Source organism: Paraburkholderia sp. DD10 (assembly GCF_049177125.1).
Classification (GTDB): Bacteria; Pseudomonadota; Gammaproteobacteria; order Burkholderiales; family Burkholderiaceae; genus Paraburkholderia; species Paraburkholderia terricola.
The window spans coordinates 2,064,254-2,294,939 of the sequence record NZ_CP185393.1; the positions used below are offsets into that span (position 1 = coordinate 2,064,254).

Annotated in this window: 201 protein-coding genes, 4 tRNA genes, 5 pseudogenes and 1 riboswitch (1 of these 211 only partly in view); of the genes and pseudogenes, 85 read left to right on the plus strand and 125 right to left on the minus strand. The window is 63.4% G+C overall.

All coding sequences use genetic code 11. The annotated features are described in order from the left end of the window. Positions 1-7: 7 nt before the first annotated feature. A pseudogene (locus tag ACOCG7_RS24470) lies at positions 8-319 on the plus strand (VOC family protein); the annotation flags it as partial. A 92-nt stretch (positions 320-411) separates the two neighbouring features. On the opposite strand, the gene ACOCG7_RS24475 reads toward ACOCG7_RS24470, so the two are convergent. After that, the gene (locus tag ACOCG7_RS24475) at positions 412-1,323 is read right to left on the minus strand and encodes a LysR family transcriptional regulator (protein ID WP_244744883.1); all 912 of its coding nucleotides are present in this window, start codon (positions 1,321-1,323) and stop codon (positions 412-414) included. A gap of 140 nt (positions 1,324-1,463) precedes the next feature. On the opposite strand from ACOCG7_RS24475, the gene ACOCG7_RS24480 reads away from it, so the two are divergent. Continuing rightward, on the plus strand, positions 1,464-2,207 hold the full coding sequence (locus ACOCG7_RS24480) for an SDR family oxidoreductase (RefSeq protein ID WP_244744882.1): 744 nt from the start codon (positions 1,464-1,466) through the stop codon (positions 2,205-2,207). 111 nt (positions 2,208-2,318) lie between these two features. On the opposite strand, the gene ACOCG7_RS24485 is transcribed toward ACOCG7_RS24480, so the two are convergent. Beyond that, positions 2,319-3,344, minus strand: a complete 1,026-nt coding sequence (locus ACOCG7_RS24485) for an aldo/keto reductase (protein ID WP_154874139.1) — start codon at positions 3,342-3,344, stop codon at positions 2,319-2,321. Between the two features lie 185 nt (positions 3,345-3,529). Further along, a complete protein-coding gene (locus tag ACOCG7_RS24490) occupies positions 3,530-4,120 on the minus strand; it encodes a DUF4142 domain-containing protein (RefSeq protein WP_244744881.1) in 591 nt (196 codons plus the stop codon). Positions 4,121-4,518: 398 nt separating this feature from the next. Between ACOCG7_RS24490 and ACOCG7_RS24495 the strand changes: the two genes are divergently transcribed. Then, positions 4,519-5,499 carry a chemotaxis protein CheV gene (locus tag ACOCG7_RS24495; protein WP_421377714.1) on the plus strand — a complete coding sequence of 327 codons (981 nt, stop codon included), beginning with the start codon at positions 4,519-4,521 and terminating at the stop codon, positions 5,497-5,499. Between the two features lie 57 nt (positions 5,500-5,556). Here ACOCG7_RS24495 and ACOCG7_RS24500 read toward each other — a convergent pair whose 3' ends face one another. From ACOCG7_RS24500 to ACOCG7_RS24520, 5 genes are all read right to left on the minus strand, one after another. Beyond that, positions 5,557-5,982, minus strand: coding sequence for a response regulator (locus ACOCG7_RS24500; RefSeq protein ID WP_083084073.1), 426 nt, complete (start codon positions 5,980-5,982; stop codon positions 5,557-5,559). Between the two features lie 20 nt (positions 5,983-6,002). Further along, positions 6,003-6,635: a response regulator gene (locus ACOCG7_RS24505; RefSeq protein ID WP_083084075.1), complete on the minus strand. Its 633-nt coding sequence runs from the start codon at positions 6,633-6,635 to the stop codon at positions 6,003-6,005. Positions 6,636-6,777: 142 nt separating this feature from the next. Further along, positions 6,778-7,350: a ferritin-like domain-containing protein gene (locus ACOCG7_RS24510; RefSeq protein WP_073430500.1), complete on the minus strand. Its 573-nt coding sequence runs from the start codon at positions 7,348-7,350 to the stop codon at positions 6,778-6,780. Between the two features lie 120 nt (positions 7,351-7,470). Next, positions 7,471-7,632, minus strand: a complete 162-nt coding sequence (locus ACOCG7_RS24515; protein WP_073430501.1) for a DUF1328 domain-containing protein — start codon at positions 7,630-7,632, stop codon at positions 7,471-7,473. Positions 7,633-7,721: 89 nt separating this feature from the next. Next, positions 7,722-7,898: a DUF1328 domain-containing protein gene (locus ACOCG7_RS24520; RefSeq protein ID WP_073430502.1), complete on the minus strand. Its 177-nt coding sequence runs from the start codon at positions 7,896-7,898 to the stop codon at positions 7,722-7,724. 192 nt (positions 7,899-8,090) lie between these two features. Between ACOCG7_RS24520 and ACOCG7_RS24525 the strand changes: the two genes are divergently transcribed. Together ACOCG7_RS24525 and ACOCG7_RS24530 are read left to right on the plus strand one after the other, a co-directional pair. Further along, on the plus strand, positions 8,091-9,524 hold the full coding sequence (locus ACOCG7_RS24525; RefSeq protein WP_244744991.1) for a sensor histidine kinase: 1,434 nt from the start codon (positions 8,091-8,093) through the stop codon (positions 9,522-9,524). A 199-nt stretch (positions 9,525-9,723) separates the two neighbouring features. Next, positions 9,724-9,858, plus strand: a complete 135-nt coding sequence (locus ACOCG7_RS24530) for an entericidin A/B family lipoprotein (protein ID WP_073430504.1) — start codon at positions 9,724-9,726, stop codon at positions 9,856-9,858. Positions 9,859-10,127: 269 nt separating this feature from the next. On the opposite strand, the gene ACOCG7_RS24535 is transcribed toward ACOCG7_RS24530, so the two are convergent. Beyond that, on the minus strand, positions 10,128-10,922 hold the full coding sequence (locus tag ACOCG7_RS24535; RefSeq protein ID WP_083084078.1) for a DUF4397 domain-containing protein: 795 nt from the start codon (positions 10,920-10,922) through the stop codon (positions 10,128-10,130). A gap of 362 nt (positions 10,923-11,284) precedes the next feature. Between ACOCG7_RS24535 and ACOCG7_RS24540 the strand changes: the two genes are divergently transcribed. Next, on the plus strand, positions 11,285-13,345 hold the full coding sequence (locus tag ACOCG7_RS24540; protein WP_244744880.1) for an NADPH-dependent 2,4-dienoyl-CoA reductase: 2,061 nt from the start codon (positions 11,285-11,287) through the stop codon (positions 13,343-13,345). A 111-nt stretch (positions 13,346-13,456) separates the two neighbouring features. Here ACOCG7_RS24540 and ACOCG7_RS24545 read toward each other — a convergent pair whose 3' ends face one another. The 4 genes from ACOCG7_RS24545 to ACOCG7_RS24560 all read right to left on the minus strand — a co-directional run bounded on the left by ACOCG7_RS24545 (position 13,457) and on the right by ACOCG7_RS24560 (position 16,584). Beyond that, entirely contained in the window at positions 13,457-14,398 is a 942-nt protein-coding gene (locus tag ACOCG7_RS24545) for an EamA family transporter (RefSeq protein ID WP_244744879.1), read from the minus strand. Positions 14,399-14,762: 364 nt separating this feature from the next. Further along, positions 14,763-15,002: a pentapeptide MXKDX repeat protein gene (locus tag ACOCG7_RS24550; protein WP_073430508.1), complete on the minus strand. Its 240-nt coding sequence runs from the start codon at positions 15,000-15,002 to the stop codon at positions 14,763-14,765. A 119-nt stretch (positions 15,003-15,121) separates the two neighbouring features. Further along, complete coding sequence (locus tag ACOCG7_RS24555; RefSeq protein ID WP_083084082.1) at positions 15,122-15,913, minus strand: molybdopterin-dependent oxidoreductase; 792 nt, start codon at positions 15,911-15,913, stop codon at positions 15,122-15,124. A 32-nt stretch (positions 15,914-15,945) separates the two neighbouring features. Next, the gene (locus tag ACOCG7_RS24560; RefSeq protein WP_244744878.1) at positions 15,946-16,584 is read right to left on the minus strand and encodes a cytochrome b/b6 domain-containing protein; all 639 of its coding nucleotides are present in this window, start codon (positions 16,582-16,584) and stop codon (positions 15,946-15,948) included. 544 nt (positions 16,585-17,128) lie between these two features. On the opposite strand from ACOCG7_RS24560, the gene ACOCG7_RS24565 reads away from it, so the two are divergent. From ACOCG7_RS24565 to ACOCG7_RS24585, 5 genes are all read left to right on the plus strand, one after another. Further along, positions 17,129-17,539 carry a GreA/GreB family elongation factor gene (locus tag ACOCG7_RS24565; RefSeq protein WP_073430510.1) on the plus strand — a complete coding sequence of 137 codons (411 nt, stop codon included), beginning with the start codon at positions 17,129-17,131 and terminating at the stop codon, positions 17,537-17,539. A gap of 153 nt (positions 17,540-17,692) precedes the next feature. Next, a riboswitch (TPP riboswitch) is annotated at positions 17,693-17,811 on the plus strand. A 116-nt stretch (positions 17,812-17,927) separates the two neighbouring features. Beyond that, the gene (thiC, locus tag ACOCG7_RS24570; RefSeq protein ID WP_244744877.1) at positions 17,928-19,859 is read left to right on the plus strand and encodes a phosphomethylpyrimidine synthase ThiC; all 1,932 of its coding nucleotides are present in this window, start codon (positions 17,928-17,930) and stop codon (positions 19,857-19,859) included. 289 nt (positions 19,860-20,148) lie between these two features. After that, complete coding sequence (locus ACOCG7_RS24575) at positions 20,149-20,361, plus strand: glycine zipper 2TM domain-containing protein (RefSeq protein WP_073430512.1); 213 nt, start codon at positions 20,149-20,151, stop codon at positions 20,359-20,361. 252 nt (positions 20,362-20,613) lie between these two features. Continuing rightward, the gene (locus ACOCG7_RS24580; RefSeq protein ID WP_073430513.1) at positions 20,614-21,096 is read left to right on the plus strand and encodes a hypothetical protein; all 483 of its coding nucleotides are present in this window, start codon (positions 20,614-20,616) and stop codon (positions 21,094-21,096) included. 238 nt (positions 21,097-21,334) lie between these two features. Further along, positions 21,335-22,261, plus strand: coding sequence for a DMT family transporter (locus tag ACOCG7_RS24585; RefSeq protein WP_244744876.1), 927 nt, complete (start codon positions 21,335-21,337; stop codon positions 22,259-22,261). A gap of 385 nt (positions 22,262-22,646) precedes the next feature. Here the strand turns inward: ACOCG7_RS24585 and bamC are convergent, their stop codons facing one another. Continuing rightward, entirely contained in the window at positions 22,647-23,879 is a 1,233-nt protein-coding gene (gene bamC, locus ACOCG7_RS24590; RefSeq protein WP_073430515.1) for an outer membrane protein assembly factor BamC, read from the minus strand. A gap of 457 nt (positions 23,880-24,336) precedes the next feature. Between bamC and ACOCG7_RS24595 the strand changes: the two genes are divergently transcribed. The 3 genes from ACOCG7_RS24595 (at position 24,337) to ACOCG7_RS24605 (ending at position 28,137) form a co-directional block, all read left to right on the plus strand. Beyond that, on the plus strand, positions 24,337-24,801 hold the full coding sequence (locus ACOCG7_RS24595) for a DUF2844 domain-containing protein (protein WP_244744875.1): 465 nt from the start codon (positions 24,337-24,339) through the stop codon (positions 24,799-24,801). 50 nt (positions 24,802-24,851) lie between these two features. Continuing rightward, entirely contained in the window at positions 24,852-26,117 is a 1,266-nt protein-coding gene (locus tag ACOCG7_RS24600; RefSeq protein ID WP_244744874.1) for a DUF3443 domain-containing protein, read from the plus strand. A 139-nt stretch (positions 26,118-26,256) separates the two neighbouring features. After that, positions 26,257-28,137: a glycosyl transferase family 1 gene (locus tag ACOCG7_RS24605; protein ID WP_244744872.1), complete on the plus strand. Its 1,881-nt coding sequence runs from the start codon at positions 26,257-26,259 to the stop codon at positions 28,135-28,137. 110 nt (positions 28,138-28,247) lie between these two features. Here ACOCG7_RS24605 and ACOCG7_RS24610 read toward each other — a convergent pair whose 3' ends face one another. Then, complete coding sequence (locus ACOCG7_RS24610) at positions 28,248-28,718, minus strand: hypothetical protein (protein ID WP_244744871.1); 471 nt, start codon at positions 28,716-28,718, stop codon at positions 28,248-28,250. Positions 28,719-29,049: 331 nt separating this feature from the next. Between ACOCG7_RS24610 and leuA the strand changes: the two genes are divergently transcribed. Then, positions 29,050-30,765: a 2-isopropylmalate synthase gene (gene leuA, locus ACOCG7_RS24615; RefSeq protein ID WP_244744870.1), complete on the plus strand. Its 1,716-nt coding sequence runs from the start codon at positions 29,050-29,052 to the stop codon at positions 30,763-30,765. A gap of 107 nt (positions 30,766-30,872) precedes the next feature. Here the strand turns inward: leuA and ACOCG7_RS24620 are convergent, their stop codons facing one another. From ACOCG7_RS24620 to ACOCG7_RS24655, 8 genes are all read right to left on the minus strand, one after another. After that, on the minus strand, positions 30,873-31,640 hold the full coding sequence (locus tag ACOCG7_RS24620) for an amino acid ABC transporter ATP-binding protein (RefSeq protein ID WP_244744869.1): 768 nt from the start codon (positions 31,638-31,640) through the stop codon (positions 30,873-30,875). After that, positions 31,640-32,317 (minus strand): amino acid ABC transporter permease, encoded by a 678-nt coding sequence (locus tag ACOCG7_RS24625; RefSeq protein WP_083084094.1) that lies wholly within the window; start codon positions 32,315-32,317, stop codon positions 31,640-31,642. Before ACOCG7_RS24625 ends, ACOCG7_RS24620 begins: the two co-directional genes overlap by 1 nt. Positions 32,318-32,339: 22 nt before the next feature. Continuing rightward, positions 32,340-33,122: an amino acid ABC transporter substrate-binding protein gene (locus tag ACOCG7_RS24630; protein WP_073430522.1), complete on the minus strand. Its 783-nt coding sequence runs from the start codon at positions 33,120-33,122 to the stop codon at positions 32,340-32,342. Between the two features lie 347 nt (positions 33,123-33,469). Further along, positions 33,470-34,921, minus strand: coding sequence for a dihydropyrimidinase (hydA, locus tag ACOCG7_RS24635; RefSeq protein WP_073430523.1), 1,452 nt, complete (start codon positions 34,919-34,921; stop codon positions 33,470-33,472). 58 nt (positions 34,922-34,979) lie between these two features. Beyond that, positions 34,980-36,491, minus strand: coding sequence for an NCS1 family nucleobase:cation symporter-1 (locus tag ACOCG7_RS24640; protein ID WP_073430524.1), 1,512 nt, complete (start codon positions 36,489-36,491; stop codon positions 34,980-34,982). 110 nt (positions 36,492-36,601) lie between these two features. Then, positions 36,602-37,936, minus strand: coding sequence for an NAD-dependent dihydropyrimidine dehydrogenase subunit PreA (gene preA / locus ACOCG7_RS24645; protein WP_421377725.1), 1,335 nt, complete (start codon positions 37,934-37,936; stop codon positions 36,602-36,604). Between the two features lie 60 nt (positions 37,937-37,996). Continuing rightward, positions 37,997-39,352 carry an NAD(P)-dependent oxidoreductase gene (locus ACOCG7_RS24650; RefSeq protein WP_244744867.1) on the minus strand — a complete coding sequence of 452 codons (1,356 nt, stop codon included), beginning with the start codon at positions 39,350-39,352 and terminating at the stop codon, positions 37,997-37,999. A 106-nt stretch (positions 39,353-39,458) separates the two neighbouring features. Further along, positions 39,459-40,745, minus strand: coding sequence for a Zn-dependent hydrolase (locus tag ACOCG7_RS24655; protein ID WP_244744866.1), 1,287 nt, complete (start codon positions 40,743-40,745; stop codon positions 39,459-39,461). Positions 40,746-41,047: 302 nt separating this feature from the next. Here ACOCG7_RS24655 and ACOCG7_RS24660 point away from each other — a divergent pair, with 302 nt between their 5' ends. After that, a complete protein-coding gene (locus ACOCG7_RS24660) occupies positions 41,048-41,788 on the plus strand; it encodes a TetR/AcrR family transcriptional regulator (RefSeq protein ID WP_244744865.1) in 741 nt (246 codons plus the stop codon). Positions 41,789-41,857: 69 nt separating this feature from the next. Then, entirely contained in the window at positions 41,858-42,094 is a 237-nt protein-coding gene (locus tag ACOCG7_RS24665) for a type II toxin-antitoxin system Phd/YefM family antitoxin (protein WP_083084105.1), read from the plus strand. Between the two features lie 64 nt (positions 42,095-42,158). Here the strand turns inward: ACOCG7_RS24665 and boxA are convergent, their stop codons facing one another. The 4 genes from boxA to ACOCG7_RS24685 form a co-directional block, all read right to left on the minus strand. After that, the gene (gene boxA, locus ACOCG7_RS24670; RefSeq protein ID WP_083084107.1) at positions 42,159-43,385 is read right to left on the minus strand and encodes a benzoyl-CoA 2,3-epoxidase subunit BoxA; all 1,227 of its coding nucleotides are present in this window, start codon (positions 43,383-43,385) and stop codon (positions 42,159-42,161) included. A 61-nt stretch (positions 43,386-43,446) separates the two neighbouring features. Continuing rightward, a complete protein-coding gene (gene boxB, locus ACOCG7_RS24675; RefSeq protein ID WP_244744863.1) occupies positions 43,447-44,874 on the minus strand; it encodes a benzoyl-CoA 2,3-epoxidase subunit BoxB in 1,428 nt (475 codons plus the stop codon). Positions 44,875-44,993: 119 nt separating this feature from the next. Further along, a complete protein-coding gene (boxC, locus tag ACOCG7_RS24680; protein WP_244744862.1) occupies positions 44,994-46,664 on the minus strand; it encodes a 2,3-epoxybenzoyl-CoA dihydrolase in 1,671 nt (556 codons plus the stop codon). 114 nt (positions 46,665-46,778) lie between these two features. Continuing rightward, positions 46,779-47,771 (minus strand): helix-turn-helix transcriptional regulator, encoded by a 993-nt coding sequence (locus ACOCG7_RS24685; protein WP_244744861.1) that lies wholly within the window; start codon positions 47,769-47,771, stop codon positions 46,779-46,781. A gap of 185 nt (positions 47,772-47,956) precedes the next feature. Between ACOCG7_RS24685 and ACOCG7_RS24690 the strand changes: the two genes are divergently transcribed. From ACOCG7_RS24690 to ACOCG7_RS24720, 7 genes are all read left to right on the plus strand, one after another. Further along, a complete protein-coding gene (locus ACOCG7_RS24690; protein ID WP_244744860.1) occupies positions 47,957-48,454 on the plus strand; it encodes a DUF4863 family protein in 498 nt (165 codons plus the stop codon). Then, positions 48,451-48,822 (plus strand): aldehyde dehydrogenase family protein, encoded by a 372-nt coding sequence (locus ACOCG7_RS24695; RefSeq protein WP_280519511.1) that lies wholly within the window; start codon positions 48,451-48,453, stop codon positions 48,820-48,822. Before ACOCG7_RS24690 ends, ACOCG7_RS24695 begins: the two co-directional genes overlap by 4 nt. A 166-nt stretch (positions 48,823-48,988) precedes the next feature. Next, the gene (locus tag ACOCG7_RS24700; protein WP_244744859.1) at positions 48,989-50,581 is read left to right on the plus strand and encodes a benzoate-CoA ligase family protein; all 1,593 of its coding nucleotides are present in this window, start codon (positions 48,989-48,991) and stop codon (positions 50,579-50,581) included. 8 nt (positions 50,582-50,589) lie between these two features. Next, complete coding sequence (locus ACOCG7_RS24705; RefSeq protein WP_244744858.1) at positions 50,590-51,423, plus strand: alpha/beta fold hydrolase; 834 nt, start codon at positions 50,590-50,592, stop codon at positions 51,421-51,423. A gap of 374 nt (positions 51,424-51,797) precedes the next feature. Further along, positions 51,798-52,676, plus strand: a complete 879-nt coding sequence (locus ACOCG7_RS24710) for a prohibitin family protein (protein ID WP_084561449.1) — start codon at positions 51,798-51,800, stop codon at positions 52,674-52,676. A 176-nt stretch (positions 52,677-52,852) separates the two neighbouring features. Next, entirely contained in the window at positions 52,853-53,182 is a 330-nt protein-coding gene (locus tag ACOCG7_RS24715; RefSeq protein WP_083084123.1) for a hypothetical protein, read from the plus strand. Positions 53,183-53,262: 80 nt separating this feature from the next. Continuing rightward, on the plus strand, positions 53,263-55,374 hold the full coding sequence (locus tag ACOCG7_RS24720) for a phosphocholine-specific phospholipase C (protein WP_421377732.1): 2,112 nt from the start codon (positions 53,263-53,265) through the stop codon (positions 55,372-55,374). A gap of 140 nt (positions 55,375-55,514) precedes the next feature. Here the strand turns inward: ACOCG7_RS24720 and ACOCG7_RS24725 are convergent, their stop codons facing one another. Continuing rightward, positions 55,515-55,895 carry a DUF5594 family protein gene (locus ACOCG7_RS24725; RefSeq protein WP_073430538.1) on the minus strand — a complete coding sequence of 127 codons (381 nt, stop codon included), beginning with the start codon at positions 55,893-55,895 and terminating at the stop codon, positions 55,515-55,517. 51 nt (positions 55,896-55,946) lie between these two features. On the opposite strand from ACOCG7_RS24725, the pseudogene ACOCG7_RS24730 reads away from it, so the two are divergent. Further along, a pseudogene (locus ACOCG7_RS24730) lies at positions 55,947-56,210 on the plus strand (DUF2000 family protein); the annotation flags it as partial. A gap of 37 nt (positions 56,211-56,247) precedes the next feature. Here the strand turns inward: ACOCG7_RS24730 and ACOCG7_RS24735 are convergent. Next, the gene (locus ACOCG7_RS24735; RefSeq protein WP_114162869.1) at positions 56,248-56,436 is read right to left on the minus strand and encodes a hypothetical protein; all 189 of its coding nucleotides are present in this window, start codon (positions 56,434-56,436) and stop codon (positions 56,248-56,250) included. Between the two features lie 448 nt (positions 56,437-56,884). Here ACOCG7_RS24735 and ACOCG7_RS24740 point away from each other — a divergent pair, with 448 nt between their 5' ends. Beyond that, entirely contained in the window at positions 56,885-58,093 is a 1,209-nt protein-coding gene (locus tag ACOCG7_RS24740) for an acyl-CoA dehydrogenase family protein (RefSeq protein WP_421377735.1), read from the plus strand. Positions 58,094-58,105: 12 nt separating this feature from the next. Then, positions 58,106-59,245 carry an acyl-CoA dehydrogenase family protein gene (locus tag ACOCG7_RS24745; RefSeq protein WP_244744855.1) on the plus strand — a complete coding sequence of 380 codons (1,140 nt, stop codon included), beginning with the start codon at positions 58,106-58,108 and terminating at the stop codon, positions 59,243-59,245. On the opposite strand, the gene ACOCG7_RS24750 is transcribed toward ACOCG7_RS24745, so the two are convergent. From ACOCG7_RS24750 to ACOCG7_RS24765, 4 genes are all read right to left on the minus strand, one after another. After that, positions 59,238-60,785: a UxaA family hydrolase gene (locus ACOCG7_RS24750; protein ID WP_421377737.1), complete on the minus strand. Its 1,548-nt coding sequence runs from the start codon at positions 60,783-60,785 to the stop codon at positions 59,238-59,240. The two genes, ACOCG7_RS24745 and ACOCG7_RS24750, sit on opposite strands and share 8 nt — an antisense overlap. A gap of 5 nt (positions 60,786-60,790) precedes the next feature. Then, a complete protein-coding gene (locus ACOCG7_RS24755; RefSeq protein WP_244744854.1) occupies positions 60,791-62,074 on the minus strand; it encodes an MFS transporter in 1,284 nt (427 codons plus the stop codon). A 130-nt stretch (positions 62,075-62,204) separates the two neighbouring features. Next, positions 62,205-63,341 (minus strand): mannitol dehydrogenase family protein, encoded by a 1,137-nt coding sequence (locus ACOCG7_RS24760; protein ID WP_244744853.1) that lies wholly within the window; start codon positions 63,339-63,341, stop codon positions 62,205-62,207. Positions 63,342-63,357: 16 nt separating this feature from the next. Continuing rightward, the gene (locus ACOCG7_RS24765) at positions 63,358-64,368 is read right to left on the minus strand and encodes a zinc-binding alcohol dehydrogenase family protein (RefSeq protein ID WP_244744852.1); all 1,011 of its coding nucleotides are present in this window, start codon (positions 64,366-64,368) and stop codon (positions 63,358-63,360) included. Positions 64,369-64,699: 331 nt separating this feature from the next. On the opposite strand from ACOCG7_RS24765, the gene ACOCG7_RS24770 reads away from it, so the two are divergent. The 4 genes from ACOCG7_RS24770 (at position 64,700) to ACOCG7_RS24785 (ending at position 70,437) form a co-directional block, all read left to right on the plus strand. Next, positions 64,700-65,416, plus strand: coding sequence for a FadR/GntR family transcriptional regulator (locus ACOCG7_RS24770; protein ID WP_235004905.1), 717 nt, complete (start codon positions 64,700-64,702; stop codon positions 65,414-65,416). 173 nt (positions 65,417-65,589) lie between these two features. Beyond that, positions 65,590-66,216, plus strand: coding sequence for a dihydrofolate reductase family protein (locus ACOCG7_RS24775; RefSeq protein WP_244744851.1), 627 nt, complete (start codon positions 65,590-65,592; stop codon positions 66,214-66,216). Between the two features lie 253 nt (positions 66,217-66,469). After that, on the plus strand, positions 66,470-67,606 hold the full coding sequence (locus tag ACOCG7_RS24780; protein WP_114162878.1) for a substrate-binding domain-containing protein: 1,137 nt from the start codon (positions 66,470-66,472) through the stop codon (positions 67,604-67,606). Continuing rightward, positions 67,603-70,437: an ATP-binding protein gene (locus ACOCG7_RS24785; protein ID WP_244744850.1), complete on the plus strand. Its 2,835-nt coding sequence runs from the start codon at positions 67,603-67,605 to the stop codon at positions 70,435-70,437. The genes ACOCG7_RS24780 and ACOCG7_RS24785 overlap by 4 nt, the downstream gene beginning before the upstream one ends. Positions 70,438-70,737: 300 nt before the next feature. On the opposite strand, the gene ACOCG7_RS24790 is transcribed toward ACOCG7_RS24785, so the two are convergent. The 8 genes from ACOCG7_RS24790 to ACOCG7_RS24825 form a co-directional block, all read right to left on the minus strand. Continuing rightward, entirely contained in the window at positions 70,738-72,045 is a 1,308-nt protein-coding gene (locus ACOCG7_RS24790; RefSeq protein WP_421377742.1) for a hypothetical protein, read from the minus strand. A gap of 185 nt (positions 72,046-72,230) precedes the next feature. Continuing rightward, entirely contained in the window at positions 72,231-72,731 is a 501-nt protein-coding gene (locus tag ACOCG7_RS24795) for a hypothetical protein (RefSeq protein WP_421377744.1), read from the minus strand. A gap of 335 nt (positions 72,732-73,066) precedes the next feature. Beyond that, entirely contained in the window at positions 73,067-73,273 is a 207-nt protein-coding gene (locus ACOCG7_RS24800; RefSeq protein WP_421377746.1) for a hypothetical protein, read from the minus strand. A gap of 30 nt (positions 73,274-73,303) precedes the next feature. After that, entirely contained in the window at positions 73,304-73,624 is a 321-nt protein-coding gene (locus ACOCG7_RS24805) for a hypothetical protein (protein WP_421377748.1), read from the minus strand. A gap of 239 nt (positions 73,625-73,863) precedes the next feature. Continuing rightward, positions 73,864-74,544 carry a hypothetical protein gene (locus ACOCG7_RS24810; protein ID WP_421377750.1) on the minus strand — a complete coding sequence of 227 codons (681 nt, stop codon included), beginning with the start codon at positions 74,542-74,544 and terminating at the stop codon, positions 73,864-73,866. A 335-nt stretch (positions 74,545-74,879) separates the two neighbouring features. After that, on the minus strand, positions 74,880-75,200 hold the full coding sequence (locus tag ACOCG7_RS24815; protein WP_421377752.1) for a hypothetical protein: 321 nt from the start codon (positions 75,198-75,200) through the stop codon (positions 74,880-74,882). Further along, complete coding sequence (locus tag ACOCG7_RS24820) at positions 75,197-75,484, minus strand: hypothetical protein (protein WP_421377754.1); 288 nt, start codon at positions 75,482-75,484, stop codon at positions 75,197-75,199. The genes ACOCG7_RS24815 and ACOCG7_RS24820 overlap by 4 nt, the downstream gene beginning before the upstream one ends. A 29-nt stretch (positions 75,485-75,513) precedes the next feature. Continuing rightward, complete coding sequence (locus ACOCG7_RS24825) at positions 75,514-75,978, minus strand: hypothetical protein (protein WP_421377756.1); 465 nt, start codon at positions 75,976-75,978, stop codon at positions 75,514-75,516. A 165-nt stretch (positions 75,979-76,143) separates the two neighbouring features. Here ACOCG7_RS24825 and ACOCG7_RS24830 point away from each other — a divergent pair, with 165 nt between their 5' ends. Next, on the plus strand, positions 76,144-76,716 hold the full coding sequence (locus tag ACOCG7_RS24830; protein WP_421377758.1) for a hypothetical protein: 573 nt from the start codon (positions 76,144-76,146) through the stop codon (positions 76,714-76,716). A 354-nt stretch (positions 76,717-77,070) separates the two neighbouring features. On the opposite strand, the gene ACOCG7_RS24835 is transcribed toward ACOCG7_RS24830, so the two are convergent. After that, positions 77,071-77,589 (minus strand): hypothetical protein, encoded by a 519-nt coding sequence (locus ACOCG7_RS24835; RefSeq protein ID WP_421377760.1) that lies wholly within the window; start codon positions 77,587-77,589, stop codon positions 77,071-77,073. Positions 77,590-78,014: 425 nt separating this feature from the next. On the opposite strand from ACOCG7_RS24835, the gene ACOCG7_RS24840 reads away from it, so the two are divergent. From ACOCG7_RS24840 to ACOCG7_RS24855, 4 genes are all read left to right on the plus strand, one after another. Then, a complete protein-coding gene (locus ACOCG7_RS24840; RefSeq protein ID WP_421377762.1) occupies positions 78,015-78,611 on the plus strand; it encodes a recombinase family protein in 597 nt (198 codons plus the stop codon). A 17-nt stretch (positions 78,612-78,628) separates the two neighbouring features. Beyond that, complete coding sequence (locus ACOCG7_RS24845) at positions 78,629-78,955, plus strand: hypothetical protein (RefSeq protein WP_421377764.1); 327 nt, start codon at positions 78,629-78,631, stop codon at positions 78,953-78,955. Positions 78,956-79,165: 210 nt separating this feature from the next. Next, positions 79,166-79,354, plus strand: coding sequence for a hypothetical protein (locus ACOCG7_RS24850; protein WP_421377766.1), 189 nt, complete (start codon positions 79,166-79,168; stop codon positions 79,352-79,354). A gap of 304 nt (positions 79,355-79,658) precedes the next feature. Then, positions 79,659-79,844 (plus strand): hypothetical protein, encoded by a 186-nt coding sequence (locus ACOCG7_RS24855; protein ID WP_421377768.1) that lies wholly within the window; start codon positions 79,659-79,661, stop codon positions 79,842-79,844. A gap of 367 nt (positions 79,845-80,211) precedes the next feature. On the opposite strand, the gene ACOCG7_RS24860 is transcribed toward ACOCG7_RS24855, so the two are convergent. From ACOCG7_RS24860 to ACOCG7_RS24955, 20 genes and pseudogenes are all read right to left on the minus strand, one after another. Beyond that, positions 80,212-82,197 (minus strand): hypothetical protein, encoded by a 1,986-nt coding sequence (locus ACOCG7_RS24860; RefSeq protein WP_421377770.1) that lies wholly within the window; start codon positions 82,195-82,197, stop codon positions 80,212-80,214. 76 nt (positions 82,198-82,273) lie between these two features. After that, a complete protein-coding gene (locus tag ACOCG7_RS24865) occupies positions 82,274-82,858 on the minus strand; it encodes a hypothetical protein (protein WP_421377772.1) in 585 nt (194 codons plus the stop codon). Positions 82,859-83,097: 239 nt separating this feature from the next. Next, positions 83,098-84,432, minus strand: a complete 1,335-nt coding sequence (locus ACOCG7_RS24870; RefSeq protein WP_421377774.1) for a KAP family P-loop NTPase fold protein — start codon at positions 84,430-84,432, stop codon at positions 83,098-83,100. Between the two features lie 128 nt (positions 84,433-84,560). Next, on the minus strand, positions 84,561-86,027 hold the full coding sequence (locus ACOCG7_RS24875; RefSeq protein ID WP_421380555.1) for a tyrosine-type recombinase/integrase: 1,467 nt from the start codon (positions 86,025-86,027) through the stop codon (positions 84,561-84,563). A 30-nt stretch (positions 86,028-86,057) separates the two neighbouring features. Further along, positions 86,058-86,309: pseudogene (locus tag ACOCG7_RS24880) on the minus strand (DUF6538 domain-containing protein); the annotation flags it as partial. Positions 86,310-86,395: 86 nt separating this feature from the next. Further along, positions 86,396-86,472, minus strand: a tRNA-Pro gene (locus tag ACOCG7_RS24885). A gap of 63 nt (positions 86,473-86,535) precedes the next feature. Further along, complete coding sequence (locus tag ACOCG7_RS24890) at positions 86,536-86,949, minus strand: MerR family transcriptional regulator (RefSeq protein ID WP_073430548.1); 414 nt, start codon at positions 86,947-86,949, stop codon at positions 86,536-86,538. Between the two features lie 46 nt (positions 86,950-86,995). Then, on the minus strand, positions 86,996-87,406 hold the full coding sequence (locus ACOCG7_RS24895; protein WP_028200202.1) for an integration host factor subunit alpha: 411 nt from the start codon (positions 87,404-87,406) through the stop codon (positions 86,996-86,998). Between the two features lie 69 nt (positions 87,407-87,475). After that, on the minus strand, positions 87,476-89,911 hold the full coding sequence (pheT, locus tag ACOCG7_RS24900; protein ID WP_244744849.1) for a phenylalanine--tRNA ligase subunit beta: 2,436 nt from the start codon (positions 89,909-89,911) through the stop codon (positions 87,476-87,478). 143 nt (positions 89,912-90,054) lie between these two features. After that, positions 90,055-91,068: a phenylalanine--tRNA ligase subunit alpha gene (pheS, locus tag ACOCG7_RS24905; protein WP_244744847.1), complete on the minus strand. Its 1,014-nt coding sequence runs from the start codon at positions 91,066-91,068 to the stop codon at positions 90,055-90,057. A gap of 158 nt (positions 91,069-91,226) precedes the next feature. Further along, positions 91,227-91,586 carry a 50S ribosomal protein L20 gene (gene rplT / locus ACOCG7_RS24910; RefSeq protein ID WP_006052502.1) on the minus strand — a complete coding sequence of 120 codons (360 nt, stop codon included), beginning with the start codon at positions 91,584-91,586 and terminating at the stop codon, positions 91,227-91,229. Between the two features lie 29 nt (positions 91,587-91,615). After that, positions 91,616-91,813, minus strand: coding sequence for a 50S ribosomal protein L35 (gene rpmI, locus ACOCG7_RS24915; protein WP_006052501.1), 198 nt, complete (start codon positions 91,811-91,813; stop codon positions 91,616-91,618). 247 nt (positions 91,814-92,060) lie between these two features. Then, positions 92,061-92,585 carry a translation initiation factor IF-3 gene (infC, locus tag ACOCG7_RS24920; RefSeq protein WP_073430551.1) on the minus strand — a complete coding sequence of 175 codons (525 nt, stop codon included), beginning with the start codon at positions 92,583-92,585 and terminating at the stop codon, positions 92,061-92,063. Between the two features lie 49 nt (positions 92,586-92,634). After that, positions 92,635-94,542: a threonine--tRNA ligase gene (gene thrS, locus ACOCG7_RS24925; protein ID WP_244744845.1), complete on the minus strand. Its 1,908-nt coding sequence runs from the start codon at positions 94,540-94,542 to the stop codon at positions 92,635-92,637. Between the two features lie 250 nt (positions 94,543-94,792). After that, positions 94,793-94,869: transfer RNA gene (locus ACOCG7_RS24930), tRNA-Val, on the minus strand. A gap of 131 nt (positions 94,870-95,000) precedes the next feature. Continuing rightward, positions 95,001-97,244, minus strand: a complete 2,244-nt coding sequence (locus ACOCG7_RS24935) for a RelA/SpoT family protein (RefSeq protein ID WP_083084147.1) — start codon at positions 97,242-97,244, stop codon at positions 95,001-95,003. Positions 97,245-97,306: 62 nt separating this feature from the next. Then, positions 97,307-97,660: a RidA family protein gene (locus ACOCG7_RS24940; RefSeq protein ID WP_154874076.1), complete on the minus strand. Its 354-nt coding sequence runs from the start codon at positions 97,658-97,660 to the stop codon at positions 97,307-97,309. Between the two features lie 95 nt (positions 97,661-97,755). Then, positions 97,756-98,667, minus strand: coding sequence for an alpha/beta fold hydrolase (locus ACOCG7_RS24945; protein ID WP_114162883.1), 912 nt, complete (start codon positions 98,665-98,667; stop codon positions 97,756-97,758). A gap of 256 nt (positions 98,668-98,923) precedes the next feature. Continuing rightward, the gene (locus ACOCG7_RS24950; RefSeq protein WP_073430556.1) at positions 98,924-99,565 is read right to left on the minus strand and encodes a CoA transferase subunit B; all 642 of its coding nucleotides are present in this window, start codon (positions 99,563-99,565) and stop codon (positions 98,924-98,926) included. Between the two features lie 2 nt (positions 99,566-99,567). After that, on the minus strand, positions 99,568-100,272 hold the full coding sequence (locus ACOCG7_RS24955; RefSeq protein WP_073430557.1) for a CoA transferase subunit A: 705 nt from the start codon (positions 100,270-100,272) through the stop codon (positions 99,568-99,570). A gap of 241 nt (positions 100,273-100,513) precedes the next feature. Between ACOCG7_RS24955 and ACOCG7_RS24960 the strand changes: the two genes are divergently transcribed. Continuing rightward, the gene (locus ACOCG7_RS24960; protein ID WP_073430558.1) at positions 100,514-101,059 is read left to right on the plus strand and encodes a LuxR C-terminal-related transcriptional regulator; all 546 of its coding nucleotides are present in this window, start codon (positions 100,514-100,516) and stop codon (positions 101,057-101,059) included. 28 nt (positions 101,060-101,087) lie between these two features. On the opposite strand, the gene ACOCG7_RS24965 is transcribed toward ACOCG7_RS24960, so the two are convergent. Next, a complete protein-coding gene (locus tag ACOCG7_RS24965) occupies positions 101,088-101,519 on the minus strand; it encodes an acyl-CoA thioesterase (RefSeq protein ID WP_073430559.1) in 432 nt (143 codons plus the stop codon). Between the two features lie 62 nt (positions 101,520-101,581). Beyond that, complete coding sequence (locus ACOCG7_RS24970) at positions 101,582-102,358, minus strand: SDR family oxidoreductase (protein ID WP_073430560.1); 777 nt, start codon at positions 102,356-102,358, stop codon at positions 101,582-101,584. Between the two features lie 188 nt (positions 102,359-102,546). Here ACOCG7_RS24970 and ACOCG7_RS24975 point away from each other — a divergent pair, with 188 nt between their 5' ends. Together ACOCG7_RS24975 and ACOCG7_RS24980 are read left to right on the plus strand one after the other, a co-directional pair. Further along, on the plus strand, positions 102,547-104,220 hold the full coding sequence (locus ACOCG7_RS24975) for an electron transfer flavoprotein-ubiquinone oxidoreductase (protein WP_154874074.1): 1,674 nt from the start codon (positions 102,547-102,549) through the stop codon (positions 104,218-104,220). A 157-nt stretch (positions 104,221-104,377) separates the two neighbouring features. Continuing rightward, positions 104,378-105,373 carry an LLM class flavin-dependent oxidoreductase gene (locus ACOCG7_RS24980; protein ID WP_421377784.1) on the plus strand — a complete coding sequence of 332 codons (996 nt, stop codon included), beginning with the start codon at positions 104,378-104,380 and terminating at the stop codon, positions 105,371-105,373. Positions 105,374-105,546: 173 nt separating this feature from the next. Here ACOCG7_RS24980 and ACOCG7_RS24985 read toward each other — a convergent pair whose 3' ends face one another. Then, the gene (locus ACOCG7_RS24985; RefSeq protein WP_244744841.1) at positions 105,547-106,656 is read right to left on the minus strand and encodes an alpha/beta fold hydrolase; all 1,110 of its coding nucleotides are present in this window, start codon (positions 106,654-106,656) and stop codon (positions 105,547-105,549) included. A 713-nt stretch (positions 106,657-107,369) separates the two neighbouring features. On the opposite strand from ACOCG7_RS24985, the gene glgC reads away from it, so the two are divergent. The 5 genes from glgC to ACOCG7_RS25010 all read left to right on the plus strand — a co-directional run bounded on the left by glgC (position 107,370) and on the right by ACOCG7_RS25010 (position 113,675). Continuing rightward, complete coding sequence (glgC, locus tag ACOCG7_RS24990) at positions 107,370-108,635, plus strand: glucose-1-phosphate adenylyltransferase (protein ID WP_114162889.1); 1,266 nt, start codon at positions 107,370-107,372, stop codon at positions 108,633-108,635. Positions 108,636-108,702: 67 nt separating this feature from the next. Continuing rightward, positions 108,703-110,163 (plus strand): glycogen synthase GlgA, encoded by a 1,461-nt coding sequence (gene glgA, locus ACOCG7_RS24995; RefSeq protein WP_244744839.1) that lies wholly within the window; start codon positions 108,703-108,705, stop codon positions 110,161-110,163. 401 nt (positions 110,164-110,564) lie between these two features. Further along, positions 110,565-111,431, plus strand: a complete 867-nt coding sequence (gene pdxY, locus ACOCG7_RS25000; protein WP_073432465.1) for a pyridoxal kinase PdxY — start codon at positions 110,565-110,567, stop codon at positions 111,429-111,431. A 108-nt stretch (positions 111,432-111,539) separates the two neighbouring features. Next, positions 111,540-112,001, plus strand: a complete 462-nt coding sequence (locus ACOCG7_RS25005) for a hypothetical protein (protein WP_073432464.1) — start codon at positions 111,540-111,542, stop codon at positions 111,999-112,001. Between the two features lie 522 nt (positions 112,002-112,523). Further along, positions 112,524-113,675, plus strand: coding sequence for a branched-chain amino acid ABC transporter substrate-binding protein (locus ACOCG7_RS25010; protein ID WP_073432472.1), 1,152 nt, complete (start codon positions 112,524-112,526; stop codon positions 113,673-113,675). 28 nt (positions 113,676-113,703) lie between these two features. Here the strand turns inward: ACOCG7_RS25010 and ACOCG7_RS25015 are convergent, their stop codons facing one another. Together ACOCG7_RS25015 and ACOCG7_RS25020 are read right to left on the minus strand one after the other, a co-directional pair. Continuing rightward, complete coding sequence (locus ACOCG7_RS25015) at positions 113,704-115,848, minus strand: DUF3857 domain-containing protein (RefSeq protein WP_421377788.1); 2,145 nt, start codon at positions 115,846-115,848, stop codon at positions 113,704-113,706. Then, positions 115,845-116,768, minus strand: a complete 924-nt coding sequence (locus ACOCG7_RS25020; RefSeq protein ID WP_244744836.1) for a helix-turn-helix domain-containing protein — start codon at positions 116,766-116,768, stop codon at positions 115,845-115,847. The genes ACOCG7_RS25015 and ACOCG7_RS25020 overlap by 4 nt, the downstream gene beginning before the upstream one ends. A gap of 118 nt (positions 116,769-116,886) precedes the next feature. On the opposite strand from ACOCG7_RS25020, the gene ACOCG7_RS25025 reads away from it, so the two are divergent. Then, entirely contained in the window at positions 116,887-117,459 is a 573-nt protein-coding gene (locus ACOCG7_RS25025) for a hypothetical protein (protein WP_244744835.1), read from the plus strand. Positions 117,460-117,503: 44 nt separating this feature from the next. Here ACOCG7_RS25025 and ACOCG7_RS25030 read toward each other — a convergent pair whose 3' ends face one another. Next, the gene (locus ACOCG7_RS25030; protein WP_073432461.1) at positions 117,504-118,169 is read right to left on the minus strand and encodes a hypothetical protein; all 666 of its coding nucleotides are present in this window, start codon (positions 118,167-118,169) and stop codon (positions 117,504-117,506) included. Positions 118,170-118,368: 199 nt separating this feature from the next. Here ACOCG7_RS25030 and ACOCG7_RS25035 point away from each other — a divergent pair, with 199 nt between their 5' ends. Further along, positions 118,369-118,506 carry a hypothetical protein gene (locus ACOCG7_RS25035; protein ID WP_167363319.1) on the plus strand — a complete coding sequence of 46 codons (138 nt, stop codon included), beginning with the start codon at positions 118,369-118,371 and terminating at the stop codon, positions 118,504-118,506. A 283-nt stretch (positions 118,507-118,789) separates the two neighbouring features. Here ACOCG7_RS25035 and hutG read toward each other — a convergent pair whose 3' ends face one another. From hutG to ACOCG7_RS25075, 8 genes are all read right to left on the minus strand, one after another. Next, a complete protein-coding gene (gene hutG / locus ACOCG7_RS25040; RefSeq protein ID WP_244744834.1) occupies positions 118,790-119,602 on the minus strand; it encodes an N-formylglutamate deformylase in 813 nt (270 codons plus the stop codon). Positions 119,603-119,654: 52 nt separating this feature from the next. After that, entirely contained in the window at positions 119,655-121,076 is a 1,422-nt protein-coding gene (locus tag ACOCG7_RS25045; RefSeq protein WP_244744833.1) for a formimidoylglutamate deiminase, read from the minus strand. Positions 121,077-121,086: 10 nt separating this feature from the next. Next, on the minus strand, positions 121,087-122,310 hold the full coding sequence (hutI, locus tag ACOCG7_RS25050) for an imidazolonepropionase (protein ID WP_244744832.1): 1,224 nt from the start codon (positions 122,308-122,310) through the stop codon (positions 121,087-121,089). An 85-nt stretch (positions 122,311-122,395) separates the two neighbouring features. Continuing rightward, positions 122,396-123,022, minus strand: a complete 627-nt coding sequence (locus ACOCG7_RS25055) for a HutD family protein (protein ID WP_083084371.1) — start codon at positions 123,020-123,022, stop codon at positions 122,396-122,398. 32 nt (positions 123,023-123,054) lie between these two features. Then, complete coding sequence (gene hutU, locus ACOCG7_RS25060) at positions 123,055-124,743, minus strand: urocanate hydratase (protein ID WP_083084166.1); 1,689 nt, start codon at positions 124,741-124,743, stop codon at positions 123,055-123,057. Positions 124,744-124,798: 55 nt separating this feature from the next. Next, on the minus strand, positions 124,799-125,494 hold the full coding sequence (gene hutC, locus ACOCG7_RS25065) for a histidine utilization repressor (RefSeq protein WP_244744831.1): 696 nt from the start codon (positions 125,492-125,494) through the stop codon (positions 124,799-124,801). 54 nt (positions 125,495-125,548) lie between these two features. Continuing rightward, positions 125,549-127,072 carry a histidine ammonia-lyase gene (hutH, locus tag ACOCG7_RS25070; RefSeq protein WP_176035801.1) on the minus strand — a complete coding sequence of 508 codons (1,524 nt, stop codon included), beginning with the start codon at positions 127,070-127,072 and terminating at the stop codon, positions 125,549-125,551. 363 nt (positions 127,073-127,435) lie between these two features. After that, entirely contained in the window at positions 127,436-128,332 is an 897-nt protein-coding gene (locus tag ACOCG7_RS25075; protein ID WP_244744830.1) for a LysR family transcriptional regulator, read from the minus strand. A 114-nt stretch (positions 128,333-128,446) separates the two neighbouring features. Here ACOCG7_RS25075 and ACOCG7_RS25080 point away from each other — a divergent pair, with 114 nt between their 5' ends. Together ACOCG7_RS25080 and ACOCG7_RS25085 are read left to right on the plus strand one after the other, a co-directional pair. Then, on the plus strand, positions 128,447-129,379 hold the full coding sequence (locus ACOCG7_RS25080) for an NAD-dependent epimerase/dehydratase family protein (RefSeq protein ID WP_244744829.1): 933 nt from the start codon (positions 128,447-128,449) through the stop codon (positions 129,377-129,379). A 118-nt stretch (positions 129,380-129,497) separates the two neighbouring features. After that, positions 129,498-129,680, plus strand: a complete 183-nt coding sequence (locus ACOCG7_RS25085; protein WP_083084172.1) for a hypothetical protein — start codon at positions 129,498-129,500, stop codon at positions 129,678-129,680. A gap of 115 nt (positions 129,681-129,795) precedes the next feature. Here the strand turns inward: ACOCG7_RS25085 and ACOCG7_RS25090 are convergent, their stop codons facing one another. From ACOCG7_RS25090 to ACOCG7_RS25100, 3 genes are all read right to left on the minus strand, one after another. Beyond that, positions 129,796-130,530: a DUF899 domain-containing protein gene (locus tag ACOCG7_RS25090; RefSeq protein ID WP_083084174.1), complete on the minus strand. Its 735-nt coding sequence runs from the start codon at positions 130,528-130,530 to the stop codon at positions 129,796-129,798. Between the two features lie 142 nt (positions 130,531-130,672). Next, positions 130,673-131,098 carry an ArsR/SmtB family transcription factor gene (locus ACOCG7_RS25095; protein WP_244744828.1) on the minus strand — a complete coding sequence of 142 codons (426 nt, stop codon included), beginning with the start codon at positions 131,096-131,098 and terminating at the stop codon, positions 130,673-130,675. Between the two features lie 244 nt (positions 131,099-131,342). Continuing rightward, on the minus strand, positions 131,343-132,725 hold the full coding sequence (locus tag ACOCG7_RS25100; protein ID WP_083084178.1) for an NCS2 family permease: 1,383 nt from the start codon (positions 132,723-132,725) through the stop codon (positions 131,343-131,345). A gap of 383 nt (positions 132,726-133,108) precedes the next feature. Here ACOCG7_RS25100 and ACOCG7_RS25105 point away from each other — a divergent pair, with 383 nt between their 5' ends. Beyond that, positions 133,109-134,080 (plus strand): PRC-barrel domain-containing protein, encoded by a 972-nt coding sequence (locus ACOCG7_RS25105; protein ID WP_244744827.1) that lies wholly within the window; start codon positions 133,109-133,111, stop codon positions 134,078-134,080. Beyond that, positions 134,077-135,330 (plus strand): MFS transporter, encoded by a 1,254-nt coding sequence (locus ACOCG7_RS25110; protein WP_073432447.1) that lies wholly within the window; start codon positions 134,077-134,079, stop codon positions 135,328-135,330. Before ACOCG7_RS25105 ends, ACOCG7_RS25110 begins: the two co-directional genes overlap by 4 nt. Positions 135,331-135,520: 190 nt before the next feature. Here ACOCG7_RS25110 and ACOCG7_RS25115 read toward each other — a convergent pair whose 3' ends face one another. After that, complete coding sequence (locus ACOCG7_RS25115) at positions 135,521-136,651, minus strand: IS481 family transposase (protein WP_421377795.1); 1,131 nt, start codon at positions 136,649-136,651, stop codon at positions 135,521-135,523. Positions 136,652-137,531: 880 nt separating this feature from the next. Between ACOCG7_RS25115 and ACOCG7_RS25120 the strand changes: the two genes are divergently transcribed. After that, entirely contained in the window at positions 137,532-138,662 is a 1,131-nt protein-coding gene (locus ACOCG7_RS25120) for an IS481 family transposase (protein ID WP_421377795.1), read from the plus strand. A 190-nt stretch (positions 138,663-138,852) separates the two neighbouring features. On the opposite strand, the gene ACOCG7_RS25125 is transcribed toward ACOCG7_RS25120, so the two are convergent. Further along, on the minus strand, positions 138,853-140,529 hold the full coding sequence (locus tag ACOCG7_RS25125) for a methyl-accepting chemotaxis protein (protein ID WP_244744826.1): 1,677 nt from the start codon (positions 140,527-140,529) through the stop codon (positions 138,853-138,855). Positions 140,530-141,041: 512 nt separating this feature from the next. Here ACOCG7_RS25125 and ACOCG7_RS25130 point away from each other — a divergent pair. Continuing rightward, on the plus strand, positions 141,042-142,268 hold the full coding sequence (locus ACOCG7_RS25130; protein ID WP_244744825.1) for an MFS transporter: 1,227 nt from the start codon (positions 141,042-141,044) through the stop codon (positions 142,266-142,268). A gap of 369 nt (positions 142,269-142,637) precedes the next feature. Then, positions 142,638-144,542, plus strand: a complete 1,905-nt coding sequence (locus ACOCG7_RS25135; RefSeq protein ID WP_244744824.1) for a propionate--CoA ligase — start codon at positions 142,638-142,640, stop codon at positions 144,540-144,542. A gap of 23 nt (positions 144,543-144,565) precedes the next feature. Here the strand turns inward: ACOCG7_RS25135 and ACOCG7_RS25140 are convergent, their stop codons facing one another. The 4 genes and pseudogenes from ACOCG7_RS25140 to ACOCG7_RS25155 all read right to left on the minus strand — a co-directional run bounded on the left by ACOCG7_RS25140 (position 144,566) and on the right by ACOCG7_RS25155 (position 149,636). Then, positions 144,566-145,393, minus strand: a complete 828-nt coding sequence (locus ACOCG7_RS25140) for a 5'-methylthioadenosine/adenosylhomocysteine nucleosidase (protein WP_421377799.1) — start codon at positions 145,391-145,393, stop codon at positions 144,566-144,568. Further along, the gene (locus tag ACOCG7_RS25145; RefSeq protein ID WP_244744822.1) at positions 145,390-147,741 is read right to left on the minus strand and encodes a UvrD-helicase domain-containing protein; all 2,352 of its coding nucleotides are present in this window, start codon (positions 147,739-147,741) and stop codon (positions 145,390-145,392) included. Before ACOCG7_RS25145 ends, ACOCG7_RS25140 begins: the two co-directional genes overlap by 4 nt. A 431-nt stretch (positions 147,742-148,172) precedes the next feature. Beyond that, a pseudogene (locus ACOCG7_RS25150) lies at positions 148,173-148,307 on the minus strand (IS481 family transposase); the annotation flags it as partial. Between the two features lie 58 nt (positions 148,308-148,365). Next, positions 148,366-149,636 (minus strand): annotated as a pseudogene (locus ACOCG7_RS25155) (IS256 family transposase). Positions 149,637-149,940: 304 nt separating this feature from the next. On the opposite strand from ACOCG7_RS25155, the gene ACOCG7_RS25160 reads away from it, so the two are divergent. Continuing rightward, entirely contained in the window at positions 149,941-150,168 is a 228-nt protein-coding gene (locus tag ACOCG7_RS25160) for a sulfurtransferase TusA family protein (protein ID WP_027776570.1), read from the plus strand. A gap of 128 nt (positions 150,169-150,296) precedes the next feature. Here ACOCG7_RS25160 and galU read toward each other — a convergent pair whose 3' ends face one another. From galU to ACOCG7_RS25175, 3 genes are all read right to left on the minus strand, one after another. Next, positions 150,297-151,178: a UTP--glucose-1-phosphate uridylyltransferase GalU gene (gene galU / locus ACOCG7_RS25165; protein ID WP_073432963.1), complete on the minus strand. Its 882-nt coding sequence runs from the start codon at positions 151,176-151,178 to the stop codon at positions 150,297-150,299. Between the two features lie 70 nt (positions 151,179-151,248). Further along, positions 151,249-154,128 (minus strand): valine--tRNA ligase, encoded by a 2,880-nt coding sequence (locus tag ACOCG7_RS25170; protein WP_244744820.1) that lies wholly within the window; start codon positions 154,126-154,128, stop codon positions 151,249-151,251. Positions 154,129-154,336: 208 nt separating this feature from the next. Continuing rightward, positions 154,337-155,575, minus strand: a complete 1,239-nt coding sequence (locus ACOCG7_RS25175; protein WP_421380560.1) for an IS4 family transposase — start codon at positions 155,573-155,575, stop codon at positions 154,337-154,339. 215 nt (positions 155,576-155,790) lie between these two features. Between ACOCG7_RS25175 and ACOCG7_RS25180 the strand changes: the two genes are divergently transcribed. After that, complete coding sequence (locus tag ACOCG7_RS25180) at positions 155,791-156,921, plus strand: IS481 family transposase (RefSeq protein ID WP_114161853.1); 1,131 nt, start codon at positions 155,791-155,793, stop codon at positions 156,919-156,921. Between the two features lie 202 nt (positions 156,922-157,123). On the opposite strand, the gene ACOCG7_RS25185 is transcribed toward ACOCG7_RS25180, so the two are convergent. From ACOCG7_RS25185 to ACOCG7_RS25195, 3 genes are read right to left on the minus strand one after another with little or no spacing between them, the layout of a single operon-like run. After that, the gene (locus tag ACOCG7_RS25185; protein ID WP_244744819.1) at positions 157,124-158,164 is read right to left on the minus strand and encodes a Gfo/Idh/MocA family oxidoreductase; all 1,041 of its coding nucleotides are present in this window, start codon (positions 158,162-158,164) and stop codon (positions 157,124-157,126) included. Continuing rightward, positions 158,164-159,180, minus strand: a complete 1,017-nt coding sequence (gene iolG, locus ACOCG7_RS25190; RefSeq protein WP_154875293.1) for an inositol 2-dehydrogenase — start codon at positions 159,178-159,180, stop codon at positions 158,164-158,166. The genes ACOCG7_RS25185 and iolG overlap by 1 nt, the downstream gene beginning before the upstream one ends. Continuing rightward, entirely contained in the window at positions 159,173-160,054 is an 882-nt protein-coding gene (locus ACOCG7_RS25195; protein WP_073432687.1) for a MurR/RpiR family transcriptional regulator, read from the minus strand. The genes iolG and ACOCG7_RS25195 overlap by 8 nt, the downstream gene beginning before the upstream one ends. Before the next feature lie 278 nt (positions 160,055-160,332). Here ACOCG7_RS25195 and ACOCG7_RS25200 point away from each other — a divergent pair, with 278 nt between their 5' ends. The 6 genes from ACOCG7_RS25200 (at position 160,333) to iolE (ending at position 168,530) form a co-directional block, all read left to right on the plus strand. Then, positions 160,333-161,379: a sugar ABC transporter substrate-binding protein gene (locus ACOCG7_RS25200; protein WP_073432685.1), complete on the plus strand. Its 1,047-nt coding sequence runs from the start codon at positions 160,333-160,335 to the stop codon at positions 161,377-161,379. Positions 161,380-161,525: 146 nt separating this feature from the next. Continuing rightward, positions 161,526-162,683, plus strand: coding sequence for an ABC transporter permease (locus tag ACOCG7_RS25205; RefSeq protein WP_114162920.1), 1,158 nt, complete (start codon positions 161,526-161,528; stop codon positions 162,681-162,683). 13 nt (positions 162,684-162,696) lie between these two features. Then, on the plus strand, positions 162,697-163,524 hold the full coding sequence (locus tag ACOCG7_RS25210; protein ID WP_073432681.1) for an ATP-binding cassette domain-containing protein: 828 nt from the start codon (positions 162,697-162,699) through the stop codon (positions 163,522-163,524). 65 nt (positions 163,525-163,589) lie between these two features. After that, positions 163,590-165,629 (plus strand): bifunctional 5-dehydro-2-deoxygluconokinase/5-dehydro-2-deoxyphosphogluconate aldolase, encoded by a 2,040-nt coding sequence (locus ACOCG7_RS25215; RefSeq protein WP_244744818.1) that lies wholly within the window; start codon positions 163,590-163,592, stop codon positions 165,627-165,629. Then, a complete protein-coding gene (gene iolD, locus ACOCG7_RS25220; protein ID WP_244744817.1) occupies positions 165,626-167,593 on the plus strand; it encodes a 3D-(3,5/4)-trihydroxycyclohexane-1,2-dione acylhydrolase (decyclizing) in 1,968 nt (655 codons plus the stop codon). The genes ACOCG7_RS25215 and iolD overlap by 4 nt, the downstream gene beginning before the upstream one ends. A gap of 10 nt (positions 167,594-167,603) precedes the next feature. Continuing rightward, positions 167,604-168,530 carry a myo-inosose-2 dehydratase gene (gene iolE / locus ACOCG7_RS25225; RefSeq protein ID WP_244744816.1) on the plus strand — a complete coding sequence of 309 codons (927 nt, stop codon included), beginning with the start codon at positions 167,604-167,606 and terminating at the stop codon, positions 168,528-168,530. Between the two features lie 8 nt (positions 168,531-168,538). Here the strand turns inward: iolE and ACOCG7_RS25230 are convergent, their stop codons facing one another. After that, positions 168,539-169,714: an IS110 family transposase gene (locus ACOCG7_RS25230; RefSeq protein ID WP_073432973.1), complete on the minus strand. Its 1,176-nt coding sequence runs from the start codon at positions 169,712-169,714 to the stop codon at positions 168,539-168,541. Between the two features lie 242 nt (positions 169,715-169,956). On the opposite strand from ACOCG7_RS25230, the gene iolB reads away from it, so the two are divergent. The 5 genes from iolB to ACOCG7_RS25255 all read left to right on the plus strand — a co-directional run bounded on the left by iolB (position 169,957) and on the right by ACOCG7_RS25255 (position 174,677). Next, the gene (gene iolB, locus ACOCG7_RS25235) at positions 169,957-170,757 is read left to right on the plus strand and encodes a 5-deoxy-glucuronate isomerase (RefSeq protein WP_244744815.1); all 801 of its coding nucleotides are present in this window, start codon (positions 169,957-169,959) and stop codon (positions 170,755-170,757) included. Positions 170,758-171,458: 701 nt separating this feature from the next. Next, on the plus strand, positions 171,459-172,115 hold the full coding sequence (locus ACOCG7_RS25240) for a response regulator transcription factor (RefSeq protein WP_244744814.1): 657 nt from the start codon (positions 171,459-171,461) through the stop codon (positions 172,113-172,115). A gap of 52 nt (positions 172,116-172,167) precedes the next feature. Further along, positions 172,168-172,800 carry a hypothetical protein gene (locus tag ACOCG7_RS25245; protein WP_244744813.1) on the plus strand — a complete coding sequence of 211 codons (633 nt, stop codon included), beginning with the start codon at positions 172,168-172,170 and terminating at the stop codon, positions 172,798-172,800. Positions 172,801-172,865: 65 nt separating this feature from the next. After that, the gene (locus ACOCG7_RS25250; protein ID WP_244744812.1) at positions 172,866-173,945 is read left to right on the plus strand and encodes a DUF535 family protein; all 1,080 of its coding nucleotides are present in this window, start codon (positions 172,866-172,868) and stop codon (positions 173,943-173,945) included. A gap of 78 nt (positions 173,946-174,023) precedes the next feature. Beyond that, entirely contained in the window at positions 174,024-174,677 is a 654-nt protein-coding gene (locus ACOCG7_RS25255; protein ID WP_244744811.1) for a hypothetical protein, read from the plus strand. Between the two features lie 366 nt (positions 174,678-175,043). On the opposite strand, the gene ACOCG7_RS25260 is transcribed toward ACOCG7_RS25255, so the two are convergent. The 8 genes from ACOCG7_RS25260 to ACOCG7_RS25295 form a co-directional block, all read right to left on the minus strand. Continuing rightward, the gene (locus ACOCG7_RS25260; RefSeq protein WP_244744810.1) at positions 175,044-175,757 is read right to left on the minus strand and encodes an ABC transporter ATP-binding protein; all 714 of its coding nucleotides are present in this window, start codon (positions 175,755-175,757) and stop codon (positions 175,044-175,046) included. Continuing rightward, a complete protein-coding gene (locus ACOCG7_RS25265) occupies positions 175,754-176,506 on the minus strand; it encodes an ABC transporter ATP-binding protein (protein ID WP_154874529.1) in 753 nt (250 codons plus the stop codon). Before ACOCG7_RS25265 ends, ACOCG7_RS25260 begins: the two co-directional genes overlap by 4 nt. Beyond that, positions 176,503-177,801 (minus strand): branched-chain amino acid ABC transporter permease, encoded by a 1,299-nt coding sequence (locus ACOCG7_RS25270; RefSeq protein WP_416448065.1) that lies wholly within the window; start codon positions 177,799-177,801, stop codon positions 176,503-176,505. The genes ACOCG7_RS25265 and ACOCG7_RS25270 overlap by 4 nt, the downstream gene beginning before the upstream one ends. Beyond that, entirely contained in the window at positions 177,794-178,732 is a 939-nt protein-coding gene (locus ACOCG7_RS25275; protein ID WP_347142887.1) for a branched-chain amino acid ABC transporter permease, read from the minus strand. The genes ACOCG7_RS25270 and ACOCG7_RS25275 overlap by 8 nt, the downstream gene beginning before the upstream one ends. A 4-nt stretch (positions 178,733-178,736) precedes the next feature. Beyond that, positions 178,737-179,186 carry an acyl-CoA thioesterase gene (locus ACOCG7_RS25280; protein WP_083086636.1) on the minus strand — a complete coding sequence of 150 codons (450 nt, stop codon included), beginning with the start codon at positions 179,184-179,186 and terminating at the stop codon, positions 178,737-178,739. A 118-nt stretch (positions 179,187-179,304) separates the two neighbouring features. Continuing rightward, on the minus strand, positions 179,305-179,835 hold the full coding sequence (locus tag ACOCG7_RS25285) for an NUDIX hydrolase (protein WP_244744808.1): 531 nt from the start codon (positions 179,833-179,835) through the stop codon (positions 179,305-179,307). Positions 179,836-180,139: 304 nt separating this feature from the next. Next, a complete protein-coding gene (locus tag ACOCG7_RS25290; RefSeq protein WP_244744807.1) occupies positions 180,140-181,171 on the minus strand; it encodes a threonine aldolase family protein in 1,032 nt (343 codons plus the stop codon). Between the two features lie 613 nt (positions 181,172-181,784). Continuing rightward, complete coding sequence (locus tag ACOCG7_RS25295; RefSeq protein WP_244744806.1) at positions 181,785-183,377, minus strand: YbfB/YjiJ family MFS transporter; 1,593 nt, start codon at positions 183,375-183,377, stop codon at positions 181,785-181,787. Between the two features lie 116 nt (positions 183,378-183,493). Between ACOCG7_RS25295 and ACOCG7_RS25300 the strand changes: the two genes are divergently transcribed. After that, positions 183,494-184,414: a LysR family transcriptional regulator gene (locus ACOCG7_RS25300; RefSeq protein ID WP_244744804.1), complete on the plus strand. Its 921-nt coding sequence runs from the start codon at positions 183,494-183,496 to the stop codon at positions 184,412-184,414. A gap of 59 nt (positions 184,415-184,473) precedes the next feature. Here ACOCG7_RS25300 and alaS read toward each other — a convergent pair whose 3' ends face one another. Continuing rightward, positions 184,474-187,098, minus strand: coding sequence for an alanine--tRNA ligase (gene alaS / locus ACOCG7_RS25305; protein WP_073431219.1), 2,625 nt, complete (start codon positions 187,096-187,098; stop codon positions 184,474-184,476). 294 nt (positions 187,099-187,392) lie between these two features. Between alaS and ACOCG7_RS25310 the strand changes: the two genes are divergently transcribed. After that, complete coding sequence (locus ACOCG7_RS25310; protein WP_244744803.1) at positions 187,393-188,613, plus strand: CaiB/BaiF CoA transferase family protein; 1,221 nt, start codon at positions 187,393-187,395, stop codon at positions 188,611-188,613. A gap of 34 nt (positions 188,614-188,647) precedes the next feature. On the opposite strand, the gene ACOCG7_RS25315 is transcribed toward ACOCG7_RS25310, so the two are convergent. Together ACOCG7_RS25315 and ggt are read right to left on the minus strand one after the other, a co-directional pair. Next, positions 188,648-189,193 carry an RBBP9/YdeN family alpha/beta hydrolase gene (locus ACOCG7_RS25315; protein WP_227470954.1) on the minus strand — a complete coding sequence of 182 codons (546 nt, stop codon included), beginning with the start codon at positions 189,191-189,193 and terminating at the stop codon, positions 188,648-188,650. A 124-nt stretch (positions 189,194-189,317) separates the two neighbouring features. After that, the gene (gene ggt, locus ACOCG7_RS25320) at positions 189,318-191,087 is read right to left on the minus strand and encodes a gamma-glutamyltransferase (RefSeq protein ID WP_244744802.1); all 1,770 of its coding nucleotides are present in this window, start codon (positions 191,085-191,087) and stop codon (positions 189,318-189,320) included. A gap of 388 nt (positions 191,088-191,475) precedes the next feature. On the opposite strand from ggt, the gene ACOCG7_RS25325 reads away from it, so the two are divergent. Continuing rightward, positions 191,476-193,185, plus strand: coding sequence for a glutamine--tRNA ligase/YqeY domain fusion protein (locus tag ACOCG7_RS25325; protein WP_244744801.1), 1,710 nt, complete (start codon positions 191,476-191,478; stop codon positions 193,183-193,185). A 140-nt stretch (positions 193,186-193,325) separates the two neighbouring features. Next, the gene (locus tag ACOCG7_RS25330) at positions 193,326-194,345 is read left to right on the plus strand and encodes a transporter substrate-binding domain-containing protein (protein ID WP_244744800.1); all 1,020 of its coding nucleotides are present in this window, start codon (positions 193,326-193,328) and stop codon (positions 194,343-194,345) included. Between the two features lie 79 nt (positions 194,346-194,424). Here the strand turns inward: ACOCG7_RS25330 and ACOCG7_RS25335 are convergent, their stop codons facing one another. After that, entirely contained in the window at positions 194,425-194,874 is a 450-nt protein-coding gene (locus tag ACOCG7_RS25335) for an NUDIX hydrolase (RefSeq protein ID WP_244744988.1), read from the minus strand. 85 nt (positions 194,875-194,959) lie between these two features. Beyond that, complete coding sequence (locus ACOCG7_RS25340) at positions 194,960-195,349, minus strand: RT0821/Lpp0805 family surface protein (protein ID WP_073431215.1); 390 nt, start codon at positions 195,347-195,349, stop codon at positions 194,960-194,962. Positions 195,350-195,429: 80 nt separating this feature from the next. Between ACOCG7_RS25340 and ACOCG7_RS25345 the strand changes: the two genes are divergently transcribed. Further along, positions 195,430-195,885, plus strand: a complete 456-nt coding sequence (locus tag ACOCG7_RS25345; RefSeq protein ID WP_244744799.1) for a hypothetical protein — start codon at positions 195,430-195,432, stop codon at positions 195,883-195,885. 35 nt (positions 195,886-195,920) lie between these two features. Here the strand turns inward: ACOCG7_RS25345 and ACOCG7_RS25350 are convergent, their stop codons facing one another. Continuing rightward, positions 195,921-197,315 (minus strand): cytochrome-c peroxidase, encoded by a 1,395-nt coding sequence (locus tag ACOCG7_RS25350; RefSeq protein WP_244744798.1) that lies wholly within the window; start codon positions 197,313-197,315, stop codon positions 195,921-195,923. 284 nt (positions 197,316-197,599) lie between these two features. Here ACOCG7_RS25350 and ACOCG7_RS25355 point away from each other — a divergent pair, with 284 nt between their 5' ends. Together ACOCG7_RS25355 and ACOCG7_RS25360 are read left to right on the plus strand one after the other, a co-directional pair. Then, a complete protein-coding gene (locus ACOCG7_RS25355) occupies positions 197,600-199,177 on the plus strand; it encodes an acid phosphatase (RefSeq protein ID WP_244744797.1) in 1,578 nt (525 codons plus the stop codon). A 371-nt stretch (positions 199,178-199,548) separates the two neighbouring features. Continuing rightward, complete coding sequence (locus ACOCG7_RS25360) at positions 199,549-199,932, plus strand: DUF427 domain-containing protein (RefSeq protein WP_244744796.1); 384 nt, start codon at positions 199,549-199,551, stop codon at positions 199,930-199,932. Between the two features lie 35 nt (positions 199,933-199,967). Here ACOCG7_RS25360 and ACOCG7_RS25365 read toward each other — a convergent pair. Both ACOCG7_RS25365 and ACOCG7_RS25370 read right to left on the minus strand, forming a co-directional pair. After that, positions 199,968-200,041: transfer RNA gene (locus ACOCG7_RS25365), tRNA-Arg, on the minus strand. Between the two features lie 297 nt (positions 200,042-200,338). Next, positions 200,339-201,169: an undecaprenyl-diphosphate phosphatase gene (locus ACOCG7_RS25370; protein ID WP_073431210.1), complete on the minus strand. Its 831-nt coding sequence runs from the start codon at positions 201,167-201,169 to the stop codon at positions 200,339-200,341. A 627-nt stretch (positions 201,170-201,796) separates the two neighbouring features. Here ACOCG7_RS25370 and ACOCG7_RS25375 point away from each other — a divergent pair. The 3 genes from ACOCG7_RS25375 (at position 201,797) to ACOCG7_RS25385 (ending at position 204,058) form a co-directional block, all read left to right on the plus strand. Further along, the gene (locus ACOCG7_RS25375) at positions 201,797-202,705 is read left to right on the plus strand and encodes an aldose epimerase (protein ID WP_073431209.1); all 909 of its coding nucleotides are present in this window, start codon (positions 201,797-201,799) and stop codon (positions 202,703-202,705) included. A gap of 184 nt (positions 202,706-202,889) precedes the next feature. Continuing rightward, complete coding sequence (locus ACOCG7_RS25380; RefSeq protein WP_073431208.1) at positions 202,890-203,603, plus strand: peptidoglycan DD-metalloendopeptidase family protein; 714 nt, start codon at positions 202,890-202,892, stop codon at positions 203,601-203,603. 128 nt (positions 203,604-203,731) lie between these two features. Next, positions 203,732-204,058, plus strand: coding sequence for a hypothetical protein (locus ACOCG7_RS25385; RefSeq protein WP_073431207.1), 327 nt, complete (start codon positions 203,732-203,734; stop codon positions 204,056-204,058). Between the two features lie 840 nt (positions 204,059-204,898). On the opposite strand, the gene ACOCG7_RS25390 is transcribed toward ACOCG7_RS25385, so the two are convergent. Next, the gene (locus ACOCG7_RS25390) at positions 204,899-205,639 is read right to left on the minus strand and encodes a pentapeptide repeat-containing protein (RefSeq protein WP_083086625.1); all 741 of its coding nucleotides are present in this window, start codon (positions 205,637-205,639) and stop codon (positions 204,899-204,901) included. A gap of 110 nt (positions 205,640-205,749) precedes the next feature. On the opposite strand from ACOCG7_RS25390, the gene ACOCG7_RS25395 reads away from it, so the two are divergent. After that, entirely contained in the window at positions 205,750-206,058 is a 309-nt protein-coding gene (locus ACOCG7_RS25395) for a DUF2288 domain-containing protein (protein ID WP_073431205.1), read from the plus strand. 65 nt (positions 206,059-206,123) lie between these two features. Next, a complete protein-coding gene (locus ACOCG7_RS25400) occupies positions 206,124-207,443 on the plus strand; it encodes an MATE family efflux transporter (protein ID WP_227470958.1) in 1,320 nt (439 codons plus the stop codon). Positions 207,444-207,706: 263 nt separating this feature from the next. Here ACOCG7_RS25400 and ACOCG7_RS25405 read toward each other — a convergent pair whose 3' ends face one another. Continuing rightward, positions 207,707-207,874: a hypothetical protein gene (locus tag ACOCG7_RS25405; protein ID WP_208645219.1), complete on the minus strand. Its 168-nt coding sequence runs from the start codon at positions 207,872-207,874 to the stop codon at positions 207,707-207,709. A gap of 256 nt (positions 207,875-208,130) precedes the next feature. Here ACOCG7_RS25405 and ACOCG7_RS25410 point away from each other — a divergent pair, with 256 nt between their 5' ends. From ACOCG7_RS25410 to ACOCG7_RS25430, 5 genes are all read left to right on the plus strand, one after another. Further along, positions 208,131-208,310 carry a hypothetical protein gene (locus tag ACOCG7_RS25410; RefSeq protein WP_073431204.1) on the plus strand — a complete coding sequence of 60 codons (180 nt, stop codon included), beginning with the start codon at positions 208,131-208,133 and terminating at the stop codon, positions 208,308-208,310. Positions 208,311-208,780: 470 nt separating this feature from the next. Next, entirely contained in the window at positions 208,781-208,939 is a 159-nt protein-coding gene (locus tag ACOCG7_RS25415) for a DUF3309 family protein (protein WP_073431203.1), read from the plus strand. An 85-nt stretch (positions 208,940-209,024) separates the two neighbouring features. Beyond that, a tRNA-Pro gene (locus tag ACOCG7_RS25420) sits at positions 209,025-209,101 on the plus strand. A gap of 243 nt (positions 209,102-209,344) precedes the next feature. Continuing rightward, on the plus strand, positions 209,345-209,803 hold the full coding sequence (gene sixA / locus ACOCG7_RS25425; RefSeq protein ID WP_083086622.1) for a phosphohistidine phosphatase SixA: 459 nt from the start codon (positions 209,345-209,347) through the stop codon (positions 209,801-209,803). A gap of 199 nt (positions 209,804-210,002) precedes the next feature. Next, positions 210,003-210,815: a GNAT family N-acetyltransferase gene (locus ACOCG7_RS25430; protein WP_083086620.1), complete on the plus strand. Its 813-nt coding sequence runs from the start codon at positions 210,003-210,005 to the stop codon at positions 210,813-210,815. 73 nt (positions 210,816-210,888) lie between these two features. Here the strand turns inward: ACOCG7_RS25430 and ppx are convergent, their stop codons facing one another. Next, positions 210,889-212,514: an exopolyphosphatase gene (gene ppx, locus ACOCG7_RS25435; RefSeq protein WP_073431200.1), complete on the minus strand. Its 1,626-nt coding sequence runs from the start codon at positions 212,512-212,514 to the stop codon at positions 210,889-210,891. A gap of 202 nt (positions 212,515-212,716) precedes the next feature. Between ppx and ppk1 the strand changes: the two genes are divergently transcribed. After that, positions 212,717-214,780: a polyphosphate kinase 1 gene (ppk1, locus tag ACOCG7_RS25440; RefSeq protein WP_083086618.1), complete on the plus strand. Its 2,064-nt coding sequence runs from the start codon at positions 212,717-212,719 to the stop codon at positions 214,778-214,780. A gap of 123 nt (positions 214,781-214,903) precedes the next feature. Here the strand turns inward: ppk1 and phoR are convergent, their stop codons facing one another. The 11 genes from phoR to ACOCG7_RS25495 form a co-directional block, all read right to left on the minus strand. After that, positions 214,904-216,217 carry a phosphate regulon sensor histidine kinase PhoR gene (gene phoR / locus ACOCG7_RS25445; protein ID WP_083086617.1) on the minus strand — a complete coding sequence of 438 codons (1,314 nt, stop codon included), beginning with the start codon at positions 216,215-216,217 and terminating at the stop codon, positions 214,904-214,906. Positions 216,218-216,262: 45 nt separating this feature from the next. Then, positions 216,263-216,964, minus strand: coding sequence for a phosphate regulon transcriptional regulator PhoB (gene phoB / locus ACOCG7_RS25450; RefSeq protein WP_073431197.1), 702 nt, complete (start codon positions 216,962-216,964; stop codon positions 216,263-216,265). 26 nt (positions 216,965-216,990) lie between these two features. Continuing rightward, positions 216,991-217,695 (minus strand): phosphate signaling complex protein PhoU, encoded by a 705-nt coding sequence (gene phoU, locus ACOCG7_RS25455; RefSeq protein WP_073431196.1) that lies wholly within the window; start codon positions 217,693-217,695, stop codon positions 216,991-216,993. A 28-nt stretch (positions 217,696-217,723) separates the two neighbouring features. Further along, a complete protein-coding gene (gene pstB / locus ACOCG7_RS25460) occupies positions 217,724-218,572 on the minus strand; it encodes a phosphate ABC transporter ATP-binding protein PstB (protein WP_073431195.1) in 849 nt (282 codons plus the stop codon). Between the two features lie 17 nt (positions 218,573-218,589). Continuing rightward, on the minus strand, positions 218,590-219,486 hold the full coding sequence (pstA, locus tag ACOCG7_RS25465) for a phosphate ABC transporter permease PstA (RefSeq protein WP_073431194.1): 897 nt from the start codon (positions 219,484-219,486) through the stop codon (positions 218,590-218,592). Continuing rightward, a complete protein-coding gene (pstC, locus tag ACOCG7_RS25470; protein WP_073431228.1) occupies positions 219,483-220,484 on the minus strand; it encodes a phosphate ABC transporter permease PstC in 1,002 nt (333 codons plus the stop codon). The genes pstA and pstC overlap by 4 nt, the downstream gene beginning before the upstream one ends. Positions 220,485-220,616: 132 nt before the next feature. Then, positions 220,617-221,648, minus strand: coding sequence for a phosphate ABC transporter substrate-binding protein PstS (gene pstS / locus ACOCG7_RS25475; RefSeq protein WP_073431193.1), 1,032 nt, complete (start codon positions 221,646-221,648; stop codon positions 220,617-220,619). A gap of 283 nt (positions 221,649-221,931) precedes the next feature. Continuing rightward, on the minus strand, positions 221,932-223,290 hold the full coding sequence (gene glmM, locus ACOCG7_RS25480; protein ID WP_073431192.1) for a phosphoglucosamine mutase: 1,359 nt from the start codon (positions 223,288-223,290) through the stop codon (positions 221,932-221,934). 25 nt (positions 223,291-223,315) lie between these two features. Continuing rightward, positions 223,316-224,230: a dihydropteroate synthase gene (gene folP / locus ACOCG7_RS25485; RefSeq protein ID WP_416448066.1), complete on the minus strand. Its 915-nt coding sequence runs from the start codon at positions 224,228-224,230 to the stop codon at positions 223,316-223,318. Positions 224,231-224,298: 68 nt separating this feature from the next. Continuing rightward, the gene (ftsH, locus tag ACOCG7_RS25490; protein WP_073431191.1) at positions 224,299-226,188 is read right to left on the minus strand and encodes an ATP-dependent zinc metalloprotease FtsH; all 1,890 of its coding nucleotides are present in this window, start codon (positions 226,186-226,188) and stop codon (positions 224,299-224,301) included. A 189-nt stretch (positions 226,189-226,377) separates the two neighbouring features. After that, positions 226,378-227,040: an RlmE family RNA methyltransferase gene (locus tag ACOCG7_RS25495; protein WP_073431190.1), complete on the minus strand. Its 663-nt coding sequence runs from the start codon at positions 227,038-227,040 to the stop codon at positions 226,378-226,380. A gap of 209 nt (positions 227,041-227,249) precedes the next feature. Between ACOCG7_RS25495 and ACOCG7_RS25500 the strand changes: the two genes are divergently transcribed. Next, the gene (locus tag ACOCG7_RS25500) at positions 227,250-227,777 is read left to right on the plus strand and encodes a YhbY family RNA-binding protein (protein WP_073431189.1); all 528 of its coding nucleotides are present in this window, start codon (positions 227,250-227,252) and stop codon (positions 227,775-227,777) included. 167 nt (positions 227,778-227,944) lie between these two features. Here ACOCG7_RS25500 and ACOCG7_RS25505 read toward each other — a convergent pair whose 3' ends face one another. The 3 genes from ACOCG7_RS25505 to carB form a co-directional block, all read right to left on the minus strand. Further along, a complete protein-coding gene (locus ACOCG7_RS25505) occupies positions 227,945-228,454 on the minus strand; it encodes a DUF4149 domain-containing protein (RefSeq protein ID WP_073431188.1) in 510 nt (169 codons plus the stop codon). Between the two features lie 20 nt (positions 228,455-228,474). Then, on the minus strand, positions 228,475-228,951 hold the full coding sequence (gene greA, locus ACOCG7_RS25510) for a transcription elongation factor GreA (protein ID WP_073431187.1): 477 nt from the start codon (positions 228,949-228,951) through the stop codon (positions 228,475-228,477). A gap of 154 nt (positions 228,952-229,105) precedes the next feature. Further along, positions 229,106-230,686: the 3' end of a carbamoyl-phosphate synthase large subunit gene (gene carB, locus ACOCG7_RS25515; protein WP_083086615.1), read on the minus strand. 1,674 nt of this gene lie beyond the right edge of the window; only the last 1,581 of its 3,255 coding nucleotides appear in the window; its start codon lies beyond the right edge, outside the window; it ends in the stop codon at positions 229,106-229,108.

Sequence of the window (230,686 nt, forward strand, 5' to 3'; positions counted from 1 at the left end):
CAACAACGTGGCGCTCGCCACCGGCGATCTGAACAACGCGATCGCGTGGTATGAAAAAGTATTCGGCTTCGTCGTGACCGAACGCGGGCATTTCGATGCGGTCGGCGCGGACTACGCGATGATCGAGGCGGCGGGGGTGCGCATCGAACTGGTGTCGCGTCCGCATGCCGATCCGCAACGGGTCGATCGCACGCCGCCGCCGAATCATCTGGACGTGCTGGGCTACAAGGCCGTGGTGTTCAAAACCGACGACCTGGCCGCGGCCACCGCCACGCTGACGCAACACGGCGTCGAGTTTCTGTGGGCGAATCAGCCGCTCAACGAAGCGCGCAGTTCGACCATGCTGCGCGATCCCGAAGGCAACCTGATCAACGTCTTCGGACCACGGCGCGCGCGGTTGAACGCGTCCGTTCACAGTGAAGCCCGCGTCGCCGCGCCAGCCGCCTCGAAGATGTCGCGCAACCATTGCGCAAACACCCTCACGCGCGACGACAACTGGCGGTTCTGCGGATACAGCACCGAAACCGGCATCGACGGCGGCGGAAAGTCCGCGAGGATGATCTTCAGCCGCCCGGCGGCCAGTTCCCCCTCCACGCGATACCGCGGCACCTGCACGATGCCGAGCCCCGCCACCGCGGAACCGGTATAGAGATCGGCGCCCGTCACCGATACCGCCGACGGCAGGACCATCGCTGCCTGCCGGCCGTCGATGCTGAATTCGAGCGGCACCGGCTTGCCGGTCGCGCTCGATACGTAATTGACCGCCCTATGCGCAGCGAGCGCCGACGGATCGGCCGGCTCGCCATACGCATCCAGATACGCGGGACTCGCCACCGTCACTTGCGGCAGTTGCGCGACGCGCCGCCCGACCATCGACGAATCCTGCAAATGGCCCGCCCGCAGCACGCAATCGATGCCCTCCCGCACGAGGTCGACCAGGCGATCGTCCTCGCCGATCGTCAGTTCGACGCCCGGAAAGCGCGCGAGAAACGCCGGCAGCGCCGGCACCACGAAGTTCCGCGCCAGCGTGCCTTGCAGGTTCACCCGCAACAGTCCTTTCGGCGCGGCGTTCGAAAACGAGCCCTCCGCTTCCTCCATATCGGCGATCAGCCGCACGCAGCGGCGGTAGTACGCCTCGCCGTCGTGCGTGAGCCGCACCGTGCGCGTGGTGCGTTCGAGCAGCCGCGCGCCGAGCCGCCGCTCCATGCGCTTCATCAGATTGGTGACGGTGGCGCGCGGAATTTGCAGATCGTCCGAAGCGCGCGTGAAGCTTTGCCGCTCGGCGATCCGCACGAACACCCGCATTTCCTCGAAACGATCCATGTTCGACGGCCCTTGGCGCGGGCTAACCCGCCTACTGTTAAAGCAAATGGAATGATGATGCGCAGTCTAGCCCGATTATCTCAGCGACGAAAGCGTCCATGATTCGTTTCACCTACTCATTTCGATCGAGGAAACGGATCATGAACATGCTCAAAAACGCACAAATCGCCATCGTGACCGGCGCATCCCGCGGTATCGGCGCGGCGGTCGCACGACGTCTCGCCAAGGACGGCTTCGCGGTCGCCGTCAACTACGCGTCGAGTTCAAACGAAGCCGACGCGCTCGTCGCCGAACTCACGGCGGCGGGAACCAGGGCGATCGCGATCCAGGCCGACGTGTCGAATGCGGACGACGTGCGCCGCATGTTCGAGGTCACCGAACAACAACTCGGCAAGATCGACGTGCTGGTCAACAACGCGGGCGTGCTCAAGCCCATGCCGCTCGCCGACACCAGCGACGCGCTGTACGACCATAACTTCGACATCAACGTGCGCGGCACCTTCAATACCTTGCGCGAAGCCGCTGCGCGGATGAACGACGGCGGACGCGTCGTCAACTTCTCCAGTACCACGCTCGGGCTGAACATGCCGGGCTATGCGATCTACAACGCAACCAAGGCCGCCGTCGAAGCCTTCACGCATGTATTCGCCAAGGAATTGCGCGGCCGCAAGATCACCGTGAACGCGGTGGCGCCTGGCCCGGTCGCCACGGCGCTGTTCCTCGACGGCAAGACCGACGAACAGATCCAGACCTTCGTCAACATGCCGCCGCTGCAACGCCTCGGCCAGCCCGACGATATCGCCTCGGTCGTGTCGTTCCTCGCCGGTCCCGACGCGGGCTGGGTCAATGGACAGGTCTTGCGTGCGAACGGCGGCGTGGCCTGAAAACCGGTTGCCGGCGTTCGTATCCCGATGCAGTCCGCCGTCACCGCAGCGGACTGTGCGCCGCTGCGGCCGAACTCGCGAAAGGAGACGCGGAGCCGGAGCGCGCGCCGCTTACACCGCCTTCGGATTACGCTCCGCGAATCCTTCCTGATGCCAGTAAGGATAAGCGGGACGCACGGCGCTGGCCGCGTCGAGCTTCGCCATCTGTTCGGGCGTCAGATTCCAGCCCACCGCGCCGAGGTTCTGCCGCAACTGTTCCTCGTTACGTGCGCCGATCAGCACCGTCGACACCGTAGGCCGCTGCAACAGCCAGTTCAGCGCGATCTGCGGCACCGTCTTGCCGGTTTCGGCGGCGACTTCGTCGACCGCATCGAGCACGCGGAACAGATACTCGTCCGGCACCGGCGGTCCCATGTCGGCGGTTTTATGCAAGCGGCTCGTATCCGGCAGCGGCTGGCCGCGTTTGATCTTGCCGGTCAGACGCCCCCAGCCGAGCGGACTCCACACCACCGCGCCCACGCCCTGATCGATGCCGAGCGGCATCAACTCCCATTCGTAATCGCGGCCCACCAGCGAGTAATACGCCTGATTCGCGACATAGCGCGGATAACCGTAGCGGTCCGCGATGTCCTGCGATTTCATCAGATGCCAGCCGGAAAAATTCGACACGCCGGTATAGCGGATCTTGCCGGCGCGCACGAGATCGTCGAGCGTGGACATCACTTCGGCGATCGGCGTTTTCGCATCGAAGCCGTGCAACTGGAACAGATCGATGTAATCGGTTTGCAAGCGCTTGAGCGCCGAATCCACCGCCTGAATCAGATGAAAGCGCGACGAGCCGACGCTGTTCGGCGCGTCGTCGAAACGAAAGGTCGCCTTGGTCGAAATGAGCGCCTTGTCGCGCTTGCCCTTGAGCGCCTCACCGAGTACCGACTCGGAGGCGCCGTTCGAATAGATGTCCGCGGTGTCGAACAGGGTGACGCCCGCGTCGAAACAGATGTCGATCAGACGCCGCGCTTCGGCGACGTCGGTGGCGCCCCACGCCTCGAAAAATTCGCCCTTGCCGCCGAACGTGCCGGTGCCGAAACTCAGCACCGGCACCTTGAAGCCGGACGCACCCAGATGTCTGTATTCCATTGATGAACTCCTTGGCCTGGCCCGTCGATTAACGGGCATTCAGTCTACGCGCGCCGGCGCAATCGCGCCGGCAGGCTGACAAGGATTCTGGCGTTGAGGTGTTGCAAAGACGAGGCGTGACCGTGGATTTTTATCGCGGCTCGACGGTGCACATGCCGATGCCGCGTGGGGTGCCGCGTGTTGCTTTACTGCGCCGCGACGGACAGATGCTTCCGCTTGGCGAGTGCCTGAGCCAGCGCGTAGTGCTCCTGGATGATCGGCAACGACTTCTTCGCGACGGCCTTCAATTGCTCGTCGCGGCCCGCAGCGATTTCCGCCTGGAACGCCGACAACGCCTTCTGTTGGCCGGCGAGCGCGACCTGCTCGATATAGGCCTTGTCGAATTCGGCGCCGCGCAGATTGTTGATGCTCGCGAGCACCGCCGTGTCGGGATCGTTCTTCGGCACGTCGACGCCACGCGGGCTGGCCGCGCGCAACGCGTCCGAAATCTTCGCGTTGTCGGCCGAGATGCGTTCGGCGAATGCCTTGACGTCGCGGTCGGAGGAACGCGCGGTGGCGATGCGTGCCGCGTCGCGTTGGGTCGCGACGGCCTTGGTGCCGTCCGCGATGAAGGTCTGATCGGCGGCATGCAGACGGGTGGCGTCCGCCGCCGCTGTGGCCGGGGCGGCGGTGGTCGGAGCGGGGGCCGGCGCGGTTTGAGCATTGGCCGCGGTGGCGACGACGAGCAGACTGGCGACGCAGGCACTGGTGAGGGTTGCGAGAGGCAAGCGGATCATATTTTCTCCTTGGAGTGAAGCGAAACAACAGCGATGCGTGCGCGCCCCGGATGCCGTGGGCTGCGCTCAACTTACGCAGGCGGCTTGCGAGCCGCTGGCGGCGCCACGCTTTTATCGCTGTGAATTCTAGGAGCCGCCCGGCGCACCATGTGAAACGACGCTGTCGCTTCTGTAACGGCAGGTAACGCTCAGATGAATGACCGCAAGCGGTCGCAGCGACGCTGCCGCTTTGGTCACCAATCAAAGGCATGCGTGTTAACCATGGGAATTCGAGTAAACAAGCACGAATCGCTGAACTTTCCGGACATCGCGCCGATAACAGGGATGTAAGGCGCGCGCCAGGGCCACACGCAACGTATGCATGGCGCACCACACGCACGCAATCCTGGAGAGATTCGATGGCAGTAGATCACCGCGCGAACGACGAACGCAGCAACCTGACCAGTTCCAACAAGTTCGAGTTGTTGCTGTACCGGCTGGGCTCGGTGCCCGGCAGCGACGCACACGAGCTTTACGGCATCAACGTGTTCAAGGTGCGTGAAATCTCGACCATGCCGCCGGTCACGCCGATCGCCGGTTCATCGCCGTTCGTGATGGGCGCGGTGGACATTCGCGGGCAGATCATTCCCGTGATCGACCTGCCGCGGCTGATGGGCTGCGAGCCCACGCGCGGGCTGAACATCCTGCTCGTGACCGAATTCGCGCGTTCGACGCAGGCGTTCGCGGTCGAGGAAGTGGACGACATCGTGCGGCTCGAATGGAATCAGGTGCTGTCCGCCGAGGGCGCGGCCGGCGGCAATCTCGTCACGAGCATCGCCCGCATCGACGGCAACACGGGCGACTCGCGGCTCGCTCAGGTGATCGACGTGGAGCAGGTGTTGCGCGACGTGTTTCCGTCGCAGCATCCGAGCGTGGACCCGACGTCCGTCGGCGAAGCGCTGGGCATTCGGCGCGGCGCGAAAATTCTTGCCGCCGACGACTCCGGTTTCGCCCGCAAGCTGATCGAGCAGGCGTTGACGGCGATCGGCGCCGACTTCGTGATGGCCAAGACCGGTGAAGAGGCCTGGCACACGTTGCAGGAAGTCGCGCGCGAAGCCGAGGCTAACGGGACGCGGGTCAAGGATAGTATCGCCCTCGTGCTGACGGACCTGGAGATGCCGGAGATGGACGGGTTCATGCTGACCCGGCAGATCAAGGCCGATGAGCGCACCCGCGATATTCCGGTGATCATTCATTCGTCGCTGACCGGAGCCGCGAACGAGGCGCACGTGAGGAATGCGGGGGCCAACGGGTATGTGGCGAAGTTTGCCGCCGGGGAGTTGGCGGATGCGATTCGGAATGCCTTGAGCGGGGTGCCGGCGGCGGACGTTGCCGCTTGAGGTTGCTATTTGCCGTGCGGATGCGGCTGCTCGGCCGCGCGGTAGTCTCCCCGACCGCTACCGCTGCCGCGCGGACGCATACTCATGCAGCGCATCGATCACCCGATCGAATTCGAACGACTTGTCATAGAAATGCCGCACCCCGTACTGCTTACATCGTTCCCGATAAGCCGGTAACGCATGATTGGTCAGCACCGCGGCAAACACGGAATCGATCAGCCCTTCGCGCTGCAGGTACGCCAGCACGGGTACGCCCGAACCCCGCTTCAACTGCAAGTCGACGATCACCGCATCGAACGCCTCGCCGTTCAGCAGCGCGATAGCCTCGTCGGCGGAATCGGCGTAGGCGGCCACGCGCAGCAAGCCGGACGCGTCGATCGCTTCCACCAGGCTCCTGCGGATCAGCGGCGAATCCTCGATCAGCAACACCCGCAACGGCGCGCGGCGGGCCGGGTCGTCAACGAGGTTCGATTCGCTGTTCATCGGAGTATCTCGATCGTCCACTATTCGATCAAGCCGTTCTTGATCGCGTAATACGTCAGATCGGCATTGTTCGCCAACCGCATTTTCTCCAGCACGCGAGCGCGGTACGTGCTCACCGTCTTGACCGACAAATGCAGTTCCTCCGCGATCTCGGTCGGAATCCGGCCCGCCGCGAGCTTGCAGAAGATCTGGAATTCGCGCTCGGATAACGCTTCGTGAGGCCTGCCCGCGGCCGGCTTGTCGAGGTTGTCGGCGAGCGTGTCGGCCACCGCCTCGGACAGATAGCGATGCCCGCGCGCCACCGCGCGAATCGCCCGCACGATTTCCTCGGGCTCGCAGTCCTTGTTCAGATAACCGTTCGCACCGGCGCGCAGCAGGTTGATCGCGTATTGACTCTCGGGATAACCCGACAGAATCAGCACGCCCTGCTCGGGACGAATCTGCTTGATCACGCGCAAGGTGTCGATGCCGTTCTTGTCCGGCATCGCGATGTCGAGCAGCACCACGTCGAACGCCTGCTCGCGCACGAGACTGATGGTCTCGTCGCCGGTGGCGGCTTCCGCCGCGACGCACATGTCCGGCTCGTCCGCGACGAACTGCCTGAAACCGCCTCGGACGATCGCATGGTCGTCAGCTATCAGCACTCGAATCATCGTTTTGGTGTCCGTGCCAGGGAGAACGCTCCGAAGCAGACATTGTAATGATCTCCGGCATGCGTCGGCCGCCCTCGGGGGCTTTCGCACACCGGTTATTCGTTGGTTATTCGTCGGTTCTTCGTCGAGTATTCGTTATTCGCTACTCGCGACCCTGAAGCAGGTCCGCCATGTCGTCGGCATGCTCTTCTTCAACGGCGAGGATTTCCTCGAAGAGACGCCGCGTGGTCACGTCCTTCTCGCCGAGATAGCGAACGATCTCGCGATACGTGTCGATCGCGATACGCTCGGCGACCAGATTCTCGCGGATCATATCCGTCAGATTCCCGCCTTCCTTGTATTCCGAATGCGCGCGCGTTCGCAAACCGTCCGGCGCGAAATCCGGCTCGCCGCCCAGTTGCACGATGCGCTCGGCGATGCGGTCGGCGTGTTCCTGCTCTTCTTTCGCATGCTGCGCGAATTCCGCGGCCACGGCCTCGGAGTTGATGCCCTTCGCCATGAAGTAATGCCGCTTGTAACGCAGCGTGCAGACGATCTCGGTCGCCAGTGCGTCGTTGAGCAGCTTGAGCACCGTCTCGCGGTCCGCGCCATAGCTTTGCGTGACTGGTCCGTCAGACATGTGCTTGCGCGCGTCCTCGCGGATTTTCCGGACGTCCATCACGAATGGATCGCGCGATTGGGATGCCGCGCCTTGGGCGCCAGGTGAGTTCGCCATTGAGTCTCTCCTTTATCCGGTACGGTGGGGATGACGCATCGGGTACCAATCGGGCATTAAGTGGGCACGAAGCGGGGCACGAAGCGCACCCGATGCGTCCTTCGAGCAAGTGCATTTCGTCTACGTTCGGAATACGCCGAGCAGCAGCGTGACGACGAACACGACGAGGAAAATGTAGAACAGGATCTTCGCGATTTCGGCCGCGCCCGCCGCGATGCCCGTGAAGCCGAATACGGCGGCAATCAGCGCGATGACGAAAAAGACGATGGCATAGTGAAGCATGGCAACTCTCCTTCCTGTTGGTATTCGTATCGAACGAACCGCGCTTCAATTTCAAAAGACGCGGCGTGCAAAGCGTGCGTCGAGCGTCGCTAATCGATGATTTTTTTCGTCACCACGAAGCCCAGCACGAGGAACACCACACACAGAATCACGAACACCACGAACAGGACTTTCGCAATTGCCGCGGCGCCTGCCGCCACGCCGGTAAATCCGAGAAGGCCGGCGATCACCGCGACGACGGCGAAGAACAACGCCCATTTCAGCATGATGGCTTCCTCCTGCAAAACGGTTGAACGACCACGTTCATCCTATCGGTCGTCGACGGCGCGCGCATTCCGACGCGCTCCGGTTTTCGTGTGAGAATCCGCTGACATTCGATTACGGCAGCGTTACGCCGCCAGCCTTGAGCCGCGCGACGTTACACTGAAGCTCCCAGCCAGGAACCCGACGTGTCAGATATGCGGAACGTGTCGAACGGGCAGCACGCAGGCGCCGCGGCGCGGCTCAGCGCCTGGATGCGCAATCGCAGTTGGGCGATCGCGATGACGGTCGCGATCGTCATCACCGTGGGCGGCCTCGTGATTCTCGAGACGGCGCGCGAGCGCATCGCCGCCGAATACGAAACCGCGCTCGAGGCGCGCGACGTCACCGTGCAGTTGAGCATGCTCGCGAGCCAGGTGGCGCATCTGAGCGCGCAGCAAGACCGGTTTCTTCTGACGAAGCAGGACGCGCCCGCGCGGGATTTTTGCGCGACCGCCGCACGGATTCGCCAGAGCGGGCGGCAGTTGACCGGCTTCTACCACGGCGGCAAGGCGAACAGCGCCGAGTCGGCGAGCTTCGCGCAGGTCGCGGTGCTGATCGAGGCGCGCATCGGCGCGGGCGCTGCCGCGATGCAACAGGCCGCGCCGCATCCCCTCGATCTCAACGCTTGCGGCAGCACGAGCGAGGCCGGCGCCGTCGACGCCTCGCTGATCGACAGCACGCTCACGCTGCTGCGCGATAACGAGGAGCGTCGCGCGCAGCATGCGCTCGCCGCGAGCCGCGCCGATCAGCGCATTTCCACGCTGTGCGCGGCCGGTCTGTCGGCGCTGAACATCGTGCTGTTCATCCTGCTGTTTCGCAATCTCGGCATACAGATCGACCGTCAGGCGCGCGTGCAGCGTCAACTGATCACGCAGCAGGAAGAACTCGATCAGCTCGTCAATGAACGCACCCGTCAGCTCGAAGCGCTGGGCTGGCACTTGCAGGCGGTCAGCGAAAACGAAAAGACCCAGCTCGCGCGCGAGTTGCACGACGAACTCGGCGCGATTCTGACCGCGAGCAAGATGGACGTGGCGTGGGCCAACCGCAAGCTGAAGAACAGCGAGCCGGATGTCTCCGAGAAGCTGAAGCGCGCGCTCGCCAATCTCGACCAGGGCATCGCGCTCAAGCGCCGCATCATCGAAGACATGCGACCCACGGTGCTGGCGAACTTCGGGCTCGTCACCGCGCTGCGCACGCTCGCCGACGAAGCCGCGCAGCGCAACAACTGGATGCTCGATCTGCACCTGCCCGCCGACGATATCCAGCTCGACGAGCAGACGGAGATCGCGCTCTTCCGGGTCGCGCAGGAGTCGCTCACGAACGCCGCCAAGTACGCGCGCGCCTCGAAGGTGTCGATCGCGTTGCAGGTCGGCGACGGTGAAGTGGCGCTGCACATTGCCGACAACGGCGTCGGCATCACGCCCGCCGATCTGAAACGCACGCACACCCACGGGCTGCTCGGCATGCGTCAGCGCGTCGCCGCGCATGGCGGACGCTTCGATATCCGGCGCGGTGTGCCGAACGGCACCGATATCCACGTGGTGATGCCCAACGCCAGCGCGGCGGCGCCGTCGAAAACCGCGGTGTAGCCACGCGCTGCGGGAGACGCGAGAACTTCTGTAGGAGTGCGCCGACGCAAACACCGGAGCACGCCTACAGCAAAATCGCAGCGCAACCGACAGCGCCGTCCCCGCTCATTTTTTAACATGCAATCAGACCGGACCGACTGGCTCACGCCACCGTCGGACGACAACATCAACCGATGCATTCTCGACAAGGAGAACTTTCATGAATCGACTGATCGCTTTGCTTCTCATTGCAGGGACGGCCGCACTCGCCGGTTGCAACACCATTTCGGGAGCCGGCGAGGACATTTCGAAGGGCGGCAGCGCCATTACGAATTCGGCCGAAAAAGCCAAATAAGCAGCTTGCAATGGATCGAGCGCCAGGCGTCTAGCGGCGCCGGGTCATGCAGGATCTCCAGAGTCCGCCGCGGGAAACCGCGGCGGTTTTTTTATGGCAGCGCGCAGTACGCAGCACGCCGTTGCATTCGCTGGCGGCCTTGCAAACAAAACGGCGATCCACTCGCGTGGATCGCCGCCCCGTCCTCCCCTGGCGCTTGTCGCCTGTCGCATGCGTTCGCCGCGTGTGTTAGTTCACATCGGCCGCGGCCATGCGCAGGTTTGGCGCGCTCATTGCCCCGTCAGCGTGTTCGTCAACTCGACGCTCGGCGTGCTCGTGTTGCCGTTCTGCGCCACCAGCAGATGGATCTGCCCCGGCACGAGCTGACTCAGCGTGCCGGCGATCGGCACCGAGGTCACCAGCCAGTCGGCATTGTTCGACAGCGTGAACGACGTCGACTGGAAGATCGGCGTCTTGCTGCCGGCCACCGTCGCGATCAGCACGTAGGTGCCGCCGGACACATAGATCGAATCCTGGCCGGTCGGCGGCACCGCGTTCTTGAATGCCACACCCGCCATCGTCGGCGACATGCCGGCGATGTTGGTGTTGGTGGACTGAACCAGATACAGGTCGAGGTTGGTCGCGTTCGCCGACGCGTTGAACGCGCGCAAACGCGCGCTATTGGACAGCAGGCCCTTGTCGAAAGGATCGTCGATCAGGCCGATATCCGGCGCGCTCGAGCCCGGCAAAGCCAGCACCGTGTATTCGTGACCCTTCGCGACATTGGGGAAGGTGCCGCTCGCGAGCGCGGTGGTCGTGCCCGTCGCCGCGTAGGCGACCGAGGTCGAACCCGTGTTGATGTTGGTGAAATTGGTCACGCCTTTATAGGCGACGTTGGTCTGTCCCGAGGGCGCCGTGCCGTTCACGATGAAGTCCAATGCCGGCCCGCTCGGAATCGCGTGGATGAAATGGATCTGCGGATTGGTCAGTCCGAGTTCCTTGCCGACGTCGTCGGAGCCGCCTCCGCATGCGCTCAGAACTGCTGCGACGGCAACCAGGGCCGTCATGGTTCGGATTAGTTTCATTTGTATTCACCTATATCGATGTTGGGCGCTGGACCCATTGATTTGCGGGCGTGCCACCTCGAATGTCACGCCGTGCGCAACCGTGCTCGTTGATCGTTGGAATGGTTCTCGCCGGCTCTGTCGAAACGAAGCTGCCCCTCCTATCCCTGTCTCACATCGCGCCTGTTTTTCGAACGGCGCGGTCCATGTCGATGGACGCTCGCAACGAGCAATGCGTGTGCCGCAGGGGACGCCATGGCTTACGGCGGCTTGGGAATGTCTTACGGGGCAACGCATTGCGAGGATTAGAAAGTTTCCTCGGAAGGTTGGCCGCGCGAGCGGTGTATTGTTCGTGCGCATCCAATACTTACACGGCGCCCTGCATGTCTTACCAACACTTACTCGCCGAGCTCGACCTGGGCTTCACCCGCTTGCGCAACCGCGTGGTGATGGGCTCGATGCACACCGGCATGGAGGACCGCTTCTGGCATTACCCGAAGCTGGCCGCCTATTTCCGCGAGCGCGCGAAAGGCGGCGTGGGGCTGATCGTCACGGGCGGCATCTCGCCGAATCGGCAAGGCTGGCTGCTGCCGTTCGGCGGCACGTTGAACAGCGTGTTCGATCTGCGCAATCATCGGCTGTTGACCGAGGCCGTGCATGCCGAAGGCGGCAAGATCGCGCTGCAAATCCTGCATGCGGGCCGCTATGGTTATCAGCCATTCGTCGTATCGGCGTCCGCTATCAAATCGCCGATCTCGAGGTTCAAGCCGCGCGCGCTGAGTCTCGCCGGCATCGCGAGCACCGTGCGCGACTATGCGCGCTGCGCCCGTCTCGCGCAGCGCGCCGGTTACGACGGCATCGAGATCATGGGCAGCGAAGGTTATCTGCTCAACCAGTTCCTCTGCCCGCGCACCAATCGTCGTGACGATCGCTATGGCGGCAGCATCGAGAACCGCATGCGCATCGCCCGCGAGATCGTCGAACAGGTGCGCGCGGTGTGCGGCGAGCGCTTCATCGTCGTGTACCGTCTTTCGTTGATCGATCTGGTCGAAGGCGGCAACACGTGGGACGAAACCGTGCAGGTTGCAAAGGCGCTCGAAGCGGCCGGCGTGACGATGTTCAATACGGGCATCGGCTGGCATGAGGCGCGCGTGCCGACCATCGTGACCTCGGTGCCGCGCGCGGCCTTCGCCGCGCTCAGCGCGCGCTTGAAGGCCGCCGTGAAGGTGCCGGTGATCGTGTCGAACCGCATCAATACACCCGAGGTCGCCGAGGAACTGCTCGCGCAGGGAGCCGGCGACCTGGTCTCGATGGCGAGGCCGCTCTTGGCCGATCCCGAGTTCGTCGTGAAGACCGCCGAGGGACGCGCGCACGAAATCAACACCTGTATCGCCTGCAATCAGGCTTGCCTCGATCACACGTTCAGGAACGAGCGCGCGACGTGCCTCGTGAACCCGCGTGCCGGACGCGAGACCGAGCTGGTCTACCGGTCCGTTTCAGGACCGGCGGTGCGCTCGGTGGCGGTGGTCGGCGCGGGTCCGGCGGGACTCTCGGCGGCGACGGTGGCGGCCTCGCGTGGGCATCGCGTGACGCTGTTCGATGCGAGCCCAACCATCGGCGGCCAGTTCAATCTGGCGATGCGCGTGCCGGGCAAGGAGGAATTCAGCGAGACGATCCGCTATTTTCAGAGCCAGTTGCAGCGTCATCGCGTCGACGTGCGGCTCGATACGCGCGTCGATCCCGCGCTGCTCGCCACGGGCGCTTACGACGACGTGATCGTCGCCACCGGCATCGTGCCGCGGCGGCCGGCGATTCCCGGCATCGACGGGCCGAACGTGCTGTCCTACGTCGACGTGCTGCGCGGCGCGCCGGTCGGCGCACGCGTCGCGGTGATCGGCGCGGGCGGCATCGGCTTCGATGTCAGCGAGTACCTGCTACATCGTCCGGGCGAGCCGTTGCCGATGCCGCGCGACGCGTGGCTCGACGAATGGGGCGTCGATCTCGCGGTGCGCGAGCGCGGCGGTCTGAAAGCGCCGGCGCCGCCCAAGCCGGCGCGGCAAATCTGGCTGTTGCAGCGCAAGGCCGGCAAGCTCGGCATGGGGCTCGGCAAGACTTCCGGCTGGGTGCATCGCGCGACGCTCGCCAGGAACGGCGTGAAGACGCTCGGCGGCGTGTCGTATCTGGAGATCGGCGCGCGCGGTTTGAAGATCGCGCGTGAGGGCGTCGAGGCATGGCTGGATGTGGACACGATCGTGGTGTGCGCGGGGCAGGAATCGCTGCGCGATCTGCTGCCGCAGGCCGCGGCGGCGGGCGTGGTTGCGGCGGAGAGGTCGGTGGAGACACAGAGTCCGCGCTATCACGTGATTGGCGGAGCGAAAGTCGCGACGGAACTGGATGCCAAACGCGCGATTCGCGAAGGCGCGGAAGTAGCGGCGGCGCTTTGATGCTGAAGGGAGTGCGCCGCCGTGGTTTGTGCTGTCGTGCTGTCGTGCTGTCGTGCTGTCGTGCTGTCGTGTTCGCGCCGCCGCGCCACTGCGGCGGTGCCTCGCACACGCTCAGGCGAGCGCCTTCTTCCGGTAATCGAACCAGAAAGACAGGCCCACGCTCGCCAGAATCACGATGGTCGCGATCACCGTCGAGCGCGTGACCGGCTCGCCGAGCAGCAGCGCGCCGAGCGCCACCGCCACCACCGGATTCACGTACATGCAACTGCTGGCGATGATCGGGCTCGTGTGCCGGATCAGGAAACCATACGCGACGTACGCGGTCATCGTGCCGATCAGCATCAGGTAGATGAACGCCAGCAGCGGCAGAACGTGCACTTCGAGCATCCGTTCGCCGGAAACCAGCGCGACCAGCGTCGACATCGCGCCGCCCAGGCCGATTTGCAGCGAGGTAGACAGGAACAGGTCCGAGGGCAGCTTCAGCCGCCCGGCCAGATGCGCGCCGCCGGCCCAGAACAGCGCGCCGCACAGAATCGCGAGACTGCCGCCCGCCGAGCCCGGCGTTTCGTCGCCGTGGCTCAGGATCGCGATGCCGACCAGCCCGAGGCCGACCGCGAACCACTCGCCCCGGCCGATCTTGCGCCCCGCCACCGCCGCGATCACCGTCGCGAACAGCGGCACGGTCGCGACCATCACCGCCGCAGTGCCGGTGCCGACCGTGCGCATCCCATAGGCCAGCATGCCGCTCGACAAACCCACCAGCATCGTGCCGACGAGTCCCGCATTGCCGATCTCGGCGGCGCTCGGCCAGACGGGATTGCGGCGCGCCGCGAAGATGAAAAGCCCTACGCCGGCAAACAGGTTGCGCAGACCGGACAGCAGCAGCGGCGGAAACGAACCGAGCGCGACGTGCACGGCGAGATACGTCGAGCCCCACACGAGGTAGACGACGGCGAGCGCGAGCGCGATCTGTCCGTTGCGCGACTGCGGCAAACGGATGGAAAAACCACCCGGGACAAGGCGCGAAAAAAGGCTGGGAAGTTGCGACGACATGCGTTCAACCCGCCCATGCCGCTCGAGGCGCCGCGCCCCCGCTGAAGACCCCGTGGCGGGATGGCGGACACCGCATCGGCGATGCGGTCTGACGGGCGAGGCTGGCGGACATGTTGGTGGAACGAGAAGACGATAGATGGCCAAAGGGGCCACAACGCCGTGGTGGTCGAAGGAAATCGCTCCACGGCTGACACGCGTCCAATGTTGGGCGCGCATCGCATTATGCAGTAAGCGCCCACCGCGCCGTGCGAAAGAATCGTAATTTTTGCGTGCCCGCAACAAAAAAGCCGGGGACGTTTCCCCGGCTTTCAGCGCGCGCGCCCCAAGCCCTTTCGGGCTATGCGGCGGGCATCGAACAGCGCGCTCAGTTCGCCATTGCGCCGGACGCTTCGTGCTTCATGCCCATCGCGTCGCCGTCCTTTTTCATCTTGTCGTGCTTCTTCTTCATGCCGTCCTTCTTCATGCCGTCCTTGGACATGGAATCCTTCGACATCGCGTCGTGCGACATCGAATCGTTGGACATCGCGCCGCTTGCCTGCGCGAACGCCGCGCCGCCGCTGGTCAGGAAAGCGACGGCGATTGCTGCGATTGCAAACTTCTTCATGGGGTGACTCCGTTGTCGTGAATGAATAGAGCCGGCGCCTTGCTCATGCCGGCGTGTTTCCGAAGCTTCTGCCGCCTGGGGTCGCGCATCGGGATGCGGCATGCGGCGACCCGCGCGCGTCAGGAGCCTCCGAACCAGTTGTAGCCCTGGTCGACCCAATAGCCGCCAGGATACGTGTTGGTGACGAACATCTCGACGATGTGCTTCGGATTCTTGTAGCCGAGCTTGGTCGGCATGCGCAGCTTCATCGGGAAGCCGTATTTCGCGGGCAGACGCTCGCCGTCGTATTCGAACGTGAGGAGCGTTTGCGGATGCAGCGCGGTCGGCATGTCGATGCTTTCGTAGTAGTCGTCGGCGCATTTGAAGCCGACGTATTTCGCGCTGGTGTCCGCGCCGATGCGCCGCAGAAAATCGGCGAACGGCGTGCCGCCCCAGCGGCCGATCGCGCTCCACCCTTCCACGCAAATGTGCCGCGTGATCTGCTCCGCATGCGGCAGCGCATACAGCTCGGGCAAGCTCCAGACGCGCTGACCGGTCACGAGTCCGCTGATCTTCAGCTTGTAGCCGGCGCCGTCGACCTCGGGCACTTCGTCGATGCCGTAGTACGCGTTGAACGGAAACGGCCGGGTGATCTGCGCTTCGGTGTAGGTCGGCGCAAGCTGCTTCGGATCGAACAGCGCGGCTTGCGCGCGATCGTTCAGGCGCGATACGGCCGTGAGGAACGTGTTGACCGATTCGTCGTCGGTCAGCGAGCAGCCGGTCAGCATCGACAAACCGCCGAGCGTCAGCAGCCGTTTGCCGAAGAGGCGCCGCGAGGGCATCGCGAGTTCGCGCCGGGCGTCGATCAGGATCGACTCGCGGTCGAGCCGTTGGCCGGTCGGCCGAGCGGATTCTGGATTGGGCTTGTTCATGATTCGGTATCCTCGGGCTTGGCGTAAGCGGCTCAACGTCCGCGCAGCATGGCGACGAGCGAGCGCGGCACGAGCGCCACCATCGCCAGATGCACGACGATGAACGCCGCCATCAGCGACATCGCGAAGAAGTGGACGATGCGTGCGTTGTCGTAGCCGCCCATCAGTTCGCGCAGCAGCGGAAACTGCACCGACTTCCAGATCGCGAGGCCCGACAGCACCAGCACGATCAGGTCGCAAACGACGAACAGGTAGGCGAATTTCTGCACCGCGTTATAGACGCGCAGATCGGCGTGCGAGAGCTTGCCGGTCAGCGCGGCGATGAGGTCGTGCAGCACGGCGCGCGGCGAGATCGGCAGGAACTTGCGCACGAAGCGCCCGCTCGCGAGATTCAGCGCGAGATACAAGAGACCGTTGAAGACCAGCAGCCACATCGCCGCGAAATGCCATTGGAGCGCGCCGCCGAGCCAGCCGCCGAGCGTGATTTCCGGCGCGAAACGAAAGCCCGGAAACATCGGCGAGGCGTTGTAGATGCGCCAGCCGGAGAGCATCATCACGATGGCCGCGAGTGCGTTGAGCCAATGCGTGACGCGCACCCACAGCGGATGAATCGCGCCGCTTTGCGGCTTGGCGGGCGGCGCGCTTTCGCGCAATGCATGAGAAGTTGCCATGAGATTCTCCGTGAACGAAGGCCGCGGCGCGATCAACGGCAAGCGGCGAGTTCCGCGGCTTGCCGCGCGGCGGAAGGTTTGCATGACGTGCGCCAACAGGGTCTGCACGTTTGTCGAACGATGCGGTGGGTTATGACACCCCGTTTTGAATTTTTTTGTCTGACGCCGCGCATCGCCCGACATCGAATTGAGAGACTGAGGGGCGCATGGCCCGTGCTAACATGGGTCTTCCATCGCGCCGGTTCCCTGTCTTGCGGCGCTTGTGCGAACCTCTTTCTTTCGACCTTGCCGGCTACTCTCATGCGCTTTCCGACTTACCGTGCCTTCACCCGTTTGCGCCGCCGCGGCGCGACCGGGTGCGCGCGCGCGGACGTCGCACGGTGCCATGCCGGCGAGCCGTCCCGAACGCTCCCGCTTCCCGCCGCCCGGCGCCCGATCTAACGCTGCTCCCTCCTATACCGGAGCCGCATCGTCGGGCTCCGGGCCGATCTCATCCGCACGCTGTCCCCTCACCTGCAGATTGAATTGAATTGGAGCACCCGTCATGAAAAAGACGAAAACCTGTTACCTCACCGAACTCGACGTCGCCCGTCTCGAGAAGCATGCGGCCGCGCCGGGCGCCGACGCGAAAATGCAGGACATGCTCGACGACGTGCTGGAACGCGCGGTGATCGTCGACGCCCGCGAGATTCCCGCCAACGTGGTCACGATGAATTCGCAAGCCACGCTGATCGACGAAAGCACTGGCGAGCACATGACCTGGACCGTCGTCTATCCGCCCAATGCGGACTTCGCGCAGGGCCGCCTGAACGTGTTCTCGCCGGTCGGACTTGCCTTGCTCGGCGCCAAACGCGGCGAACGCATCAGCTTCACGCCGCCGAGCGGCACGCCGAAGGTGCTGAAGCTCGACAAAATCCTGTTTCAACCGGAAGCCGCCGACGATTTCACGTTGTGATTTCATGTTGTAAGCGGCACGCGTGCGAGGCGCCACTGTTGCGCCGCATCATGTCCGGCCGCGCCGCGGTCTTGATGGAATAGTACGCCGGCGACCGGCGTTCGAATTATCGAGACGGTTGCCAAGCAGCGCTCGCGCAGTGTATTGTGTGCGCTGCTAACGCGGGGGTCCTGCGTCGCACGGAGGTTGGAGGTCCGTGTTGCGTGGGTGAGAAATACCCTTTGAACCTGATCTGGATAATGCCAGCGCAGGGAAGCGTACGGATTTCGCAGCGGGTCTGGTTTCATTTCTCGCGATTTCCGACGACATTCATCTCATCTCCTGCTTAGCGGCCCCACATTGCCTTGCATGGGACCAGCGCCAACTCTGGTCGACACAGGAGATAAGCATGAACGCCAATCCGAAGTTCCTTTCCGCCGACGCCCACGTCGATGCCGCCGCTGTCGCCCCGCTGCCGAATTCGCGCAAGGTCTACGTGACCGGCTCGCGGCCCGACATCCGCGTGCCGATGCGTGAGATCTCCCAGGCCGATACGCCGGACAGTTTCGGCGGCGAGAAAAATCCGCCGGTCTATGTCTACGATACGTCGGGCCCCTACTCCGATCCTGAGGCGAAGATCGACATCCGCGCCGGTCTGCCCGCGCTGCGTCAAGCCTGGATCGAAGAGCGCGGCGACACCGAAGCGCTGACCGGTCTCACGAGCGACTACGGCCGCGAACGCGCCGCCGATCCCGCCACCGCCGAGTTGCGCTTCCAGGGCCTGCACCGCACGCCGCGCCGCGCCAAGGCGGGCGCCAACGTGTCGCAGATGCACTACGCGCGTCGCGGCATCATCACGCCGGAAATGGAATACATCGCGATTCGCGAGAACCAGCAGCGCGCCGCCTATCTGGAAAGCCTGAAGACGAGCGGCCCGAACGGCGAAAAACTCGCCGCGATGATGGGCCGCCAGCATCCGGGCCAGGCGTTCGGCGCGAGCGCGTTCGGCCCCGACGGTCTGAAGGAGATCACGCCTGAATTCGTGCGCGAGGAAGTCGCCCGCGGCCGCGCGATCATTCCGAACAACATCAATCACCCGGAAAGCGAGCCGATGATCATCGGCCGCAACTTCCTCGTGAAGGTGAATGCGAACATCGGCAACTCGGCGGTGACGTCGTCGATCGGCGAGGAAGTCGACAAGATGACGTGGGCGATCCGCTGGGGCGGCGACACGGTGATGGATCTGTCCACCGGCAAGCACATTCACGAAACGCGCGAGTGGATCATCCGCAACTCGCCGGTGCCGATCGGCACGGTGCCGATCTATCAGGCGCTGGAAAAGGTCAACGGCAAGGCCGAGGATCTGACCTGGGAAATCTTCCGCGACACGCTGATCGAGCAGGCCGAGCAAGGCGTCGACTACTTCACGATCCATGCGGGCGTGCGTCTGCAATACGTGCCGCTCACGGCCAAGCGCATGACGGGCATCGTCTCGCGCGGCGGCTCGATCATGGCGAAGTGGTGCCTCGCGCATCACAAGGAAAGCTTCCTGTACGAGCATTTCGAAGACATCTGCGAAATCATGAAGGCGTACGACGTGGCCTTCTCGCTTGGCGACGGCCTGCGTCCCGGCTCGATCTACGACGCGAACGACGAAGCGCAACTGGGCGAACTCAAGACGCTCGGCGAACTCACGCAGATCGCGTGGAAGCACGACGTGCAGACGATGATCGAAGGCCCCGGCCACGTGCCGATGCAGCTGATCAAGGAGAACATGGACCTGCAACTGGAATGGTGCGACGAAGCGCCGTTCTACACGCTCGGACCGTTGACCACCGACATCGCGCCCGGCTACGACCACATCACGTCGGGCATCGGCGCGGCGATGATCGGCTGGTTCGGCACCGCCATGCTTTGCTACGTCACCCCGAAGGAACACCTCGGGTTGCCGAACAAGGACGACGTGAAGACCGGCATCATCACGTACAAGCTCGCCGCGCACGCCGCCGATCTGGCGAAGGGCCATCCGGGCGCGCAGGTGCGCGACAACGCGTTGTCGAAGGCGCGCTTCGAATTCCGCTGGGAAGATCAGTTCAACCTCGGTCTCGATCCGGACAAGGCGCGCGAATTCCACGATGAAACGCTGCCGAAGGACTCGGCCAAGGTCGCGCACTTCTGTTCGATGTGCGGCCCGCACTTCTGTTCGATGAAGATCACGCAGGACGTGCGCGAATTCGCGGCGCAGCAAGGCGTCACCGACGACGAAGCGCTGAAGAAAGGCATGGAAGTGAAGTCGATCGAGTTCATGAAGAAAGGCGCTGAGATTTATCAGCGGCAGTAAGCGTCGAGGAACAGAGGGAGCGGCGCGCGCGTCGTTCCCTGCATCGACGCGCTGCATCGCAGCATCGAAGCCCGCCGCTGGCGGGCTTTTGCATTGGCGCGCGCAGCAGGCACGCGTCATGCTGGACATGGGGAAACATTTGATTACGAAACCGGCAGTCCGCTGACAAGCGCACACATCTGGATACGGGCTGCGGCGATAAGATCAAATGCAAGGACGGGGAGAACCGTTCATTTCCGAATAACGGCTTCGAAATTCGTTTCGGACCTCAGTCAGGGGAGTAGACATCATGAAAACGATTCGTCGGATGGGCACCTTCGCAACCATTGTCGCGGTCGTCGCGAGCCTCACCGCGTGTGAAGGCATGACCACGCGTCAACGGGATACGGCAATCGGCGCGGGCGTGGGCGGCGTCGCGGGCGCGGCGATCGGCGGCAACGCGCTGTCGACACTGGGCGGCGCGGCAGTCGGCGGCGTGATTGGCAACCAGGTTGGCAAGTGAGCGACGCTTGTGCGTCGAGTAAATGGCTTGGGTTGAACGCGGGCGGGGCTGAAGAATCCGCCCGCGTCTGATTTGCGAAGCGCTTTTGAGGAGACGAGCGTCGTCTCCAGTCAAGCCGCTTCGTCACATCGCCTCGCAGCAACGAGGCGAAATACGCCGTTACGGTTTCGCAATCCGGTTATCGCGTGGGCAGCGTAAGCTCATGGCGTTACGCCCCGAACGGGGGCGTCGGATGCAAACCAGGAGCGCGTCATGAAGTCCCGCGTCACTAATCCTCTCGGTGCGATCGGCCAGCGGCCGCCGCGCAGCCTGTTCCGTCTTCCGCGAACGGGACTCGCGCTCGGCGCCGCCGCGTGTGCGCTGGCGTTATCCGGTTGCTATTACCCCTACGGCTACTATCCGGCGTACTACCCGTACTACGCGACAGTGCCGGCCACGATGGCGCAACGCGAAGTGCCGCTCGGCACCGTCGGCGACTCGGCCAGCCAGCCGCAACAGACCGAGCCGGCGCAACAGGGGCAGGCCGGACCGCCCAGTTCGCCGCCCGCCTATGTGGTCGCCCAGCCGCCCGTGTACGTCGCGCCGGCTTATCCCGCTTACTATCCGGCGCCTGTGTATCCTGCGTATCCCGCCTATTACGGATACGGCTACCCAGGCTGGTACGCGCCTTCGCTGTCGATCGGCTTCGGCTGGGGTTGGGGCGGGCATCGCGGCGGACGCGGCTACCATCACTGAACGAATGCGCGGTGCGAGGCGTCGGGTGCCTCCCTGTGCATGGTCGAAGTCGCAATTTTTCTCACATCAGCGTGAAAATTGCTCGCTTGGCGCGCGTCCGCCACGGCGCTTACGATGACGTCCGTCAGACGCCTTTATTCCCGAATCTTGCCGTTTCATTCCAGCATGAAACGTTTCGCGCGATTGCGCTGCTAGGATGCATTGACGTCTCGACTCAACCGCGCCCGGCGCCCTCCCGATGAATACTAAAAACCTGCTGCAGTTGCTTATCCTCGCCGCCCTGTGGGGCGCATCGTTTCTGTTCATTCGCGTCGGCGTGACCGACTTCGGCGTCGCGCCGTTGATGGCGCTGCGCGTCGGCATCGGCGCGGTCTTTCTAGTGCTCGTGCTGATCGCTCGGCGGCCGCTGGCTCAATCGGCGACGATCCTGCGCACCCGCGCCTTTCCGCTGCTGGTGGTCGGGGTTCTGAATTCGGCGGCGCCGTTCTGCCTGTTCGCGTATGCCGAGTTGACGTTGTCGGCGGGCGTCACGTCGGTGATCAACGCGACCACGCCGCTGTGGGGCGCGCTGGTCGCCTTTCTCTGGCTGCGTGATCGCCTGAGCGCGCTGCGCACGCTCGGCCTCGTGATCGGCTTTCTGGGCGTATTGATGCTCGTCTGGGATCAGATCGTCACGCCGAACGGCTCGGCGGCCACGCCGCTCAGCACCGCGCTCGCGGCCGGCGCGGCGCTCGGCGCAACCTTGCTGTATGGCATTGCCGCCAACTACACGAAGCGCCACCTGACCGGCGTCGACGCGCTGACCGTCGCCACCGGCACGATGACCGGCGCGACCATCGTATTGCTGCCCCTTGCCGTCATCTACTGGCCGGCCGCGCCGGTCTCGCTGCAGGCATGGGGCGCGGTGCTTGCGCTCGGGGTCGCGTGTACCGGCGTCGCTTATATGCTGTTCTTTCATTTGATTGCGGTGGCGGGACCGGCGCGCGCGATCACCGTGACCTTCGTGATTCCGATCTTCGGCATTTTGTGGGGCGCGCTGTTTCTCGGCGAAGGCGTGTCGCCGGGCATGCTGGAAGGCTGCGGGGTGATTCTGGTGGGCACCGCCCTCGCCACCGGCGTGATTAAACGCCTGCCGTGGATCGGCACACGACGCGCCGACACCTGAGCGGCGTTTGGCGCGATGCGTTCCGGGGGCGCTGCTTCTCCCTGATCCGTCCGTCCGGCTCCGCACGCGGGGACCGAACTAAAGCATCAACAGTAGCCCGCACTCCACTGAGTGCGGGCGAAACCGTCGCCCTACGAAGATAGACGACGGGGGTCACCGGGGCCGTGCATGCGCAGGCCGTCATCGGGCCGGCATCAACTCTTTGGGCGGTGCGGGGCGAACCCGCCGCCGCGCGCTGGTCCCACCTCTAAACGCCGCGCCGCCGGCATGCCGACCGAATTCGCCGTTACCGCTCGAACGCGACAAAAAGCGCGCATAAAAAAACCCGCCCGGAATGGTTCCGGGCGGGTTTTCATTTAGGCGCGTTTGCCTGCCGCGGCTTCGCTCAGCGCAACTGATCGGCCATCAGACTCATGATCTGATTGGCCTGCGGGCCGTCCTGGATATTGCCCTTGTCGTCGACCACGGCCACGCGGGTCTCGTTGGGCGTGATCGCGCGGACGTTCACCAGATACTGCTTGGCCACCTTTTCCTTCTTGCCGTGGAAGACCTGGCTCCAGAAGCCCTGCTCCGCCGACGTCATATCCTTCGGATCGACGTAGCGCACGAAGTACAGCCCACGCGTCAGATCGCGATCGTCGACGGTGAAGTTGCTGCGATCCAGCGCGAGCCCCACGCGCAACCATGCACGGTCATACGGCTCGCCGAGCGTCAATTCGCTGGAGGCGAGCTGCGACGGCGCGTTCGCCGAATCCGGGTCGCGCACCGGCTGCTGCGCCGACAGCGCGACGTTTTGCGCCGCCGTAGCCGCGGCCGCCGACTTCGCGCCCGCCGTGGCCGCGCCCGGCGCGGTTTGCGCGCCGGCCGGCGAAACCTCGGCGCTTTGCGTACCGCCGCCTTGCGCGCGCGAATCGGCCAGCGCGAGCGCCGCCATCAGCCGCTTCAGATATTCCTGCTCGAGGCCCGGATCGTTCGGCTTGGGTTCCCACTTGCTCGAATCGTTATTCGTGCCGGTAAGCGCCTCGCGCATGCCCTTCTGGCTGACGAACACATAGGTGCCGCCGTTCGGCGCGGCTTCGAGACGCGTGCGGTACTTGTTGCGCTCCGACGTGACGTAGCTGTTGCCCATTGCCTTGGACAGCGTGCTGCGGATCAGGCCGTCGTTGATCTGCGCGTGCGTTTCGTTCCAGTCGGTCTCCATCACGCCCTTGTCGCGTTGGTCGACCACCAGCAGGAAGCCCTGTTCCTGCCAGAAGCGGCGGATCTGCGGCCACGCCTGTGCGGGCGCCTTGTTGTCGATCACGAGCCAGCTTTCGGTGCCGTCGCGCTGGATATGCATGCCCTTGACCGGCGGCACGACAGCCACGGCATTGTCCGCCGGCGCTTGCGCCCGGACCTGCTTGAGCGTGGACAACGAGGTTTCGCCGCCTTGCGGGGGCAAGGAACGCTGATCGGGCGTCTCGTCGATCATGTTCGGCGGTACGGCAAGTGACACTTGCCTGGACTTCGAGTCGCTCTTGTAGTCGATTTTGGTCGGCGACGAGGTGCCGCAGCCGGCGACCAGCCCGCCTGCCATCAGCATTACTGCAAACCGCTTGGTAAGACGAAGATCAGTCATGTTCGGGGAATCCTTCCGCTACGCCACGGCAAGTTTCCGTGGATCAACCCAACATTTTACCGATCCCGGCGAGCCGTGTGCAAAAACCGGGGTTGGCGCGTGAATCGGGCGACCCGCGACGCGCGCCGAAGCCATCGCGGCAAGCCATTTGACGTGCGCGGGATTGCGCCTCGCCGAAATCCCGCCGCGCAAGAAAAGCCGTCGCTCCACGGTCCCGGGAAGCGCTCGTGCACGCCGCGTTTAACAGTTGACAACATTTCCCAATCGCTTGTAGGACGCGCTCCTTCTGTCTGTCAGATCATTGATCTAAAAGACACTTCCCGCTCACATGACTGACCATTTTGGGATTGCGTGAAGCGCGCAACGTCACGCCAGATAACGATCAGGAAACCTGAGTGTTATCTTGAAATGGAGATCTCAATAAAACTCCAACGCACCCATCGCGAGACGGACAGCCATGCGAAATCCCCGTTTTTCCCCGACCTTCACCACTTTGGCGATGGCGTTCATCGTGCTGTGCGCCAGTGCCGATGCGCAGGCCCAACTAGGCGGCGCGATGCCCCTCGCCGCGAATTCGACCGGAGCAGCGCCGAAAACATTGCTGAACGGCGCGCTGCGCCTTCGCACATCGACCGACGCCGGCAATACCACTATCAACGAATACGCGACGAACACCGGCCAGATCATCGCCTACGCGTGGGAAGGTCCAACCATGCCGAATCTGCGCGCGCTGCTCGGCAAGTACGCCGGCTCCTACCTGAACGGCGCCGCCGCGCTGCCGCCCGACGGCAATCTGCACGCTTCGCGGGTGGTGCGGGCGGACGTGGTCGTCGAATCGGGCGGCCCGATGCGCGGCTACGTGGGACGCGCATGGCTGCCGGCGGCCTTGCCGCCCGGCGTCGCCGCCGACGACATCCGCTGAAGCACACAAACCATCCGAAAACCGCCTCGACGATCGATCGCCACCACGCCATGAAGACCTTCTCTCACGTCAGCGCCCTGCTCCTCGTCTGCATCGCACTCGCCGGTTGCGGCGGCGGCGGAGACGGCGGCAGCCCGTCAGCCTCCGCCGCCCCGGCCGGCAGCCCCGGCGCCGCCAGCGCGCCGGGCGGCGCGGCGCCGTCTCCGGCTTCCGATGCGGGCACGTCCGTGCCGCAGTCGAACGTGCCGAATGTCCACCCGATCATGGTCACTACCGCGCCGCTTCTCACGCGCAACATGCTGACGACGAGCGTCACCGTCTGCCAGCCCGGCACCGGCAATTGCGCGACCATCGACAACATTCAGGTCGACACCGGCTCGCATGGCCTGCGGATTCTCGCCTCCGCGTTGCCGGCGACACTGTCGCTCCCGGTGGTGCCTTCGGGCAACGGGATCGCGGGCGAGTGCGCGGTGTTCGGCGGCGGGTACACGTGGGGTGCGGTGCGCAGCGCGGACGTGCGCATGGCCAGCCAACTGGCCGAGTCGATTCCGCTTCAGTTGATCGCCGATCCGGCGCTGCCCACCGTGCCGACCGACTGCACGGGCTCGGGCCGGGCGATGATGACCGTCGACGGCCTGCGCTCCAACGGCATTCTCGGCGTGGGCCTGTTCGCGACCGACTGCGGCGGCGGCTGCGTCAGTAGCGCGTTGCCCCGCTGGTATTACAGTTGCGACGCGAGCGGCGCGTGCCTCGCGAGCGCCCAGGCCCTCGTGCGGCAAGTGACCAATCCGGTCAGCCGCTTCGCGCTCGACAACAACGGCGTGGTGATCGATCTGCCGGCGATACCCGACGCAGGCGCGCCCACCGTATCGGGCTCGATGATCTTCGGCATCGGCACCCAGGCGAACAACACGCTCGGCAGCGCGAGCATCGTCAAGGCGAATTCGCAGACGGGCTACGTGGTCACCACGAGCGGCGGCCAGAGTTACTCGCAAAGCTATATCGACAGCGGCTCCAACGGTCTCTTTTTTCGCAATACGCAGTTGCCGCAGTGCGGCTACTGGTACTGCCCGAGTTCGACGCAAACCGCGAGCGCCTCGATTATCGGCACGAATGGCGCCGCGACTCCCACGTCGTTCTCAATCGGCAACTCGAGCGCATTGTTCGCGTCGTCGAACAACGCCTTCAACAATCTCGCGGGCATCGCCAGCAGCGGCTTCGGCTGGGGCCTGCCGTTCTTTTTCGGACGGCGCGTCTACACCGCGATCGCATCGCGCGCGACATCGGCCGGGCCGGGTCCGTACTACGCCTTCTAAAGCGGGCTTCTTTTTACGCGGAAAATTCCCTAATTCGGACATCGATCAAATGTGGCAATTATCGGCCGGCATAATCCAAACCCGCGACCCGCCATCTTTCCAAGATGATTAGTCATACATATCCTAGAATAGTTAAACGATGGAAGAAGCCACTTTTTCGCTCGATCATTTCGAGCAGCTCGTCTACACACGGCAGCATGTGAAAGCCTCGCTGCAGCTACTTTCCGCGCTCGCGCTCCTTCAGCACAAGCGCGGCAAGCTGGACGAAAGTTTTCTCGCCTCGGGCATCGCCGACCTCTCTCCCGCCGAGCAGCGCGTGCGCTTCTGCACCCGCCTGGCGAGCGCGACGTCGACGTTGTTCGCGGACCCCGGCTTCAAACTGCCGAACGACTGCTTCAGATTGTTTCTCACGCTTCATGAATGGGTCGGCGTCGTGTTCTCGGCCACGGCGTTCGGCACCGCCGACCACGTGACCTGTCACCTGAATCCGCGCGGCCCGGACAACCCGGAATTTTTCGCCGGCGACACGTTCATCGAAAAGCTATGCGTGCTTTATTCGACCGACTCCGAACTGGAACTGAACTTCGGCGCGCTATGGGCGTACGACAAAAAACTCGCCGCGAGTCTCGCCCTTGTCCTGCTGGCGCCAAACTTCAAGGGCTCGTCAAGCGCGCACATCAAGCGTGAAGCATTGATCGAATGGCTGCCCGGCAAGCTGCGGCAGATCGACGACCTCGACGACCTGCCCACGGCCTTGCTGCACAACGCATACATGTTCTGCAGCTACGCGAATACGCCGCGTCGTCATGAACTCAAGCGCGACATCAACGTGCTGGTGCGCCGCAAGCTCGACCAGTTGGGTCTGACCGATCTTCAGGCGCCGAAGCCGTCGCCCGCGAAGAGCGGCGCGCGGCGCGGCAAGAAACCGCTGATGATCGTCGTGCTGGAATGGTTCGGCGGCGCTCATTCGATCTACCGCACGCACTCACGCACGATCGAGGCCGCGCGCGAGCATTTCGAGGTGGTGGGCTTCGGCTTGGGCTACGCTGTCGACGACGTCGGGCGGGCCGTTTTCGACCGCTTCATCGAACTCGAGGACCCGGACTACATCGGCGAATGCCTGCGCACGATCCGCGACTTCGCCGAGGCCGAGAAGCCGGACGTGCTCTACATGCCGAGCGTGGGCATGTTCGTGCTGACCGTGTTCATGTCGAACCTGCGGGTTGCGCCGTTGCAGATCGCCGGACTCGGCCACCCGGCCACCACGCATTCCGACAAGATCGACTACGTCAGCGTCGAGGAAGACTACGTCGGCGACCCGGCCTGCTTCAGCGAACGCCTGATGATGCTGCCGAAAGACGGCCAGCCGTACCGTCCGTCGGTGTCGCTGCCGGACATCGTCGCGCAAATTCCGCCGCGCCGCGAAATGGTGGAGGTGATCATCACGGCAAGCGCGATGAAGCTCAACCCCGTCTTTCTCGATACTTGCCGTGAGATCGGCGAACGCGCCGCCACGCCGGTCGAGTTTCATTTCATGAGCGGCGTGCCGTCCGGCCTGCAGCTCGACCGGATGCGCGACGTGATCGGCCGCGTGCTGCCGCGCGCCGTCGTGCACGGCTTTCATGATTACGCGGACTATCTGACACGCGTCAACCAATCCGATCTGTTTCTCAGCCCCTTTCCGTTCGGCAATACCAACGGCATTGTCGACGCGCTCACGCTCGGTTTGCCCGGCGTGTGCAAACGTGGTCCGGAAGTGTTCGAACGAATCGACGGCGCGCTCTTCGAGCGCACGGGCATGCCGTCGTGGGCCACGACCGCCAGCGTCGAGGATTACATCACCGCGGCGCTGCGGATGATCGACCGGCATGATGAACGCATCGCACTGCGCCAGCGGCTACTCGACACGCACGCCGTGCAGCGTTGCTTCGAAGGACGGCCGCAGGCATTCGGCGAAAGCGTGCTGAAGCTGATGCGCGAAACCAAAAGCAAAAGCCACCGCGCGGAGGCGATGGCTTGAGGTACGGTTCAGGCTAGTCGAGATCATGCCGTGCAAGCGGGCGCGGCTCGATGTGCTCGATGCACTTCCCGGCAGAGCGCTCGCTTGCGCGCCGAGCGCGGCGAAAAACGTTATTGCGCGGCTTCGCCGTGGTTTTCATCGGCCGACGCGGCCAGCCTGGCCGGCGCGAGCCAGTTGAACGCATTCAACGTCGAACCGTGGAACGTGCATTCCGCAGCCGCCGGCTGCACGACCTTTTTCGGCTTGGCGGGTTTGAGCGACAACGCGTCAGCACCTGATACGCCGGATGCGCCGCCAGCGGACACCGCTGAGGCTGCAGAACCCGCACCCACGGATGAAGCAGCCACGGCGGCCACTTCCGAAGCCGTCGGAACGTGCTCGATCGAGCCTTCCACCACCACCCGTGAGCCGTCGATGCCAACGCCCCGATTGGCGATTTTCAGCGTATCCGACGACTTCTCGGCCAGCTTGCTTCGCATCAACCGCTCGCATGCGTCCGAGTTCTTGTAGACGGCAGTGCAGGCCGCCAGCAGCGCGGCAGCGGTCATGACGCAAGCGAGGGAGAGAATCCGAATCTTCATTGATGTTCCGTTTTTCAAACCGTCGGCAATTGTAGCTTACAGATCGGCTGCAAACCGGCGCGTTGATCGAGCAGACGGCGAGCACGCGGCGCTTGACGTCGTCCCAATAATATGTTCCCATTGCGCCCTATGTACCGCGCCCAGACCACCTCCTCGCTACTACTAGCCCGCTCTACCGGGCTAGGTCTGCTGCTGCGCGCTTCCATCTGATACACCGAAGCACCGCTTGATTCCCCAGTAACTGACCCAGCCCCGGTTTCCGACCGGCGGCATGCTTTGTCTTTTCGTCGTCCGGTCGACCACCCGCTTGTCGAACCCACGGATGATGAAAATGTTGAAAAACCCCGCTAGCAAATACCACGCGTTCAAGCCGATCGATTTGACGGACCGTCAGTGGCCGTCGCGCAGCATCACGCGTGCGCCGATCTGGATGAGCACCGACCTGCGCGACGGCAATCAGGCCTTGTTCGAGCCGATGAACGCCGAGCGCAAGATGCGCATGTTCAAGACGTTAGTACAGATCGGCTTCAAGGAAATCGAAGTCGCGTTTCCGTCCGCGTCGCAAACCGATTTCAATTTCGTGCGCGAGCTGATCGAAGGCGGCCACATTCCCGACGACGTCACCATTGAAGTGTTGACGCAAGCCCGCGACGATCTCATCGAGCGCACCTTCGAATCCTTGCGCGGCGCGCCGCGCGCGATCGTCCATCTGTACAACGCCACGGCGCCGGAATTCCGCCGCATCGTATTCGGCCTCGACCAGAGCGGCGTGAAGGAACTCGCGCAAAACGCCGCGCGCACGATGAAGCGTCTCGCCGACGCCGCGCCGGAAACGCACTTCACGCTGCAATACAGCCCGGAAGTGTTCAGCGGCACCGAACTCGAATTCGCGAAGGAAGTATGCGACGCCGTGTTCGAGATCTGGCAACCGACGCCGGAACACAAGGCGATCGTCAATCTCCCCGCCACCGTCGAAATGTCGACGCCGAACGTCTACGCCGATCAGATCGAGTGGATGCATCGCAATCTCGCGCGCCGCGATGCGTTGATCGTATCGGTGCATCCGCACAACGACCGCGGCACCGCGGTGGCGGCCGCCGAACTCGCCGTCATGGCGGGCGCGGATCGAATCGAAGGCTGCTTGTTCGGCAACGGCGAACGCACCGGCAACGTCGACCTCGTCACGCTCGCGTTGAATCTGTACACGCAAGGCGTCGATCCGGGACTCGACTTCTCGAACATCAACGAAGTCGCGCGCACGGCCGAGGAATGCACGCAGTTGCCGGTGCATCCGCGGCATCCGTATGTCGGCGATCTGGTGTTCACCGCTTTCTCGGGCTCGCATCAGGACGCGATCAAGAAGGGCCTTGCCGTGCAGAAACCGGACGCGGTCTGGGAAGTGCCCTATATGCCGATCGATCCGAGCGATCTCGGCCGCACTTACGATTCGGTGATTCGAGTCAATAGCCAGTCGGGCAAGGGCGGCATTGCGTACCTGCTCGAACAGGGTTACGGCGTGGTGTTGCCGCGCCGCTTGCAGGTGGATTTCAGCTCGGCGGTGCAGCGGTTTTCCGACGACAGCGGGCAAGAAGTCACGCCTTCGCAAATCTGGGCCCTGTTCCAGCAGGAGTACGTCGAGAGCCATGCGCCCGTGCGCTATATCGGACATAGCCTGTCCGAACAGGGCAATGGCGCGCGAATCACGCTGACCGTCGACGTGAACGGCCAGCGGCGCGTACTGAACGGCGCGGGCAACGGTCCCCTCGACGCATTGATGCACGCGATGGGCGTGCCGGTGCGAATCCAGCATTACGAAGAGCGCGCGCTGACCCAAGGCGCCGACGCCAGGGCGATTGCGATTGCCGAAATGGCCGGCAACGACATTGCGGGCAGCGCGTTCGGCGTCGGCATCGACGCGAATCTGGTGACCGCGTCCATTCGAGCCGTGATCAGCGGTGTGAATCGTGCCTACGCGCGAGCGAACGGCGCCGCGCAAGCGCAGTTCTTTGAAGCCGCGATGAACGACGAAACCGCAACGGCTGATTGACGCCCTTTCCTCGACGCTAAAAAAATTCGCCCGGCAAGCTTCACGGCTTGCCGGGCGAATTGTTTCTCTCCCAGTTTTCTCTCAGGTCTATCGCTTCACGTCCACTCTTATTCGGTCCATGCGTCCGGCAAGCTGTGCGTCAGCGTCGATACGAAACGCGCGGTTTCCGGCTCGCGCGGTTGCATGAAAATATCGCGCGACGGGCCGGCCTCTACCACCACGCCGTTATTCAGAAACACCACGTCGCGCGCGATCGTCGCGGCGAGCCGCAAGTCGTGCGTCGCCATCAACATCGTCATGCCCTCGGCGGCGAGTTGCTTGAGCACTTCGACGACCTCGGCCGCGAGACCGGGATCGAGCGCCGACGTGGGCTCGTCGCACAACAGCACTTCCGGCGACGGCGCCAACGCCCGCGCAATCGCCACACGCTGCTGTTGCCCGCCCGACAGCGTCGCCGGCCAGACATCCGCCTTGTGCGCGATGCCGACTTTGTCCAGCAACTCGTCCGCGCGTGCATGCGCTTTTTCCTTGTCCCACTTCAGCACGGTCAAGAGCCCTTCCATCACGTTCTGGCGCACCGTCAGATGCGGAAACAGTTGGAAGTTCTGAAACACCATGCCCGTGCGGCGGCGAATCGTCAGCACCGTTTCGCGCGAGGGTTTGCGCTCACGGCTGAATTCGAGCCGTTGATCGCCGAGTTCGAGCGAACCGGCCTCGGGAATTTCGAGCAGGTTCACGCAGCGCAGCAAGGTACTCTTGCCGCTGCCCGACGGGCCGATCAACGCGGTGACGTTACCCGACGCAAGTTGAAGATCCACCGAACTGAGCACGCGATGTTCGGCGAAGTACTTGTCGATTTTCTCCAGTCGGATCATCAGTTGCCCGCCTGAAAAAGTGCATGGCGGCCGAACTTGCGCTCGAGTTTGACTTGCGCCGACGACAGCACCGAACTGAAGACCAGATAAACCAGCGCGGCCTCGGTATAAAGAATCAGCGGCTCGTAAGTCACCGAAGCGATCCGCTGCGCGGCCTGAAACACCTCGGGCACGGTCAGCACCGCGGCCAATGACGTGTCCTTCACCAGCGCGATAAACGAATTGGAGAGCGGCGGCAGCGCCACGCGCGCCGCTTGCGGCAGGATCGCGCGACGCAGCGCCTGCTCGCGCGTCATCCCCATCGAATACGCCGCCTCCCACTGCCCTTTCGGAATCGACTCGATCACCCCGCGTATCACTTCGGAGTTATACGCGCCGACGTTCAGCGAAAAGCCGATGATCGCCGCCGTCAACGGGTCGAGCACGATGCCCACGTTCGGCAAGCCGTAGAAGATCACGAACAGTTGCACGAGCAGCGGCGAGCCCCGAAAGAGCCACACGTAAAAGCGCACGATCGCGATCGCCCACTTCGGCCCGAACAGCCGGACCAGTGCGACGACGAACGCGAGCGCGAGGCCGATGCCGAACGATGCCAGCGTGAGCGGCACGGTAAAGACGAGCCCCGCGTACAGCAGGGGCCTCAGCGAGTGCGCCATCAGTTCCAACCATGCCGGCATGATTCAGACTCGCAGGTGGTGTTTATTGGGAGACGTCCTTGCCGAAATACTTCTGCGAGAGTTTCGCGTAGGTGCCGTCTTTCTTGATCTCGGCGAGCGCCTTGTTGATCGCCGCCTGCAACTCCGGGTTGCCCTTGCGGATCAGCACCGCGGATTTGTCGCTGCTATCCGGCGAGGTATCGAGCGCGGCGATCTTCACCTTCGCATCCGGCTTGTGCTTCTTGAAGTCGAGGAACGACAGCGAATCGTTGACGGTCGCATCCACGCGGCCCGAGGTCAGCAGGTCGATCGATTCGTTGAAGCCCTGCACGGGAATCACTTCCGCGCCATGCGCCGCCGCGATCTTGCCGAAGTTGCTGGTCAGCGTGTTGGCGGATTTCTTGCCCTTCAGGTCGTCGAAATTCTTGATCGCGCTGTTGTCCGAACGCACGATCAGCGCCGCGTGCGACGTGATGTACGGGTCGGAGAAATCGTATTTGGCCTTGCGCGCCTCGGTGACGGCCACTTCGTTGATCACGGCGTCGTAGCGGTTCACATCGAGGCCGGCGATCAGGCCGTCCCATTTGCCTTCGACGAATTGCGGCTTGACGCCGAGGCGCTGCGCGATCGCCGTGCCGATCTCCACGTCGAAGCCGGTCAGGTTGCCCGATTCGTCGTGATACGTGAACGGCGCATAGGTGCCTTCAGTGCCGATCTTGAACACGCCGGCGGATTTGATTCGCGCGAGTTCATCGGCGGCGAACGCGGAGCTCACGGCCACCGCTTGAAACAGCGCGATCAGCAGGATGGAACGAATCGACTTCATCAGGTGGCTCCGTAAAGTTTGCTACGTCGGTTGCATGGTCTTGTTCGACAGATTCCCGCCTGGGTCGCGCCGGGCGGAGTGGGCGGACTGTAGCAAACGGTCCGCCTTTTTACAAAGGATCAGGTTTGCGATCAATATGCGCACGCGTGCTAAGCGGACAGCGGCGGCCTCCGGTGCGACATGGAATTCCACTCTACAGCAGATAGGGCGAACGCGGCATGCATCGCAACATGGAACGCATGCCGCGCGCCATCGGGGAAAACGCGGGCGAGGTGCTGCCGCGGCGAACGCGCGGCATTGAGAAACGGGCTGCGCCGAAGGCCGCCCGTCGTGCGATGGGCAAGAATCTAGCGCTCCACGCGATGCGGTTCCTTCAACTTGTTGGCCACGCGAATCGCCTCGAAATACGCCGGGTTCGGCGGGCGCTTCAGGTAGCGCCCCGCGCCGCGCACCGCGCGTAGTTCGCCGTCGGTCCACGCGAGCGCGCCGCGCGTGAGCGTATGCATCGCCACGCCCTGCACCGTCATGCCTTCGAATACGTTGAAGTCGACGTTCTGATGATGCGTCTTGACCGAGATCGTCTTGCTCGCATTCGGGTCCCACACCACGAGGTCGGCGTCCGCGCCGACCTGGACCGCGCCCTTGCGCGGATACAGGTTGAAAATCTGCGCGGCGTTCGTCGACGTGATGCGCACGAATTCATTCGGCGTGAGACGTCCTGAATTCACACCGTGATGCCACAGCACGGCCATGCGATCCTCCACGCCGCCGCAACCGTTCGGGATCTTCGTGAAGTCCTCGCGGCCCATTGCCTTCTGCGACGCGCAGAACACGCAGTGATCGGTCGCCGTGGTATGCAACTGGCCGGCTTGCAGACCGCGCCACAATGCCTCGCGATGCTCGGCCGAGCGGAACGGCGGGCTCATCACGTGCGCGGCGGCGCGGGTCCAGTCGGGATCGCGATACACGGCCTCGTCGATCACCAGGTGGCCCGGCAGCACTTCACCGAACACGCGCAGGCCCTCGCTGCGCGCGCGGGCAATCGCATCGACCGCGTCTTTCGCGGACACGTGCACGATATACACCGGCACGCCCAGCACCTGCGCGATGCGGATCGCGCGATTGGCCGCCTCGCCCTCCACCTCGGGCGGCCGCGACAAGGGATGCGCCTCCGGTCCCGTCAAGCCTTTCGCCAGCAACTGACGCTGCAACTGAAACACCAGTTCACCGTTTTCCGCATGCACGGTAGGCAGCGCGCCGAGTTCGAGCGAACGCGAGAAGCTGTTCACCAGCACTTCGTCGTCGGCCATGATCGCGTTCTTGTAGGCCATGAAATGCTTGAAGCTCGACACGCCATGGTCATGCACCAGCGTGCCCATGTCGCGATGCACCGACTCGTCCCACCACGTCACCGCGACGTGAAATCCGTAGTCGGCCGAGGCTTTTTCGGCCCAGCCGCGCCACGCGTTGAACGCATCCATCAACGGTTGCTTCGGGCTCGGAATCACGAAGTCGATGATGCTCGTCGTGCCGCCCGACAAACCCGCGGCCGTGCCGGTGTAGAAATCGTCGCTTGCCGTCGTGCCCATGAACGGCAGTTCCATATGGGTGTGCGGATCGATGCCGCCGGGCATCACGTATTGCCCGCCGGCATCGACGATCGTCGCGCCCGCCGGCGCCTCCAGGTCCGCGCCGATTTGCAGGATCGTGCCGCCGTCCTGCGGGTCCGCGCACAACACGTCCGCGCGATACGTGTTCTGCGCGTCGATGATGGTCCCGCCGCGAATCAGGGTCGTCATGTTGCCGCCTCCTCATTGCTGGTTTCATGCCGCGTACTTCGTTCGAGCGCGCGGCTGTTCATGCGCTCGCCACGCGCGCGCTGGTTCCCTTGCTCAGCTTCATCCACGCGCTGTACACGATCGACGCCAGCGCGAGTCCCACAAACCATGCATACGTGTAGAGCGTATTGAAGATCGCCGGCACGTTCGGAAACGCCGCGGGAAACGCGGTGTGCAGGAAGCCCGGCAAATTCGGCAGCACGCCGATGACCAAGGCGACCACCGCACCGATATTCCAACCGCCCGTATAACTGTATTCGCCATGCTCGTCGAACAATTCTCGCGGGTCCAGCCGCGTGCCGCGAATCAGGAAGTAGTCGACCATCAGAATGCCCGCCACCGGACCGAGCAACGCCGAATAGCCGACCAGCCACGTGAAGATATAGCCTTGGGTGGTGGCGAGAATCTTCCACGGCATCATCACGATCGCGATGGTCGCGGTAATCATGCCGCCGACGCGATACGAAATACCCTTGGGCCACAGGCTCGAAAAATCATAAGCCGGACCGACGAGATTCGCCGCCAGATTGCAGCACATCGTGTCGAGCGTCAGGATGATCAGCGCGAGGCCAACGCCGATGCCGGTCATGCGGCTCGTCAGATCGATCGGATCCCAGATCGCCTTGCCATAGATCACCACGGTCGCCGACGTCACCACCACCGAAATCACGGAGAGCAAAGCCATCGGCACCGGCAAGCCGATCGACTGGCCGATGATCTGGTCGCGCTGCGTTTTGGCGAAGCGCGTGAAGTCGGGAATATTCAGCGCGAGCGTGGCCCAGAAGCCCACCATCGCAGTCAGGCCCGGCCAGAACGTCGCCCAGAACAAGCCCTCTTTCTTGCCGCCCGGCACGAACTGCGACGGCGCGGACAACATCGAACCGAGCCCGCCCGCCTTCGAGGTCGCCCACCACACGAGCGCGATGCACATCACGATCTTGATCGGCGCGGACCAGCTTTCGAGCCAGCGGATCGAATCGGTGCCATGCACGATGAAGTAGATTTGCAGCGCCCAGAACACGAGAAAGCACGCGAGTTGCGCCGCCGAGATGTCGAGAAACGGCAATGCCGCGCCGTGCAGCGCGTTGCCGGTGAGAATGTTCAGCAGCGTATAGATCGCGCTGCCGCCGAGCCAGGTCTGAATCCCATACCAGCCGCACGCGACGATCGCCCGCAGCATCGCCGGCAATTTCGCGCCCTGCGTGCCGAACGACGAGCGCACCAGCACCGCGTACGGAATGCCGTGCTTCGCGCCCGCGTGACCGATCAGCAGCATCGGCACCAGTACGATCAGATTGCCGAGCAGCACGGTCAACACCGCCTGCCAGGGCGACATGCCCTCTTCCGTCAAGCCGGCGGCGAGCATGTACGACGCGATGTTCATCACCATGCCGACCCACAGCGCGGCGAAGTGATACCACCTCCACGTGCGTTGCGCGACGCCGGTGGGCGCCAGGTCGTCGTTGTAAAGACTGCTGCCCTGCGCGCCGGCCGCGAACTGCGGATCGACGGGATGCGCTGTCTGCTTCATCGAAAGATCTCCACTGGATCGTTGGGGCCCGCGCGGCTTCTCGTGGCGCGTCGGGTCTTTGGGGACACTCAGGTTCAGTACAGGCGCTTCCTCGATGGGGACTGCGTGTTTCAAGCCGCCTTGGCCGCATGAGCCTGCGCGTGTTCGGCGGTTTCAGCCGCGCTCGATGTGTCGCTCTCTTGCGCCGTCGCCCTCGTGGGATTGTTCGGATGCGTGGTCCAGTTCGCGTACTCGCCGTTGTCCACGCGTTCCATCGTGATGCACTGCTCCACCGGGCATACGTGCATGCACAGATTGCAGCCGACGCACTCGGAGTCCATCACTTCAAAATGCCGGACGCCATCTTTTTCTTTCATGATCGCCTGGTGCGCGGTGTCCTCGCAGGCGATATGGCACAGCCCGCACTGAATGCACTTGTCCTGATCGATGCGCGCCTTGATGTCGTATTTGAGGTTCAGGTATTTCCAGTCGGTGACGTTCGGCACCGCGCGGCCGCGAATCTCGTCGAGCGTCGCGTAGCCTTTTTCGTCCATCCAGTTCGAAAGGCCATCGGCCAGATCGGAGACGATGCGAAACCCGTAGTGCATCGCCGCCGTGCAGACCTGCACGCTTCCCGCGCCCAGCACGATGAATTCGGCGGCGTCGCGCCACGTCGAAATGCCGCCGATGCCGGAGATCGGCAGATTCGGCGTTTCCACGTCGCGGGCGATTTCCGCGACCATGTTCAGTGCGATCGGCTTCACCGCCGGGCCGCAGTAGCCGCCGTGCGTGCCTTTGCCATCGACCATCGGCAACGGCGACATCGCGTCCAGATCGACCGCGACGATCGAGTTGATCGTATTGATCAGCGAGACGCCGTCGGCGCCGCCTTGATACGCCGCGCGCGAACCGAGCCGAATGTCGCTGATATTCGGCGTGAGCTTCACGAGGCAAGGCAGCTTCGTGCCTTCCTTGACCCAGCGCGTGACCATCTCGATGTACTCGGGCACCTGGCCCACCGCCGCGCCCATGCCGCGTTCGCTCATGCCATGCGGACAACCGAAATTCAATTCCACCGCGTCGGCGCCGGTGTCCTCGACGAGCGACAGGATCCATTTCCAGTCGCGTTCGTTGCACGGCACCATCAGCGAGACGATCATCGCGCGCTCGGGCCAGTCGCGTTTGACTTGCGCGATCTCGCGCAGATTGACGTCGAGCGGACGGTCCGTGATCAGTTCGATGTTGTTCAGGCCCGCGATGCGCTGGCCGTTCCATTGCACCGCGCCGTAACGCGAGCTGACGTTCACGACGTGCGGGTCGAGGCCGAGCGTCTTCCACACCACGCCGCCCCAGCCCGCTTCGAACGCGCGGTTCACGTTATAGGCTTTGTCGGTCGGCGGCGCGGAAGCGAGCCAGAAAGGATTCGGCGAGATGATGCCGGCAATCGTACAGCGCAGATCGGCCATGTTCGGCTCCTTGGGGACTGCTGTTTTTGTCTGGTGTGATGCGTGGCTTCGCGGCCGCCGCTAGGCGGCCTTGATCGCCATGCGGGCGAACTGCGCATCGATCGCCGCGGCGGCGAGCTTGCCGTCCTGCACCGCCTGCACCGTGAGATCCACGCCGCCGGTCGCCGCGCAATCGCCGCCCGCCCAGACGCCTGCAAGCGAGGTCTGCCCGTTCGCATCGACGGCGATGCGGCTGCCGTCGAGCGTCAGCAATTCCCGTTCGATACCCACGGCAACCAGCGTTTGACCGATCGCCTTGAGCACCATGTCGGCCTCGACCACGAAGCGCTCCTGCGCCTGATTGCCTTCGTCCGCTGTACGTTCGAATTCGACACCGGTGACGACGCCGCCCTCGCCGATCAACCGCACCGGCCTCGCATGCGTGACGAGCGTGACGCCGTTGGTCTGCGCGAACTCGCGCTCGGCCCACGTCGCGCTCATCGCTTCCACGCCGCGCCGGTACGCCATCGTCACGGCGGTCGCGCCGAGCTTGCGGCTCTGCACGGCGGCGTCCACCGCCGTATTGCCGCCGCCGATCACGACCACGCGGCGGCCCACCGGCACCGTGCCGAGATCGCTCGCGCCGCGCACCTGTTCGATGAAATCCACCGCGTTCATCACGCCGCTCAGGTCCTCGCCTTCCATCGCCAGCGCGCGCACGCCGGTCAGGCCGATCGCGAGAAACACGGCGTCATGGTTCTTGCGCAGCGTGTCGAGCGTGACGTCACGCCCGAGCGCCACGCCGTATTCGATCTCGATGCCGCCGACCGAACACAGCCACGCCACTTCCCGCTGCGCGAAATCGTCGACGGTTTTATACGCGGCAATGCCGTATTCGTTGAGGCCGCCCGCTTTCGCGCGGGCGTCGAAGAGGGTGACGCGATGCCCCGCGAGCGCGAGCCGATGCGCGCACGCGAGCCCCGCCGGCCCCGCGCCGACCACCGCGACGTGCCGCCCTGTTTCCGCCGCGCGCTTGAACAGCACCTCGCCGCGCGCCATCGCCCAATCGGTCGCATGGCGTTGCAGCGCGCCGATCGCCACCGGCTTCGCGTCCTGGTGGTTACGCACGCAAGCCCCCTCGCAAAGAATCTCGGTCGGGCAGACGCGCGCGCACATGCCGCCCATCGGGTTGGCAGACAGGATATCGACAGCCGCGCCCTTCAGATTGCCGTTGCCGATCTTGCGGATGAAGCTGGGAATGTCGATCCGCGTCGGGCACGCATTCACGCATGGCGCGTCGTAGCAGTAGTGGCAGCGGCTCGCCGCCGCGGCTGCGGCGCTTGCGTCGAGCAAGGGCGCGATGTCGGAGAACTCGCACGCCAACTGCTCGGGCGACAGGCGCTGGGCGGCAATGTCGCCGGTTTGCTTGATGGCCATACACGTTCCTTCTTCGTTGTGAGGACGTAGCCGTACCTGCCGGCTGCGTTTCAGCGAAGCCGGGACGGCGTGTTTCATGGGCACTACGGTGAAGCCGCAAAAAGCGTTATGAAACCGGCTCGCACGCCCGTTCGAGCATCGCGTGCAGCAATACGTTGGCGCCCGCCTCGATCCATTCGAAGGTGGCGTCCTCGATTTCGTTATGGCTGATCCCGTCGACGCAAGGCACGAACACCATCGAAGTGGGCGCGACTTGCGACAGATAACAGGCGTCGTGTCCCGCGCCGGACACCATGTTGCGATGCGGATAGCCGAAACGTTCGGCCGCGGCGCGCACGGATGTCACGCAGGCTTCGTCGAACGCGACCGGCGCGTAGTAAAAGATCTGTTCCAGTTCGGTTTCGAGACCGATGCCGCTCGCGATCTTCGCCACGCCTTCACGCAGCGCGGCATCCATCTTCGCGAGCACCGCATCGTCGGGATGACGAAAGTCGACGGTAAAAAACACGCGGCCGGGAATCACGTTGCGCGAGTTCGGATGGACTTGCATCATGCCGACCGTCGCGCAGCCGAACGGCGCGTTATCGAGCCCGATGCGATTGACCAGATCGACCACGCGCGCGGCGCCGAGCAATGCGTCGCGACGGCGCGGCATCGGCGTCGGCCCCGCATGCGCCTCCTGTCCGGTGAGCGTGATCTCGTACCAGCGCTGACCTTGAGCGTCCGTCACCACGCCGATGGTTTTCTGCTCGGCTTCGAGAATCGGCCCCTGTTCGATATGCAGTTCAAAAGCCGCATGCAACGCGCGCCCGCCGCACGGAACATCGCCCGCATAGCCGATGCGTTGCAGTTCCTCGCCGATGGTCTTGCCGTCCACGTCCTTGCGCGAGAGGCCATACTCCAACGTGAACACGCCGGCGAACACGCCCGACGCGACCATCGCCGGCGCGAAGCGCGAGCCTTCCTCGTTGGTCCAGATCACTACTTCGACGGGGTGCTCGGTTTCGATGCCGTGATCGTTCAGGCTGCGAATCACTTCGAGACCGCCGAGCACGCCATAGATGCCGTCGAAGCGGCCGCCGGTCGGCTGCGAGTCCGCGTGCGAGCCAGTCATCACCGGCAGCGCATCCGGGTTGCGCCCGGCGCGGCGCATGAACACATTGCCCATCTGATCGACACTGACCGTGCAGCCCGCTTCCTTCGCCCAGCCGACGATCAGATCGCGCCCCTGCTTGTCGAGGTCGGTGAGCGCGAGACGGCAAACGCCGCCCTTGGGCGTCGCGCCGATCTTCGCCATCGTCATCAGGCTGTCCCACAGCCGCTGGCCGTCGACCTTGATCGACGTAGCGGGTTCTCGGTGGGCCTTCTTCAGCGCTTCGGATACCGCGTTCATTCGTCTCGCTCCTTTCGGTGAACCGACATGAAACTGGTGCATTGACGGCGAATTCCGGGGCGTGGCCGCACGGCGGCGGTGCACATTCGATCGCTTCGCTCGCCCCTTAGGGAAAGGGCAAACCCTGGGGCATCGCCCGCTCTCTCAATCCTGTCCAGTTGGACAGGTTGTAGACGATTAAGACCGCCAAATCAATGCCTTTCGTGCGGTGACAAACAGAGCGAGAAGCGTGCCATTGCATCGCAGCACGCGCTCGATGCGCATGGCGAATCCGCATGTCCACGCGCCGCCAAACGACTAGAATGAAGCGCGACGCGGCACACATGCCGCTGCGGGTGAACATGAGAGACGACCACGTGGCTGCCGACATCACCGAAAACGAAGAAACGCGCGCACCTTTGCGGCGGCGCAAGGCGCACATTCGCGAGTCGAATGAAGCGCATCTTCTGGCGTGCGCCGAGGCGGTTTTCGCCGAGCGCGGGCTGGAGGGCGCCAGCACCGCGATGATCGCCGAACGTGCGGGTTTACCAAAAGCCAACTTGCATTACTACTTCCCGACCAAGCTCGCGTTGTACCGGCGCGTGCTGGAAGATCTGTTCGAGGATTGGTATCGCGCGGCGGATACGTTCGAATGCAGCGACGATCCGGTCGAGGCGATCGGCGGCTATGTACGCGCGAAAATGGAACTGTCGCGGCGCCGGCCGCTCGGCTCGAAGGTGTGGGCGAGCGAGATCATTCACGGCGCCGAACACATGGACGACATACTCACGCAACGCGTGAAGCCGTGGCTCGACAGCCGCGTGAAAGTGATCGACGACTGGATCGCGCGCGGCCTGCTCGCGCCGGTGAATGCGCAAACGCTGATGTACATGATCTGGGCGACCACGCAGCATTACGCCGACTTCGACGCGCAGATTCGCGCGCTCAGGGGCAAGCGCGCGCTGACGCAAAAAACGTTCGAGGCGACGACGGAAGAAGTGGTGCAGTTGGTGATTCGGGCGTGCGGGGCGGTGTCGCCTGGGCAGGCTGGAGGCTCGCGTTAGAACAGGTAGTGGAAATCGCCGAATTTCATTTAGGATGATGCCTTCGGGCAGATGGCTATGGAAAAAGTCATGCAAGACAAGCGGGTATCCAAGTCCGAGTTCAAAGCCAAGGCGCTGGAATTTTTTCGGCAAATCGAATCTTCCGGCGAAAGCATGATCGTCACGGATCACGGCAAACCAGCGCTGGAAGTACGGCCCTACCACGGTGCAGAGCGCAGTCCGCTCGAAGTGCTGCGCGGCTCAGTTGTGCGTTATGACGAGTCAGCTTCGCCTATCGAAGAAGACGACTGGGAGACCGCACAGTGACCATCTGGTAAAAAACGCAGGGCTCGCAAGCGCGCGAGCCGCTTCGCGTGGAAACGTAAGACGCTCAATACGTCTCCAGATGCAACCGCCCTTCCCGCTTCAACTTCGCCCACAGCGCGTCCCAATCCATCCGATGCTGCTCGCCGATTTCCCTGAGCGCCTGCAGTACGCCCTCTTCCATGCCCTTCAACCCGCACACGTAGATATGCGTGTTGTCGTCCTTGAGCAGCTGCGCGACATCGACCGCGCGCTCGCGCATCGCGTCCTGCACGTAGCGCTTCGCCTGCCCCGGCGTGCGTGAAAACGCCAGATTCGTATCGATGAAATCCTTCGGCAGATTCGTGAGCGGCCCAAAATACGGCAACTCTTCTTTCGTGCGCGCGCCGAAGAACAGCATCAGCTTGCCCGTCGCGCCTTTCAGCCGGCGACGCCGCCGATACTCGGTCATCGCGCGCATCGGCGCCGAACCGGTGCCCGTGCAAATCATCAGCAGATGCGAGTTCGGATGGTTCGGCATCAGGAACGTGCCGCCGAACGGGCCGATCACGTTGACCACGTCGCCCTTCTTCAGATCGCACAGATAGTTCGAGCACACGCCGTCGAGCGCATCGCCGTGCTGTTGCGACACACGTTTTACCGTCAGCGACACGTTGTTATAGCCGGGCCGTTCGCCGTCGCGCGGACTCGCGATCGAATACTGGCGCGCGTGATGCGTTCGGCCATCGGCGCTCGCGCCCGGCGGCAGAATGCCGATCGATTGGCCTTCCAGCACCGGAAACGGCATCGAACCGAAATCGAGCACGATGTGATGAATGTCGCTATCGGTCGAAGCGTCCGTGAGCCGGTAGTTGCCGACCACCGTCGCGGTGGTCGGCGCCTTGTGCGTATAGAGATTCACGTAAGGCTTCGCCGCCGACCACGGCGGCACCACCGAGCCGCGCACGGTGTCCACTTCGACGCCGCTCGCGTCCGCCGCCGGATCTCCCGGCGCTTCATCGGCGGCGGGAACCGCCATCGTGTTCTGTTCCGGCAAGACGTCCCACGTGAACTGCTCGTCGACCGGATAGGCATCGGCCTTCGATACCGTGCGCCAGTTATCGATCGCGCCGGTCGGACACGGCGGCACGCATGCCATGCAGCCATTGCACACATCGGCCTTCACGACATAGTTGTTGTCATCGTGCGTGATCGCATCGACCGGGCAAGTCTCTTCGCAGGTATTGCAGCGAATGCAGATTTCCGGATCGATCAGATGCTGCCTGAGAACCTCGATCGACACTGGGCCGTTCATCACTACCTCCACCCTCTATTGCGGCGCATGCGCGCCACGCGCATCCCGGCTTCTCGTGCGCTCAGTTAAAGCGCACGTATTCGAAATCGACCGGCTGGCGATTGACGCCCATCGCCGGCGGCGCAATCCAGTTCGCGAACTTGCCGGGTTCCGTGACGCACCCCATCAGCGACGCGACATACGCGCGGTCTTCCGGCGTGGCGAGCCACTTCGCCTCGTTGGCGGCCCATTCGGTTTCGCTCACCACGCGGCCATCGGGCGACACGCGCGTGCGGGCAAACGTGCCGATCTGGCGATTGAACGCCTTATGCGGCACCGTCATGCGGAAATCGATGCCGGCCTTGTCGAGCACCTTGTTCCAGCGCCCCACGCCCGCCATCGAGTCCTTGATGTAATCGTCGCGCAGCACTTCGTTCATGGCGTTGAGCATCGGCACTTCGCGCTCGACCAGCTTGCCGTCCTGCACGTCGAGCAACTTGTAGCGCTGCCCGTTCAACTGATGATCGTCGTCGCGCTTGTTCTCTTCATAGCGTCCCTTCAAACCCGAGCTATAGAACGTAGCCGCATTCGATGAATGATCGGCGCCGAACAGGTCGATCGTCACCGAGTAATGGAAGTTCAGATAGCGCTGGATAGTCGGCAGATCGATCACGCCGGCCGCGCGAAGTTTCGTGACGTCGTCGGTGCCCAGTTCGTTCATCACTTGCGCGGTACGCTGGATCACGCGCGACACACCCGATTCGCCGACGAACATGTGATGCGCTTCCTCGGTCAGCATGAACCTGGTGGTGCGCGCGAGCGGATCGAAACCCGACTCGGCGAGCGCGGACAACTGGAACTTGCCGTCGCGATCGGTGAAATACGTGAACATGTAGAACGCGAGCCAGTCCGGCGTTTTCTCATTGAATGCACCGAGAATGCGCGGATTGTCGTCGTCGCCCGAGCGGCGGCCGAGCAATGCCTCGGCTTCCTCGCGGCCGTCACGGCCGAAATAACGATGCAGCAGATACACCATCGCCCACAGATGGCGGCCTTCCTCCACGTTCACCTGGAACAGATTGCGCAAGTCGTACAGGGAAGGCGCCGTCAAGCCGAGATGACGTTGCTGCTCGACCGAAGCCGGCTCCGTATCGCCCTGCGTCACGATGATGCGGCGCAGATTCGCGCGATGCTCGCCGGGCACGTCCTGCCACGCCGCTTCGCCCTTGTGCTCGCCGAAGTGAATCTTGCGGTCGTGCTCGCCGGGCGTCAGAAAAATGCCCCAACGGTAGTCCGGCATTTTCACGTGATCGAAATGCGCCCAGCCGCCCGCATCCACGCTCACCGCCGTGCGCAGATACACGTCGTAACCCTGCGAGCCTTCCGGGCCCATATCGCCCCACCACGACAGAAAGTTCGGCTGCCATTGTTCGAGCGCGCGTTGCAGCGTGCGGTCGTCGGCGAGGTTGACGTTGTTCGGAATCTTTTCGCTGTAGTTGATCGTCGACATGGTCGGTTCCTTGAGCGGATGCAGTGCCGCGCGTATCCGGCGGGCCGCGTTGCGTTAAATCGCGTTAATGGCGTGGGTGCTTTTCAGGCGCGCGCATTCACACGCGCATCACACACGCATCACACACGCGAAGCATCGAACTGCGCCTTGCTGCCCTTGCCGTACACCTTGAGCGCGCCTTTCTCGCCCACTGCGTTCGGCCGGTTGAAGATCCAGTTCTGCCATGCGGTGAGACGGCCGAAGATGCGCGTCTCCATCGTCTCGGGCCCGTTGAAGCGCAGATTCGCTTCGAGGCCGGTGAGCGCATCGGGCGACATCGCCGCGCGTTCTTCGAGCGCGATGCGGATTTCGTCGGCCCAGTCGATATCGTCGGGAGAGGCGGTGACGAGTCCGAGGCGCTCGGCGTCGACCGGTTTGATCGGCTGGCCGATTTTCGAGCGCACGGCGTCGAGCGGTTCGGCTTCTTCATAGAACCGGCGAGCGAGCCGCGACTGATGCGTCACCATCGGATAAAGCCCGAAGTTGACCTCCGAAAGCGTGATGGCCGGCTCCTCGTCCTCATTGCTCGGCAGCGCGGCCATATACGCGCGGTCGGCGGCGAACGCGAGTTCCGCGAAGGTGCCGGCAAAGCACGAGCCCGGTTCGATCAGCGCGAACAGCGAGCGCGACGAGACGTCGATGCGCGCGAGCGTGCGGCGCAGCAGGCCGATCGTTTCGCGCACGAACCAGTGATCGCGGTGCTGCATCAGCGTGGCGTCCGTGGCGAGCAGGTTGCGCGCGTCGCCCTCGGTTTTGAACACCCAGGTGCCGACTTCGAGCTCATTGGTACGCATCGAGAGAATCGCGTCGTCGAGCTCGCGCGCGAATTGCAGCGGCCACCAGTGCGCGCCGGCTGCAACGATGGCGTCGATCTGCGTGGGTTGTTCGGCTGGCGGCGCTTTCGCCGTGAACGTCGCGATGCGCCTGGCGCGCTCGATCGTGACGTCGAGCGTCTGGTACGTCAGGCCGTCTTCGCGGTCGGTGCGTTCGACGCGCGTGAGCATCACACCCGGCGCGTCCGCGGGACGATCGCTTTTTGCCGCGAGTTCAAGCGCGCGCGCCTGGATGGCCTGATCGAACTGATTCGGCTTCACGACTTCATCCACGAGACGCCAGGCTTTCGCGCGCTCGCCGCGAATGCCTTCCACCACTGTGCAGAAGATATCCGCGCGATCGTGGCGCACCTTGCGTTTATCGGTCACGCGCGTCAGGCCGCCGGTGCCGGGCAACACGCCGAGCAACGGCACTTCCGGCAGCGACACCGACGACGAGCGGTCATCCACCAGATAGATTTCGTCGCAAGCCAGCGCGAGTTCGTAACCGCCGCCGGCGCATGCGCCGTTCACCGCCGCGAGAAACTTCAAGCCCGAGTAACGCGACGAATCCTCAAGACCGTTGCGCGTCTCGTTGGTGAACTTGCAGAAGTTGACCTTCCACGCATGCGAGGACAAGCCCAGCATGAAGATGTTGGCGCCCGAGCAGAACACGCGGTCTTTCAGGCTGGTGAGCACCACCGTTTTGACTTCGGGATGCTCGAAGCGGATGCGTTGTATCGCGTCGTGCAGTTCGATATCGACGCCGAGGTCGTATGAGTTCAGCTTCAGCTTGTAGCCGTCGCGAATGCCGCCGTCCTCGGCGATATCGATGCCGAGCGTCGCGACCGGACCGTTGAAGCTCAGCTTCCAATGCTTGTACTGCAAGGGATCGGTGCGGTAGTCGACCGGCGCGACCGCGGTTTCTGCTGTGGACATGGGCGTCTCCTGACTTGGACGATGCAACCTGTTTTTGAACAATAGTGCATCATCATACCCATGTAAAGCACTTTACTTCATATTTGTTGGTAAACCCTGGCGTGGAAATGCATGTCAAATCGCGCGCGCGTCGTCCGGCGATTCCGCCGCAAGCCTTGCGGCAAGCCGGTCGCGTAGCTGCAAATAGGCGTCCGCCAAGGTTTTCTCGCTGGTGTCGAAGCTCATGTCGGCGCGGCCGTACAGCTCGCCGCGACCCGCCAGAATGCGCTTCAGGTCGTCCATCGCTTCGCGGTTGCCCGACATCGGCCGCAGGTCGCCTTGCGCGACCACGCGGCGCATGTGCTCTTCCGGCGTGGCTTGCAGCCACACGGTGAAGCAATGCGACAGCAGCGTATTGAACGTGCCCGACTCCGACACCAGGCCGCCCGGCGACGCGATCACCGCGCGCTCGTGCTCCTGAATCACCGCCTCGAGCGCGCGGTGCTCGTAGCGCCGGTAAGCGCTCGCGCCGTACAGCGAATGAATCTCCGAGGGCGGGCAGCCGGCAAGCTGCTCGATCACGCGCGTCAACTCGACGAACGGCACCTTGCGCTCCTGCGCGAGCATGCGCCCGAGCGTCGATTTACCCGCGCCGCGCAACCCGATCAACGCGATCCGGTCCTTGCGATGCGGGTCGCGCGGGGCCTGCGCGAACATCTCGGCGAGCGCCACGCGGGCGCGCTGCAAGGCCGCCTGATCGCGGCCGTGCAGCAGTTCGCGGATCAGCAGCCATTCGGCGGAAGCCGTGGTTTCGTCGCCGATCACCTCCGCGAGCGGACAGTTCAAGGTCGTCGCGATCTGCCGCAACACCAGCACCGACGCGTTGCCCACGCCCGATTCCAGATTCGCCAGATGACGCTCCGACAAACCGGTTTCGGTCGCCAGCGTCTTGCGGGTCATGCCGCGGCGCGCGCGCAAGAGGCGCACGCGCTCGCCCATCGCCGTGAGAAAGGGATCGCGTTCCTCACGCTCGCCGCCGCGCTCGGTCGCGCTGTCGGGCCGATCCGCGCGGCTTGCGTCGTCATTGGCGGCGTCGCCTAATGGCGCTGGAGTGTTATTTTGATTCATGTTTTACTACCTCACGACTGCGATGTATGTACTATAGTGCTTGACACGACCCAAGCGAACGGTTAATTTTCGCCAAATATTGATCCAATCACAAACGCCGTCGAGATATTTCGGCCGCGTCACGGAGACGGCTCGACCACACGCATGAACTAACGTGCGTGCGCGGGTCGATATGGAGGGCTCGCATGTCCCCACATGAATTCCAGCGCCTGATCGCGGGCGTGACCGGGCAACTCGCCGGCCGAGCGCTCGACGGCGAACTCGCCGCGTGGTTGAACAACACCTGGCCCGCGGATGGCGAGACGTTCCGCGCGCTCGCCGACGCATGCCGCACCGGCGTGGCCGAAGGCTGGCTGTGCAATCGCGAGGGCGGCGGCATTCGCTACGGGCGCATCTTCAAGGCGCTGCCCGACACTCACGGCTTTTCCGTCGACGTGGTGGAGATGAAGGACATTGCCGGTCCGCATCACGTTCATCCTCACGGCGAGATCGACCTGATCATGCCGCTCACCGAAGGCGCCACCTTCGACGGTCATCCGGCCGGCTGGTGCGTGTACGGTCCCGGCAGCGCGCATCGTCCGACCGTGGCGAACGGTCAGGCGCTGGTGCTGTATCTGCTGCCGCAAGGCGCGATCGAATTCACCACGCCCCCGCTTCCGCCTGACGCACCGAGACAGCCATGACCGAACTTTTGAAGAACTACGTGGGTGGCCAATGGGTCGCGGGCAGCGGCGACGGCGTGACGCTGACCGATCCGCTAACAGGCGAGGCGCTCGTGCGCGTCTCAAGCGAGAGCCTCGACCTGGCGCGTGCCTTCGGCTTTGCCCGCGAACAGGCAGGCGCCGCGTTGCGCGCGTTGACCTATGCGCAGCGCGCCGCGCGCCTCACCAAAATCGTCAAGCTGCCGCAAGCCAGGCGCGACGACTACTACGCAATCGCCATCGGGAACTCGGGCACCACGCGCAACGATTCGGCGGTCGATATCGCGCGCTCGGCTTCTATCACCGGCGCTCGGCGGTTCAGGCATCGAGCGCGGCAATCGACGCGCTGACGCGAACAACCCACTTGCCCGCGGCATAGCGGAAGCCACCCGCGGAAGTACACGCGCAAGCCGCACGCGGAGCGCACGAGACATACACAGGCAGCAAGCACGCAAGCATCGAGCGGATCAAGAGCAGATAACAGCCGGACCGCCCCTCACCCGTTGGAGGAGACATATGGAAGCCCTGCTGGAACCGGCTGCGAGTCAGCCCGCCGTGACGGTCGAGCCGCCGCCCGCGCTGTTCAATTTCGCGGCTTACCTGTTTGAACTGAACCAGGCGCGCGCCGCCAAAACCGCTTATATCGACGACACCGGCGCGGCCACCTACGGCGAACTGGAGAACCGCGCGCGGCGCTTCGCGAGCGTACTGCGCACGCTCGGCGTGCATCCCGAGGAACGCGTGCTGCTGGTGATGCTCGACACGGTCGAATTGCCGATCGCGTTTCTCGGCGCGCTCCTCGCGGGCGTCGTGCCGGTGGTCGCGAATACGCTGCTCACCGCGCCCGATTACGTGTACATGCTCACGCATAGCCACGCGCGCGCCGTGATCGCATCGGGCGCGCTGCTGGCGAACGTCACGCAGGCGATGGAAGCCACCGAGCACGACGGCTGTCAGTTGATCGTCTCGCAGCCGCGCGAAGGCGACGCGCTATCGACGCCGCTACTCAAGGATCTGCTCGACGCCGCGACGCCGGCAGGCAAATCCGCCGCCACCGGTTGCGACGACATCGCGTTCTGGCTGTACTCGTCCGGCTCGACCGGCAAGCCGAAGGGCACCGTCCACACGCATGCCAATCTCTACTGGACCGCCGAACTGTATGCGAAGCCGATCCTCGGCATTGTGGAGGGCGACGTGGTGTTCTCGGCGGCGAAGCTGTTCTTCGCCTATGGGCTCGGCAATGCGCTGACGTTCCCGCTGTCGGTCGGCGCGACCGCGGTGTTGATGGCGGAGCGCCCCACCGCCGACGCGATCTTCAAGTGTCTCGTGCAGCATCGCCCCACCATCTTTTACGGCGTGCCGACGCTCTACGCGAGCATGCTGGTCTCGCCCAATCTGCCCGCGCGCGCCGATGTCGCGATGCGCGTGTGCGCGTCGGCGGGCGAGGCCTTGCCGCGCGAAATCGGCGAGCGCTTCACCGCGCACTTCGGCTGCGAGATACTCGACGGCATCGGCTCGACGGAAATGCTGCATATCTTCTTGTCGAATCGCGCGGGCGCGGTCGAATACGGCACCACGGGCCGTCCCGTGCCGGGCTATGAAGTCGCGTTGCGCGACGAGTTGGGTCAGCCGGTGCCCGACGGCGAAATCGGCGATCTGTTTATCAAGGGGCCGAGCTCGGCGCTGATGTACTGGAGCAATCGCGAGAAGTCGCGCGCCACGTTTCTCGGCGAATGGATTCGCAGCGGCGACAAGTACTGCCGTCTGCCGAACGGCTGCTATGTGTACGCGGGGCGCAGCGACGACATGCTGAAAGTGAGCGGCCAGTATGTGTCGCCCGTCGAAGTGGAGATGGTGCTCGTGCAGCATGACGCGGTGCTGGAAGCGGCGGTGGTCGGCGTGGATCACGGCGGGCTCGTCAAGACGCGCGCGTTCGTCGTGTTGAAGCGTGAGTTCGCCGCCTCTGAGATACTCGCGGATGAACTGAAAGCCTTCGTCAAGGGACGGCTCGCGCCGCATAAGTACCCGCGCGATATCGTGTTCCTCGACGATTTGCCGAAGACCGCCACCGGCAAGATTCAACGCTTCAAACTGCGCGAACAGTCATGAGGTAATCCATGCAGAACCCCGCCGCCGCAAGCGCCGCCAGCGATTTCGCCGACCTGCCCGCGACGGCGCCGCATGGGCCGTTGCGCATCGAATATCGCTGGGTGAACGAGGCTGCGGGCGACGCGCCGCTCGCCGTGTTCCTGCACGAGGGACTCGGCTCGCTCGCCATGTGGCGCGACTGGCCGCAATCCTTATGCGAGCAACTCGGCATGCGCGGGCTCGTCTATTCACGGCCCGGTTACGGACGCTCCACGCCGCGCGCGCATGACGTGAAATGGCCGGTCGATTTCATGACCGCCCAGGCGCGCGACATTCTGCCCGCCTTGCTCGACGCACTGAATATCGACATGCGTCAGCGCCAACGCATGTGGCTCGTCGGCCATAGCGACGGCGGCTCGATCGCGCTGCTGTACGCGGCGCTCTACCCCGGGGCGTTGGCCGGCGCGGTGGCGATCGCGCCGCACGTATTCGTCGAAGACATTTCGGTGCAAAGCATCGCGCAGACCAAACAGCTTTACGAAACCACCGACCTGCGCGGCAAACTCAGCCGCTATCACGCCGACGTCGATTCGGCGTTTTATGGCTGGAACGACATCTGGCTGAATCCGGCCTTCAGGCAGTGGACCATTGCCGAGGAACTGCCTGCGATCCGCGAGCCGCTGCTCGCGGTGCAAGGTCACGACGACCATTACGGCACGATGGCGCAGATCGAGACGATCGCGCAGCGCGTGCCGCATGCGCGGCTCGTGAAGCTCGACGCTTGCGGACATTCGCCGCATCGCGATGCGCCGCGGGCGTTGAACGAGGCCATTGCCGCGTTCATTGTTCAACAGCGCCAGTAGAACTTCGGCGTTGGGGCATCACATAACTGCGCGATGCCGGCGCGGTTTCCTCATGCGGTTCAAATAAACAACGGCGAGACAACGGCGCAACGTTAAAAACCGCGCCACGCGCATTCGCGTTTCAATTTTCCGCTCTAAAAGATCCCGTTGCGCAAGCGTTCAATATGCTTGTAGACTTCGCGATCATTCGCCGGCGCCTTTAATCGCCGGCGACATTAAAAACACAAATTTGCTTAACGATTTCACACTGCTTCAACGCAAAGGAACACGCTTCCCCGTTTGCTGTTGCAGATTTTCATAAGGCCGGCTGCGCAATGCGGATAATTCAGCCCGCCATTTTCTGTTTGTATGACTTCACCTGATAGAATATCGACATGGGCCAAATCATCTTTATTCTTTTTCTTGCCGTCATTATCGGCGCGGCAGCCGTATTCGCATCGAAATCGCTGCGCAAGGATCATCAGCCGCAAATGCGCTATGGCGTAATCATCTTCGTTCTCGTCGTGGCCGTTGGCGCGTTGTTCTCGAGCTTCGTGCAGGTTTCGCAATCGCACATCGGCGTGGTGACGACCTTCGGACATATCGAGGCGGAAACGCTGCCCGAAGGCCCGCACCTGGTGAGCCCGGTATCGCGCCTGCACGAAGTTTTCATCGGGCTCGACGTCGCCAAGGTGGAAGGCGCGCAGGCGGCGTCCAAGGATCTGCAGTCGGTGCACACCGATCTGACGATGAACTACCGCGTCGATCCGAACAAGGTTCGTGCGCTGTATGCCATGGCGCCGTCGCTCCAGTATGAAGCCTCGTATGTGCAGCCGGCCATGTTCGAGGTGTTCAAGGCGGTTGCGGCGCGCTACACCGCGGAAGAGCTGGTGACCAGGCGCCAGCAGGTCTCCACCGACATCATGAGCGGACTGATTACGAAACTGAAAGGCTATGGCTTCCTGATCCAGGATATCAACATCACCAATTTCAAGTTCAGCGCGGCGTTCGACCAGGCCATTGAAGCCAAGGTCACCGCGAGCCAGCGCGCCGAGCAGGCGGAGCGCGAACTCGCGCGCGTGAAGTTCGAAGCCGATCAGCAGATCGCCAAGGCGCGCGGCGAGGCCGAATCGATCGCGATTCAGGCGCAAGCGGTCAAGACCAACGGCGGCAAGGAGTATCTGCAACTGCAGGCGATCAACCGCTGGGACGGCAAGCTGCCGACCTACCTCGGCGCGGGCGCGCCGCTGCCGTTCCTGAATCTCGACAAGTAAGCACCGCTTTTGCCATGCCGTTGCCGCTGCCCTTTCGTAGTGCAGCGGCATGCCGACAATAAAAACCCCTCACTACCTCTTCACAAAACTTACACAGGTAAGCGATTATGCTTCTGCATCGCTGACCTGGGCACACGGATGCCCTCGCACCCCTTCCCTGTGCCGGAGTCGTTGCCATGTCCGTTGTGCCGAAGCCATCCCTTGCTGTTTATCGCAAACGTTTGGCGGGCGCGCTGGTCACAGCGTCCTTGTGCGCGCTGATCGGCGCATGCGGCGACGAGGGCCGCGACCCGAGCCAGGCCGGCGCTGCCCGACGTTCAGACAACGCTTCGGCAGATAACAGCAACACCCCGGCGGTCCTCTCAGCCGATCCGTCATCCGCATCACCCGCACCCGCAGCAGTCACGATTCAAAGCCCAGCACTGCCCGCATCAAGCGCCGACCCGGCACTGTCCGCCGCCGCGTCGACGCCGCTCGCCCCACCCGTCATTCATACCGTTGATTGAGTTCCGCGTCCACGCAATGCGCGGGTTGATACTCGCGCGTCGCGTGGTTCGTTCCTCTACCGAGATCGAAGGCCAAAACCATGACATCAAAAAATCGCCGTGATTTTCTGCGCTCCGCCGCGCATGCCGCCGGGTCCGTGACCGCGTTGAGCATGTTGCCGCTGGGCATTCGCAACGCCCTCGCCATTCCGGCGAACAACGCAACCGGCACCATCCGCGACGTGGAGCACATCGTCGTGCTGATGCAGGAAAACCGCTCGTTCGACCACTACTTCGGCACGCTCAAGGGCGTGCGCGGTTTCGGCGACACGCGCGCGATCAATCTGCCCAACGGCAAACCGGTGTGGTATCAGCCGCTCGCCGCGGATGCCGGCTACGTGCTGCCGTTTCGTCCCACCGCGTCCAACCTCGGCATGCAGTTTCTGCAGGATCTCCCGCACGACTGGAACAGCTCGCAGGCGGCATGGAACGGCGGCCGCTACGATCAGTGGGTGCCCGCGAAGAGCGCCACGACGATGGCCTACCTCACGCGCGAGGACATTCCGTTTCACTACCAGCTCGCCGACGCCTTCACGATCTGCGACGCGTATCACTGCTCGCTGATCGGCCCGACCGATCCGAACCGCTATTACATGTGGAGCGGCTGGGTGGGCAACGACGGCAGCGGCGGCGGTCCGGTGATCGACAATTCCGAGCTCGGCTATGGCTGGTCCACCTACCCGGAAGTGCTGCAAAACGCGGGCATCTCGTGGAAGATCTATCAGGACGTGGGCGTGGGACTCGACGCGAAGGGCTCATGGGGCTGGACCGAGAATCCGTACATCGGCAATTACGGCGACAACTCGCTGCTGTATTTCAACCAGTACCGCAACGCGCAGCCGGGCAACCCGCTGTACGACAACGCGCGCACCGGCACGAACGCCACGAAGGGCGACGGCTATTTCGACATTCTGAAGCGCGACGTGCAGAACAACACGCTGCCGCAAGTCTCGTGGATCACCGCGCCCGAGGCGTATTCCGAGCATCCGAACTGGCCCGCCAATTACGGCGCGTGGTACATCGATCAGGTCTTGCAGATTCTCACGTCGAACCCCGAGGTGTGGAGCAAGACGGTCCTGCTGATCAATTACGACGAGAACGACGGCTTCTTCGATCACATCTCGCCGCCGTTCGCGCCCGCTTCGAGCGCGAATGGCTTGTCCACCGTCGACACGGTCAACGAGATCTATCCCGGCGATGCGAAAAGACCCGCCGGTCCCTACGGACTGGGCGCGCGCGTGCCGATGCTGGTGGTCTCGCCGTGGTCGAAAGGCGGCTATGTGTGCTCGGAACTGTTCGACCATACGTCGGTGATCCGCTTCATCGAACAGCGCTTCGGCGCGCAGAACAATCTGGGCGAAGCGAACATCTCGCCGTGGCGCCGCGCGGTATGCGGCGACCTGACGTCGGCGTTCAACTTCAGCAACCCCAACGATGCGTTCCCGAAGCTGCCGAGCACGAGCGGCTATGTGCCGCCCGATCAGAATCGCCACCCGGACTACGTGCCGCTGCCGCCGGCCGTGCAGGCGGTGCCGAAGCAGGAGCCCGGCGTGCGGCCGGCTCGCGCGCTGCCATATGAACTCTTCGTGCGCGTTCACGGCGAAGGTTCGCTCAATAAGCTCGTGATGCGTTTCGTCAACACGGGCAGCACCGGCGCGGTGTTCCTGGTCTACACCGCGAACGGTCTCGCCGCGCCGCGCACCTATACGGTGGAAGCGGGCAAGCGTTTGCAGGACGAGTTGCCGCTGAATGCCGACGGCACCTACGACTTCACCGTGCACGGCCCGAACGGTTATCTGCGGCGCTTTGCGGGCCGGCCGGTCGCCCGTAGCTGGTGGGACGGATCGGGCATCGCGCGTCCTGAAGTCGAGGAAGGCTACGATGTCGCGAACGGCAATCTGCAGTTGCGGCTCATCAATGTGGGCGGCGAGCGTTGCCGCTTCCATATCGTCAACGCCTATGACCCGAAACATGAAATCAAGCATTGGGTGCGCGGCGGCGATACGGACCAGATCTACCTCGACCTGCGCAACGCCTACGGCTGGTACGACCTGGCGATCACGGTGGAGAAGGATGCGCTGTTCGCGCGGCGTTTTGCCGGCCACGTGGAAACCGGCAAGAGCAGCATGAGCGATCCGGCGCTGGGCGGTTGACGCTCGTTCAGGATTCGGCCGAAGCAGTCAGACGTCCGCGGGAAAGATAGCGGCCGCTGCGAAGCGAGCAGCGGCCGCTTTTCATTCGTCTTCGCAAGCGCGCCGCGAGCGGCTTCGAGCGGCTTCGAGCCGCACCACCGTCACGACTCGAAGTCGAGCCCGCCGATCAACATCACCGGCTCGCCCTGCGTATGCGAGAGAAAATCCAGTTCGCGCGCATGCCGCCAGGCCGTGAGCTTGCGCGGCAACGCGGCCAGATAGTTGTCGAAGCGCGCCGGCTCTCGCGCGCTCACCAACCTTTCAATCTCGTCGCTGTCCCACGTCAGATACAGATTCAACGGATGCGCGTAGTGGCGGATATCGTCGATCGGCGCGGCATGAATCCGCACGCGCGTCGGATGCCCGTGGCCGCCGTAAGGCAGCACTTCGGTATGCACGGTGGTGGCGAAACACGCGGCGATGGCCTCGGCGATGCGCGGCGCGAACTGTTCATCGAAACGGGCGGCATTCTGTGGACGCATGGGTGTCTCCGACGCTCTGCGCAATGAGCGAAGCATCGTAGCACGCGTGTGCGGCTGCTCGGTCAACCGATGATGGTGTACCAGGCGGACAACGCCGGTTTGTTGCGGGCCTTTCGCCAGCGCATCGAGCGTGAACTGCCGCGCGCGGTCTATGTGCGCGCGATGTTCTCGACCGGCCACGATCAGGCGAACCGCGAGGTGTTCCGCGCCGGACCCGCCGAACCCGCCGATGCGCCCGATCTCGCCGGGCTCGCGGTGCGCGGCGCGAAGAAGGCCGTCGACAAGGCGGTCAAGGGTCTATCGCTGCATGCCTGATTGTCGCGCGCGACGCTTTACACGTCGGCTTGTTGGTTCATCGCGGCGCCTTTCGTTGCTCGCGTTTGGCGGCGCGCCAGCGAAACAGCAAGCTGACCAGCGCGGCAAGGAGCGCGGTGCCCGCATAGCCGGCGAAACGGATGGCCTGCTCGGCAGGCAGGCGCGCGACCAGTACGACGACAATGGCGCTTGCAAGCAGCGCCAGAAAGGCGATGGCCCATTTCATCCGCGTCTCCTCTGGGTTTCACGTGTCGCCCGATGGCGCACGGCTCTTCGTTTTTGTTGAGCATACCCGCGACCGCTCAAGCCGTAATTCTCTTCCGCTTTCCCACGCCTGCTTCAGAACAAGCTCGATGAAAGTCGCCGCCGCCCGCGTGTGATGTGGTTCGGCCTATACAGCATCTACTCCATGTGATTGTCAATAAAGCCTGACCGACCGACAATCGGGCATTCACCGGACTCGGCACACCCGATCAGAATCAGGAGACAAGCCATGAGCCTCAATCTTTCGACCGACGCCGTGACGCGCGAATTGCGCGGCGCGGATTTTGCGAGCCTCGATCAAAAGGTTTGACTTGCCACGTCATCGAGCTTCGTTGCGGTAAGCACATCTCGGCCGGCGGTGGCCTGCCCGCGCACCGCTGCTCTACTCAACCTTCACGGACACCCTCGTCATGGATCTGAACTTCACTGCCGAAGAAGAAGCCTTTCGCGCCGACGTGCTGGCCTTTTTGCGCGACAAGCTCCCGCAACGTCTCGCCAGCAAGGTGCACGGCGGACGCCGCCTCACGCGCGACGACATGGCCGAGTGGCACGCGATTCTCAACGCGCAAGGCTGGCTCGCGAATCACTGGCCGAAGGAATACGGCGGCCCAGGCTGGGATGCAGTGCGGAAATTCATCTTCGAAAACGAATGCGCGTTGGCGGGCGCGCCGCGCGTGGTGCCGTTCGGCGTCAACATGCTCGGCCCGGTGCTGATCAAATACGGCAGCGACGCGCAGAAGCGCCACTGGCTTCCACGCATACTCGACGGCTCCGATTGGTGGTGCCAGGGCTATTCGGAGCCGGGCGCGGGTTCCGATCTGGCCTCGGTGAAAACCACCTCGGTACGCGGCATGGACGCGCAAGGCGAGCACTACATCGTCAACGGCCAGAAGACGTGGACCACGCTCGGCCACTACGCGAACATGATCTTCTGCCTCGTACGCACCGCGACCGACGTGCGCAAGCAGGACGGCATCAGCTTCCTGCTGATCGATATGACTACGCCGGGCGTCGAGGTGCGGCCGATCATCACGCTCGACGGCGAGCACGAAGTCAACGAGGTGTTTTTCACCGACGTGCGCGTGCCGGCCGCGAATCTCGTCGGCGAAGAGAACAAGGGCTGGACCTACGCGAAGTATCTGCTCACGTACGAGCGCACCAATATCGCGGGCGTCGGTTTCTCCGTGGCCGCGTTCAACCGCTTGCGCACGATCGCCGCGAAACAGCGGCGCAACGGCCGGCCGCTGGCGGAAGATCCCTTGTTCGCGGCGCGCATGGCGCGCGTCGAGATCGACCTGGAGAACATGAAGACCACCAACCTGCGCGTGATCGCGGCGGTGGCCGGCGGCGGCGTGCCGGGCGCGGAGAGTTCGATGCTGAAGATTCGCGGCACGGAGATTCGCCAGGAGATCTCGTCGCTCACGCGCCGCGCGATGGGCGCATACGCGCAACCGTTCATCGAAGAAGCCTTGCACGATGGTTTCGCGGGCAAGCCGGTCGGCCCCGACGAAGCCGCGAGCGCGGCGGCTTCGTATTTCAACAACCGCAAGCTGTCGATTTTCGGCGGCTCCAACGAAATCCAGAAGAACATCATTTCCAAAATGATCCTGGGACTGTAAGGGGCGCAACTCATGAACTTCCAGCACACCGAAGACCGCCGCATGCTGGCCGATACGCTCAACCGTTTTATCAGCGAGCAATACGGCTTCCAGACGCGCGACCGGATTGCGGCCTCGGCACAGGGCTTCAGCGCCGAACTGTGGCATCGCTTCGCGGAGCTAGGCATCATCGGCGCGTTGTTCGATGAGGCGAACGGCGGCTTTGGCGGCGACGGGTTCGATATCGCCGTGGTGTTCGAGTGCCTGGGCCGCGGCCTCGTCGTCGAACCGTTTCTCGATACGTTGATCGTCGGCCAGGCGATTGCGAAGAGCGGCAACGAGACGCAGAAAGCGCTGCTCGTCGAATTGATCGACGGTTCGCGAATCGTCGCGCTCGCGCATGGCGAGCCGGACAGCCACTACGAGCTGGCTCGCGTGACGACGCGTGCCGAGCGCCACGGTAACGCATGGCACTTGAGCGGCGCGAAGGCGGTCGTTCAGCACGGCGAGAATGCTTCGCTCTTTCTGGTTTCCGCGCGCACCGCCGGCGCCGACGACGAAGAAGAAGGCGTGACCCTCTTTCTCGTGCCGCGCGATGCAGCGGGTGTCGGCGTGCGCGGCTATCGCAAGATCGACGGCGGGCGCGCGGCCGAAGTGACGTTCGACAACGTGTCGCTCGACGACGGCGCGCTGCTCGGCCTATCCGGCGAGGGTTACGCCACGCTGGAATACGCGATTGCCCGCGGGGTACTGGCGCTGTGCGCCGAAGCGGTCGGCGCAATGGATGTCGCGAAGGAGCACACGCTCGAGTATCTGCGCACGCGCAAGCAGTTCGGCGTGCCCATCGGCAGCTTCCAGGCGTTGCAGCATCGCATGGCCGATTTGCTGCTCGAAATCGAGCAGGCGCGCTCGGCGGTGATCAATGCGGCGGCGGCGTTGGGCGCGGCGCGCACGGTTCGCGAGCGAGCGCTTTCGGCGGCGAAATACAGTATCGGCCGGATCGGCACGCTGGTCGCCGAGGAGTGCATTCAACTGCATGGCGGAATCGGCATGACGTGGGAACTGCCGCTCGCTCACTATGCGAAGCGCCTCGTGATGATCGATCATCAGCTAGGCGATGAGGACCATCATCTGGAGAGATTCGTGGCGCTGGGGCGCGAATCGTTCAGGTGATGACGCCCAATTGCCACGGCACGAACTCATTTTGTCCATAACCGTTCGCTTCGCTTTTCGACGGGGCCCCGGATGCGCATTCGAGCATGCGCTCGAAGATGAGGTCGCCGAGTTCCGCAACCGAGGCGTTGCCGTCCACCACGCCGCCGCAATTGATGTCCATGTCGTCCTCCTGCCTTTCCCACAGCGCTGTATTGGTCGCGAGTTTCAACGAAGGCGATGGCGCGCAGCCGTATGCGGAACCGCGCCCGGTCGTGAAACAGATCAGATTGGCGCCTGACGCGACCTGCCCTGTCGCCGAAACCGGGTCGTAGCCCGGCGAGTCCATGAAGACGAATCCCTTTGCGTCGATGCGTTCAGCGTACTGATACACCTCGACGAGATTGGTCGTGCCGCCCTTGGCCACCGCGCCGAGGGACTTTTCGAGAATCGTCGTCAAACCGCCGACCTTGTTGCCCGCGGACGGATTGTTGTCGAGCGCCGCGCCGTTCCTCGCGCAATAGTTTTCCCACCAGGCAACGCGTGCCAGCAGTTTCTCGCCCACCTCGCGACTGACGGCGCGACGTGTCAGCAAATGCTCGGCGCCGTAGATTTCCGGTGTCTCCGAGAGAATCGCCGTGCCGCCGTTCCGTACCAGCCGGTCGACCGCCGCGCCCAGCGCGGGGTTCGCCGAAATGCCCGAGTAGCCGTCGGACCCGCCGCATTGCAAACCGACGATCAGATGCGAGGCCGGCAACGGTTCGCGCGTGACACGATTGGCATCGGCGAGCATCTCCCTCACCATGTCGATGCCGCGTTCGATGGTCTTTCTCGTTCCGCCGGAGTCTTGAATCGTGAAGCTGCGCAGCCGCTCTCCCGCTTTTAACCCGGCCGATTCCAGTACGCCCGAAATCTGGTTCGTCTCGCAGCCGAGACCGACGAACAAGACCGAGTGGAAGTTCGGATGAATCGCATAGCCGGCCAGCGTGCGCCGCAGCACCGCGAGACCTTCGCCCATCGTGTCGATGCCGCAGCCGAGGCCGTGCGTCAATGCGACCACGCCGTCGACGTTGGGGTAAGGCGCGAGCGCTTGCGGATGCACGTCGCGCCGGAAGTGATCGGCGATGGCGCGCGCGACGGTGGCCGAGCAGTTCACGCTCGTCAAAATGCCGATGAAATTGCGCGTCGCGACTCGTCCGTCGTCGCGGCGGATGCCCATGAAGGTCGCGGGCTCGCGCGCGTATTCAGTCGGATGCAGATCGATACCGAACGCATGCTCTCGTGAAAACTCAGCCATGCCGAGGTTGTGAACGTGGACGTGCTGACCACGAGAGATCGGTTCCTTGGCCACGCCGATGATCTGGTTGTAGCGTTTCACCGGCTCACCGGCGGCCATATCGCGTGTCGCGATCTTGTGGCCGGGCGGAATGAGCCCGGCGACCACGAGATTCTCCGACGCGATGCGCGCGCCGGACATCAATTGCCGGGTTGCGATCACGACATCGTCGTTGTCGTGGAGACGAATGGCTGCAAGATCGGATACGGTCGAGATCGAAGGCATGATGTTTATACCGCTGACTGAACAGGGCTCTCTGCGGGGGAATGTGCGTCGTCCACGGACAACGGTTCGATTTTTTTCACGATCACCAGATAGCTGAACGCGCCAAGCACACAGAAGCCGCCCGCCACGCACAGCGGAATCGTGAACGACCCGTGCGTGAGCGACACCATCAGGCCGGTGAACGTCGTGATCACGATGCCGGCGAGATTCGACGCAAAGTTCTGAATCCCGCCGATGGACGCGACGTGATCGGGCGTGGGAGCGACATCGCCGGGCAGGGACCAGATGCTCGCCCCGGCAAACGACAGGCTGCCATAAGCGATGCCGAAGAATGCCAGCATCAGATAGATATTCGTCGTGAACGCGCAGAGCGTGATGATCGACGAAAGAAGCATGCCGCCCACCATGCAGGTCTTGCGAGCCCTGGTCAGACTCCAGCCGCGGCGATACAGCGCATCGGACACATATCCGCCGAGCCAGCCGCTCGGAATCGCCATGAGCGCGGGAATCATGCCTAGCGTACCCAGCGATTTCAGCGAGAAGCCGCGCGTCTGAACAAGATAGCTAGGGAACCAGGTAATGAAAAAATAGATGACGAAGTTCAGGCAGAAGAAGCCGAGCATCATGCCCCACAGCGTCCGGTGCCTGAAGAGCGAAAGCCACGGAATCTTCTTCTTCGGCGCGGCCTGTTGCCGCGCAACGGCGTCGGCCTCGCCGGTGAGATCCCCGCGCGATGAACTTCTATAGATCAGGAACCAGCCGAGCACCCAAACGAACCCGACGGCGCCGGTGATGATGAACGACGCTTCCCAGCCGAGCGCGTTGATGATCAGTGCGACCAGCGGAATCGAAAGCGCGGAGCCCACGCGCGATCCGCTATCGAAGATACTCGTGGCGAGCGCGCGTTGCGCCGGCTTGAACCATTGGCTCACGAGTTTTGCACAGGACGGATAGGCCCCCGCTTCGCCCACGCCAAGCAGCAGACGGCAGCCGAACATGGCGGTGACGCTCGTCGCCGCGGCGGTGAGCGCCGTAAAAAGCGACCACCAGCCGACCGCCAGCGGCAACGCGATTCGCGCGCCGATGCGATCGACGAACCAACCGAACGGCATTTGCATTAGCGCATAGGTCCAGAAGAATCCGCTCAGGATGAGTCCCATCTGAGCCGGGCCGATATCGAGCGCCTTCTGGATTGCCGGTGCCGCGACGGCCATATTCGCGCGATCGACGTAGTTGATCGCGATGGCGAGAAAGCAGAGAAATATCACTACCCAACGCATACTGCGCATATTCGTCTCCTATGCTTCTGAGTTGACGGTCTCCGGTTTTTCCGCTGGACCGATTGTTTTTGGATTGAGGACAGCGAGGAACTGATTCCGGTCGCTGAGGTGCAACTTAGCTGCGAACTTAGGTGCCGCCTTAAGTGCCGCCCCCAAGCGCCAGCCTCAGCCGCTTCTGCTCGACCCGGACGCCTAGTTCACTCGCGAGATCGACGACCGGCTTCAGTCGGCGCTGCTTTTTTTCCTGATGATTGCCGGCGATGTCGGCGAGACGGTGGGCGAGAAACGGGTTTTCGAAACGATCGCGCACGTCGTCGAGATATTTGCTGGCGATTTCGTACTGGCCCAGTGCTTCGAAAACCGGAAGCACTTCATCCTTCCATGTCGATTCAAGCGCTCCACGCCAGGATTCGTTGCGCATGCCATCCAGTACAGTGGTGCCGGCTTCTCCTCGCGAACCAAGCCAGAACTCCGCAAGCATCGTGTGGCCGAGATTGAGCAGGAAAAGCTTCAAACGTTCGAAATGGGCCAGATCGTCGGTGACGATGATGCTCTCGTGCCGGCACGGCAACACCATGCCCTCCTGACGCTCGATGGCCCACAGCGCGTAGGGCTCGGCCACCGCCCCGACGGGATCGATGGCTTCCGAGACGATCCGGTCGACCAGCGAGTTGACCCAGATGCAGTCATGCGCCAGGTAGTGAAGAAAGCCTGGCTCCATGTGCCAGCCACGCGCGACCGACATCACCAGATCGCGCAGGACATCGCCATTGCGCGAAATCAGTTCGCAGGGCAGCACGGTGATCGCCTTGCCTCCCGCGCGATAACGTTCGTGCAGCAAAGCGGCCAGCTTCGCCGCGAAGCCGCGCGGCGCGGAGCCCGCGGCGAGCGTGGAGGCCGTGTCGTCGGCGAACAGCGCATAGCCGTTGTCCGCCGTGTTCGACACGATCACCTCCACCTGGTCCCGGATGCGCTCGAGCAATGCGGGCCAGTCATCGTCGGCGTGGAGCGCTTGCGCGACGCTATCGCATTCGATGGTCAGGTCGACTGTCTGCTTGCGCTGCAAACCGCGGATGCGAACGGGATATCGGCCGGTTGCGCGAAGCGCCTCGATACGCGCGCGGCTTTGCGGGCTCGTGGTCGTTTGCACGACGGCGATCTTGCCCAACGCGTCGTCTGGATGACGGCGCGCCGCCTCGCACACGAACAGGTCGACATGCGCTTGCAAGAATCGGCTGGTTCCAAACTGAAGAATCGGACAGGTCGTGATTGTCATTCGCAGAGCTCGCCCTTCAGCATTCGACAATCGCTTTGACGACACCCGCGGAGGGCGCCAGCAGCTTCGAGAATTCGGTGGGAAGGGACGACAGTTGCAGACGATGGGTGTTGAGCGCCGCGTCGGGAATCTTCCCCGCGCGCATGGCGTCGAGGACGGTGTCGAAATCTTCCAGCGTCGCATTTCTGCTGCCCAGCAGCGTCGCCTCGCGCTTATGGAACTCCGGGTCGGAGAACGATATGACGTCCTTGACGACAGAGATGAGGACGTATTTCCCGCCGTGCGCAATAAACTCGAAACCGCGCCGCATGGCGTCCGCGTTGCCGGTTGCATCGAATACCACGTCGAAGAATTCGCCGTCCGTGAGTTCGCTCAGGCGCTCGACATCCCCCTCGCCGAGGGCAACCGACGCCGCCACTTCTATCTTCGCGGAACAGAAGGCCAGGCGATCCGCTCGTGAATCGAGGGCGGTCACGGTGGCGCCTCGCAGCTTGGCGAAGATCATGGCCGCCATGCCGATGGGCCCGGCGCCGACAACCAGCACGCGCTGTCCGGCGCTGACGTCCGCGCGCCGTACCGCATGCGCGCCGATCGCGAGAAATTCGACCATGGCGGCCTGGTCGAGCGTCACGCCTTCCGCCTTGCGCACGAACTGGGCCGGCACGCTCAGATACTCGGTCATCGCGCCGTCCCGGTGAACGCCGAGGACCTGGATGTTCACGCAGCAATTGGTCTTGCCGTTACGGCACGCAATACATTTGCCGCACGACAGATACGGCATCACATACACGGCATCGCCAATGTTCAAAGCCGAACTGTCGTCGGCCTCTTCGACCGTGCCCGACAGTTCGTGGCCCATCACGCGGGGATACTGGAGGTAGGGCTGATTCCCCGTGAAGATGTGCATGTCGGTGCCACACACACCCACGCGCCTGACTCTGAGCAGAACCTCGCCCGCCGCGCGTTCGGGAATCGAGCGCATCTCCGAGCGGAGCGTTCCGGGGTTGTCACAAATAACTGTAAGCATGATTAAGTGGCCTTTATTGACGATTCGTCATGGATCGGACAGAGACGTTCTCTGCCTCCACGCTGTCTTTTCGCGGGCTCGTGAATGAGCGGGAAAAGACTCGCTGACTACCCGAAGCCGCCGCACACTGCGCAAATCAGAGCAGCAGCCCGACGCGTTTGTTGGGCGTAGAATAGTTTTCTCAATAAGAATTGGTCAAGCCACTTTGCCGATTCGCGGGTAAATACCGAGATGTTTCGGGCGAATCCACGCGTGTTTTAGGTGTAAACCCGTACATATGTGGCGTTTCGGCGCCCCATTGCGGTCAGGCCAATTTAAACCCAACCGATGCATGAAACCTCAGACCATGGAACTCAAATCGGTACAGCCGCGCCGGCTTTATCATCTGATCGGCGATCAGATTCGCGCGTATATCGCGGCGAATCATCTTTCGACGGGCGACCGTCTCCCTCCGGAACGCGACCTGGCCCAGCAGTTGAATGTCTCGAGGCCCTCCGTGCGCGAGGCGCTGATCGCGCTCGAAATTCAGGGTGTGGTCGAGATCAAAATGGGCGCCGGCGTTTTCGTGTGCTCCGCCGCACCGGTCTCCGAGGCGCTACGCGACAAGATCGGCGATAGTCCAAGCGACATCATGCAGGCGCGCGCGGCAATCGAAGGTTGCGTTGCGTCGCTGGCGTGCGCGCGTCTGACCGACGAGGGCCTGTCACGTCTACAAGAACTCGTTGCGGACATGCGGCGCTCGATCGCGGAAGGCGGTTCGCCCGTCGAGGCTGATCGGCAATTTCATATGTGTATTGCCGAGATGGCGCAGAACGCGGTGCTGACACGTGTGGTCGGCGAACTGTTCGACGAGCGTCACGCACCCATCGCGGAAAAGTTAAGACGTCAGACGGAAAACGCATCGACCTGGAATGCGGCGCTCGTCGAGCACGAAATGATCGTCGCCGCGCTGATCGCGCGCGACGCGCTGGAGGCGCAAACGGCCATGCGGTTGCATCTGAAGGCGTCTGAAGTTCGCTGGATCGGCTCGCTCAACACGGGTCATTAGCCGGCTTCATCAGATCGGCGCGACACCTGGAACCGGTACATCGAGCGACGCTTGTTAAGCGCGGGCGCTCGGAGCGCGGCCGGCACGTGCAGGCGGCTGGGCGGTTGTCGATCCCCATGCGACTCGTTCGTCGTATCTACGAACCGATCGGGTTCGTGGACCAGGAGAGCATCATGCGCAAGCTCATCGTTTCCGCTTTCATCAGTCTGGATGGCGTCATTCAATCGCCTGGCGGGCCGCGAGAAGATCCCAGCGGCGAATTCCGCCTTGGCGGCTGGATCGTTCCCTATGCGGACGAAGCCACCGGCCAACACTTGCACGACCTGCTCTCGCAGCCGTTCGACTTGCTGCTGGGGCGCCGCACCTACGACATATTCGCGTCGTATTGGCCGCGCGTACCGGCCGATTCAAACAGCCGCGCCATCGCCGACCTGTTCAACAGCGTACCCAAGCACGTGGCCACGCATCGATCCGACACCCTCGACTGGCAGAACAGTCATGCGCTTAAGGGCGAGCTTGCCGACGCGATACGCGCGCTCAAAGATCGGCACGGCGCCAATCTGCTGACGTTTGGCAGCGGCGACATGGTGCGCCAACTGCTCGCGGCCGGTTTGGTGGACGAGCTTCGGCTTCTGATTTATCCCGTCATGCTGGGGCGCGGCAAGCGCCTGTTCGGCGACGACGCGGCAGCGTCCGCGTTGACTCTGGCGCACTCGGCCAGCACCCCTCACGGCGTGCTGATCACCCGCTACCTGCGCAACGGCGCGGTGCGCACAGGAACGTTCGAAGAAGTCGATTAACGCTCCGCGCAGCGAGAGCGCGCGTCCCGGCAAGCTGCCCGGAGGCACGAATCGCAGCCGTTTCACAGGCTTTTACCGGCGCTGCGCGCTCTGGCTGTCACCACGGCCAGGCGTCGTTTTGCTCGCCAACGCACGACCGACGCCATGCGGCCCGGGGTATAGTATGTCGTTCGCGGGGTCACGCTGCGGGCTGCATCTGGGTACATCTTCAACGGCGGGTCCAACGACCCCGATAGTGCCCTTGGGGAACAGCATGAGGGGCTTGCTTCTGGCATTGGCATGCGTGTGTATGCCGTGGGTTGCCACGGCGCAGGGTGTGTTGACGGCCCCCGTGTCCGCCGCCTCGGTCGTCGCCACGAGGGACTACCTGGAGGAAGCGAAGCGCGTTGTCGAGGCCGCGACGCAACCCGCCGCGCCCTGGAACGGGCCGCGCAAGGGACCGCGCGCCCAGGCCGGCAAATACATCGCCGTCGTCGCCGAGGATTTGCGCAACGGCGGCATCCTCGGCGTGGTCGACGGGGTGCTGGAGGCGGCCAAGGCGATCGGCTGGAGCGTGAAGATATTCGACAGCGGCGGCACCCCGAATCTGCGGCTCAAGATGCTGGCCAACGGGCTGGCAAGTCGTCCGGACGGGCTGATCATCGTCGGCGGCGACGCACGCGCATTGCTGCCCGGGCTGCAGCCGTTCGCGGAACGGGGCATCCCGATCGTCGGCTGGCATGTGGCGGCCCAGGCCGGGCCCGTACCCGGCACGCCCGTGGCGATGAACGTGTCGACAGATCCGCTCGAGGTCGCGCGCGTCACCGCGCTGGCAGCCATCGCGCAGTCCGGCGGGCATGCGGGAGCCGTCGTGTTCACCGACACCAATTTCGAGGTTGCGCAAGGCAAGGCGGATGCAATGGCTGCCGTCGTGCGCGCGTGCGGCGGCTGCACGTTGCTCGAAGTGCGCGACGTGGCGATCTCGCGCAATCAGGAACTGATGCCGGGCACGACACGCGCATTGCTCGCGCACTATGGCAAGCGCTGGACGCATGCGCTGGCGATCAACGACATCTACTTCGACTACGCCGCCCCTGTGCTGACCCAGGCCGGGCTATCGAACGCCGCCATGGTCATGCTCTCGGCCGGCGACGGCAGCGAGTCCGCCTTTCTGCGCATCCGGACGGGCACGTTCCAGACCGGCACGGTGGCCGAACCGCTGAACCTGCACGGCTGGCAGTTGATCGACGAGATGAACCGGCTCCTGGCCCGGGAAGCCGTCACGGGTTACGTGTTTCCGGTGCATCTCGTGACGGCGGACAACATCGCCGCGGACGGCGGCGACCGTCTGATCTACGATCCCGCCAACGGCTATCGCGACATCTATCGCCGCATCTGGCAACGCCCGTGAAACTACCGCTCCCACAGTCGCTCACCGCGCAATTCGCGCTCGTGGTTTCGTGCCTCGCGGCCCTGGTGGTCGTGGTCGGCGCCACGACCATCTATTCGTTGACCGGTTCGGCCTACGCGATCCGCCAGTTGGCCGAGCAGCGGCTCGCGCGCCTGGAGGATGCGCAGGGCCTCGCACAGCACACCCTGATGATCGAACGCATGGCCTTGCAGTTGTCGAGCGACGATACCGTCGACGCCGTGCGCGAGACGCATCGGCACATCCTCGACGAGTTGTCCTCCTTCGATCGCCTGATGGACCGCGTGGCCTCCGCGACCACGGGCGAGGACGTCGGTATCGACGCGCTCGCGCTGCGCCGATCGAGCCAGCACTTCCGCAACACGGTCAACATCGAGGCGCAGGTGCGCGAGACCGCGTTGAGCGCCAGCGCCACGCCGATGTCCGCCTCGCAGCCCGGCGCGTCGTTGGCCAGCCTGGACGACGATCTGCGCCGCCAGGCCGACACCCTCGCCGTCGCGGCGCGCCGGCAGTCGGACTATTTCACGCACAAGTACCGCGAAGCGGTGCAGGATCTGGCCGAGCACTCGGACCGCACGCGCAGATGGGTCATCGGCGAGGTTGCGATAAGCCTGCTGCTCGCCTGGCTGATAGCCAGCGCATTCCTCGGACGCCACGTCGTGGCGCGACTGCGCCAGGTCAGCCACTCGCTGCGGCACGGTGATGTCGACAGCGCGCAAGCCGGCGTGCCCGTGCACGGCGGCGACGAAATTGCCGACATGGCGCGCGCGGTCGAGCAGTTCCTGGAAGACCGGCGCCAGCGCAGGCAAGCCGAGGACGCGCTGAAGGAACTCAATGCCGAACTGGAGGCGCGCGTCGCGCGACGCACGGCCGAACTCAGCACCGCGCTTGCGGGCCGGACCGCCGAGATCGTCGAACGTCAGCACGCGGAAGAGGCCGCGCGAGCAAGCGAGCACTTCCTGAACAGCATCGTCGAGCACATCCCGGACACGATCTTCGTCAAGGATGCGGCGACCCTGCGCTTCGTGCGCTTCAACAAGGCGGGAGAGCAACTGCTCGGCTACCGGCGCGAGGAACTCATCGGCAAGTCCGTCCACGACCTGTTTCCGGCGCGGGAGGCCAGTTTCTTCGCGCAGAAGGATCGTGCCGTGCTCGAGTCGCGGCAGATGATCGACGTGCCGGAGGAACTGGTTCACACGCGTCACGGAACGCGCCTCGTGCATACGATGAAGATCCCGATCGTCGATGTGCATGGCGAACCGAAGTTCCTGCTCGGCATCTCGCGCGACATCACGGAGCACAAGCGCGCCGAAGAGGAACTGCGGCGCTATCGCGAGCACCTCGAGGACATGATCCGCGAACGAACGGCCGAACTGGCCGTCGCCAAGGAGCGCGCCGACGCGGCCAACCAGGCCAAGAGCGACTTTCTTGCGCACATGAGCCACGAACTGCGCACACCGTTGAACGGGATTCTCGGCTACGCGCAGATCCTCAAGCGCGACAAGAATTTCGATCAACGCCAGATCGACGGGCTCACGGTGATCCAGCGCAGCGGCGAATACCTGCTCGCGCTCATCAACGACATCCTGGATATGGCCAAGATCGACGCCGCGAGGGTGGAGCTCAACATGTCCGACATTCCGCTCGACCGGTTCATCAACTTCGTTGCCGAGACGATCCGGGTGAAGGCAACGGAAAAGGGCCTGGCCTTCGCGCTTGAAATGCCACCTGATCTTCCCGCGGGCGTACGAGTCGACGAAAAACGCTTGCGCCAGGTGCTGCTCAACCTGCTCTCGAATGCAATCCGCTTTACCGACGAGGGAAGCGTGCGTCTATGCGTCGGTTTCTCCCCGCCGGGGCGGTTGCGTTTCGAAGTGCGGGACACGGGCATCGGCATAGACCGGGAACATCTGGAGGCGATCTTCCGGGCTTTCGAGCAAGTGGGCGACGTTTCGCATCGGCATGGCGGCACGGGGCTGGGTCTCGCCATCAGCCGGCAGCTCGTGCGCTTGATGGGCGGCGAGATCCACGTCGAAAGCCGCCGCGGTGCTGGCAGCACTTTCTGGTTCGAACTGGACGTGCCGGTGGTTGCGCCCATCGCGGCTGTCGTCCCGCCCGAGTGGGCGGCAAGCGGCTACAAGGGGCCGCGCAAGACTGTGCTGGTCGTGGATGATGTGGCGGAAAACCGTGCCGTGGCCGTCGATATGCTCGGCCAGTTCGGATTCGACATGGCCGAGGCCGGCAATGGACTGGAAGCCCTGGAGAAAGCCAAAGCGCTGCGGCCGGCGCTCGTCCTGATGGATGTCGTCATGCCGGGGATGGACGGGCTGGAAGTCACGCGCCGCCTGCGCCAGATGCCGGAGTTCCGCGATCTGCCCATCGTCGCGGTTTCCGCCAGCGCATCGAGGACCGATGCGGCGGAAAGCCTGGCAGCGGGTGCGAACGCCTTCCTGCCCAAACCGATCGACTTCAGCGGGCTGTTGTCACAGCTCGCGGCCCTCCTGAAGATCGAGTGGTGTGACGAGGTTCCGAATACGCGGGCCATTGCATCGGGCCGAACGACAGTACCTGCCGCCGACTCCGCCGCCGAGGCGTTGATCGCGCCACTGCCCGAGGAGGTCGAAGCGCTGCACTACCTGGCGCGACTCGGCGACATGCGTGCCATCGCGCAACACGCCGCGCACCTGATTGAACTCGACGAGCGCTATCGCCCTTTCGCCGATCACCTTTGCCAGTTGGCGAAGAATTACCAGTCCAAGGCAATCCTTCGTTTCATCGAGCAATATAGAGCCGCCGTTGGGACGTCTGAGTGAGAATCGTGGAGCGTGCTTGATGGGCCGTGAGGTAATGACGGGCATCGTCTCGCCTGTAGACCGTCATGCTGTGCTTTCAACGCGGTAACGCAACGTGGATATGGAAGCGTCTCATGCGCCTTGAAGGCGGCTCGAATTTCAGGCGCCAATGAAAAAGCCGCAACGCCTTTCGGCGTGCGGCTTTGATCTTTGGTCGGGGCGAGAGGATTTGAACCTCTGTGACCCCACGGTAGAATAAGGCTTTCCCGGAAGTGTGTCGCGTCGATCCGCAGCGCCAATTGACACAGTGCTCGCAGTCTATCACGCGTTGCCTTCAGGTGGCTCCTTGGTAAAAGCATTAGACGCAACTTTTTCGCCCTTAGGTTTGCCTAATCTCGCAAGCGCGTCGTTTGCTAAATCGACTACCTTCCCGGCGAACCCCGGCACAGTCTTGGCCGCATCCTTGACCACGTCCGAAGCCATCAGTTCATGCCACGGACTGCCGTGCGTCGTCGTCTCAACCAATCGTAGTGGCAGTTCATCAAGACGATTCAGCGCAGACGCTAGCAGGCTCGCTTCGAGGTCTGTATCAATGCGGGCAGCCTCACGCCGATAGCCTTCATACGCCCGCGAAATCGAGGCCTTAAATGCATAGTCCTCGGAGAGCCGGAAGCGCTGACCCACTTGCTTCGTCGCTAACCAGGCAAACCACACAGGCGCGCCCACCGACAGGAGCGACAGAACAACGTCAAGTGATAAGAGGCTCCCCTTCGTCGCCGGGTCCTTGATAAGTTCCGATAGCTGGTGAAGCTGCCGCGATCCGAGATATCCCCCTAATATCAAGGCTAGGACCAATCCGAGAACCCACGCCCACATTGACTTGTCGAGCGCCTTTGATCGCTCCGCAAATGCCGCCGCCAAGCCTTGGCTGGTTGCCGCCGAATACGCCGACTCGCATCTAGCGAGGACAGCATCCGCTTCGCCTGCGTTTTGCTTGAGTTCTGTACTGAGTCCGTCCGCTTCCTCGCGAGTCGCCGAGAGATGTGCGCGATCCCGTTCGGCCTCCCTGAGTAACTCCTGCACTTTTTGGCGCGATTCAGCCAGCGTTTCCAGATCGGTCGGTAATTGGTCGGCGGCGTTGTACGCGCTTTCAATTCGCTCGACCATGTTGGCCAGGGCCGCCGACCTTGGCTCAAGCCCCTTGACCCGCACTTCCATTGCCCGTACCTGCGTAGCTACCCGCCTAACCGCCGCCGCATTTTCAAGAGTTGGATCGTTTGTGAGTACGGGCGCAAGCGCACGCTGCAAGCCGTCCAGCGTGAGCATGTATGCTGTGGCGCCTTGTGCGGCATTTCCCCAGATATTTGGGACTGTACTCGCCCTGAGATACTGGAGTCGCCGTACATAGTCGCTTAGTCGCGCTTCGCTATCCCCCAGCGAATCGCCACCACGCTCCAGAATCAAGGTTGCGACAGACTCTGCCGCTTCGACCAGCTCCGGGCGTGTGAGCCCCGGGAAACTCCAGTTCCCCTGTGCGATGGCAAACGGCTCATCATTCGGAATTGAACTCTTAACCTGTGCCGCGAGTTGGTCCAACTCAACGCAAATTGCCTCTAGGGTCGCATGCATTTTGAATCCCCGGTTCTATGTTTTTGGCTGCACGCCGTTTCGGATTGCTAACACGCGCATTTTACAGCGCAGGCGATAGCGAAAGGGCAGACACTGTCCGCATCACATAGAGCGCACGCCTGCTATGCGGTCAGCATGTTTCCAGTTCGGCACAGCGGAGGGGGATCGCCTAGCGCCCCAAGAAGTCACCGAGCCAACCGAATGGTCGTCAGGTCTAACGGGTCGTCTACACGATACTCGTCGCCATCGTTCAATCCGAGCACTAGGGCCCCGACATCAAACCATACGCCGTAATCGGGGTGACTCTTCGCGATGTTGCGGCGGCGACACCGGATACAACCCGACTCATCGTCATACGCCCAGTCAGACCCGCAAAACCCGTCCACCATCAATCGCTGATGGGTTTCAGTGCGGATTCTGACGGAGACCGCGACGTTCCTGAGCGGCACCAAGGTTGTGGAACCTGACCGGCGGAATTGCATGGCCGCGTTGCGGCGTCGGCGGGCGTTGAGGACATCCCGCTTTTGCTGGGCTTCTTGCTGCTGCTCACGCGCCTCCCGTGCTTCTCGTTGAATCTGGCTGTAGACGGGAGCGTCGAGATTGCCTTGGTGGAACGCGTAGGTCGCCAGCATTCCTCGTGGCAATCCGGCAACCGGTACTTTCTCGGGCGCTTTATTGCGCTTCATTTCGATTCTCCTGGCTGCACGTTGCTCCGAGCCTGTGCGAGTCTGAATGCATACGCCGAGGCGTGCGCCTTCGCGTCTCTCAGTTTCGCGCGGGACCGTCGAGCGCGTTCCACGCGGCGTACGCCGTCTGCTTTCTTGCAATAGCGCGTGAGACCATCGGTGCGGCAGCGGTCGGTGTAGAACTCAGTTACGGGATGGGCGCACCCACAGGCGCGACAGAACTTCATTTTGATGTCCAGCGTCGCCGGGGCGTCTGGGTGGATTGTCATGTTAGATGCTCCTTAGGTTTCTTGAATCGGGCGGGAGTTGTCAGGGCCCGCGCGGGAGGCTCAGATTTAGCCCGCGACTGTCTGCCAGCCTGTGATTTGACCGCCTGTGCTCACAATCGGGACCTGTTTGGTCTGGATTTGATCGCGAGTCGCTGTGAGGTTTCCGCCCGCCAGCGCGGCGGATAGCGTCACGGAGTTCGCGATAATCGTGTTGACGCTCGCGTTGTTCAGGGCGGCCAAAGCGGACACAGCTTTCTCGATGTCGATTTGCATAAAAGTGATTTACCAGAGAAAACGAAGCGCCTAGCGGCGCGGGAGATGCTTTGTCATTCCGGTGGTGTCCGGTTCGACCTCAGCGGCAAAATGCTTGAGGCTGGCGCCAACTGTTGCGGGCATCAATTCGGGCTTGTCGGCGGCGGGTAATGAATTCCACAGACGCCATAGGCGGTCACAGAAAGCTCTGGGACTCTTGTCGAACGCCTCTTGGCTCAGCCGATGGGCTTCATGCCTCGCCCGCGCGTCCGGTGCCGTGGCGACGAGGCGAAGCGACAATGCGTGTAGCCCGGAGGGCTCGGTGACCCCGGCGAAGCACAGGCGACGCAATGTGTCGGCGTATTGCTCCATGTGTTTCCATCCGATGACCGTGCTATTCGAGATGCATTGACTCGGGTGAGTCTGAGGCGATCTGGCTGCGTACTTCCTGGATGGATACGCAGTAATCACAGCGGCCCTGTGAGTCAGAATATTGCTCGGGGTACAGCAGAACGCCACAGGATGTACAGAAGCGCGGTGTGCCTTGCTGCGACAGCGCCGAACGCAAATCAAAGGACATGTTTGGGTGTTGATGGTTGATGGTTGGTGGGTCACATGCCAGTCACGTCGAGGACGGTGAATTTGTTTTGAATACCGTTGTCCCACGTTCCTGCGAAGGAAGTCACACTTGGGGACAGCGCCACCTCGTGCAGCGCATAGCTGGTATCGGGACTGGTGTAAACAGTGCCGTCCTGGTTGCACCGGGAAAAGTTGCCCGACACCGACGTGAGCCCTATACCGCCACCGAGAACTTGGCGGAAGATGTTCGTGTGTTGTACCCACGTTACGAGAGCGAGCCTGCGCCCCGTGGGGAACCCCCCGAACGTCCCGGAGCCCTCGACGGTCCCCACGACGCGCATGGGTGGTCGCCCGGTGTCGTAGATGAGCGCCCCGGTCTCGGAGTAGACCTCCAGCCCCACGTTGGTTCCAGACGGCGTGTGCGGCGCAAATACCCAGTAGTCCATCGTTGTTCCGGTTGTGCCGACGATAATGAACTCGGCAGAGCCGTTCCGTATGCCTGTCATGTGAAAGGCGTACCCGCAGTCGGTCGCCAAAATTTCGTTAGGAGAGGTCGGGATACGGACCGCACAGAGCGAACCCGCCGCACTGTTGACCGGGAAGTCCGTCGCCACGCTGCTCATCGCCCCTTTGCGGGCTAACGTAACCATCGGCGTCGAGCCGTCGATCTGGAACGTTAACGCATCGTTCCATACTTGAAGTCCCGCAGCCACTCACCGAACTCCGTAATAGATGCGACATGCCGAGTTAGTCCAGAACCCGGGGTTTTTATTCGCATCGCGGTTCCACGTCATCCGGTTCCCTGAGAAGGAGATTGCTGGGGCTGTCGCCCAGAAGTTGATATCCACCATGCCTGAGGTTGCGCTGGTGTATGTGTTAACGTTTGCCGACATCACGGGGAAGGCCCAAGGGGTTCCCGTCGTGAGGCGCTCATCGGTGATCGACCCTGCGCTTGTAGTAGCGTCTACATAACCGAGTGTTCGCGTCGTGTAGTCGGCGGTGTCCCAGTAGCAGAATCCTGTCTCATCGAAACATTGAAGACCGGCAGTCAATCGGTTGCCTCGGGGTCGATTAGCTTGCGCGTAGCATCGACCAGCGACGCATAAAGCGCTGCGGCATCGCGGAGCCCAACGAGCGTACCTTCGTGCGTCATGATGTCGGCCTGTATCTGGGTCAGCGTGGCCTCATCGGCTTGCAGACGCGCCGTCAGAAGTGCCCGAGCGTCCTTGGGAGACGAGGCGAACGATTCGGCCTCCTGCGAAGGCTCAAAGCCAAGCGAGGTTTCGATGAGGCCGCAAGCGGGACCGTTGCGCATGATGGCCTGGTCGAGCGTCTCGCCAGGCATGAGGTAGCCAGCGGTCACCGTCATACGCCCGGGTATCTCTTTGCCAACTCCGCGCGGATCGCTGCGGTCTCGGCGGCGGCGGGAGCTTGCGTTTGGGTCACGTGCGGGTCTGAGTCGCGCCATACCGCGTGCTTCTCTTCTGGGCTCAGGTCGTCCGGGGAGCCATAGGCGCGACACAGGTTGGCCTTGTCACGTAGCGGTACGCCTTGGTGGTCGCATTCGACGTAATGGGCGTGCCCCGCCATACGGTCAGCTTCGGTTGCGGGTTGACCGGTGTGGGGGTTCAGATAACGAATGATTGTGGACATATGCAAATTTCCGTTTGAATTGGGAACGATTAGCGCAGGCCGTTACGGGACGCAGTGGCGTCGATAGGATGCATAGCGGCCTCTCGGCGTTGAAGGTAGTCCGCGTACTCCTGTTCGTACCGGCGCGTAGAGCGTTCGTAGTCATCCGGGCGGGCCGGGCACGGGGCGGCGACTGCTCCGGGCGTGGACTCAGTGGTATGGTGCACCGAGCCGAGCATCTGTGCGGACTGTACCAGGGCATCCACTACATTGCGGAGCGTCGCCACGGCATTGAAATCGAGCGGGTCTGCCGTGAGCCGCGTAGCAGCCAGCGTCAGGGCTTCGGCCCTGCTGGGTTGGTTCATGGCTTCCAGCTTCTTGGTGACGGCCTGTAGGGCCGAAACCTTCACGCTGACCGCTGCGCGAAGGTCGCTGGCGATCTCGTGGAGGGCCTTGCCGATAGCCTTGTCCTCCGCCTCGCGGCTTGCGAGAGCGTTGAGGTCGGGGAGATTCATAGATGCGCGTTGATAGGGGGTGGTGTTCACAAGTTGGTTTCGAATAGTGAATTGATGAAACAGGACAGCCGTCGCCTAGTGGATGTTCCCCCCCACAAAAAGCGGATCGCCTGGACTACCAGAGACCCGCTCAAAGAGAGGCGCAACATACGAACGACAGACATGATGAACGTGACCATCCAACGACGATGGGAATACGATGGTCACGTGAAACTTGGGTTATCCGCTAGCGGAATTCTGTTAAGGGCCGGTGATATGCTCATTGGCATAACTCTTACAGACCACCTCGGGGATTACATGAAAAGAACGCTTATAGCTGCCGCAGTCGCGGTCCCGGCTCTGGCTGGATGCGTCACGTTCGGGCAAATGGATGCGGGGATGCAGGAACTACAAGGCCGGACAATCGAAACTGCGGTTCGAGTGCTCGGCTACCCTTCCGGCGAGCGGCTGGTAGCTGGTATGCGCATTGTCCACTGGGGCCAACGCACGGGCGGATTGATGCCGTTCACGAGCGTCTCGCAGAATTCCGGGAGTGGCTACGCCGGGACGACCTCGTTCGGATATTCCGGTACGACAACCACGACTCAATACATGCCGGTCCAATATCACTGCAACATAGACTTGCAAATCAGTGACGCGGGCTTGGTCGTGGGTGGAGAGTTCGAGGGCAATCTCGGCGGTTGCTCGCACTACATCAAAGCGATGAACGCGTACCGGAAGTCCATCGGGAAAAGCTAGATACGATCGACTTGGAGCCGTCGGAAATTTGCAGGCCTCACCTTGCAGAAGCCGTCTCACGGGCGGCATCCTGGCAGCCCAATCGACCGCGCTCAGGCTGTTTAGGATATCGGTAGTCGGTGAGGTGTGCAGGACACCGAGAGAGAAGACGCGCAACAATCGGCTCCTTCACGGTTTTCGTGGTGAAGGACCCGCTCTCACCGGCCAACTCTCACAGATCAAACCCTAACGCAAGGGGTTCAAAGGTACCGCATGCTGTATAGGGTCCTCTACCCTGTGCGGAGTTATTCCTCCCCGGCTCGCGAAGGTTTATGGGCACAGCGCGAAATACTCAGTCCTCTATCGTGTGCCGAGTTACTCGTCCTTCCGCCGTTGATTGAATTCGCGGAGCTTCATCAAGCGCTCCATGGGGCTCAACGATTCGTCCCGCAACAGGTCAGCCTGATAATCACGGCTCGGCGGCACATCATCACTGTCATGCCGATCCACTAAACGGGCCACACTGCGCTTGACCTTCTTTCGATACCAGTCCTGGATTTTCCGCTCGACCCAGGTAGGCCCTTCGCGTCTCGGGGCACTCGCGCGGAATGCGCGGATATTGAGGTTGCGCCTCCGGGATTCTTCAGCGCGTGTCTTCTGCCCCTCGCGATGCTTGGCGACGTCAGCAGCGCTCATGCGGAAGTTCTGGAGACAGTAGGTGTCGCTCGCTAGGCTCTTACGTTTCACATAGCCGCGTCGATTGGCGTCCCGTGACTTCTCGGGATTCCGTGCGCGAGCCTCACGGGCCTTGCGCTGGAAACACTCCCGGCAGTCCAGCGAATACGCGGATTTCGTCCACAGCGGGTATTTCACATTGCGGTAGAACGAACTCACGTGTTTCTCGGTGCGGCACGTGCGACATAGGAGTGTCACTGGGGGCTTCCAGTCCGTGGAGATACGGGTCAACATTTCATAATATGGAATGATGGATTAGGTGTAGACGCGTGCGAGTGCACGCGCATTTGGCGTGGCGGTGGCGCTAAGTCCGGTCGCTCGCCCGCAGCGGTGGGGTTTGCCCCGAACATGACCCTCCGCACCGTCCAGGTCGCGGGGAACCCTGCGAATCCCTTGGAATGCGCACCGACAACGGCATGTCGCAGTGGACCGGCGCGTACATCAAGGGCGAGGGGCCGTTCCCCAGGGGTATACCTGTGCGAAACGATCTTAAAGTCCAAAAAATAGTTCCATTAGGGTTGACAGTATTTTCGGAACACCTATAATTCGGAACACCAATTCAACGGAACGGGGTGAAGCGAAACATGAGACGCATCTATTACGGGCGGGTATCCACGCTCGATGGACAGACCGCCGCGAGCCAATACGCGGACGCAGCCGAACGCGGCATAGAGAAAGATGACGTGTTCATTGATGAGGGGGTGAGCGGGTATCACGTCCCGCCACTGGAGCGAAAACAGTGGCAGCACGTAGAGCGTGATTTGCGGAAGGGCGGCGTGCTGGTTGTGCGGTGGCTCGACCGAATCTCGCGCCGCTACGACGAACTGCACGACACGATGCAGCGCCTCATGAAAAAGGGTGTGCGCGTCGAATGCACGCTCAACGCAATGGTGTTCGATGGGCAGGAGACGGACCCGCTACGTAAGGCGGTGCGCGAGGCTCTACTTGCCTTCATGGCAGCACAGGGCGAGGCGGATTATCGGAACCGGCGCGACATGCAGGCGCGAGGCATAGCGATAGCGAAGGACGAGGGGAAGTACAAGGGCCGCAAGCCTGCCGTGGATTACTCAGAGGTACGGGCGTACCACGCGGAACACGGGGGCTCCGTGCGCTCGCTTGCGGAACATTTTGGCGTAGGCGTGGCGACCATTTCCCGCGCACTGAATGCAGCGAACGACTAACCACTAAAGGACGAATCATGAACGCAACCAACACTAATCAACTTCCCGCCCATGTCGTCGCTGCGATCTCCAGCGCCGCCAGTGCCGCTTCACGCATCTTGAAGCGTGATTACGGTGTGTCGGTCACCGCAGGCCGCCTGAAGGTGCAGGGTATCGCGATTGCCAGCCAGGAGAGCGCCTTGACTGGGCGTCACCCGCACCCCGACCGCGCAGCCCAGTTAAAGGAAGCGATGGTCGAAGCACTGACGGAGCACTACGTGGACGCCGCGAAGTCCGCGCCTACTTCAGTGCGCCTACTCACCAGGGCTGAAGAGTGGACTTTGCTTGAGCGCGTAAGGCACTAAGACCGCGCAAAGCTTCACCCGGTTTCGAAGTGACCCAGGCTCGCCGCAAGGCGGGCTTTTTTTGCGCCCAGCAACTGCGGGAGCTTCCTTTGCCCGCCCCCGGAACCGCTCGGGGAGGGGCACGGGGGGAACCTGGCTCGCGCGGCGGCGAACACCCTGTCACGCATTTTTGGGGCAGTTTTTAGTCCGACGCTGACTGGAACTGACACCATGAACGAAATGAAGATGAGTAGTAAAGAGATCGCGAGCCTCACGGGCAAGCGCCACGACAACGTGAAGCGGACCATCGACACGCTGGTAGCCCAAGCCGTCATCGAATCTCCACAAATTGTGGAGATTCCGACGAGAACTAACACAGGAAAGGAATACCTCGTAGGCGAGCGTGACTCTCCTACGTGATCGTCGCCCAGCTATCCCCGCAGTTCACAGCGAAGCTCGTGGATCGCTGGCGGGCTCTCGAATCCGGCGAAGCGAAGCCACTGGGCTACTTGCCGGGGTTCGATGAGCGGGGCACGGCGTGAGGTTCGACGCCCAGCGACAGCATGGAATCCCTTGACCTTCCTCAAGACCGTCGGAGAGGGTGCGGGGGAATTCTGGCTCGGCGGCGACGAACACCCTGTCACGAATTTTCGTGGGTAAAATGAGCCCGACTATCCAGCAACCCAAACAATAAGCAAACGCGCGCGCCTCTCAGGAGTGGCCCATGAACATAAAGCAGCTTGAAGCCGATATCGACAAGATTCACGCTGAAACGATGAGGACGTTTGAACGCAATAAGTCTCCTTGGGGCTTCTTGAGAGACTTCGGGGCATTTATCGCCGGGGCCGTGACATTCGCGGGCATGGTCGCGGTGCTTTCCGTGCTGTATGTTCACCTTCACCCCCACTGATACTTTCTGGTATCGACCATACGTAGCGTCTGCCTTTCTCTATAGGACTATGTGCGCTATCTTCGCGAGCCTTGCTGGGCAAGGGTTCGCGCCCAGATATTGTTGTCTATGGAGTCTCAAAGCCGTCGCTGGTTACACCACCCAGAAGCAAACATTGGGTCGATCCAAGGGGTATGTGGTCGAGACAGCACGGGACGTCTTCCGCTTCTCATGAAGCGTCAGGTCGTCTCCGTGAGGTTCTCTTAGTCACACATAGTGTCTCTCCTGCTCTATAGGGTCGTGTGCGTTATCCATGAAACTCTTACTGGGCAAGGCTTTGCGGGCCATCAAAAGATAACGAACATAGTCCTATAGAGAAAGGTCAACGCTATACGCGGACCATCGAGCGCCCCTCTCTGCGCCAAGTGCCGCACTCGCGCTCCATGGCGTCACGTCCCGTCTCTATGACGCGCCGGGTCAACCGGTCTCCCCAGCGTTGCACCGCGCTCGTCAACGCGTCGTCGTTCAGCTTCTTGAGCGAGACCTTGTTGACGTTGCTCGGCTGGTTCGTCAGATACTGCTCCAGTGCTTCCGCCACATCAATCACGGGATCGGGCGCGGAGACCCACTGGACTCCTGGCATCACTTCGCGCAACCAAGTGCGGACCTTCCGGGTCGAGGTCGCGTTGGGCAGGTGCATGACCATGCGGCACGCCTTGCCGTTGTCCATCGTGCGACTGGACCCTCGGGCGCTCGCCTGGTAGATCGCTGATATGGTCTCCGACAGGTGGACGGCGGAAACCTCGGCGGTGGTCGTCGCGAGCGAGATGTCCCGGGCTTGGCCGCGCATCTGCGCGTGGACCGCTTCCCGAGGCAGAAATTGCAGCCCTGCCAACACCACGGTCGTGCAAAACTTCAGGTCAGAGCGTGACGTCTCCTGTCCCCAAGTGAGGAAGTTGATGCGCGGCCTGAGACTCCCCGCGTTTGCTCGGTCCACTTCTGCCTTCAGCGGAATTCGCTCATCGGGATCAATGCCAGCGCGGCGCAAGCCGTCTCGTAGAATGCCCTCATAATCCATGGCATTCCGGCCTTCCCGCGTCTTGAATGTGAACACCAGCACGTGCTCATCGGGTGGCGCGGACTTCACGGCGTTCACCACGTATTCGATGAAGCGCCCCGGACCCTTCGTGTCTAGGTCGGCGGTCACGGATTCGCGGCCTGCGGCGAGATGCGTGTGACGAATAGTGACGTTCTCAAAGGTCTTGATGCGGGCGTCATAGCCAGCCAAGGCGTCCCTGAGCGTCCGATCGTACTGATACAGCATGCGCACCCGGAACGAAGCGTCCAGGACCGCCACGCCCTGGATACCGTCATCGAGGCACGGGCGGAAAGTCAGGAGCGCATCAGCGTGGCCTATGCCCGTCACAATGGTGTCGGTACCGCACATTTCGATGAAGTCACGCAGGGTTTGGGTGTGCGCCCGTAAGTCCTTTACGGACTTGGACCCGGATGTCCTGCGGAGGGCCTCGGTAACCTCACGGAGATACTGCTCGCGCTCCTCGTCCAATAGCTCAATACGGAACGGCTTCGGCTCGCATGCCTTGCCCGCGTCGGCGGCCTTGGCTTGGCGACCCAATTCCGACTCCACGGTGCGCTCAACGCCGTTTAGGAAGTCACGCGCGGCACCAGCGTCCAAGCGTCGCTTGGCGGCGTCGATGGCATCCGCGAGGTCGAGCCACGTCATGGCCTTCCCTTCCGACCGAAACATGGCCTCGTCGTTAATGAGCAGCGACCGTGGAGCGCCTTGGTAGTGATACCAGTCTAGAGCGTTTCCGTTCTTTACTCGCATGTGCGTGCACAACAAGATGGGCTGGGTATGCGGGTCAGCATCTGGAGCCATGCTGGCTTTACCATCGGGCGGACAATAACCGGGCGAGGGAGCGTGGCAGTCCCAGGTTTCACTTGCCGGGTCCAAAGCGTAGTTATGGAACAGACCAATGCTCTCGCGTGGAATACCGGCCCTCACCATTTCGCGAACCAGATCACAGAGCGATTCAACCTGCTCGCAGGCAATGGCGACGGAGAGCCTCCCGAGACGCCCAAGGCGATGCGCGGCGGCGCACCAGGCGACTATCGCTTGCGACTTGCCGCTACCGGTGGGAGCTCCGAATGCTCGGCGGTCCCGGGAGCCCTCCGCGAGGCGGGTGAAGCCGTCCAGCATCATATTGAGGGCTTTGCGATGGTCCGAGCCCAGCCGGTTCCCATAGGCTTCCAGGCGGGTGCATAGGATGTCCAGGGCAAGACTGGTGAGTTGCATACCAGGCGCGGGGAAGCCCGCTAACTCAGTAGGGGCGAGTTCTTCGGTTGTCGTCATGATTGTCGCGGTCGTAAACGGAAAACAGCCCCCGGAGGGGCCGTTATGTTGGAGTAGGGTTCTACCCTGTGCGGAGTTAGTCGCGCATACCCTCCAACGCTTTGATCAGCGGGTCGATAAGTGCCCGTGCATTTTTGGGTGCCGCCTCTTCCTGCTGGATTCGCCGCGCCACTTCGAGCATGAGTTCTGCGCCGCGCTGAAGGCTCGCAGCGGCTTCCCGCATCAGGTCTGCAATCTGGCGGTTATCCGGAGTGCTCACGGCGGCGCTCGGTGTCTCCGGGACTACAACGACCATACTTGGGATAATTTGCTTTGCGCGTCGCGGGCGCTGTGTGGGTTTTTTGTCGCGATTCCAGTACCACTCGCGAAGTCCTAGCGGAAGTCGCCCGTAGCCACCTGGAGAAAATTTCGTCCGCGCATATTGCTCGGCGGCGTCGCGAGCGGTCGCCCCAATCTCTGAGAAACCATTGGCATCGCACCAGTTTCCGAACTCGTTTTCGCCGATACAACTACGACGCCCGAGACGCAGCGCGGTACCTACGTCGTGCCATGAGCGGCGCTCGACGCTTCGGGATGCCTTGATGGTCGCCCACGCATCGCGGCCCCGCGTTATAGACGGGTGCGGGTCGTATTCAGCGAGGTTTGTAAATGCCCCACTCATGGTCAGTATCGCTCACTGTGACGAATCGCGGAGTATCAACTAGGCGCACAGAACGATCGTGAAAGGCCCCGTGCGCTACTCAAGATATCCGTTGGTCACAGGCCCGCTTCCAGCGTCCCGCTTGGCTAAGCCGCGTCAAGATGATCGACGGTATGGAGTGAAGAAAAAGCGACAGGCGGGGCTCGGCCGAATATCGCCTATCGCAGAGCAAAGATGCGCCAAGTCCCGGCTAAAAACGCTTAGGCGCTGAACGATCCCGCCACCGCCACTAGATCCACATACTCTCGTCTGCTTTTGAGATGCGGAGGGTTTTGCCGTAGTGCTCGCTCTAAATCTCGGAGCGTGGAGTTTTGGTCACTAGCAGCCATGCGCTGGGGATCGTCATTCCGAACGATGTCTATGTAGTTGCCAACGAAATCAAACCATGGAATTTGATTCTCACGAAATGACGGGAACGAAGATATGTCTAACGCCTGCTGGTAGGGAAAATTTATTGAGAAATCGGCTCGCCCCTTCAGTGCATTACGCAGCGCAGTGCTCGATGGCGCTTCTTTAAATGCTGCGTAAGCCTCTGCATGGGCAACATAGATCATCGTGAAGAACCCAATGAGTATTACTTCGAGCCTCTCTGGATAAGTAAGCCTTATTGAATCAATTATATCGATGACGCGCTCAAAGTCCCTAACACTCAATTTCAGAGCCCTTGCCATCTGGGACAACACTTTAGAATGTGCATTCTCTTTTAGCAACAGCATCAATGGATTTACGAAAGCATCGTCACGTGCAAGATCGCGACTATCCAACATGTACTGAGCGATATCCTCGAAGTTCGGTGTTTGCAGCCTCGATTCGTGGTCGAAAAAACGACGCAGATATTTGTCGGATTCGAAGCCTTCGCCGTAAATTGCCTTAATAGAGTGTGCCAGTTGCTTCGAGTCTGTTGCGACTATTGTATAGACGTTTTCAACCCGAAAAATGTGCTTAATGTTCTCCAACAATTCGATAGCGTAAATCGGGCGGCATCTATCTAATTCGTCTATTAGCAAAAAAATAGGCAGTTTGTGTGATTTACTTTCGAAGACGGCTTGGGTGACATCACGAAGGGACTTCTTAAACGCTTCTATCGTCGCGTGGAGGTCCTCGGTTTCTTTGAATAAATCCCGCTTCAATTCATCTAAAACATCACCGGACGCGTCTTTAACCGTCTGAGTAATTTTGTCAGTTTCGACGCCCGTATAATGTTTTACTAGCGATATCGCAATGGCAGGCGCCGCAGCCTTCACCACTGCCTTCCCTCGCGCGACCATCGTGCGAACCCTCGCTTTTACACGTGCGCCGCCGTCCAACTTGCTGGTCAGTTCCTTTTGGATTTGAACCATGAACCCAACGAAAGGGTTTGGTGCGTAGTCATTCGCCCAAGCGTCAAAGTAGACCACCGGGTGGCCCTCCGCTCGGAGCATTTTTGCCCATTCCTTGAGGAAGTAGGTCTTTCCCAGTCCCCATTCAGCATTCAGGTTCAATACGAACGATGCATTCTCTTTGACCGAGCTAGAAACTCTATGACGCCCGACCAAAAATTAGTCAAAAAAATTGCAGCCGGTTTTCGATGCAGCTTATCGTCTGCGAAAGGTTCTTTGTCGATTAGCGGAGTGGTGCCCATTGCAGTCCCGGTCGATTAGACATGGTGGAAATCTAGTGTTAGTCAAGCGTCGCTGAATGTTGCAGGGTACGTCAGACGGTCCAGTGCATCCTTCATAATCTTGAGACTCGCTCGAGCGGTGTAGTCTTTGCGCCCGCTGGAGCCGGTCGCAGAGTGCCCGGTGATTGAATCGGCGGTCTCAGTGCTGACATCAACTTCCGCGAGTGACGTGCGAATCCAATGTCGAAACTTGTGCGCCCCTTCGAGTTCGCCTGGAGGCAAACCAACTGCTGCACGAAACTGTCGAAACCATTGCCCAGCCGTGTCGCCAGGCCCCCGAGCACGACCGCACAGGGTCGGCATAGCATTGCCAGTGCCGACCATGACGCCTTCGAGCCAGTTGGCGAACCATGGATCAGCCAGGAGATGCGCCGCCAGCGGAACGACGCGCTCTGATTCCTGAGTTTTCACCGTGCCGGCCTCGGCGGTGATTCGAATCGAGGTGACGCTGCTGCGCGTCTGGAAGTCCTCACGTCGAAGCTGTGCGATCTCGCCGATACGTGCGCCCGTGTGTTGGAGTAATAGCAGCAACGCGCGGCCATCAGTCGGATCGACGTCTTGCCATCTGGGCGTGTCGCTCATGCGCCCGGTGAATAACGCGTGCGAGTACATTAACCTCAGTTGCTCGTCTGTCCATGGCTCGCGCCTCCTAGCCCCGACGTTCCGGTCGATCCTAATGGTGAACGGGATCTTTTCAATCAATCCCTCATCGACTGCGACATTCAGCAGCGCAGTGATACACGTGCCTTGATGCTTTGCTGTCGTATTGCCGAACCCGCGAGCGTCGGCGTCGAGCAGGAAACGGACGAACTGCGCACCCGTCGCGCGAGTCAATTCTTCCAGTGGCAGCTTGCCTACGGCCTGCTCGAATAGATCGAGGGCGCGATTTGTCCGTTTGATTGCCTCGGCATTCGCAGAACGATGTCGCGCCCATAGCGGAACCACTTCGCGCAGAGTCAAGGAAGGAGCGGCTGGTTCCACAGGCATAGCTGTGACTCTTGCAGGGTTTTCGGGCTCACTGGGGGTCTCGATGGGCTCACCCTTGTTGCGCTCACGAACACCCTTCCATGCCCGCACCATCGCCCGGAGAACCTTCTGCAAAGCATTGCGGCCTTCATCCGTGGTCCAGTCCACACGAAGCGATTGAGCGAGCGCCCCACATGCGAATTCTGCTTGGCGCTGTGCAGCATCGAGGTTGCCTAAGCTTAGATCGGTCTGTAACTCAAGCGTGATTTCGTTGTGAATCCGCTCGACGTCCTCGAACTGCTCGCGCGTAAGCGACGCTCCGGTGTTTTTCCAAGTCGGGTTGACGGTTCGACCAGTGAAATAACCCTTCCATCTCCGCGTACCGAACAACTGCGCGAATTGATCCGGGTTATGGCGCAAAACGTCGTCCATCGCAAGAATGGCCTGCTCGGTCTTTCGCACGATGTACACCACCAACTCATCAGTTATTGGGGTGTATGGCATGGGCTGCTTATCTGCTATGAGCTTCGCGAACCGACGCTGATATTCAGCGATTATCGCGTGTGCCTTAGCGGCGGCTTCGCTGCGGTCCGAGGTCCTGAGGCTTGCGCGGTAGGCATCGACGGCGAGCTTGCCGTTCCGTTGCCGAGGCCAGAGATTCTGGACCTCCGTCGGTACTCCGATGCGCAAGTGGTACACGGAGCCGCGAAGGCTAACTCCAGCCGGAAGGGTAACGGGCATGTCTGTCATCTCCGTAGTTTCGCACAGCGGATTGACACACTCCATAGACACAGCCGTAAACGAGAAAGCCCGGTGAGCCTTGTCAGCATTGGCTTTCCCAATACTGGCTTGACTTACCGGGCTATGTCTCTTGGTCGGGGCGAGAGGATTTGAACCTCCGACCACCTGCACCCCATGCAGGTACGCTACCAGGCTGCGCTACGCCCCGAACAGCAAGAAATTATAACAGACACTTTATTCGATTAGAACCGCCGCACACCAACAAAGCGACCTAGCGACCCAACAGGTCGATCACCTGCAGCAATTCCTTGCGCAACTGCTCGACATCAACCGTGGGGGTGGCTGTTGCCGCTGCCGGCATCGCGACGCCCTCGCCTTCTCCGACCATCTCCGCCGACGCAGCGTGTGCCCCACCACCATGTGAGTCGAGCCGGTTGCGCGCACCGTTGATCGTGAAGCCCTGCTCGTACAACAACTCACGAATCCGCCGGATCAACAGCACCTCATGATGCTGATAGTACCGGCGATTGCCGCGCCGCTTGACCGGCCTCAACTGCGTGAACTCCTGCTCCCAATAGCGCAGCACATGCGGTTTCACGCCGCACAGTTCGCTAACCTCACCGATGGTGAAGTAGCGCTTCGCCGGAATCGGAGGCAAGACGACTTTTTCGATCGTCGCTGTCATCGTCAGTTAGCCGTCGTGGTGGGTTGCGCAGGAACGCGCCAGTCGATCAGCGCGTGAAGCTCGCTTCAGCGCCGTTCTCGACCAGTGCCTTCAGCTTTTGACTTGCATGAAACGTCACAACGCGGCGCGCGGCGATTGGAATCGCCTCGCCGGTCTTCGGGTTTCTGCCGGGACGCTGGGGTTTGTCGCGCAACTGAAAGTTGCCGAACCCGGACAGCTTCACGCTGTCGCCACTCTCCAGCGCGTCGCGAATCACTTCGAAGAACGCCTCGACCATGTCTTTCGCTTCCCGCTTGTTGAGCCCGACATTGTCGAACAGCAACTCGGCAAGTTCCGCCTTGGTGAGCGTGGGCGTTTCGGTGGAAACGGCCGCGGGTGATGTCGGAATATCGCGAATCATGGCGCTGCGTTGCGCCGTAAGAAGGGCTTCGAAATCACTCGAGTTCATTTCATTCATATCTATCAAATGGCGCGCCAAGCAGAAACAGAAGTTGCGGAAAAATGCCGTGCAAATATTAAATGCGGGTTATCCACGCAACCTTGCGCCAAATGCTCGAGCCAGACGTTCCACCAGAGTTTGAATGGCCAGATCGACCGTTTCATCCTGAAGGGTTCCGCCAGTATCTTGCAAGGTCACACGGAACGCAAGGCTTTTCTCGTGCACGGCCAGACCACCGGAAGTGTTTGATTTTGGACGGAATTCGTCGAAAATTGCAACCCTCTGAACGGTCTTGCAGGCCTCTTCCGATTGCGCGTTCCCAAGCTCGTCCAGCAGCGCCTGAACTTCGATTTTCTGGTCGACGACCACCGCGATATCGCGACGCACCGGCGGGAATTTAGACACTTCCACCGGCGTGGGCAATACCCGCTGCATTAATGCGTCCGCTTCGATTTCAAACAGAATCGGCGCATGCGGCAATTCATATTTCTGCATCCAGCGCGGATGCAATTCACCAATCCAGCCGACTGCGCGGCCATTCAGTTCGATACGCGCGCAGCGGCCCGGATGCAATGCCGGATGCTCCGCTTTCACGAAGCGCGCCACTGCTGGCGCGAGCACCGCTTCGAGATCTGCCTTCGCATCGAAGTAATCGACCGTGCGCGTGGACGCGCCCCACTGCTCCTCGAGCGCGGCGCCGTATGCGAGCGCGCCGATCATTTTCGGCTGCGCGAACCCTTCGACCGTCAATTCGCCCGCTTTGATCGACGGATCATGCAGGAACACGCGGCCGGCTTCGAATACGCGCACGCGGTCGGCCGCGCGGCGGTTCAAGTTGGTCCGCAACACGTGGATCAGGCTGCCGAACAGCGTGGTGCGCATGACCGACAACTGGCTTGCAATCGGATTCAGCAGACGAACCGGTTTGTCGTTGCCGGCGAAGTCCTGCTCCCACTCGGCGTCCACGAAACTGAAGTTGACCGTTTCCGCGTAATCGCGCGCGGCGAGCGCGTGACGGAGCACGTGGATCGAGCGCTGCGTTTCATGGGTCGCGCGCATTTCGCTGGTGGCGACCGGCGGACGCGCCGGGATCTTTTCGAAGCCGTAGATACGCGCGACTTCCTCGATCAGATCTTCTTCGATTTCAATGTCGAAGCGGTACGACGGCGGCATCACCGAGAACGTATCGCCCACGCGTTCGAACGTGAGGCCGAGGCGCGTGAAAATCCGCGCGATTTCGTCCGCGTCGATCTTGATGCCGATGATGCGATTCGCGCGCGAGACGCGCATCTTCACAGGCTCGCGCTGGGGCACATTGACGATCTGATCGTCGACCGGGCCGGCTTGCCCGCCGCAGATATCGAGGATCAGTTGCGTGATGCGCTCGATGTGCTCGACCGTGGTCGCGTAATCGACGCCGCGCTCGAAGCGGTGGCCCGCGTCGGTGGAAAAATTGTACTTGCGCGAGCGGCCGCGAATGCTGTCCGGCCACCAGAACGCGGCTTCCAGATAGATGTTGGTCGTGTCGAGCGTGACGGCGGTGCTGTCGCCGCCCATGATGCCGGCGAGACTCTCGATATGCTGTTCGTCGGCAATCACGCCGACGCTTTCGTCGAGTTCGACCGTGTTGCCGTTCAAGAGCTTGAGCGTTTCGCCCTTGCGGCCCCAACGCACGTCCATGCCGCCGTGGATTTTGTCGAGGTCGAACACGTGCGACGGACGGCCGAGTTCGAGCATCACATAGTTCGAGATGTCGACGAGCGCGGAGATGCTGCGCTGGCCTGAACGTTCGAGGCGCTCGACCATCCAGTGCGGCGACTTCGCGCGTGCGTTCACGCCACGGATCACGCGGCCCGAGAAGCGGCCGCACAGATCAGGCGCCGAAATTTTCACAGGCAGCGTTTCGTTGAGCTGGACAGGCGCCGGCTTGATCTCGAGCGGGCGCAACGGCGCACCGGTAATCGCCGAGGTCTCGCGCGCCACGCCGAACACCGACAGACAGTCGGCCTTGTTCGGCGTCAGCTTGATTTCGAAGACCGTGTCGTCGAGATTGAGCGTCTCGCGGATGTCCTGGCCGATCGGCGTATCTTCCGGCAGGATCATCAGGCCGCTATGGTCTTCCGAGAGCTTCAGTTCGCGTGCGGAGCACAGCATGCCCTGGCTTTCCACGCCGCGCAGTTTCGAGAGCTTGATCGCGAACGGCGCGCCGCCCGCTTCGGCTGGCGGCAATTGCGCGCCCACCAGCGCGACCGGCACCTTGATGCCCGGCGCGACATTCGGCGCGCCGCATACGATGTTCAGCGTTTCGCCGGTGCCGGCATTGACCTGACACACGTTGAGCTTATCCGCGTCCGGGTGCTTGACGACTTCCAGCACCTGGCCCACGACGATCTTCGAGGTCGGCGGCGCGGCCGGCCGCAGGTCTTCGACTTCGAGACCCGCCATCGTCAACGCGTGCGACAGTTCATCGGTCGTGAGTTGCGGATCGACAAAAGTTCTCAGCCAGGATTCCGGGAATTGCATGGTTCTGTGTACGTTCTGATCAGGTTAGGTCCACGTCCGGCGGTGCGTTTGATCGAGTGATTCATCCACACTGCCGGGGACGCTGGCGGCATGCACTGTGTGCGGTGCCGCGCTCTATGCTTGTCGCGTTCGTACGCGCCGGTTCACGCAAATTGGCGCAGGAAACGCAGATCGTTCTCGAAGAACAGACGCAGATCCTGCACGCCGTAACGCAACATCGTGAGCCGTTCGAGCCCGCTGCCGAAAGCAAAGCCGATGTAGCGCTCGGGGTCCAGACCCATGTTGCGGATCACCGTGGGATGAACCTGGCCTGAGCCCGAAATCTCGAGCCACTTGCCGGCATTCTTGCCCGTTTCGAACAGCATATCGATTTCGGCCGACGGTTCCGTGAACGGAAAATACGACGGACGGAAGCGCACGAGAATATCGTCGCGCTCGAAGAATTTTTTCAGGAAGTCGGTATAGACGCCCTTCAGGTCCGCGAAACTGATGTTCTCGTCGATCCACAGACCTTCGACCTGGTTGAACATCGGCGAATGCGTTGCATCGCTATCCACGCGATATGTACGGCCCGGCACGATCACCTTGATCGGTGGCGTGTTGGTGCGCGCGTAGCGCACCTGCATCGGGCTCGTATGCGTGCGCAGCAGCAGTTGGCGGCCGTCGGCATCCTTGCCGTCGACGTAGAAAGTGTCCTGCATGGAACGCGCCGGATGGTTTTCCGGGCTGTTCAGCGAGGTGAAGTTGTACCAGTCGGTTTCGATTTCGGGGCCGTCGGCCACGTCGAATCCGATCGTACGGAAAATCTGTTCGACGCGCTCCCATGTGCGCATCACCGGGTGCAGGCTGCCGGCTCCGGTGCCGCGACCGGGCAGCGTGACGTCAATGGCTTCAGCGGCGAGACGCTGATTCAGCAACGCGTCGGCCAGTGCCTGACGGCGCGCCGTCAACGCGGCTTCCACTTGTTGCTTGACGAGGTTGATCCGTGCGCCTTCAGCCTTGCGCGTTTCAGGATCGAGCTTGCCAAGGCCCTTCAACAACTCGGTCAGCGCACCCGATTTACCGAGAAAGCGGGCTTTCTCGTTCTCGAGGGTGGTGACGTCGGAGGCTTCTGCGAAGGCTTGTTGCGCGTCGGCGACAATCTGGTCCAGATCCATTGATCCCATCATTTCAACGTCAGTGTTCAATCGATGCAAAACTGGTTCTACCAACAAAAACGGGGCTCGGTGAGGAGCCCCGTTTTTGCTGCAGCGTCACCGAGACTACCGGATGTTCGCTGCAACGAACCACGCAGTGTTAATTGCCCAAAGCGCAATCAGGCTGCAACGGCGGCTTTCACCTGCTGAACGATCGCAGCAAAAGCAGCCTTGTCGAACACAGCCATGTCGGCCAGCACCTTGCGGTCGAGTTCGATCGAAGCCTTCTTCAGGCCGTTGATGAACACGCTGTACGTCATGTCGTGCTGACGCACCGCCGCATTGATACGCGTGATCCACAATGCACGGAACACACGCTTCTTGTTGCGGCGATCGCGGTAGGCGTACTGGCCTGCGCGCATGACCGCCTGCTTGGCGATGCGATAGACGTTATTGCGACGGCCGCGGTAACCCTTGGCCAGCTTGATGATCTTCTTGTGACGGGCCCGTGCGGTAACCCCACGTTTTACTCGAGGCATGTTTCGCTCCTATGAGTTTCGGTTAAGGGTTAAGCGAACGGCAGCATTGCGCGCACGGAGTTCAGATCGGAATCATGAACTGCCGTCGAACCGCGCAGATGGCGTTTGTTCTTGGTGGTCTTCTTGGTAAGAATGTGGCGCTTGAAGGCTTGACCGCGCTTGACGGTACCGCCCGGACGCACCACGAAGCGCTTTGCAGCACTCTTCTTGGTCTTCATCTTCGGCATGACAACTCCATTATTAGATGGATATGGGTGTGCGGTCGGCCAGATGGCCATAACCCGCCCTTCGAAACCCATTCCACTTGGTATGCAGACCACCGATACTGCCGGCAGCCGCTTTTCAGGAAGCGGCGCGCATTGCATAGGCGCCGTTCCGAAACTGCTGATGCCGCGCCGGACACCCGGCACAGCCTTCAATTCAACCGTTGACAACCGGAGCGCACACCACATGGCGCGCCGCCACTCCAGCCGCTTACTTCTTTTTCTTTGGAGCGAGCACCATGATCATCTGGCGCCCTTCCATTTTCGGCATTTGCTCGACCTGACCCACTTCGTCGAGGTCCGTGCGCAAGCGCTCGAGCATGCGCATACCGATTTCCTGGTGAGCCATTTCGCGGCCACGGAAACGCAACGTGATTTTCGTCTTGTCGCCGTCTTCGAGGAAGCGGATGAGGTTGCGCAGTTTGACGTTGTAGTCACCGTCGTCGGTACCCGGGCGGAACTTGACTTCCTTGACCTGGATGACCTTCTGCTTGAGCTTGGCCTCGTGTTGCTTCTTCGCTTCCTGGTACTTGAACTTGCCGTAGTCCATCAAGCGGCAAACCGGCGGAACCGCTTGCGGCGCGATTTCGACCAGATCCACGTCTTGCTGTTCCGACATGCGGAACGCATCAGCGAGTTTCACGATGCCGAGCGGTTCGTTCTCGACTCCGACCAGACGCACCTCGGGTGCCGTAATTTCACCGTTGATGCGGTGCGCAGACTTATCAGTAGCGATGTTACGTTTCCTCTAAAAATTAAAAAAACGAGCCGGGCTGCCAAGTGGCTCAGTTGAACGACTGCACGTCCTGACGCAGACGCTCAATGAAGGTATCGAGAGGCATGACGCCAAGATCGACACCACCACGGGCACGCACGGCTACCGTTTGGGCTTCACGCTCTTTGTCGCCGACCACAAGCAGGTACGGCACCTTTTCCAGCGTGTGCTCGCGTATTTTATAGCTAATCTTCTCGTTGCGCAAATCGGCCTCTACTCTAACCCCTTGTTTTTGCAACGATTGGGCTAGCGACTGTGCGTATTCGGCCTGACTTTCCGCAATGTTCATCACGACGACCTGCATCGGCGCGAGCCAGACAGGCATTGCACCGGCATGGTGCTCGATCAGAATGCCGAGAAAACGCTCCATTGATCCGACGATTGCCCGGTGCAGCATGATCGGCCGGCGGCGGCTATTGTCCTCGGCGACGTATTCCGCGCCCAGACGTTCCGGCAACACCATATCCAGTTGCAGCGTGCCGCATTGCCACGAGCGGCCGAGCGCGTCCTTGATGTGATATTCGACCTTCGGGCCGTAGAACGCGCCCTCGCCGGCCAATTCTTCCCACGTCACGCCGCATGCCGTCAACGCCTCGCGCAGACCCTGCTCCGCGCGGTCCCACGTCTCGTCCGTGCCGGCGCGCGCATCCGGACGCAGAGACAGCTTGATCTCGACATTGTCGAAACCGAAGTCCTTGTAGACGCTCATCGCCAGCGTGTTGAACGCGATCGACTCGCTGATGAACTGGTCTTCGGTACAGAAAATATGAGCGTCGTCCTGCACAAAACCGCGCACGCGCATCAGGCCGTGCAGCGCGCCCGACGACTCATTGCGGTGGCACGAGCCGAATTCCGCGTAACGCAACGGCAGGTCGCGATACGAGCGCAAGCCATGATTGAACACCTGCACGTGACCCGGACAGTTCATCGGCTTGATCGCATAGTCGCGCTTTTCCGATTCCGTCGTGAACATGTTTTCACGGTAGTTCTGCCAGTGGCCCGACGCTTCCCACAGCGAGCGGTCCATGATCATCGGCGTCTTGATTTCGAGGTAGCCGGCATCGTTCACGCGGCGGCGCATGTACTGCTCGACCTGCTGCCATAGCGTCCAGCCACGCGGATGCCAGAACACCATGCCCGGCGACTCGTCCTGCATGTGAAACAGATCGAGTTGCTTGCCGAGCTTGCGGTGGTCGCGCTTCTCCGCTTCCTCGAGCATGTGCAGATACGCGTCCTGGTCTTCCTTCTTCGTCCAGGCCGTACCGTAGATGCGCTGCAATTGCTCGTTCTTTGAATCGCCGCGCCAGTACGCGCCGGCCACCTTCATCAGCTTGAAGACTTTCAGCTTGCCCGTGGAGGGCACGTGCGGGCCGCGACACAAATCAGTGAAGCCGCCATGCGAGTACAGCTTGATTTCGTCGCTGGCGGGAATCGATTCGATGATCTCGGCCTTGTACTTTTCGCCGATGCTCTTGAAGTAGTCCACGGCTTCGCCGCGCGACACCACGCGGCGCGAGACCGGCTCGTCTTTCTTCGCCAGTTCCTGCATGCGCTTTTCGATCTTTTCGAGGTCTTCCGGCGTGAAGGGACGGCTGTACGCGAAGTCGTAATAGAAGCCGTTGTCGATTACCGGGCCGATCGTGACTTGCGCTTCCGGATACAGATCCTTCACCGCGTACGCGAGCAAATGCGCCGTGGAGTGACGAATGATGTCGAGACCGTCTGCGTCTTTTTCCGTGACGATGGCAAGCGCCACATCGTGATCGATCAGCGTGGACGTATCGACGAGCTCGCCGTCGATCTTGCCGCCGAGCGCGGCTTTCGCGAGGCCGGGGCCGATCGAGGCCGCCACTTCGGCGACGGTGACCGGATGCTCGTACTGTCGAACAGAACCGTCAGGCAGACGTATCGAAACCATTTTGTTCTCCGTTGCCGACCGGCGGCGGCACATGCAATCAGGTCAAAAAGCCAAAAAAAATGCGGCCCCGCTTTCGAGGGGCCGCATTCACATTTCCTGCAAACTACAGTGGCGAAAGTGGTCCTCGACTAGCGTCGCTCCGAAGTGGTTTCGGTCAACGTTCGCGGTGCCATAACCGTATTTGCCTTTTGCGCCAGGGCGCTTGCTGCAGTTTGCGAAACCCCGGCGCAAGCCGGAATTTCTCTTTCGTTGGTAGGCTCGATTGGACTCGAACCAACGACCCCCACCATGTCAAGGTGGTGCTCTAACCAGCTGAGCTACGAGCCTGAAGAAACGAGATTATATGGAGCACCACACTGCTTGGCAAGTACTTTTATGCACCGACTTTAAATTTCCAACGACCGCCTAAACAGCCAGCGAACGGCTGCCCCGGCGATGTGAGCCGCGGCACCTGTCCGTCAATTTTTGCGTGAGGCGCGCACCACGCCCGTCACCTCGCCGAGCAGCGTGCATGCGCGTTGAATCTGCGCGGCGCTCGACACCTCGACGGTGAATTGCATGAACGCGGCGTTCCTGCGGGTCTGCGTTTTCACGCCGATCACGTTCATCTTCTCGCGCGCGAACACTTCGGAGATATCGCGCAACAGGCCTTGCCGATCCGTTGCCTCGATCGTGAGGTCGACAGGATAGACGGACTGCCCGCGCCCGCTCATCACGTCCGCCGACCACGCCGTTTGCAACACACGCTCCGGCGCGCGCTCGGCCATGCGCAGGAAGGTCGGACAATCGCTGCGATGTATCGACATGCCCTTGCCGCGCGTCACGAAACCGCTGATATCGTCGGGCGGCGCGGGCCGGCAGCAGCGCGCAAGCTGCGTGAGCAACGCATCCACGCCGACCACCAGCACGCCCGTGGACGCGCCGCGCGCAACGCTCGCACCGCTGCTGCGCTTTTCGAACTGCTCGGGCGCCTCGACAACGGGCTCGGGCGGCGGCGCGTCGTGGAGCGCCTGCTCGACGAGCCGCAAACTGAACTCCTCCTTGCCGACCACCGAGAACAGATCGTCCGTCGTCTTGAAGCCGAGCTTGGCGGCAAGCTGATCGAGATTGACCGACGTCTTGCCCTCGCGCTGCAAGGTCTTTTCGACCATGGCGCGACCGCTCGCGATGTGCTCCTGGACCTCGACCGCGTTGAACCACGCGCGCACCTTCTGCCGCGCGCGCGGACTGTGCAGATAGCCAAGCTGCGGGTTGAGCCAGTCACGCGACGGACCGCCCTCCTTCACCGCGACGATCTCCACCGTCTGACCGTTCTGCAACGGCGTGTTGAGCGGCACCATCGCGCCGTCCACGCGCGCGCCGCGGCAGCGATGCCCCAGTTCGCTATGCAGGTGATACGCGAAATCGATGGGTGTGGCGCCGTGCGGCAACGGGATCACGCGCGCTTGCGGCGTGAGCACGTAGATGTGGTCGTCGTCGAGCGTGGCCTGGCGCAGTTGCTCCCACGGCTGCGCGGCGCGCTTCTCGCCGTGCTCGCCCTCGGCGACATCGTCTTTCCAGGCGAGCAGTTGACGCAGCCACGCGATCTTCTCGTCGTACTTCTCGTTGGCGGCGAACTGACCGCCGTAACCGCGCGTACCCGCTTCCTTATAGCGCCAGTGCGCGGCCACGCCGTACTCGGCGAACTGATGCATTTCGTGCGTGCGGATCTGCACTTCGAACGCGCGGCCGTCGTCGCCGATCACGACCGTATGCAGCGACTTGTAGCCGTTAGGCTTCGGCCGCGAAATGTAGTCGTCGAACTCTTTCGGCACCGGTTGCCACAGGTTGTGCACGATGCCGAGCACGGTGTAGCAATCCTTGATGTCCGGCACGATCACGCGAAACGCTCGCACGTCGTACAGTTCGGCGAAATCCAGTTCCTTGCCGCGCATCTTGCGCCAGATGCTGTAAATATGCTTCGGCCGGCCGCTGACCTCGGCGCGAATGTGCGCCGCGGCCAGTTCCTGCTGCAGCCGTTCGATGGCCTGCGCCACATAGCTCTCGCGCTCCACGCGCTTTTCGTCGAGCAGCCGCGCGATGCGCTTATAGGTCTCGGGCTCTTCGAAGCGGAACGCGAGATCCTCGAGCTCCCACTTCAGTTGCCAGATGCCGAGACGGTTGGCGAGCGGCGCATAGATATCGAGCGTCTCGCGGGCCACGTCCGGCGACGGCGAGAGTTTCGCCGCCGCGTAATAACGCAGCGATTGCAAGCGTGAAGCGAGCCGGATCAGCACCACGCGAATGTCTTGCGCGAACGCGAGCAGCATCTTGCGCAGCGCCTCGACCTGCGCACGGCGCGCGGCCTGCGCATCGCGCCCGGCTTCGGGCATCGTATTCTGCGAGGCGCGCAAGCTGACCGAGCCGAGGCGCAGCAACTTGCGCACGTTGCCGACCAGTTGCGCGACCTCGTCGCCGAACTTCTCGGCGATCATGCGCTCCGGGTCTTGCAGGTGCGGCGTCAACGCAAACAAGGCCGCGGCCAGCACCGCCGGCGGGTCGACGTTGAGCGTGAGCATGATCGACGCCGTACCCGCCGCGTGATCCGCCAGCAACTCGCCCGAGGAGAAGCGCACCTCGCCCGCATGCTCGCGCACGAACGCCACCGCTTCGTCGAAAGAAGGAAGGGGTGTCGGCGTGCTCGTAACGATTTCGGTAGTCATGGTGCGGCGGCCCACCGGGCCAGACGGATCAACGGAATTTCAACAACGACAACTGGCCGGCCTTAGCTGCGCTGAGCCGCGACCACCACGACTTCGACGAGGCACTTCGGGTTCGCGAGCGTGGCCTCGACGGTTGCGCGCGGCGGCGTGGCGCCTTGTGCGACCCACTCGTCCCACACTGCGTTCATGCCGGCGAAGTGCACCATGTCCGAGATGTAGATCTGCACTGACAGCAAATGCGACTTGTCGCTGTTCGCCTCAGCCAGAAGACGGTCGATGTGGCCAAGCACCTCGCGCGTCTGGCCCGTGATGTCCTGATCCGTGTCTTCGGCGATCTGGCCGGCCAGGTACACCGTGCCGTTATGCACGGCGATTTCCGAAAGGCGCTTGCCGACGTGATGACGAATGACTGCCATGAAGAATCCCGAGGTTCGTTGAAAATTGATCGAAGATGCGTTCCGCGTTGCGGCCGATGGGCGAAGCCGCGATGAACGCCGCGCGGAACTGCATATTATGACGCGTCGGCGGGCGGGCCGATAAAGAACCGCCTGGCAATCTCGATCTGATCGGCCGACAGAAACGCCGGCGCATGCCCGACCCCGGGAATCTCCACGCTCGATACGGCGCGCCCGACCTCGACCATCTTCGCGACGGTTTCGCGCGACAGCAAATCGGACTGCTCGCCGCGCGCCACCAGCACCGGCCCCTGGAACGCGGCCAGCGAATGCCATAGCGCGGCTTCGCCCAGCTTCGTTGCTTCCTCGGTGGTCGCGGCAAACGGCTGCGCAATGCGCGGGTCGTAGCGGAATTGCCAGCCGCCGTTCTGCTCGTGCAGCAGCGGGGTATTGATTTCGCGCCACTCGTCCGGCGTGAGCGGGCCGAACGTTTGCGCGAGCAAACCCGCGTAGTCGATGCCTTGCTGCAACGTTTCGAAGCGCACCGGCTTGCCGAGGTAGTCGCCGATGCGCTGCACCGCCACTGGTTCCAGATGCGGACCCACGTCGTTGAGCAACAGCTTGCGGATCGGCGTGTCGGCCAAGCCGGCCAGCGCGAGCCCGATCAGGCCGCCCATCGACGTGCCGAACCAGTCGACCGTTTCGACGTTCAGGCGCGCGATCAGCGTGACCATGTCGGCGACGTATTGCGGCACGCCATAGAAGTTGGGGTTGGCAAGCCACGACGACAAGCCCCGCCCCACCACATCGGGACAGACGACGCGATACGTGCCGGCGAACTGCGCCGCGACGCGGTCGAAGTCGCGCCCCGAGCGCGTCAATCCATGCACACAGAGCAGCACGCGCGGATTGGCCGGGTCGCCCCATTCGGTGTAGGCAATGCGGTGCAAGCCACCAGGACTCGCGCACTGCACATAACGTTGACGCGGCGCGAGCGGCGCAGCGGCGGAAGCGGGCGTTGCGGTCATTGGAGTTCCTTGCAAAAGCGCTGCGGATCTGGCGTGGGCAAAGCGGGAATCAATCGGCGTCCAATCTGCGAACGATTGTAAACCGCTTTGCCGCGCCGCACGGATCGGCCAAACGGCATAGGACTGGCCGAGACTGGCCAGGAACAATCCGATTGCGCCAAGACAAAGCGGGCGAGACTCACGCCTCGCCCGCCTGCTTTTGCCGCGCCACCGCCGCGCGCCGGCCACGTCGACCGGCAACGCAGCGACAAGCCGTTCAACTCACCGCGCTCACATCGAGCGGCGCGCCCGTCTTCGCCTTGATTTCCTCGATGGTGACACCCGGCGCCAGTTCGGTCAGCTTCAAACCGTCTTCCGTCACCTCGATCACGCCGAGGTCGGTGATGATCTGATCGACCACGCCCACGCCCGTCAGCGGCAGCGTGCATTCCTCGAGGATCTTATGCTGGTCGCCCTTCGCGACGTGCTCCATCAGCACGACCACGCGCTTCACGCCCGCGACCAGATCCATTGCCCCGCCCATGCCCTTGATCATCTTGCCGGGGATCATCCAGTTGGCCAGATCGCCCTTCTTGCTGATCTGCATCGCGCCGAGAATCGCCAGGTTGATGTGGCCGCCGCGAATCATCGCGAACGAATCCGCCGACGAGAAAATCGACGAACCCGGCAGCGTGGTCACCGTCTGCTTGCCGGCGTTGATCAGGTCGGCGTCCACTTCTTCCTCGGTCGGCGAGGGGCCGATGCCGAGCAAGCCGTTCTCCGACTGCAGCCACACTTCGATGCCGGCCGGCACGTGGTTCGCCACCAGCGTCGGCAAGCCGATGCCGAGGTTCACGTAAAAGCCGTCCTGCAATTCCTTCGCCGCGCGCGCGGCCATTTGGTCACGAGTCCATGCCATGATCAGTCTCCTTTCGCGCGGACGACGCGTTGTTCGATGCGTTTTTCCGGATGCGCATTCAGCACGATGCGCTGCACGAAGATGCCCGGCGTATGAATCGCGTCCGGATCGAGTTCGCCCACCTCGACGATTTCCTCGACTTCCGCGACGGTGATCTTGCCGGCCATCGCGCACATCGGATTGAAGTTGCGCGCGGTGCGGCGGTAGATCAGGTTGCCCGACTTGTCGGCCTTCCACGCCTTGACGAGCGCGACGTCGGCTGTGAGCGAATGTTCGAGCACGTAGTGGTTTTCGCCGAACTGGCGGGTTTCCTTGCCCTCGGCGATCAGCGTGCCGAAGCCGGTGTTCGTGAAGAATGCCGGAATGCCCGAGCCGCCGGCGCGCAGCTTCTCGGCGAGCGTGCCTTGCGGGGTGAATTCGAGTTCGAGCTCGCCGGCCAGATACTGCCGCTCGAACTCCTTGTTCTCGCCGACATACGAGGAAATCATCTTTTTGATCTGGCGCGTCTCGAGCAGCAGGCCCAGGCCGAAACCGTCCACGCCCGCGTTGTTGCTGATGCACGTGATGCCCTTCACGCCCGAATCGCGCAGCGCCGCGATCAGCGCCTCGGGAATGCCGCACAATCCGAAGCCGCCGACGGCGAACGTCTGCCCGTCCTTGACGATGTCTTTCAGCGCCTCGGCGGCGCCTGGATAGACCTTGTTCATCAGTATGTCCCTTCCTTTATGGAAATCCGAAACCGGATCAATGCGCTCGGCATGACGTTTTGGGGCAAAACCCACACGTCATTCTAGTCATCCGCGGCGGACCGTGCGTTCAGCACCGGAGGTGCCTCACGCCCATGCCTGCCGCGGATCGCTTCGCCGCGTTGTGATGTGCCCGAAAGGGTACGCTGCGCGCGCCATGCGGCACAATACGCAAAAATACATAAGTACTTGCCGCCAACCCATGCCCGCACTGGATTATCAAACCGCCTTTCACCTCGCCCCGATCGGGCTCGTGCTGTCACGCGAACGGATTATCGAAGACTGCAATGACGAACTCGCGTCGATTTTCGGCTGCCCGCGCGAGGCGCTGCTCGGCCAGTCGTTCCAGGTGCTGTATCCGTCGGCGGACGAATTCGAGCGGATCGGCGCGCGGATTCCGCCGATCATGACCGCGCAAGGCAGTTACGCGGACGACCGCATCATGAAGCGGGCCAACGGCGAACTGTTCTGGTGCCACGTGACGGGCCGCGCGCAGCGGCGCGCCGATCCGCATGCGGCGGGCGTCTGGACCTTCGAGGACTTGAGCGCGACGCGGCGCGTGGCGGTCGAACTGACGCCGCGCGAACGCGAAATCGCCGCGCAACTGGTGACGGGGAAAACCAGCAAGCAGATTGGCCGGGTGCTGGATATCAGCCCGCGCACGGTCGACGTCTACCGGGCGCGGCTGATGCGCAAATACGATACGGGCAACGCCACCGAGCTATTGCAGAGACTGCTCGGGCATTGATTGAAAACGCGGGCGCGAAACCTCGCGCTCAAGCCGCGTTGACGAGCGCGGCGCGCTCGATCGTGGCGCGCAGCAGATCAGGAACCGGCACCGACTTTCCGGCCGCGTAATCGATCCATACGCAGCGCGCGGCGCCGCGCGCGTACACGGTGTTCGGGTCGTCGGCGCGCACGAGCTCGAAACCGGTATCGAAACTGCTGCGCCCCGGCGTGGCCACGGTCATCCGGCCGATCACCTCGCCGGGATAGTGCAGTTGCTTCAGAAATTCCATCGACGCGTTGACGATCACCGGCCCCTGCCCGTCGGCGTTGCTGCCGGCAAGACCCAGTTGCTCGAACCAGGAAATGCGCACCTGCTCCATGTAGCGGAAATAGACCGTGTTGTTCACGTGGCCGAATGCGTCCATGTCACCCCAACGGATCGGCATCGACATCTCGAAGACTGCGTGGAAATCGCTCATCGTACTTCTTTGAAGGATTGAAACCAGGTTGAAGCCGGCGCACCGACCGGCGTGAAGCGCGCTCAGGCGAGCCCGAAGCCGTCGTCGGCGGCGATCACCGAGCCGTTGATGAACTGTGACTCGTCGGCCGCGAGCAGCAGCAGCAGACCGTCGAGATCGTCCGGCTTGCCGACGCGATGACGCGGCAGCATCGACACCAGCTTCTGCCCCTGCTCGGTCGACCAGTGATGGTGATTGATCTCGGTGTCGATATAGCCGGGGCAAATCGCGTTCACGTTGATGCCGTGCTTGCCCCACTCCAGCGCCATCGCTTTCGTCATATGGACGACGGCCGCCTTGCTCATCGAATACAGGCCGATTTGCGGCAGCACGCGCAGACCCGCCATCGACGCGATATTGATGATCCGGTACGACGGTTTCTGCGCGCTGTTGCCGCGCATGATCATGCGCTTGGCGACTTCCTGGGCCACGAAAAACGCGCCGCGCGTGTTCGTGTCGAACACGTATTCGAAGTCGGCGGGCGTGACTTCGGAGAGCTTCTGCGTGGTCGAGACGCCCGAGTTGTTCACGAGGATGTCGATCGTGCCCGCCTCGGTTTCCGCATGGGCCACCGCCGACTTGATGCTCTGATAATCGGTCACGTCGAGCGAAACGACGTGCGCCGCGCCGCCGGACGCCTCGATCTCGGCGCGCAATTCCTTCAGACGCTCGGTACGCCGGCTCGCCAGCACGACCTTCGCGCCCGCTTGCGACAACACCTGAGCGAAGCGCTTTCCCAACCCGCTCGAGGCGCCGGTGATCAGCGCGACCTTGCCTTCCAGATTGATCGAACGGCCCATTGTCGTTCCTTGTTCGGTTGTGGTTGCAGATACGATTGACAGGTGCGGTAGGACCATCGCTGCGGGTCGATACCGTATCCCATTAATAGAACGATCGTGCTAATGTCGGCTCGTCAGGTTGCAGTGGTTCAGGTCATCACCCACAATACGAACCCGAAAAAAGCATTCTAACGGTAAGAGGAGCATCAATGACCCCCGCAAGTCTCATTGAGCAGTACGGCCCGCGCGAGTCGATGGAATACGACGTCGTGATCGTCGGCGGCGGCCCGGCCGGCCTGTCGGCGGCGATCCGCCTGAAGCAGCTGGCGGCTGCGAAAGGCGTCGAGCTTGGCGTGTGCGTGCTGGAAAAAGGCTCGGAGATCGGGGCGCACATTCTCTCGGGCGCGGTGATGGACCCGCGCGCGATCACCGAACTGATTCCCGACTGGAAGGAACAAGGCGCGCCGCTCACGGTGGACGTGACCGAGGACCGCTTCCTGTTCCTCACCGAAACCGGCTCGAAGAGCGTGCCGGCCTGGGCGCTGCCGGATAACTTCAGGAACCACGGCAACTACGTGGTCAGCCTCGCGAACGTCACGCGCTGGCTGGGCACCATGGCCGAAGCGGCGGGCGTCGAGATCTTTCCGGGCTTTCCGGCTGCCGAGATCCTTTACCACGACGACGGCTCGGTCAAGGGCGTCGCGACCGGCAATCTCGGCATCGGCAAGGACGGCCAGCCCACCGAGAACTTCCAGCTCGGCATGGAGCTGCATGCGAAATACACGCTCTTCTGCGAAGGCGCGCGCGGGCACCTGGGCCGTCAGCTGGACGAGAAATTCCGGCTGCGCGACGGCGTCGATCCGCAGGTCTACGGCATCGGCATCAAGGAACTGTGGGAAATCGAGCCGTCGAAACACAAGCCGGGTCTGGTGATGCACACCGCCGGCTGGCCGCTGAACACCGATACCTATGGCGGCTCGTTCCTCTATCACATGGATAACAACCAGGTGGTGGTGGGCTTTGTGGTCGGCCTCGGCTATACGAACCCGTATCTGTCGCCGTTCGAGGAATTCCAGCGCTACAAGACGCATCCGGCGATCCGCGGGTTTCTGGAAGGCGGCAAGCGCGTCTCGTATGGCGCGCGGGCGATCACCGCGGGCGGGCTGATGTCGCTGCCGAAACTGGTGTTCCCCGGCGGCGCGCTCGTCGGTGACGATGCCGGTTTCCTGAACGCCTCGCGCATCAAGGGCAGTCACGCGGCGATCAAGACCGGCATGCTGGCCGCCGAGGCGGCGTTCGATGCGGTGCAGGCCGGGCGTCGGAACGATGAACTCACGGCCTACCCGGAGTCGTTCCGCACATCGTGGCTGCACACCGAACTGCATCGCGCGCGCAACTTCAAGCAGTGGATGAGCAAGGGCCTGTACCTCGGCACGCTGATGGTCGGCATCGAGCAGAAGCTGTTCGGCGGCAACGTGCCGTGGACGCTGCATCACCAGCACGCCGATCACGAGATGCTCAAGCCCGCGTCGCAATGCACGCCGATCACATATCCGAAACCGGACGGCAGGCTGACGTTCGACCGGCTCTCGTCGGTGTTCATCTCGAACACCAATCACGAAGAGAACCAGCCGGCGCATCTGACGCTGAAAGATCCCACCGTGCCGGTGAACGTGAACCTGCAGACCTATGCCGGTCCCGAAGCGCGCTACTGTCCGGCCGCGGTCTATGAATTCGTGAAGACCGACGACGGCGGCGAGCGCCTCGTGATCAACGCGCAGAACTGCGTGCACTGCAAGACCTGCGACATCAAGGACCCGACGCAGAACATCGTGTGGGTCACGCCCGAAGGCGGCGGTGGGCCGAACTATCCGAACATGTGAGTCGGCGCGTTGTTTACAGCACGCGGTGCGGGTTCGCTGACCGCGTGCGAACCCCCTTCGACGAACGTGGGCATCGCCGCGCCGTCAGCAGAAAACCAGAACCTTTGCCACAATGCCCCATCGCGCGAAAGCGCCCGAAATGGCATGTGAGCAGACAATGATCCCCTTCTCGGTCCTGGACCTATCGCCGGTCATCGCTGGCGCGACACCCGCCGACGCATTCAGGAACACGCTGGACCTCGCCCAGCACGCGGAAAACTGGCACTACCACCGCTACTGGCTGGCGGAACATCACAACATGACCGGCATTGCCAGCGCGGCCACTTCGGTGGTGATCGGTTACGTGGCCGGAGGCACCCAAAAGATTCGCGTCGGTTCGGGCGGCGTGATGTTGCCTAATCACGCGCCGCTCGTCATCGCCGAACAGTTCGGCACCCTCGCCTCGCTCTATCCCGGCCGGATCGATCTCGGCCTCGGCCGCGCGCCAGGCACCGACCAGAGCACCGCGCGCGCGCTGCGCCGCGATCTGCAAAACAGCGCCGAGGCTTTCCCCGACGACGTGGTCGAGCTGCAACGTTATTTCGCCGACCCGGTGCCGGGCCAGCGCATTCGCGCGGTGCCCGGCGCCGGGCTGAACGTGCCGCTGTGGCTGCTCGGCTCGTCGCTCTTCAGCGCGCAACTCGCCGCGGCGCTCGGTCTGCCGTTCGCGTTCGCGTCGCATTTCGCGCCCGACCATATGCTCACGGCGCTGCGGGTGTATCGCTCGCGATTCCGGCCCTCGGCGGCGCTCGACAAACCGTATGCGATGGTCGGCGTCAACCTGTTCGCCGCCGATAGCAACGAGGAAGCGCAGCGCCTCTTCACGTCGCTGCAGCAGCAGTTCATCAACCTGCGGCGCGGCACACCCGGTCAATTGCAGCCGCCGGTCGAGCGGCTCGAGGCGTCGGAGATGGAATTGAGCGGCGTCGCGCATTCGCTCGCCTGCACCGTGCTCGGCGATCGCGATGCGGTACGCGCAGGACTGCGCTCGATCATCGATCAAACCGGCGCGGACGAATTGATGCTCACCGCGCAGATTTACGATCACGCGGCGCGGCTGCGGTCGTTTGAAATCGGCGCGCAAGTGCGCGATGAGCTGAGCGCCGGCGACTAACGGCGCTATCAAAAGAGGACGGCCGTATCGGCAACGGCCGTTTTCTCTTTTGCCGATTCGACGGCTATCCGCGACACGAACATCGAAACGCTCCACGCCAGGGCTCGCGCACGATGTTCGGATAATCAGCGTCCAAAACGAAGTTCTCGCCCCACCCCGGCCTCAGCCGGAGTTCAACGACTCCCCACCCCCGCCAACCCATCCAGCAGCGCCTGATGAAACGCCTGCGGATCCTGCATCTGCGGCGCGTGCCCCAAGTCGGCGAATTCGACCAGCGTGGCGTGCGGAATCGCCTTCGCCGTGGCCTTGCCCAGTTCCGGGTAGCGACCGAGCTTCGCGCGCACGTCGGGCGGTGCGGCGTCCTTGCCGATCGCGGTCGTATCCTTCTGGCCGATCAGCAAGAGCGTCGGCATGCTCAGTTGGCCGAGTTCGTACACCACCGGCTGCGTGTAGATCATGTCGTACAGCAGCGCCGAATTCCACGCGACGATCTGCTTGCCCGGACCGCGATACAAACCCGCCCGCATCTGCACCCACGGTTCATAGTCGGCGCGCCACTGGCCCGCGTAATACGTCGTCTGCTCGTAGCGGCGAATGCCGTCGGCGGTGGTCTTCAGTTCGCGCTCGTACCACTGGTCCACCGAAAGCGACGGCACGCCCTTCGCCTTCCAGTCCTCGAGACCGATCGGGTTGACCAGCACCAGTTGCCGCGTCTCGCGCGGATACATCAGCGCGTAGCGGATCGCGAGCATGCCGCCGGTCGAATGACCGATCACGGTCGCGTCGCTCACGCCGAGCGATGCGAGCAGCGCATGCGTGTTGCGCGCGAGTTGCTGGAAACTGTACTGATAGTGTTCCGGTTTGCTCGACTTGCAAAAGCCGATCTGATCCGGCGCGATCACGCGATAACCGGCGTCGCTCAGCCGATGGATGGTCGCATCCCACGTCGCCGAGCAGAAGTTCTTGCCGTGCAATAGCACGACGGTGCGGCCGTTCGCGCGCGCCGGCTTTACATCCATATACGCCATGTGCAGCGCCACGCCTTGCGAGGTGAAGTCGTACTGCTCGACCGGCGCCGGGTAATCGAAGCCCTGCAACTCGGGGCCGTAAGCGGGACCGGCGTTGTCGGCGGCGGCGATGGTGGCGATGGTGGTGCTGGCGGCGCTACCCGGCGCGGAAGCGGAGCCAGCGGAGGCGCCAGCCGAAGCGGCGAAAACAGCCGGCGCCGCGCTCAGCACGCAGGCGCTCAAGAAAGCGATCAGGGAATGACGACGGAAATTCATCGATAGGTTTTCTTGCAAAAAGAAAGAAGCATGCGGCACCGACGCGCGGGCAAACCGGCGCTGGACCGTGGAGGTGCGGACGATTCTACGACGCGCCGCCGGACTGCGCAGCCGCGCGGGCGCGGCGCATCGGCGCGCAGGCCGCTGCCTTGCCCGGCTGGGCACGCATATTGCGACCGCCTCACTTCGCGCGCTATGTGGCGTGGCGCACGGATCGCCGCGGTGCAACGGTCGATCGTGCGCGAGTCGAGCGAGCGCCCGGCATCCGCACAATTCACACTATTCGCTCGCGGCAAATCGGGTTAGAAGTAGCGCACGCTCCGCGAAGACGGGGCCGCCTGACAGTGCGAATCATGAATGGAGGGCAAGCAAGCAGACCATCCGGGGCAGAGAAACAGGCGAGTGATTGCATGGGATCGGAGCGCGCTGCGTGGGACGGGAGTAAGTGCTGAAGCACTAACTCCGGATCGACATAAGCGCTAAAGCGCCAACTCTGATCGACCGCGTTGCATGGGATCAGAGCGCGCTGCGTGGGACCGGAGTAAGTGCTGAAGCACTAACTCCGGATCGACATAAGCGCTAAAGCGCCAACTCTGATCGACCGCGTTGCATGGGACCGGAGTAAGCGCTAAAGCGCCAACTCTGATCGACCGCGTTGCATGGGACCGGAGTAAGCGCTAAAGCGCCAACTCTGATCGACACAGGAGACAGATATGAGTACCCCGGAACGGCTAAACGATCTGCAACGCACCACCCTCGCCATCGTCCTCGCAGGCGGACGGGGCACGCGGCTCGGGCCGCTCACCAACAAGCGCGTCAAGCCGGCCGTGCACTTCGGCGGCAAATACCGGATCATCGACTTCGCACTCTCCAACTGCCTGAACTCCGGCATCCGCCGCATCGCGGTGGTCACGCAGTACAAGGCGCACTCGCTGTTGCGCCACATGCAGCGCGGCTGGAGCTTCCTGCGCGGCGAATTCGGCGAATTCATCGACCTGTGGCCCGCGCAGCAGCGCGTGGAAGGCGCCCACTGGTATCGCGGCACCGCCGACGCCGTGTTCCAGAATCTCGACATCATCCGTTCGATCCGGCCGAAATATGTGGTGGTGCTGGCGGGCGACCACATCTACAAGATGGACTACACGCGCATGATCGCCGACCACGCGGAAAGCGGCGCGGATTGCACGGTGGGTTGCATCGAGGTGCCGCGCATGGACGCGGTGGCCTTCGGCGTGATGGCGGTGGATGAAAACCGCCGCGTGACCGGCTTCGTCGAAAAGCCCGCCGATCCGCCGGCGATACCGGGCCGCCCGGATACGGCGCTCGCCAGCATGGGCATCTATGTGTTCAACGCCGATTATCTGTACGCGCTGCTCGAGGAAAACATCTCGACCGTCGACACGGATCACGACTTCGGCAAGGACATCCTGCCGCGCGTGGTCACCCGAGGCATGGCGATCGCGCATCCATTCAGCATGTCGTGCGTGTCGTCGGACCCGAACGTGGAGCCGTACTGGCGCGACGTCGGCACGATCGACGCCTACTGGGCCGCCAACCTCGATCTCGCGTCCACCATTCCCACGCTCGACCTCTACGATCGCAGCTGGCCGATCTGGACATATCAGGAGCAGTTGCCGCCCGCCAAGTTCGTGCGCGACATGAAAGGCTTGCAGGGATCGGCCACCAATCTGATCGCGTGCGGCGGCTGCGTGATTTCGGGTTCGCAGATTTCGCGCTCGGTGCTGTCGTCGAACGTCAAGGTGAGTTCGTTCTGTAACATCAATGAGGCAGTCTTGTTGCCGCAGGTCACCGTCGGCGCGAGCTGCCGGCTGCAGAAAGTGGTGATAGACCGCGGCTGCGCCATTCCGGACGGCACGGTGATCGGCGAGGATCCGGCGCGCGACGCCGAACGCTTCTATCGCACCGACGACGGCGTCGTGCTGGTCACGCCCGAGGCGCTGCGGCAGGACGTGCGCTAAGGCGCTTCAAGGCAGCCGGCGGGCTCCGCCACGTTTGAACAGTAACCGACAGGAATAGATCGAGCCTATGACGATTCGCGCCCTGCACGTCGCAAGCGAGCTGTATCCCCTCCTCAAAACGGGCGGTCTCGCCGACGTCGCGGGCGCGCTGCCGCCCGCGCTGATCGAGCGCGGCGCCGACGCGCGGGTGCTGCTGCCCGGCTTTCCGGCGGTGCTCGCCGGTTTGGGCGACTTGCGCCAGATCGCGCAACTGGGCCGGCGCTTCGACGCGCCGGGAGTCACGCTCGAACAGGGCACGCTGGCGTCGAACGGTCTGATCGTTTACGTGATCCGCGCCGGCACGCTGTACGACCGCCCCGGCAATCCGTATCTGAACGACGAGCACGTGCCCTACGGCGACAACGCGCAGCGCTTCGCGCTGCTCGGCTGGGTCGCCGCGCAACTGGCGCAGCAGCTCGATCCGGCGTGGTCGCCGCAAATCGTCCACGCGCACGACTGGCATGCGGGGCTCGCGCCCGCCTACCTGAAAGCCGCCGAGCGCCAGCATGGCCGTCCGCTCGCGCGCAGCGTCTTCACGGTGCATAACCTCGCGTATCAGGGCATATTTCCCGCGCACCAGTTTGGCCAACTGGCGCTGCCGGACGATTTTTTCAACATGCACGGCGTCGAGTTCTACGGACAGTTGTCGTTCCTCAAGGCGGGCCTCTACTACAGCGACCGCATCACCACCGTCAGTCCGACCTACGCGCGCGAAATCCAGACGCTCGCCCAGGGCGGCGGACTCGACGCATTGCTGCGCCATCGCGCGCACGACCTGAGCGGGATTCTGAACGGCGTCGACTATACGGTGTGGAATCCCGCCGGCGATGCGCTCATCGACAATCACTACAGCCCCACGCGCCTCGCCGGCAAAGAGGCGTGCAAGGAGGCGCTGCAAAAGCGCTTCGGCCTCGCGCAGAAAAGCGATGCGCTGCTGTTCGGCGTGGTGAGCCGGCTTACCGAACAGAAAGGTCTCGACCTGTTGCTGGAGGCGGTGCCCGAGATCGTCAAACGCGGCGGGCAACTGGTGGTGTTCGGCAGCGGCGACCCGGCGCTGGAGAACGGCTTGAAGCGTGTCGCGCAGACGCATCCTGAATCGGTGGCGGTCGAACTCGGCTTCGACGAGACGCTCGCTCATACCATCGTCGCGGGCAGCGACGTGATCGCCGTGCCGTCGCGTTTCGAACCCTGCGGGCTGACGCAGCTTTACGCGCTGGCTTATGGATCGCTGCCGCTCGTGCACGGCGTCGGCGGGCTGGCCGACACGGTGATGGACGCCTCGCTCGAAAATCTCGCCGACGACCTTGCCACCGGCTTCGTCTTCGAGCGCTTCGAGCCGAAGGGCATTGCCGCCGCGATCCGCCGCGCCTTCGCGCTGTATGGCCGGCGCACCGAATGGAAAGCGGCGCAGCGGCGCGCGATGCGCCAGGACTTCGGCTGGGGCGCGTCGGCCGAGCGCTACCTGGCGCTGTATCGCGAGTTGGCGTGAGCGTCGGCGCCGCGACGTTAAGCTGAGCGAGGCGCCGACGCGCCGGCACCGCGTTCCGTGCACGATCGACCGCATTGATGCGCGCGGCACCAGGTTCGCGCAACGCATGCCATGCTCGCGAGGCGCCGGTTTTCACGCACGCCTCACCGACTGACTGACGGCCTCCCGTCGCCCGCCATCACTGCGCGGCGTTTGATGGTTCAGCGCAACAACCCGTTGGCCGGGCCAACTCGCGCGCGGCAAACTCATGTATTGTTTCCTGACTACGCAGACCGTGCACTTTTCTTGCATCATCTGAAGCAGTCACGCCGCACGAGGCGCCCGGCCCGAAGCCGGTTGGCCGTCGCGGCCCATCCTTCCCGTTTCCTTGATCGCGCACGACCGTTGGCGCGGGCGACACCATGACGAAAAATGTTTTGAGCATCCAGTCACATGTCGTTTTCGGGCACGCCGGCAACAGCGCGGCGGTGTTCCCGATGCGCCGGCTCGGCGTCAACGTCTGGCCGCTCAATACCGTGCAGTTCTCGAACCACACGCAATACGGCCATTGGACCGGCAGTGCGATCGAGGGCTCGCAGGTGGAAGAACTGGTCGAAGGCATCGGCGCGATCGGCATGCTGCCGCGCTGCGACGCGGTGCTCTCCGGCCACCTGGGCACGCCCGAACAGGCGCAGTCGGTACTGGAAGTGGTCAAGGCCGTGAAGGCCGCCAATCCGCGCGCGTGGTACTTCTGCGATCCGGTGATGGGCGCGGCGAGCAGTTGCAAACCCGCGCCGGGCATCCAGGAGTTTCTGGTGCGCACGATGCCCGAAATGGCCGACGCGATGGCGCCGAATCACAGCGAGTTGCAGCGGCTGGTCGGCCGCGAGATCGAGACGCTGGAAGAAGCCGTGGCGGCATGCCGCGAACTGCTCGCGCGCGGTCCGAAGCTGGTGCTGGTGAAGCACCTGCTCGACCGCAACAGTCCCGCCGACCGCTTCAACATGCTGGTCGTCACCGAGCGCGAGGCGTGGATGGGGCAGCGCCCGCTTTATCCGTTCGCGCGGCAGCCGGTGGGCGTCGGCGATCTGACGAGCGCGGTGTTCGTCGCGCGCACGCTGCTCGGCGACTCGATCCGCGCGGCGTTCGAGCATACGCTCGCCGCCGTCAACGCGGTGGTCAAGACCACCTGGCAGGCCGGTCGTTACGAGCTCGAACTGGTGGCCGCGCAGAACGAAATCGCGCAGCCGCGCGAATGGTTCGACGCGTGGGTCGCGGATACGGCATAGGCTGCGGCGCACGCCGTCCTATAATGCGTGCCGCGTGAAAGGGGCGCCTATTCGCGCATGCAGTGTTTTTTCGCGCATCCAGTTCAGCATTCAGCAGACGAGGCATCGATGGACGGTTATATCCGCAGCGAGCGGGAAGAATTTTTTGAGCAGTTGTGCATCAGCGTCGACGCCGACGAAGCGCACGAGCAGGAAGCGATCGAGTACTTCGAAAGCCAGTTCGACCAGGCCGACTTCGATCCCGCACAGTGGCTCGACATCGCGCTCTACTACTCGCCGGCGGTGGCGCGCGGCATCGTCGAGATGGTGACGCCCGACGACAAGGCGCGCAGCAACATCGCCGAAGTGATCGCCGACAACCTCGACATCTCCTACGGCGAGGACGAATGCCAACAGTTCGCCGAGACCATCGAATTCGCGCTGAACAACGGCGTGCCGGTGGACCTCGACCTGGTGCTCGACGGCTGCCAGCGCGCGATCGACGACCTCGACACATGGGCCGACGAGGAAACCAAGGCGCCGCTGCTGCGTCTGCGTGAGGAGTTGCTGCGCCAGCAAGGCGAGCATTGAGGGCGTTGTTATGGGCGGCTAGTGGTCGCCTTATTGGTCCCCGCTTATTGCCCGCTTCTTGATCCCGCTTCGGGCGCATTCGCGGCGCGCTTTCTCCGCAGTGCGCCGCAGTAGTTATATTTGCCCGGCACGCGCCCCCACGGCGCATGCAAAAGTTCTTCCCCCCGCTCCCGCAGCGCCCCCCGCCCTTCTTAAGCATGTGCCGCAATCGGCACCCACCATCGACACGCCGCACCGCAGCCCATGCGCCGCCAGCAGCCGCGCCGCGCGGTCTATGCCGAAATCCTCATTCAAAGCGCCGCGAACTGCCAAGACGTCCGCAAATTGGCTTTCTATATTCGCGCCAGATTGACCGGCTTTCAAACCCTGACGCACGCATTACACGCAATCGAGCATTGTCGACAGCGGCCGGTCATCCGTAGTCTTTCGATGCGCGGATCGGGCGAACCATGTCCGCACGTCGATCCCGCGTTACCGCCTTGCCGTTTTCACACCCTGAAACTGTCGATGGAAGGAGAGACCATGAGTCTTCGCAACACGCTGAAACCGCTTGCCTTGTTGATCGGCGCCGTCTTCGCGATCGCGCCGCCGGCCAGTTTCGCCGACGACCTGCCGGTGAAGATCGGTTTTGCCGCGCCGCTCACGGGCGCGAACGCCGGCTACGGCAAGGACCTCGAGAACGGCGTCCGGCTTGCCATCGAGGAAGCCAATGCGCAGAAGATCAGGATCGGCGACAAGGTGGCGCAATTCCAGATCGTCTCGCAGGACGATCAGGCCGATCCGCGCATCGGCGTGCAGGTCGCGCAGAAGCTGGTCGACTCGGGCGTGTCCGTGGTCGTCGGCCACTTCAACTCGGGCACCACGATTCCGGCCTCGCAGGTCTACGAGCAGGCCGGCATTCCGGTGATCGACCCGGCCGCCACCAATCCGACCATCACGGGGCGCGGCTTCGCGAACACCTTCATGGTGATTTCCACCGATGCGCAAAACGCCGGCAACGCCGGCGTCTATGCGGTGGAAGTGACCAAGGCCAAGCGCATCGCGATCATCGACGACCGCACCGCGTTCGGCCAGGGCGAGGCCGACGAGTTCGAGAAGGCGGTGAAGGCGCGCGGCGGCAACATCGTGGCGCGCGAATACACGGATAACCACGCGGTGGACTTCAGCACGCAGCTCACCAAGATCAAGGCGGCCAACGCCGATCTGATTTTCTTCGGCGGTCTGGATACGCAGGCCGCGGGCTTCGCGCGGCGGATGAAGCAACTGGGGATGACCGCGCAACTGGTGGGCGGCGGCGGCGTGGAGGACCCGGAATTCATCAAGCTCGCCGGCGACGCGGCGGAAGGCGTGATGGCCTGGGAATACGGCCGGCCGTTGGCCGAATTGCCGGGCGGCAAGGACTTCTCCGCGAAGTTCAAGAAGCGCTTCGGGGCGGACATCCTGTCTTACGCGCCGTTCGGCTACGACGGCGCGTGGGCCGCGATCAAGGCGATGCAGCAGGCCAAATCCAGTTCGCCGGCGGTGTATCGCCCGGTGCTGAAGGCGAGCGAGTTCGAAGGCATTACCGGCAAGATTTCCTTCGACAACACCGGCGCGCTGAAGAGCGGTGCGTCCACGCTCTATCAGGTAAAGAACGGAACGTGGGTGCCGATCGTGACCAAGAGCGGCACTTGAGCCAAGGCTCGGGCAACGCCAGCGCGCGCTATCCGGCGACCTTGAGCACCAGCGCCGTATCGAGGTCGCGTTCGATTCGCACGAGGTCGTCCTTCATCTCGGCGAATTCGTTGGCGGAACACATCTGATGTCCGAAGACGGCACGAAGGTGCCGCCTCACCTGCAACACCCGCGCCGCCGGATCGAAGACGTAACGCGACGAGAACTCGATGAAGCGGTTCTTCACCGCCGTATCGGTCGGCAAATCCGTCACGCGGACAAAGCGCGGCAACGTCATTTCCAGCGTCTCGTCGAACTCGCCGCCGATGCACGTCCAGGGCTGCGTCCGGGCAGGCTCGGCAAGCCACGCCTCGACCTGGGTGCCCATGCCGCCCGCCAAACTGGTCAGCGCCGGCACCGCCGTGGTTCCATCCGTCCACACGAAATGCTCCACCTTGCCCTGCATCGACGTGGCGAAGGGTCCGTCGGTGGCCGCCACGTCGCCGGCGCGCAATTGCGCCGTGCCATGCAGCCCCGTCTGCAATAGACGGCTCGCGGCAATCTGCTGGGTGCGCTGCCGCGTCGCGCGCCGCAGCGTATTGCGTTCGAGCTCGGCGGTGAAGCCCGCATCCTCCACGCGGTACGCATAGTTGGCCGCGCCGCGCTCGTCGATGTCGATCTGCAACCGCGCCGTGCGTTCGCGCGACTGCGCGGCCGGCGTGCGCGACACCACGCCCTGGTTCACCAGCAAGACCGGCCGGTCCATCGCGCCCGGCGGCAGATAGCCGAAACCCACGCCGCCCGCGGTCGTATCCGCGAACAATGAGAGCTCGGGCATCCAGACGATCGCGTGATTGATCGCGCTCGCTCCGTAGCCGGGCACGTCGGGCAAACCGTAATACGGGCCGAGATTGAGCAGCACCGCCTCGCTGCGGATGCCGACCGCCGCCAGCAACGCGCTGTAGAGCGCGACGTGGTCCTTGCAGTCGCCATAGCGGTTGCGCAGGATGTCGATCGCCTTGTGCGGGATCGCCGCCGTCTCGCCGAGAAAAAGCGCCACGTAGCGAATGTTCAAACGCATCCAGTCGTACAGCACCTGCGCCTTCGCGCGCGGGTCGGCGGCTTGGGCCGTGAGACCCTGCGCGAGGCGGACGATCGCGGGGTCGCTCATCGTCGCGTCGAGCGCGGGGCCGCGATAGCGAGCGGCGAAGCTCGCGAAGTCGGGCACCGTCGATATCATCAGGCGATCGCCCCAGTTCGCGTAGCCGACCGCGCCCGCCTCGATGCGCGCATACGGACCGTGCCGGTAGTCGAACTCGTAGCGGGTGCGGCCATTCGCCGTGACCGGCGGCAGCGCGGCGTAGCCGCGCGCGTCGGCGTACAGCGGAATATCCGACGGAAGATCGAAGATCAGGCGCTGCATCTCGACCGGTTCGCGCGTCGGTTCCACCAGGTACGCGAACGTGCCGGCCTGCAAGGGCCGCGTGCGCGTCTTGCGAAACGCGAGATGCACGCGCGAGCCGGATTCGACGCCGGGAAAGATCACCGTGCGCAACACGCCGTTCTGGAAACTCGGCGCGCCCGCCGAGCGCGGCTCCTGCACGTCGCGGATCGCCTCGGGACCGACCGGATGCGCGACGCCGTTCGGGTCGATCGTTTCGGCGCCGAGCAATTGCACCTGCTCGATGTCCTTGTTGAACCAGATATAGCGTTGCGCGATATCGTCGACGCCGCTCGTGGTATTTGCGCGCAATACCGTGTCGTCGTGCTCCTCGATGGAGCCGTCTTTCTGGATCGTGAAGAGATGCACGTCGCGCTCGATCGTGGCGGGCGCGAGATCGTTGGCGGATAACGCGGCGGGGCTGTCCTCGGCGAACGCGGTGGCTGCGCATAGGCAGAGTGATGCGATGAACAGCGCCTCGGACAGTGCGCCGAACAGTGGGCCGAACAGCGCACCGGACAGCGGGCCGAATAGCTGGCCGGATAGCGGGCCGAATAGCTGGCCGGATAGCGGGCCGAATAGCTGGCCGGATAGCGCGCCGAATAGCTGGCCGGATAGCGCGCCGAATAGCTGGCCGGATAGCGCGCCGAATAGCTGGCCGGATAGCGCGCCGAATAGCTGGCCGGATAGCGCGCCGGGCGTCGGCCTCGCGGCCCGCCCGACGAAAGAGACGAACGCGCCGCCCCGCATCATGGGCGGCGCGCCCCGCCCCGCGCGCGCCATGCGCGCGGGCTCGAAGCAAACTCCGCACGAAACGCGTGATTGAAATTCGACAGATCATTGAAGCCGCAATCGAGCGCGATATCGACGACCTTCGCGCCGCCGGCGCGCTCGTCCTCGACCTCGCGCAGACGCAGCGCAGCCGCACGCAAACGCGCCCGCAACAGGTATTGATGCGGCGTCACGCCGACCACGCGCTGGAACGTGCGCAGGAAGTGGAATTCGCTCAGCCCCGCCGCGGCGGCCAGGCTCGCGAGCGTATGCGGCGCGCCGGGCATTTCGTCGATCACGCGCGCGATTTGCGCGACGCGCGACCAGGCCGTGGCGCTCGCGGACGGTTCCGGCCGCGTCAGCGCACCGGACGCGTTGAGCGCCGCGGCGGCCAGTTCAACGGCGAGTTCGTCCCACGCCGCTGCGCCGCTGCCGTCACCGCAAGCGCCCGCGCAAGCCCGCGCGATCAGCGGTGAAAACGCGCGCAACGACGGTAGGCGCGCCCGTTTGAAGTTCAGCTTGCCGCTCGCCACACCCGCATCGGCGGCCAGCCGCTCGAAGTACGCCGGCGCATAGCGAAACGCGATGCAGCGGTCGCCCGCCCCATGCCGGTGGCCGCATTCGAAGCAGTCGCCGGCGTTGCCGAGCAGCAGCGCGCCGGGCGTGAGCAGTTCGCGGCCCGGCGCGGCCCGATAGCCGAACGAGCCGGCCACCACCATCGCGATGCACACGCCGCCGTGCCGCTCCTCGAACGGCTGGTCACGCGGACCCAGCGTGCAGAGGACATCCGCGACGTCCCAGCTCGCGCCTTGGGCCAACCCGCGCGCGTTCGTGCCGCCGCGCGCGCCTTCCTGTTCGCGCCGCGCGAGCGCCTGCTGCAAGGTGACGGCAATTTTCCCCAAGATGCACCTCGGCTGAGTCCGTATCGTGGTTTTAGCACATCGGCGGCCGGCGCGGTTTTGCCGGTTTTCGCCCATTTCGCCGATGCCGATCCGATCAGAAACCGAAGGAGCACACAGGATGAACACACTGGAACAACACCCGGAAAACGCCCTGCAAGACGGCTTTCACGCCGCGTTGAGCGCCCCCGCGCGAGCCGCCGACATCGACGCCGCCGACGACGTCTACGGCTGGCTGATCGGCAGTTGGGACATGGACGTGGTGCACTACCGCGTCGATCTCGGCAACGCGCGCCGTCGCGGCGAGATTCATTTCGGCTGGGTGCTGGAAGGCCGCGCCGTGCAGGACGTATGGATCATGCCGCCACGCGGCGAACGCCAAGACGGGCTCACGGTGAACGCGACGATGTACGGCACCACGCTGCGCGTCTGGGACCCTACACTGCGTGCGTGGCGCGTGACTTACCTCAATCCGCGCACCGGCCAGCGGGACGAGCTAACGGGCCGTCGCATCGGCGGCGAGTTGGTGCAGATCGGCACGCACGCCGACGGCACGCCGATTCGATGGAATTTCACCGACATCACGCGCGATTCGTTCCGCTGGACCGGCGTCGCGCTGGCAAACGACGGCGTGACGTGGACGCTAGAAGCCGAGTTTCATGCACGGCGCAAGGGTGCGTCGATGGCGAAGTGAGCACCGCTTTGCAAACGCGGATCGACAGGCCCGCGTCGCCGGCATCATTCGCTTTCCCCTAACTGGCTCAGCAAGGCCTGCAACCTCTCCACATGCCTGAGCAGCAAATGCCGATGCTTCTCGATCTGTTCCAGCCGGCCCGCGAGGTCGGCATGAATCGGATCGTCGAGATCGGCGGCGGCGATCACGTCCTCCACCTTCGAGCGCATCGACGCCAGTTCCACCGGCGCGTGACTCAGATGCCGCTCGAAGCGCCGCACGTCCTGTATCGCCAGATCGCGGACCTTGCGGAAATACGCCTGACGCCGATGCGCTTCCGCGTCGACGCTCTCCTCCTCGGCGCGTTTGGCGGAACCCGACTGGCCGAATATCGGCTCGGGCGGCCGCAGCACCGTTTTCTTGCGCACCGGATGCGCCGTGCCGCGAAACCGCGCGAGCGGCCGCTCGTTGTCGATCGCCTCGCGCGCCTCGGCGGGGATGTCCGCTTCGCCGTGCGGCGCGTTCATCCAGCCGTGGGGCAGCCCCGTGACCGCTTCGATGCCGCGCACGAACTCCTCGCTGAATTCGCGCTGGCCGGACAGCATCAACTTCAGGTAGCTCGCGGAGAAGGTCATCATGCGCGCGAGGCGAGTCGCCGCGCCGACCTCGCGAGTCAGCAGCACCAGGTTCGCCCGCCAGACCGGGAGCAGCAATTCGTCGGAATCTTCCATCGCTGGGTCTTCCATCTTTTTCGCCCGATGTAGGATAGCGCGTGCGTCACGCTTGCACGCGTCATCGTTTTGAAAGCGTAGCCGCTTGAACGCAGCGCATGCAATCCCCGCGCGCACTCGTCGCGGTGGTTGCGGCACACACCGTGACGCGACCGCATTGCCGTAACAAGACCGCCATCACCGATTCAAGGATTTCGTAATGAAGCAAGTCATTCTCGCCCTCGCCGCAGCCGTGGCGTCCCTGAGCGCGATCGCTCCCGCTCAAGCCTATGAGCATCATCACCGCGTATGCCACAAGGTGCACGTTCACCATCATTGGGAAAAGCGCTGCCATTGAGGGTCATGCGCGACCGGCGACGGCGTGCATCGAAAAGCCCCGCTCGACGCGGGGCTTTTTTTCAGGTTGACCAGGCGGACGCGGGCCGTGACATGCCGCGACGCTCTCTACGTTCGGCGCGAAAACGTCGGCGCGCAATCACGGACACATGCTGTTACACCTTGGCGGTGTGAGCCGACGCGAAGTTGCCGCTCGCGGAATGACGCAAGCAGCATCAGCCGCGTGGAGAAAGAGGGATAACGGGTGGAGGCGTAGCGAAGGAGTAGCGACGGCGAGCGCACCGTCACGCGGCCTCGACCCGCTCCAACGCCGTCGTGACGAGTGCTTCGAGCAAGGGCTCGACCCTGGCGGCAAGCGGTTCGTCATAGGCATAGGGAAACCGCTCTTCCATATACGTGATCTGCGACAGTTCGAGCTGCACCGCATGCACGTCTTGCGACGGCTGACCGTACTGCCGCGTGATATAGCCGCCCTTGAAGCGCCCGTTGGCGACCGCCGAATATTCGCCATGCCGCTCGACCACGGCGGCCAATTCCTCGGCCAATCCCGCCACCGCGCTTGCGCCATTAGACGTGCCGAAATTGAAATCCGGCAGACGTCCCTCGAAAAAACGCGGCACGTGCGAGCGAATCGAGTGAGCTTCCCATAACAGCACCTTGCCGTGCCTCGCCTTCAACGCGGCCAGTTCGTTTTTCAACGCATCGTGATAAGGCTTCCAGTAAGCATCGCGACGGCGCGCGACTTCGGCCTCGGTGGGCAGATGGCCTTCCAGGTACAAGGGCGCCTTGTCGAAGGTGTCGACCGGCAACAGGCCGGTGGTGTCCTGGCCGGGGTAGAGATTCGCGCCGTCGGGCGGACGGTTCAGGTCGATCACATAGCGCGCGTATGTCGGCGCAAGAATCGACGCGCCCATGCGTTTCGCGAATGCATAGAGACGGTCGAGGTGCCAGTCGCAATCGTCGGTGCGTTGCGCGACGGGCGTCATCGTCGCGGCGATGTCGGCGGGAATCTGCGTGCCCAGATGCGGGATCGAGATCAGCAGCGGCAGGCTTCCCTGATGCAGCGAGAAAACCGGCGGAATGTTCGAAGCAGTCATGTCAGTCCCGAATCGATGGGATCGAAAAGAGTCGGTTATTCACTTGAGCAACTCACTTGAGCAACTCAGCGAGCGCCACGCGATAGCGCGCATAAGCGCCCTCTTCATCGCGATGCCGGCGGTTTTCGACGACCTTGTCGCCACCGGCATACACGTCGCGAATCGGCGTCTCGCCATGCTCGCAGAATACGACGCCCGAAAGCCAGGCGCTCGGCGCATGCTCGGCGATGCTCGAATGATTCGGGTCGAGCACGAGCCAGTCCGCGCGGCGGCCGGCTTGCAACGCGCCGACCACGCGGCCCGTTGCCTGCGCGCCGCCTTCGAGCGCGGCGTCGAACAAACGGTCGGCGACATGCGTGGCCTGCGCCGATGCCAGCACGTTGCGTTGACGGCACGTCAAACGCTGGCCGTATTCGAGCAAGCGCAACTCCGAGCGCCAGTCGACGCCGATATGGCTATCCGAACCGACACCGATGCGCCCTCGCGCGTCGAGATATTCCTGCGCCGGAAAAATGCCGTCGCCGAGATTGGCTTCAGTGGTCAGGCACAAACCGGCGACCGCGCCGCTCTTCGCGAGCGCCAGCGTTTCATTCGCGTCGACATGCGTGGCGTGCACGAGGCACCAGCGGCTGTCGACGTCGAAACGATCGAGCAGCCATTGCACCGGACGCGCGCCTTCGGTGTCGAGGCACGCGTCGACTTCGGCGGTTTGCTCGGCGATATGGATATGAACCGGCGCGGTCCGTTCGATACCATCAAGCAACGCACGCAACGAATCCGCCGACACCGCGCGCAGCGAATGCGGCGCCACGCCATAGCGCAAGGCCGCGCTTTCCGGACGCGCCGCGCGCAGCGTGCCGAGCAAGTCGAGCAGACTCTCCGGCGTGTTGATGAAGCGCCGCTGATCGTCGCGCGGCGCGCGCGAGCCGAAGCCGCTGTACTGATACAGCACCGGCAGCATCGTCATGCCGATACCGCTCGCCGATGCCGCATCCACCACGCGCTGCGCCAGTTCGGCCTGATTCGCATAGCGGCCGCCTTCGGGCGTGTGATGCACGTAGTGGAACTCGCACACCGACGTATAACCCGCCTTCAACATCTCGATGTACAACCACTGCGCGACGCTTGCGAGCCCTTCGGGCGTGATGCGCGCGGCGAAGCGATACATCAGGTCGCGCCAGCTCCAGAAGTTGTCCGTGGCGCCCGTGCCCGATGCGGCGCGGTATTCGGTGAGACCCGCCATCGCGCGCTGGAACGCATGCGAATGCAGATTCGGCATGCCGGGCAGCACGGGGCCAGCGGCTTGGGGCACGCCTTCGGGAACCGCCGTGTCGGGCGTCACGGATAGCAAGGTGCCGTTCGCGTCCCACTCCAACAGCACGTTGCGGCGCCAGCCGTCCGGCAAGTACGCGTGGTCCGCGAATAGGGACTGTGCCGGTTGCTTGGGTTGCTCAGATTGCTTCGGTTGCGTCATCGCTCGGGCCTTAGCTCAATTCACGCCGCGTATAAACGGTCTCGCCCGCGCGCACGACTCGCGCGCACAACGGACGCCCAATCCAGTAAGCCAGCTCGGCCAGCGAGTCGACCGGCCACACCGCGAAATCCGCCGCGCGCCCTGCTTCCAGCGCGCCGTGGGTATCGGCTTTGCCGAGCGCGCGCGCCGCATGCGATGTCACGCCTTGCAGCACTTCGGGCACGGTCATGCGAAACAGCGTGGTCGCCATGTTCATCATCAGCAGCAGCGAGGTGGCGGGCGAAGTGCCGGGGTTGCTGTCGGTGGAAATCGCGATCGGCACCTCGTGGCGCCGCAGCAAGTCCAGCGGCGGCAATTGCGTTTCGCGAATGAAGTAGTACGCGCCCGGCAGCAACACCGCGACGGTGCCCGCTTCTTTCATCGCGACGACGCCGGCTTCGTCGAGGAATTCCAGGTGATCGGCGGACAGCGCACGATGACGCGCCGCCAAGCCGGCGCCGCCGCCGTTCGACAACTGCTCGGCATGCATCTTCACCGGCAGCTTGTAGCGCTCGGCGGCGTTGAACACGCGCTCGCTTTGCGCCAGCGAAAAACCGATGCGCTCGCAGAACACATCGACCGCGTCGACGAGACCTTCGTCGGCAAGCGCGGGCAACATGACGTTGCACACCTCGTCGATATACGCATCGGCGCGGCCGGCGAATTCGGGCGGCAACGCATGCGCACCGAGAAACGTCGTATAGACCGTCACCGGATAGCGCTCGCCCAACCGGCGCGCGACGCGCAGCATCTTGCGCTCGCTGGCGAGATCGAGGCCGTAGCCCGACTTGATTTCGACGGCGGTCACGCCTTCGGCCAGCAAGGGCGCAAGACGTGCGGCCGATTGGCGGAATAGCGAGTCTTCATCGGCGGCACGCGTGGCGCGCACCGTGGAGACGATGCCGCCGCCCTGCCGCGCGATTTCCTCGTAGCTGACGCCCGCGAGCCGTTGCGCGAATTCGTCCGCGCGCTGCCCGCCGTACACGAGATGCGTGTGGCAATCGACGAGGCCCGGCGTCACCCACGCGCCGTGCAGATCCTCGCGTGGCCAGGCGGCGTAGTCGGCGGGCAGGTCGGCGGCCGCGCCGAGCCAGGCGATCTTGCCGTTTTCAACGGCTATCGCGGCATCCGGCAGCGTGTGCTGCGGATCGCCCTGCGGGCAAAGTTTCAGGTGATGCCAGACGGTTTGCTTCATCGCGTGCTCTTTGCAGCTCGTTGCGTTTCCGTGGTGATTCGCGTGTGCGCGTGGCGGAGTGCCGGGACGTACTCGCGAATCGTCGTCATCGTCGCGCGTCGTTACGTATAGACCTATAGCGGATGCTGGTCGCGAGCACCGCGCCCGCGCCCTGGATCGTGCAAGGCAGCGCGTTGGGCGTATCGATACGCAGCGTGTCGTCCTGTTCGAGCGTCAGCGCTTGCCGGTCGGCCAGCGTGATTTCGACCGAACCGCTGGCGCAAAACAGCAACGCGACGTCCGCGGATAAGCTGCGTGGCTGCATCCGGCCGCGCCACACTTCAAGCTCGCCCACCGCCGCGCCACGCCGCACCATCAGGTTGAAGTCGCGCGTCGCGCCGTTGATAAGGCGCGCGTCGATTCGTGCTTCACCGGCGAAACGCGCGACATCGAGCGGCTGCGCCAACGCATGCGTCTTCGCGGCATGCGCGTTTGCGCCGTCCGTTTCGTCGAGCAACATGCCCGCGCCGGACAACAGCACGAGCGTGCGATCGATGCCCGCAAAGCGCGAGAACGGCCCGGCCTGCGCGACATCCGCGACGCTGACCCGCCACACGAAATCGTCGGGCGCGGCGCCTTCGGGAAAGACCGCCACTTCACGCGTGACGCCGCCGCCGTTCTTCCACGGCGCCGCCACGAGATCGGCGCCGCGAATCAGTGCGATGCTTGCCATGCTGCCGGCGGGCGGGCTGCGAAGCGCCACGATCAACGGCCGAGCATCGGCAGATTGAGACCCGCCTCGCGCGCGGTTTGTTGAGCGAGTTCATAGCCCGCATCCGCGTGACGCATCACGCCGGTGGCCGGATCGTTGAACAGCACGCGGCCGAGGCGCTTGTCCGCTTCGTCCGTGCCGTCGGCGACGATCACGACACCCGAGTGCTGGCTGAAGCCCATGCCCACACCGCCGCCATGATGCAGCGACACCCACGACGCGCCGCCTGCCGTATTCAGCAATGCGTTCAGCAACGGCCAGTCGCTGACCGCGTCCGAGCCGTCCTTCATCGATTCGGTTTCGCGATTCGGGCTCGCGACCGAACCCGTGTCCAGGTGATCGCGGCCGATCACGATCGGCGCCTTCAGTTCGCCGTTCTTGACCATCTGATTGAACGCTTGACCCAGGCGATAGCGATCCTTCACGCCGACCCAGCAAATGCGCGCCGGCAGACCCTGGAACGCGATGCGTTCGCGCGCCATGTCGAGCCAGTTGTGCAGATGCGGATCGTCGGGGATCAGTTCCTTGACCTTCGCATCGGTCTTGTAGATATCCTCGGGGTCGCCCGACAGCGCGACCCAGCGGAACGGACCCTTGCCTTCGCAAAACAACGGGCGAATGTACGCCGGCACGAAGCCCGGAAAATCGAACGCGTTTTCAACGCCCATTTCCAGCGCCATCTGACGGATGTTGTTGCCGTAGTCGAGCGTGGCCGCGCCGCGTTCCTGCAAGGTCAACATGGCCTGAACCTGCTTGGCCATCGACTGCTTGGCCGGCTTCACGATCGAATCCGGCGCGGTCTTCTGACGCTCGCGCCAGTCCTCGACGCTCCAGCCTTGCGGCAGATAGCCGTGAATCGGGTCGTGCGCGCTGGTCTGGTCGGTCACGCAATCCGGCGTGATGCCGCGCGCGACGCACTCGGCGAACACGTCGGCCGCGTTGCCGAGCAAACCGATCGACACCGGCTTGCCCGCTTGCTTCGCTTCATCGAGCATGGCGAGCGCTTCGTCGAGCGTCCGCGCTTTTTGATCGACGTAGCGCGTCTTCAAACGGAAGTCGATGCGCGTCTCGTCGCACTCCACCGCGATCATCGAGAAGCCGGCCATCGTCGCGGCGAGCGGCTGCGCGCCGCCCATGCCGCCGAGACCGCCGGTCAGAATCCAGCGGCCTTTCGGGTCGCCGTTGAAATGCTGGTTCGCGACCGAGAAGAACGTCTCATACGTGCCCTGCACGATGCCCTGGCTGCCGATATAGATCCAACTGCCCGCGGTCATCTGCCCGTACATCATCAGGCCCTTGCGATCCAGTTCGTGGAAATGCTCCCACGTCGCCCAATGCGGCACCAGGTTCGAGTTCGCCAGCAGCACGCGCGGCGCGTCGGCATGCGTGCGGAACACGCCGACCGGCTTGCCCGACTGGATCAGCAGCGTCTCGTCTTCGTTCAGGTCTTTCAGCGAGGCCAGAATCTGATCGAAGCAATCCCAGTTGCGCGCGGCGCGTCCGATGCCGCCGTACACGACCAGCGCATGCGGATGCTCGGCGACTTCCGGGTCCAGGTTGTTCTGGATCATCCGGTACGCGGCTTCCGCGATCCAGGTCTTGCAGGTCTTTTCCGCGCCGCGCGGCGCGCGGATCGTACGGGTGGGATCGAGACGCGGATCGATGTGCTTGGGGTTGTTCATGGTGGCCCTCGGAATGCTTGAAGAATGTTCAGGAGATGTGCGGAAAGTAGCGAAATCAGAAATGTCCGGTGAAGCGATAGCGGCTGCCGGGATGCCAGAGGTTGGCGATCGACGCAACCTGGCTTTGCGACCACGTGCGCCGATGCAGCACGAGGCAGGGTTCCAGTTCGTCCATGGTCAGCAGTTCGCGGGTATCCGCATCGGCGGCCAATGCCTCGATGCGGTACTCGACGCGCTGCAACGGCGCGACGCGCACGAGGTACTGATTCGGCGTGGTGTTCGTGAAGTCCTGCAACGCGTACTCGGGCGCGACCGCCGGGTTGACCCAGCGCTCCTCGAGTTGCACCGGCTCGTCGTTTTCGAAATGCAGCACGCGCGAATGAAATACCGGGCTGCCGGCGTTCAGGTTCATTTCCGCGGCGAGCGCCTCGTCGGCGATGGTGGCGCCGATGTGCAGCACCTTCGCCTGATAACGATGACCGCGCGCGACGATTTCGTCCGAGATGCTGCGGATCGCCACCAGCGTCGATTCGTACTTCGGGCGCGCGACGAACGTGCCGGAGCCCTGCACGCGCGTGAGCACCTGCTCCGAGGTCAGCTCGCGCAACGCGCGGTTCACCGTCATGCGCGCGACGTTGAATTCGCGCGCGAGTTCGTTCTCGGAAGGCACCTGGTCGCCTTCGGCCCATTCGCCCGCATGAATGCGCGCGAGGATGAAGTCCTTGATGCCCTGGTAAGCCGGTGCGTTCATGTTTGGCTTGGTCCGCGTGCCTGAAAGTCGCTCGATGGCGGGTGAAGTGATGGCTTATTGCTCGGAGGCGAACGAGAACGGGCTCAGCTTCGCGATCGTGCCGTTCTGCACGAGACGCGTCACCGCCGCGATGTCGGGCGCGAAGTAATGATCGATTTCGTAGTGCGCGACGTCCTTGCGCACCGCGTCCATCACTTTCTGCAAACTCGGGCTGGTCTTGTGCGGCGCGCGCAGATCGACGCCTTGCGCGGCGGCAAGCAATTCGATCGACAGGATGTTCGCGGTGTTTTCCGCGATGTCGCCAAGCTTGCGCGCGGCGAAGGTCGCCATCGACACGTGATCTTCCTGGTTCGCGGAAGTCGGCAGCGAATCGACCGACGCCGGATGCGCGAGCGTCTTGTTCTCCGACGCGAGCGCGGCGGCCGTCACGTGAGCGATCATGAAGCCCGAATTCACGCCGCCGTCGCGCACGAGGAACGGCGGCAAACCCGACAGCGTGGCGTCGATCAGCAACGCGATGCGGCGTTCGGCCAGGGCGCCGATTTCAGCGGCGGCAAGCGCGAGGTTGTCGGCGGCGAAGGCGACCGGCTCCGCGTGGAAGTTGCCGCCCGACAGCACTTCACCCGTGTCCGGGAAAATCAGCGGATTGTCGGAGACGGCGTTCGCTTCGAGCAGCAGCACGTCGGCGGCATGGCGCATCTGGTCGAGGCACGCGCCCATCACTTGCGGCTGGCAGCGCAGGCTGTACGGGTCCTGCACCTTGTCGCAATCGGCGTGCGAAACGTTGATGCCCGAGCCTTGCAACAGCGAACGGTAAGCAGCCGCGGCGTCGATCTGACCTCGATGGCCGCGCAGTTCGTGAATGCGCGCGTCGAACGGCTTGACCGAACCCATTGCCGCGTCCACCGACAACGCGCCCGCCACCAGCGCGGTGCGGTACAGGTCCTCGATCGCGAACATGTTGTAAAGCGCGAGCGCGGTGGATGCCTGCGTGCCGTTGAGCAGCGCGAGCCCTTCCTTGGCTTGCAGCGTGAGCGGCTTCAGGCCGACCAGCGCGAGACCTTCGGTGGCCGGCATGCGCTCGCCCTTTGCGAACACTTCGCCGACGCCGAGCAGCGTCGCCGACATATGCGCGAGCGGTGCGAGGTCGCCCGATGCGCCGACCGAACCCTTGACCGGAATCACCGGCAGCACATCGGCGTTGTACAGCGCGATCAGCGCTTCCATCACTTCGCGGCGAATGCCCGAGTGACCGCGACCGAGGCTCGACAGCTTCAACGCGATCAACAGACGCACCACCGGCCGCGACATCGGCTCACCCACGCCCACCGCGTGCGAGAGCACCAGATTGCGTTGCAACAGTTCGAGCTGGTCGTGCGGAATATGCGTGCTGGCGAGACGCCCGAAACCCGTGTTGATGCCGTAGGCCGGCTCGCCCTTCGCGGCGATATCGGCGACGGCTTGCGCGCAGGCGTCGATCGCGGCGTGACTGGCGGGATCGAGCCGCAGCGCGACGTGTTCGCGGGCGATGCGGCGCAGTTGCGGGAGGGTCAGGTGGCCGGGCTTCAGAGTCATCATGGTTGGGTTGTCCTGTCTATACAATTTGAGAGAAGTCTAGCTGCGCCGTCTTGTATATACAACCTGTTTTTAAAGCTGCCGGCCTGGGAGTTTCCATTAGGGTGCGATGTTCACAAGGCATGTGGGTCCTTGAACCGGCGCTTCGTTCGGCATTGCCGTTCTCATGGCCTTTGGTCGAGATTGGCGTCAACTTGTATATACACGTCCAAAATACGCCGCGCCAGCCGGTCAATCAATTCGATGCCGCGCCGTCACGCGGATTCACCCGTTTAGAGAGTTATAGAAGAGCCCGCTCGCGGCGAAAAAAAGCCCGCGCTCAGGCGAGCCGCGGGCTTCTTCAGACGCACTCTCGCGAAAGAACCGCTACAGCCTCACCCGCGCCGCCATGAAATCCAGAAAGCACTGCACGCGCCCCGCCAACGACGCGCTCTGGTAATACACCGCGCTCACCGGCTGCCGCTCGTCGACGAGCACGTTGCCGAGAATCGGCACGAGCCGTTCCTCGCGGATGTCGGCCGCGGTCATGAAATCGGCGAGGCAGGCGATGCCCCATCCGCAAAGCGCCAGTTGCCGCAGCGTCTCGCCGCTCGATGCGGTGATCGCCGGCTCGATTTTCAGCGACTCCGCGCGGCCCTTTCTGCCTTCGCGCAGCGGCCAGCGATTCAGATGCTCGGGCGCGGTGAAGCCGATCAGACGATGCGCGCGCAACGCTTCCACCGAGCGCGGCTCGCCATATTCGGCCAGATACGCGGGACTCGCGACCACCCGCAGCTTGCTGCTGCCCAACGCTCGCGCATGCAAGGTCGAATCCTGCAAGGCGCCGATGCGGATCGCGATGTCCACCTTCTGTTCGAGCAGATCGACGATCCGCTCGTTGCTGGTCAACTCCAGCCGGATCTCGGGATACAACGCCGAAAACGCTTTCATATGCGGCGCAATGCAATGGAGCATGAACGGCGATGCGGCATCCACGCGCAGGCGCCCCGAAGGGCGCTCGCGTCCGCGCGTGACCGATTCCTCGGCCTCCTCCATCGCGTCGAGAATCGCGCGGGCGCGCCGCAGGAAAGCCTCGCCCTCTTCGGTCAATTGCAGACGGCGCGTGGTGCGCCGCACGAGCGCGGTGTCGAGTTTCTTTTCGAGGCGCGTGAGCGCGCGGCTCACGCCGGACACGGTTTGCTGCAATTTCTCGGCGGCCGCCGTGATCGAACCGCTGTCGATCACGGTGACCAACACCAGCAGTTCGTCGGTGGAAGTCTTCATTGTTGATTTCAAATCAAGATTGATTTGAGACTAACACGCTTTTTGCGAGAATCGAGACGACGGATACTGCGGGCCTGTCATTCGTGTTCCCTCCATTTCTCCCAGGAGAACGTCTTGAAGATTTTCATCACGGGCGCAAGCGGCTTTATCGGCGGTTCGATCGCGGCGCACCTCGTGCGCGCCGGCCATCAGGTGCGCGGTTTGATCCGCAAGTCCGAACATAGCGCCGAGCTGCAACGCCTCGGTATCGAACCCGTTATCGGCACGCTCGACGACCGCATGCTGCTGATCGCCGAGGCAAAGGCCGCCGACGCCGTCATCAACGCCGCGAGCAGCGATCACGAAGGCGCGGTAACCGCGTTGATCGAAGGCCTCGCCGGGTCCGGCAAACCGTTCCTGCATACGAGCGGTTCGAGCATCGTCGGCGATGCGTCGGGCGGCGAGGCGGGTCAGGCGCGCGTCTATCACGAGGACGCGCTGCCCGAACCGAGCGCCGACAAGGCGGCGCGCGTCGCGATCGATCGGCAGGTGCTCGAGTCGGCGCAGCGGAACATCCGCTCGGCGGTGTTGTGCAACACGCTGATCTACGGTCACGGCGCGGTGGCGGACAGCGCGAGCGTGCAGTTGCCGCGACTCGTGCGTCAGGCGCAAAAGAGCGGCGTGGTGCGGCACGTGGGCAGCGGCGGCAACATCTGGTCGAACGTGCATATCGACGACGTCGCCGAACTGTATCGCCTCGCGCTGGAGAAAACGCCGGCGGGCACGTTCTATTTCGTCGAAAGCGGCGAAGCGTCGTTCCGCGAGATGAGCGCCGCGATCGCGCGGGTCATGAAACTGGGCGAGCCGCAAGCCTGGCCGCTCGAAGAAGCGCAAAAGGAATGGGGCTATGAAATGGCCTCGTATGGCCTCGGTTCGAACAGCCGCGTGCGCGGCGAGCGTGCGCGCAAACTGCTCGGCTGGGAGCCGAAACGCACTTCGGTGATCGAGTGGATCGAGCACGACATGATGTCCCCCAAGGGGGCTTCCTTCGGGGCGCAAGAGGCTTGAGGGACGTAAGCTGTGTAAGCGTCGGCGTTGCGAATCCGTAAGCTCCACTCGATAGAATCGCGCTCACCCGATAGTGCGATTCGACAATCCGTCTCGCACGTGAGCCCGGATTGCAACGATGACCTTGGCGCTGAACTTCGACTGGCTGACCAACCTGCTGGCGATTCTTTTTGTCGTGGCGTGCCTCTACGACGCACGCTACGACGAATACGGCACGTTGACGCTGTCGGCGGCCGCGATGGGTCTCGTCGTGATGGCGATCGAACTGTTCCTCAGGCCCGCTTTCGACATGGCGCTTTGAGCGGCCATTGAGCCATATCGACTCGCAATCCGGCTTATTCGCGCCAGCTTTACGATGGGCGCGTGGCGTCGATGTGCACGACATCACGCGCTTTTCCTGCATCTCGCTTCCCGCATTAGCCGCACGCCGCGCAACCGCCGTGCGCTTTCTCCTCATAGCGATCGTGATGCTTGACCCAGTCGGTCAGATTGCTCGCCTCGTTGCGGCCCTTCGGCGTCACGTCCAGATGCGCATACGTGTTGATGAAGCGCTCGTCGCCGCGGCCGTAGCACGAATACGTGTGATACACGTCGCCCTTTTCGTCCTTATAGAACACGCTGTGGCCGTGTTGCTCGTCGATGCCGACGTCCTGTTCGGTGAAATTGTAGAAACCCTTCCTGCTCTCCAGTTCCTCGGGCGTAAACGACACGTGATAGTCGAAGTTGAAATCGCTGCCGCTCGACGACACCCACGGGAACGTCCATCCCATGCGTTTTTTGAAGGCTTCGATTTTTTCGAGCGGCGCATGCGATACGGTCACATACGACACATCGTGATGTTCGAGATGCGTGACGATACCGACCATGTGATCCGAGAGGAACGAGCAGCCAACGCAGCCTTCTTCCCAGTCCGGTCCCATCATGAAGTGATAGATGATCAACTGGCTGCGGCCGTCGAACAGATCGGCGAGGGTCTTACGGCCCTGCGGCGTATCGAACACGTAGGTCTTATCGACCTTCACCCACGGCAGCGCGCGGCGTTTGCGCGCAAGCTCGTCGCCGGCGCGCATGTGCGCTTTCTCTTCGGCTAATAACGCCCTGCTGGCGGCCAGCCATTCTTCTCTCGTGCCAACTCGATGTTGCGGGTCCATGTGCGTCTCCTTTTCAGAATGACTCTGCGCGATGCGGATTCGCATCACGCAAGTTGCGCGATTTCACGCAATGTCAGGCGAAATAGCGTTCCAGCAATTCGTGGTCCAAGGACTGCTTCGGCGCCGCCCGCATGCATCCGCTTCATGATTTGCGCCTGTTCCGTCCTGGCGCGGAAGACTTTCGCGGACGTGGCGTCGAGCCGCCACCGCGAGATGAAGCCGGACTGGGCGGAGGTGGCGCTGCCTCCTCTTCGACTAAAGCGGCGAGACGATCGAGCGATTCGGACCAGAAGTGCTGATAGCGGCGCAGCCACTCCATCGCCTCTTCCATGGGTCCGGCGGAGAGCCGGCACGCAACCGTGCGGCCGGTCTTGCTGCGCGTGACGAGACCGGCGTCGGACAGCACGTCGAGATGTTTCATCACCGCCGGCAACGACATGGCGAACGGCTCGGCGAGTTCGCTCACCGACAGTTCGTTGCGCGACAAACGCGCGACCAGCGCACGCCGCGTGGGGTCCGACAACGCGGCGAAGGTGCGATCGAGTAGCGCTTCGTTAAACTTAACCATGAGGTTAAGTATAGAAACGCGAATGCGGATGTCAAGGACAGGTCCGCACTTTATCGAAACATGCGAGAACGCGGGAAGGAGAACGCGGCATAAAAGACATGCGGCGCGTCGCAAACAAGGCGCTGCAACGCGCCGCATCGAGATGGAGAACAACCGGCTACATGCTGGAGCAAAACGGCAAGCGTCCTGCCCTCACGTCACTGCAATACAACCAGCAAACTCCGTGCAAGGGCTCGAGCGGAATTCAGATCGCCCAACCGCCCAGATAGAAACCCGCCAGCACCACGGCGATCACCACCGTGCCCACATTCAGCTTGCGATACTCGCCGCTCACCACGCGGCCGATCACCAGCGTCGCGAAGCCGAGCATGATGCCCGTCACGATGTTGGCGGTCAGCACGATGAACACCGCGCACATCAGACCCGACATCGCGTCGACCATGTCGTCCATGTGCAGCTTGCTGACGTTCGAGAGCATCAGCAGACCCACGTACATCAGCGCGGGCGCCGTCGCATACGAAGGCACGAGGCCGGCGAGCGGCGAGAAGAACATCACGACGAGGAACAGCAGGCCGACCACCGCCGCCGCCATGCCCGTCTTGGCGCCGGCCGCCACGCCCACTGTCGATTCGATGTAGGCCGCGGCCGGCGCGCCGCCGAGCAGGCCCGAGAAAATCGAGCTCAACGAATCGGCCGTCAACGCGCGGCCGCCGTTGATGATGCGGCCGTTTTGGTCGAGCTGGCCCGCTTGTCCCGCGACCGCGCGGATCGTGCCGGTGGCGTCGAACACCGCGGTCATCACGAGCGCCAGCACGCTCGGCAGAACGGCCATCGAGAGCGCGCCCTTGAGGTCCATCGCGCCGATCAGCGACGCATGGCCCGGCGCGCTCAGGGACGGCACCGCGAACACGCCATGAAACGACACCGCCGGATCGATCAGCAGCGCGAGCGCCGAGATCGCGACGATCACGATCAGGATCGAGCCCGGCACGCGGCGGCGCACCAGACCGAAGATCGCCGCGAGCCCCGCCACCGACATCAACGCCGGCAGCGCCGTGATATGACCGAGCGACACCGGCAGACCGGCGCCCGGATTCTTCACGACCAAGCCGACCTCGTTGGCGGCGATCAGCAGCAGGAACAGGCCGATGCCGATGCCCGTGCCGTGCGCGATGCCCGTCGGCAGATTGCGCAGAATCCACGAACGCACGCCGGTCACCGAAATCGCGGTGAACACGACGCCCATCAGGAACACCGCGCCGAGCGCGACGTTCGGCTGCAAGCCCTTGCCGAGCACGAGGCCGAACGCGGTGAACGCAGTGAGTGAAATCGCGCAGCCGATCGCGATCGGCAAACGCGCCCACACGCCCATCAGCAGCGAGCCGAAGGCCGTGGTCAGGCACACGGCGACGAACACCGCGCTGGTGTCGAAGCCCGCCTTGCCGAACATGCCCGGCACGACGAATACCGAATAGACCATCGCGAGAAAGGTCGTGATGCCGGCGACGATTTCCTGACGCTGCGAACTGCCGCGCGAGGAAATTTCGAAGTAGCGGTCGAGCAAGCCTTTACCGTCGAATGATTCGGCGCCGACTTCGGAAATCGGCTGGGCGTGGGGTTCCATCATGATGAATGCCTCCTTTATCAGCGTGCTGAAACGGCCGCCGATGCGGGCGTCGTCAGGTTCGTCTCGTGGCGTTGGTTCAATGTGTGCGGCTCTTGTCGTGTCGAAATGTAGGCCAACACAAATATGTCTCCCATCGCATGAATGGCATGCCCGACATGTCGCGACGCTTATATCGTCCAAGCGACGGCGAAGCGCGTCGGCGGTCCGCGCGTTTACACCTACGGTTTGTCATGAAAGCGTGAAAGGCCGTTGTGGGCTTGGGGAAGAGACGCAGCCTGGCAAAACCGGGACCGGCCGACGCCGCGGGTTACACTCTGGCCCGTACCTGTCTAACCGCGGCGGTCCACAGCGCCCGCCCGCACCGGCCCACGGAGTCCTTCTTGATGAGCGGCGGTTTTTCGCGTCCTGCCTGGCGTCTTCTGCTTCTTGCTGTGTTTGCGATGTTCGCGCTGTCCGGTTGCGGCAGCTTGCTGTGGGGCCCGCAGCAGGCGCCGATCGTCGAGGCCACGATCATGCCCGTGGAGCCGGCGAGCGCGCCCGTGGCGGCGTCCGAGCCCGAACCGGTCGAAACCGAGACGGCCGGGCCGGAGCAGCCGAGAAAGCCCAGGAAGCCGGTCGTCAAGCCGCACAAGGTCGAGCCGCCGCCGCCCGTCGCCGCACCCGCGCCGCCGCCTCCACCGCCCCCGCCGCTGATCGTGCTGCGCACGATCGAGCGCAACGACGCGCGCGCGCTGCTCGACAGCGAAGTGCAGAAGCCCGACGGCAAGGTGGTCGGCCGCGCGGTCGACATGACCACCGACGCGCTCGGCAAGCCGCGCGAGATCGTCGTCAATCTGCAGGGCTTCCTCGGCGTCGGCGATCGCAAGGTGATCTTCCCGTGGGGCGCGTTCCGCTTCACGCCGACCGCGAAGAGCGCGCCCATCACGCTCAATCCGACGGCCGCGCCAACGCCCGTGGCGAAGGCCTCCCCTGTGCAATTGCCGCTGATCGACACGACCGTCGAGCGTTCGAACGGCGGCAAGGTCGGCCGCGTGATCGACGTGCTGATCGACGCCAACGCGCAGCCGCAAGCGGTCGTGCTCGACGTCAACGGCATGGTCAGCACCGAGCGGCGCACGATTGCCGCGAACTGGTCGGCGCTGCGTTTCGTCACGAAAGACAAGGAACTGCATCCGCTGCTGGATCTGAGCGACGCCCAGATCAACGCGACGCCGCCCTACGCGAGCGACAAGCCGATTCGCGCGGTGTCGCCCGCGCCGCCACCCGCGCCGCCCGCTGCCGCATCCGCGGCTCCGGCGGCGGCTGCCTCCGCGGCCACGGCCATCGCGGTTTCCAACGCACGGGCGGCCCGATGACAGGCCGCACTCTGGTAACCGCGCGCAGTCTGCGCGCGCTCGATTGGCTGAATTTTTTCGTCGCCAACGTGCAAACGGGTTTTGGGCCGTTCATCGCGTCGTATCTCGCGTCGCATAAGTGGACGCAGGGCGAGATCGGCATGGCGCTCTCGGTGGGCACCATCAGCGCGATGGTGAGCCAGGTGCCGGGCGGCGCCGCCGTCGACGCGTTGCGCAACAAGAAGGGCGCGGCTGCGTGGGCGATCATCGCGATCATCCTGAGCGCGGTGCTGCTGGCCGCCAGTCCGACGGTGCTGCCGGTGATCGCCGCCGAGGTGTTCCACGGCTTCGCCAGTTGCATGCTGACGCCGGCGCTCGCCGCGATCTCGTTCGCGCTGGTGGGGCGCGCGAATCTCGGCGACCGGTTGGGCCGCAACGCGCGCTGGGCGTCGATCGGCAGCGCGGTCGCGGCCGGGCTGATGGGCGTATTCGGCGAATACTATTCGCCGCGCGCGGTGTTCTGGCTGACCGCCGGGCTCGCCGTGCCCGCGCTGATCGCGCTGACGATGATCCAGCGCACCGACACGATCGAACTGCCCAAGGCCGGACCGACGCCGCAGCAGATCGAACGGCGCGAGAGCCTCCGCGAATTGCTGCGCGACAAGCGGATGCTGCTGTTCGCCGCGTGCATCGTGCTGTTCCACTTGTCGAATGCGGCGATGTTGAATCTTGCCGCGGGCGAAGTGACGGCCGGCATGGGCGACAACGTGCAGCTCGTGATCGCCGCGTGCATCATCGTGCCGCAAGCGATCGTGGCGATCATGTCGCCGTGGGTCGGGCGCTCGGCCGAACGCTGGGGACGCAGGCCGATCCTGCTGCTTGGCTTTTCGGCGCTGCCGATACGGGCGTTGCTGTTCGCGGGGATCAGCAGCCCTTATCTGCTGGTGCCGGTGCAGATGCTGGATGGGCTGAGCGCCGCGGTGTTCGGCGTGATGCTGCCGCTGATTGCCGCCGACGTGGCCGGCGGCAAGGGCCGGTATAACTTGTGTATCGGGTTGTTCGGGTTGGCGGCGGGGATTGGGGCGACTTTGAGCACGACTGCTGCTGGGTTCGTGGCCGATCATTTCGGCAATGCGGTTAGCTTTTTTGGCCTGGCCGCAGCCGGGGCGCTGGCGGTCTTGCTGGTGTGGGCGGCGATGCCGGAGACGCGGGACGCGGCTGCGGAGGATGGGGCGCCGGTGGCTGGTGGGGGGAAGTCGGCGGTTAGGTAGTGGTTTTGCGGGGTTTTTTGCCTGCGCGGCGCTGTTGGTGGTGGTTGTTGCTTTGTTGGCCTTTGCTTGATTTGTTAGTGGTCTATTGGCGTTGCCCCTGTGCGGGGCGGCACCTACTTCTCTTTGCCGGCCGTGTACAGACCGGAGACATGGTTGACGAACGTGCGAGGACATCGTTGACACTTTATGGTCAGCGGTTTTCGCTCCTCAGGTCAAGGGTGAGGATGCGGTGATGGGCAAACCAGAATTCAAATACGCCGTCTTCGCCGTCCTTTGCGCGTGCTGCAACCGGCAGCCGGTAAAGTGCTTTCGAGACCTTCAGGCGCCGTCCTTCAAAGCGTAGCTCGCCATTTGCCTTGACCCGCAGCACCACGTCATCCGGGCCGTACTCCGGCTCGCGCAGGACCGATGGAAACGCCCGCGGGCTCGGCTGGTAACGGCTCATCGGAGTGTCCATGCCGATCGCCTCGTGCGGGCGCTCGCAGTTATAGATGGTGCGCCAGCGGTCCAGTTCGCGTTGCACGTGCTGCTGGGTGGCGAAGCTCCGTTCGTTCAGCACTTCGGCCTTCAGCGTGCGGTGAAACCGCTCGTCCTTGCCGTTGGTCTGCGGATGGTAAGGCCGGCTGTAGCTGATGCGGATCCCCAGCCGGATCAGCCAGACGGCCAGTTCGGTGAGCTGCCCCGGGCTGCCCGGTGAACCCCATGGCGAACCGTTATCGGTGTTGATGCGCAACGGCAGGCCGTAGTGGCCGAATGCCTCGCGCAGGCCCGCCTGCACCGTGGCCGTGTCGGTTGGCCCACAGGCGCGCAGCAGGATGCTGAAGCGCGAATGGTCGTCGAGCACCGTCAGGGGGCTACAACGCCCCTGTTCGAGGGTATCGAAGTGTCCCTTGAAGTCCATCTGCCAGAGGACGTTGGGCTGCTCGTGCTCAAAGCGCTTCCAGGGTTCACTCATCGCTGAACCGGCCGGCAGGATCAGATTGTGCCGGTGCAGGATGGCTGTCACGGTGCTGGGCTGCGGCACCGCTTCAAAGCCCAGATCCCGCAGGCGCCGGCTGATCTTGCGGCCGCCCCAGCGCGGGTGTGCCTGACGCAGGCGCACCACCTCCTGCTCCATCTCAACCGTGGTCTTCGAGGGACTGCTGGCAGGGCGCCGCGACTGATCCGCCAGCGCGTCCTCGCCACGTCTGAGCCATTTGTAGCCGGTCTGCCGGCTGATGTTAAAGCGCTCGCACAGTTCGGTGACCGTGAGCGTGCGCCGACTGGCCAGATGAACAAATTCCTGTCTGAGGCTCATGGTGTCTCTTGCGTTCCAGGGCATGGTCGGGACCGGGCGTTTTCGTACCCGGAAGTGTCAACCATGTCCTCGCACACCTGTCAGCTATGTCCCCGGTCTGTACACCGGCCGCAAAGAGAAGTAGGCAAGAGAAAGCGGCTCACACCGCCAGCTTTGAAGCGGGTCTCCTGGCTTGGAGGGGACAGTGGTGCATCTGGAATCGGTGCCCTCGCGCATTCGGCGTTCGTGACAAGGCAGTCATTCTTCCCGCCTTGCACTGCGTGCTCGCCGGAAGGGTCCGTCGGCACACCAGCGGCTTCGCTTGGGCGCGGTGTTGGCCATAGGCTTCGCCTCGACGTGGCGCCGAAAACAGGCGGCTGTTTCGAACGTGTCGCTGGTTCCGGGGCGGCGGTTGCGGGTCGGCGCTAACGGTCCGGCCCCTCGCACCGACGCGCTCGGCGCACGCAGCGCTACCGGTGGCAGAACGACTGCTGACCACGAAGTTGCCTGCGGTCCGAAGAACGACTGCTGACCGAGGAAGCTGCCTGCGGTTTGCAGAACGACTGTTGACCGCAGAGGCTGCCTGCGGTCCGAAGAACGACTGCCGACCGCAGGAGCTGCCTACGGTTTGAAGAACGACTGCTGACCGAGGAAGCCGCCTGCGGTTTGATGAAGTACCGCGACGGCGCGCGCAGCGCCGCCGGAAGAATGACTGCTGTGTCACGAGGGCGGAGTGTGCGAGGGCACCGATTCCAGATGCACCACAATCCCCTCCAAGCCAGGGGACCCACTTCAGAACTGGCGGTGTGAGCCGCTTTCTCTTGCCTACTTCTCTTTGCGGCCGGTGTACAGACCGGGGACATAGCTGACAGGTGTGCGAGGACATGGTTGACACTTCCGGGTACGAAAACGCCCGGTCCCGACCATGCCCTGGAACGCAAGAGACACCATGAGCCTCAGACAGGAATTTGTTCATCTGGCCAGTCGGCGCACGCTCACGGTCACCGAACTGTGCGAGCGCTTTAACATCAGCCGGCAGACCGGCTACAAATGGCTCAGACGTGGCGAGGACGCGCTGGCGGATCAGTCGCGGCGCCCTGCCAGCAGTCCCTCGAAGACCACGGTTGAGATGGAGCAGGAGGTGGTGCGCCTGCGTCAGGCACACCCGCGCTGGGGCGGCCGCAAGATCAGCCGGCGCCTGCGGGATCTGGGCTTTGAAGCGGTGCCGCAGCCCAGCACCGTGACAGCCATCCTGCACCGGCACAATCTGATCCTGCCGGCCGGTTCAGCGATGAGTGAACCCTGGAAGCGCTTTGAGCACGAGCAGCCCAACGTCCTCTGGCAGATGGACTTCAAGGGACACTTCGATACCCTCGAACAGGGGCGTTGTAGCCCCCTGACGGTGCTCGACGACCATTCGCGCTTCAGCATCCTGCTGCGCGCCTGTGGGCCAACCGACACGGCCACGGTGCAGGCGGGCCTGCGCGAGGCATTCGGCCACTACGGCCTGCCGTTGCGCATCAACACCGATAACGGTTCGCCATGGGGTTCACCGGGCAGCCCGGGGCAGCTCACCGAACTGGCCGTCTGGCTGATCCGGCTGGGGATCCGCATCAGCTACAGCCGGCCTTACCATCCGCAGACCAACGGCAAGGACGAGCGGTTTCACCGCACGCTGAAGGCCGAAGTGCTGAACGAACGGAGCTTCGCCACCCAGCAGCACGTGCAACGCGAACTGGACCGCTGGCGCACCATCTATAACTGCGAGCGCCCGCACGAGGCGATCGGCATGGACACTCCGATGAGCCGTTACCAGCCGAGCCCGCGGGCGTTTCCATCGGTCCTGCGCGAGCCGGAGTACGGCCCGGATGACGTGGTGCTGCGGGTCAAGGCAAATGGCGAGCTACGCTTTGAAGGACGGCGCCTGAAGGTCTCGAAAGCACTTTACCGGCTGCCGGTTGCAGCACGCGCAAAGGACGGCGAAGACGGCGTATTTGAATTCTGGTTTGCCCATCACCGCATCCTCACCCTTGACCTGAGGAGCGAAAACCGCTGACCATAAAGTGTCAACGATGTCCTCGCACGTTCGTCAACCATGTCTCCGGTCTGTACACGGCCGGCAAAGAGAAGTAGGTGCCGCCCCGCACAGGGGCAACGCCAATAGACCACTAACAAATCAAGCAAAGGCCAACAAAGCAACAACCACCACCAACAGCGCCGCGCAGGCAAAAAACCCAAAAACACAATCACAACCTAAACTTCCCCACCATCTCCTTCAACCCCCGCGCCTGATCATCCAGCGACCGCGCAGCGGCCGTCGCCTGTTCAACGAGCGCGGCATTCTGCTGCGTGCCCGAATCCATCTGCGTCACCGCGAGGTTGATCTCCTCGATCCCGGCGCTCTGCTCCGACGACGCCGCCGAAATCTCGCCCATGATGTCCGTAACCCGCTTCACGGCCTTGACGACTTCGTCCATCGTCTGCCCGGCGTCCTGCGCCAGGGTCGAGCCATTGCTCACCCGCTCGATGGAAGCACCGATCAACCCCTTGATCTCCTTCGCGGCCGCCGCGCTGCGCTGCGCCAGGTTGCGCACTTCCGCGGCGACCACCGAAAACCCGCGCCCTTCCTCGCCCGCCCGCGCCGCCTCGACCGCCGCGTTCAAGGCCAGAATGTTGGTCTGGAACGCAATGCCCTCGATCACGCCGATGATGTCGCCGATACTGCGCGCGCTGTCGTTGATCTCGTTCATCGTCGCGACCACGCGGCTCACCACCTCGCCGCCCTTCTCCGCGATCTCCGACGCGTTGTTGGCGAGCGTGCTCGCCTGCTTCGCGTTGTCGGCGTTCTGACGCACGGTCGACGTCAACTGCTCCATGCTGCTCGCGGTGCGCTCGAGCGCCATCGCCTGCTGTTCGGTACGTTGCGAGAGGTCCTGATTGCCCATCGAAATCTCGCCCGAGGCGGTCGCAATCGCGTCCGCGCTCGCGGCAATGTCGGAAACCGTCGTCGCGAGACCGCCTTGCATGTCGTGCAGCGCGTACAACATGCTCGACCTGTCGTTGCGGCCGAGCGCGATCCGGTTCGTCAGATCGCCCGCCGCGATCCGGCTGGCGATTTCCTTCGCATACGCGGGTTCGCCGCCGAGTTGACGGGCAAGGCGCCGCACCACCCATTCGCTGATGCCGAACGCCAGCACGATCAGGCCGAGCGTCATCACCGCGATCATCACGAACGACGAGTGATAGATGAAGCCCGACGCGTCGATGGTCGCCTTCGCGGCCGTGCCGCGCTGCGCGACGAGTTCGTCGACGAGCTTTTCGAGCTTGCCGGTCTCGACCAGCAGCGAAACGTCCTGCGTGCCGACCTGCCAGTTCATCTGCGACAGATCGAGCGGCTGCGCCTTCACGAGCGTCACGAAGTCGCGCAGGTGGCCGCTCCATGTCGTGACGGCGGCGGCGAATTTCTTCTGCTGATCGACCGCCTTCGCGTCGGATGAATCGACGTACTGCTGCAGCGTGCCCAGTTGCGCGCCGAGGCCGGCGAGGCCCTTGTCGATGTCGGCGCCCAGTTCGTCGCGCTCCTTCGCGGTGGTCGCGGTCAGCAGCGTTTTTTGCGCGCGGCTCGCGCGCAGCATGTAGCCGCGCGCTTCCTCAGCCGCGCGGCTGGCGACGTGGCCCTGGTCGTAGATCGATTGCGTGGAGGCATTCAGGCGGCTGATCTGCGTGAGCGAGAATACGCCGATCAGCAGCGTGCCGACTAGCAGCACCGCGAACGCGAGGCGCAGCATTATCCTCACCGGCAAGCCCTTGAACCGCACGGCGCGCGAGCGGCCGCCCTGTCCACGCGACGGCGACTTGCCAGCCGCTTGTGCATCCGGTACGAACCCCGCGCCCGTCTGGCCGCCTGGCGAAATGACTTTCATATTTTCCCGTCCCCACGAGTTCGGACTGCCGGAAAGGTCGATTCCGGCAGGGCTGCTTCATTGCTGCTTATCTCTCCGGGTCTACGGCATCAACCTCCGCGATCTTTAGCGTCGCGTCGAGAAAAAGCCGCTTGCGTGCCGCCCGGTTTTGGCGCGCCGGTCAGATGAGCGGCGCGTCCGCGACCGTTTTATACACGGCCAAAAATCGCTCCAAGCGCACTCCAGGCGCATTTATCCGGCCACTTGCCACACCCGAACGGTCATGGCAGCCGATCTGCGGCGAGCACCGCGGCGGTGCGACCCGCTCGCGTCTGGGCGCCTTTTTCGATGCTCTTTAGGGTTGCGCATGTCCGATTCTCGACAAAGCTTGTCCTTACAATTCACTCAAGCCACATTAAACTTCGGCAATTAGCTCGCAACGCCGAAGGCCGCGTCGATATGCCGCGACGCCCCGCTCCCAGGCATCGCGGCGTTGCAACGCGGCCGCCACCCTTTCTTTTCTGAACTCACGTATGGAAACGAGCCTCGACAAAAGCGCCCTCGCCGGCGCGCAAGCGCCCGCCAAAGTGCAACGCACGGTGTATTCCGTGCTGGGCGCGATCAGTTTTTCGCATCTGCTCAACGACATGATCCAGTCGTTGATCCTCGCGATCTACCCGATGCTGAAAGACAACTTTGCGCTGTCGTTCGGGCAGATCGGCCTGATTACGCTGACTTACCAGATCACCGCGTCGCTGCTGCAACCGCTCGTCGGCATCTATACCGACAAGCATCCGAAGCCGTACTCGCTGCCGGTCGGCATGGGTTTCACGCTCGCGGGCCTGCTGCTGATGTCGGTCGCGCCCAATTTCGGCGTGCTGCTGGTGGCGGCGGCGCTGGTCGGCTGCGGTTCGTCGGTGTTCCATCCGGAATCGTCGCGGGTGGCGCGCATGGCTTCGGGTGGCCGTCATGGTCTCGCGCAGTCGCTGTTCCAGGTGGGCGGCAACGCGGGTTCGTCGCTCGGGCCGCTGCTCGCCGCGTTGATCGTGATTCCGCACGGGCAGCGCAGCATCGCGTGGTTCTCGGTCGCCGCGCTCGTCGCGATCGTGGTGCTGACGCAGATCGGCCGCTGGTACAAGCAGCATCCGTCGGTGAAGAAGGCGCGCGGCCAGACCGCTCACGCCACGCTGTCGCGCAACAAGGTCATGTTCGCGATGGGCGTGCTGGTCCTGCTGGTGTTCTCGAAGTACTTCTATCTCGCCAGCATCAACAGCTACTTCACCTTTTATCTGATCGACAAGTTCCATTTGCCGGTGCAGGCCGCGCAGGTCCATCTGTTCGTATTCCTCGCGGCGGTCGCGGCGGGCACGGTGATCGGCGGGCCGATCGGCGACCGGATCGGCCGCAAGTACGTGATCTGGGTGTCGATTCTCGGCGTCGCGCCGTTCACGCTGCTGCTGCCGTACGCGAACCTGTTCTGGACCGGCGTGTTGACGGTGATCATCGGCGTGGTGCTGGCCTCGGCGTTCTCGGCGATTCTGGTCTACGCGCAGGAGTTGATCCCCGGCAAGGTGGGCATGGTCGCGGGGCTGTTCTTCGGTTTCGCGTTCGGCATGGGCGGGATCGGCGCGGCGGTGCTCGGGCAATTAGCCGATGCCACCAGCATCACCTACGTGTACAAGGTGTGCTCGTTCCTGCCGCTGATCGGCGTGCTGACGGTGTTTCTGCCGGACGTCGAAGGCAAGCGCGCGAAGGCGTGAGCGTTTGTTTTCGGGAGTTGCATGAGGAAAAAGGCGCTGCGGCGCCTTTTTCTTTGGTGCTGGCGGGTGGCGCGGCGGGTCGTTTCGGTGCTCGTCTTGGTGCTCGGTGCTCGGTGCTCGGTGCTCGGTGCTCGGTGCTCGGGGCTCGGTGCTCGGTGCTCGATGCTCACGGCTCGCGGCTCGCGGCTCGGTTCGACGCAATCATCATGGCCCGCGTCTCGCTCATGGTGAACCCGCGTTGTCCGCCGTGCCGGGCGTACCCTATGCTTGCGTGGACACACGCTTGCACTCGCGCCGCGCCACATTCGTCAATACGGCCGCATGCCGACTCGACGTCCGTCCATTCACGCAGCAGAAGGATCGCCGCAGATGACCACCTACCGCGACTTCCACCGCCGTTCGATCGAGAACCCCGAGGCATTCTGGCGCGACGAAGCGCGGCGGATTCACTGGGAGACGCCGTTCGACAGCGTGCTCGACCGCTCGAATCCGCCGTTCGCGCGCTGGTTCGTCGGCGGGCGCACGAACCTGTGCCATAACGCGGTGGACCGGCATCTCGCCGAGCGCGCGCAGCAGAACGCGCTGATTTATGTATCGACGGAAACCGGCATCGAGCGGCGCTACACCTACGCCGAGCTCCACGCGGAAATCAACCGGATGGCGGCGGTCATGCGCTCGCTCGGCGTGAAGCGCGGCGATGTAGTGCTGCTCTATCTGCCGATGATTCCCGAAGCGCTCTTCGCGATGCTCGCCTGCGCGCGGCTGGGCGCGATTCACTCGGTGGTGTTCGGCGGCTTCGCGGCGCCGAATCTCGCCGCCCGCATCGACGATGCGAAACCCGTGCTGATCGTCACCGCCGACGCCGGCGCGCGCGGCGGCAAGGTGATCGACTACACGCCGCTGGTGGACGAAGCGCTCGCGCGCGCGGCCCACAAGACCCCGCACGTGCTGCTGATCGACCGGCAACTCGCGCCCGAGCGCCTGAACGCGAACTATCTGGTTGCCTACGAACCGCTGCGCGGGAAGTTCTTCGACGCCCACGTGCCGTGCGAATGGCTCGAATCGAACGAGCCTTCGTATGTGCTCTACACGTCGGGCACGACCGGCAAGCCGAAGGGCGTGCAACGCGACGTGGGCGGCTATGCGGTGGCGCTGGCGGCATCGATGGAACATATCTTCGAGGGCCGGCCCGGCGACACGATGTTCACCGCGTCGGACGTGGGCTGGGTGGTCGGCCATAGCTACATCGTCTACGCGCCGTTGCTCGCGGGCCTGACCACCGTGATGTACGAAGGCACGCCGATTCGTCCTGACGGCGGCATCTGGTGGCGCCTCGTCGAACAGCACAAGATCAATCTGATGTTCACCGCGCCGACCGCGTTGCGCGTGCTGAAAAAGCAGGACCCGGCGCTGTTGAGGAAAGCCGATCTGTCGAGCCTGCGCACGCTGTTCCTCGCGGGCGAGCCGCTCGACGAACCGACTGCCGCATGGATCGCCGATGCGCTCGGCAAGCCGGTGATCGACAACTACTGGCAGACCGAAACCGGCTGGCCGATATTGGCGATTCCGCGCGGCGTCGAGGCGCTGCCGACCAGGCTCGGTTCGCCGGGCGTGCCGTCGGCGGGCTTCGATCTGAAGTTGCGCAATGAACTGACCGGCGAGCCTTGCGCGCCCGGCGAAAAGGGCGTGCTCACGCTGGGCTATCCGCTGCCGCCCGGCTGCATGTCGACCGTATGGGGCGACGACAAGCGCTTCGTGAGCACCTACTGGTCGAGCGTTCCGAATCAGCAGGTGTACTCGACCTTCGACTGGGGCATTCAGGACGAGGACGGTTACGTGACGATCCTCGGCCGCACCGACGACGTGATCAACGTCGCCGGCCACCGGCTCGGCACGCGCGAAATCGAGGAAGCGTTGTCGAGCCACGCGGCGGTTGCGGAAGTCGCGGTGGTCGGCGTGACGGACGCGTTGAAGGGTCAGGCGGCGCTGGCCTTCGTGGTGCTGCGCGACGCGCAAGCCCACGCGAACGACAAGGCGCGCACGAAGCTGGAAGCCGAACTCATCGCGACGGTCGATCGCCAGCTCGGCGCGATTGCGCGGCCGGCGCGGGTGGTGGTGGTGTCGATGCTGCCGAAGACCCGCTCGGGCAAGCTGCTGCGCCGCGCGATCGCGGCGCTGGCCGAGGGACGCGAGCCGGGCGATTTGCCGACTATCGAAGATCCGGCGGCGTTGCAGCAGGTGCGCGACGCGCTGGGGGAACCCGATCGGACGTAACCGACGACCCAACCCGCGGCGAGTCAACCCCCGCTACGCGCCGCCAGAAGCCGCGCCAGAATCGCATTCGAATAAGCTCCGGCGATCTCGGTGAGAAACGACACGAACGACTCCGGCGCGTGATCGTCGGCGGTGTCCGAGATCGTGCGCACGACGGCGCACGGCACACCGTACTCGTGACACACCTGCGCGATCGCCGCGCCTTCCATCTCGACGGCAAGCGCGTCCGGCAAGGCCGCGCGCAAGGCTTCGACGCCCACCGCGCTGGCAATGAACTGATCGCCGCTGATAATCAGCCCGCGATGCACGCGCGGCTCGCGCGTGCCAAACCGCGCCGCGGACGCCGCGCCCGCTTCGGCCACGAAACGCTCGCACGCGGCGGCCAGTTGATCGGCAAGCGCCGCATCGGCGGCAAAACGCGACACGCCCAACAGCGGCACTTCAAAACGCGGAAACAGCGGCGACGCGTCGAGATCGTGTTGCAGCAGCGCATTGGCGACGACGATATCGCCGATCCGCACCTCGCTGCCCACGCCGCCCGCGACGCCCGTGAACACGACGGCCTCGACGTCGAACGCATGGATCAGCGCGCTGACCGTCGCCGCGGCCGCGACCTTGCCGACGCGCGCCAGCGTCACCACGCACGGCGCACCGTGAACGGTGCCGAGGTGATAGTCACGCTGACCATGCGTGATGGTGCGCAGACTGGATTCGGCCCGCATCGCCTCGATCAGATCGCCGAGTTCCTGCGGCAAGGCGGCGAGAATGCCGAGCGGACGATGCGACGCGCTCGCGCCGCCGCGATCGGGATCGACACCGCCCGCCGCCCCAGCAGCGCCAGCCGCGCTCATTCGACCGCCTGCAATTTGGCGACGGCGAGCGCCAGCCACTTCTCGCCGTGCCGCTTGAATTTGACCTGCGCCTTCGCGTCGGTGCCGCCGCCTTCGAGCGCGGTGATCGTGCCTTCGCCGAACTTGGTGTGGAACACCTGCTGACCGACGCGAAAACCCGTTTCCGCCGCGCGCTGTTCGTTGGCGAAGGCCGGCAGCGGCGCGGGCGTGGACGACGCCGCGCCCGTATAACCCGGCCGCGCGAACCAGTCGCGCCCGTAACCGGCGTTGTCGGACCGGCCGCCCCAGCGCGCGCCCGCCTCCACTTTCGGCGTGAGCCACTTGAGCGTTTCCTGCGGCAATTCGTCGAAGAAACGCGAACGGATGTTGTAGCGCGTCTGGCCGTGCAGCATCCGGCTTTGCGCGAACGACAGATACAGCCGCTCCTTCGCCCGCGTGATCGCCACGTACATCAAGCGCCGCTCTTCCTCCAGACCGTCCGACTCCATCGCGCTGTTCTCGTGCGGAAACAGGCCCTCTTCCAGACCGGTGATGAACACCGCCGTGAACTCCAGACCCTTGGCCGCATGCACCGTCATCAGTTGCACCGCTTCCTGGCCGGCCTGCGCCTGGTTGTCGCCCGCTTCGAGCGACGCGTGCGACAGGAAACCGGCGAGCGGCGTCATCGTGTCCGGGTTTTGCGCCGGGTCGGCGATGCCGGGCGCGTCGAACACGACCGTATTCGGATCGTCGGTGGCGACGGCCAGTTCGGGCGCGGCGGTCGCGCCGGGGCGCAGCGGAATCGAGCGCGCCGGCGTATCCATGCCGTAGCCTTCCTCGCTGACGAACGCGGCGGCCGCGTTGAGCAGTTCCTGCAAGTTTTCCAGCCGGTCCTGGCCTTCGCGTTCGTTCTGATAGAACTCCGCGAGACCGCTCGTGCGGACCACGTGCTCGACGGTTTCCGGCAAGCTCATCTGCTGCGTTTCCGCGCGCATCCTGCCGATCAGATTGGCGAACGCCGCGAGGCTCGAACCCGCCTTGCCCGCGACATACGGAATCGCCGCGGCCATCGAGCAGTTGTACAGGCGCGCCGCGTCCGCGAGTTGTTCGATCGAGCGCGCGCCGATGCCGCGCGTCGGGAAATTGACGACGCGCGCGAACGCGGTGTCGTCGTTCGGATTGTCGATCAGGCGCAGATAGGCCAGCGCGTGCTTGACTTCCTGGCGCTCGAAAAAGCGCAAGCCGCCGTACACGCGATACGCGATGCCCGCGTTCACCAGCGTGTGTTCGATCGTGCGCGACTGCGCGTTGCTGCGGTACAGGATCGCGATCTCGCTGCGCGACGTGCCGGTGCTGATCAGCGCCTTGATTTCCTCGACGATCCAGCCGGCTTCCTGCGTGTCGGTGGCGGATTCGTACACGCGCACCGGTTCGCCGTGGCCGGCGTCCGTGCGCAGATTCTTGCCCAGCCGCCGCGAGTTGTTGGCGATCAACTGATTGGCGGCGTCGAGAATATGGCCGTGCGAGCGGTAGTTCTGCTCCAGCTTGATGAGATGCCGCACGTTGAACTCGTGCTCGAAGTCGCGCATGTTGCCGACGTTCGCGCCGCGGAACGCGTAGATCGACTGGTCGTCGTCGCCCACCGCGAAGATCGAGTTGGCCTGGCCCGCCAGCAGCTTCAGCCACGCGTATTGCAGCTTGTTGGTGTCCTGGAACTCGTCCACCAGAATGTGCCTGAAGCGCGCCTGATAGTGGGCGCGCAGCGGCGGATTGTGCGCGAGCAGTTCATGACAGCGCAGCAGCAGTTCCGGAAAATCGACCACGCCTTCGCGCTGGCACTGCTGGTCGTAGGCTTCGTACAGTTCGACGAACTTGCGGTTGAAGTTGTCGGTGGCGTCGACGTCCTTCGGGCGCAGGCCTTGTTCCTTCGCGTTGTTGATGAAGTACTGGAGATTTTTCGCCGGGTACTTTTCGTCGTCGATGTTGAGGCCCTTCATCAGACGCTTGATCGCGGAGAGCTGGTCGGCGGTGTCGAGAATCTGGAACGTGGCCGGCAGACCTGCGTCGCGATGATGCGCGCGCAGCATGCGGTTGCACAGGCCGTGGAAGGTACCGATCCACATGCCGCGCGTGTCGATCGGCAGGAGCGCCGAGAGACGCGACATCATTTCGCGCGCGGCCTTGTTGGTGAAGGTCACCGCCAGGATCGTGGCGGGCGAGGCCAGCCCATGCTGGATGAGCCACGCGATGCGGGTGATCAGAACGCGGGTCTTGCCGCTGCCCGCGCCGGCGAGAATGAGCGCCGGCTCATTGGGGAGCGTGACGGCGGCGTGTTGTTCGGGGTTTAGGTTGGCTAGCAGATCGGGCATTTTTCTGGAGGGACGGCGGTTCGTTCGTCATTATATGCCCCTGCGGGGAGTGGGATTTTTGGCCTGCTCGGCGGGGTTTTGGTTTGGTTGGTCTTGCTTTTTGGCCTTTTCTTGATTTGTTAGTGGTCTATTAGTGTTGCCCCTGTGCGGGGCGGCACCTACCTTCTTTGCCGCCGCAAAGAAAGTAGGCAAAGAAAGCGGCTCACACCGCCAGCTTTCAAGCGGGTCTCCTGGCTTGGAGGGCGCAGTGGTGCGATAAACGGATGATCCCTCGCACAGCCAGCGTCAGTGACCAGGCCGTCATCAGCTCCCACTCCGCACTGCGTGCGTCGCGGATGGGTCTGCCAGGGAAGACAGCGGTAATTTTTTGCGCCGTGGGGGCCGCCGTCGGCCTCGCCTCGTCCTTGCCGATCCGCCAGCGCGTCCTCGCCACGTTTGAGCCATTTGTAGCCGGTCTGCCTGATGTTAAAGCGCTCGCACAGTTCGGTGACCGTGAGCGTGCGCTGACTGGCCAGATGAACAAATTCCTGTCTGAGGCTCATGGTGTCTCTTGCGTTCCAGGGCATGGTCGGGACCGGGCGTTTGAACCTGTCCGCATTTTTGTGTGCGAGGCGATGGGCGGAGTTACCCGCGTGCGTTGGTGAATCGCTCACCAAACAGGATAGCAAACTGGTTCATGGCGGATGACCAGTCGAATGCCGCCCGTACTGATTTTGCCAGCACGTTGCGCAGCGCCAGCCAGAGCAGCTTGATGGCGGCCTCGTCGTTGGGGAAGTGGCCGCGGGTCTTGATGATCTTGCGCAGCTGCATGTTCAGACTCTCAATGGCGTTTGTGGTGTACACGACCCGGCGTATCTCGGGGGAAACACGAAGAACGGCGTGACGTTCTCCCACGCTCGTCGCCACGACTGCACGATCGTCGGGTACTTCGCTCCCCATGGGCCTTCGGCGAAGGCCTCCAGGGCCTGCAGGGCGGCCGGTTCGCTCGCGGCTGCATAGATCGGACGCAGCGCCGCGGCGACGCTCTTGCGGTCCTTGTAGCTCGCGTACTCCAGACTGTTGCGGATCAGGTGCACGATGCAGGTCTGCACGGTCGTGCGCGGGTACGCCGTGCCGATCGCCCCGGCCAGGCCCTTCAGGCCGTCGACCACCGCGATCAGGATGTCCTGGCAGCCGCGCGTCTTCAGTTCATTGAACACCTTGAGCCAGAACTTCGCGCCCTCGGTCTGTTCGATCCACAGGCCGAGCACGTCGCGCTGGCCATCGGCCTGGATGCCCAGCGCCAGATAGACGGCCTTGTTGCTCACCACGCCGTCGTCGCGGATCTTCACGCGCAGCGCGTCGAAGAACACCACCGGATACATCGCCTCGAGCGGGCGGCTCTGCCAGGCGAGCGTCTCGGCCATCACCTCGTCAGTGACCGAACTGATGAAGTCGGGGGAGACCCCGGTGCCATAGCTCTCGGCCAGGAACGCCTGGATTTCGCGCACGCTCATGCCCCGCGCGTACATCGCGATGATGCGTTCGTCGAAGCCCGTGAAACGGCGCTCGTGTTTGGGAATCAGCAGCGGCTCGAAACTCCCCTCGCGATCGCGCGGCAGATCGACCCTGAGCGGGCCGCGCTCGGTGATCACCGTCTTGCCGCTGGCGCCATTGCGTTCGTTGGTCTGCTCGGAGGGTTTGGGCTGACCGGGCCGGTAGCCCAGATGCATGTTCATCTCGGCGCCCATCGCGCGCTCGATGAGCGCCTTGTTGAACGCGAGCATCAGGTCCTGGACCTCGGCGGGCGTCATCGGCCCCTTGACCAGTTCATCGAGCAGCGCTTCAGGCAGGGCAGGCAGCGGCCCTCGGGCCGCTGCCTGCGAAGCGACGGTGCGTTTCTTCTTCATCGGCATATCCATGACTTTGATCCTTCATGATATGCCTCGCCCACGAAATTACGGATAGGTCCGTGCGTTTTCGTACCCGGACGTGTCAACCATGTCCTCGCACACCTGTCAGCCATGTCTCCGGTCTGTACACGGCGGCAAAGAAAGTAGGTGCCGCCCCGCACAGGGGCAACGCTAATAGACCACTAAGACCAACCAAACCAAACCCGCCGAGCAGGCCAAAACACCAAACAACTCCCTGCGGTAGAATTTGACCCTCTGCCCGGCGCCGCAACCGGCGCCCCCATCCCGAAGGTCATCGTCGATGCAAATTCAGATCCACAAGGAAGTCGATGCGCGCGGGCTGATGTGCCCGCTGCCCATCTTGCGCGCCAAGAAGGCGCTCGCCGACATGGAAAGCGGCCAGATTCTCAAGGTGCTGGCCACCGATCCCGGCTCGCAGCGCGATTTCGCCGCGTTCGCGAAGCAAACCGGCAATGAAATCGTCGAAAGCTCAGCGCACGACAAGGTCTTCACGTTTCTGATGAAGCGCCGCTGATTCACGCGCGCTCCCGAACGCTCGCACCCAAAACAAAAGGCGCTGTGCCCGCGAATGCGGGTCACAGCGCCTTTTTCATGCCCGGCAAGACCAATAAATAACCGGGCGCCGGGAACGCAACTGCGCGTTCAGCCTTCGAGCACCGGCGAACGCGTGCGCAGATATTCCTCGAAATCGGCGGCTACTTCCGGGTGACGCAGCGCGAACTCCACCGTCGCCTTCAGATAACCCAGCTTGCTGCCGCAGTCGAAACGCGTGCCGTGATACTTGTACGCCAGCACCTGCTCGTCGGCGAGCAGCGACTGAATCGCGTCCGTCAGCTGCAATTCGCCGCCGGCGCCCGGCTTGAGCGCGCGGATGTGATCGAAAATCCGCGGCTTGAGCACGTAGCGGCCCACCACGCCGAGATTCGACGGCGCCACGTTCGGCTCCGGCTTTTCGACGATGCCCGACATCTTGATGATCGAGTCTTCCCACTCCTTGCCGTCGACAATGCCGTACGACTTGGTTTCCTGCGCGGGAATCTCTTCGACGCCGATCACCGAGCTGTGATAGTGGTCGAACACCTCGATCATTTGCGTCATCACGGGCGGCGTGCCGTACAGCAAATCGTCCGCGAGAATCACGGCGAAGGGGTTGTCGCCCACCAGCTTTTCCGCGCACAGCACCGCGTGGCCGAGGCCCAACGCTTCCGGCTGGCGCACGTAGAAACAGTCGACGTGGCTCGGCTTGATGCTGCGCACCAGTTCGAGCAGCTTGTCCTTGCCGCGCGCCTGCAGTTCGGCCTCGATTTCATACGACTTATCGAAATGGTCCTCGATCGCGCGCTTGCTGCGGCCCGTCACGAAGATCATTTCGGTGATGCCGGCCGCCATCGCCTCTTCCACCGCGTATTGGATCAGCGGCTTGTCGACGATCGGCAGCATCTCTTTCGGGCTCGCCTTCGTGGCAGGGAGGAACCGGGTGCCGAGACCTGCCACCGGAAATACCGCCTTTGTAACTTTTAGCATGTGATTACCCTAGTCCTCTGGTTTGCTATGAGTCCGTACCCGCCGCACGAGGGGCGGGCACGAGCCTCGATCAGGCCGGCAAGCGCGCGAACTGCGCTTTCAGCTTGCCGACCGTGGCTTCGAATTCCGCCAGCCTTTTTTGCTCCTGCTCGACGACTGCCGGCGGCGCCTTCGCCACGAAGCTCTCGTTCTGCAATTTGGCGTTGCACTTGACGATTTCCGTGCTCAACCGCGCGATCTCCCTGGACAAGCGCTCGCGCTCGACGGCCACGTCGATCTCCACCTTCAGCACCAGCTTGTCACTGCCTACGATAGCAATTGGCGCGCCATCCGCTTGTGCATCGAGCGCTGCCTCGTCGGCGATGATCTGCACTTCCGATAAGCGAGCCAACGCCTGGGCGTACGGCGCAAACGTGCGCAGACGCTCCGCGTTGCCGGTCGCGAGCAACGGCACCTTGACCGCCGGCGACAGATTCATTTCGCCGCGCAGGTTCCGGCACGCATCGATCACGGCCTTCAGGTCGGCCGCCCATTGCTCGGCGTCTTCGTCGATCTTCGATGGCTCCGCAACGGGGTAAGGCTGCACCATGATCGACGCTTCACCCTCGGCTTTGCCTTCGGGGTAACGGCCGGCCAACGGCGCGACTTTCTGCCACAACGCCTCGGTGATGAACGGAATCACCGGATGCGCGAGGCGCAACACCGTCTCGAGCACGCGCAGCAGCGTGCGGCGCGTGGCGCGCTGCTGGTTCGGCTGACCCGTCTGGATCTGAACCTTGGCGAGTTCGAGGTACCAGTCACAGTATTCATCCCATACGAACTTGTATAGGGCGTTGGCCACATTGTCGAAACGATAGTCGGCGAAACCCTTCGCGACTTCCGCTTCCACGCGTTGCAGGCGCGAGACGATCCAGCGGTCGGCCGCCGAGAAATTCAGGTGGCCCTCCGGACCGCATTCGCCGCACTGCGCCGGCTTGCCGAAGCCGCAATCGTGGCCTTCGCAGTTCATCAGCACGAAGCGGGTGGCATTCCACAGCTTGTTGCAGAAGTTGCGGTAGCCCTCGCAGCGTGCCAGATCGAAATTGACGTTGCGCCCGAGCGTGGCCATCGACGCCATCGTGAAGCGCAGCGCGTCGGTGCCGAATGCCGGAATGCCCGCGGGGAATTCCTTGCGGGTTTTCTTTTCGATCGACGCGGCCTGCCTCGGATTCATCAGGCCGGTGGTGCGTTTGGCGACCAGCGCGTCGAGGCCGATGCCGTCGACGATATCGATCGGGTCGAGCGTGTTGCCCTTGCTCTTCGACATTTTCTGGCCTTCGGCGTCGCGCACGAGACCGTGCACGTAGACCGTCTCGAACGGCACGCGCCCGGTGAAATGCGTGGTCATCATGACCATGCGCGCGACCCAGAAGAAGATGATGTCGAAACCGGTAACGAGCACCGACGACGGCATGAAGTGCTTCAACTCCTTCGTCTCGGCGGGCCAGCCGAGCGACGAGAACGGCACCAGCGCCGACGAGAACCACGTGTCGAGCACGTCTTCATCGCGCCGCAACGGGCCGGTGTAGCCGGCTTCCGCCGCCTTTTCGCGGGCGCCTTCCTCGGTCTTCGCGACGAAGATTTCGCCGTTTTCACCGTACCACGCCGGAATCTGATGACCCCACCAGAGCTGACGCGAGATGCACCAGTCCTGGATGTTTTCCAGCCACTGGTAGTAAGTGCTGGTCCAGTTCTCCGGCACGAATTTGATTTCGCCGCTGCGAACCACGTCCAGCGCGGTTTCCGCGATCGACTTGCCGGGATTGAAGGTGCCTTCCGGCGCCGGCTTGCTCATCGCGACGAACCATTGGTCCGTGAGCATCGGCTCGATCACGACGCCCGTGCGGTCGCCGCGCGGCACCATCAGCTTGTGCGGCTTGACCAATTCGAGCGCGCCGAGCGCTTCGAGATCGGCCACCACGAGCTTGCGAGCCTCGAAGCGGTCCATGCCGCGATATCTTTCCGGCGCGTTCTCGTTGATCTTCGCGTCGAGCGTGAGGATTTCGATTTGCGGCAGCTTGTGGCGCAGGCCGACCTGGTAGTCGTTGAAATCGTGCGCCGGCGTGACTTTCACGACGCCGGTGCCGAATTCGCGGTCCACGTAATCGTCGGCGATGATCGGCACTTCGCGGCCCGAAAGCGGCAGCGTGACCGTCTTGCCGATCAACTGCGCGTAGCGTTCGTCTTCGGGATGCACCATCACCGCAGTGTCGCCGAGCATGGTTTCCGGACGCGTGGTGGCGACCGTCAGATGGCCCGAGCCGTCGGTGAGCGGATACTGGATGTGCCACAGGTGGCCGTTCTCTTCCTCGCTGACCACTTCGAGGTCGGAGACGGCGGTGAGCAGCACCGGGTCCCAGTTCACGAGGCGCTTGCCGCGATAGATCAGGCCCTGTTCGTACAGGCGCACGAACACGTCGCGCACGGCGGCCGACATCTTGTCGTCCATCGTGAAGTATTCGCGCGACCAGTCGATGGAAGCGCCGAGACGCCGCACCTGATTCGTGATGGTCGAGCCGGATTCCTGCTTCCATGCCCACACGCGCTCGGTGAATTTTTCGCGGCCGAGGTCGTGACGCGAGACGCCTTGAGCGTCCAGTTGCCGTTCGACGACGATTTGCGTGGCGATGCCCGCGTGATCGGTGCCGGGCACCCACAGCGTGTTCTCGCCGAGCATGCGGTGGTAGCGGGTGAGGCCGTCCATGATCGTCTGGTTGAACGCATGGCCCATGTGCAGCGTGCCGGTGACGTTCGGCGGCGGCAACTGGATCGAAAAGTCTTTTTTGTTCGCGTCGAAGGAGGGCGCGGCGTAGGCGCGCTTTTCCCATTCGGGGCCCCAGTGGGCTTCGATCGTGTGGGGCTCGAAGCTTTTGGCAAGCGTGGAGGTGGTATCGCTCGGGGTGTCGCTCATTTGTTGATCGGCTGGTGGATGCGGAGAATGTTCGATTATAAGCGGCGCTGCGGGTGGGGTTTGGTTTTGGCCTGCTCGGCGGGGTTTGATGGTTGTGGTTGTTGATTTGTTGGCCTTTGCTTGATTTGTTGGCCCTTCCTTGATTTGTTAGTGGTCTATTAGCGTTGCCCCTGTGCGGGGCAATGCTCTCAACTTAAGCCCCGCTGCATCAAGCGAGTTTGTACGCGAGATGGAAGTGGGGCTTGGCTTTTCTGGGTGGTCTTGGATAGGAGCGTGAGGGCTGTGTCCGGCATCGGGTCTGGTGGATCATTTCCAGCACACCGGCGAGGCCGTCCAGACAGCGCTGGATGCGCAGAAGACACGCGCCGAGGATGGGCTTGAGTGCGCCCAGTGCATACACCCGGTTAGGACGGCTGGCATGTCTGTCGTCGTGCGGCGCATCGAGATCGCTGAGCAGTGTGCACAGGTTGTCGGCGAGGATTTTTGCGCCGAAGTCCTGCTGTAACGCCAGGTAATCGAGGCCTGTGACGGCTTCCAGCCGCAGCCGGTGCTTGAGTCGTTTGAATGCTTCCTCGACCCGCCAGCGCTGGTGATAGAGCGCGCCGAACGATGCCGCCGGATAACGCCCGCCATCGAGCAGCGAGGTCATCAGCACACGCACGCGACCGCCCGGCGTGACGTCGCGGATCAGGCGCACAGTCGTGGGCGTACGCGCCAGTTCATAGGCGCGGGCATCCGGTTCGCTGGGCGCTTCCAGTGTCACCACATGCTCGGCTTTACCGCTGCGGGTAAAGGCGCTGACGCATTTCCAGTTACGCGCATCGACGCGCATGCAGAACGGGATTTCGCGCTGTGCGAGCGCCGCCACCATCGCGTTGCCGATATAGCCGCGATCGAGCAGCAGCAGGTCGGTATGCGGTTGCAGTACATCGAGGGCTTCGAACAGCATCTGCCGCTCGCCGCCGTCGGCGGGATGAAGTGCAGCGTGCAGGGTCAGTTCGGAACCCGGCAGGAACAGCGCAAACGCGTAGTGATCGGCGCGCAGTTCATGGCCGCGACGCGTGCCCACACGCAGGCGGCTACCGTCAGCGGCGACCAGCCTCAGGCCGTGCCAGCGCATCGAATCGATATGGGGTTGGGCCAGCGAGATCAGGCGGGCGCGGGCCAGCTCGAACAGTTCGGCAGACACTCCCCGTCGCGCCTTGCTGAAGGCCTGTGCGCTGACAGCGCGGGTGCGCCCGCCGCTGCTTCCCAGTGCGCCGAATAGCGCGTCAAGTTCGGCCTGCACACTGGCGCACATGCCGGACATCATCAGCGCGGCCATGCGCGGCAAGGTCAGTGTGCGATTGCGGGTAAAGGCAGTGGGAGAACGACGCACGCGATCGGCGAGCGCCGGATCGAGCAGGAAATCGGAGAACTCAGCCAGAAGCCGCGAGGACGCTGGTATTTGAGTTCATATCGTTGATTTATCAGTGAGTTATGCGATGAAGTTTACAGGGGCAATGCCTCGTTTACAAGCTCTTTGAGGCTTAAGTTGAGAGCATTGCTGTGCGGGGCGGCACCTACTTCTCTTTGCCGGCCGTGTACAGACCGGGGACATAGCTGACAGGTGTGCGAGGACATGGTTGACACTTCCGGGTACGAAAACGCCCGGTCCCGACCATGCCCTGGAACGCAAGAGACACCATGAGCCTCAGACAGGAATTTGTTCATCTGGCCAGTCAGCGCACGCTCACGGTCACCGAACTGTGCGAGCGCTTTAACATCAGCCGGCAGACCGGCTACAAATGGCTCAGACGTGGCGAGGACGCGCTGGCGGATCAGTCGCGGCGCCCTGCCAGCAGTCCCTCGAAGACCACGGTTGAGATGGAGCAGGAGGTGGTGCGCCTGCGTCAGGCACACCCGCGCTGGGGCGGCCGCAAGATCAGCCGGCGCCTGCGGGATCTGGGCTTTGAAGCGGTGCCGCAGCCCAGCACCGTGACAGCCATCCTGCACCGGCACAATCTGATCCTGCCGGCCGGTTCAGCGATGAGTGAACCCTGGAAGCGCTTTGAGCACGAGCAGCCCAACGTCCTCTGGCAGATGGACTTCAAGGGACACTTCGATACCCTCGAACAGGGGCGTTGTAGCCCCCTGACGGTGCTCGACGACCATTCGCGCTTCAGCATCCTGCTGCGCGCCTGTGGGCCAACCGACACGGCCACGGTGCAGGCGGGCCTGCGCGAGGCATTCGGCCACTACGGCCTGCCGTTGCGCATCAACACCGATAACGGTTCGCCATGGGGTTCACCGGGCAGCCCGGGGCAGCTCACCGAACTGGCCGTCTGGCTGATCCGGCTGGGGATCCGCATCAGCTACAGCCGGCCTTACCATCCGCAGACCAACGGCAAGGACGAGCGGTTTCACCGCACGCTGAAGGCCGAAGTGCTGAACGAACGGAGCTTCGCCACCCAGCAGCACGTGCAACGCGAACTGGACCGCTGGCGCACCATCTATAACTGCGAGCGCCCGCACGAGGCGATCGGCATGGACACTCCGATGAGCCGTTACCAGCCGAGCCCGCGGGCGTTTCCATCGGTCCTGCGCGAGCCGGAGTACGGCCCGGATGACGTGGTGCTGCGGGTCAAGGCAAATGGCGAGCTACGCTTTGAAGGACGGCGCCTGAAGGTCTCGAAAGCACTTTACCGGCTGCCGGTTGCAGCACGCGCAAAGGACGGCGAAGACGGCGTATTTGAATTCTGGTTTGCCCATCACCGCATCCTCACCCTTGACCTGAGGAGCGAAAACCGCTGACCATAAAGTGTCAACGATGTCCTCGCACGTTCGTCAACCATGTCTCCGGTCTGTACACCTACTTCTCTTTGCGGCCGGCAAAGAGAAGTAGGTGCCGCCCCGCACAGGGGCAACGCCAATAAACCACTAACAAATCAAGCAAAGGCCAACAAAGCAACAACCACCACCAACAGCGCCGAGCAGGCCAAACCACCAAAAACCATCAAACCACAACAGCCTCCCCGCTCACCAACGACTCCCGCATAGCCACCCCAATCCGAGTAGCCTCAACCGCATCCTCCAATGTGGCGCCGCCCTGCCCCCGGCCCTTCCCCCCACCCCGCACCGCCGCGACAAACGCCCGCGCCTCATGCAAAAACGCCTCCTCGAACCGATCAAAAAAACTCGGCGTGCATTCATTGCGAACACCGGTCGCATCATAAATCTCGACACGATTCGCACGCGGATTGCGCCCGATCGTCAGCGCACCGCCCGTGCCGATCACCTCGCTATGCGTGTCATTCCCATGCGCCTGCGTGCGCGACGCATAGAACATCGCGAGCTTCCCACCTTCGAATTCACAAATCGCCACGCCATTGTCGACATCGCCGAACTCACGCAGCCCCTCGTGCAGCGCAATCGCGCCCGCCGCGAACACCCGCTTCGCGCGCGGCTTGCCCAGCAGCCAACGCGCGACGTCGATATCGTGCACGGTGCAGTCCAGAAAAATGCCGCCGGATGTTGCCGCGAAGCGCACGAAGAAACCATCGGTATCGTTCTTGTCCGTGGTCTGCGAGCGCACGAGAAACGGCCTGCCGATCTTGCCGGCTTCGACCATGTCGAATGCGTTTCTATAGCTCGGATCGAAACGCCGCATGAAGCCGATCGTCGCCTGAAGATGCGGATAGCGTGCGGCCTCGGCCAGCACGCGCTCGCATTCGGCGAGGTCCAGCGACAACGGCTTCTCGCAGAACACATGCTTGCCGGCGTGCAACGCATCCACGATCTGCTGCGCGTGCAACGACGACGGCGTCACGAGCCACACCGCATCCACCTCCCGATCGGCGAGGAGGTCGGCGTAATCGTCATAAAGACGCGGTTCGGGCAGCGCCTCGCGCGCCCACGCCCGCTCTTCCTCCAGAGGGCTGCAAGCGGCGACGAGCACCGCGCCGGGCACGCGATACGCGAGATTTTCCGCATGACGCTTGCCCAACCGCCCAAGACCGACCACACCCAATCGAACCCGCCCCGCGGCCTCCTTCATCACGACGCCTCGCCGAGTTTCACCGCGCGGCCCTCGCGCCACGAACGCGTGGCGGCGTCGGCGAGTTCGAGCGCTTTCAAGCCATCGGCGACGGTCGTGCGCACCGGCTTGCCGTGCGTGACCGCGTCGAAGAAATGCGCGATTTCCAGCGCGTAAGCCGCGCGATAACGTTCGAGGAAAAACGCTTCCGGCACGTCGCTCGACACTTTGGTTCTCGAGTACGCGGTCACTTCCGTGGGCCGCACGTTGCCCGCCTGCAGCATGCCGGCACTGCCGAGCACTTCGAAGCGCTGGTCGTAACCATACGCGGCGCGGCGCGCGGTATTGATCTGACACAATCGCCCGCGCTTCGTGCGGATCGTCACCGCGGTCGAATCGATATCGCCCGCTTCCGCGATCGCCGGGTCGGACAGACAACTGCCGGTGGCATGTAGCGTGTCCGCTTCGTCGTCGAGAATCCAGCGGAAGATGTCGAAGTCGTGAATCAGCATGTCCTTGAAGATGCCGCCGGAATGCTTGATGTACTCCACCGGCGGCGCGCCCGGATCGCGGCTCGTCACCACCAGCATTTCCGGCGTGCCGATCTCGCCGGCATCGATACGCGACTTCAGCGCGGAGAACGTCGGATCGAAGCGGCGCTGAAAGCCGATCATGCACACCACGCCCGCGCGCGCGACCGCTTCGGCGCAGGCGCGCGCACGCTCCAGCGTGAGATCGACCGGCTTCTCGCAGAACACGTGCTTGTTCTGCGCGGCCGATTGCATGATCAGGTCCGCATGCGTGTCCGTGCTCGAACAGATCACCGTCGCGCCGATCGACGCATCGCCCATCGCGCCGTCGACATCCGCAACCTGCGCGCCGTGTTCGGCCGCGAGCGCCGCGGCCGCCTCGCGATTCACGTCGACCACGTACTTGAGCCGCACGCCCGGTTGCCGCGCGAGATTGGCCGCATGAATCTTGCCGATGCGCCCCGCGCCGAATACCGCTACGTCGATCGTCCTTACCGCGTCAGTCATCGTATCCTCCCATGTCCTTGGATTCTTCCACGTTCAATTCGAGCTTGTACGCCAGCGCGATGAACAACGCCTGGCACAAGCAGATCGTGCTGGTCAGCGAGCGGAACGCGAACGCGCTGCCCTCTTTCACATACAGTTGCGTGGTGGCGTAGCGCGCGAGCGGCGACAGTTGGCTATCGGTGATGACCAGCGTCTTCGCCTGATGATGGTGCGCCACGCGCAGGCAATACTGCGTTTCCTTGCCATAGGGCGCGAAGCTGATCGCGATCACCACGTCGCCCTTCTTCACGCTGCGAATCTGTTCGCGGTACATGCCGCCGAATCCCGACACCAGATGCACGCGCTTGGGCGTGTGCTGCAACGCGTAGACGATGTAGCTCGCCACCGGAAACGAGCGCCGCACGCCGACCACGTAGATGTTGTCGGCCTGCTGCAGCATTTTCACGGCGGCGTCGAACTGCTTGTCGTCGAGTCCCGCTTCGAGTTCCTCCAGACCGCCGCGCGAAGCCGCGATGAATTCGCGCGCCACCGAACCGCCGGACAATGCGCCGGGCTTCTCGTCGATCAGCTTGCGAATCCTCTGCTGATAACTCGGCGACGACGTGCCCTGCCCCGTGTAAGCCTGACGGAACACCGCCTGCAAATCGGAGAAGCCGGAAAAGCCGAAGCGCTGCGCGAACCGCACCACGGCGGACGGATGCACGCCGCAACTCGCCGCGATGTCGCTAGTGCGATCCACCATCACGCTCGACCGATGCTGCTCGATATACGTGGCCACGTTTTTCAACTGACGCGGCAACGCTTCGTAGTTTTCCGCGATGCGCTGCATCAATTCATCGACGCTCGGCAATTCCTCGGTGCTCTCTTCCGCCATGGCTCTCTCTCGGGTGCTTTATTGCAGTGCGACAGACGCTTGCAACGCCCGCCCACACTGCCTCCTGACGCTGCCGATTATAGGCAGGGCGCCGAGCAAATGGAACGTATTTTCCATTTTTATTTATCATGAAATTTTCATTGCAACGCTTCGGAAGATGGCCTAATCTTGGTCGTGAGCAATGGTGCAAGGGCGACCCCATACCGGCCGCAAGCGGATGAAAAGCCGCCCGCCAGAGGCTCCCTTCAATAACGACAGACCGAGAAAAGGTGGAGACAATGAGACTTTGCAAGGGCAAGGCTACGCTCAGGATTCTGGTAACGGCATTGACGTTGGCGACGGGATTCGGCGCGGCTTCGGCCGCCCGCGCGGCTGACGCCCACTTCGTGCTGATCAGCCACGCGCCGGATTCGGATTCGTGGTGGAACACCATCAAGAACGCGATCAAGCAGGCCGACGAGGACTTCAACGTCGAGACCGACTATCGCAATCCGCCGAACGGCGACATCGCCGACATGGCGCGTCTGGTCGAACAGGCGGCCGCGCGCAATTACGACGGCGTGATCGTCACCATCGCCGACTACGACGTGCTGAAAAGCTCGATCAGCAAAGTGACCGCGAAGAAGATTCCGCTCGTCACGATCAACTCGGGCACCGAGGAACAAAGCGCGCAACTGGGCGCGATCATGCACGTGGGACAACCCGAATACGTCGCCGGCAAGGCGGCCGGCGAGAAAGCGAAAGCAGCCGGCGTGAAGTCGTTCCTGTGCGTCAATCACATCGCCACCAACACGGTTTCGTTCGACCGTTGCCGCGGTTTCGCCGAAGCGCTCGGCGTCGACTACAAGTCGTCCACGATCGACTCCGGCCAGGACCCGACCGAAATCCAGTCGAAGGTCAGCGCCTATCTGCGCAACCATCCGAACACCGGCGCGATCCTCACGCTCGGACCGACCCCCGCTTCGGCCACGCTGAAAGCGGTTCAGCAGATGGGCCTCGCGGGCAAGATCTATTTCGCCACGTTCGACTTCTCCGACGACATCGCCAAGGCGATCCAGGCCGGCACGATCCAGTTCGCGATCGACCAGCAGCCGTACTTGCAAGGCTATATCCCGGTGGCGGTGCTCGCGATCGTGAAGAAGGAGCACACCACCGATCCGGCGAAGATCCGCCAGATTCTCGAAGCCAATCCGAAGTTCAAGGCGCGCCTCGATACCTACGGTCTCGCGCCGTCGTATGGACCGAAGAACATCCGCTCGGGTCCGGGCTTCATCACCAGAGACAACCTCGACAAGGTCATCAAGTACGCAGGGCAGTATCGCTGATTCTTTCCTCTAGTTAGTCACGCGCGCGGCGGGCGGCCGCTTCGATACGGGCGGCACGCCCGCCTCCACCGCGCATTTCACCGGCTGCCGTTCTCACTCCGCCTTCGCGCGTGAACCGAGACACAGCCGGGCTCCAAGGAGACGTCATGGGTGTAGCCGGCAAACACTTTCCCCCGCCTGTCGAAACGAGCAACACCAATGCGGCGCCGTCGCATTCGGATTCCGATGAGCGCGTGCGCAAGGAATCATGGTTCGGTCATTTGCTGAACCGGCCGGAATTCGCCGCGATTTCCGGCGCGGTGCTGGTGTTCCTGGTTTTCGCGCTGACCGCCGGCGGTTCCGGCATGTTCAATCTCGACGGCGTGATGAACTGGTCGCAAGTGTCCGCCTATCTCGGGATACTGTCGGTCGGCGCATGTCTGTTGATGATCGCCGGCGAGTTCGATCTGTCGATCGGTTCGATGATCGGCTTCTCGGGGATGATGGTCGCGATTCCGTCCGTGTATTTTCACTGGCCGATCTCGCTCGCGATCCTGTTCGCGTTCGCCGGCTCCATGCTGCTCGGCGCGCTGAACGGCTATCTGGTGATGCGCACGCGCCTGCCGTCGTTCATCGTCACGCTCGCGTTTCTGTTCATCCTGCGCGGCCTCACGCTGGCGCTGTCGATCATGTTCGCGGACCGCACCATCGTCTCCGGCGTGGGCGATCTCGCGCAAAACGACTGGCTCGCCAATACGCTGTTTCATGGCGTGGCGTTCAACGGCTTCTTCACGATGCTCGCGCAACACGGCATCGGCACCATGCTCGATAACGGTCATGCGCTGGTGCCCGGCATTCCCAAAGTGATCTTGTGGTGGATCGCGCTCGCGGCTGTCTGCGCCTTCGTGCTCGCCAAGACACGCGCGGGCAACTGGATTCTCGCCGTGGGCGGCGACGCGAACGCCGCGAAAAACGTCGGCGTGCCGGTGCGCCGCGTGAAGATCTCGCTGTTCGTGCTGACCGCGTTCTGCGCATGCCTGTTCGCGGTGCTGCAAGTGTGCGACATCGGCTCGGCCGCGGCGGACCGCGGCTTGCAAAAGGAATTCGAGGCGATCATCGCCGCGGTGATCGGCGGCACCTTGCTGACGGGCGGTTACGGCTCGGTGGTCGGCGCCTGTTTCGGCGCGCTGATCTTCGGCGTCGTGCAAATCGGCATCACGTACACCAACGTCAGCTCCGACTGGTTCCGCGTGTTCCTCGGCGTGATGCTGCTGATCGCCGTGCTGTTCAATCACTACGTGCGCCGCCGCGTCGCGCAATCGTAACGAGGAGACGAACATGTCCGATACGACGAATACGGTAAGCACCGCAAGCGCGGCGCAGGACGACATCATTCTCGCGCTGGAGAACGTCAGCAAGTACTTCGGCAAGGTGATCGCGTTGAGCGGCGTGACCTTGCGCCTGAAACGCGGTGAAGTGCATTGCCTGCTCGGCGACAACGGCGCGGGCAAGTCGACGCTCATCAAGACGCTCGCCGGCGTGCATCAGCCCTCTTCCGGCCAGTATCTGGTGGACGGCAAGCCGGTGCTGTTCGAGTCGCCGAAAGACGCGCTCGATCTCGGCATCGCCACCGTCTACCAGGATCTGGCGCTGGTGCCACTGCTCTCGGTCGCGCGCAACTTCTTCATGGGACGCGAGCCGCAAAAGAAACTGTTCGGCTTTCTGAGCGTGATGGACCTCGAAACCAGCGCAACCACCGCGCGCGACAAACTCGCGGAAATGGGCATCAACGTGCGCGACCCGCATCAGCCGATCGGCACCATGTCGGGCGGCGAGAAACAGTGCCTCGCGATTGCACGGGCGATTCACTTCGGCGCACGCGTGCTGATCCTCGACGAACCTACCGCCGCGCTCGGCGTGAAGCAGAGCTTCAACGTGCTGAAGCTGATTCACAAGGCGCGCGCCAAGGGCATTTCGGTGATCTTCATCACGCACAACGTGCACCACGCGTATCCGATCGGCGACTCGTTCACGCTGCTCAATCGCGGCAAATCGCTCGGCACGTTCACCAAGGACACCATCAGCAAGGACGAAGTGCTCGACATGATGGCCGGCGGCGCCGAGATGCAGAAGATGATCGGCGAACTCGAAGGCGCGGAGATCTGATTCATTCGCGCGGCGTTCCGGTGCTTGCCGCGCCGGTCGCCGCGTACAGCCACTCAGGAACATTCATGGATCATTCCAGCACATCCAGCGGCGCCGCAACCGGAGTCGGGACGGCGGCCAGCCGCTTCGCGCCGGACCGCGGCCGCGACATCGTCTGCCTCGGCCGCCTCGCCGTCGATCTCTACGCGCAGCAAGTCGGCGCGCGGCTCGAAGACGTGTCGAGCTTCGCGAAGTACCTCGGCGGTTCGTCGGCGAATATCGCGTTCGGCTGCGCGCGCCTCGGCCTCGCCTCGGCGATGCTCGCGCGCGTCGGCAACGATCACATGGGCCGCTTTCTCACCGAAACCTTGACGAAGGAAGGCTGCGACGTCAGCCATGTGCGCGTCGATCAGGAACGCCTCACGGCGTTGGTGCTGCTCGGCCTGAAGGATCGCGATACCTTCCCGCTGATCTTCTATCGCGAGAACTGCGCGGATATGGCCGTGGATGAAGCGGATTTCGACGAGGCGTTCATTGCGTCGTCGAAAGCGCTGCTGATTACCGGCACGCACTTTTCCACCGAGCAGGTGAACCGCACGAGCCGCCGCGCACTCGATTACGCGCGACGCAACCAGGTGCGCACGGTTCTCGATATCGACTACCGTCCGGTGTTGTGGGGTCTCACCGGCAAGGCGGACGGCGAAACCCGCTTCGTCGCGAGCGAAGGCGTGACCGCGCATTTGCAGCGCATTCTGCCGCTGTTCGATCTGGTGATCGGCACGGAAGAGGAATTCCGCATCGCCGGCGGCAAAACCGAACTGGTCGACGCGCTCGCGATGGTGCGCGCCGTCACGCCGGCCACGCTGGTGTTGAAGCGCGGGCCGATGGGTTGCCAGATCATCGACGGCAAGGTGCCCGCCTCGCTCGACGACCTGCCGGTTCATGGCGGCGTGGAAGTCGAAGTATTGAACGTGCTCGGCGCGGGCGACGCGTTCGCCTCGGGCTTTCTCTCGGGATGGTTGCGCGATCAGCCGCTCGAAGCCTGCGCACGCGCCGCGAACGCGAGCGGCGCGCTGGTGGTTTCGCGCCACGGCTGCGCGCCCGCCATGCCGACGCCGGCCGAGCTCGACTACTTCCTGCGCGAAGCGAAAGCCGACCCGCAGCGCATGCGCCGCCCCGATCGCGACGCGACGCTGGCGCGCTTGCATCGCGTCTCGCCCGCGCGCAAGCAATGGAACGAAGTACTCGGCTTCGCGTTCGATCATCGCAACCAGTTCTTCGAACTCGCGCAGCAAACCGGCGCGGACGAAGCGCGCATCGCGCGGTTAAAGGGGCTATTCGTCGAAGCGGTGGCGCAGACCGAAAGCGCGTTGGGTCTGCAAGGCCGCATCGCCGTATTGATCGACGACCGCTATGGTCAGGACGCGTTGAACGCCGCGACCGGCCGCGGCTGGTGGCTCGGGCGTCCGGTGGAATTGCCGGGCTCCGTGCCGCTGGTGTTCGATCATGGCCGCTCGATCGGCACGACGCTCGTCGTGTGGCCGCGGGAGCATATCGCCAAGTGCCTCGTGCAGTTTCATCCCGACGAACCGATCGAACAGCGCCTCGAACAGGAAGCGCAATTGCGCGCGCTTTACGACGCGACGCAAGCGAGCGGGCATGAGTTGCTACTCGAAGTGATTCCGCCGAAGCACGCCCATCTGCCGCAAGGGCCGGACATCGTGTATCGCGCGTTGAAGCGCCTCTACAACATCGGCATCTATCCGGAATGGTGGAAGCTCGAACCGATGGACGCCGCGCAATGGCAAGCCGTCGACGCGCTGATCGCCGAGCGCGATCCGTATTGCCGGGGCGTGGTGCTGCTCGGTTTGGCGGCGGGCGTCGAACAGTTGAACGAGGGCTTTCGCGCGGCGGCGCAATCCGCGACGTGCCGCGGCTTCACCGTGGGCCGCACGATCTTTCACGAGCCGAGCCATGCGTGGCTCGCCGGCGAGATCGGCGACGACGAACTGATCGCACGCGTGCGCCGCACGTTCGAAACACTGATCGCATCGTGGCGGGCGGCTCGCGGCACATCAGCCGCGCAGTCCGCCACGGCGAGCCATCACCAGGAGCAGGCGGCATGAACCACCGCGTATTGCATCATGACGATGCGGCGTCCGCTCGAGGCACCGGCGAGGCAAGCTCGCGCCTCACCGGCACCGTCCGGCTGACGACCGCCCAGGCGCTCGTGCGCTATCTCGCCGCTCAACGCGTCGCGACCGAGGACCGCGGCGGTAGCGAGCCGCTCTTCGGCGGCGTGTTCGCGATCTTCGGGCACGGCAACGTCGCGGGAATGGGCGAAGCCTTGTATCAGCACCGCGACGCATTGCCCACGCTGCGCGCGCATAACGAGCAGGCGATGGCGCACAGCGCCATTGCGTATGCGAAGGCGCATTTCCGCCGCCGCATGATGGCGGTCACGACTTCCATCGGGCCGGGCGCGACCAATCTGCTCACGGCGGCCGCGCTCGCGCACGTGAACCGTCTGCCGGTGCTGCTGTTGCCCGGCGACATCTTCGTCTCGCGCGCGCCCGATCCGGTCTTGCAGCAGGTCGAGGATTTCAACGATGGCGGCGTGTCCGCCAACGACGCCTTCAAACCCGTGTCGCGTTACTTCGATCGCATCGTGCATCCGGCGCAGTTGCTCACCGCGCTGCCGCGCGCGCTTCGCGTGCTGACCGACGCCGCGTTGTGCGGTCCCGTCACGCTTGCGTTACCGCAGGACGTGCAGGCGCAGGCATGGGATTTCCCCGCGGACTTTTTCGCGCCGCGTGTCGTGACTTTTCATTCGCCCGCGCCGCGCGACGACGAGATCGACGCCGCATTCGCGCATCTGCGGCGCGCCAGGCGTCCGTTGATCGTCGCGGGCGGCGGCGTGCTGTATGGCCGCGCCAGCGACGCGCTGCACCGCTTCGCCACCACGCACGGCATTCCGGTCGCGGAAACGCAGGCCGGCAAGAGTTCGCTTGCATGGAACGATCCGTTGAACGCCGGCGCATTGGGCGTGACGGGCTCGCCCGCCGCGAACGCGCTCGCGCTCGACGCCGACTGCGTGCTGGCGATCGGCTCACGCTTGCAGGATTTCACCACCGGCTCGAACACGCTGTTCACCCAGGCCGAGCTGATCGGCATCAACGCCAACGCCTTCGACGGCGTCAAGCATCGCACGTTGACGGTCGAAGCCGACGCGCGTCTCGCGCTGGAGGCGCTCGCGGAACGCTTGCAAGGCTGGCACGCGGACCGCGCGTGGACGGCACGCGCGCACAAACTCGCGGCGAGCTGGCGCGACACGGTGAGCACGCTCACGCATGCGCCGCAACGCGAGACCGTGCTGCCTTACGAGGGCGACGTGATCGGCGCGGTGCAGCGTTCGAGCGCGGCGTCGGATAAGGACGATATCGTCGTGTGCGCGGCCGGCACCTTGCCCGCCGAATTGCACAAGCTGTGGCGCGCCGGCAGGCCGGGCGCGTATCACGTCGAGTACGGCTATTCGTGCATGGGCTACGAGATTGCCGGCGGTCTCGGCGTGAAACTCGCGCGCCCCGAGCGTGAAGTGATCGTGATGGTCGGCGACGGCAGCTATCTGATGATGAACAGCGAGATCGCGACTTCGGTGATGCTCGGCGCGAAGCTGATCGTCGTGGTGCTCGACAATCGCGGCTACGGTTGCATCAACCGCTTGCAACAGGCCTGCGGCGGCGCGCCGTTCAACAACCTGCTCGACGACTGCCTGCAAGGCCCGCTCGGCGCGCCGCGAATCGATTTCGCCGCGCATGCCCGCGCGCTCGGCGCGCAGGCCGAGCACGCCGCGAACATCGCTGAACTCGAAGCCGCGCTGCAACGCGCGCGCGCCGCCGATCGCACCTACGTGATCAGCATCGACACGGACCCCGCCCGCACCACCGACGACGGCGGCTGGTGGTGGGAAGTGGCCGTGCCCGAGGTGTCGACGCGCGATAGCGTGCGCGTGGCGCGTGCGAAATACGAAGCACAGCTCGCGGCACGCGCCGAACCGATGGCCGCCGCCGAGCGCACCGACAAGGAATGAGGACACCCGCATGACCACTTTCGACGTACGCATCGGCATCAATCCGCTCTCGTGGATGAACGACGATCTGCCTTCGCTGGGCGGCGAGACGCCGCTTGAATTGGCGTTGACGGAAGGCCGCCAGATCGGCTATCAAGGCTTCGAACTCGGCAACAAGTTTCCGCGCGAACCGCGGGCATTGAAGACGCTGCTCGCGCAATACGACCTCGCCTTGGTATCCGGCTGGTATTCGGGCCGGCTCGCGCGGCGCAGCGTCGAGGAAGAAATCGCCTCGGTCGGCCCGCATCTCGAACTGCTCGCGCAAAACGGCGCGACCGCGATGGTATACGGCGAAGTCGCCGATTCGATTCAGGGCGCGCCGCAGCCGCTGTATCAGCGCCCGCGTTTTTTCAGCGAGGCGCAATGGGCTGAATATGCCGCACGTGTCGATGAATTCGCGCGTTACACGCAGAGCCGCGGCGTGCGGCTGGCTTACCACCATCACATGGGCGCTTATGTCGAAACGCCCGCCGACGTCGATCAATTGATGTCGCGCACGAGCGATGCTGTCGGCCTGCTGTTCGATGCGGGGCACATCACGTTTGCCGGCGGCGATCCGCTCGCGGTGCTCGACAAACATATCGCGCGCGTATGCCACGTGCACTGCAAGGACGTGCGCCCCGCGGTGACCAGGCTCGCGCGCAATCGCAACTGGAGTTTTCTCGACGCGGTGATCAATGGCGCCTTCACGGTGCCGGGCGACGGCGCGGTGAATTTCCCGGCGATCATCGACCGGTTGAAGCGGCACGGCTATCGCGGCTGGCTCGTGGTGGAAGCGGAACAGGACCCGGTGGTGGCCCCCTCGTTCGAGTATGCGCAGAAGGGCTACAGAACATTGCGGACGTTGGTCGACGCACCGCTCGGCGCCGCAAGCAAGACTGATCAGGAGGCGGCCTAATGATTTTGTCAAGCAACCGGCAGCGGTTTAGGGGCATAGGGTGTCCTGTTGTGGAGGATGGCCCACAGCACATTCACGCGTCGTCTGGCCAGAGCAATGATGATCTGATGATGTCGCTTGCCCTCTTTGCGTTTGCGTGCGTAGAACGCGGCGCTCTCGGGACAGCGCATCGATGCGAATGCGGACTGATAGAAGATCCGCTTGAGACGCTTGTCGCCCTTCTGAGGTCGTTTGAGCCAGCTGGATTTGCCCGATTGCTTCAGGACGGGAGCCAGGCCAGCGGCCGAAGCCAATGCATCAGGCGATCTGAAGCGGACCGTTGGGCCTGCCACGGCGATGAATTCTGCCGTCAACAGCGCCCCCATGCCGGGCAGGCTGCGAATGAGGGCGGCGTCAGGGTGTGTAGTCAGCCTTGCTTCAATGTCGCGGTCCAGTTCTGCTTCCCGCTGGCGATTGCGAAGCGCCTCATCAGCCAGTTCCCTGATGAGGCTCGCTGTCAATCGCTCGCCGGGCAATGCAATCGTCTGCTTACCGGCACAGGCTCGTACCTGTGTCATGAGCTTGCGTGCAAATGCCTGGACTTTTCCCGCTTTCAGCTCAGCAAAAATCTGGTCGTTGGAAACAGCACGAAACTCCTCCGGCGTGACCCAACAGCGCAGCAGGGAGAGATCCGTTTTTCTGCGCAAATCCAGACAATGCTCGAGCTCTGGAAAGATGCTTGCAAGCAGGTCATGCATGCGGGCCAACCTGCGAGTCTGTTCTTCCGTCAGGTCACGACGCCGGGAGACCAGCAACCGAAGCTCGATATCGATTTCGCTATCCGCCGTTACCTTGCGCAAATCCCGCCGGGTACGGATGAGATCGGCAATAACTCGCGCATCACGGGGATCGCTCTTGGCTTCGCCACCCGCAGTTCCTTCGCGGGCACGGTTCACGGCCACACCAGGAATGTGCAGCAACTCAAATCCGGCTTCCAGAATGACTGCCTGAATCAACGAGGCGATTCCGCCAAGGATGTCGATGCCGACGCGTACCGGCGCCGGCAGCCTTCGCAGTTCATCGACCAAAGCCTGCAGGTCAGCCGGGGTATTCAGGAGCTTGTGATTGAGCAACAGAACACCCTGCGTATCTACCGCGCAAACCCAATGCACCTCCTTGGCAACGTCAATACCAACGTTGGTCATGGTGGTTCTCCTTCTACGAATTACAGGCGACCCTTTTATGCCAACCCTGCCCTACATAGCGATGATCCGCAGCGCCTAATCAGTGGTCAAAAAGGGATGGCGAAGAGGGGGGATACGCCTCCGGAGCCATGGACGGCAGCTAGCATGAAAACCATCCCCTCCCGCCGCCTGACTCACATTCTTGCGCAACGGAATGCTTCTGTCAGGCACTGTCGAAACAGCACTTACAAAGGTAGGGCAGCATGAGTTTATTGGTGAAGGCGCAGCGCGAAGGCCAGACGATCGCGCGAGTGACGCCGGAATCGGCGTGCTGGCGGTATGTGGGATTCGCCGCCTACCGGATGGGCACGAGCGAGGTGGTGCATCTGTTCGAGCCGTCGCGTGAGATGTGCATTGTCGTGCTCACGGGTTCGGTGGATATCGAAACCGCGGAGCGGACGTGGAGCTCGCTGGGCTCGCGCGATAGCGTGTTCGAGGATGCCGCGCCGCATGCGGTGTATTTGCCGCCCGGCGTGCGCGCGACGGTGCGTGCCTGCCGGGATGCGGAGATTGGCGTGGCTAGCGCGCCGGCGAAGGGCGAGCATGCCGCGAGGTTGATCGAACCTTCCTCGATGAAGCGCTCCACGCGGGGCAAGGGTCTGAATACGCGATACGTATGCGATATTCTTCCGCAGACGGAGCCTGCCGAGTCCTTGCTTGTCGTCGAGGTCAGGACGCCCGGCGGGCACGCGTCGAGCTATCCGCCGCATAAGCATGATACGGATAATGTGCCGCATGAGAGTTCGCTCGAGGAGACTTACTATCATCGGCTCGATCCGCCGCAGGGGTTTGCTTTTCAGCGCGTGTATACGGACATGCGGGATATCGATGAGTCGATGGCCGTTGAGAATCATGACGTGGTGATGGTGCCGCGTGGGTATCATCCGGTCGTTGTGCCTTATGGGTATGACTCTTATTACCTGAATGTCATGGCCGGGGCGCGGAGGGTTTGGCATTTTCGGAATGATCCGGCGCATGAGTGGATTGTTGGGAAGGAAGGTTGATGTTTTTGCCTGCTCGGCGCTTGGGGTTGTGGTTTTATGGTGTTGGCCTTTGCTTGATTTTCTAGTGGTCTATTAGCGTTGGCCTTTGCTTGATTTGTTAGTGGTCTATTAGCGTTGCCCCTGTGCGGGGCGGCACCTACTTTTCTTTGCCGGCCGCAAAGAAAAGTAGGCAAAAGAAAGCGGCTCACACCGCTAGCTCTTAAACGGGTCCCCTGGCTCGGAGGGGGCAGTGGTGCATCTGGAATCCGTGTTCTCGCACATTCCGCATTAGTGACAAAGCCGTCATTAGCTCCCACTCCGCACTACGTGCGTCGCGGATGGGGCTGCCAGGGAAACCAACGGGGCGGGGCGTTTGTGCGCCTTTGGGGGCCATCGGCTTCGCCTCGGCGATGCTCCGTCGTGAATCGATTGATTGGCGACGGTGCGCGCCGCGTTTCCGCGGGTACGCGTCTGCGAATACTGCGACGCTTTATCGCTTCAACATGCGGTCGTCGCATGTTATTTCCAATCTCATGGCTGACATCGAGACGCCTGCTTCGGCCAAAAACATTGGCAAAAACAGGACGCGTCCAATTGAGTCACGCCATGCTTATGGAATACCTTAGCAGGCTATCGAGTCATGCACCCGGTCTTCCAATGACCGTTCGTGCTACGCGCCCTCGTCATCCCGTGTTAACTGAACCAGCTTTGGAGCACGACCCATGGCAATAAAAGTCATCGCTGCGGATAGCCATCCGCTCTTTACGCTGGGAATCGAGTCCGCGCTCAGCAAATGCGACGACGTCGACCTGGTCGGAATCGCACACAGTAGTAGCGAACTCTTTACTTTGGCCGCTGACACTCCCTGCGACGTGCTCGTTATCGATCACTGCTCGTGCAGGTGGGACGGCTTCGGCTCATTGATGTCCGCGCTTCGTGCCGCTCACCCTCATTTGAAAATGGTCGTGCAGGTCTGCATGCACAACGCCGCGCTGCTGGCAACGATGTCGCGCTTAGGCATCGGCGCAGTGTTGCACAAATGCGATGCCGTCAACCACCTGGCGCACGCAATCCAGGCGGCACACGCCGGCGCCATCTACGTATCTCCCGCTCTTCAGTGTCTAAAGCCAATGGCGGGCAATCTCGACATATCTTGCGTACTGACCGCACGGGAAACGGAAATCCTGCGGCTGTTCCTATCCGGCCTTCCGGTATGCGAGATCGCCCGTAAGCTGCACCGCGCCAAGCAGACAGTCAGTGCCCACAAATCGAAGGCGATGAGAAAGCTGGGCGTGGAGTCAGACGCAGAACTCTTTGGTCTCAGGTATCTGGATGCCCTGTTCGCGATTAATGGTTTCCAGGAAGCTACGCAGACGTGATCGATCTCGCGGCCATTCTTCCACGATTAAGCGACTATCAAAGGCCATGCGTATGAATGCGCTATTCACGGCGCGGCAGTCGATCCACGCGGTAATTGCCCCTTTGCTTGTTTCGGCGCTTAGCGGATGCTCCAACCCATTTGCGGATCACTACCGGCAGTTCGCCAATCACGGTACGTATCTGCCGGACTTCGAAAATTCGCCGGAACTTGTCGCAACCGAAGCGTTAGAGAGCCGCCGTAATGAACTGAAAGCCCGCAACATGGTTCAGATCGGCCAATCTGTTTTCAGGGAATCGAAGTACGGATGGGCCCTCGAAGACGCGTTGGCACAGGGGCGTGTCACTGGCGCAAGGGTCGTGCTGTTCTCCGAGAGATCGGCTGGCGTACAGTCGAGCACGTTAGCCGTTAACGTCCCGCAAACAAGGCAAGAATACGAGCGCTGGTTGACACGCGGCCACCGCTCCGCGGCATACAACGGCCACGATTCGGGCGACGAGCCTTTCTGCAAACCGGGACAAGCACTGGAAGGCAGGTCACCGTTGGGCTATCCCATGAAGCAGCGCCCAGATGCGACGACATCCTGCATCGTGTCCACGGTAGACGTCGTGGATTATCTCGCTGAGTACTGGGGCGAGAAGCGAGCAGTTGATGCTGCTGCATCGAACAACGCCGTAGAAAACTGAGTCCTATTTTTAATTCCGCAGTACCCCCGTTGCTACGGGGCAGACCAGACTAAAGGGCGTTACGTATGCAACTAACTCGGCGAAGATTGGAAGTGCCCACCGGTACATCGAAGGCGGACACTTTTCAGTTTTCATTCCAACGTATTTCCGCCAATCCTCTGACACTGCTGCGCTCAATTTCGCTCATAACCGCGAGTGCGCAGCAGGCCTATCCCGGCTCATCGTCATTTGAACGCTTGAGGCGTCTACGGTTCTTTTGCAGATCACTGCTGTGGTGGCGGCCTACTGTCAGTTGGCTTGGCTTGTGCACCCAACCTCCTCTGGCACACCTGGCGCGACACTGCCCGACCATGCTCGAACGAATGCACCGTCCTTTTCTGCATGGCAGTTTTACCGCGGAGCAGGCTTTTATCGTAAGCGCGCAACACCAGGCATTTACGCGGACTTCGATTCCGGGGGTCGTGAACAGTCTCGCTGCCGGCCATGGGCACCGCATAGCCAAGTTCGAAGTCGAGTCCGAGAACTGGCATGTGCTCATTGAATCGCTTGATCGATTCCAGAAGGAGGGCGACTGGACGCTCAGCATCCGTGATATTGGAGGATGGCGCCTGGTTTCATGCACATTCTCGCTCGCGCACATAGGTGGATGGATTTGTCGACCCCGGCTCTTGATCGGATGTGTGCAAGGCCCGGATCGGTCTGCCGGAGGGCAAGACCTCTTTCGTTCGCTGACGCGGAAATGGCACGGTTTACGGCCCAAGGACCTTATTGTTTATTTAGCTCAATCCCTGGCATTCGCGCTCGAAATCCGCAACGTCATGATCGTATGTCACGAGGCGCACATCTATTCGAGCTGGCGCTATCGATTCGGAAGAAACCGGATCGCCGCCGACTACGGGGCGCTCTCGAATCAGAGAGACAAGCGCAAAGTCTGGAAGGGTTGGTTCGTTCTCGGCAAGCCTCAACGTCCACATGAGGCGACGTTCAGGCAAACGACCGGTGCGCGGACTCGTCGGGAACGTCGAGAATCTCTGAAGGCGTCGCTTCATGTTCAGATCGGATCCGCCGTGGCAAGGGCCAGAGAAGCGAATTGCGCTCAGATGAAAGGTCGGCCGTGCAGGCACCGACGTTATCCGCGCCGCTGATTTCCTCCGCCGTTGCCTATGACGTCGCCCGACATTGTCGGCTCGCCATGCGCCAATAGCGCGCTTAACCCAAGAGTTATGACCTACGCCATTCTAAGCACGCCCGATATCGCGGATTCAGTGACCGAAGTGGATTGCGACGCATCGAAATGGATCGAGTACACGGACGGCGATTCGGTGTGTATAGCGAGGTTCCCCTCGCCAGTCAGCGAGACAATGCGCCAAGGGTTGCATGAGTATGCTCGCTGGAGTCTATGGGGAAACTTGTTCAGTTCCGGCGAGCAGCCGGTCACCGACGCTGACGTCGTCGACACAACATTGAATTGCCAGGCTGCGCCCACTGCGATCAGTTGGGGAGGATTTCTGGTGACCGCATACGACCAGCGCTCGCAGCATTTTCTGGTGTTCGCGGACCCGACCGGCAAGTTGCAGGCACAGTATCGCCAGGACGAACACGGACATTTACACGTAGCTCATGTGCCAAGGCCATGCAGACGAAAGGAGCCCGTGCAAAAGGCTGGACGGGATCGATTTCCTGCTCGCAACACGTTTCGTACGCACGAACGCCACAGCAACCGTGCGCGCCAGGAGTTCACTGTTTTGCCACAGGGGGCTGTCCTCTTATTCCGAAGCGGAGAGCTAAGCCTGCTGAGTCACATCTACCCGCGGAGCCCGGCGAAGGTGTTAAGCATTATCCAGAGGGCGAAGCTTCGCGTCGGCAATGCCTCTTGATGGAGTACTAGCGCTCCCCTCGAGCCAGCACCGAAGATCGCCAAAAGTACCGCGACGGCGCGCGCAGCGCCGCCGGAAGAATGACTGCTGTGTCACGAACGCGGAGTGCGCGAGAACACGGATTCCAGATGCACCACTGCCTCCTCCAAGCCAGGAGACCCACTTAAGAATTAGCGGTGTAAGCCGCTTTCTTTTGCCTACTTTTCTTTGCGGCCGGCAAAGAAAAGTAGGTGCCGCCCCGCACAGGGGCAACGCCAATAGACCACTAACAAATCAAGGAAAGGCCAACGCCAACGCGAACGCCATGTCACGACAACAAACCCCAAACACCACACCGCAATAAACCAGCCAGGCACCACCCCACCCTCACCCCACGCCAAGCCATTCCCTCGCCACCTCGGTCCGCCGCAAAAATACCGCGAGCTCGCCGTCGAACACGATCTCACCGTGCCCCATCACCGCGACCCGGCTGGCGATGTCCTGTGCGATCACGAGCCGCTGTTCGATCAGCAGCATCGCGACGCCGCGATCCCGCAGCATGCGCAGACACTGCGCGACCTGCGCGATCACCTGGCTTGCGAGACCCTCGCCAGGCTCGTCGATTACCAGCAAATCGGGGTCGCCGAGCAGCGCGCGGGCAAGCGTCAGCATCTGCTGCTCGCCGCCCGACAGCGCGCCGGCACGCGTGCGCTTCCGCTCGCGCAAAACGGGAAACAGCGCGTAAGCATCGTCGAAGCTAAAGCGCGGCATGCGGGCGCGCGCATGCGGCACGACACCGAGTTGCAGATTTTCGTGGACGCTCAGCGTCGGGAAAACGTCGCGCTGTTCGGGCACGTAGCCAAGCCCGAGACGCGCGATCTCGAAGGTGCGCAGCCCGCCGAGCGCGTGACCGGCGAAATGCAAGCCGCCCTCGCTGCGCACGAGGCCCATGATCGCGCGGGCGAGCGTCGAGCGGCCCGAGCCGTTGCGCCCGACCAGCGCCAGCACCTCGCCCGCCTCGATCCGCAACGTGACGCCGTGCAGCGCCTGGCTCGCGCCGTACCAGGCGTTGAGTTGCCGAATGTCGAGCAAGGCCGTCATGCGCGGAATCCGTCGCCGAGATAGGCGGCGCGCACCGCCGCATCCGCGCGAATCGCCGCCGGTGTGCCGGTCGCGATGATGCGCCCTTGTACCAGCACCGAAATGCGATCGGCGAGTGCGAACACCGCGTCCATGTCGTGCTCGACCATCAGCAGCGTGCGGCCCGCCGTGGTCGCGCGAATCAGCTCGATCGCGCGCGCCGCTTCGGCGCGGTTCATGCCGGCCGTCGGCTCATCGAGCAGCAACGTGTGCGCGCCGCCCGCGAGCGCGAGACCGAGGTCGAGCGCGCGCTGCTCGGCATAGCTGAGCGTGCCGGCCTGAAGGTGGCGGCGCGCGCTCAAGCCCACCGCGTCGAGTACCTGCTCGGCGCGCGCGTTCACCGTGGCCGAGCCGGTGAAACGCTGCCACCAGCGCGTGCGGTCGCGCTCGGCGAGCATCGCCGCGCAGCGCAGGTTGTCGAACACCGTCAGCCGGGCAAACACGCTGGTGGTCTGGAAGCTGCGCGCGAGGCCGCGGCGCGTGATCGCGGCCGGTGCGAGTCGCGTGATCTCCGCGCCGAACAGGTCGATGCGCCCCGCGTTCGGCCGCGCGCCGCCGGCGATCAGATTGAAGAGCGTCGACTTGCCCGCGCCGTTCGGGCCGATCAACGCATGGCGCTCGCCCGGCTCGATCGCGAGATCGACGCCGCGCAGAATCCGCGTGGACCCGAAGCGTTTTTCGATGCCGTACAGCGCGAGCGCCGGGATCATTGCGTGTCTCCGGCGATTCGCGTGGAGCGCGAGTTCATCGCAAGGCGCGCTTGCGCGCGAACGGCGTAGCGCGCCGACAGTGCGCCCAACGCGGCCAGCATGAATACGACGCCGCTGAACCATAGCGCCGACGACGCCATCCACAGCGGCAGGCCGTCGACGCCGAAAGACGCGCTGTCATCGATGCCGAATTGCACCGCGTATGCCCATTGCACCGCGAGCACGACAGCGAGCGTCCACAGCAACGCGGCAGCCGCGCCCCATAGATACATGGCGCGGCACATTCGCCAACCGCATGCCGCGACGCGTGCGATATGCCGTTGCATGAAGCCCGCGATGCCATCGGGTGATATCACCACGACCACGACAAAGAACAGCCCGAGATAGAACAGCCACGCCCGCGTGACGCTCGCCACCGCGACGCTGAAAAACGTCAGCACGACCGCGCCCGCCACCGGTCCGAAGAACGCCGCCGTGCCGCCGATCACCGTCGCGATCAGCACCGCGCCCGAGCGCATCATGCCGACGCTTTCGCTCGACACCAGTTCGACGTTGATCAGCCCCAGGGCGCCCGCGACGCCCGCAAAAAACGCCGACAACACCACGACGCCATGGCGAACGCGACGCGGATAGCAGCCGATCGCCGCGGCGCGCGCCGGGTTGTCGCGCACGGCGTTGGCAAGGCGCAGGAACGGCGTGCGCGACAGTGCGAACAGCGCGGCGCTCGCCAGCAGGCACCACAGCGCGATCAGCGCATACGCCTCGCGGGCCGGCCCGAAGCTCCAGCTTCCGAGCGCGTGGCCGCTCGCGCGATCGATCGCCACGCCCGCCTCGCCGCCGAACCAGTCGGGCAGCGTCCATGCGGCCGCCGACACGAGTTCGCCGATGCCGAGCGTGATCATCGCGAAGGCCGTCCCGGCACGCCACGTCGAGATGAAGCCGAACACGACGCCGCACAGCGCGCCGCCGAGTCCGCCGATCAACGGCAGCAGGACGAGCGGCACGCCGACGCGATTGAACACGTGCGCGGCGACGAGCGCGCCGAGTCCCGAGTAAGCGGCATGGCCGAAGGACAACAAGCCCGTTTCGCCGAGCAGCAGGTTGTACGAGAGCGCGAACACGATCATCGTCGCGGTCTGCGCGAGATAGGCGAGCAGCCAGCTTTGCGGCCAGATGAACGGCGGCACGGCGAGGAACAGCACGAGCGCGAGCCACGGCGCGATCAGCCGCCACATGCGGCGCGACGCCGAGGCGGAGGTGGCGGTCAACGCGGACGGTCCGAAGGGCTCACGCATGCTCGTCGCGCCGCCCGAAGAGTCCGCGCGGACGCAGCGCCAGCATTGCGACGAGCAGCAGATAGGGAATCAGCGGCGCGAGTTGCGCGAGCGTCAAGGCGTCCCATTCGGCGGGCAGCGATGCGCCGAACGCCGCCAGCACGCCGCCCAGCGACACGTCGCTCGACACCGCGAAGGTCTGCACGCAGCCGACCAGCAGCGACGCCGCCAGCGCGCCGCTCAACGAGCCCAGGCCGCCGATCACGACCACCACGAACACGATGGAGCCGAGCGATTCCGCCATCGCCGGCTCGATCACGAAGAGCGGCGCGCCGATCACGCCGGCCAACGCGGCAAGCGCCGTGCCGGCCGCGAACACGCCGGTGAATACGCGCGGCACGTCGTGGCCGAGCGCTTCGACCGCGCTCGCGTGCGTGAGCGCGGCGCGCACGATGAGGCCCGTCTTCGAGACGCGCAGCACCGCGTACAGCAGCGCGAGCATCACCAGCGACACCGCCATCATGAACGCCCGATAGCGCGCGAACGCCGCGCCGTAGAGCGTGAACAAGGGGCCGTCGAGCGCGGGCGGCACCGTCGCGCTCAATGGACTCAAGCCCCAGCCGAGCTTGACCAGTTCGCCCAGCAGATACGCCGCGCCGAACGTCAGCAGCAACTCGGGGAGGTGGCCGTGCACGCGCACGCGACGCAACAGCCAACGCTCGAGCGCCGCGCCGATTGCGCCGACGATCAGCGGCGCGATCACGAGCGCACTCCAGAAACCCGCATGCGCCGCCACCGAGAAACCGACGTAAGCGCCGAGCATGTAGAAGCTCGCATGCGCGAAATTCAGCACGCCGAGCATGCTGAAAATCAGCGTCAAGCCGGCCGACAGCATGAACAGCAGCAAGCCGTAGCTGACACCGTTGAGCAGATTGATGACGAACGACTGCACGCGCCTAGCCCGCCTGCCCGGCTACGTTTAGCGGTTCGAGCGCCGCGCGCAGATCGGCGGGCAAGCTCACGGGACGACGCGTGACGCGATCGACATACACGTGCACGAAGTGGCCCTGCGCGGCGGGCTCGTCGTCGCCTTCCTTGAAGAGCCCCACTTCATAGCGCACGCTCGACGTGCCGAGCCGCGCGACCCGCAAGCCGGCCTCGACGCGATCCGGAAACACCAGCGGCGCAAAGTAATTGCAGTGCGTCTCGACCACCAGCCCGATCGTCGCGCCATGCTCGAAGTCGAGCACGCCGGTGCGGATCAGATAGTCGTTGACCACCGTGTCGAAGTAGCTGTAATAGACGACGTTGTTGACGTGACCGTAGACGTCGTTGTCCATCCAGCGCGTGGTGATCGGCAGGAAATGCGGGTACGCGGCGCGGGCGGCGGGGGCGGGTTTGTTCATGGTGGCGTGGCGTCGGGGGTGGGGTTGCGTTTTGGCTGCGCTTGGGCTGCGTTTGGGCTGCGTTTGGGTTGCGTTGCGGCCGCGTTTGGGCTGCGTGTGCGTGCGCCGGGCGGGGGCGTTATTGCCCCGGCTTGTCGACGAACTCGAAGGGCAAGCCGCGCCGCCGCATCCATTCGCCGAGCGCCTGGCCGGTGCCCGCTCGCCACGGTCGCAACTTCGCCGGCTCCACCAGCCGGTATTCGAGCAATTCCGGCGACAGCGCGATCGTTCCATACGCCTTCACGTGATACGCGATGATCAGTTCGTTCTTGCGGATGAATTCATACACGCCGATCAGTTCGACGGTCTCCGTGTGCAGCGAGGTTTCCTCGAGCACTTCGCGCGCAATGCCTTGTTCCGGCGTCTCGCCGTTCTCCAGAAAGCCGGTGATCAGCGCGAACATGCCCTCCGGCCACGCCGCGTTGCGCGCCAGCAGAATCTTGCCCTCGTACTCGACGATCGCCGCGACCACCGGCAGCGGGTTATTCCAGTGGACGTAGCCGCATGCCGTATCGGGACAGGTTTGACGGATGCGGCCGCCTTCATGCTCGGCATCGGCGCGTTCGATCAACGGCGTGGAACAGCGCGGACAAAATCGGTATTCGGTCATGGCGAGTGGGCGCGTTTCGTGGCGTAGTTCGTGGTGTTGGGCCGGCTAGGTTTTTGCGTGTCGTGCAGGTCGTGCAGGTCGTGCAGGTCGTGCAGGTCGTGCAGGTCGTGCAGGTCGTGCAGGTCGTGCAGGTCGTGCAGGTCGTGCGATGCGGGTGTTCAGCAGGTGGTTCCGTGGCTGGTTTTACGCCTGACTTCAACGTGCGGCTATCGCACTTCGCTCGGTATGCGGCTTCAGCACCGCGGTCGGCGCGCGATCCCAACGCGAGCGCGGCACCGATGCGGCGTCCAACTCCAATACGAACTCACGCCGCGCACAGGTCCCGCAGTTCGGCGGCGAAACGCTCGACGGTTTCCGGCTGCGTGTCCCACGCGCACATCAGCCGGCAACCGCCCGCGCCGATGAACTCGTAGAACTTCCAGCCGCGCGTGCGCATCGCGCTCGCGGCTTGCGGGGGCAACTGCGCGAAGACCGCGTTCGATTCCGCGGAGAACATGATGCTCACGCCGGGGATTTCCCGCAACCGCGTCTGCAGCAATTGCGCCATTGCGTTCGCATGACGCGCGTTGCGCAGCCACACGTCGTTATCGAGCAGACCGAGCCAGGGCGCGGAGATGAAGCGCATCTTCGAGGCCAGTTGGCCGGCCTGCTTCAGCCGGTAGGCGAAATCGTCGGCGAGCGTCCGGTCGAAAAACACCACCGCTTCACCGACCGGCAAGCCGTTCTTGGTGCCGCCGAAGCACAACACGTCGACGCCCGCGCGCCACGTGATCTCCGACGGATGCACGTCGAGCGCGGCGACCGCGTTCGCAAAACGCGCGCCGTCCATATGCACTTTCAGATGACGCCGTTTGGCGGTTGCCGTGATCGCCCGCACTTCGTCGACGCTGTAGACGGTGCCGACTTCCGTCGATTGGGTCAGCGTGACGACCTTCGGCTTGGGGTAATGGATGTCGGCGCGGCGCGTGATGACCGCTTCGATCGCCTCCGGCGTGAGCTTGCCGCCGACGCCCGGCGCGGTCAGCAGCTTCGAGCCGCCCGAGAAGAATTCCGGGCCGCCGCATTCGTCGGTTTCGATGTGCGCGAGTTCGTGGCAGATCACCGAGTGGTACGACTGACACAGCGACGCGAGCGCCAGCGAATTGGCCGCCGTGCCGTTGAACACGAAGAACACTTCGCAGTCGGTCTGGAACAGTTCGCGCAGACGGTCGCAGACCTGGTTGGTCCAGGAGTCGTCGCCGTAGGCCGGTTCGTGGCCGCTGTGGTTGGCGGCGATCAGCGCCTCGAGCGCTTCGGGACAGATGCCGGCGTAGTTGTCGGACGCGAAATGTTGCATGGATGGCGGCGCGTCCGGCGACGGGCGCGCTGAGATGGCGGAAAAGCGGTCATTTTAGAGCGCTGCGGGGTGATTTGTTTTTTTGGCGGTGGGTTGGGTGGCGGTCCGGTGGCGGTTTGACTTGCCGTTGGTCGATGCGTTGGTCGCTGCGGCCGAGGGGGCATGCGTCGACCATCGCGGCGATGGCGCGCGGCCACTTACGGTTTAGGGGCGGCGGTCGGCAGCAGTATCAATCGCGCATTCGGCGATGGTTGCGGCGATGGGCCTTGCGGCGGGTTCGACACGCCATTCGTTGCAGCGGCAAGCGGGCAACCGGCGGTGACAGCGGACAGGTTCGCTACGGACGCGTCGATACGCCCATTAATCGCAATCCGGTGACGGTTACGGCGAACGCCCCTGGCTTGGCACGCCATGCGTTGCAGCGGCAACCGGCGGTGGTCGCGAACATGTCCGCTACGGACGCGTCGATACGCCCATTAATCGCAGTTGCAAGCGGCCACCCAGGACAGTTACGGCGAGCGCCCCTTAGCTCGGCACGCCATACGTTGCAGCGGCAGGCGGGCAACCGGCGGTGGTCGCGAACATGCCCTCTCCGGTCGCCTCGATCCTTCCCTCAACCGCAGTTGCAGGCGGGCATCCGGCCGCGTCCGCGCGACATCCGCGTCACGACGATCAGCCCGGCCGCGCCCAGCAGCAACGCGCCCGCCGCCAGCCACAAGGCGGGCGAAAACGATCCGGTTCGTTCAGCGATCGGCGCGGCGACAAGCGGACCGACGATCTGACCGACGCCGTAGGCCGCCGTCGCGTAGCCCATCAGACCGGCCGCGTCGTCGCCGCGCAGACGCCGCGCCTCGCGCATCGCGAACAGCGTGATCGCGGTGAACGGCAGGCCGATCAGGATGCTGCCGAGCGAAAAGCCGCCCGCCGTCGGCCAGACGATACCGAGCGCGATGCCCAGGGCCTGTAGCACATAGCAGCCGGCGAGCAGCGTGCGGTTATCCCAATGCACCGGCAGGCGCGCCGCGAGCAGTGCGCCGACCATCAGCGCCGCGCCGAACATCGGCCAGAACAGATCGGGCCACGACGAGCCCGGCAGCGCATGGCGCGCGATCACCGGCAGGAAAGTCGCGGTGATGATGTAGCCGAAGCCGGGGACGCCGTAGAGCAGGATCAGCCAGAAGGCGTCGGCGCGGTGCGGGGTTGGGGTCGGCGACGTTGGAGTCGGCGACGTTGGGGTCGGCGACGTTGGGGTCGGCGACGTTGGGGTCGGCGAGGTTGGGGTCGCCGAGGTTGGGGTCGCCGAGGCTGCGTTCGCCCAGGTTGGGTTCGCCGAGGTCGGGTTTGCCGAAGTGGAATTCGCCGCAGTCGGGTTCGCCGAGGTCGGGTTTGCCGAAGTGGAATTCGCCGCAGTCGGGTTCGCCGAGGCCGGGACCGCCGGCGTCGGATTCGCCAGAGCGGGATTCGCCACGCTTGAGCCCACAACGTATTGGCTCGTGGCGTGTCGGTCTGCAACACGCTGGTTTGCATCGGTTGCGCCGGCGGAAGCGGCCGCGCGCGCATTCGCACTGCCCGCACTGCTCCCACTGCGCGCCGACGAGCCCGCCGCCGCTCCGAAAACTGGCCAAACCACGATCGACAGCACCGCCGCGATCAGCCCAAAGCCGATCCACCCGGCCGTGGCGCCGTAGCCGCCGGCGGCGCTGACCAGCAAACCCGTCCCGGCAATCCCGAAGCCCGGCCCCGTATAAATCACCCCGCCCCAGCCATGCGCGCCCAGTTCGGCGAGCCGCCGCAAGCCCCACTGCGAGGCGAAAACGAAACTCCACGCGCTGACCGCGCCGGCGACGAAGCGTACCGCCGCCCACACCCAGAACTGATTCGTGACGCCCATTGCCAGGGTCAGCAGGGCGGTGGCGACGAGCCCCGCACGCACCATGCGCGCCGGTTCGACCCGCAGCGCCGCGCAGGTCACCGCGCCGACAAAATAGCCCGCGTAGTTGAACGACGCGAGCCAGCCGCCGTGCTGGATATCGATCTGCGGCTGACCCGACGCGCCGCCGTGGAGCATCAGCGGCAACAGCGGCGTGAAGGCAAAGCGCCCGATACCGAGGACCACGGCCAGCGTCACCATGCAGGCGAGCGCCGCGCGCCGGGCGGCGTCCCGTTCGGACGAAACGTGCTGCGTGGGGGAAGCGAGATCGTTCATGAGCAGGCGAAAAATGATATCGGACCCGGCGGTCACCGGTCTCAAAGCATATTAGCTTGACCTTTGGATCATGAAAAATGAATAATTTGGATGCCAACCATCGCCAGGAGAGAATCGTGGATCTGGCCGCCTTGACCATCTTTCGCGCCGTCGTGCGAGAAAACGGCGTGACGCGCGCCGCCGCCAAACTCAATCGCGTGCAATCGAACGTCACCACGCGCATCAAGCAGCTCGAGCAGCAACTGGGCACCGACCTGTTCATCCGCGACGGCCGCCGTCTCGTGCTGACGCCCGCCGGCGAGACGCTGCTGCCCTACGCGGAACGTCTGCTCGCGCTCGCTGACGAGGCGCGTCATGCGGTTCGCGAGGACCGTCCGAGCGGACGCTTGCGGTTGGGCACGATGGAAAGCGTCGCGGCAACGCGTCTGCCGGCCTTGCTCGCGCGCTATCACCAGCAGTGGCCGGCTGTCGCGCTGGAACTCGAGACCGGCACGACCGGCAAGCTGATCGAACGGGTGCTCGAGTTCGAGGTGGATGCGGCTTTGGTGGCCACGCCGCCGGATCCGGCGTTGCTCGGTGAAATGTTCGAGACAGTGTCGGTGTTCAGGGAAGAACTGGTGATGCTGACGCCGCGCGGGCATCGGCCGATTCACGAGGTGCGGGACATTGCGCTATCGACGCTGATCGCGTTCGAGCGCGGATGCGCTTACCGGAGCTACATCGAGAATTGGTATCTGGAACATGGCGTGAGGCCGGCTCGCGTGCTGGAGCTGGGTTCGTATCACGCAATCGTGGCATGCGTGGCCGCGGGCGCGGGGGTGGCCGTGGCGCCACGGTCAGTACTGAATTTGCAGACCGATGCCAGCAATATCGCGGTTCATGCGCTACCGGATATCGGCGTGATCGAGACGCTTCTCGTGTGGCGGCGCGGGCATTTTTCGCCGGCGCTCAATGCGTTGAAGCAGACGCTGCTGGCTCGCGACGATGCGGTGGAATCGCCCGCGGTTACAGCGGTTACAGCGGTTGATGCCGGCTGATCGCAAACCACGCGGGACGCTAAAACCGCAGCGCCCGCGTGGCACAAATCAACCTCGACTCAAAGCTGGGCTTCGACCCAGCCCTTGACGCCGGCAAGCGCCGCCGGCAGATTGGCCGGCTCGGTGCCGCCCGCCTGGGCCATGTCCGGCCGGCCGCCGCCCTTGCCGCCGACCTGCTGCGCGACGAAGTTGACCAGCTCGCCGGCCTTGACCCGCTTGCTCGCATCGGCCGTCACACCGGCAATCAGGCTCACCTTGCCGCCCTCGACCGAGGCCAGCACGATGGCCGCGCTCTTGAGCTTGTCCTTCAGCTTGTCGACCGTCTCGCGCAGCGTCTTCACGTCCGCGCCGTCGAGCGTTGCCGCCAGCACATGCACGCCGGCCACTTCGATCGCCTGACCGGCCAGTTCGTCGCCCTGGCTCGACGCCATCTTCGACTTCAGCGCGCTCAGTTCCTTCTCGAGCGATTTCACCTGGTCCTGCACCTGCACGATCCGCTGCGTCAGTTCCGAGGGCTGCGCCTTCAGCGCGGCCGCTGCCGCATTGATCTTCGCATCGAGGTCCTGCACGAAGCGCACGGCGTTGTCGCCCGTGATCGCCTCCACGCGACGAATGCCCGCCGCCACGCCGCCTTCCATCACGATCTTGAAGAAGCCGATGTCGCCGGTGCGATGCACGTGCGTGCCGCCGCACAACTCACGCGAGAAACCCAGATCGAGCACGCGCACTTCATCGCCGTACTTTTCGCCGAACAGCGCCATCGCGCCGCCCTTCACCGCTTCGTCGAACGGCATGACGCGCACGATACCCGGGGCGTTCGCGAGCACTTCGGCGTTGACGATTTCCTCGACGCGGCGGATCTGTTCGTCCGTCATCGGCGCGTTATGCGCGAAGTCGAAACGGGTCTTGTCGGGATCGACCAGCGAGCCCTTCTGCTGCACGTGCGAGCCGAGCACTTCGCGCAGCGCCTTGTGCATCAGGTGGGTCGCCGAGTGATTGCGGGCCGTGCGGGCACGGCGCACCGCGTCGATTTCCGCCTTCACGACGTCGCCGACCTTCAGCGTGCCCTGCTCCAGCGTGCCGTGATGACCGACCACGTCGGCCTGCACCTTCAGCGTGTCGGCGACGGCAAAGCGCACGCTCGCGTTGGCGAGCAAACCCTGATCGCCGACCTGGCCGCCCGATTCGGCATAGAACGGCGTGTGGTCGAGCACGACGACCGCTTGCTGGCCGTGGCTCACTTCCCGCACCGACGCGCCGTCCACGTACAGCGCGATCACCTTCGCGTCGTCGAAGACGATTTCCTCGTAGCCGTGGAACGTGGTCTTCGCGCCCGAGTATTCGAGGCCCTGCGCCATCTTGAACTTGCCCGCCGCGCGAGCCTGTTCGCGCTGGCGCGCCATGGCTTCGTCGAACGCGGCTTCGTCCACCGTGACTTCGCGCTCGCGGCACACGTCCGCCGTCAGATCGAGCGGGAAGCCGTAGGTGTCGTGCAGCTTGAATGCGAGTTCGCCGTCGAGCGTCTTGCCGCCCTTCGCTTCGAGATCGGCCAGCGCGCTTTCGAGAATCGACATGCCGTGCTCGATGGTTTCGAAGAAGCGCTCTTCTTCCTGGCGCAGCACGTCGGTCACGCGTTGTTCGGCTTGCTTCAGTTCAGGATAGGCGCCGCCCATTTGCGCGACGAGGTCGGCCACCATGCGATGAAAGAACGAACCCTTCTTGCCCAGCTTGTAGCCATGCCGGATCGCGCGGCGCACGATCCGGCGCAGCACGTAGCCGCGGCCCTCGTTGCCAGGAATCACGCCGTCGACGATCAGGAACGAGCACGCGCGGATGTGATCGGCGATCACCTTCAGCGAGTTGTTCGTGAGGTCGCTCACGCCGGTTTCGCGCGCGGCGGCCTGGATGAGCGCCTGGAACAGGTCGATCTCATAGTTGCTGTGCACGTGCTGCAGCACCGCGGCGATACGCTCCAGGCCCATGCCGGTGTCGACGCACTGCTTGGGCAGCGGCGTCATGTTGCCCTGGGCGTCGCGGTTGAACTGCATGAACACGAGATTCCAGATCTCGATGTAGCGGTCGCCGTCTTCCTCAGGCGATCCCGGCGGGCCGCCCCACACCTCGGGACCGTGGTCGTAGAAGATTTCCGAGCATGGGCCGCACGGCCCGGTGTCGGCCATCTGCCAGAAGTTGTCCGATGCGTAGCGCGCGCCCTTGTTGTCGCCGATGCGGATGATGCGCTCGACCGGCACGCCCACTTCCTTCGCCCAGATGTCGTGCGCCTCGTCGTCTTCCTGATAGACCGTGACCCACAGCTTGTCTTTCGGCAACTGATAAACGCCCGTCAGCAATTCCCACGCGTAGTGGATCGCGTCGCGCTTGAAATAGTCGCCGAACGAGAAGTTGCCCAGCATTTCGAAGAACGTGTGGTGACGCGCGGTGTAGCCGACGTTTTCCAGATCGTTGTGCTTGCCGCCGGCGCGCACGCTGCGCTGCGCGGTCGTGGCACGCGAGTACGGACGCGACTCCGCGCCGAGGAACACATCTTTGAACTGCACCATTCCCGAATTGGTGAAGAGCAGCGTGGGGTCGTTGCCGGGCACAAGGCTCGACGAGCGAACGATCGTATGGCCCTTCGATTCGAAGAACTTGAGGAATTTCTCGCGGATTTCGGCGGCTTTCATAGCGTGCGGGGGACGGGTTTGCCAGTTCCCTGGCTGTTACCGGCGGCATCGTAGGATGCGCCAACTGTTTGTTTCTTAATCGGCCGATTATACGGGATCGGCGCGCCTGCGCGGCAGCGCGCCGTGCGGGTTGGCCGTTCGGCCAGGATTCGTCGAGCCGGATCGGACATCGCCGGCGCGTCGTTCGTCCTATGACGTTCGGCTGACTCCACCCGCGTGCCGGAATCGCTTAAGATCGCCTCACATCCGCGGCGCGAGATGCGCCGCCTCGGCTACCAGGAGACAACGACGAATATGGGCGCTCTCAGTCACATCCGCGTGCTGGATCTCACACGCGTGCTCGCCGGACCGTGGTGCGCGCAGACCCTCGCCGATTTCGGCGCCGACGTCATCAAGATCGAGCGCCCGCGAGTCGGCGACGACACGCGCCACTGGGGGCCGCCATACCTCAAAGCGCCGGACGGCGCGGATACCCGCGAGGCCGCGTACTACCTCGCCGCGAACCGCAACAAGCGCTCGGTCACCGTGGACATCGCATCGCCCGAAGGCCAGCGGATCATTCGCGAACTGGCCGCGCAAAGCGACGTGGTGCTGGAGAACTACAAGGTCGGCCAGTTGAAGAAATACGGCCTCGATTACGCGTCGCTCAAGGAAGTGAAGCCCGATCTGATTTACTGCTCGGTGACCGGCTTCGGGCAGACCGGGCCGTATGCGCAGCGAGCGGGCTACGACTTCATCGTGCAGGGCATCGGCGGTTTCATGAGCATTACCGGCGAACGCGACGGCCAGCCGGGCGGCGGTCCGCAAAAGGCCGGCGTGGCGATCGCCGACCTGATGACCGGCATGTATTCGACCATCGCCGTGCTCACCGCGCTCACACACCGCGACCGCACGGGCGAAGGCCAGTACATCGACATGGCGCTGCTCGACGTGCAGGTGGCGATGCTCGCGAACATGAATTCGAATTACCTCGCCAGCGGCCAGCCGCCGGTGCGCTGGGGCAATGCGCATCCGAACATCGTGCCCTACCAGACCTTCCAGACGAGCGACGGCTGGATCATCGTCGCGGTCGGCAACGACGGGCAGTTCCGCAAATTCGTCGAAGCGGGCAGCCGCGCGGAACTGGCCGACGACGAGCGTTTCGCCACCAACCCGGCTCGCGTGCGCCATCGCGAAGTTCTCGTGCCGATTCTCGCGGAAATGGTTCGACTGCAGGGCAAACAGCAGTGGATCGCGGCGCTGGAGGCGGCGGGCGTGCCGTGTGGGCCGATCAACGATCTGGGCGAGGTGTTCGAGAACGAGCAGGTGGTGGCGCGCGGCATGCAGGTGGATCTGCCGCATCCGTCGGGCGGCACGGTCAAGCTGGTGCGCAACCCGATCAATATGACGGGCACGCCGCCCGAGGCGTTGACGCATCCGCCCACGCTCGGCGAGCACACCGAGAGCATTTTGCGCGACGTACTCGGTTACGACGAGGCAAGGATCGCGGCGCTGCGGGCGCAGTCGGTGATTTGAGCTTGCCGGCGCGGCGCGGGCACAAACGTCGGGCTCAACCTCGCTCGCCGAATGAAGCCAGCCAGCGCCGCCCTTCTTCCCAATCGCCGAGCCCGCTATCGGCGTTGATGTGGCCGCGCGGACCGAGGTCGATCCAGCGGCTGCCCCAAGCGTACGCACAGGTCTGAGAGAACGGCACGCCGCCGTACGGATCGTCGCTGCTCGCCACGACGATGCTCGCGAACGGCAAGCGCGTGAGCGGCACCGGCGCAAAGCCGCTCGCGTCCTCTGGAAAATGAGCCTCGGACGGATCGGGCACCGCCACCAGCAACGCGCCCGCCACCTTCGCAAGCTGCTTCGCGCTCGCATATCGCGCCGCCCAGAAAGCGGTCGTCAGGCAGCCCAGGCTATGCGCGGCCAACACCACCGGCGCGCGCGCCGCGGCCACGGCGGCGTCGAGCGTGCGGCACCAGGCATCGCGCACCGGATGATCCCAGTCGGGCATTGGCACCCGCAGGCACGAGGCATCGAGGGCTTCCCAGCGCGTTTGCCAGTGACCGGCGCCGGAGTTTTGATAACCGGGCAGGACCAGTGTGGTCATGTTTTGTTGTGTGGTTGCGTGTTGTGTCATTGCGTTCCCCGCCGCCGTTTGCGACGATCTTCGTTGCCATTCTTTCTGGCCGTTGGCTTTGCAGTTCGTTTCGCTCGCGCGGCCGGCGCCCGCTTCAACGGATCACGCGAGCCACACCCGCGCCGCGCGGATCCGCCGCCGGCTCGGGCAGCGTGCCGTCGATGCGAATCATCTGCACGTCGCCGTTGAACGACTGCCCTTCCAGCGCGTAGCCCGTGCCTTGCAGCTGCTCGGCCAGCTCGCCCGTAATCGGATGATACGGCTCGAAGTAGATCGTCTTCCGTGGCAGCAACTGATGATGGAACCGCAGCGCGGCGAGCGCATCGGTGGGCGTCATGTTGAAGTCGTAGAGATCGGTCATCACCTGGAAAATCGACGTCAGGATACGCGAGCCGCCCGGCGTGCCGATCACGAGCGACACCTTGTCGTCCTTCAACAGAATCGTCGGCGTCATCGACGAGAGCGGCCGGCGTCCCGGCGCAATGGTGTTGGTGTCGAGGCTGTTCACGCCGGGCTGACTTGCACCCGCAGTGCTCGCGCCGCTCGGCTTCGTGACGAAGTCGTCCATGGCGTCGTTCAGCAGAAAGCCGCCGCCGTCCACCACCACCCCCGAGCCGAATGGCCCGTTCAGCGTGTAGGTGTTCGAGACGGCATTGCCCCACTTGTCGACCACCGAGAAATGCGTGGTTTGCGCCTTTTCCGGCATCGCGTCGCCGAGGCCGGGTTTCACCGGCGTCGCGCCCGGCACTTCGTCGGGCTTGACCTCGTCGGCGCGTTGCGCGAGGTAGGCGTCGTCGAGCAGTTTGTCGACCGGCACCTTGAACGAATCCGGATCGCCCATGTATTGCTGCCGATCGGCGAACACGCGGTCCTCGATTTGCGCGATCAAATGGATGTACGGCGCGGAGTTCAACTCGACACCGTCGAACGCCTGCTTCAGCGCGGCCTTCATTTTCAGCATCTGGATCAGGCCCACGCCGCCCGAGCTCGGCGGCGGCGCCGTGACCACCCGGTAGCCGTTCCAGTCGGCGGTGAGCGGCTGGCGCCACACGGCCTTGTATTGGATCAGGTCCTGTTTGGTGACGAGACCGTGGCCGTACATTTGCTGGGCGATCAGTTCGGCGGTGCGGCCTTCGTAAAACTCGCGGCCGCCGTCGTCGGCGATACGCGCCAGGGTTTGCGCGAGTTCCGGCTGGCGGTACGTCACGCCCGCCTTGAGATTCGAGAAGTAGGCGTCGAAGTTGGTCTTGCCCGCGAAGGTCTTCACCACGGCGTCGCGGCGCTGCTGCAGCCAGGGCTCGGCCTGGAAGCCGTCGGTGGCATAACGGAGCGCGGGCCCCAGCACCTGCTTCCACTTCAGCTTGCCGAAACGGCGCTGCGCCTGCCACATGCCGTCGACCGTACCCGGCACGGCCACCGCGCGATGGCCGACGGCGCTCATGCCCGGCACCGGGTTGCCCTTGTCGTCGAGATACATCTCGCGGGTCGCCTGTTGCGGCGCGCGCTCGCGGTAGTCCAGAAAGTACGGCTTGCCGTCCATGAACACGGTCATGAATCCGCCGCCGCCGAGGTTCCCCGCGTCCGGCGCAGTCACCGCGAGCGTGAACGCGATCGCCACGGCGGCGTCCACCGCGTTGCCCCCGGCGGCGAAGATCTGCTGCGCGGTGTCCGCGCTGTAGCGATCGGGCACGGCAACCGCCGACGCGTCGAGCGCGGCCTTCGGCGGCGGCGTTTTCGCGAGCGCCGGGGCCGGCGTGACGACGCTGCCGGCGAACGCGACGACCAAGGCCGAAACCATGACGAGACGGGCGAAGGAGACAGAAGCGAAAGGCGCGCGAGGCGCGTCGTGCGTCGGGACTGACATCCGAGAAACTCCGGAAACGAAGGGCGCCACGGGGCGCGAGCAGACAGGATTCGGGCGCGGTGGCAAATGGGCGGTGCTTCTGGCAACAGCGGCTGCCGTGCTTCCCGCGCGGTGCGGCTTGTGCGGAAATTCAAAGGCGGCGGCGCTTCCCGCGCGGCTCGCATCCCGAACTGCGCGCCCCGCGCCGCTCGCATCCTAAGTCGGCGGCGCGCGCGTCGACAAAACGTTTTACCTCCTGTTACAGCGCCGGCCCCGCCCTTGAATTTCCGCGCAAACCGCCCGAACATGGGCCGCGCGCCGCACTCGCCTGCCGCGAAGGGCCTCGTCAGGTAGAATTAACGGATAAGTGGGCGCATTGCGCACCCCCGACAGACTTTCACCTTCTCGCATGAATACCGAACGCAACGACGCGCCAGCGGCATCCAATTTCATCCGCAACATCATCGACGACGACAACCGCAGCGGCAAGTGGGGCCAGCGCGTCGAAACGCGCTTTCCGCCCGAGCCGAACGGCTATCTGCACATCGGCCACGCCAAGAGCATCTGCCTGAATTTCGGCGTGGCGCGCAGCTACGGCGGCGTGTGCCATCTGCGTTTCGACGATACGAACCCGGAAAAGGAAAGCGTCGAATACGTCGACTCGATCATCGACGCCGTGCGCTGGCTCGGCTTCGAATGGGAAAAGGACGGCAAATCGCAGCTCTACTACGCGAGCGACTACTACGACAAGCTCTATGAATTCGCCGAACTGCTGATCGAGCGCGGCAAGGCGTATGTGGACAGCCAGTCGGCGGAAGAAATGCGCGCGAACCGCGGTTCGGCAACCGAGGCCGGCACGCCGTCGCGCTTTCGCGACCGTTCGGTGCAGGACAACCTCGACCTGTTCCGCCGCATGAAGGCCGGCGAGTTCAAGGAAGGCGAGCACGTGCTGCGCGCGAAGATCGACATGGCCTCGCCGAACTTCAACATGCGCGACCCCGTGATCTACCGGATCCGCTTCGCGCATCACTACCGCACCGGCGACAAGTGGTGCGTGTACCCGATGTACGACTACACGCACTGCATCTCGGACGCGCTGGAAAACATCACGCATTCGCTGTGCACGCTCGAGTTCGAGGACCATCGTCCGCTGTACGACTGGATCCTGAACGAGCTTGCCGACGCCGGCATCTTCACGCGTCCGCTGCCGCAGCAAATCGAGTTTTCGCGCCTGAATCTGACCTACGCGATCACCAGCAAGCGCAAGCTGCTGCAACTGGTGAACGAAGGCCATGTCGACGGCTGGGACGATCCGCGCATGCCGACCATCGTCGGCGTGCGCCGGCGCGGCTTCACGCCGGCGTCGATCCAGTTGTTCTGCGAGCGCATCGGCGTCACCAAGGTCGATTCGTGGATCGACATGAGCGTGTTCGAAGGCGCGCTGCGTGACGATCTCGACGAAAAAGCGCCGCGCGTCGCGGCCGTGCTCGATCCGGTCAAGCTGATCATCAACAACTTCCCGATGGGTCTCACCGAGCCGTGCAGCGCGCCGGTCCATCCGCATCATCCGGAACAGGGCGTTCGCGAATTCCCGATCTCGCGCGAGCTGTGGATCGAGCGCGACGACTACACGGAAACGCCGCCGAAGGGCTACTTCCGCCTCTTCCCCGGCAACAAGGTGCGCCTGCGTTACGGCTACGTGATCGAATGCACGGGCGCCGACAAGGACGAGAACGGCAACGTGGTCGCGGTCCACTGCAACTACTTCCCGGACAGCAAATCGGGCACCGAAGGCGCGAACAACTACAAGGTGAAGGGCAACATTCACTGGGTCAGCGCGGCCGCCGCGTACCCGGCCGAAGTGCGCATCTACGACCGTCTGTTCAAGGAGCCGCAACCGGACGCCGGCGGCCGCGACTTCCTCGAAGCGCTGAATCCCGATTCCAAACGCGTGGTCAACGCGTACCTCGAGCAGGGCGCGCACCACGCGCTGCCCGAGCAGCGCTATCAGTTCGAACGCCACGGCTACTTCGTCGCCGACCGTGTCGATTCGAAGCCGGGCAAACCCGTATTCAATCGCATCGTGAGCTTGCGCGACAGTTGGGGCAAGCCGGCGTAAGCTGAAGCGGATGCCGCTCGCGGCATGACCAGCGCTGATCGACGGCGTGCATTCCGCTCACGGGATGCACGCCGTTTCGTTACCAGAGTTCTATCGACAAACGCGGCGCAGCCATGTTCACGCGCCGGCCCGGAGATCCGATGAAAGTTGCAGCCCGCCGCGAAGCGACTCCAGGGAACACGGCAAGCGGACCGCATCGTCATGCGGGCGCCGTTGCCGCCGCACACCTCGCGCGCTCATCCCGTGCCGCACGTTTCGCGCATCGCGCGCGCCGCGCGCTCGTGGCGTTGGCGACATTGGGCGCGGCGTCGCTCGCCTGCGCCGCCAACACCGAAGAGCTCACCGGAACGCTGAAAAAGATCCACGACGACGGCGTCGTCACACTCGGCGTGCGTGAAGCATCGATTCCCTTCTCGTACTTCGACGGCAAGCAGACAGTCGGCTATTCGCAAACCATCGCATTGCAGATCGTCGACGAGATCAGAAAGACGCTCGGCATGCCGCAACTGCGAGTGCACGAAGTCACCGTGACCTCGTCGAACCGCACGCCGATGCTGCTGAACAACCAGATCGATCTGGAATGCGGCTCGACCACGCATACGGTGGAACGCGAAAACGCGGTCGCTTTTTCCAACAGTTTCTTCCAGTACGCGGTGCGCATGATCGTGCGCAAGAGCAGCGGCATCAGCGATTTTGCGGACCTGGCCGGCAAGACGGTCGTGACCACCGCGAGCACCTCCGACGAACGCCTGCTGCGCCGTCTCAATGCAGACAGGCATCTGAACCTGCGCATTACCGCAGCGCGCGATCACGCGGAAGCATTCGCGGCGCTCAAGGAAGACCGGGCGGTGGCGTTCGTGATGGACGAGCCGATCGTCTACGGTTTCAAATCGACCGACCCGCGTCCCGGCGACTTCGTGGTGACCGGCACGCCGCTCGGCTACGAGGTTTACGCGTGCATGTTTCGCAAGGGGGACGAGCCGCTCCGCAAGCTCGTGAACGGCGTGATCGCGCGCGGACAAATTTCCGGCGACGCGGAACGGTTGTACAAACAATGGTTCACGCAGCCAATTCCGCCGCACGGCATCAACCTGAATTTCCCGCTGTCGGAGCAGAACCGCGCGCTGTTCGCTCATCCGAACGATCGCGCGCTGGACTGAGGCCGGCTGGCGTCCGGCTGCGATCGACACCGATTGAACTTGCGACTGCCGGCGCGCCGGGGTTGCGCGCCGTCGCGGCCTATAACGACCGATGCAGTTCCGCCAGCGATAGCGTGGTCTGAAAGAGCCGCGTGAGACTGCGGCTCGCATATTTCTCGACTTCGTGCGGCGCGACCCAGCGGTATGAATCCATCTCGGGAATCAGCGTGCCGTCGGAGCGGCGCGGAAACAGCGACGTGCAGGTGCATGAACTCAGATCGAGTTCGCATGCCTCGGCGCGTGCCGCGAACAGATGCAGATCCTTGTCGCGCCGGTAGACGAACAGGCCGAGGTCTTTCAGACGCCCGGCCTCGATCGCGATGCCGGTCTCCTCGACCATCTCGCGCAGCGCCGTGACGTGCGGCGCCTCGCCCTCCTCGCCATGTCCTTTCGGAATGTCCCAGTGCGACGTTTCGGTGGCGTGCGCAAGCAGCACTCGCCCGTCCGGATCGAGCAGCACGATGCCGCAGGAGACGACCCGCGCGGCCATCATCGGCGCACCGCGCCGGCCGGATGACCCGCGCCGGGACGCACCCGCGGCAAGCCGACGCGCGTTGTCATGCCGGCTCGCATGCTCAGTGCTTTTTCTGCAACTGCCAGTTGCCGCTGCCCTGCTTGCAGAATTGCGGGCGCAGGTTCATGGATTGCCCCTTCGCATTCAGCACGACGCCGACGTCGCGGCAGGTGCGCTCACCCATCTTCGCCGTGTTCCCGGCGGTGATGGTGGCGTCGATCTTCACGCTATTGCCGGTGCCTTCGTTGAGCCAGTTCGCGCTTTCGCCGTCCTGCTTGTCGTTCAGCACGGCGAAGACGGCCTTCTTGATCGAATCGACGTCGCGTTGCTTCATGTAGCTGACCGGCGTGTCGTTCAGAAACCCGAGATTCGCCGCTTGCGCGCCCACTGCGGTGGCAATCAACAGGGCGCCGGCGGTCAGATGAAGCAGGACGCGAGTTCGCATCGACATGAAGAATTCTCCTCGAGAAGTGTTTGGGGCGGTCTCGAACGCGCTTGTCGCGGCTCGTGATTGGACCCCAAAAGCATAGCATGCCGCCCTCGATGCGCCGCCGAAGCAGTGACCATGCCGCGGCGAAATTCGCCGCATTCATTGACGCCCCGGCCCACGCGCCGCCGTGGCACACGAACGATCGGCAGGGCTGGCGCTCCGTGTTTTCGGACCCGTCAAGTATGTTTTTATCGGGCGTGTTCCTAAGATCGCTCTATTGCGCGCAGCGCGCCAGCGAGCCCTATTCAACACTTCAGATGAACGTCTATCTCACCCTCGAAACGCTCGCCGTCGCCCTTGCGCTGCTTTGTGTGGCGCTCATGCCGGCCTCTATCCGCATCGATACCGGTCTCGCGCGACGCATCGTGCCACTGGACAGACTGCCCGGCATGCGCTGGCCCGCTCTGCTGACCCGCGCCGGGCTCGTATGCCTCCTCGCATCCTTTGTCCTGCTGCTCGTCGCCTGCTATTACATTCTGGCCGGCACCGGCTGGTAACCACGGCCTGGCGGCCGCTTTCCTCTTTCATCGGTTCAGTTCGCGGCGACTGCCTTGGTCTTTTCGGCGACCACCTTGCCGCCCGCTTCATATCCATCCGTGAGCGTATTCAGAAACGCCACCACGTCCTTGATTTCCGCCTCGTCGAGCGCCGGCTTGTCGCCCGGCTTGCGGTCGAACGGCGGCTCGGTATTCAGGTTGTCCCAGTAGCGCCGCGGCAAATCGTCGAATTTCCGCACACGGCCGTTGACGACCGGATAGAACTTCTCGGGATGCGTGTCCCGCTCGGCGTAAAAGCGCAGCACCTGTTCCAGCGAGTCGTAGATGCCGTTGTGGAAGAAGCGCTTCTTCAACGCGACGTTGCGCAGCGTCGGCGTGCGGAACAGGCCGCAAAACTCGGCGCGGCCCTTCAGATCGGTACGCTCCGGCCCACACGCGCCGAGGTCGTAAAAATGCGGATCGCGATTCACCGGCAACGCGCGATTGCGCGGCACGCCGATCGCGATCAGGCCGAAGTCGCTGAACTGCGGCGGCGCGCCGTCCCGCGTGCGCTGGCTGATGTGGCAGCTCGCACAATTGCCCTTCGTTTCGTCGTTGAACAGTTGCAGGCCGTGAAGTTCGGCCTGAGTCAGTTGCGCCTTGCCCGCCAGAAATGCGTCGTACTTGCTGGTGTACGGATAGAAAATCCCGGGTGCCTGCTCGAACGTTTCGAGCGCCTGCAACACGGCTTTGAACGTCGCTTCGTCGCTATCGAAAATGCGCGCGCCGAACGCCGCGCGGAAAGCGTCGGCATACGGCGCGGCTTTCACCGCGGCCGTGACCCTGGCCGGCGTGCTGCCCATCTCGAACGACGACAGCAGCGGAATGCGAGCCTGGTCGGCGCCGCGGTCGACGCGGCCGTCCCATGTCAAACCACCGGTCGGCCCCGCGTCCACGCTTTCGTCGCCTTCGTCGTCCGACTCGTGATAGTGCTCGGCGAACGCGGGCACCGATTGCAGATATTTGAGCGTCGGCGCGGCGCGCATGCCGGTACGGTGCATGTCGCTGCCGCCCAGTTGCACGGGCAACGCATTGGCCGGCGAAAACGCGTGGTCCGGGCTGTGGCACGACGCGCAGGCGAGTTTGCCCGAGCCGGATAACGACGCATCGAAGAAAAGCTGTTTGCCGAGCGCCGTCATTTGCCGCACGGATTCGTAGACTTGCGCGCGGCTTTGACCGGCTGGCTGGCCGGCGACCGGCGTGGCTGAAGCCGCTGTTGGCGCGGCCGCGCGCGATCCGCTGACGGCAGCGCTCGCGCCACTCGCGCCACTCGCGGCGCTTGCAGCGGCAGCGAGCGTCGCCGCAGCACCCGCAGCCGACTTCCCCGCATCGCATGCGGCCAACGTCATCGTCATTCCGGCGAGCATGAACGCCGTCAGCGGCGCCTTCATCGTCGTCGATCCGACGCATCGCCGCGCCCGCGCCACAGCGCTCCGAATCCCCGTCAAGGCAAGCCGCATAGGAATGATGTGAGTTCGCGATATCGAAGTCCGCGAGCGTATTTCATGCATATGTCGCTCACATGACATGCGGCCGACCAAAAGCATCTCGAACCAAGCTGTTCGTAAGGCGAAACACATCGTGCTGTCAACTTTCCTTGCGAAACTTTCCCGGACGGCCACCCATGCAAGGCATCACGCGGCCCGTCCCCAACGCGAGAGAGAACCCACATCTTATGAACAAGAAATTGATCTGCGCGGCGCCCCTGGCGATCGCAGCAGCGTTGAGCCTGTATGCGTGCGGCGGCAATGAGATCACGCAGCCGGACATCACATCGATCAAGACGGTCGTGGTGATTTACGCGGAGAACCGCAGCTTCGACAACCTGTACGGCAACTTCCCCGGCGCGAACGGTCTGCAGAACGTGTCGAGCGCGAGCGCGACGCAGGTGGATCGTGACGGCACGCCGCTCGCGACGCTGCCGCAAGTCTGGAACGGCCTGACGCAAACCGGCGTGACGCCGGTGGTGACGCAGGCGATGACGGCCAATCTGCCGAACAGCCCGTTCGCGATCGACGACCCGAAGGGCTTCAACACGCCGATCACCGCGACCACGCGCGACCTGTATCACCGCTTCTACGAAAACCAGATGCAGATCGACGGCGGCAAGAACGACAAGTTCGCCGCGTGGGCCGATTCGGGCGGCCTCGTCATGGGCCACTACACGCTCGACGCCGACAAGCTGCCGCTGTGGAAGATCGCACAGCAGTACACGCTGGCCGACAACTTCTTCATGGGCGCGTTCGGCGGCTCGTTCCTGAATCACCAGTGGCTGGTGTGCGCATGCACGCCGGTCTATCCGAATGCGGACAAGAGCCCGGCGGCGGCTTCGATTTCCGCGGTGGAAAGCGACGGCATCACGCTGAAGCTCGCCAGCAACTCGCCCGCGTCCGCGTTGAGCGGGCCGCCGAAATACGTGCTGTCGGGCAACCTGACGCCCGACTTCTACGCGATCAACACGATGCAGCCGCCGTATCAGCCGAGCGGCAACAAGGCGGCCGCGGGCGGCGACGCGAACCTCGCCGATCCGGCCGCGGCCACCACGCTGCCGGCGCAAACGCAGCAGCACATCGGCGATCTGCTGAACAACGCCAAGGTATCGTGGGCGTGGTATGGCGGCGCGTGGGGCGCAGCGTTGTCGGCGGCGCAAACCGGGACGTCGAACGTGATCTACGGCGCGAATCTGTCGGCGCCGAACTTCCAGCCGCATCATCAGCCGTTCAATTATTTCGCCGACCTGGCGCCGGGCACCGCGAACCGCGCACAGCATCTGCTCGACGGCGGCCTCGCCGGCTCGGAGTTCATCAAGGCGATCGATAACGGAACGCTGCCGCAAGTGACGTTCTACAAGCCGCAAGGCAACCTGAACGAGCACCCCGGCTACACGGACGTCGCGTCGGGCGACCAGCACATCGCCGATGTGATCTCGCATCTGCAGAAGAGCCCGCAGTGGAACAACATGCTGGTGGTGGTGACATACGATGAAAACGGCGGCTTCTGGGATCACGTCGCGCCGCCGAAGGCCGACCGCTGGGGCCCGAGCACGCGCATTCCGGCGTTGATCATCTCGCCGTACGCGAAGAAGGGCTACGTCGATCACACGCAGTACGACACCACATCGATCCTGCGCTTCATCACGCACCGCTTCTCGCTGCCGACGCTGCCGGGCATCGCCGCGCGCGACGCGGCGCTCGCGAGCAACGGTGGCAAGCCGATGGGCGACCTCACCGCGGCTTTGAACATCCGGCAATGAGTAGCGTAGCAGCGCGAGGGGTGTGGGGGTTCGAGTCCCCTGCACTCGCGCCGGCGTCGGACGTTCAGCGATGAATGTCCGACGAAAGCGCTCGGCAATCCGGCGCGCGGCCACCGACAGTAAGCAACAGTCGGCCTCGTGACGAGGCTTTGACAGGGCAGCTCCGGCTGCCCCTTTTTTGTTTTCGGCGCGCGCACCGGCGACGTCGTCACGCCCGCTCGCCGACGTGCTCGCGTGGCGACACAACGGGGCTTGCAATACAGCGTATGCTTCGACCGAAGGCGCGATCATCGTGTCGTCGCGAGCGGCGGCGGCGCTGAATTCCCGGCAATGCGTCGCAGCTTGGTCCACTCTTCCAGGAGCCCGACAGCATGACTGAAAAAACCATCAAAATCCCCGGCCCCGACCATCCAATCACCGTCGAACCGGCCAACGCGCGCGTCATCGTGACCGTGGCCGGCCGCGTGATCGCGGATACGAACAAAGCGCTGGCGCTGCGTGAAGCGTCGTATCCGGCGGTGTATTACATTCCGCGCGACGACGTCGACATGGCGCTGCTCGAGCGCACCGATCACGCAACTTATTGTCCCTACAAAGGCGATTGCGCTTACTACAGCATTGCGATCGGCGGAGAGCGCGCGGTGAATGCGGTATGGACGTATGAGTCGCCTTATGCGGCCGTGAAGGAGATCGCGCGACATCTCGCGTTCTATCCCGACCGGGTCGATTCGATCGACGTGCGGCCGGTAGCTTGAGAGGCAATGCGCGGGAATGCGCGCAAGATTTGAAGTACGGCAGGAGGGACTCGAACCCACCACCCTCGGCTTAGAAGGCCGATGCTCTATCCAGCTGAGCTACTGCCGTAATGAAGAGAGGCGATGCTACGCCAGGCTACGGCGTACAACGTGCATCACCCGCAATGAGAACCCGCGATCGGGAATTGGAATTGTGTGGGATCGCGCCACACACGGTCGTGGCATATCGAAATTCTAACTGACCGGCGCGGAGACTGGAAATCTCGCTCCGCGGGGTCGTCGGCATTCGTCATAGCCACGCCGGAAAACAAACAGGCCCGGCGGGTTGAGCCGGGCCCGGATTATAACCGATCGCTCCTTGCGCGCCAGCACGCGGGCGCGCAACGAGGACGGACCTCGAACGCGATCAGACCGGTTGCGGATGCAACAGGAACCAGCCGAGAAACACGATCCCCGCGATCACGCAGTACACGCCGAACGAAGCCAGACGTCCGCGACCTTCGAAATAGCGCATCAGGAAACGCACGCTCAGATACGCGGCGATCGCGGTAAGCACGCCGCCCAGCAGGGCGTCCGCCAGTTGACCGGGCGCATGAAAGAGCTTCGGCAATTCGAGCAGGCCCGCCGCGAAAATGATCGGCGTGCCGAGCAGAAACGAGAACTCGGCGGCCTTCTCGGTGGTCAAGCCGGCCGCATTGCCGGCGATCATCGTCAGACCACTGCGCGAAAAACCTGGAATCAGCGCGCCGACCTGAGCCAGCCCGACGAGAAACGCCTGGCGGAACGTCATCTTCTCCGGCGGCTGATGCGCGCGCGAGCGTTGCAGGCGGTCGCCGAACCACAGCAGCACGCCGTTGACGATCAGCGCGATCGCGACGATGCGCAGGTCGTGAAAAATCAGTTCGAGCCGCTTCTCGAGCAGCAGTCCGACGATACCCGCCGGAATCGTGCCGATGATGAGCGCCCACATCATGTGCGCGTCGTCATTGCGGCGGCCGCCGAGCGAGGCGAAGAAGCCGCGCACCAGCGCGCACCAGCGCTCGCGGAAGTACCACAGCAGCGCGAACGCGGTGCCGAGGTGCAACGCGACGAGAAACGGCAGCAACTGCGGCGCGTGCTTGTCGATATGCATGTCGAACAATGCGGGCACCAGCAGCGTATGACCGAGACTGCTCACGGGAAACAGTTCGGTGACGCCTTGCAGCACGCTCAGAAAGATCAGAAACGACAGGTTCACGCGGCGGTCCTTGTAAGGAAAGTGTCGGGGAACAGCGCGCCGCAAGGGAGTGACCGGCGCGTCAAAAGCGCGTCGATTATGCCTGGCTGCAATGTCAGCGCCAAGCGTTTGAGCCTCGATCGGGGAAATATTGATGCGCTGCGTCACAACTGGAAACCGTTGTTACGCGCCGGAAAAAGAAACGGGCCGCCGCGAACGGCGACCCTGTCATCATGAGAAATTCGTGAGCTTCAAGCGACCGGCTTCACGCCAGTGCGCAGTGGCGGGCCGGCAGGCGAAACGAAAGGTGGGATCAGCGCTCGAGCTGGTAGAAAAAGTAGACCGTGCTTGCTGCGAACATGCCGAACAGTGCGACACCCATTGCCATTGCGAGATCCATCACGCCCTCCTGAGCCGGTCTCGCCCGGTGTTCTGATCACCGGGCAGTGAGACGGATTATCTGCAAGGAAGCCCCTTGTGCGACACCCGCAATTTCCCCAGAAGGGTTTCCCCGTAGCACAAAGCGGCGCAAAATCTTCGTCTGACAACGCACATATTCGGCGTTGTCGGGCGTCCGGCACGTTCGTGAGGTATGCGTCGGATGCGTCTGCCAACCTTCACTCAACCTGACCAACCAGCCCATCGACCATGCCCCTTTCCCCGCAACAGGACATTCTCGAAATCGCCCAGGACGCCTCCGTGCTCCGCTTCGCGCCGCAAGCCGGCGGCCGTCTGTTGTCGTGGACGATCGACGGCGAGGCCGTGATTCATTGGCCCGAGCACGCCGACTGGAGTCAGCCCGCGCGGATCCGTGGCGGCAATCCACTGCTGTTTCCGTTTCTCGGCCGCCATCGTGTCGACGGCAAGATCGGCTATTGGCGCGACGCCGCGGGCGCGGTGCGCGAGTTGCCGATGCACGGCTTCGCGCGCGACCTGCCGTTCGACGCCCATGCCGACGTTCATGGCGCCGGCCTGCGCATGGTGCTGACCGACAACGCCGCGACGCGCGTCTTCTATCCGTTCGGCTTCCGGTTCGAGGCGGTCTACACCCTGATCGACGCAGCCACGCTCGAAGTCACGCTGCGCACCGCCAACACCGGCGACGCGCGGCTGCCCTACTACGCCGGCCATCACTTCTACTTCACGCTGCCGCACGCGCAGCGCGGCGAGACCTCGCTGGAACTGCCGCGCACCGAACGCCGCCATCAGCAGGACGACGGTTCGATCAGCGCCGCCGAGCCGGGCGAAGCGCGCTACACGCTCGACGAGGCGCGCATTCATGACCGGTTCCATTGCCTCGTCGGCGAACCGGATCAACCGGTGCGGCTCATCGCGCCTAGGCTCAACCGGCTCGTCACCATCGATCTGCAGCGGCCGGACTCGGTGCCCTGGTACGCCGTCACCACGTGGACCGAAGCCGCTGATTCCGACTTCTACTGCGTCGAGCCGTGGCTGGGACTGCCGGACGCGATCCACAACGGCATGGGTTTGCGCTGGCTCGAACCGGGACAAACCGAGGCGGCCACGCTGCGTATCAACGTCGGCAAGCTGCGCTGATGGCGGCTTTCACGTCGAGCGACGCGCGGTGGATGGGGCCGCGTTGCGCCGCGTTTCATGCCGCGCGTGGTCTTGTCGCTGCCCGTTTTTCGCGTGTTGCAACGCAAAACCGTTAGAATCGGACGCTTTGCATCCACCTGCCGCGTGATCGGGATCGGCGCGCGGCAGCGCTTTGCGAGGTCCAATGCGGGGAACAACAAGAATGATCAAACGGCTCGCCTGCGCGTCGTTGGTGGCGCTGCTCGTCGCGTGCGGGTCGGCGCCGGTGGCGCCAGGCTTCTATCGGGTCGAACGGGGCGATACGCTGTCGAAAATCGCGCGCAGCAACCGGCAATCGGTGCAAAGCATCGTGCGCTGGAACAACCTGACCAACCCGGACAGCATCGAGGTCGGCCAGGTGCTGCGCGTCGTGCCGCCAGGCGGAGCATCGACGAGCGGCGCGACACGCAGCAACGGCGGTGCGAGCGCTTCGGCGTCGCCGCGCCCGGCGCCGGCCTCGGAGGACAGCGCGCCGTCGTCCGCGCCGGCTTCCGCGATTTCGCTGATCTGGCCGGCCGACGGCACCGTGATCCGGCGCTTCGACGGCGCCAATTCCAAGGGCATCGATATTTCGGCGGCCGCGGGCACACCGGTGGTCGCCGCGGCGGCCGGCACGGTCGTGTATGCGGGCAACGGTTTGCGCGGTTACGGCAATCTGCTGATCCTCAAACACAATGCCGAGTACCTGACCGCTTATGCGCACAACCGCGTGCTGCTGGTGAAGGAAGGCCAATCGGTCGCGCGCGGCGAAAAGATCGCCGAGGTGGGCAACACGGATACCGATCGTGTCATGCTGCACTTCGAGTTGCGCTATCAGGGCCGCTCGATCGATCCGTCGAAGGCGCTGCCGCCCAGATAGGGGCGCGTCTAAAGCGCTGGCACGCGCCCTGCATCCGCGGTCGAGGGAACCTCTCGCGTGCTACGCTCTTTCCGACACGCGACGTGGCCGTGCGCCACGTCTTTCCCGTCATCTGTGAGGAATCTGTCATGAAGAGCGCATTTGCGTCCGTCGCGACCGCGGCGGCGATCGGTCTTGGCCTGCTGACGCTCGGCGGCCTCGGCGGCTGCTCCAGCACCACCACCATGACGTACCTGCCTAGCGGCGAAACCGGCTTTGCAATCAACTGCAGCGGCAGCGACGCCAGTTCCAGTTGGGGCGAGTGCTACAAGCGCGCCGGCGAAGTCTGCGGCAATTACGGCTACGACGTCGTTTCAAAAGACGTCGACAGCGGCGGCACTTCCGGCGGCTCGGTCGGCGGGATTTTCGGCGCGAATGTGAAGAACCGGTCGATGGTGATTCGCTGCAAACAATGACGGCCCGGCCCGCAACAAGCGGCACCGCAGGCACTGGCAGCAGATCCGCCGGAACCGGCAGGCATTAGCGCCTCCGCCGCCTTCGCGAGCGCGGACGGAGGCCGCAGCGAAATCCAAACCGCGCGCGCGACGACGCCCCTTGGCGAGGCGCCCAAAAAAATCAAGCACATCGTGAGCGACAAAAAGGGATGTCACTTTCACGATCGACGGCGTATGAATCGGAGCAAAAAAAAGCCCGGCGCGAGGCCGGGCTAACGGGGGTTCGGCGCATATCGGCAAAGGACCGGTTCACCATGCGCCAGAACGAAATCTAACAACTCGCTTTTACAAGCGCAATATATTAATTTCTCACGCAATGTGATGCGGCGTACGGATTCCGCATTATGTGAACCAGAAACGCCGGCAATAACCACGCTCAATCCGCCCACCGTTTCGTCAGGCAAAGCGATTAAGCGCGCCGAAGAAAATCCGTGCATCGCCCGACAGACGGGGCACCCAGGCTTATACCCAAAGCGCGTTCAAAAACCCTGAAGAAAGACTAAAAACCGATTTTGGCGAGGCGCACCCCGGCATAATCGTGGCGCATTTCGCGCCGCTCAGACTTGGTGCGCAAACACACCAATGCGGGCATTTAATCCGCGTTGATCCGTACGAATAAATCGAGGGAATTTCGTCACAGGAAAAATTCGCGAATGGCGAAATAATTAAAATCTGGCAATAACATACAAATTGCGAAGTTTTAAAATCAAACCATTATTCATTCTACCAATGGAATGATATGCGCGTCGCCCGTCGATTCGAACCGGCCATTGGTCTCGCCGGGCCGGCTAAAACCCCGGCTCACATGACTCGCAAACCGAGTTCGGTGACGAGCACCGCAGCTTGATGATGCGAAATCGTCGCGCCCTTGAAGAGCGCCGCATCGACAAGCCGCACGCCGCTCAAATCGGCTTCGCGCAAATCGGCGCCGTCGAAGCGTGCGCCCTTCAGATGCGCGTCCTTCAGGCTGCCGCCCTCGAAGATCGCCTCGCGGAAATCGACGCCGGCGAGATCGGCATCCGAGAAATCGAGTTGCTGGAGCGTGGCCTTGCGAAACGACAGGCCGCGCAAATGCGCGCCCACCAGCAAGCTTTCGACGAAGCTCAAGCCAAGCGCGGCGCAAGCCTCGAAATTCGCGCCCGTCAGCTTGCAGCCGTGAAACGACGCCGACGCGAGCTTGGCGCGCCGCCAACTGGTGTTGTTCAGATCGCTCGACTGGAACGCCGCGTCGACCAGGTCGGCGGACGCGAAATCCGCCTCGCGCCCGCGGCAACGGACCCAGCGCGTCTGCGAGAGCGCCGCGCCGAAAAACGAGGTCTCCACAATCGTGCAGCGATGAAATTCGGCGCCGCGCAGATCGAGCCGCGACAGATCGGCGCCTTCGAAATCGCAGTCGGCGAAATGAAGCGGCTGCCGGGGCGGCTCGCTATCGCTCGCGCGATTCGCCGCGATGAGGCGCTCCACGTCGGCCCGCGCAAGCGTGGCGCCGAGCACTTGATGAGCTTGCGCGCCCGCAGCCGGCGCCGTTGAATCCAGTGACATGAGGGTTCAGAATCAGAATTTCGCAAGACCCAAAGCCTACCGGAATGCGCGCCGCCCTGGCGGTCCGCGCCAATGGTTTATAGTGACGGCCCGTCAAAAACGCGCGAACGATGACTTCCAACGACGCCACCCACAGCCCGCTGTACGCGAAACTGCTCGCCGAAACCGCCAAGATCGGCTGGCCCGAACTCGAACGCTTTTTCGCGCGCGGCATGCTGCTGCGCGTCGCACGCGACCTCGATCTGGTCAGCGTCGCCGAAGCCATCGCCAGCGACGACACCACGCAGGTCACGCAATGGCTGTCCGCCGGCCTCGTCGAACGCGTGCAGGCGGAGACCGCCGCGGATTTCGCCGCGCGCGATCCCGATCTGTGGGCGGTGGTCGTCTCTCCTTGGGTGTGCGTGCAGGAACGCGGTTGAGCGAACCCGCGCACGGCCCGAAGGAAGCCCCTTCGGGGGACGGCACGGGCACGGCCACGCCCGCAGTGCCGGCGCACTGGCATCGCCGGGTGCTGACGCTGGCGTTTCCCATCGTCCTCGCCAATCTGACGCAGCCGATTCTCGGCGCGGTCGACACCGCCGTCGCCGGCCATTTCGACGGCGCGTCGTATCTCGGCGGCGTGGCGCTCGGCGGCGTCTTTTTCAACTTCGTGTTCTGGGGCTTCGGCTTTTTGCGCATGGGGACCACGGGCCTCGTCGCGCAAGCGCATGGCGCGCGCGACGAGGCCGGGCTGCGCAACGACGTCGTGCGCGCGCTGCTGCTCGCAGCCGCCATCGGCGCGGCGGTGCTGGCGCTGCAAATGCCGCTGATCGAGTACACGTTGCGCGCGATCGGCGGCAGCGAGGCCGTGCAGCATCAAGCGCGCATCTACTGCCACGCGCGCATCTGGGCGGCCCCGCTCGCGCTCGGCAATTACGTCGTGCTCGGCTGGCTGCTCGGCACGCAGCAAGTGCGACTCGCGCTGCTCTCGCAAGTGTTCATCAACAGCGTGAACATTGTGGCGGTACTGCTGTATGTGCATGGATTCGACTGGGGTGTGGCCGGCATCGGCGCCGCGACCGCCACGGCCGACGCGCTCGGCTTCGTGCTCGGCGCCGCGCTGCTGTGGCGCGGCCGGCCGCGCGGTTTGCCCGCGCTGAACCGCGCGGCCTTGCTCGACGCGGCGGCGCTCAGGCGTCTGGTGGTGCTCAATCGCGACATCTTCGTCCGCACGCTGTGCCTGCTTCTGTCGTTTGGCTGGTTCGCGCATCTCGGCGCGAGCCAGGGCGACGCCATCCTCGCCGCCAACGCGCTGCTGCTGAATTTTCAAACCTTCATGGCCTACGGACTCGACGGCTTCGCGCACGCCGCCGAAGCGCTCGTCGGCGCGGCGATCGGGGCGCGCGACCGGCACGGCTTCAGACAGGCCATTAGCGTGACGGCGCTGTGGTCCGCGCTCGGCGCGCTGGGTTTCTCGCTCGTGTATTGGGGCGCGGGCGCATGGATCGTCGAGCGACTGACCGATCAGGCCGCGGTGCGCGCCGCCGCTGAAACGTATCTGCCTTGGGCCGCGTTGTCGCCCGTGGTGTCGGTGTGGGGCTTCGTGCTCGACGGCGTGTTCATCGGCGCGACGCGAACGCGTGAACTGATGATGTCGATGGTGGTGTCGTTCGCGGTGTTCGTGGCGGCGTCGTGGCTGTTGCTGGCGCTCTTCGGCAATCACGGTTTGTGGGCCGCGATGCTGATCTTCATGGCCGCGCGGGGCGTGACGCTCGCGCGCTATCTGCCGGGCATCGTGCGCGGCATGGCGGGTGCGAACGGCTAGCCGTCGATTGTGCGTCCGCGTGGCATGCCTTTGTTGCAACGCGAATCTGACGCGAGGCGGTGCCTTGCACCTGTCGCCAAGACGTGACGCGCAGCGATCTCATGCATTCCGACCGCGGCGCGGTGATGGCTTGAAACAGGCGCATGCATGTCGCGCATGAGACGGGCTCTGGAATGACCGCAGCCCGCGCGCTCCGTGCGAACTGCATGCGTAACTGTGAGCGCGCGCGCGTCGGCGCTTTCGCTTTGATCTTCAGTCGACGCTCAAGGCGAGACCGGCGCGGGCACCATCGAGGGCGGCCGATTGTCGGTGGGCACCCCGTGATAGTCGGCGGGATCTTGCGGCGGCGGACCGCCGTGACGGCCGGGACCGTTCGCACAGCCGGCGAGGCCAGCGACCAGCAGCAGCACAACCAATGGGACGCGAATCATGGACACCAATCTCTCTCGAAACAGAATGAAGTAGCGGCAGCAAGCGCAAACCTGACGCGCTTCCAACCAGGCGCCGAGAGTCTACCCGCAAAGCACATTCCTCGCCGCCGCGATAAGCGAGGTACATCCCTGAAAGACGCCTGGACACACCGCGACGGATTTCGGTTTCCCGTATTGCGGCAAACGCTCTTCGGCTCCCAAATCGCCGGGCGTGACCTACTATTGATGTCACAGGCGCACGTCATAGGAGACTGCCATGGACGCTGAATCGATCGCAGGTCTGGTCGGGCTCGCAATAGGTCTGCTCGTGCTGCTGGCGCTGTCGATTTTCGAATCGCGGGAATACAAGCGCGAGCACCACGGCGAAGGCATGCTGCATCACTGGGTCACCCATCAGCACATGCATATGCCGCACTGGATGCGTCGCCGGCACTGAACAGGGTACTCGCGCTCGTTCGGCCTTTTCGTGGATTCGGTTGACAACGCGGCAGCGACTCCTAGGCCAAGCGGGAACCGCACCCGACGGCGCGGCGCTTGCGCCCGTCGATTCTTTCGACCACTACGACGACCGGGTCGCCGCGGCTACCGCGCGCCGGCTACGATCGTTATCGGCCCGCCCCGGCTGCAATGCCTTGCATGCACGCCGTCGCCCATCAAACACCGCCCCGGATACAGGCGCCGTGCGCGCAAGTTTTTCCTGCCTGCAGTGGCATGAAAACGCCGTCGCCCCACAACGCGCAGCCACACGCCCGGCGGCTTGCCCTCCCCGCCTTGTTCCCCGATAGGCACGTGCCTTGCTCACTCACACCTGAAGGCGCGCATGCCGCGCGCCGATCGTCCCGGCGTGCATGCGCCGACCATCAGACCATGTGGCCCAGCCTCTGAGGGCCGGACAGGAGAACTCGAATGACCATCGGAACCATACTGCTTATCGTGCTCATCCTTCTGCTGATTGGCGCATTGCCGAGTTGGCCGTACAGCAGCGGTTGGGGCTATGCGCCGACCGGCGTGATCGGCGTCGTCTTGATCATCGTGATCGCATTGCTCGTGATGGGGCGGCTATAGAAGCATGGCCGCGCGCTGCCTTTTCGCGCCGGCGCAATTCGTGATTGACTCTGGCACCCAATGCCAGATAGAATCTCGGATTCGTCGGAGCGTAGCGCAGCCTGGTAGCGCATCTGATTTGGGATCAGAGGGTCGAAGGTTCGAATCCTTTCGCTCCGACCACGAAAAGCAATACGAAACCCGCGTCGCCTCCGGCTTCGCGGGTTTTTGCTTTTGGGCGTTGCATTTGCTATCGGGCTATCGCGCATTTCGCATTTCGCATTTCACTTAGGAATCGATGAGGGCATCGACTTGCGGACTCACAATGCCGCATGCGACAGTGAGTGAAAAACGGGCAAAAACCCGCGCAGCCATCCTGGCCGCCAACCGGAGCAAACCCCAGCAACCAGAATCAAGGAGACATGCATGGACCTGATTCTCTGGCGTCACGCCGAAGCCGAAGACTTTGCCGCCAGCGATCTGTCCCGGGCGCTCACTACCCGGGGCCGCAAGCAGGCGCAAAACGTCGCCAAATGGCTGCGCGCGCGGCTGCCCGACGACGCCGTGGTCCTCGCGAGTCCGGCCGTGCGCACCATTCAAACCGCGGAGACCTTGAGCGACCAGTATCGCGTGATGCGCGAACTCGCGCCCAACGCCAGCGCCAATGACGTGCTCGAGGCGGCCGGCTGGCCCAAGGGCATCGCGCAAACGGTGGTGGTGGTCGGCCATCAACCCACGCTCGGCCACGTCGCCGCGCGGCTCGTCGGCAACAGCGAGGCAAGCTGGCCACTGAAAAAAGCCGGCGTATGGTGGATCGCGAGCCGTGAACGCGACGGTGATGAACAGGCCGTGCTGCGCGCCGCGATCAGTCCCGATCTGATCTAGGCAACACGGCGTTCAAAGCCCGCGCAACAACGCGTGCCGCCAGCGCAAAACCCGCGCGCGAAAGCGCGGCATGGCGAGCCGCAAGCTCCGCATGCTGACGGGCAGTCATCCAATCGTCACGGCTTTGCCATGCGAGCGTCACCGGGCGTTACTACATTGGCGAAAAAAGAATTCTCCCTTTTTTCGACCAGGACGCCCCATGCGAGAACTGCCGACGCCTACCCTGCCCCTCGCTTCGATCTTCGAGTTGCGTCGTCTGCCGCGCGCCGAAGAGACGGTCACCGCCCAGCATCGCCTGCAAGTCACGTGGGCCCGCACGGATGAAGAGCTGCGCGAGGCGCAGCGTCTGCGCTACCGCGTGTTCGCCGACGAAATGGGCGCGCGCCTGACGGGCCCCGCAGGTCTCGACGTCGATGCATTCGATAACTACTGCGATCATCTGCTGGTGCGCGATCTCGACACGCTGAAAGTGGTCGGCACGTATCGCGCGTTGCCGCCACACCAGGCGGCACGCATCGGGCGCCTGTATGCGGAAAGCGAATTCGACGTGTCGCGTCTCACGCACCTGCGCGCGAAGATGGTCGAAGTGGGCCGCTCATGCGTGCATCCCGACTATCGCAGCGGCTCGGTGATCATGTCGCTGTGGGCCGGGCTCGCCGGGTACATGAAACACAACGGCTACGAAACGATGCTCGGCTGCGCGAGCGTCGCGATGGTCGACGGCGGCCACTACGCGGCGAATCTGTATTGCTCGCTGCGCGATAGCGCCATGACGGCGCCGGAATATCGCGCGTTCCCGCACACGCCGTTGCCCGTGGACGAATTGCAAACGGGCGCCGATGTCGCGCCGCCGCCGCTCGTGAAGGGTTATCTGCGTCTGGGCGCGAAGATTTGCGGCGCGCCCGCATGGGATCCCGACTTCAACACCGCGGACTTCCTGACGCTGTTCCGTCTGTCCGACATCAATGCGCGTTACGCCCGCCATTTCCTCGGCGATGCGATGCCGCGCTGAGCAGCAGCGATGTTCAAAAGCAAAGCCCGGCAATGACCGGGCTTTGCTCTTTTCACCGACGATGAGACGCGCTTCAATCGTCGGTATAAACCACCCGATACGGGATGCCAACCTTCTCCCATTCCGCGGCTTCCTGGATCAGGCTGTAATCGGTCAGCGGATTGTTCGCCACCCATTCGTTCGGCAGACGCACCTCATAGCCGCCGTTGGCCTGCGCAACCGCGATATTCGGCAAGCCGACATCCGCACGCCGACGGCACAACAGCGCCGCGAGCCGCAGACAGAAGAGCAGCGGCCATTCCACTTCACGCGTTTGCGAGAGCTTGCCGAGCTTGCCCGCGTGACCGAGCACGAGCGCGGCGAGCCGCGCCTGGTCGGTGCGTGAAAAACCCGGCATGTCCGCGTTGCTGGCGATATAGGCCGAATGCTTGTGATACGCGCTGTGCGAAATCGATAGCCCGATTTCATGCAGCGCCGCCGCCCAACCGAGGAACATGCGGTTTTCCAGCCGGCGCTCCTCGTCCGGCTCCGCGAACTGGTCGTAAAAGCGCACCGCGAGTTCGCCGATACGCCCGGCCTGCGCACGATCCACGCCATAGCGGCGCATGAAGCCCTCCACCGTGACCGTGCGCATGTCTTCGTGCTGCGAACGGCCCAGCAGGTCATACAGCACGCCGAGACGCAGTGCGCCGTCTGTCGTATCGACGTAATCGACGCCGAGTTCGTCGAACACCGCGATCATGATCGACAGGCCGCCGGCCAGCACCGGCACGCGATCGCTCTTCAACGCGACGAGCTTCAAACGATTGACGTTCTCCGCCTTGATCAACGCGCGCTTGAGCCGCTCCAGCCCGCCGCGCGAAATGCCGTGGGTGACGCCCGGATCGTTGAAGCCGTTGGCCTCGACCAGTTCGGCCAACGCGCGCGCGGTGCCGGACGAACCGATCGCCTGCTCCCAACCGGTTTTCTTGTATTCGGCGGAAATGATCTGGATTTCGCGGCCCGCGGCGAGTTCGGCCTGGCGCATCGTGTATTCGTCGACATTGCCTGCCGGGAAGAACGTCCGGCTATGGCTCACGCAGCCGATGTACAGGCTCTCCATCTTGATCGGCGTGTAATGCGAACCGATGATGAATTCCGTCGAGCCGCCGCCGATATCGACCACGAGTCGCTTGCCGGCACTGGCGGGCACCGAGTGCGCGGCGCCCGCATAGATCAGGCGGGCTTCCTCGCGCCCGGCGATCACCTCGATCGGGAAGCCGAGCGCGGCTTGCGCCTCACCGAGAAATTCGCCCGCGTTCTTGGCGATGCGCAGCGTATTGGTGGCGACCGCGCGAACGTGGTCGGGATGAAAGTCGCGCAGCCGCTCGCCGAACCGCTTGAGCGCGTCCCAGCCGCGCACTTGCGAGGCGCGATCGAGCATCTTGTCGCGCGATAAACCGGCGGCAAGACGCACCGGCTCACGCAATGCGTCGACCTGATAGATCTGGCTGCCCGCGTCGGTTTCCTCGACCCGGCCCACGATCAGACGGAAGCTGTTGGAGCCGAGGTCGACGGCGGCGAGGAGTTGTGGCGTATTGACCATCGGGTAAGCGGACTCCATGCGCGCGAGCGCGGCGGCGGTGGATGCGGAAGACACCGGATGCTCACCCGGCGCTTTGGGCGTCTTGTGGCCGGCCGCGCTGTTCAAAGACGCCATTCTAAGCGTACGGGGCCTCACGATGTCACCTCGCAGCAATGGGGGTGCCCCATGGTCCCATATGCACTGCGTCATATTGACGACACGCGGCGAATACGGCGTAGAATTTATAACATCGAGAATGTCATAACCTTGTCATCATACTGTGAGAATTTCCGAGCGTCTTTTCGCGTCTCTACCTGATCCTCCATTCTCGCTGCCGATGTCCATCCGCTACCCGTTATTGAATCGCGAACTGGGCATTCTGGGTTTCAACGAGCGTGTGTTGGCGCAAGCAGCCGACCCCGCCGTTCCTTTGCTCGAACGCCTGCGCTTCATTTGCATCACCAGTAGCAATCTCGACGAATTTTTCGAAGTCCGCATGGCCGGACTGCAGGAACAGATGCGCGACAACCCCGGCGCGTTGTCGCCGGACGGCATGTCGTTGCAGCACGTCTACGACCTCGTGGTCGAGCGCGCGCAGAAGCTCGTGCATCGTCAATACACCATGCTGCACGATACGGTGCTGACCGCGCTCGAAGCGGAAGGCATCTACTTTCACGGCACCGAAGCATGGAACGAAGCGCAGACCGAATGGGCGCGCGACTATTTCTTCAATGAACTGCTGCCGGTGCTCACGCCGATCGGGCTCGACCCCGCGCACCCGTTTCCGCGTGTGCTCAACAAGAGCCTGAACTTCGTCGTCGAACTCGAAGGCAAGGACGCGTTCGGCCGCCAGGCGATGATGGGCATCGTGCAAGCGCCGCGCGCACTGCCGCGGCTCGTACGCATGCCGCAGGAACTGTCGGGCTATCCGCATGGTTTCGTGCTGCTCAGTTCGCTGTTGCAGCGCTTTGTCGGCGAGCTGTTTCCGAACCTGGTGGTGCGAAGCTGCAATCAGTTTCGCATCACGCGCAATAGCGAACTGTTCGTCGACGAAGACGAGATCACCAATCTGCGCGTCGCGTTGCAGGGCGAATTGCCCGCGCGCCATCTGGGCAATGCGGTGCGGTTGGAAGTGTCGGCGGAAACGCCCGCGCACGTCGTGCGGCGCCTGCTCGACGAGAGCAGCCTCACCACCAAGGATTGCTATTTCGCCGACGGCCCCGTCAATCTCGTTCGGCTCATGCAATTGCCGGAGATGGTGGACCGGCCCGACCTGAAGTTCGTGCCGCACATCCCTTCGATTCCGCCGCAGATCGCCAACAGCACCAGCCTGTTCGACGTGATCGATCAGGGCGACGTGCTGCTGCATCATCCGTATGAGAGCTTTCAGCCGGTGCTGGAACTGCTGTTGCAGGCGGCAAAAGATCCGAACGTGGTGGCGATCAAGCAAACCATCTATCGCACCGGCACCGACTCGCCGCTCATGGACGCGCTGATGCAAGCCGCGCGCAACGGCAAGGAGGTGACGGTGGTGGTCGAACTGCTCGCTCGCTTCGACGAGGAAACCAATATCAACTGGGCGGCGCAGCTCGAAGCGGTGGGCGCGCACGTGGTGTATGGCGTGGTGGGCCACAAGTGCCACGCGAAGATGATGCTGATCGTGCGGCGCGTGTCGGCCGGCGGCAAGACCACGTTGAAGCGCTACGTCCACCTCGGCACCGGCAACTATCATCCGCGCACCGCGCGTCTTTATACCGACTTCGGCCTGATGACCGCCGATCAGAAGATCTGCGAAGACGTGCACCACGTGTTCCAGCAACTGACCGGCATTGGCGGCGAACTGAAGCTGCACGAACTGTGGCAATCGCCGTTCACGCTGCATCCAAAACTCGTTGAATCGATTCGCGCCGAGGCCGAGCATGCGCGCGCCGGCAACAAGGCGCGCATCGTCGCGAAGATGAACGCGCTGCTCGAACCCACCGTGATTGCCGAGCTATACGAAGCGTCACAGGCGGGCGTGAAGATCGATCTGATCGTGCGCGGCGTGTGTTCGTTGCAGCCGGGCGTGCCGGGGCTGTCGGAGAACATCACGGTACGCTCGATCGTCGGGCGCTTTCTCGAACATCATCGTATCTATTACTTCTACGACGGCGGCAAGGAACAGGTTTATCTGTCGAGCGCCGACTGGATGGACCGCAATTTCTTCCGTCGTGTCGAAGTCGCGTTTCCGATCAACAACCGGCGCCTGAAGCGGCGTGTGATCGCCGAAGGTCTGTCGGCGTTTCTCGGCGACAACCAGTCCGCGTGGCTGATGCAAAGCGACGGTCACTATCGGCGTCGCCGGCCGGGAAAATCGTCGCGCAATGCGCAGATGAGTTTGCTGGGGAAGTTCTGCCCGTGAGCTGACGGTCGTGGCGCTCGCTTCGGTGAGCGTGAACCGGCCATACGCGGGCCACACGCGATATAAAGCCCGCCTTGCGTTCTTGCCAGGCGGGCTTGTCTTTTCAGCCGCTGCGCGCGCCGCTCAAGCCGGCGCCGGTTGCCGGCGTGCCGTGCGATATGTCGGAAAGCGCACGGTGAAGGTACTGCCGCGGCCTTCCTCGCTCTTCACTTCGAGTTGTGCATCGTGCCGTTGCAGCACGTGCTTGACGATCGCGAGGCCCAGGCCCGTGCCGCCCGTGTCGCGTGAGCGGCTGCGATCGACGCGATAGAAGCGCTCGGTCAGCCGCGGAATGTCCGCCGCCGGAATGCCCAAGCCGCTATCGGTGACGGAGAACACCGCGCCGCCGCCGCTCGCCTGCCAGTTCACCCTGATTGCGCCGCCGTCCGGCGTGTAGCGAATCGCATTCGTCACGAGATTGCCGAGCGCGCTGAGGATTTCCGTTTCCACGCCGGTCACGGTGAGGCCTTCGTCCACCTCGAACGCGATCTTGTGATGATCGCTCGACAGGCTTTCCGCATCGTGCTTCAGATGCCGCAGCACCGCGCGCATGTCGATCATCTGATCGCTCGGCGGCTTGTTGTCGCCCTCGAGCTTGGCGAGCACCAGCAGATCATTGACGATGTGGCGCATGCGCGAGGCCTGCTGCTCCATCAGTTCCAGATAACGCCCGCGTTCGGCTTCGTTCAGCGGCAATTCGCGCATCGTCTCGAGGAAACCGGAGAGCACCGTGAGCGGCGTCTTCAGTTCATGCGAGACGTTGGCGACGAAGTCGCGCCGCATGGCGTCGGTGCGCTCCAGTTCGGTGATGTCTTGCGAGAGCACCAGCTTGCGGTTTTCGCCGTAGGGAAACACCTGCACCGACAGCACGTTCTGGCGCTTATCGCCCATGCCGCGCATGATCAGCATTTCTTCGTAGCGATGCGAATTCAGGTAGCGGACGAAGTCGGGCTGACGCACCAGATGCGTGATGTGCTGACGCAGATCGCGCTTCGCGTCGAGACCGAAATGCAGTTCGGAGATGGCGTTGCACCATTCGATCTGGTCGTGGTCGTCGAGCATCGCGACACCGTTCGGCGACGCCTGGATCGCCTGGATGAAACGCGAATGCTGCTGCTCGACCTGGCGCACCTGAGCGTGCCAGCGCTTCGCGAGCTTATGCAGACGGTAGTAGATTTCGCCCCAGATGCCGGGGGCGCTCGGCACCTCGCCGTAAACCGGCGCGTCGAGCAGGCGCCAGAGCTGCTGCTTGTGGAAAGTGCTGAAGAAGCTCTGCGCGAGCAGCAAGACGATCGCGAGGACGAGTGCCGCCTTGACGTTCACGAGCGCGCCGACCACCACGCACAGAACAGCCAGCAGCACGACCGACACGATGGAGCGCGCCCAGATGATGTTCATGGTCTAGCGATCGAGAGGAAGGACGTATGCGCCGGGGCGGCGAGTTCAGGCGCTCTTCGCAAGCCGGTAGCCGCTGCCGCGCACCGTCTCGATCATAGCATCGCACCCGGCCGGCTTGAGCGCCGCGCGCAGGCGCTTGATGTGCACGTCCACCGTGCGTTCCTCGACGAATACATGATCGCCCCACACCTGATCGAGCAGTTGCGTGCGGCTATGCACGCGCTCCGGATGCGTCATGAAGAAGTGCAGCAGACGGAATTCGGTCGGACCGAGGTCGAGCTTGATCTCGCTGCCTTCCGCATGCGCGGCCACGCGATGCGTCGCCGGATCGAGCTTCAGGCCGTTGATCGCGACCACGTCCTCGGTAAGCTGCGGCGCGCGGCGGCGCAGCACCGCCTTGATGCGCGCCATCAGTTCCTTGGGCGAGAACGGCTTGGTGACGTAGTCGTCCGCGCCGATTTCGAGGCCGAGCACCTTGTCCTGCTCATCCCCACGCGCGGTCAGCATGATGATCGGAATGTGCCTGGTCCGCTCGTTGCTGCGTAGGTCGCGCGCGAACGCAATGCCGGACTTGCCCGGCAGCATCCAGTCGAGCAGGACGAGATCGGGCAACACGTCGCTGATCAGGTTTTGCGCCTGCTCCGCGTTGTACGCGCGAATCGGGCAGTGTCCGGCGTGTTGAAGATTCACCGAAATCAGTTCGGAAATGGCGGGCTCATCTTCAATGACGAGAATGCTGCTGGGCATCGGCACCTCTGGTCCTTATCTCTGGATTAACTGAGCGCTTCGCGTTCGAGCGCGTCGCGCGACTTGTGGCGCACGTCGGTGCCCTTCACGATGTAGATGATGAATTCGGCGATGTTCTTCGAGTGGTCGCCGATCCGTTCGATCGCCTTGGCGATGAACAGAAAATCGAGGCCCACCGAAATCGAACGCGGATCTTCGGTCATGTACGAAATCAGCTTGCGAACGAACGCGCGGAATTCCTCGTCGATCGCCTTGTCGTCGCGCACGATCTGCGCGGCGGCCACCGTGTCGAGACGCGCGAACGCGTCCAGCGCGCGGCGCAGAATCGACACCGCCATTTCGCCCGACAGTTTGATCTCGGCGATATTGATGGTGCGCGACGCGCCGTCTTCCATCAACCGCTTGGTGCGCTTGGCGATTTTTTCGGCTTCGTCGCCGGCGCGTTCGAGATTCGTGATGGTCTTGGAAATCGCGATCAACAGGCGCAGGTCGCGCGCGGCCGGCTGGCGGCGCGCGATGATGTTGCTGCACTCCTCGTCGATTTCAATTTCCATCGTGTTCAGGCGCTCTTCGGCGGCGATCACCTGTTCGGCGATGTCGAGATCGAATTCGTTGAGCGCCCGCATGGCGTTGACGATCTGCGATTCGACGAGGCCGCCCATTTCGAGCACCTTCGAGGAAACCAGATTCAGGTCGGCGTCGAACTGGCTGGACAGGTGTTTATCGGACATGTCGTACTCCGTTATTGTGCTCGGCGGCTTAGCCGAAGCGGCCAGTGATGTAATCCTCGGTTTCCTTGCGGACCGGCTTGATGAAGATCTTTTCGGTGTCGCCGAACTCGATCAGTTCGCCAAGGTACATATAGGCAGTGTAGTCCGAACAGCGGGCCGCCTGTTGCATGTTGTGCGTGACGATCACCACCGTGTAATCGCTCTTCAGTTCGGCGATCAGTTCCTCGATACGGCCCGTCGAAATCGGGTCCAGCGCGGAGCACGGTTCGTCGAGCAACAGCACTTCGGGACGGATCGCGATACCGCGCGCGATGCACAAACGCTGCTGCTGACCGCCCGACAACCCATAGCCGCTCTGGCCGAGCTTGTCCTTCACTTCGTTCCACAGCGCGGCCTTGGTCAACGCCCATTCCACGCGGTCGTCCATCTCCGAGCGCGGCAGCGTTTCGAACATCTTCACGCCGAACGCGATGTTGTCGTAGATCGACATCGGGAACGGCGTCGGCTTCTGGAACACCATGCCGATCCGCGCGCGCAGCAGCGAGATATCGCGCTTGGAGGTCAGCAGGTTCTCGCCGTCCATCAGGATCTCGCCTTCGGCGCGTTGCTCCGGATAGAGCGCATACATCTTGTTGAAGGTGCGCAACAAGGTCGACTTGCCGCAACCCGACGGGCCGATGAACGCGGTCACCTTGCCTTCGGGAATCCGCAGGTTGATGTTCTTCAGCGCGTGATACTTGCCGTAGAAAAAGTTGAGGTCGTTGACCTCGATCTTCGGGCGCGACTGAGCTTGAGCCTGACCGCTCTGGGCGGGATCGAAACCGGCGGGCGCGGTCGGGCGCGAAATCGGATTGAGTTGAGTTTCTGCCATATTCATCGGATTACACTCCGCCCTTACTTGTTCGAGAAGATCGTGCGCGCGAGGATGTTCAATCCCAGCACCGCGAGCGTGATCAGGAAGACGCCGGCCCACGCGAGTGATTGCCACTGCGCGAACGGGCTCATCGCAAACTTGTAGATCGTGACCGGCAGATTCGCGACCGGCTGGCCCATGTCGAGCGAGAAGAACTGGTTCGACAGCGCCGTGAAAAGCAGCGGCGCGGTTTCGCCGGCGATGCGCGCAATCGCGAGCAGCACGCCGGTGACGATACCGGCGACCGACGCCTTCAGCGTGATCGACAGCACCATCTTCCATTTCGGCGTGCCGAGCGCGAAAGCGGCTTCACGCAGCGCGTTCGGCACCAGCTTCAGCATGTTTTCGGTCGTGCGGATCACGATCGGAATCTGCAGCAAGGCGAGCGCGAACACGCCGGCCCAGCCGCTGAAGTGGCCCATCTTCGCGACCACGAGTGCGTAGACGAACAGACCCACGACGATCGACGGCGCCGACAACAGAATGTCGTTGATGAAACGCGTGACGCTGGCGAGCCAGCCTTTCTGCCCGTATTCGGCAAGATAGACGCCCGCCAGGATGCCGATCGGCGTGCCGACGAAGGTCGCGAGCACAACCAGCATCACGCTGCCGACGATCGCATTGGCGAGCCCGCCGCCATCGGTGTTCGGCGGCGGCGTCGATTGCGTGAACAGTTCGACCGACAAACCGCCGATGCCGAGGCGCAGCGTCGTATAGAGAATCCACACGAGCCACAACAAGCCGAACGCCATCGCCGCGAGCGACAGCGTCAGCGCGACGGCGTTCTTCATGCGGCGGCGGCCCTGCAGGCGCACGCGCATGGCTTCGAGCGCGACCGCGTCGTTCGAGCCGGGCATGTTCAAACTGGACTGGCTCATTTCGCGCCCTCCCCTTTCTCGAGGCGAAGCAGCATCATTTTCGAAATCGCCAGCACGATGAAGGTGATCACGAACAGGATCAGGCCGAGTTCCATCAGCGCCGACGTATGCAGGCCAGGATCGGCTTCGGCGAATTCATTGGCGAGCGCCGAGGTAATACTGTTGCCCGGCGAAAACAGCGAGACGTTGTCGAGCAGATTGGTGTTGCCGATCACGAAGGTGACCGCCATCGTCTCGCCGAGCGCGCGGCCGAGGCCGAGCATCACCCCGCCGATCACGCCGCTCTTGGTGAAGGGCAGCACGATCTTCCACATCACTTCCCATGTCGTGCAGCCGATGCCGTACGCCGATTCCTTCAGCAGCACCGGCGTCACTTCGAACACGTCGCGCATCACCGAGGCGATGTACGGAATGATCATGATCGCGAGAATCACACCCGCGCACAGAATACCGATGCCGATCGGCGCGCCCTGAAACAACGCGCCCACCACCGGAATACCGCCGAGCACCGCGCCGAGCGGCTTCTCGAACCACGTCGCGAAGATCGGCGCGAATACCAGCAGGCCCCACATGCCGTACACGATCGACGGAATCGCGGCGAGCAGTTCGATTGCGATGCCGAGCGGCCGGCGCAGCCACGCGGGCGCGAGTTCGGTGAGGAAAAGCGCGATGCCGAAGCTGACCGGCACCGCGATGATGAGTGCAATGAGCGAGGTCGCGACCGTGCCGTAGATGGGCACCAGTGCGCCGAATTGCTTGCTGGGTGGATCCCATTCGGCGGTCCACAGGAAGGCGAGGCCGAACTGCTTGATCGAGGGCAACGAGGCGACGATCAGCGAGACGATGATGCCGCCGAGCAGCAGCAACGTGACGATGGCCGCAAGGCGTGCGAGGCCGCCGAAGATGATATCGCCGGCGCGGCTGGGCGCTTTCTGCTGCGACGCGCTGCCGGGCGGGGTCGAACGCGACGAGCCGGACGCTAAATGGATATCGGACATGAGAGCCTGATGGATCTGTTTCCAGTTGCCGTACGACACTTGTCGCGCGGCGATGTTGCCGGTCAATGCCGTTGGCCGTCCTCGCGCGAGGACGGCCAACGTGTTACGCGATGCGACTGTCTACCGCTTTAATTACTCCGCGAGCGGCTTGCCCGCGGCGTCCTTCACCTTCGACTTCCACTGCGTGCGGATTTCCGATACCACCGACTCCGGCAGCGAGATGTAGTCCAGATCGTTGGCGGCTTGCGTGCCGTTCTTGAATGCCCAGTCGAAGAACTTCAGCGTTTCGGAGCCTTGCGGCGCCTTTTCCTGCGTCGTATGAACCAGCACGAACGTCGCGCCGACGATCGGCCATGCGTTCTTGCCCGGCTCGTTCGTCAGGATCTGGTAGAACGACTTCGACCAGTCCGCGCCCGCTGCCGCTGCCTTGAAGGTTTCCGTCTTCGGCTCGACGACAGTGCCCGTCGAATTCTTCAGTGCGACATACGTCATGTGGTTCTGCTTGGCATACGCCCATTCCACATAGCCAATTGCGCCCGGCAGACGTTGCACGAAGGCGGCGACGCCGTCGTTGCCCTTGCCGCCCGTGCCCGTCGGCCAGTTGACCGTCGAACCTTCACCGACCTTCGACTTCCAGTCGGCGTTGACCTTCGACAGATAGTTCGTCCAGATGAAGCTGGTGCCCGAACCGTCGGCGCGGCGCACCACGGCGATGTCGGTATCCGGAAGCTTGACCTTCGGGTTCAGCGCGACGATCGCCGGGTCGTTCCACTTCTTGATCTTGCCCAGGTAGATGTCGCCGAGCACTTCGCCCGACAGCGTCAGTTCAGCCGGCTTCACGCCCGGCACGTTGACGACCGGCACCACGCCGCCCACCACCGTCGGGAACTGGAACAGGCCTTCCTTGGCGAGCTCTTCGTCCTTCAGCGGAGCGTCCGAACCGGCGAAGTCGACGGTCTTCGCGACGATCTGCTTCACGCCGCCCGACGAACCGATGCCCTGGTAGTTAACCTTACCGCCGCCGGACTTCTGGTAGGCGTCGGCCCATTTCGTGTAAATCGGTGCTGCGAAGGTGCTGCCCGCGCCGGTGATGTCTGCGGCTTGCGCTGCGATCGCGAAAAGCGCGCCAGCGACGCCAGCGAACACGGTTTGCATCAATTTCATGAGACCTCCAAGGTGTGAGCGGTGTGAGCGAGTAACACGAACACCGCGAAGCTTAGGGTCTCTTTGTGACAGTAACGTGACCGACCGTGAAACTCGCGTGACAGTCTGTTTACGGATGTGAAAGGCGTTTTGTTCGGTGAAAGCGCCGGTTTTGCATCGCTCTACAGATTAGGCGAAAAAGATGGGGCGCGAACGTTTGCGTGTGCGCGGGGGGAGTTTTTAGGTGGCGGTGGGCGGTGGGACGATCCGAGCATCGTCCCACCGCCGTGCAGGAAACCGTGGTTCAGGCGGTCGCTTCCTTGACCGCGCCGGCGATCGATTCGGCATGTAGCAGCGCGTCGTCGACCTTTTCGGCTTCGACCATCACGCGCAGCACGGGCTCGGTGCCCGAGGCGCGGATCAGCACGCGCCCACGGCCATTCAGCGCGCCCTCGGCCGTGCTGATGGCGCGGCGAATCGCGTCGCTGCCCTTCCAGTCGGCGCCAGGCTTCATCCGCACGTTGATCAGCTTCTGCGGAAACAGCGTGACGCCGTCGAGCAGCTCGGCGAGCGTCTTGCCGCTGCGCTTCATGGCCGCCAGCACGAGGAGCGCCGAGACGATGCCGTCGCCGGTGGAATGGCGGTCGAGCGAGAGAATATGGCCGGAGCCTTCGGCGCCGAGTTGCCAGCCGTGCTCACGCAACTGCTCCAGCACGTAGCGGTCGCCCACCGCCGCGCGCACGAATTTCACCCCGGCTTTTTGCAGCGCGACTTCGACAGCCATGTTGGTCATCAAGGTGCCGACCGCGCCTTCCACGTTGCCGTCGGTGGCGATGCGGTCCTTGACCAGCACGTACAGCAGTTCGTCGCCGTTATACAGGCGGCCGGCGGCGTCCACGACTTGCAGACGGTCGGCGTCGCCGTCGAGCGCGATGCCGAGATCCGCGTGGTTGGCTCGCACCGCGCGCATCAGCGCGTCGGGCGCGGTCGCGCCGACGCCGTCGTTGATGTTGAAGCCATTCGGCGCGACACCGATCGGGATCACGTCGGCGCCGAGTTCGTGGAAGACATGCGGCGCGACGTCATACGCGGCGCCGTGCGCGCAATCCACCACCAGCTTCAGGCCGCGCAGATCGAACGCAGCCGGAAACGTGCTCTTGCAAAACTCGATGTAGCGACCGGCCGCGTCGTCGAGACGCCGTGCCTTGCCGAGCTGCTCGGAAGCCGCGCACGCGAGCGGCAGGTCCAGTTGCTCCTCGATTTGCGCTTCCACTTCGTCGGGCAGCTTGTTGCCGTCGGCGGAGAAAAACTTGATGCCGTTGTCGTAGTACGGATTGTGCGACGCGCTGATCACCACGCCCGCGGCGAGCCGCAGCGCACGCGTCAGATACGCAATGCCCGGAGTGGGCATCGGGCCGGCCAGCATCACATCGACACCGGCCGCGGAAAAACCCGCTTCGAGCGCGGCCTCGAGCATGTAACCCGACACGCGGGTGTCCTTGCCGATCAGCACTGTGGGCCTCGCGCCCGTTCTCGCCCAGCGGTCCGCGCCCGCCAGCACTTTGCCGGCGGCATAGCCGAGCCGCAAAACAAACTCCGGTGTAATGGGCCCTTCGCCGACCTTGCCCCGAATTCCGTCCGTGCCGAAAAAACGACGTGCCATATTTTATTTTCCTCCTTCCTTGCGTTCAGCCGCGCGTGCGGCCGTGATTCGCCGCGTCGCGCATGGCCGTCCATACTTTCAATGCATCCACTGTTTGCGCGACGTCATGCACGCGCACAATCGCGGCGCCCCGCCCGGCCGCGCACACCGCCGCGGCGACGCTGCCCGCGATGCGCTCGGGCGCCGGGCGCCCGACCACCGCACCGATCATCGACTTGCGCGACATGCCCGCGAGAATCGGATACGGCGGCTCTGCTCGGGGCGCCGTATCCGGCAGATGCGCAAGTAGCGCGTAATTATGCTCGAGCACCGCCTTGCCGAAACCGAAACCCGGATCGACGCTGATGCGCGCACGAGCGATGCCTGACTGCTTGAGAGCCGCGACCCGTTCCTCCAGAAACCGCCGGACCTCGCTCACCACATCGACATAAACAGGTTCGCCGCGTTGCATGGTCTGCGGTTCGCCGAGCATGTGCATCACGCACAAACCGCATTCGCTATCGCGCACCGCCTCGATCGCGCCGGGCATCCGGAAACCCCAGACGTCGTTGATGAGATCCGCGCCCGCGCTCAAAGCCTGGCGCATCACTTCCGGCTTATAGGTATCGACCGACAACGGCACATTCGCGCCGCGCAACTGTTCGACGAGTGGGATCACGCGCTCCAGTTCCTCGTCGAGCGATACCGGCGGCGCGCCGGGACGCGTGGACTCACCGCCGATGTCGATGATGTCCGCGCCGTCGAGCAGCATGCGCTCAGCCTGGCGCAGCGCATCGCCGCGCATCACGTATTGGCCGCCGTCGGAGAAGGAGTCGGGCGTGACGTTCAGGATGCCCATGACCAACGGGCGTTCAAAGGTCAGCTTGAAGCGGCCGCATTGAAGGGGCTCGGGAATGGGAAAAGAGAGAAAGTCGACTTTCGACACGTGGCAGCGCTTCATATAAAACGGATAAATGCAAAACGGGCCGGTGTGAAACACACCGGCCCGCACTTTCTACTGGTCGCCTATCAGGCCGGCGCGGTAGCGCTGCCCGGCTTGACCTCGGTGCCCGGGCTGCCGCCCGACGAGGCGTCGCTTGCCGGCGGCGGCGAACTCTTCGGCGAACGCGGCGGACGTCCGGCCATGATGTCGTTGATCTGATCGGCGTCGATCGTCTCCCACTCCATCAGAGCGGCGGTCATCGCTTCGACCTTGTCGCGGTTCTCTTCCAGCAGGCGCTTCGCAAGGTTGTACTGCTCGTCAAGCACGCGACGAATTTCCGCGTCGACCTTTTGTTGCGTCGCTTCCGAAATGGTACGCGTGAACCCGCGGCCAAACGGCGTTGCGTCGTTTTCGTCGTCGACGTAGACCATCGGTCCCAGCGCGTCCGTCATGCCGAAGCGAGCCACCATGGCGCGCGCGGTTTGCGTCGCCTTGTTGAAGTCGTCCGACGCGCCGGTGCTGATCAGGTTCAGGAACAATTCCTCGGCGACACGGCCACCGAACAGGATCGCGAGACGGTCGAGCAGGTAGTCCTTCGAATACGTTTCGTTGTCGTGCTCCGGCAACTGCCACGTCACACCGAGGGCGCGGCCGCGCGGAATGATCGTGACCTTGTGCACCGGATCAGCCTTCGGCAACAGCTTGGCGATCACCGCATGGCCCGACTCGTGATACGCGGTGGCGCGCTTCGATTCCTCGCGGATCACGGCCGACTTGCGCTCCGGGCCCATGAAGATCTTGTCCTTCGCGTCCTCGAAGTCCGTCATCTCCACGATGCGCTTGCCGCGGCGAGCCGCGAACAGCGCCGCCTCGTTCACGAGGTTCGCCAGATCGGCGCCCGAGAAGCCCGGCGTGCCGCGAGCGATGACCGCCGCATCGACGTCGTTCGAGATCGGCACCTTGCGCAGGTGAACCTTCATGATGTGTTCGCGGCCGCGGATGTCCGGCAGACCGACATACACCTGACGATCGAAACGGCCCGGACGCAGCAGCGCCTTGTCGAGCACGTCCGAACGGTTCGTTGCGGCGATCACGATCACGCCCGAGTTCGCCTCGAAGCCGTCCATCTCGACCAGCATCTGGTTCAGCGTCTGCTCACGTTCGTCGTTACCGCCGCCCATGCCGGCGCCGCGATGACGGCCGACCGCGTCGATTTCGTCGATGAACACGATACACGGCGCGTGCTTCTTGGCCTGCTCGAACATGTCGCGCACGCGAGCCGCGCCGACGCCGACGAACATTTCAACGAAGTCCGAACCCGAGATGCTGAAAAACGGCACCTTCGCCTCGCCGGCGATGGCGCGCGCGAGCAACGTCTTGCCGGTTCCCGGCGGGCCGACCAGCAGCACGCCGCGCGGAATGCGCCCACCCAGCTTCTGGAACTTCTGCGGGTCGCGCAGGAAATCGACCAGTTCGGAGACTTCTTCCTTGGCTTCGTCGCAACCGGCGACGTCGGTAAAATTGATCGCGTTGTTATTTTCGTCGATCAGACGCGCACGGGATTTGCCGAACGAGAACGCACCGCCTTTCCCGCCCCCCTGCATCTGTCGCATCATGTAGAACCAGAAACCGATGATCAGAATCGTCGGCCCGAGGTAGTACAGCGCCGACACCAGCGCATTAGGTTCGTCGTCAGCCTTGCCGCTCACCTGAACGCCATACTTCATCAGATCGCCGACCATCCAGATGTCGCCCGGCGACACGATCTGGTACTTCTGGCCGTCTGCTGGAGTGACCGTGAGGTTCCGCCCCTGGACAATGACGTTCTTGACTTTGCCGTTCTTCGCGTCGTCCATGAACTGCGAATAGGAAACGCCTTCCTGGACACGGGGCTTGTCGAACTGCTTGAACACCGTAAACAGCACCAGTGCGATAACCAGCCACACTGCTGCCTTCGAAAACATATTGTTGTTCAAAGCACCACTCCTTCACTTAGACGGGCGCCTACACTTGCCTTGCGGCACCACGAAAGCATTCTAATCCAGTCCGCAGACCCCTGCCATAAGGTTTCACTACCACAGAAATAGCGTAACCGGCTGTTACAGCGCCAATTTCCGGCGCCGGCAGACTATTTATCGGCAGATGCGGATCCGTCCTGCAGCGCCCTACGCGGGCCGCTTGAGATGCTTACCCAAAATAAACGTTTCTGACGACTTGTCCCGCGACGCCTTCGGCTTGCGGGCCGCCACCACCTTGAACTGATGCTTGAACTTTTCGACAATCTGGCTGTAACCGCTGCCGTGAAAGCATTTGACTAAAAGGGCACCATCCGGCTTCAGGTGATTTTGCGAAAACTCCAATGCGAGATCGCACAAATGCTCGATTCGCGCGGCATCCGCCACCGCCACCCCCGACAGGTTGGGCGCCATATCCGAAATTACAAGATCAACCTGGCGTTCTCCGACTAATTCTTCCAGTTGGCCGAGGACCGAGTCCTCGCGGAAGTCACCCTGGATGAAGTGAACGTCGGCGATCGGCTCCATCGGCAGCATGTCCAGCGCGATGATCGTGCCGTCGATGCCGCCCTCGCGTTCGGCGTCGCGCTGCGCGCCCTTCGCGAGCTTGTTGCGTGCGTACTGGCTCCAGCTGCCCGGCACCGAGCCGAGGTCGACGATCACCTGCCCCGGACGGATCAGCTTGTCCTGTTCGTCGATTTCCTTGAGCTTGTAGGCGGCGCGGGCGCGATAGCCCTCCCGCTGCGCCATTTTCACGTACGGGTCGTTGATATGGTCATGCAGCCATGCCGTGTTGAACTTGTTTTTTGCCATTAAACGTTGAACTCTTGCTGCGCCATGTCGCGCTTTAGCGGATAATACGCGGTTAATTTCGCGCGGCCACCGCCAAAACTGGCGGTCATCCGCGATTCTGTTGTTCTGACGCGCCGTCCTGCTGATCGATCGAAAACCCAATCGCCGCTAATCGAGCGAGTGGATCGGGAATGCAGGCGCCGCCATTTTAGTCGAGTCTCCCACTTTCCATGCCAGCCCTCAAAGTCTCTTCCGACCAACGCGCCGAATTGCGCTCCCAGGCACACGCGCTCAAACCGGTGGTGCTCGTCGGCGCCGAAGGCTTGACCGACGCTGTGCTCGCCGAGATCAAGGTGCACCTTGACGCCCATCAGCTGATCAAAATCCGCGTGTTCGGCGACGAACGCGAAGAACGCATCGCGATTTACGAACAAATCTGCGACAAGCTGAACGCTGCGCCGATCCAGCACATCGGCAAGCTGCTCGTGATCTGGAAGCCTGAAACCGCGCAACCGGCGGTGAAGACCAGGCGCGGCACCTTGCCGAGCGCCCGGGAAGCCGCCGCGGATGCCAAACCGGGCAAGGGTCGCGCACCGCGCGTGGTAACCGTGGTGAAGCCCAGCGAAATCCCGATGCGCAAGCCGAAGGCAAAAGCGGTCGTGGTGCGCGGCAATGAACGCGTCACGCAAGGCGGCAACATCAAGCGGGCCAAGAAGCGCCAGACCAGCGCGAAGCGCTCGCATCAGTCGTCGAAATAAGCGAATGAGGGTGGAGGTGCGGGCCAGGTCCGCACTCTGGTTTGCTTTAACGCTGATTGCGCGAGGCGAATTCTTGAACCGCGGCTTGAACTGCGCGTTCGGGCTGATGCCTGGGCGGACCTGCCGGGCTGCTCGAACACGAAACTGCGCGGCGCGCGAACCGATAATCAGCGCGTTACGCGCCCGGCGGCACCGCCGCCATCTGCTTCAGCCATGACTGCGCCGGCGCCCGCCGGCAGCTTCCACACCAGCGCCACGCCCAACAGGCTTTCGACCAGATAGAACAGGCTCGACACGCCATGCAGGATGCCAAAGCGCGTCGCATAAGCCGAATGGCCGACATCGCTACCCGCTTCGAACGCGGCCACGCGCATTGCATTCATGAACGGCTGCAACGCGAAGTAACCCACCAGCACGCACACGAGCATGCCCGCGATCAGCCAGCGCAGACGACGATACGCGTCGCCGCCGCGGCGAACCAATACGTTGGCGAGAACGAGCAGCAAAATGCCGCACACCGCACCCAGCACGCCCTCGATGCGAAACAACTGCGCGGCCACCGCGCCCGCCGTCGTGCGATCGAGCGACGTGAACAGCACCGGCGCGACAGCATAGCCGATAGTCAGCAGACTACCGACCCACACCACCGTCAGCAGACGGAAAAATCGATGCGGCATCAAGGACACCGGAGCCGCCCTCAAATGTAGCTAACCGCGATGATTTCGTATTCGCGCACGCCGCCCGGCGCCTGCACCGATGCCACGTCGCCTTCCGATTTGCCGATCAGCGCGCGGGCGATCGGCGAGCTGATCGAGATCAGGCCGTGGTCGATGTCCGCTTCGTCGTCGCCGACGATCTGATACTTGACCGGCGCACCGGAATCCAGGTCTTCCAGTTCCACCGTTGCGCCGAACACCACGCGGCCGTCCGCGTCCACCTTGGACGGGTCGATCACCTGCGCGCCGGCCAGCTTCGATTCGATTTCGGCGATACGGCCTTCGATGAAGCCCTGCTTTTCCTTCGCCGCGTCGTATTCCGCGTTTTCCGACAGATCGCCTTGGGCGCGTGCCTCCGCGATCGAGTTGATCACTGCGGGACGCTCAACCGATTTCAGGCGCTGCAATTCATCGCGCAGCATGTCTGCGCCGCGCTTCGTCAATGGAATAGTGCTCATAAACAACTCTAGAGGCTAAAAAACGGCCGTAAAAAAAATCACCGCGGTTAAGTGCATTTCGCGCGGACCAGAGCGCCGGGCGAGACCCGGGCCGAGGCACCTGCGAAACGCCGCTTAACCGCGGCACTTACGTCTTGGACAGGTATTCGAAGCCTTAGTTTAGGCGAGCGTGGAGTCCTTGTAAATCATAGACTTCCAGGTCCTTCAAATAGCGCAAGCCTTCCACCGCGGCCCGCGCGCCGGACATGGTCGTGTAGTACGTGACCTTGTTCGCCTGCGCGCTCATGCGGATCGAACGCGAATCGGCAATCGCCGCGCGGGTCTCGTCGACGGTCGTGAAGACCAGCGCGATCTCGCCGTTCTTGATCATGTCGACAATGTGCGGACGGCCGTCCTTCACCTTGTTGACGACCTTGACCGGCACGCCCGCCGCTTCGATCGCGGCAGCGGTGCCCTTGGTCGCGACGATCGGATAGCCGAGTTCGTGCAGCATGCGCGCGACTTCGACGGCCTTGGGCTTGTCGGCGTCCATCACGGTCAACAGCACCGTGCCCGACTCCGGCAGACGCGAACCCGCCGCGAGTTGCGACTTGAACAACGCTTCGCCGAACGTCTGGCCCACGCCCATCACTTCACCGGTCGAGCGCATTTCCGGTCCGAGCACCGGATCGACTGCCGGGAACTTGACGAACGGGAACACCGCTTCCTTCACGCTGAAGTACGGCGGATCGATTTCCTTCGTCACGCCTTGCTCGGCGAGCTTCTGGCCGACCATCGCGCGCGCCGCGATCTTCGCGAGCGGCAGGCTGGTTGCCTTCGACACGTACGGCACCGTGCGCGATGCACGCGGATTCACTTCGAGCACGTAGATCACGTCCTCTTTCGAACCATCCGCTTGCGGCACTTGCTGGATCGCGAACTGCACGTTCATCAGGCCGATCACGTTCAGCGCCTTGGCCATCGCGCCCGTCTGACGCTTCAGTTCGGCCACGGTTTCCTTCGACAGCGAGTACGGCGGCAGCGAACAAGCCGAGTCGCCCGAGTGCACGCCCGCCTGCTCGATGTGCTCCATCACGCCGCCGATGAACACAGCCTCGCCGTCGGAGATGCAATCGACGTCGCATTCGATCGCGTCGTTCAGGAAGCGGTCGAGCAGCACAGGCGAATCGTTCGACACCTTCACGGCCTCGCGCATGTAGCGCTCGAGATCACGCGGCTCGTGGACGATTTCCATCGCCCGGCCACCCAGCACGTACGACGGACGGACCACCAGCGGGTAGCCGATTTCGTCGGCGAGCTTGAGCGCTTCGTCTTCGGCGCGCGCCGTGCGATTCGGCGGCTGACGCAGGCCGAGATCCTGCAGCAGCTTCTGGAAACGCTCGCGGTCTTCCGCGGCATCGATCATGTCCGGCGAGGTGCCGATGATCGGCACGCCGTTCGCCTCGAGATCGAGCGCGAGCTTCAGCGGCGTTTGGCCGCCGTATTGCACGATCACGCCGACAGGCTTTTCCTTGTCGACGATTTCGAGCACGTCTTCGAGCGTCAGCGATTCGAAATAGAGACGATCGGAGGTGTCGTAGTCGGTCGAAACGGTTTCGGGGTTGCAGTTGACCATGATCGTTTCATAGCCGTCCTCGCGCATGGCGAGCGCCGCGTGCACGCAGCAGTAGTCGAACTCGATGCCCTGGCCGATCCGGTTCGGGCCGCCGCCCAGCACCATGATCTTCTTGTTGCT

Coding starts and splice junctions, on each gene's coding strand:
- ACOCG7_RS24475 (WP_244744883.1), bottom strand. CDS start 1,323: ATGGATCGTTTCGAGGAAATGCGGGTGTTCGTGCGGATCGCCGAGCGG.
- ACOCG7_RS24480 (WP_244744882.1), top strand. CDS start 1,464: ATGAACATGCTCAAAAACGCACAAATCGCCATCGTGACCGGCGCATCC.
- ACOCG7_RS24485 (WP_154874139.1), bottom strand. CDS start 3,344: ATGGAATACAGACATCTGGGTGCGTCCGGCTTCAAGGTGCCGGTGCTG.
- ACOCG7_RS24490 (WP_244744881.1), bottom strand. CDS start 4,120: ATGATCCGCTTGCCTCTCGCAACCCTCACCAGTGCCTGCGTCGCCAGT.
- ACOCG7_RS24495 (WP_421377714.1), top strand. CDS start 4,519: ATGGCAGTAGATCACCGCGCGAACGACGAACGCAGCAACCTGACCAGT.
- ACOCG7_RS24500 (WP_083084073.1), bottom strand. CDS start 5,982: ATGAACAGCGAATCGAACCTCGTTGACGACCCGGCCCGCCGCGCGCCG.
- ACOCG7_RS24505 (WP_083084075.1), bottom strand. CDS start 6,635: ATGATTCGAGTGCTGATAGCTGACGACCATGCGATCGTCCGAGGCGGT.
- ACOCG7_RS24510 (WP_073430500.1), bottom strand. CDS start 7,350: ATGGCGAACTCACCTGGCGCCCAAGGCGCGGCATCCCAATCGCGCGAT.
- ACOCG7_RS24515 (WP_073430501.1), bottom strand. CDS start 7,632: ATGCTTCACTATGCCATCGTCTTTTTCGTCATCGCGCTGATTGCCGCC.
- ACOCG7_RS24520 (WP_073430502.1), bottom strand. CDS start 7,898: ATGCTGAAATGGGCGTTGTTCTTCGCCGTCGTCGCGGTGATCGCCGGC.
- ACOCG7_RS24525 (WP_244744991.1), top strand. CDS start 8,091: ATGCGGAACGTGTCGAACGGGCAGCACGCAGGCGCCGCGGCGCGGCTC.
- ACOCG7_RS24530 (WP_073430504.1), top strand. CDS start 9,724: ATGAATCGACTGATCGCTTTGCTTCTCATTGCAGGGACGGCCGCACTC.
- ACOCG7_RS24535 (WP_083084078.1), bottom strand. CDS start 10,922: ATGAAACTAATCCGAACCATGACGGCCCTGGTTGCCGTCGCAGCAGTT.
- ACOCG7_RS24540 (WP_244744880.1), top strand. CDS start 11,285: ATGTCTTACCAACACTTACTCGCCGAGCTCGACCTGGGCTTCACCCGC.
- ACOCG7_RS24545 (WP_244744879.1), bottom strand. CDS start 14,398: ATGTCGTCGCAACTTCCCAGCCTTTTTTCGCGCCTTGTCCCGGGTGGT.
- ACOCG7_RS24550 (WP_073430508.1), bottom strand. CDS start 15,002: ATGAAGAAGTTTGCAATCGCAGCAATCGCCGTCGCTTTCCTGACCAGC.
- ACOCG7_RS24555 (WP_083084082.1), bottom strand. CDS start 15,913: ATGAACAAGCCCAATCCAGAATCCGCTCGGCCGACCGGCCAACGGCTC.
- ACOCG7_RS24560 (WP_244744878.1), bottom strand. CDS start 16,584: ATGGCAACTTCTCATGCATTGCGCGAAAGCGCGCCGCCCGCCAAGCCG.
- ACOCG7_RS24565 (WP_073430510.1), top strand. CDS start 17,129: ATGAAAAAGACGAAAACCTGTTACCTCACCGAACTCGACGTCGCCCGT.
- thiC (WP_244744877.1), top strand. CDS start 17,928: ATGAACGCCAATCCGAAGTTCCTTTCCGCCGACGCCCACGTCGATGCC.
- ACOCG7_RS24575 (WP_073430512.1), top strand. CDS start 20,149: ATGAAAACGATTCGTCGGATGGGCACCTTCGCAACCATTGTCGCGGTC.
- ACOCG7_RS24580 (WP_073430513.1), top strand. CDS start 20,614: ATGAAGTCCCGCGTCACTAATCCTCTCGGTGCGATCGGCCAGCGGCCG.
- ACOCG7_RS24585 (WP_244744876.1), top strand. CDS start 21,335: ATGAATACTAAAAACCTGCTGCAGTTGCTTATCCTCGCCGCCCTGTGG.
- bamC (WP_073430515.1), bottom strand. CDS start 23,879: ATGACTGATCTTCGTCTTACCAAGCGGTTTGCAGTAATGCTGATGGCA.
- ACOCG7_RS24595 (WP_244744875.1), top strand. CDS start 24,337: ATGCGAAATCCCCGTTTTTCCCCGACCTTCACCACTTTGGCGATGGCG.
- ACOCG7_RS24600 (WP_244744874.1), top strand. CDS start 24,852: ATGAAGACCTTCTCTCACGTCAGCGCCCTGCTCCTCGTCTGCATCGCA.
- ACOCG7_RS24605 (WP_244744872.1), top strand. CDS start 26,257: ATGGAAGAAGCCACTTTTTCGCTCGATCATTTCGAGCAGCTCGTCTAC.
- ACOCG7_RS24610 (WP_244744871.1), bottom strand. CDS start 28,718: ATGAAGATTCGGATTCTCTCCCTCGCTTGCGTCATGACCGCTGCCGCG.
- leuA (WP_244744870.1), top strand. CDS start 29,050: ATGTTGAAAAACCCCGCTAGCAAATACCACGCGTTCAAGCCGATCGAT.
- ACOCG7_RS24620 (WP_244744869.1), bottom strand. CDS start 31,640: ATGATCCGACTGGAGAAAATCGACAAGTACTTCGCCGAACATCGCGTG.
- ACOCG7_RS24625 (WP_083084094.1), bottom strand. CDS start 32,317: ATGCCGGCATGGTTGGAACTGATGGCGCACTCGCTGAGGCCCCTGCTG.
- ACOCG7_RS24630 (WP_073430522.1), bottom strand. CDS start 33,122: ATGAAGTCGATTCGTTCCATCCTGCTGATCGCGCTGTTTCAAGCGGTG.
- hydA (WP_073430523.1), bottom strand. CDS start 34,921: ATGACGACCCTGATTCGCGGCGGGACCATCATCGACGCGCAGAACACG.
- ACOCG7_RS24640 (WP_073430524.1), bottom strand. CDS start 36,491: ATGAAGCAGACAGCGCATCCCGTCGATCCGCAGTTCGCGGCCGGCGCG.
- preA (WP_421377725.1), bottom strand. CDS start 37,936: ATGGCCGATCTGCGCTGTACGATTGCCGGCATCATCTCGCCGAATCCT.
- ACOCG7_RS24650 (WP_244744867.1), bottom strand. CDS start 39,352: ATGGCCATCAAGCAAACCGGCGACATTGCCGCCCAGCGCCTGTCGCCC.
- ACOCG7_RS24655 (WP_244744866.1), bottom strand. CDS start 40,745: ATGAACGCGGTATCCGAAGCGCTGAAGAAGGCCCACCGAGAACCCGCT.
- ACOCG7_RS24660 (WP_244744865.1), top strand. CDS start 41,048: ATGAAGCGCGACGCGGCACACATGCCGCTGCGGGTGAACATGAGAGAC.
- ACOCG7_RS24665 (WP_083084105.1), top strand. CDS start 41,858: ATGCAAGACAAGCGGGTATCCAAGTCCGAGTTCAAAGCCAAGGCGCTG.
- boxA (WP_083084107.1), bottom strand. CDS start 43,385: ATGAACGGCCCAGTGTCGATCGAGGTTCTCAGGCAGCATCTGATCGAT.
- boxB (WP_244744863.1), bottom strand. CDS start 44,874: ATGTCGACGATCAACTACAGCGAAAAGATTCCGAACAACGTCAACCTC.
- boxC (WP_244744862.1), bottom strand. CDS start 46,664: ATGTCCACAGCAGAAACCGCGGTCGCGCCGGTCGACTACCGCACCGAT.
- ACOCG7_RS24685 (WP_244744861.1), bottom strand. CDS start 47,771: ATGAATCAAAATAACACTCCAGCGCCATTAGGCGACGCCGCCAATGAC.
- ACOCG7_RS24690 (WP_244744860.1), top strand. CDS start 47,957: ATGTCCCCACATGAATTCCAGCGCCTGATCGCGGGCGTGACCGGGCAA.
- ACOCG7_RS24695 (WP_280519511.1), top strand. CDS start 48,451: ATGACCGAACTTTTGAAGAACTACGTGGGTGGCCAATGGGTCGCGGGC.
- ACOCG7_RS24700 (WP_244744859.1), top strand. CDS start 48,989: ATGGAAGCCCTGCTGGAACCGGCTGCGAGTCAGCCCGCCGTGACGGTC.
- ACOCG7_RS24705 (WP_244744858.1), top strand. CDS start 50,590: ATGCAGAACCCCGCCGCCGCAAGCGCCGCCAGCGATTTCGCCGACCTG.
- ACOCG7_RS24710 (WP_084561449.1), top strand. CDS start 51,798: ATGGGCCAAATCATCTTTATTCTTTTTCTTGCCGTCATTATCGGCGCG.
- ACOCG7_RS24715 (WP_083084123.1), top strand. CDS start 52,853: ATGTCCGTTGTGCCGAAGCCATCCCTTGCTGTTTATCGCAAACGTTTG.
- ACOCG7_RS24720 (WP_421377732.1), top strand. CDS start 53,263: ATGACATCAAAAAATCGCCGTGATTTTCTGCGCTCCGCCGCGCATGCC.
- ACOCG7_RS24725 (WP_073430538.1), bottom strand. CDS start 55,895: ATGCGTCCACAGAATGCCGCCCGTTTCGATGAACAGTTCGCGCCGCGC.
- ACOCG7_RS24735 (WP_114162869.1), bottom strand. CDS start 56,436: ATGAAATGGGCCATCGCCTTTCTGGCGCTGCTTGCAAGCGCCATTGTC.
- ACOCG7_RS24740 (WP_421377735.1), top strand. CDS start 56,885: ATGGATCTGAACTTCACTGCCGAAGAAGAAGCCTTTCGCGCCGACGTG.
- ACOCG7_RS24745 (WP_244744855.1), top strand. CDS start 58,106: ATGAACTTCCAGCACACCGAAGACCGCCGCATGCTGGCCGATACGCTC.
- ACOCG7_RS24750 (WP_421377737.1), bottom strand. CDS start 60,785: ATGCCTTCGATCTCGACCGTATCCGATCTTGCAGCCATTCGTCTCCAC.
- ACOCG7_RS24755 (WP_244744854.1), bottom strand. CDS start 62,074: ATGCGCAGTATGCGTTGGGTAGTGATATTTCTCTGCTTTCTCGCCATC.
- ACOCG7_RS24760 (WP_244744853.1), bottom strand. CDS start 63,341: ATGACAATCACGACCTGTCCGATTCTTCAGTTTGGAACCAGCCGATTC.
- ACOCG7_RS24765 (WP_244744852.1), bottom strand. CDS start 64,368: ATGCTTACAGTTATTTGTGACAACCCCGGAACGCTCCGCTCGGAGATG.
- ACOCG7_RS24770 (WP_235004905.1), top strand. CDS start 64,700: ATGAAACCTCAGACCATGGAACTCAAATCGGTACAGCCGCGCCGGCTT.
- ACOCG7_RS24775 (WP_244744851.1), top strand. CDS start 65,590: ATGCGCAAGCTCATCGTTTCCGCTTTCATCAGTCTGGATGGCGTCATT.
- ACOCG7_RS24780 (WP_114162878.1), top strand. CDS start 66,470: ATGAGGGGCTTGCTTCTGGCATTGGCATGCGTGTGTATGCCGTGGGTT.
- ACOCG7_RS24790 (WP_421377742.1), bottom strand. CDS start 72,045: ATGCATGCGACCCTAGAGGCAATTTGCGTTGAGTTGGACCAACTCGCG.
- ACOCG7_RS24795 (WP_421377744.1), bottom strand. CDS start 72,731: ATGAAGCGCAATAAAGCGCCCGAGAAAGTACCGGTTGCCGGATTGCCA.
- ACOCG7_RS24800 (WP_421377746.1), bottom strand. CDS start 73,273: ATGCAAATCGACATCGAGAAAGCTGTGTCCGCTTTGGCCGCCCTGAAC.
- ACOCG7_RS24805 (WP_421377748.1), bottom strand. CDS start 73,624: ATGGAGCAATACGCCGACACATTGCGTCGCCTGTGCTTCGCCGGGGTC.
- ACOCG7_RS24815 (WP_421377752.1), bottom strand. CDS start 75,200: ATGACGGTGACCGCTGGCTACCTCATGCCTGGCGAGACGCTCGACCAG.
- ACOCG7_RS24820 (WP_421377754.1), bottom strand. CDS start 75,484: ATGTCCACAATCATTCGTTATCTGAACCCCCACACCGGTCAACCCGCA.
- ACOCG7_RS24825 (WP_421377756.1), bottom strand. CDS start 75,978: ATGAATCTCCCCGACCTCAACGCTCTCGCAAGCCGCGAGGCGGAGGAC.
- ACOCG7_RS24830 (WP_421377758.1), top strand. CDS start 76,144: ATGAACGTGACCATCCAACGACGATGGGAATACGATGGTCACGTGAAA.
- ACOCG7_RS24840 (WP_421377762.1), top strand. CDS start 78,015: ATGAGACGCATCTATTACGGGCGGGTATCCACGCTCGATGGACAGACC.
- ACOCG7_RS24845 (WP_421377764.1), top strand. CDS start 78,629: ATGAACGCAACCAACACTAATCAACTTCCCGCCCATGTCGTCGCTGCG.
- ACOCG7_RS24850 (WP_421377766.1), top strand. CDS start 79,166: ATGAACGAAATGAAGATGAGTAGTAAAGAGATCGCGAGCCTCACGGGC.
- ACOCG7_RS24855 (WP_421377768.1), top strand. CDS start 79,659: ATGAACATAAAGCAGCTTGAAGCCGATATCGACAAGATTCACGCTGAA.
- ACOCG7_RS24860 (WP_421377770.1), bottom strand. CDS start 82,197: ATGACGACAACCGAAGAACTCGCCCCTACTGAGTTAGCGGGCTTCCCC.
- ACOCG7_RS24865 (WP_421377772.1), bottom strand. CDS start 82,858: ATGAGTGGGGCATTTACAAACCTCGCTGAATACGACCCGCACCCGTCT.
- ACOCG7_RS24875 (WP_421380555.1), bottom strand. CDS start 86,027: ATGCCATACACCCCAATAACTGATGAGTTGGTGGTGTACATCGTGCGA.
- ACOCG7_RS24890 (WP_073430548.1), bottom strand. CDS start 86,949: ATGACAGCGACGATCGAAAAAGTCGTCTTGCCTCCGATTCCGGCGAAG.
- ACOCG7_RS24895 (WP_028200202.1), bottom strand. CDS start 87,406: ATGAATGAAATGAACTCGAGTGATTTCGAAGCCCTTCTTACGGCGCAA.
- pheT (WP_244744849.1), bottom strand. CDS start 89,911: ATGCAATTCCCGGAATCCTGGCTGAGAACTTTTGTCGATCCGCAACTC.
- pheS (WP_244744847.1), bottom strand. CDS start 91,068: ATGGATCTGGACCAGATTGTCGCCGACGCGCAACAAGCCTTCGCAGAA.
- rplT (WP_006052502.1), bottom strand. CDS start 91,586: ATGCCTCGAGTAAAACGTGGGGTTACCGCACGGGCCCGTCACAAGAAG.
- rpmI (WP_006052501.1), bottom strand. CDS start 91,813: ATGCCGAAGATGAAGACCAAGAAGAGTGCTGCAAAGCGCTTCGTGGTG.
- thrS (WP_244744845.1), bottom strand. CDS start 94,542: ATGGTTTCGATACGTCTGCCTGACGGTTCTGTTCGACAGTACGAGCAT.
- ACOCG7_RS24935 (WP_083084147.1), bottom strand. CDS start 97,244: ATGACTACCGAAATCGTTACGAGCACGCCGACACCCCTTCCTTCTTTC.
- ACOCG7_RS24940 (WP_154874076.1), bottom strand. CDS start 97,660: ATGGCAGTCATTCGTCATCACGTCGGCAAGCGCCTTTCGGAAATCGCC.
- ACOCG7_RS24945 (WP_114162883.1), bottom strand. CDS start 98,667: ATGACCGCAACGCCCGCTTCCGCCGCTGCGCCGCTCGCGCCGCGTCAA.
- ACOCG7_RS24950 (WP_073430556.1), bottom strand. CDS start 99,565: ATGGCATGGACTCGTGACCAAATGGCCGCGCGCGCGGCGAAGGAATTG.
- ACOCG7_RS24955 (WP_073430557.1), bottom strand. CDS start 100,272: ATGAACAAGGTCTATCCAGGCGCCGCCGAGGCGCTGAAAGACATCGTC.
- ACOCG7_RS24960 (WP_073430558.1), top strand. CDS start 100,514: ATGCCCGCACTGGATTATCAAACCGCCTTTCACCTCGCCCCGATCGGG.
- ACOCG7_RS24965 (WP_073430559.1), bottom strand. CDS start 101,519: ATGAGCGATTTCCACGCAGTCTTCGAGATGTCGATGCCGATCCGTTGG.
- ACOCG7_RS24970 (WP_073430560.1), bottom strand. CDS start 102,358: ATGGGCCGTTCGATCAATCTGGAAGGCAAGGTCGCGCTGATCACCGGC.
- ACOCG7_RS24975 (WP_154874074.1), top strand. CDS start 102,547: ATGACCCCCGCAAGTCTCATTGAGCAGTACGGCCCGCGCGAGTCGATG.
- ACOCG7_RS24980 (WP_421377784.1), top strand. CDS start 104,378: ATGATCCCCTTCTCGGTCCTGGACCTATCGCCGGTCATCGCTGGCGCG.
- ACOCG7_RS24985 (WP_244744841.1), bottom strand. CDS start 106,656: ATGAATTTCCGTCGTCATTCCCTGATCGCTTTCTTGAGCGCCTGCGTG.
- glgC (WP_114162889.1), top strand. CDS start 107,370: ATGAGTACCCCGGAACGGCTAAACGATCTGCAACGCACCACCCTCGCC.
- glgA (WP_244744839.1), top strand. CDS start 108,703: ATGACGATTCGCGCCCTGCACGTCGCAAGCGAGCTGTATCCCCTCCTC.
- pdxY (WP_073432465.1), top strand. CDS start 110,565: ATGACGAAAAATGTTTTGAGCATCCAGTCACATGTCGTTTTCGGGCAC.
- ACOCG7_RS25005 (WP_073432464.1), top strand. CDS start 111,540: ATGGACGGTTATATCCGCAGCGAGCGGGAAGAATTTTTTGAGCAGTTG.
- ACOCG7_RS25010 (WP_073432472.1), top strand. CDS start 112,524: ATGAGTCTTCGCAACACGCTGAAACCGCTTGCCTTGTTGATCGGCGCC.
- ACOCG7_RS25015 (WP_421377788.1), bottom strand. CDS start 115,848: ATGATGCGGGGCGGCGCGTTCGTCTCTTTCGTCGGGCGGGCCGCGAGG.
- ACOCG7_RS25025 (WP_244744835.1), top strand. CDS start 116,887: ATGAACACACTGGAACAACACCCGGAAAACGCCCTGCAAGACGGCTTT.
- ACOCG7_RS25030 (WP_073432461.1), bottom strand. CDS start 118,169: ATGGAAGATTCCGACGAATTGCTGCTCCCGGTCTGGCGGGCGAACCTG.
- ACOCG7_RS25035 (WP_167363319.1), top strand. CDS start 118,369: ATGAAGCAAGTCATTCTCGCCCTCGCCGCAGCCGTGGCGTCCCTGAGC.
- hutG (WP_244744834.1), bottom strand. CDS start 119,602: ATGACTGCTTCGAACATTCCGCCGGTTTTCTCGCTGCATCAGGGAAGC.
- ACOCG7_RS25045 (WP_244744833.1), bottom strand. CDS start 121,076: ATGACGCAACCGAAGCAATCTGAGCAACCCAAGCAACCGGCACAGTCC.
- hutI (WP_244744832.1), bottom strand. CDS start 122,310: ATGAAGCAAACCGTCTGGCATCACCTGAAACTTTGCCCGCAGGGCGAT.
- ACOCG7_RS25055 (WP_083084371.1), bottom strand. CDS start 123,022: ATGGCAAGCATCGCACTGATTCGCGGCGCCGATCTCGTGGCGGCGCCG.
- hutU (WP_083084166.1), bottom strand. CDS start 124,743: ATGAACAACCCCAAGCACATCGATCCGCGTCTCGATCCCACCCGTACG.
- hutC (WP_244744831.1), bottom strand. CDS start 125,494: ATGAACGCACCGGCTTACCAGGGCATCAAGGACTTCATCCTCGCGCGC.
- hutH (WP_176035801.1), bottom strand. CDS start 127,072: ATGATGACTCTGAAGCCCGGCCACCTGACCCTCCCGCAACTGCGCCGC.
- ACOCG7_RS25075 (WP_244744830.1), bottom strand. CDS start 128,332: ATGAAGACTTCCACCGACGAACTGCTGGTGTTGGTCACCGTGATCGAC.
- ACOCG7_RS25085 (WP_083084172.1), top strand. CDS start 129,498: ATGACCTTGGCGCTGAACTTCGACTGGCTGACCAACCTGCTGGCGATT.
- ACOCG7_RS25090 (WP_083084174.1), bottom strand. CDS start 130,530: ATGGACCCGCAACATCGAGTTGGCACGAGAGAAGAATGGCTGGCCGCC.
- ACOCG7_RS25095 (WP_244744828.1), bottom strand. CDS start 131,098: ATGGTTAAGTTTAACGAAGCGCTACTCGATCGCACCTTCGCCGCGTTG.
- ACOCG7_RS25100 (WP_083084178.1), bottom strand. CDS start 132,725: ATGATGGAACCCCACGCCCAGCCGATTTCCGAAGTCGGCGCCGAATCA.
- ACOCG7_RS25105 (WP_244744827.1), top strand. CDS start 133,109: ATGAGCGGCGGTTTTTCGCGTCCTGCCTGGCGTCTTCTGCTTCTTGCT.
- ACOCG7_RS25110 (WP_073432447.1), top strand. CDS start 134,077: ATGACAGGCCGCACTCTGGTAACCGCGCGCAGTCTGCGCGCGCTCGAT.
- ACOCG7_RS25115 (WP_421377795.1), bottom strand. CDS start 136,651: ATGCCCTGGAACGCAAGAGACACCATGAGCCTCAGACAGGAATTTGTT.
- ACOCG7_RS25120 (WP_421377795.1), top strand. CDS start 137,532: ATGCCCTGGAACGCAAGAGACACCATGAGCCTCAGACAGGAATTTGTT.
- ACOCG7_RS25125 (WP_244744826.1), bottom strand. CDS start 140,529: ATGAAAGTCATTTCGCCAGGCGGCCAGACGGGCGCGGGGTTCGTACCG.
- ACOCG7_RS25130 (WP_244744825.1), top strand. CDS start 141,042: ATGGAAACGAGCCTCGACAAAAGCGCCCTCGCCGGCGCGCAAGCGCCC.
- ACOCG7_RS25135 (WP_244744824.1), top strand. CDS start 142,638: ATGACCACCTACCGCGACTTCCACCGCCGTTCGATCGAGAACCCCGAG.
- ACOCG7_RS25140 (WP_421377799.1), bottom strand. CDS start 145,393: ATGAGCGCGGCTGGCGCTGCTGGGGCGGCGGGCGGTGTCGATCCCGAT.
- ACOCG7_RS25145 (WP_244744822.1), bottom strand. CDS start 147,741: ATGCCCGATCTGCTAGCCAACCTAAACCCCGAACAACACGCCGCCGTC.
- galU (WP_073432963.1), bottom strand. CDS start 151,178: ATGCTAAAAGTTACAAAGGCGGTATTTCCGGTGGCAGGTCTCGGCACC.
- ACOCG7_RS25170 (WP_244744820.1), bottom strand. CDS start 154,128: ATGAGCGACACCCCGAGCGATACCACCTCCACGCTTGCCAAAAGCTTC.
- ACOCG7_RS25180 (WP_114161853.1), top strand. CDS start 155,791: ATGCCCTGGAACGCAAGAGACACCATGAGCCTCAGACAGGAATTTGTT.
- ACOCG7_RS25185 (WP_244744819.1), bottom strand. CDS start 158,164: ATGAAGGAGGCCGCGGGGCGGGTTCGATTGGGTGTGGTCGGTCTTGGG.
- iolG (WP_154875293.1), bottom strand. CDS start 159,180: ATGACTGACGCGGTAAGGACGATCGACGTAGCGGTATTCGGCGCGGGG.
- ACOCG7_RS25195 (WP_073432687.1), bottom strand. CDS start 160,054: ATGGCGGAAGAGAGCACCGAGGAATTGCCGAGCGTCGATGAATTGATG.
- ACOCG7_RS25200 (WP_073432685.1), top strand. CDS start 160,333: ATGAGACTTTGCAAGGGCAAGGCTACGCTCAGGATTCTGGTAACGGCA.
- ACOCG7_RS25205 (WP_114162920.1), top strand. CDS start 161,526: ATGGGTGTAGCCGGCAAACACTTTCCCCCGCCTGTCGAAACGAGCAAC.
- ACOCG7_RS25210 (WP_073432681.1), top strand. CDS start 162,697: ATGTCCGATACGACGAATACGGTAAGCACCGCAAGCGCGGCGCAGGAC.
- ACOCG7_RS25215 (WP_244744818.1), top strand. CDS start 163,590: ATGGATCATTCCAGCACATCCAGCGGCGCCGCAACCGGAGTCGGGACG.
- iolD (WP_244744817.1), top strand. CDS start 165,626: ATGAACCACCGCGTATTGCATCATGACGATGCGGCGTCCGCTCGAGGC.
- iolE (WP_244744816.1), top strand. CDS start 167,604: ATGACCACTTTCGACGTACGCATCGGCATCAATCCGCTCTCGTGGATG.
- ACOCG7_RS25230 (WP_073432973.1), bottom strand. CDS start 169,714: ATGACCAACGTTGGTATTGACGTTGCCAAGGAGGTGCATTGGGTTTGC.
- iolB (WP_244744815.1), top strand. CDS start 169,957: ATGAGTTTATTGGTGAAGGCGCAGCGCGAAGGCCAGACGATCGCGCGA.
- ACOCG7_RS25240 (WP_244744814.1), top strand. CDS start 171,459: ATGGCAATAAAAGTCATCGCTGCGGATAGCCATCCGCTCTTTACGCTG.
- ACOCG7_RS25245 (WP_244744813.1), top strand. CDS start 172,168: ATGAATGCGCTATTCACGGCGCGGCAGTCGATCCACGCGGTAATTGCC.
- ACOCG7_RS25250 (WP_244744812.1), top strand. CDS start 172,866: ATGCAACTAACTCGGCGAAGATTGGAAGTGCCCACCGGTACATCGAAG.
- ACOCG7_RS25255 (WP_244744811.1), top strand. CDS start 174,024: ATGACCTACGCCATTCTAAGCACGCCCGATATCGCGGATTCAGTGACC.
- ACOCG7_RS25260 (WP_244744810.1), bottom strand. CDS start 175,757: ATGACGGCCTTGCTCGACATTCGGCAACTCAACGCCTGGTACGGCGCG.
- ACOCG7_RS25265 (WP_154874529.1), bottom strand. CDS start 176,506: ATGATCCCGGCGCTCGCGCTGTACGGCATCGAAAAACGCTTCGGGTCC.
- ACOCG7_RS25270 (WP_416448065.1), bottom strand. CDS start 177,801: ATGCGTGAGCCCTTCGGACCGTCCGCGTTGACCGCCACCTCCGCCTCG.
- ACOCG7_RS25280 (WP_083086636.1), bottom strand. CDS start 179,186: ATGAACAAACCCGCCCCCGCCGCCCGCGCCGCGTACCCGCATTTCCTG.
- ACOCG7_RS25285 (WP_244744808.1), bottom strand. CDS start 179,835: ATGACCGAATACCGATTTTGTCCGCGCTGTTCCACGCCGTTGATCGAA.
- ACOCG7_RS25290 (WP_244744807.1), bottom strand. CDS start 181,171: ATGCAACATTTCGCGTCCGACAACTACGCCGGCATCTGTCCCGAAGCG.
- ACOCG7_RS25295 (WP_244744806.1), bottom strand. CDS start 183,377: ATGAACGATCTCGCTTCCCCCACGCAGCACGTTTCGTCCGAACGGGAC.
- alaS (WP_073431219.1), bottom strand. CDS start 187,098: ATGAAAGCCGCCGAAATCCGCGAGAAATTCCTCAAGTTCTTCGAATCG.
- ACOCG7_RS25310 (WP_244744803.1), top strand. CDS start 187,393: ATGGGCGCTCTCAGTCACATCCGCGTGCTGGATCTCACACGCGTGCTC.
- ACOCG7_RS25315 (WP_227470954.1), bottom strand. CDS start 189,193: ATGACCACACTGGTCCTGCCCGGTTATCAAAACTCCGGCGCCGGTCAC.
- ggt (WP_244744802.1), bottom strand. CDS start 191,087: ATGTCAGTCCCGACGCACGACGCGCCTCGCGCGCCTTTCGCTTCTGTC.
- ACOCG7_RS25325 (WP_244744801.1), top strand. CDS start 191,476: ATGAATACCGAACGCAACGACGCGCCAGCGGCATCCAATTTCATCCGC.
- ACOCG7_RS25330 (WP_244744800.1), top strand. CDS start 193,326: ATGAAAGTTGCAGCCCGCCGCGAAGCGACTCCAGGGAACACGGCAAGC.
- ACOCG7_RS25335 (WP_244744988.1), bottom strand. CDS start 194,874: ATGGCCGCGCGGGTCGTCTCCTGCGGCATCGTGCTGCTCGATCCGGAC.
- ACOCG7_RS25340 (WP_073431215.1), bottom strand. CDS start 195,349: ATGTCGATGCGAACTCGCGTCCTGCTTCATCTGACCGCCGGCGCCCTG.
- ACOCG7_RS25345 (WP_244744799.1), top strand. CDS start 195,430: ATGCCGCCCTCGATGCGCCGCCGAAGCAGTGACCATGCCGCGGCGAAA.
- ACOCG7_RS25350 (WP_244744798.1), bottom strand. CDS start 197,315: ATGAAGGCGCCGCTGACGGCGTTCATGCTCGCCGGAATGACGATGACG.
- ACOCG7_RS25355 (WP_244744797.1), top strand. CDS start 197,600: ATGAACAAGAAATTGATCTGCGCGGCGCCCCTGGCGATCGCAGCAGCG.
- ACOCG7_RS25360 (WP_244744796.1), top strand. CDS start 199,549: ATGACTGAAAAAACCATCAAAATCCCCGGCCCCGACCATCCAATCACC.
- ACOCG7_RS25375 (WP_073431209.1), top strand. CDS start 201,797: ATGCCCCTTTCCCCGCAACAGGACATTCTCGAAATCGCCCAGGACGCC.
- ACOCG7_RS25380 (WP_073431208.1), top strand. CDS start 202,890: ATGCGGGGAACAACAAGAATGATCAAACGGCTCGCCTGCGCGTCGTTG.
- ACOCG7_RS25385 (WP_073431207.1), top strand. CDS start 203,732: ATGAAGAGCGCATTTGCGTCCGTCGCGACCGCGGCGGCGATCGGTCTT.
- ACOCG7_RS25390 (WP_083086625.1), bottom strand. CDS start 205,639: ATGTCACTGGATTCAACGGCGCCGGCTGCGGGCGCGCAAGCTCATCAA.
- ACOCG7_RS25395 (WP_073431205.1), top strand. CDS start 205,750: ATGACTTCCAACGACGCCACCCACAGCCCGCTGTACGCGAAACTGCTC.
- ACOCG7_RS25405 (WP_208645219.1), bottom strand. CDS start 207,874: ATGATTCGCGTCCCATTGGTTGTGCTGCTGCTGGTCGCTGGCCTCGCC.
- ACOCG7_RS25410 (WP_073431204.1), top strand. CDS start 208,131: ATGGACGCTGAATCGATCGCAGGTCTGGTCGGGCTCGCAATAGGTCTG.
- ACOCG7_RS25415 (WP_073431203.1), top strand. CDS start 208,781: ATGACCATCGGAACCATACTGCTTATCGTGCTCATCCTTCTGCTGATT.
- sixA (WP_083086622.1), top strand. CDS start 209,345: ATGGACCTGATTCTCTGGCGTCACGCCGAAGCCGAAGACTTTGCCGCC.
- ACOCG7_RS25430 (WP_083086620.1), top strand. CDS start 210,003: ATGCGAGAACTGCCGACGCCTACCCTGCCCCTCGCTTCGATCTTCGAG.
- ppx (WP_073431200.1), bottom strand. CDS start 212,514: ATGGCGTCTTTGAACAGCGCGGCCGGCCACAAGACGCCCAAAGCGCCG.
- ppk1 (WP_083086618.1), top strand. CDS start 212,717: ATGTCCATCCGCTACCCGTTATTGAATCGCGAACTGGGCATTCTGGGT.
- phoR (WP_083086617.1), bottom strand. CDS start 216,217: ATGAACATCATCTGGGCGCGCTCCATCGTGTCGGTCGTGCTGCTGGCT.
- phoB (WP_073431197.1), bottom strand. CDS start 216,964: ATGCCCAGCAGCATTCTCGTCATTGAAGATGAGCCCGCCATTTCCGAA.
- phoU (WP_073431196.1), bottom strand. CDS start 217,695: ATGTCCGATAAACACCTGTCCAGCCAGTTCGACGCCGACCTGAATCTG.
- pstB (WP_073431195.1), bottom strand. CDS start 218,572: ATGAATATGGCAGAAACTCAACTCAATCCGATTTCGCGCCCGACCGCG.
- pstA (WP_073431194.1), bottom strand. CDS start 219,486: ATGAGCCAGTCCAGTTTGAACATGCCCGGCTCGAACGACGCGGTCGCG.
- pstC (WP_073431228.1), bottom strand. CDS start 220,484: ATGTCCGATATCCATTTAGCGTCCGGCTCGTCGCGTTCGACCCCGCCC.
- pstS (WP_073431193.1), bottom strand. CDS start 221,648: ATGAAATTGATGCAAACCGTGTTCGCTGGCGTCGCTGGCGCGCTTTTC.
- glmM (WP_073431192.1), bottom strand. CDS start 223,290: ATGGCACGTCGTTTTTTCGGCACGGACGGAATTCGGGGCAAGGTCGGC.
- folP (WP_416448066.1), bottom strand. CDS start 224,230: ATGAAGCGCTGCCACGTGTCGAAAGTCGACTTTCTCTCTTTTCCCATT.
- ACOCG7_RS25495 (WP_073431190.1), bottom strand. CDS start 227,040: ATGGCAAAAAACAAGTTCAACACGGCATGGCTGCATGACCATATCAAC.
- ACOCG7_RS25500 (WP_073431189.1), top strand. CDS start 227,250: ATGCCAGCCCTCAAAGTCTCTTCCGACCAACGCGCCGAATTGCGCTCC.
- ACOCG7_RS25505 (WP_073431188.1), bottom strand. CDS start 228,454: ATGCCGCATCGATTTTTCCGTCTGCTGACGGTGGTGTGGGTCGGTAGT.
- greA (WP_073431187.1), bottom strand. CDS start 228,951: ATGAGCACTATTCCATTGACGAAGCGCGGCGCAGACATGCTGCGCGAT.